Consider the following 230,686-nt stretch of genomic DNA (forward strand, 5'->3'; position numbering starts at 1 on the left):
CAAAATTAAGAACAAAATTTACATTAAAAAAACTTTTACTTAACAATTTGGTAACACAGGCAAAAGCTTAACATTGGAAATTCATTTAAAATATAAAAACCAACGCTAAAGGATTGATTTAACTGGTATTTTTGAAAAAATTTAAAAATTACGATAACGTTATAAATTTCACAAACTATTCTAACAAAGCATCAAATTTTGTTTGTAAATTATCCGAAGATGGTCTATCTGCATCTGCTTCTAAAACATTTCCGATTGGATCAAGTAATATAAACCTCGGAATTCCAACTACACCATAACTCTGAACAAATTCAGACTCCCATTCTTTATCTGCAATCAATTGAATTCCTCCTAAATTTTTATCTAATACAAATTTTTTCCATTTTTCATTTTTTTCATCAATAGATATACTCACAAATTCGATATTCTTACCATGATACTTCTTTTCAATTTTTTTTAGAAAAGGAATTTCAGCTTTACATGGACCGCACCATGTTGCCCAAATATCGATGTAAACATATTTGCCTTTTAAATCCGAAAGTCTGGTCTTACCTCCTTTATAATTTTCATAATCAAAATCTGGAGAGAGTTTCTCTTTAAGTTTATTCATCTTAGTAACCCTTGCATAATCATTTACTGCATTAATACTATAGACATCGAAATTCCCTTTTAAGCGCTCTTTAAATTCCGGATCATAATCTCCCTTTTCAAGACCCTCTAAATCATTTTTCTTCTTAACTTCTAATAAAGAAGCAAATTCTGTAGGCTCTTTTAAAAAAGCTTCCTCTTCAAATTTTTTATTTTTTAATACTTGTTGTGCTAAAAAATTATTTTCTTTAGACCCTTTTCCTTTAAATACAATTGTTTCGGCAAACTGTTTACTATTCAATGTTAAATTAACTTCAGAATCTGGCTTTAAATATAATCCTAAAGCATCTGTCCCATAGTAGAGTAGATAAAATCCAGTAGGGGCTTCAAAAGTAGCTTCAAAGACTTCATTTTTATTTATCGGAATAATTTGCTTAAAATTATTTTGTCTTATAATCAAAGTATCACTATTTCTATTTTCTATTCTAGCTGTAAATTTTATTAGATTCATAGTTTGAGCATTAGCACTGAAAAAAAACAAAACAACAGGTACTAAAAACATAATTTTTTTCATCATTAACATGTTTAATATTACAATTCAAATCTAAAGATATTCTATCTGAAAATCTATACAATAACAAAACATTTCATTTAATATTCACCAACTTACTCACTTTATTATATTAATTTGAATTTTGTGTTTACTTTTGCAGTCTAAAATTTATATCATGTACAGAAGTCATAATTGTGGCGAATTAAATGCCTCACATATCAATACAGAAGTTACTCTTGCCGGTTGGGTTCAAAAATCTAGAGATAAAGGTTTTATGAATTGGGTCGATTTACGCGATCGTTACGGAATTACTCAATTGATTTTTGACGAAAGTCGTTCTATAAAAGAAGTTTTTGAAGCTGCAAAAACACTTGGACGTGAATACGTGATTCAAGTTAAAGGAACTGTTATTGAGCGTGAAGCTAAAAACAAAAACATTCCTACTGGAGAAATCGAAATTTTAGTTACTGAACTAAACATATTAAATGCTTCTTTAACTCCTCCTTTCACTATTGAAGATGAAACTGATGGTGGAGAAGACATTCGAATGAAATACCGTTACCTTGATATTAGAAGAAATCCAGTAAAAAACAGTTTGCTTTTCCGTCACAAAGTGGCAATGGAAGTTCGTAAATATTTATCTGATTTGGATTTCTGTGAAGTAGAGACTCCTTACTTAATCAAATCGACTCCAGAGGGAGCTAGAGATTTTGTTGTTCCATCTAGAATGAACGAAGGACAATTTTATGCTTTACCACAATCACCACAAACTTTCAAACAATTATTGATGGTTGGTGGAATGGATAAATATTTTCAAATTGTAAAATGTTTCCGTGACGAAGATTTACGTGCAGACCGTCAACCAGAGTTTACACAAATCGATTGTGAAATGGCTTTTGTTGAACAAGAAGATATTTTAAATATTTTTGAAGGACTGACTCGTCATTTATTAAAAGAAATAAAAGGTATCGATGTAGATAAATTCCCAAGAATTACCTACGATTATGCTATGAAAACATACGGAAATGACAAACCGGACATTCGTTTCGGAATGAAATTTGGTGAGTTAAACGAATTTGCACAACATAAAGAATTTCCAGTATTCAATTCAGCAGAATTAGTTGTTGGAATCGCTGTTCCTGGAGCAGGAAATTATACGCGTAAAGAAATTGATGCTTTAATTGACTGGGTAAAACGTCCTCAAGTTGGCGCAAGCGGAATGGTTTATGCAAAATGTAACGACGATGGCACTTTCAAATCTTCTGTAGATAAATTCTATGATCAAGACGATTTAACCAATTGGGCAAAAACAACAGGCGCAAAAGCTGGCGATATGATTTTTGTTCTTTCTGGACCTGCTGATAAAACTAGAGCCCAATTAAGCGCATTGCGTATGGAATTAGCAACTCGTTTGGGTTTAAGAAATCCAGCTGAGTTTGCTCCACTTTGGGTAGTTGACTTCCCTTTATTAGAACTAGATGAAGAAAGCGGGCGTTACCATGCCATGCATCACCCTTTTACTTCTCCAAAACCAGAAGACATGAGTTTATTAGAAACTGAACCTGGAAAAGTTCGTGCCAATGCCTATGATATGGTATTGAATGGTAATGAAATTGGCGGAGGATCAATTCGTATCCATGATAAAGCAACTCAGCAATTAATGTTTAAATATTTAGGTTTTACTGAAGATGAGGCTAAAGCTCAATTTGGTTTCTTAATGGATGCATTCCAATTTGGTGCTCCACCTCATGGTGGTTTAGCATTTGGACTTGACCGTTTAGTAGCAATATTAGGAGGTCAGGAAACAATTCGTGACTTTATTGCCTTTCCAAAAAACAATTCTGGAAGAGATGTAATGATAGACGCACCATCCGTTATTGATGAATCGCAATTAAAGGAATTACATATTAAATTAAATTCAAACAATTAGGTAAAAACACTTGAATATCAATAATTTTAGAAAAAAATTAATGTCATAATGATTTTCGTATTATATTAAAGATTACATTTGCGACATTATAAATTATTATTACTATTACAATGCGTACAGGTACAGTTAAATTTTTCAATGAATCTAAAGGTTACGGATTCATTACAGACGAAGAAACAGGAAAAGACATTTTTGTTCATGCATCAGGAATCAACGCGGAAGAATTACGCGAAGGTGACAGAGTTAGCTATGAAGAAGAAGAAGGAAGAAAAGGTAAAGTTGCAGCTAAAGTAGCAGTACTTTAAGCTCCAAAATAGTTTACTGTTTTATTGCAAAAAACGTCTAAAAAACGTTCCGATTATATCGGAACGTTTTTTTTTGCACTTATCCCAAAAACAAACAATTTCAAGTGATTATTTATAATCAATAAAAATTAGGATTTTAAGAAGTTATTAACACTACTTAATCTGTAACAAAACTTGTGTTTTAATAACACTAAGGCTATCTTTGTAACAAATTTTAAAGCTAAAATTGACAATTATGCAATCTGAACAAATAAATTATATTCCAATCTTCATGCAGCTTCTTTTAGCTGTTGGATTTGTTGTTGGTATGATCATTATTTCTGGAAAATTAGGCCCAAAAAGATTGTCTGAAAATAAAGACAAGAACTTTGAGTGTGGAATTGAATCTGTTGGAAACGCTAGGATACCATTTTCTGTAAAATATTTCATCGTAGCCATCTTGTTCGTTCTATTTGATGTTGAAGTAATATTCCTATATCCTTGGGCTGTGAATTTCAAAGAGTTAGGTGTTGAAGGAATGTTTAAAATGATTATCTTTATGATGTTGCTTTTGGTTGGTTTTTTCTATATTATCAAGAAGAAAGCTTTGGAGTGGGAATAAAAATTAATTACGAATTTGAAATTACGAATAATAAATTCTGGTTTCTTAATAGTTACTTAAAAATGTTTTAAATTATGAATTCATAATTCATAATTCACAATTCATAATTTTAAAAGAAATGAGTGATTCAAAAATAAATATGGTTGCCCCACCAGAAGGTGTTACTGGAGAAGGATTCTTCGCCACAAAACTGAATGACGTTGTTGGATTAGCACGTGCCAATTCTCTTTGGCCTTTACCTTTTGCCACTTCTTGTTGCGGAATTGAATTTATGGCAACAATGGCATCACATTATGATTTAGCGCGTTTTGGATCTGAAAGAGTGAGTTTCTCACCTCGTCAGGCAGATATGCTATTAGTAATGGGAACTATTTCTAAAAAAATGGCTCCGATTTTACGTCAAGTTTACGAACAAATGGCAGAACCTAGATGGGTAATTGCCGTTGGTGCTTGCGCTTCGTCAGGTGGAATCTTTGATACTTACTCTGTTTTACAGGGAATTGACAAAGTGATTCCTGTTGATGTTTATGTTCCTGGATGTCCTCCAAGACCAGAACAAATTGTAGACGGCGTAATGAAACTACAAGAATTAGTAAAAAGCGAATCTGTAAGAAGAAGAAGCTCACCAGAATACAAAGAATTATTGGCATCTTATAACATTCAATAAGAAAATGGCATTAGAGACAACAGAAATTCAAGAGAAGTTAGTAGAAACTTTTGGTTCAAAGGTTAACAAATTTTACCAAGAAAGAGACATCTTCACATTTGAAATGGATTCAGACATCAATACTGCTGTTATCCTTTTTTTAAAAAATGATCCTACTTTACGTTTTCATTTTTTGACAGATTTATGTGGAATACATTATCCAGATAATGAAGAAAACAGACAGTTTGCTATCGTTTATCATTTACACAATTGGTACGAAAACAAGCGAATCCGAATCAAAGCCTTCATAAACGGTTCCAATCCAGAAATCAAAACCTTATCAAACATCTTTTTATGTTCTAACTGGATGGAAAGAGAAACTTATGATTTCTATGGAGTAAATTTCATCGGACATCAACAATTGAAACGTATTTTGAACATGGATGAAATGATTTCTTTCCCAATGCGTAAAGAGTTCCCAATGGAAGACAGTGGAAGAACTGATAAAGACGACAGGTATTTTGGAAGAACAACAATCAACCAATCAATAGTTAAATAAATATAATTTTTCACATTAGATAAATGTCAGAACTATTATTACCACCAGAGCATCGCTATGCTAAAATAATCAAAGAGAGACACAATGAAGACGGAAGCGAACTTTCTATTCTGAATTTAGGTCCTACTCACCCAGCAACGCACGGTATTTTCCAAAATATCTTGTTGATGGATGGTGAAAGAATTCTTGAAGCGGAACCAACTATTGGTTACATCCACAGAGCTTTCGAGAAAATTGCCGAAAATCGTCCTTTTTACCAAATCACACCTCTTACCGATAGAATGAACTATTGTTCTTCTCCTATCAACAATATGGGATGGTGGATGACACTTGAAAAACTTCTTGACATAAAAGTTCCTAAAAGAGTTGAATACCTAAGAGTTATTATAATGGAGTTGGCTCGTATTACCGACCACTTGATTTGTAATTCAATTTTAGGTGTTGATACTGGAGCTTACACTGGATTCCTTTATGTATTTCAATTTAGAGAAAAAGTATACGAAATCTACGAAGAAATTTGCGGAGCTCGTCTTACTACAAACATGGGAAGAATTGGTGGTTTTGAAAGAGATTGGTCACCAGAAGCTTTTAGAAAATTAGATGACTTTTTGAGAGATTTTCCAGTTGCTTGGAAAGAATTCGAAAACTTATTCGAAAGAAACAGAATCTTTATTGATAGAACTGTAAATGTTGGAGCTATTACAGCTGAAAAAGCAATGGCTTATGGATTTACAGGTCCAAATTTACGTGCAGCGGGTATCGATTATGATGTTCGTGTAGCACAACCTTATTCTTCATACGAAGATTTTGACTTCATCGTTCCAGTTGGAAAATCAGGAGATACTTATGACCGTTTTTGCGTAAGAAACGCCGAAGTTTGGGAAAGTTTAAGCATTATTCGTCAGGCTTTAGATAAAATGCCAGAAGGAAATGAATATCATGCTGAAGTTCCTGATTATTACCTTCCTCCAAAAGAAGATGTATATCACAATATGGAATCATTGATTTATCATTTCAAAATTGTAATGGGTGAAGTTCCAGTTCCTGTAGCAGATATTTATCACCCTGTTGAAGGAGGAAATGGAGAAATCGGATTCTATTTAGTAACAGACGGAAGCAGAACTCCTTATAGATTACACTTCAGGAGACCTTGTTTTATCTTTTATCAAGCTTATCCAGAGATGATTAAAGGTTCAATGTTATCTGATGCAATTGTTATTTTATCAAGTTTAAATGTTATTGCTGGAGAATTAGACGCATAAAAAAATTATGAATTTTTAATTATGAATTATGAATGTCAAAAGCATTTAAAAATTTAAAATAATAAAAATTCAAAATTCAAAATAATACCAAATGGAACGTAAACATTACAAACAAGAAATAAATATGACCGAAGCGTTGATGTCTCGCATCAATGAACTAATCAGTCATTATCCAGAAGACAAAAGAAAGTCAGCTTTACTTCCCGTTTTGCATGAAGTTCAAGACGCTCATGACAATTGGTTGAGTATTGAATTGCAAGATAAAGTTGCCGAAATTTTACTAATCAAGCCAATAGAAGTGTATGAAGTAGTTACTTTTTACACCATGTTCAACCAAAGACCAATTGGTAAATACATGTTTGAATTCTGCCAAACTTCTCCATGTTGTTTGAATGGCGTTGAAGATTTAATGGATTACACCTGTGAAAAATTAGGCGTTCCTGTTGGACAAGCTACAGCAGATGGCCTTTTTGAAGTAAGAGGAGTTGAATGTTTGGGTGCTTGTGGTTATGCTCCAATGATGCAATTGGGAGATTTTTACAAAGAACATTTGAATAAAGAAAAAATCGATCAGTTAATCGCTGATTGTAAAGACGATAAAATAATATTACACGATAAATAAGATGTCACAAAAAATATTATTAGATAAAATCAATATTCCTGGTATTAAAACCTACGAAGTATATCGCCAAAACGGTGGTTATGCTTCTGTAGAAAAAGCTTTAAAAACATTAACTCCAGACGAAGTAGTCGAAGAAGTAAAAACTTCTGGATTACGTGGTCGGGGTGGTGCTGGTTTCCCAGCTGGAATGAAATGGAGTTTTATTGATAAAAAATCAGGAAAACCAAGACATTTAGTTTGTAACGCAGATGAGTCTGAGCCAGGAACATTTAAAGATCGTTATTTGATGGAATACATTCCACACTTATTGATTGAAGGAATGATTACTTCTAGCTATGCGTTGGGTGCTAACCTTTCATATATCTACATTCGTGGAGAATATATGTGGGTTTATAAAATTTTAGAAAGAGCTATTGCTGAAGCAAAAGCAGCAGGCTTTTTAGGAAAAAATATATTAGGAACTGGTTACGACTTGGATTTATATGTTCAAATCGGTGGTGGAGCTTACATCTGTGGAGAAGAAACGGCGCTGATTGAATCATTGGAAGGAAAAAGAGGAAATCCTCGTATCAAACCACCATTTCCTGCAGTTTCAGGACTTTGGGCAAATCCAACTGTAGTAAACAACGTAGAAACAATTGCAGCTGTGCCATGGATTGTAAATAATTCAGGTGCTGATTATGCTAAAATTGGTATTGGAAGATCTACAGGAACTAAATTAATTTCTGCTTCGGGACATATTAAAAACCCTGGAGTTTATGAAATTGAATTAGGATTAAGCGTTTATGAATTCATGAATTCTGACGAATATTTAGGCGGAATGAGTTCAGACCGTCCATTAAAAGCATTTGTACCTGGAGGAAGTTCTGTTCCAGTTTTACCAGCGAATTTAATATACAAAACAGCAGCAGGAGAAGATCGTTTGATGTCTTACGAATCCTTAAGTGACGGTGGTTTTGCCACTGGATCAATGTTAGGTTCTGGAGGATTTATCGTTTACAACGACACTTCTTGTATTGTTCGTAACACTTGGAATTTTTCTCGTTTTTATCACCATGAAAGCTGTGGACAATGTACTCCATGTAGAGAAGGTACAGGTTGGATGGAAAAAGTATTGCACAGAATTGAAAACGGACACGGACGTGAAGAAGATATCGATTTGCTTTTGAGTATTCAAAGTAAAATTGAAGGAAACACTATCTGTCCTCTTGGTGATGCAGCGGCTTGGCCAGTTGCAGCGGCGATTCGTCACTTTAGAGATGAATTTGAATACCATATTCGTTTTCCAGAAAAAATAAAAAACAGAGACCACTTTGTAGCAGAGCCATTCGAAAAGGTAAAACACTTAGTAAGCAAAGAAACAGTTTAAAAATGTTTAAAGTTTAAAGTTTAAAGTTCTAGCAACTTGAAACTTTAAACCTGAAACTTTCAAACAAAAATAATAATGAAAGTAACTATAGACGGTCAAGAAATTGAAGTAGAAGCAGGAACAACGATCTTGCAAGCTGCACGTATGATTGGTGGAGAAGTTGTTCCGCCAGCGATGTGCTATTATTCTAAATTAAAGGGGAGCGGTGGAAAATGCCGTTGTTGTTTAGTCGATGTAACCAAAGGTAGTGACGCTGACCCAAGACCTATGCCAAAATTGATGGCTTCTTGTGTAACTGGCTGTCAAGACGGAATGGAAATCGCTAGTAAAGCATCTACTAGAGTTCAAGAAGCAAGAAAAGCAGTAACTGAATTTTTGTTAATTAATCACCCACTAGATTGCCCTATTTGTGATCAAGCTGGAGAATGTGATTTACAAAACCTAAGCTTCGAACACGGAAAATCACAATCTCGTTTTATTGAAGAAAAAAGAACATTTGAACCAGAAGATATTGGTCCAAATATTCAATTACACATGAATCGTTGTATTTTATGTCAAAGATGTGTGCAAGTTGCAGATCAATTGACAGACAATCGTGTTCATGGTGTAATGGATCGTGGTGATCATGCTAATATTTCGACTTGTATTTCAAAAGCTATAGATAATGAGTTTTCTGGAAATATGATTGATGTATGTCCTGTTGGTGCTTTGACTGACAAAACTTTTAGATTCAAATCTAGAGTTTGGTTCAACAAACCTTACAATGCACACAGAGAATGTACTACTCCAGGATGTTGTGGAAAAACTACTGTTTGGATGTTTGGTGGGGAAATCCAACGTGTAACTGGTCGTAAAGATGAGTTCCATGAAGTGGAAGAGTTCATTTGTAACAGTTGTCGTTTTGACCACAAAGATGTTAATGATTGGACAATTGAAGGACCAAGAGAATTTGAAAAAGATTCTGTTATCAATCAAAACAATTACACTCAAAAATTAGAGAAAGTAGAAATCGCTACTGAGAAAAATATCCTTTTGGGTAGAGACCAAGATCGCAAAAAAATTAGTATGGCTTCAAATCCATTAGACATTAACACTAAACAATCTTAAAAAATGGATAGTACATTTGTTATAGAGAAAGGTGTTTTTATAGTAATAATTTTTGCTCTTACGATGTTGATGGCTATGTATTCTACATGGGCTGAACGTAAAGTTGCTGCTTGGTTACAAGATAGAGTTGGACCAAACAGAGCAGGACCTTGGGGATTGCTTCAACCACTTGCAGATGGTGGTAAATTATTTGCAAAAGAAGAATTTATCCCAAACACACCTAATAAATTTTTATTTATTGTTGGTCCTACTGTTGCCATGAGTACAGCTTTGATGACAAGTGCTGTTATTCCTTGGGGAGATAAATTACACTTGTTTGGAAGAGATATTTTATTACAAGCAACTGACATTAATATTGGTCTTTTATACATTTTTGGAGTAGTTTCTTTAGGAGTTTACGGCATCATGATTGGTGGTTGGGCTTCTAATAATAAATTCTCTCTGATGGGAGCTATTAGAGCGGCTTCGCAAATGGTTTCTTATGAGGTTGCAATGGGATTGTCTATAATCGCTTTGACGATGATGACAGGAACATTGAGTTTAAAAGAAATCTCCATGCAACAATCAGAATGGCATTGGAATGTTTTTTATCAACCGCTTACTTTCTTGATCTTCTTGATTTGTGCTTTTGCAGAATTAAACAGAACTCCTTTTGATTTAGCGGAATGTGAATCGGAATTAATTGGAGGTTACCATACGGAATATTCTTCGATGAAAATGGGATTCTATTTGTTCGCAGAATATGCAAATATGTTTATTTCTTCGACAATTATGGCTGTCTTGTTCTTTGGTGGATACAATTATCCTGGAATGGGATGGGTTTCAGAACATTTGGGTGGAAATATTGCCAACGTAATTGGAATGATGGTGTTGTTTGGTAAATTATGTGGTTTCATCTTCTTTATCATGTGGGTTCGTTGGACGATACCAAGATTTAGATATGACCAATTGATGCATTTGGGTTGGAGAATTTTGATTCCACTTGCTATTGCAAATATTATGATAACTGGAATAGTAATTTTAAGAAGTGATATCGCTGCTTATTTCGGATTTTAACAGAACAAATTTCCTTAGAAAACGTCACTAGCCCTGATAGAAGTGGAAATCCTTTTATGTTTTTCTTTAAAACATAAAAGATTGCAACGGATAGCAGGATTAGCTACAAATAAAAAATAAAAAATGTCAATAGAAACTATATCCTTATCGGGAAGAAAAAAAATGGTCTCCAATAAAGAGATGACTTTTTTGGAGCGATTGTATTTGGTAGCGATTGTAAAAGGTTTAGCCATTACGATAAAACACTTATTCAAAAGAAAAGCTACGATTCAATATCCTGAGCAAGTACGTGAAATGAGTCCTGTATATCGTGGTCAACACATGTTGAAACGTGATGAAGAAGGTAGAGAAAACTGTACCGCTTGTGGATTATGTGCTTTGTCTTGTCCTGCTGAAGCTATCACAATGAAGGCAGCAGAACGTAAAGCGGATGAAAAACACCTTTACAGAGAAGAAAAATATGCTGAAATATATGAAATCAATATGTTGAGATGTATTTTTTGCGGACTATGTGAAGAAGCTTGTCCAAAAGATGCTATCTATTTGACTTTATCTAAAGAATTAGTTCCTTCTAGTTATGAAAGAGAAGATTTTATTTTTGGAAAAGATAAACTAGTTATGCCAATGGAAATGGCTTTGAAAAACACTCAACTTAAAAACGCTAACTAATGTCAACAGTACTTATTTTATTTTGTGTATTGTCTGCAATCACATTGCTAACAGCTTTTTTAACTATTTTTAGTAGAAATCCAATTCACAGTGCGATTTACTTAGTGATTTGTTTTTTCTCTATTGCAGGGCACTATTTGTTGTTGAATGCTCAGTTTTTAGCCATTGTACATATTATTGTTTACTCTGGAGCGATTATGATTTTATTGCTCTTTACCATAATGTTGATGAATTTGAATGAAGCGGATGAAGTTCATAAACCGCGTTTCACCAGATTAGGAGCTGTAGTTTCCTTTTGTTTGGTATGTTTGGTTTTGATAAAAATATTCATTGATTCTAAACCTATTGTTGAATACGATTATACTGGTCAAGATTACCAATCGATAAAAGTACTCGGAAAAGCATTATTGAATGAGTATATGGTTCCGTTTGAATTTGCTTCTATCTTGTTATTGGTAGCGATGATTGGAACTGTGTTATTGTCTAAAAAAGAAAAATTAGAAAAATAATGAACAATATTTTAACTCAGATTGGTATAGAGAACTATATCTTCCTATGTGTAACGCTTTTTTGCGTTGGTATTTTTGGAGTTTTATATAGACGAAATGCTATCATTGTATTTATGTCTATTGAAATTATGTTGAATGCTGTTAACTTATTATTTGTAGCTTTCTCTACTTACCATCAAGATACACAAGGTCAAGTATTCGTGTTTTTCTCTATGGCTGTAGCAGCTGCCGAGGTTGCGGTTGGTCTAGCGATATTAGTTTCGATATTTAGAAATATTGGTTCTATTAGTATTGATAATTTAAAAAACTTAAAAGGATAAATGGCAATGGATACCAATTTAGCTTTAGTCTTACTATTAACTCCTTTTTTAGGATTTTTAATTAATATTTTCTTTGGGAAGAGCCTTGGGAAATCGGTTTCTGGAATTATAGGAACCCTTTCGATTGTAGCTTCTTTTGCAGTAGCGATTTCTTTCTTTTTACAAATCAATCAAACTCAAAAACCTATAAGCATTGAATTATTTGATTGGATTCAGATTAGTAAATTTCATGTAAGTTTTGGTTTTTTATTAGACCAATTATCCATTTTATGGTTGCTTTTCGTAACTGGAATTGGGTCATTGATTCATTTATATTCTATCAGCTACATGCACGATGATGAGAATATGCATAAGTTTTTTGCGTATTTGAATCTGTTTATTTTCTTCATGATTTCATTAGTAGTAGGTAGTAACTTATTAGTAATGTTTATTGGATGGGAAGGCGTTGGACTTTGTTCATACTTATTAATTGGATTTTGGCATAAAAACCAAGAGTACAACGATGCTGCCAAAAAGGCTTTTATTATGAACCGTATTGGGGATTTAGGTTTATTAATCGGAATCTTCATTCTTGGAAATATGTTCTCTACTTTAGATTTTGCTAGTTTAAAAACAGCAATCGAAGGAACAAAAAATCTTGATACATATTGGTTAAGCATTGCTGCTTTAGCATTGTTTATCGGAGCTTGTGGTAAATCTGCACAAATTCCATTATATACTTGGTTGCCTGATGCGATGGCAGGACCAACTCCTGTTTCTGCATTAATACATGCTGCTACGATGGTAACTGCTGGTATCTTCATGGTAACTAGAATGCACTTTTTATTCGACTTAACTCCAGAAATACAAACTATCATTGCTGTAATTGGGGGTGTAACCTCATTGGTTGCTGCAACTATCGGTTTGGTTCAAACGGATATCAAAAAAGTTCTTGCCTACTCTACTGTTTCTCAATTGGGATTAATGTTTTTGGCTTTAGGTTTTGGTGCTTATGAAGTAGCTGTATTCCACGTAATCACTCACGCTTTCTTTAAAGCTTGTTTGTTCTTAGGTTCTGGTTCAGTAATTCACGGTTTACATGGAGAACAAGATATGCGTAAAATGGGAGGCTTGAAAAAAGCAATGCCTATTACATTTTGGACAATGCTTATTGCTTCATTAGCAATTTCAGGAGTTCCTGTATTTTCAGGGTTTTTCTCTAAAGATGAAATTTTAATGACCGCTTTCCATCATAACATTCCTCTTTGGGTTGTTGGTTCGGTTGCTTCTATCATGACCGCTTTCTATATGTTTAGATTGATGTTCTTAACTTTCTTTAAAGATTTTAGAGGAACAGAAGAACAAAAACACCATTTACATGAAAGCCCTGCATTAATAACATTCCCTTTAATTGTATTAGCAATTTTGGCAGCAATTGGTGGTTTAATCAGTTTGCCAACTGATAGTTGGTTAAATGGTTATTTAGGGCCTTTGTTTTCACAAGCAGCTCATGAAGAACATGCTTTAGGAACTACAGAATACATGTTGATGGGAATTGCTGTTATAGGTGGACTAGTTGGAATAGGAATTGCTTATGCTAAATACATTTCTAAACATGAAATTCCAGCCGAAGATTCGGAAATAACAGGTGTTTCAAAAGTACTTTACAATAAATACTATATTGATGAATTGTATGATGCTATTTTTGTTGCGCCAATAAACAGTTTGTCAAAATTGTTTAGAGACTATGTAGAAACTGGAATTTCATCAGTTGTCTTTGGCTTTGGAAAAGTAACTAGTGAACTTAGCCTTCAAGGTAAAAAATTACAAAACGGAAGTGTTGGACTTTATTTGTTTGCCTTTGTTTTAGGCTTATGTGCCATTATTTCTTATTTATTTTTAGCTCAATAATTATATACTATGAATGTATCTCTAATATTAATCATCCTTTTAGTTGGCGCATTTGCAACTTATTTAGCCGGTGATAAACTTGCTTCAAAAGTGGCTTTATTTTTTGGAATAGCCTCATTGGGTTGCTCAATAGTTTTATTAAATCATTTTAATTTAGGCGAAAACATTAGCTACATCAGCCAATGGATTACCTTACCTAAAGTTTCTTTTGCATTACAAGCTGATGGATTATCGTTGGCAATGATTTTATTGACAACTGGCTTGACCGCCATTATCATCTTATCTTCATTTGGTAATGATTTCAAAAATGCAAAAGCGATTTATGCTCTAATATTGTTCATGTCTTTTGCTATGACAGGAACTTTCTTGGCAAGCGACGGACTTTTATATTACATCTTCTGGGAATTATCATTAATCCCAATTTACTTTATCGCTTTAATTTGGGGTAACGGTGATGCAGAAGAACGCAGAAAAGCAGTTGTTAAATTTTTCATCTATACACTTGCAGGTTCATTGTTTATGTTGGTTGCATTTATTTATATGTACCAAAAAGCAGGAAGCTTCTTAATTGAAGATTTATATAAGTTAAAGTTAGATATTAACGAACAAAAATGGATTTTTACCGCTTTCTTCTTAGCGTATGCTATTAAAATTCCTTTGATTCCTTTCCATACTTGGCAAGCGAACGTATACCAAAAAGCACCAACTCTTGGTACAATGCTTTTATCTGGTATAATGTTAAAAATGGGATTATACAGTTTAATTCGTTGGCAATTGCCTTTAGCTCCATTAGCAGCTAAAGAATACATGTATATTTTTATTGGAGTTGGAATTGCAGGAGTAATTTATGGTTCAATTGTAGCGTTAAGACAAAAAGACCTTAAAAAATTATTGGCTTATTCATCTCTTGCTCACGTTGGACTAATTGCTGCTGGAACTTATACATTAACTCTTGATGGATTTAGAGGAGCGGTTTTACAAATGATTGCTCACGGTTTTGTGGTAGTTGGATTGTTTTTTGCTGCTGAAATCATTTTTAGAAGATACGAAACTAGATTAATTTCAGAAATGGGAGGTATTCGTTCTCAATCTCCAAAATTCACTTCTATGTTTTTGATTATGGTATTGGCATCTGTGGCTTTACCAACAACTTTCAACTTTATTGGAGAATTTACCGTTTTATATAGCCTTTCTCAAGTAAATATTTGGTTTGCCCTATTAGGTGGAACAACTATTATTTTAGGAGCCTATTATATGCTAAAAATGTTTCAACATGCAATGTTAGGAGAAACCAATACTAAAGTATTTGCTGATGTTACTTTCTCTGAAGGTTTGACAATGGTACTAATTATTGCGGTTTTGCTTTTCTTCGGAATGTATCCAAAACCAATCAATGATTTGATAACACCAAGTCTTGAAACTATTTTAAACACTATTAATAAATACAATTAAGTAAAAAGCATAATATAAATGACAACATTAATAGCTATAATAGGATTAGGTGTTTTATGCCTTATTTTTGAAATCTTTGATTTTAGAAAAGCAATTATTCCAATAACAATTATTGGGTTATTAGCCATTCTAGGTCTTACTGTTTCTGAATTTAATTCTCCTGCGAGTTACCATAACAATATGATTGTTGTGAGTAAATTTTCGGTTTCATTCTCTAGTTTATTCATAGTACTGACTATATTTTTGGTCGCTTTAAGCCATAACTTCTACGAAAATCACCAAAGTAAAATTTCTGATTTCATTACCATAAAAATATTCTTATTGGCTGGAGCTGTTGCTATGGTTTCTTTTGGAAATCTTGCTATGTTCTTTTTAGGAATCGAAATATTATCTATTTCTCTTTATGTTCTTGCAGCAAGCGATAGAACGAAGATTAAAAGTAATGAAGCGGGTATGAAATACTTCCTAATGGGATCATTTGCCTCAGGAATAATTTTATTTGGTATCTGTATGATTTACGGAGCAATGGGTTCTTTTGATATTATTGAAATTAGTGATATGTCACAATCAGCTGAATTGCCAATTTGGTTTCCAATAGGAATTGCTTTGGTGACTATTGGAATGTTATTTAAAATCGCAGCTGTTCCGTTTCATTTCTGGGCTCCAGACGTTTACGAAGGTTCGCCTACACTGACCACTGCATTAATGAGTACTTTGGCAAAAGTAGTAGCGATTGCAACTCTTTATAAATTATTATCTAGCATGAATGCAGACATCAATTACTCTTTCCAAATTGTTGTTGTCGTTATTTCCATTCTTTCTATGACAGTGGGTAATATTATGGCATTAAGACAAGTCAATGTGAAACGTATGCTAGCTTTCTCTGGTGTTTCTCATGCAGGATTTATGTTAATGACATTATTAAGTTTATCAACTTCAGCAGGAAGTTTATTGTATTATACAACTGCTTATTCACTAGCTGGTATTGCTGCATTTAGTGTTATATTATATGTTTGTAAAAACAGAGATAATGAAGATATTGTCAACTTCCATGGATTAGGAAAAACAAATCCATTATTGGCTGCAATCCTAACTGCATCATTACTTTCTATGGCCGGTATTCCAATCTTTGCAGGTTTCTTTGCTAAGTTGGTTTTATTCAGTCAAACTATTCAAGCAGGTTATTTAGTCGTTGTTATATTTGCTGTTATCAACTCTATTATTAGTGTTGGTTACTACTTTAAATTAATCTTAGCAATGTACACCAAAGAACCGAATGAAGCTCGTGGAGGAACAGCATATATATATCATGCCGTTGCAATTATAGCTATTGTTCTAAACATCATTTTAGGATTATTCCCTTCTCTGGTTTTAGATTTATTAGCATAAAAAGAAACTATTCAATCTTAAAGAAATATAAAAGTCAGCTAAATTTAGCTGACTTTTTTACTATAAAAAAAGCCACCAATTAAAAATTGATGGCTTTTTACCCTAATCTAATTTAACTCAAAACTTAATTTAACTCAACTTATTATTATTAATTAATATTCAATTTTAAAAGAACTCACTTTCTTAAATAAGAAAGCATTTATTCACCAGATGCAAAAGCTTTAGATTTAACATTAGTAGTAATATTAATACTAGCCATTAATTCCTTCGCATTGTTATTAAATGGGTCTATATTTACAACTTTTTGAAGATAAGTTTGAACACTTTTTAAAATCTGCTCTTTTTGTAACTTCAACTCTGCGATCATTTTTTTATTCGCTTCTGTAGTCTCCAAACTTTTAATATTAGAATCTATAGCATTTCCTTTTCCGATCAATAATGCAGATAATTTAATATAACTAGCGGCATATAATGGATCCATACTAATTGCTTTTTTATAATAGTATTCCGCTCCTTCATAATACAACTCTTTCTCACAATTTATACCAAAATCAGAGGCCAATTGAGCATTTTTATTGTTTAGTTCTAAAATAAATGTTGCCAAATGATCAAAGGTTTCATAATCTTTGGTTTCCAAATACAAATTAGCTTCAACTACATTTAATGACTCATCTATGCCATTAAACTTTTTAGCCATTTCAATAGCTTTTATCGCTTTTTCTTTAAAACCCTTTTGAACATAAATCAAAGCTATATTTTTAGAAATTTCACCCCTTTTTGAATAAAATTTTACATTTGGACGCATATGTGAACCACTTTGAATTTTAGTGTCTCTTTCTTCTATAGTAGGAAAATATTCATCTACCAATAGCTTTTTATTATATGCAATAAAAACGGCAATATTTCCATTATATTTAATTGTCTTTAACTCTTCAAAACATTTTAATGCAGAATCAATATCATCTCCATTTTTATAAGACATTGCCGCATTGTACAACTGCAATGTATCTTTTTTATCAATCAAATAAGCTTGATAAAATTTATTAGAAGATTCTGCAAAATTTTCGGCAGCCAAATCATTCTTAGCACTAACTACAAGATTATTTTTAATTCTATATAACATTTCAACAGCTTCTGTTGAATATTTTATATCATTTGATTCGCTCTCAACCTGTATTAAATCAGTAAGTGCCAAAATAGCTTTTGATAAATTTTTAGCCGAATTTATATTATTATTCGCAAGGTTTACTAAAGCCGTAGCCTGTACGTAATAAAAATGAATTCTATCATCAACAGGAGCATTACTTATTAAATATTCTACAGGAGAAAGAATTGCCAAAGCTTGCTCAGAATTCCCTGCTTTCAATTCTTTTTGTGCTTCTTTAATTTGACTCTTTTGAGCGTACACTGATGGTATTAATAAAAGTAAAGCGAAAATATTTTTAAAAATACCATTCATAATTTGCAGGTTTAGATTAATAATTAACAAAAGGTATATTTGGGAAACCTCATTTATTAAACACAAAACATTTTTTCAAATAGCTAATTCATCATTTTTCACACTTTAACGTGTATAAAAAGAAAAAGCTAAACACAAAATTTAACTCCTTTCACTCATTTAATTTTATCAAATTTATTGAATACAAGATTCCTATTTTTACGTATTTATACCTGATTTATCAAAACACAACCATCTCAACTATAAAACCCATAAAAAAGCACTAAAAAGAACCATTATTACTTCATAATATATCCGCATATTAAACAAATCCAAACAAATGTTTATATATCAAATATAATCGTTAAATTACGATATGAAATAAATGAGAGTTATGGGAACAACTAAACACTTAGATTTCGATCAAGAAACAAATGCAATCGCTGAAATTTGCAAAGCACTAGGGCATCCAACACGCATGCAAATAATGACCTTATTATGGAATAAAAACAACAGAACCTGTGGCGAAATTGTTTCTCTGATTCCATTGGCACAATCAACAATTTCTAAACATTTATTAGAATTAAAAAAAGCTAATTTATTAAATGTAAAAAATGTTGGAAAGAAAACTATCTATTCCATAGAAGTAGAAAAAATACAAGTTCTCAAAAAATATTTCACTAATTATTTATCAAATAAATTACTCTCAAATGAAATAGAGATAATAAAAACTACTTCTTCAACCCCAAAAATTAAGAAAGCAGACAAATTATACTTAAAACAACACAACTATCAATTTCCAGACAAAAAAAATGGCTCTGAGCAAGAAAACATAGAGTAGTATTATAATAAAAACTTAAAAACCGAAGTGTTCGAAATTCAATTTCATAATTTTGTACTTTATAACATTTGGTAATGCCAAGAAAAAAATCACAATGGAAAATCAATTGAAAGTACAAATCTGGTCAGATGTAATGTGTCCATTTTGTTATATAGGAAAAAGAAAAATAGAGGAAGCATTAACTCAATTTGAAAATAAAGAATCTGTTGAAATCGAATGGAAAAGTTTTCAATTAGATCCGTCTTTTGTAGCTACAGAAGGTGAAAGCATAGCAGAGCATTTGGCTGAAAAATACGGGCGAGATATAGATTGGGCTCAATCATCATTAGAAAATATGACTGAGAATGCCAAAAATTCAGGACTTGAGTTTCATTTTGAAAAATCAATTTTAGCGAATTCATTAAACGCACACCGATTAATGCATTTAGCAAAAAAGCACAATCTATCCAATGAATTAAAAGAGCAACTTTTCAAAGGGTATTTAACTGATGGTAAAGATGTAAACAATTGGAATACGCTTGAAGAAATTGGAGTAAAAGTAGGATTACCAATCCAAGAAATAGTAGAGCTTATAACAAGTAACGACTATATTGATGAAGTTAGACAAGATCAACTACAGGCTCAATCGTTGGGTGTGACAGGGGTTCCGTTCTTTGTATTCGACAATAAATACGCAGTATCTGGAGCACAAGCAACTGATGTTTTCTTGAAAACCCTTGAAAAATCTTGGGAAGAAGGAAATTTTAAAACTCCATTGCAAATGCAAAACCCTACAGACGCTAATAGTTGTGGCATTGATGGTTGCGAATAATCCAAAAACATGAACGAAATAACAAAAAACCTTCGTTGGGGAATTATCGGCTGTGGTAATGTAACCGAACTAAAAAGCGGACCTGCATATCAAAAAACTGCAGGTTTTACTATTGAAGCAGTAATGCGCAGAGATGCTGGAAAAGCAGCAGATTATGCTAAAAGGCATGGCATCAATAAATATTATACAGATGCTGATGCGTTAATAAATGATCCTGAAATTGATGCTGTTTACATCGCAACGCCACCCGATACACATAAATTATATGCCCTAAAAGTAGCGGAAGCTGGAAAACCGTGTTGTATTGAAAAACCGTTGGCTCCCAATTATCAAGATTGTTTAGCAATTGCAGAAGCCTTTGAAACAAAAAACATCCCTGTATTTGTTGCTTATTACAGAAGAACTCTTCCAAGATTTGAACAAATAAAAAAATGGATAGACTCTAAAACTATCGGTGACATTAGACACATCAGATGGCATTTGAGCAAGCCTACAACAGATCAAGACCGATCTGGTGAATACAATTGGCGAACTGATATAAAAATTGCAACAGGAGGCTATTTTGATGATTTAGCAAGCCACGGATTGGATTTATTCATACATTATTTAGGACCAATAAAAGAAGTTTCAGGAATTAGCTTGAACCAACAAGGTTTGTATTCTTCAAAAGATGCCTGTGTAGCAAATTGGATACATGAATCGGGTATAACAGGAAGCGGAAGCTGGAATTTTGGTTCTTTTGAAAGAGAAGATATTGTTGAAATTTATGGCTGCGAAGGAAAAATCACTTTCTCTGTATTCGAAGACATTCCTTTGACATTAAAAACTGCCGAAGGCGAATCGACACACGACATACCTCATCCCGAAAATATTCAGCTGCATCATGTGAAGCAAATGCGCGATCACCTGTCAGGGGAATCCAAACATTCATCGAACGCATATACAGCCGCACATACAAGCTGGGTAATGGATCAGATTATTGGGAATTAATTAAACATATATTTTCAAAACAAAAAAAGCAGAAGCAATCGAGGTTGATTACTTCTGCTTTTTTGTCAATCAATAAAAACTTAAAAAAAATTACCAGATCAAATCCATCTTTTGACCTTTTTTCAAAGTAATTTCTAATCTTTTATTCCCATTGATTAAAACTGTTTTCCCTCCATTTCTAGAATAAACAATCACTTTTTGCAATATTTTATTATCCCATTCCATCGCGATTTCAAATCCCCCTCTGGCACAAATTCCTTTTACCGAACCACTTTCCCAAGCATCGGGCAAAGCAGGTAATAATCGGATTTCATTTTCATCAGATTGCACTAACATTTCGGCAACGGCTGCAGCTCCTCCAAAATTTCCGTCAATTTGAAATGGCGGATGAGCATCGAATAAATTTGGATACGTCCCTCCTCCTCGTCTTAGTGTATCCGTTTTCTTTCCATCAGGATCTACATATCTCAATAATTCCCGGTACATTTTATAAGCACGGTTGCCATCCCAAAGTTTGGCCCAGAGATTAATCCTCCAGCCTTTTGACCAGCCTGTAGTTTCGTCCCCTTTTATTTCCAAAGTTTTTTTGGCTGCTTTAGCAAGTTCCGGTGTTTTTAGAGGCGTGATATGATTCCCTGGAAAAACTCCAAACAATTGTGACTGATGTCTATGTTTTGGATCTTTATCTTCCCAATCAAAATACCACTCCTGCAGATTTCCTTTTTTACCGATTTTATAAGGATGTAATTTGGCCAAATCAGCTTCTAACTTACTTACAAAATCAGTATCTATATTTAAAATTTTGGCGGCTTTTATCGTTTTATCGAAACATTCTCGAATCATAGCCAAATCAGCAGTTCCTCCATACAATGTGGCACCAACAAAACCCTCTGGAGTGATGTATTGATTTTCTGGAGAAGTCGAAGGTGCAGTAATTAAATTTCCATCCTTATCTTCAACCAGCCAACCCTGACAAAATTCTGCAGCACCCTTCATCAATGGATACCCTTCATTTTTTAAGTAATTTTTGTCTTGAGTAAAAACATAATGTTCCCAAATATGTGTACTCAGCCAAGCCCCTGCCATTGGCCAGCAAGCCCACATAGGTTCTTCTTTACCAAATTGCCCAACAGGATTACTCATAGCCCAGATATCGGAATTGTGTGCAGCTGCCCAGCCTTTATTAACACCATAAAAAGTTTTTGCAGTCACTTTACCCGTTACCGAAAGATTTTTTATAAAACTCAATAGTGGCAAATGCATTTCGGAAAGATTGGTGTTTTCGGCAAGCCAATAATTCTCTTCCAAATTAATATTCATTGTGTAATTAGAACTCCAAGGCGGATTCAAATAGGGATTCCATATTCCTTGTAAATTGGCGGGAACTCCCAAAGTGCGAGAACTGCTTATCAATAAATAACGTCCGTATTGAAAATAAAGAATCTCTAAATTTTTATCTTCTTTTCCTTCTGAATAACGCAATAAACGTTCGTCTGTTGGTAAATCAGGAGCTGTAGTTTTTCCTAAATCTAATGAAACACGATTATAGAATTTTTGATAATCGGCGATGTGAGCTTCTTTTAATTTATCGAATGATTTTGAAAACGCTTGGCTTAAATTATGTTTCGCTATTAGCTCTGCAACTCCATCAACCGATGGATTTTTATCAAAACCTTTAAAACTAGTAGCCACAGAAACATAAATTACTACTTCAGTAGCATTTTTTACTCCTAATGCTGTATCACTAATTGTAATTGTTCCGTCAGTATTTTTTATTTTTAGTAAAGAAGTGAATCGAGTGCCCCTAATCACTTTAGCTTTTTTTTCCCATTCTGCTTTTAGTTGAGCTTTTTGTTCTTCTGTAGGAAACGCTGGAAGATATGTTTCAGTTTTCGGAGTATACCCCAAATTCTCATGCATTGGCGCAATACCATTCATTTCCAAAATGCTTTTCTTTACAGAAACCTTTGCGTTTAACAAACTACTGGCTTTAATGTCAAAATTTAAAGCTCCTTTTTTGCTGCTTGTTAATTTAATAACCATAATTTGATTCGGTGCCGAAACAAAATATTCACGTGTAAATTTTACACCGTTTATTTCATACGAAACTTTAGAGATAGCATTCGAAATGTCTAATTCTCTATAATAATTAGTGGCTTTTCCTTTGTTTGAATTATTAATTTCTAAAGTTCCTAAAGGCGCGAATGATTCCGAGTTTTTACCTTGCAGTTTTTTATTTAATTCTTCAGCTAACCTATAATCTTCTTTATTAAATGCATCTCGAATAGCTGGTAAATTTTTATACGCATACTCATTCATATTCTCATACACTGGTTCTCCCGACCACAACGTGATATCGTTCAGATAAATTTTATCTGAATCGACTCCTCCAAAAACGGTGGCTCCCATTTTTCCATTTCCTAAAACAAGGCTTTCTTCGAAGAACTCGGCAGGTTGTTTGTACCAAAGTTTATGATTTGATTGGGCACAAAGATTTCCACAGAAAATCGAGAAGATAAAAACTACTAGGAATTTATGAAATGAATTTGACTGCATAATTAGATATTTTTAATTTTCTTTTTTTATCATTCGGAACACACAATTTTATTGATAACGTTTGTCCGCGTGAGGGATAGAAGCAAACTACCGAAGTAGTGCGTATAGCCCGACCGCATTTACAAAAGGCGCGCAATAAGCGGTTTGTTATATAGCGCCTTTTGTAAATGTGGTCACGCCCATAGGAACTTCAACGAACTGATGACGTAAATACTAGTATTACTTTGGACTATAAACAAAATTCCTGAACGTAACAGAACCCTCACCAACTGCTGAAAGTCCAATTTTTAAACTCATAAAACCGCTTAATACATTATGGTTAAAAGAACTTACCTCAGCTGAGTTTTCGGTTTTTAACCAGTCCTTGCCATCTATGCTATAAAACATATTTACAACTTGTTCCTTTTTTTCTAAACGTAAAAATAAGTGTTTTTTATTAATTCCTATTTCGGTTGGGAATTGCCATACTCTAAGAATTGCCATGATATTTTCTTTATCGAAAGCGATGCCTGTGTATAATTTAGTATCATAGAAAAGAACCAAGCCAGCCGAAGCATTACCTTCTATTTCTACTTCCACATCCGCGGTATATGAATGGTCTGAGAGCGTACATAATAAGGGCGAACTTTGTCCAATGCTTGTTCCCTTTCCTTTGATTTTTATTCCGTTTGAAGAAAATGTGGTTCTTTGAGAATCATATTCATCAAAAAATTGCCATTGCTTATTAAGTTCTGTTCCTGTAAAAGTATCCGAAAGAGTAAAATTACTTTTTATGGATTGACCCGCTGGTTTTTTTATTTCATCTTCGGTTTTAATACCCTCTTTTATTTTGAACCAACCCTCTTTTGTCCATTCTATAGGTTGCAAAAGTGTTTGACGCCCCATATTGTAATAGCCATTTTCATATCCGTGAAAAACCATCCACCAATTTCCTTTTACATCATCTATAATAGAGGCATGACCTTTTGACCACCATTTTTCGGAACTATCATTTGTTCTAATAATTGGATTGTTAGGTGCATTTTCCCATGGTCCAAAAGGCGATTTTGAACGAGCCGAAATTACCATGTGACTTGTAGCTGGCCCGGCTGTACCGCCTTCGGCAACGGTTAGGTAATAATAATCACCTTTCTTAATCATTTTTGGACCTTCCAGACAAAAACATTCTATAGACCAGTCTCTTGGAATTTTCCAGCCATCATAGGCATGTGTTTCCTTACCTATAACCGAAAGTCCGTCCTTTGAAAGCGGTACGTAACTGCCATTACTGAAATAAATAAAGCGATTGCCTTTATCATCTACGAAATGTCCTGGGTCAATAGCGCCAATTTTCAAATCAACAGGATCACTCCATGGTCCATTTATTGTGTCAGCCCAAACCACATAATTTGTGTTATTGGCAGGAAAATAGATGTAGAATTTGTTATTGTATTTCACCAGATCTGGAGCCCAAACAGACCCAACGCTTTTTTTGAGTGCGTGAGTAACAGGTTTCCAGTTAATTAAATCTTTGGAAGTCCAAATTAACAATCCAGGATAATAATTAAACGAAGAGTGTACGATATAATAATCTTCGCCATCTCTAATTATAGAAGGATCTGGATAATCTCCCGCAAAGATTGGGTTTTTATAAGAATCCTTGGCTTGTTTGTTACTTTGTTGCTGTGCATTGACTATTACCGATATTGAAAATATAAATAACAGAATTGATTTTTTCATGGGTTGTTGTGTTTAAAAAATTCTAGTTTTTTGATATTTATGACAAGAATACCTAACAGGTTTTTAAACCTGTTAGGATTAACAACTAAGACGATTGACTAAAATATCAAACCTTGATTTGTATTATTTACTAACACTGTATTTTTCTTTTGCAGTAATCATTTCCCAATTATCAGTTCGGAAAGGCGATGCAGGGAAGTTTTCTTTATTAAAAAGGTTAATTTCAGTATCATCATCGGCCCAGCCATAATGAACAGCAACTGGATTTGATACTTTTTCGCTGGAAACAATTACTTTATTGTCTTTGATAATGGCTTTGGCAGGGTAAAAAACTTTATCGGCGCCTGCAATTTCAAAACCTTTTAGGATTCCGTTTTTATCAGAAGTTGATAATCCAGTTCCGGTTGATGTAAAACGCAATGTAATTTGGTTTCCTTTTGTTTCCATCGCTTTGTACATTGGTCCGCTATACACTTGTTTTTTACCGTAAATAGTATTCAACGCTATCGCTGACAGACGCAATCCTACATCTTTTTTGTTCGTTGGATGAATGTCTTTTGCATTACCAATATCAGTAGTTACTGCCATTCCTGTGTTTGGTAATTTCAGCGTTTCGGTTTGTGCTTCGCGAAGTTCGGCCCAACGACTTCCTTTTAGGCTGTTTCCACCAAACTCATCAAAGGTTGATAATTGTACAAAGTAGAAAGGAAAATTGCCCTGATTCCATTTAGTTCTCCAATCGGTAATCATTAATGGGAATGCTTTTTTGTATTGATTGGCTCTCCAAACATTAGCTTCACCTTGATACCATAAGACACCCTCAAAAGCGTATGGAATTAATGGATTGATCATTGCATTGTACAATAACGAAGGATAACTGTTTGGTGAGACCGAAACTTTCACTTGTACTACATTGAACTTCCATAATCCATCAAGAGGAAAAGCCGAACCGTTGAAATCAATTTTCATATCTGCGGAATCTCCATATATACCTCCACCACCAGAGTAATCGGTAATTTTAACAGCAATTACATTTGTTCCTTCTTTTAAAACGCCAGCAGGAATTTTGTATATTCTTTTGGCTTCCCAAATATTGTTGGTTCCAACTTGAAAGCCGTTGACGTACGTTTGATCTTCATCATCAATTTTAGACAAATACAAAACAGCTTCTTTTTTGGCTTGTTCTGCAGTTAAAGTAATGGTTTTTCGCATCCAAACAATTCCGTCAATATTCCCTATTTGTTGGTTTTCCCAAAGAGAAGGCACTTTTATTTCAGGCCAGTTGGCATCTTTGTAATCTGGATTTTTGAATTGTTCCTGATTAGTTGTAGTTACTTCAAAACCCTGAATTTTTTCTATGTTTCCTAAAAGCGATTTTTTGTATGTTTCAAAAACAGCATCCATATTTACCGAAGGTACATTAGCAATCATATCTTTGAATTCGTCACTTTTTTCAAAAGCTTGACGGCTTGTCCAAGTTTCTACACAAGTTCCTCCCCACGAAGTATTGATAATTCCGATTGGAATCTTTAATTCGGCATATAATTTTTTAGCAAAAAAGTATCCCACAGCAGTGAAATCTTTTATGTTTTCTTTATTAGAAATTGTCCATGCACCGGCTTTTAAATCTTCTTTTGGTGTACCGCTTAAATCCTGTGCGACTAAAAATTGACGAATCATTGGCTCATTTGACAGCTCTTTTTGAATTTCAAAATCAGGAAGTTTGTACATCTGAAATTCCATGTTGGATTGTCCAGAGCAAATCCAAACTTCACCAACCAGAACATCTTTTATGACAATTTTGTTTTTTCCTGTAATGATTAATTCAAAAGGTCCACCAGCTTTTTCTGCATTTAAACCAACTGTCCACTTCCCGTCTTTATCAGCTTGAATGGTTTTGATCTGTTTATTAAAGCGAACTTCCACTTTTTCATTGGCATCTGCCCAGCCCCAAACTGGAATTGTTTTGTTACGTTGTAAAACCATTCCATCAGAAAACAACAAAGGCATTCTAACATTTGCATTGACATTTAAGCCAGAAACAATAAATAAAATAACAAGTATTTTTTTCATTTTTGAATCATTTAATTATAAATTTTGAATTCTCTAAGATAAAAGATATCGGGATAATTATTCAAAACAAAAGCTTAAATAATCATCCCGATATCAATTCATTATCTTTTATTTATTTTAAACCATCTTGCAATGCAGTTAACGCTTGCGAATCATAAATTGTATTATTGGTTCTATTAAATAAAGACATTGTATTTACCCCCATATTTCCAGCATCCCAATAAAAAGGAATCAAGCCATTAGCTTTAGCTTGTTTTACAACATATTTCAAATAATAAGCTCTTGAATCCAAATGTTTAGCAAGATCATCACCAGACAAATCACGTCTAATAGCTCCAAATTCTCCTAAAATTACCGGAATACCTTTACTCACAAATTGCGTTTTCATAGAAAGGAAAAATTTATCTAAATCAGCTTCTTCTCCCCAAGTAGAATTGTGAGCTGTGTCTGTAGTCGAATGATTACTTGCTCCCCAGTAATAAAACATTTTACCCCAATCAGCATCTTTATCCATAAGACAAAATTGATATGGTGTATAATAATGAACCTCAGCCATCATTCGGTTTGGAGTTTTATCTGTAGGCAAAGTCAACATCAATTTATTTGTTTTTTCAATATCTGTTGATGGACCTTGAATGATTAAATTACGATAGGTGTTTTTACCTCCAGTAGAACGAACAGCATCAATAAATGTTTGATGATAGCTCTTTAAAACTGCCATTTCCGTTGCATTATCAACATTTGGCTCATTCGCGCTAGCAAAAAGCAAGTGTTCATCAAAACCACGCAATTGTGTTGCAATTTGTTCCCAAAAAGCTTTTTGTTTCGCATTGTTGACTTCTTTTTTGTTAGCCGTACAATTTTCTTCTAACCATCCACCATCCCAGTGAATGTTTACGATTACATACATGTCGTTATCTACACAATATTGCACTACTTCTTTTACTCTGGCTAACCAAGTTGCATTAATTTTCGCAGTTGTAGCATTAGCATACTGATTCCAGGAACAAGGAATTCTAATTGCATTAAATCCATTTGCCTTAACTAAATCAATCAAACTCTTTGTAACCAATGGATTTCCCCAAGATGTTTCGCCTCCAGTGGCTTCTAATGTGTTACCAATATTCCAGCCCAATTGCATTTTGGCTGCTAAATCCACTGCGTTGCTTGTCATACCTGTAGCATCATCAGCAATCGGACTAGTGTTGTAATTAGGATATAAAAGTCCAACTTGTGAAACTGAAACCTTTACTGATGTTACATCACTAGAACTTATTGTAATTATTCCAGTTCTAGTTTCAGTTGTTGTGTTTTCAGAAGATGTTAATTTTACTTCGGTAGTTCCATCTTTTCCAGAAGTTTTATCTAATTGAATCCAAGCTACGTTAGAACTGATTGTCCATGCTGTAACATTCGTTTTAACCACAACTGTAGCAACATTTCCTTTGACTACAAAATCTATCTTAGTAACATCCGCAGTAAGTGTTTTTGCCTCTGGCTTTGCAGGTTCGGCAGCGGGATCACTTTCAGAACTACAGGCCAGAACAGTTAAAAAAGCAGAACATAGAAAGAAAATAAATCCGTATTTTTTAATTTTATTTTTCATAAGGTTATTGTTTTTGGTTAGTTGATAGCAATATTATTGTATGTTAACATCAATTTTGTTTTTGATATCACGAGAAGAATTTCCAATATTCAAAGTATATTTTCCAGGCTCAATAGTCCAGCTTTTAGTTTCTACGTTGTAATATGCCAATTCTTTAACTGGTACTTGAATAGATATTGTTGCTGATTTTCCAGCTCCAACTAATACCTTTTGAAATCCTTTTAGTTCCTGGGCAGCACGTTCTATTTTTGAGTCTGATTTTGAAGTATATAATTGTACTACTTCTTTACCGTCAGTTTTTCCTGTATTTTTAACAGTTACTGAAACAGTGATTGTATCACCAATACCATAAGAATCTTTATCAGATTTAGCATCACTAAAAGCAAAAGTCGTGTATGATAATCCATATCCGAAAGGATATAATGGAGTTACATTTTTAGTATCAAACCATCTGTAACCAACCAAAATTCCTTCTTTGTACTCCACAACTTTATCACCAGGAAAACTATTCGTAGCATGAGCTGGAGAATCCATAATATTTTTAGGCATTGTCCATGGTAACTTTCCTGATGGATTTGTTTTTCCTAATAAAACATCTGCCAAAGCATTTCCTCCTTCAGATCCATTGAACCAGCTCCATACCAAAGCGTTTGTTTTTTCACTTACTTCTTTAATATCAAAAGGGGCTCCCGCAATAAATACCACAATAGTTCTTGGGTTAACTTCCAATACTTTTTTAATCAATTCTTCCTGACCAAATGGCAAGTGCAAATCTCTTCTATCAGATGCTTCTGTTTCATAATCACGATTCGAACCAGCAAAAACAATAGCAACATCAGAATTTTTAGCAGCCTCTATTGCTTCTTGCAATTTCGCAGGATCTAATTGGTCAATCGTTACAGGTCCATTAATAGTAATATCCCCTAAATTTCCTTTATTTTTAACGTCATAACGTTCTAAATACCCTTCAGCATAATTAATTTTGATAGATGCCGGCAATCTATTTTTTAGACCATCTAAAGGTGTAACTTCTCTTTTCGTTTTTACACCAGCTCCAAATCCACGTAAAGCATTAACTTTAGTAGCATTATTACCAATTACAGCAATAGATTTTATTCCATTTAATTGTAAAGGCAATGCATTGTTTTCATTTTTCAATAACACAATCGCTTCAGATGCAATTTTGTAAGCGTCCTGATAGTGTGCTTCGGTTGCAATACTTCCTTTCGCACGTTTATTACTGCCCATTGCTTTTACCTGATATAAAGTATGTAAAATGCGACTCACGTGTTTATCAATTTCAGCTTCTGTGATCTCTCCTTTTTTAGCAGCTTCAATCAATTTATCAGCTAAGAAAAACTCGTTGAACTTCTTTGGAGTTCCCATTTCAACATCCAATCCGCTTTCTAAAGATTTTACAGTAGAATGTACCGCAGCCCAATCCGAAACTACAATTCCTTTGAAATTCCATTCGTCACGTAATATTTTGTTAAGCATGTTATCATTCTCACATAAATATTCTCCCCTGAACTTATTGTAGGCTCCCATAATACTATACGCTTTGGCTTCCTTTACAGATGCTTCAAAAGCAGGTAAATAAATTTCACGAAGTGCACGTTCACCAATTTGAACATCTACAAAATCACGATTTGTTTCCTGATTATTAGCCGCAAAGTGTTTTACACACGCCATAACATCATTGTCTTGAAGCCCAACAATTAAAGGCACAGCTATTTTTTTATTCAAAAATGGGTCTTCGCTCATGTATTCATACGTTCTTCCTCCAAGAGGTGTACGAACAATATTAATAGCTGGTGAAAGCAGCATATCTTTATCTCTGGCACGCATTTCCTGTCCTAAACTATTCCCGAAAGTATACCCCATTTCAGGATTCCATGTAGCTGATAATGCACCGCCCGCTGGGTAATAGGTTGCAAAATCATTAGTTAAACCTGCCGGAGACCAATTATCACGGGAAATTTCTTCACGAACTCCAAGAGGACCATCAGCCATTTTTAATTCAGGGATACCTAAACGTTTTACACCGCCTGAAGTAAACATACTATTACCATGCAACATTCCTATTTTTTCCTCAAGAGTCATTTGCGAAATTAACTTGGCAATCTCAGCATCATGCTCTTTTGTTATCTCTTTACCAACATAAGTGGTTTGCTGTTTTTTTGATTTAGCTGATTGTGCTTGACCATCAGCAAATGCAAGTATAGATACAGCCATTGCAACGTATTTGATTGTATTTTTCATTATGGTATTATTAAATTTATTATTGATCGAAATTCTATGCCCTTACTGTTTTACAAAATTGAAAAAGACAACATCGTTCTCATTTATCTTGTAACTTTTATTATACTTGCCAGTCGCATCAATGTTTACTTTCTCAGTTGCTATTGGTGCACCATTATTTTTTTGTTTGATTGATTTTACTTGTTCTAAAGTCAATTGACTTGGTTTGCCCATCGCTAAATAATCGGCAAAAGCATCATTCACTTTATAGCCTACTTTATAAATTTCCAAATTGTATTTTCCTTTCTTCAATCCATCTACTTCAATTTTCACTTCTCCTTTTGATTTTGAAGCCAAATCTTTTATATAGTAGTCTTGATTGTTTATCTTATCAGGGAGTGTATAAGTGAAATCCCAAAATAAAAGCTGAACATCTCCTTTATCATTTTTGGTTGCCCAAGATGAAGTATCTGTATTTTTAAGTTCGATTGCACCTAATTTATTCATTAGCGAATAAGAGAAATAAGCAGGCTTTTTAATTCCCTGTGTATTCAGTAATCCAAATCCTCCGTGAAAAGGTGTAAATCTAGGACCTGCTTCTTCAAAAATATCGGTAAAAGTCCAATAAGACATTGAGGTCGGAGCATTTCCTACTTGTTTTAATTTCTGAAGAATATAGGCTGCTGAATGATAACTGTCATGAATGGCATCTGCAGGAGTGTATGATGAACTCCATTCTGTATAATGCAGTTCAAGGTTTGGCTTAGCTGAATTTGCAATTTGCTTTCTAGAATTAAGAACATCTCCACTTATACTTGATTCATCTTTACTTAAAACTGTTCCTGTAGTTCCAAATTCATCTAAGAAACCTTGATTTACACCATAAGTATGCGTTGAAATAAAATCTAATGCCACATTATTTTTAGTACAAAAATCAATTGTTTCTGGAACCCAACCAGCTCCGGCAGTTGCAGGGCCTCCAACTTTATAAGCTGGATTTACACTTTTGATAGCTTTTGCAGCATATTCGTATAATTTGAAATATTCTGCTTGAGTACCAGTCCAAAAACCTGGAGTTAAATTTGGTTCGTTCCAAACTTCAAAATACCATGTTTTTACTTCTTGAACTCCATAACGCTCCGTAAAATGCTGCGTTAGATTTTTAATTAAATCTCCCCATTTATTATAATCTTTTGGAGGAGTAACATTTCCTTTCCACCAAAAAATAGTCTGGCTTCCACTAGCCAAAGCATTAGGCATAAAACCTAACTCTACAAATGGTTTAACATTAATACTCAAAAGAAAATCGTACAATGCATCAATATATTGATAATTGTATTCTGGATTTCCTTTACTATCTTCTCTATAAACTGCCATATCATCGGTCAATAAACCATGCATACGAATGTATTTGAAATCACATTCTTTTTTAGCCATAGCTAATTGCTGTTGCCAATCTGCACGTAAACCTTCGTTGGCACGGCCTGCTCCTATGCATTCCTTGAACATCATGTTCATTTTTCCGTCGCTTTTATTACAATCAACTTTAATGATTCTATTATTTGACACGGATTTTTCTTGTCCAAACAATGCAACATTGATTAAACTGAAAGCTATAATTTGTACAAAATATTTTTTCATCTTATTATTTTACATTGAATTTTTTGATCAAAAGAATTGTATCCGAAGCTGATCCTACTTGCAATTCAATTGTATTATTTTCTAATTCAAATTGTTGCTTGGCAACATTCCAATATTCTAAATCTTTAGCTTTTACAGTTAATAAAACCTTTTTCGTTTCGCCAGCTTTAAAAAATACTCTTTGAAATGCTTTCAATTCCTTTTCTGGACGTTCTACTTTTGAATTTAACTGTTTAGCATACAATTGAACTACTTCGTCACCATCTTTATCGCCCGAATTTGTAACTGAAACCGTAACTTTTACTTCTCCATTTTTTGAAATGGTTTCTAAATTAGTTTCAATTGAATTGTATTTGAAAGTTGTGTAACTCAATCCATGACCAAAAGCATACAAAGGTTTTCCCTTGAAATACTGATAGGTTCTTCCGTTGCGAATGTTGTAATCCAATAAATCAGCCAAATCAGTAATGTCTTTTACCCAAGTCTGTGTCAATCTTCCCGCTGGGTTGTAATCTCCAAATAATACATCGGCAAGAGCGTTTCCTAATTCCTGACTATTTTGAGTCATGTGTACAATCGCTGGAATATGTTCTTGTGTCCAATTGATGGCATACGGAAAACTGCTGATGAGTGCTACCACCGTTTTAGGATTAGCCTGATAGGCAATTTTAATTAAATCTTCCTGTTCCAATGTTAATGACTGACGATCTACAGCTTCTTTGCCTTCGCTTGGGACTGGACAATCATTCCAACCCGCATTGCAAACTGGATGATTCCCAACTATAACAATAACTACATCGGCCTTTTTAGCAATTGCGGCTGCTTTTCCATCCGCATTATTTTTAGCATATAAAACTTCAGTGTTTGCGCCTAATTTGTTTTTAATTCCTTGTAATGGAGTTATCACATAAGGTGGAGTTCCGCTGTACCAATCCAATAAAACTTCGTCAGCATGAAGACCAATTATGGCTACTTTTTTTAATTTCTCTTTTTGTAAAGGCAAGAATTTCGAATCATTTTTAAGCAACACAATTGATTTTTGAGTTGCCTCTAAAGCGATTTTTTTATGTGCTTCCGTTTTCCAAGGATCAATTGTGTCTTGTTTTGTTCCGATTTTTGCATACGGATTTTCATCAGAAGCATCGAGCATTCCCAATTTTAACATTACTCGAAAATTGCCACGGATTTCAGCATCTATGTCTTTTTCGGTTAAATAGCCTTTTTCAATTGCGCCATTAACTCCTTCTTTATAATCGTCTAAAAACTGGTTAATCCCAGATTTTACAGTGGCAGCTGCGCCCAAATATTGGTCTGTATAATATTTATGGTCTGAAAGTAATAATTTGAAAGCGCCTCCATCAGTACAGATAATTCCGTTTTGTCCCCACTCTTTTTGGGTAATGTCTTTCAGCATCGGATGCACCATTGCTGGAATTCCGTTTACTTTATTGTATGAAGCCATGTAGGCGCGTGAACCTCCCTCGACAACTCCCATTCTGAAAGGAACTGAATAATATTCTCTCCAAAGTCTTTCATCAAAATCGGATGATGTATAGGTTCTTCCATCTTCGTTGCTGTTGGCTAAGAAGTGTTTCATTAACGAAACCGACTGCCAATATTTTGGATTATTTCCCTGAAGTCCTTTTACAAAAGCAACGGTCATCGTGCCATTAAAAAAAGCATCTTCTCCATAACTTTCTTCTGTGCGCCCCCAACGCGGGTCACGGGCAATATCTGCATTTGGAGCTCGGATTACCAAACCTCCGCGGTGGTATTTTTGCAATGCAAAACGGGCTTCATAGCCTTCTACATTTGCCACTTTTTGAAGTAATTCGGCATCCCATGTTTCTCCTAGACCATACGCTTGCGGGAAAATAGTTGTCGTTATTTGCTCTTTATCTTTTCCTCCCCATTTGGCTGGACCGCCTAGAGCCAATCCATGCAGGCCTTCGACATGACCTGTACCTACAACTCCCAATCTGGGAACGGAAGGATTGGTGCTTAAAACGGCTACTTTTTCTTCCAAAGTCATTAATGACAATAGATTGTCTATTCGTTTTTCGGTAGCTAATTTTTGATTCTGAAAAGGATATATCTGCTTTTTCTGTTGCGCCAAGATTGGCGTAACAGTTAGTGTAAGCAACAGATATAGTATGTACTTTTTCATTTTAATTATTGACTAAACTTTATTCAAATTAAAAATTACCATTGTGGTTGTTTTTTAACAAAATGAATTGTTATATTTTTTGTCACTCAGATTTTGCAGATTTACGCAGATTTTTTGCTACTCCTAAGTTTGCGTGAGGGATAGAAGCTGGCTACCGAAGTAGCGTGTATAGCCCGACCCTGTTGCATAAAGGGGCTGTATAAGCGGCCCTATAAGTAAGCCCCTTTTTGCAACAGGGTCACGCCCAAAATATTTTTATAAAACCCTCCCATATTCTTAAGAAAACGGGAGGGATTTTTAATTTATAGCTTTTTGAAACGGATGGCGGTTCCTCCTGCTCCTCCTAAGTGTAATTGCAGTTTATCTGAAGCTTTTACGGTTTGTTTCGTAATTGCAACACTTTCTGGATTGTGAGTTTCGTCTGTTCCTTTTGCATCAGCATAAATCTGAGCTTCGTACGTCGCTTTTGGATCTAAGAAAGACAATGAAACTGTTAGATCTCTGCTTTTTTCGTTGGTCATACTTCCCAAATACCAATCGTCACTGTTTTCGTCTCTACGAACGGTTGTTAGGTATTCTCCAATTTCAGCATTCAAAACTTTAGTATCTGCCCAATCCGTTGGAACATCTTTTAGAAATTGCATAGAAGGTACTGCATAGTTTTCAGGCAAATCAGCCAACATTTGAATTGGCGAATAAAAACAAACATACATTGCTAATTGTTGCGCTGTTGTTCCGTGTATTCTTTTTCCAGGATACCCTTGTTTGATTTCAACATCCAAAACTCCAGGAGTGTATTCCATTGGTCCAGACAACATTCTAGTGAAAGGTAAAATTACTACGTGACTTGGCGGATTTCCTTCACTCCAAGCATTGTACTCCTGACCACGAGCCGCTTCTCTAGCCAACATATTTGGATAGGTTCTGCGTTCTCCGGTGTCTTTTATTGGTTCGTGATAGAAAACGGCTAAATCATATTCGGCTGCTTTTTGCAAAACATATCTAAAATAATTTACACCAAATTGTCCATGGTGCCATTCTTTCATGTTTAGTTTTGAACCTACGTGACCGATTTTTACCGTGTGAATTCCTAATTTTTTATAAAGTGCAAAACCTTCATCAATCTGTTTCATATAGTTGATTAAGTTTGAACCCGTTTCGTGGTATCCGATAAGTTCTACACCTTTTTCTTTTCCATATTCAACCACTTTTTCCAAGTCAAAATTATCAGCAGGTTGAGTAAAACTGAACATGTGCATTTTATTTTCATACCAAGCGGGTGTCCAACCTTTGTTCCAGCCTTCAATCAATAAATGATGTAAACCTTCTTTGGCTGTAAAATCGATATATGTTTTAGCATGTTCCGTAGTAGCTCCTTGTTTTTCGCCTTCCCAAAAAGTATATTTCCCGATGTGCATTGCCCACCAAATTCCAAAGTACTTATATGGTTTTACATAAGATGGATTACCCATTTTATTTGGTTCGTTTAGATTTAAAATCAAGTACGAATCAATTAAATCTCCTGCATTTTCTCCAATTTGAAGTGTTCTCCAAGAAGAAGTAAAAGTATCTTTTACTCTAACTTTTACACCATCAGCCCACGGCACTAAATCTGTTTTTAATTGAGTTCCAGTAGTATTTACTAATGTTGTACTGGCATAATCAATAAGGTTTGCTTCGTGAAAACTTAATTTCAATCCACCTTTGCTTTCGATTGTTAATGGCGTATGAACGGTATCTAAAGTACTAACTGGTGAAGCTGTATATAAATATTCGTAACGGTTTTCTTTGTAAGCAGGAATCCACCATGCTTTTCCGTCTTCTTTTAGATTGAAAGTTGTTTTTTCATCCATAATGAAGATACTGTCTTTCGTTCCTTGCTTTGGATATACGTATCTGAAAGCAATTCCATCATCATAAGCACGGAATTGAATTTCCAGTTTGCGTTTTTCTGCGTTCTTTTGTTGCAACATCACTGACATTTGATTGTAGTGATTTCTAATTTTTTTCTTTTCTCCCCAAACTTGTTCCCAAGTTTCGTCGAAAGTGCTGTTTTTTACCTCAACGACTTCAAAATTTTTACTGAAATCATCGTTGTTTTTCAGCATAAAACCCATATCAGATGGTGTAAGCACCTGCGTTTTTCCATGAGTAACTGCGTATTTTGGTGCGCTGTCAACCAACTGAAATTGAATTTTGTTTTTCCCCTTTGGAGAGGCCAACTCATAGGATTTACTTTTTTGTGCCTGCGCAGTACTAACAACAGTCAGTGCCATTAAAAATGCCGGAAGTATGATTTTTTTTAACATGGTGTTTTTTTTTAATTGTATTCTTTTTAAAATCGGGGAAAGCACTACCTGACCCCGACTTTCAATCTAAACAAAACTCAACTTAATTATTTTACCCACTCCGTTTTGAAAGTGGTTTTTCCTTGCAATGGATTTGATGTTGTTTCAAAGTTGTTTCCTTTTTTGGAAACTGTAATAGTTTGTACTGTATCGCTTTCTGGCAAGAAAACTTTTGCAGTAGCTGTTGTTGTTGCATCAGATGCATATACTTTCAATGTCAACTTGCTCCAATCCATGTCTTTTGTAGATTGTGCTAAACCAATATGAGGTAATGCAGTTCCGTCTTTAACTAAAACTACGATTGGCACTTCACCCGCTTTGATTTTATGCCATCCACCTTGATATACTTTTTTAGTTTGATAATCAATCCAAGTTCCTTCTGGAAGGTAAACGTCTCTTTCTGTTACTTCTTCAAAAAGTGGTGCAACCAAAATACTTGAACCAAATAAATATTCATTATCCACTAACCAAGCACCTGGATCATTTGGATATTCCAAGAATAAAGCACGCATCATTGGTAATCCTTTTTGCGAACTTTCTTTTGCTTGAGCATAGATATATGGCATTAATTCATAACGCATATTATCTGCTTTTCTAAATCCTTCCAAGAAATCCTTGCTGTACAACCAAGGCTCGCGCGGAGGTTCACCATGGCTTCTTACGTGTGATGTAAACATCCCGAAAGGAGCCCATCTTCTGTATAAATTCTCAGGAGATTTAGTTGCAAATCCTCCTACATCATGACTCCAAAAACTGAATCCGCTTAATCCTAATGAAAGCCCTCCTCTTAATTCGGCTGACATTGCTCCGTTGCTTGTTTCAGCATCACCACCCCAATGTAATGGGTAACGTTGACTACCTGCCCATGTACTTCTTGCCCAAATTAAAGTATATCCTTTTTCTTTTTGAGTAATTTCGGCAACTGCTTTGTTGTAACGTAATGGGTATAAATTGTGCTCATAGAAACCTGTACGACCAGAATGATAAATTCCGTCTGGTGGTGCAGCTTCACCAAAATCTACTTTAAAAACTGAAACTCCTTGATCAAATAATCTTTTCAATTTAGCTTGGTACCAAGTCACCGTTTCAGGATTAGAGAAATCTAAAACAGCATCTTCGTAAGGAAGATTTCCTTTGCGGTCTCTTACTGCTAAGTTTTTGTCCATGATTTCATTGAACAATGTGTTTTTTGGAGTGAAATATGGTAATTGCCATAAACATACATGGTATCCATCATCTTTTAAATCTGACATCATTTTTTGAGCATCTGGGAAACGAGATTTTGCAAACTCATAGTTGTTTCTCCAATCTACATCAAACCAACCTGTATCGAAATGAATCACATCCGTTGGAATTTTATAAGCTCTTAAATCTTTAGCAACCTGACGCCCTTCTTTTTCTGAGAAATAAGTAATACGGCTCATCCAGAAACCAAATGACCAAAGTGGAGGCATTGCAGCTTTTCCTGTTAAGTTCGTGTATTCGTCAAGAACTTCCTTTGGTTCACCAATGAAGAAGAACAAATCAGCTTCGTCATCACCAATATACATTTCATTGGCACTTCCAAAATACTTACCAAAATCAACTGTGATTGGAGTAGAATGGTGCATAAAAACTCCGTAACCACGGCTGCTCATGTAAAAAGGAACTGGTTTGTACATTGTTTCGTTTTGAATACCATTGGCATCATCTGTCCATAAAACTACTTTTTGTCCTCTTTTGTTGAATTGTGTGAATGATTCTCCACAACCAAATATTTTTTCGTCTGGCTCTAAGCTGAAAGCCGCTCCCATACTTCTTGAATAATCGCTGTTTCTGCGAACAAACGAAAACGGAAGTGTTGGTGTATAAGTATTTTTGAAATCAGAATCGTGAAGAGTGCTCGTCAATAATTTTCCTTTTTCATCATAAATTTTGATGTGCCAAGGTTTTGATAGAATTTCAACGCGTCCATGCTTGCTAGTGTATTGATATCCTCCCTCAATTTTAGAAGATTTCCATAATTCAGGATGATTTGGAGCCACTCCATCAACCAACATCAAAGACGTTGCTTCTGGATGAAATTGTGGTCCTGAAGTAGTTTTGATTCGGATTGAACGATCTGATACAAACTGAATCTGGAAAGGCAATTCAGGAGAAACTTCATACTCTGTAGTAGGAAATTCATTTGGTGGAACCACACCCGGCTTCATCATCATATTATTGAAAGCCTGACGTGTTTGATAATTGTAACGTAAATATTTGATAGTCCCTTTTCCTGTTGCAGGATCAAAACTAGCTAACTCATCAGCAAAATAAAAGGTATTCAAATAATTCTGAAAATCCTTACTGATATCTATTGGTGCATTTAACACATCAGCATTTTGGATTTGTGCCGACGCTTTTGGCGAAAGCAACAAACCAAATCCCATAAGAAGTGATACGGAAGCTATTTGTATTTTTTTCATTGAGTTTATTTTAGGTTGTTTAAGTTGTGTTTATTCTGCTGTAATTACGATTGTATTTTGTTTTAATCCATTTGCTTTAGCTGTTAATTCAATTCTTCCACCTTTAGTAGTTGACTGAACAATAACCAAACATTTTCCGTTAAGAGCTGTGTGTTTAGAACCTTTATACGATTCATGACTTACTGGATCACCGCTACAAACTCCGACGATTTTTCCATTTCCTGTTACTGAAAAATTAATTTCATTATTCGCAGTTGGAGCTAAAGTTCCGTTTGCATCCAAAATATCTACAGTTACAAATGACAAGTCATTTCCATCAGCTTTGATTGTACTTCTATCTGCTGTTAACTTTAAAGTTGCTGGGTTGCCTGCTGTTCTGATTTCAGACTCTAAAACTGTTTTTCCGTTTTTACGGGAAATGGCTTTTAAAGTTCCTGACTGAAAAGGAACTTTCCACATTACATGTAAGTCGTCTCCTTTTTTGCTTCGAATACCAACTGATTTTCCGTTTAAGAATAATTCAACCTCATCAGCATTATTGTAGTAGGCCCATACGTCTACAGTTTGTCCAGCTTTCCAATTCCAATGTGGAAAAATATGAAGAACCGTTTTATCAGTCCATTCACTTTGGTACATATAATAAACGTCTTTTGGGAAACCAGCTAAATCTACAATTCCGAAATACGAACTAATAGATGGCCACTCATAAGGAGTTGGTTCACCAATATAATCGAAACCAGTCCAGATGTACATTCCTGAAAGGAAATCATGTTTTTTGATTACTTTCCAAGTAGCTTCGTGTGTAGAACCCCAAGGCGCCTGCACTTGATCGTAAGCTGATACTGTATTGCCTGGATTTCCTTCTGTGAATTTTAAATCCCATCGTACTGGCCATTTTTTAATATCATCGGACTTTACATCATAATATCCACGAGTTTCCAAAGCTGAAGTTGTTTCGGTAGCAATGAAAGATTTTCCAGGGAAATTCTTTTGATGATACTCATAAGTTTGATGTGCATAATTGTAACCAATAATATCTAAAACACCAGATTTTGCTATAGAATTAAAATACGTTTTAGCCTTATCAAATTGCAAAGTTACTTCGTCAATATTCATGTTAACTGGCGGATTCATAGCTGCCGTAATTGGGCGAGTTTTATCATATTGACGGGTGATAGCAACTAATTCTTTTGCAATTGTAACTCCTGTTTCACTCCATTGTTCTGGAATTTCATTACCAATACTCCATATAAAAACAGATGGGTGATTGCGATCGCGAAGCAATTGATCGATTAAATCTTTTTTATGCCATTTGTCCCAATCATTAGCATAATCATATTTTGTTTTGGTTTGTTTCCACATATCAAAAGCTTCGTCCATAACGATGAAACCCATTTTATCACAAAGGTCTAAAAGCTCAGGAGCTGGTGGATTGTGCGAAGTTCTGATTCCGTTTACACCCATCTCTTTCAAGATTTCCAACTGACGTTCGATAGCTCGTGTATTAATTGCAGAACCTAACGGACCTAAATCATGGTGCATACAAACTCCCTTTATTTTAACTTGTTTTCCATTTAAAATAAAACCTTTGTTTACATCAAATTTGAAATCTCTGATTCCGAAACTGGTTTTATATTGATCAACAATTTTATCATCAACCGAAATTTCGGTAACTGCTGTGTACAATTCTGGTTTTTCAACAGACCATAAAACCGGAGATTCTACCTGTGTTTCCTGTTTGATTGTTTGATTTGCGTTTGCAACAATTGTTATATTTTGGGTAACCGAAGTTACTTTAGTGTCTTCTTTGAAAATAGTAGTAGTTACTATTGCTTTTTTTGAAACTGAGTTTTGATTTTGAATCGTAGTTTCAAGATTTACTGAAGCTTTTTCGACAGTAACTTTTGGAGTGGTAACATAAGTTCCCCATTGCCCCACGTGTAATTTATCTGTGGTTTCTATCCAGACATTTCTAAAAATTCCTGAACCAGAATACCAACGTGAGTTCGGTTGTTTTGAATTGTCAACCTTAACAATTATTTCGTTGTTTTTGTCTCCATAATTTAAATATTGAGACATATCATATTGAAAACCAATATATCCATTTGGACGTTTACCTAAATAATGTCCATTAATCCATACTTCGCTGTCTTTGTAAACACCATCAAAAATGATTGATGTTACTTTTGTGCTGTCAGCTGCAGACACTTTAAATGTTTTTTTGTACCAGCCTAATCCGCCAGTAAGCGCTCCGCCTCCATAACCTGCAGGACTTTTTTCGTCAAACTTTCCTTCGATACCCCAGTCATGAGGAACATTTAAAGTTCTCCAAACTGTTGCATTACTGATAGTATCTTTATCTTTTAAACTGTCATTTAAATGAAAACTCCAATCATTATTGAAAGTTACTTTTCTAGAACTAAAATCTGTCTCATTTCTATTGCATGACGCCGTTAAAATTGTAATCACAAAGAGAACTAATCCATGAATAAAATTGCTTAAATATTTCATTTTTATAAAATTATAATGTCCTTAAGTATAATTAAAGTACCGATAAGTATTAACCTACCGGCACATTAAAATATTTTTTTAATCTATATTCTAATTTTAAATACCTATTCTTTTTGAATATGCAATCAAGAGTAGTATATGACTACTAACTCTTGATAACGCATAATCTCAAATAAATTTCTATTCAAAAATTAAATGAATTCTAAGCTTATTTTACTACAAAATGATAAATCATATAATCTTTGTCTGCTCTAATCGCAAGGATAGCCAATGTGGTTTCAGTAAGTTCTACAATCTGAACATTAGTAAAACTAAATGAAGAACTAAAGTAGCTTGCCTCATTTGGATGCAACATTTCTGTTCCTCCGTTAAAACCAATTCTGTCATTTGTTGAACCTTCTGTCAAACTTAAATTGAAGGTTCCTGTTTTAGTTTGTTGTACAGTACTTCCAGTAGCTGGATCTGTTTGTTTTACTGAAACATTATAACCTCCGTTAAGATCAAAAGTAATTTCTCCCCAATCTTTATTTTCCAAACCTGCCCAAGAAATATCAGAAAGATTTGGCCACCAACCATGACCACTTACGGCAATATTTTGATAAGATGCAGGTTTTCCAAGAAATTCTAGAGGTGCGGTCATATACATAACCCATGTTTTACCATTAACTCCATTAGTTAGTAAATTCCATCTTGGATCGTTAAATAAACTTGTATCATTTTCAGCAACTGTTATTGTTTTTGTGGAAGTCACTGACCCCCCTTGTTCAAAAACTCTAAGGCTTATATTATACGTACCAGCAAATGGTAACGAAATAGTAGTTTCACTCAAATTAGAATGTCCTAACTCATTGCCTTTGCTATCAGTATAACTCCAATAAGGAATAACACCCGGCGTTAAATTTTTCAACTTTACAACATTCCCTCCAGGATTAGTTACAAAATCCTGCGTAACATCAAAAGCTACATCCGATTTATCCATCGTATCGTCTAGAGAATAGGTATCAGGTGAACAAGATGGCACTAATACTAGTACCATTAACATCAAAAATGATGTAATTAATAATTTAGTCTTTTTCATTTTTTTAAATTTTTAGTTAAAATTACCAACCAGCATTTTGCTTTAAAACTCCACCAGATAAAGTGATTTGAGTATTAGGAATTTGTTGAAGTCCCTTTGTAGCTTGGATTTTAGCAGCCGTAATAGTTTTTGTACCAGCAACTCCACCACTTAATAAGGTCGTAGTTTCTGCAATAGTTGAAGAAGCTATACCAATCCCTTGACGCAATAAATCCCAATATCTAACACCCTCAAGAGCAAATTCTAACTGTCTTTCTTTCATTATATTATCTTGAGTTACTGGTAAAGTTGTAAAACTAGCTTTATAGGCTCTTTGTCTAACTTCATCAAAATAGGCTTGAGCATTCCCACTTCCTAATTCGGCAGCCATTAACAAAACATCTGCATATCTAATTACAGTATAATCTTGAAATTGGCTGATATCCCAAAATGCACTACCCATTTTAATAGGAAGTTCTATTCCATTCTCATCAATCATTGGAGAATATTTTTTGTTATAATACCCAGTATATTCTCTTTGACTGTTTAATTTGTCAAATGGAATATTTTCTTCAGCTACACCAATTACAGTTGCAACTCTTCTTGTATCATTAACATCGTAAGCATTCCATAATTTTGAATTTACGGTTACTCCCCAACCATGAGCATAAGGATAAGAAGAAAACTCTCTCATTCCAAACATTATCATCCAAGCATTACCATCAATATTTCCGTTATAATCACTAGTGTATGTATATTTTATAGAAAACACATTTTCTTTATTACTTTCTCCAGCATAATTAGCAACTGAAGCTGCTGGCCATAAAGTAGAAAAATCATCAACTAGACCATGACCACTAGAGGTAATAACATCTTCTAAATGCCCTAGAGCTTGAGCTTTAGTTACCACACCAACTAAATCATTTTTCCCATAATATCCAGTATAATACAAATAAACACGTCCTAATAAAGATTTTGCAGCCCACTTAGTAGCATGTCCATTAACTGTAGCACTGTATCCTGTCGAAGGCAAATTATTTGAAGCAAATACTAAATCTTCTGCAATAACTTTATAGACCTCATCTGGATCAGCTTGTGGAATATTTTGAGCAGAAGGTACTGTTAGTAAAGGCACATAACCCCATAAACGTACCATTTCAAAATAAATATAGGCTCTTATAAACTTAGTTTCAGACTCGTAAGTATTTCTTAAAGCTGTATCCCCTTTCCAATCAATTTGATCCATTTTCATCAAGAAAACATTACAACGATAAATCGCTTTATAATAAGCAATCCAATTAGTATTAAGCATATCTACTTCAGAAGGAGCGCGGGTTATATCAAACTCGTCTATTGCTGCATAATCATAACCATCTGAAGCACCAGTTCCACCAAAACAATCATCAGACATTATTTCACTGATCACTGGAATTCCCTTTCCGCTAGCACCTGTAGCTACTTGTAATCCATCATAACAACCTGCTAATGCTGAAACAGCATCAGCTGTAGTTTTGTAAAAGTTTGTATCTGTTTGTTGCGTTAGAGGTTCTGTTTCTAAACTACAAGAACTCAGGCACAATAAACTCAAACAGAAAATATATAAATATGTATTTTTCATTATTTTATTTATTAAAGTTTAACATTTAATCCCATCATGAATGTTCTTGGTCTTGGGTAGTATCCTACATCAACACCTGAAGAAAATTTTTGATCATTATCTGAAGACCCGAATCCAATTTCAGGATCCATACCATTATACTTTGTAAACGTATATAGATTTAATACTGAAAAGTAAAGTCTAAATTGGCTTGCAAAAAATGGTTTTGCTTGTTTCATTTTTGCAAAATCATATCCTAAAGTCACTGTACTGATTCTTAAGAAATCACCATCATGAATATACAAATCTGTGAAATCTGTGAAATTTTTATTGTCTTCTGTAACTCTTGGCATTGTATTAGAAGTACCCTCACCATGCCAACGGTCTAATATAGCTGTTGTATAGTTTCCATAAGTACCTGATTGATTTCTATACGATTGTACAATTTGGTTTCCTGCTACACCATTTGCCATTGCAGTAAAATCAAAACCTTTATAACTAGTCGATAAAGTAAAACCATATGTAAAATCTGGATTTGGTTTTCCAATTTCTGTTTTATCAGTAGCATCAATTTTATCATCTCCATTAGTATTTACCTTAATAAGATCACCAGGAGCTGCACTAGGTTGTAAAACTACCCCGTTTGCAGATTTATAGTTATCAATTTGTTCTTGATTTTGAAAAACACCTCCAGTTTTATATCCCCAAAAATAACCTAACGGATGCCCGTTTTCTGCTCTATAAAATTCACCAGAATTATCATAAAGCTCAGCGGTCAATCCGTGAATAATTCCTCCCTCAGCAGGTATTTTACCCACTTTGTTTTCATTATAAGCACCATTTGCACTAACGCTATAATTAAATTCTCCAATTTTATTTTGGTATTGTAATGACAATTCCAAACCTTTATTAACTACATCTCCACCATTAATATAAGGAGCATCAGCACCTGCAGTAGCCAATACTGGCGCTAAAATTATCCAATCTTTATTTGTTTTTTGGTATGCATCAAAAGTAACACTTAAGGCATTATCTAAAAATTTAGCATCAAAACCTAAATCAATTTGTTCTGAAGTTTCCCATTTCAAATCAGGATTTGCTAATCTATTAGGATAAGCTCCAGGTGTAAGAGCATTTGCACCTTCAACATTACCAAAAATATAATTAGTATAATTTGTTTTTATTGGTGATAAATATTGAAAAGCCCTTGCATTTTGATTTCCAACTTGTCCCCAGCTCGCTCTTAATTTAAGAAAATTAATTGCTTTAGAATCTTTCAAGAATCCTTCATTTGATGCAACCCAACCAGCAGATACTGAAGGAAAATAACCCCATTGGTTTTCCTTAGAAAAAACAGAAGATCCATCCATTCTAAAGGTAGCATTAATCAAATACGTTTCTTTATAATCATAATTTAATCTTCCATAATAAGACATCCTTTTAGTCTCACTTTTTTGACCATTCAATGAAATTTTAGACCCATCTTTATTAGTTGTATTATCCAACCAAGCGTGATCTAAATCACTATAAACTGCGTCCGCATTTGTAGTCGCCATAGAAGTTCCATCGTAATTAATAGAAGATGTACCCAGCATCGTTTCAAAATGATGATTTTCAGCAACATTAAACTTATAAGTTGCTAAGTTGTCCCATGTAAGGGTTTTTCCCTTATTCATGCTTTGAAAAACTTTATCAAACCTACTAAAAGCATAAATAGATAATTGATATTCTGGAGAATAAGAATGATTCTCACCAGCATAATAGTCAATACCCAAAGTAGTTTTAACCGTTAGATTCTTTATTGGTTCAATTTGCAAATAAACATTCCCTAATAATTTTTGATTATTAGATTCATTTTGATTGTTATAAACCATTGTTGCATAAGGATTTGCAACACCATTTAACCAAGGTTCTGCACTTGTAGTATTTGAGGTATCAAAATAATTACCATTCTCATCATACATTGGCAATAATGGTGTTGTTTGAAAAGCACTTCTTAGAGAGTTATTATATTGATTACCAACACCAATACCATTTTTATCAATATAAGCAAAACTTAAATTTTCACCTAAAGTAACAACATCCTTATATAATTTATGCTCTGAATTGAATCTAAAATTATAACGCTCATAATTTGATAAATCTTTACCTCCTACAACTCCTTCTTGTCCTAAATAAGACAATGAAGTAGAATAAACGGAATTATCTGAACCACCTGAAGCACCGAATGCGAAATTTTTAGTGGCAGCATTGTCAACCAACATTTGATTCATCCAATCTGTTCCTTTTCCTAATGAGGCAATTTGAGCATTAGAAAAATAAGGAGCTCTACCTGAGTTTACTGCTGCTTCATTTAAAATAGTAGCATACTCTGTTGCATCTAATAAATCTACCTTTCTAGCTACCGATTGTAAACCATAATATTGATCAAAAGTAATTTTCCCTGCTTGACCGCGCTTCCCTTTCTTTGTTGTTACCAAAATAACCCCATTAGAAGCTTGCGACCCATAAATAGCAGCAGAAGCAGCATCTTTTAAAACAGAAATATTTTCAATATCAGAATTACTTAAATAAGATATATCACTTGTAAGTATCCCGTCTACAACATAAAGAGGGCTACTACCCGCAGTAGAACCTACTCCTCTAATAACCACGTTCAAACCTTCTCCTGGTTGCCCTGAAGTAGAAGTAATTTGAAGTCCGGCAGCTTGTCCTTGAAGTGCTTGAAGTGCATTTGCAGTATTTGTCTTTGCAAGAGCTTCTCCACTAACCTGAGTAACAGCATTTGTTACCAATTTTTTCTTCATTGAACCATATCCTATAACTACAACCTCTTTAAGGTCTGCTACTTCGGTTTGTAAAGAAACATTAATTGTGTTTTGGGGTCCTACGGTAATCTTTTGGGTTCTAAATCCCATAAAACTTACTACCATTATGTCTCCCGTTTTTGCCTCTAATTTGTATTTTCCATCGAAATCAGTCGATGTTGATGTTTGTGTTCCTTGAATTGTAATAGTAGCACCAGGAATTGCCATGCCATCTCCTGTCGATTTTACATTTCCGCTTACAGTTCTAGATTGCTCTTGAGCAAAACCAGACTGCAACGAAAATACAGTAAGCAACAGCACCATGCAAAACTGGAGCATTGTTGGTTTAATACAGTAATTGCTTTTCATAATAATTAATAATTTGGTTAAATTTGTTGTTAGTAATTTTTAATCTAATTAATACGCATTCGAAATAATTTGTTCAAATAATTCTTGTCTACCACTAATTGGTTTAGGCTCTCCGTTTGCACGTGCAATAACACTTAGATCTTCCAAAGAAAATTCTCCTTTTTCGAACTTAGCACCATTTCCAGCGTCAAACGAACCGTAACGTTCAGAACGTAATCCTTTATAATTTGTATTCTTTAAAATATGATCTGCACAGATAAGACCTCTGGCAAAAACATCCATTCCAGCAATATGTGCAATGAATTTATCTTCTATATCGATTGAGTTTCTTCTTACTTTTGCATCGAAGTTTATTCCACCACCTTGAATTCCACCACCTTCTAAAATAACCAACATAGATTGTGCAATTTCAAAAACATCAACAGGGAATTGATCTGTATCCCAACCGTTTTGGTAATCACCACGATTTGCATCAATACTTCCTAACATTCCAGCATCAACAGCTACTTGTAATTCATGTTCGAAAGAGTGCCCTGCAAGCGTTGCGTGATTCACTTCCAAATTCAATTTGAAATCATTTTGAAGCCCGTGTTTATTAAGAAATCCTAGAGTTGTAGCCGCATCAAAATCATATTGATGTTTCATAGGCTCCATTGGTTTTGGCTCAATAAGGAAAGTTCCTTTAAATCCTTGTTTGCGAGCATAATCTCTACAAATAGTCAAGAAACGTCCCATGTGATCAAGTTCTCTTTTCATATCAGTATTCAAAAGACTCATATATCCTTCTCTACCTCCCCAAAACACATAATTCTCACCACCTAAAGCAATCGTTGCATCAATTGCAATTTTGGCTTGAGCTGCTGCATAAGCTACTACATCAAAATTTGGGTTTGTAGAAGCTCCATTCATATAGCGAGGATTGCTAAATAAGTTTGAAGTTCCCCATAACAATTTGATTCCACTTTCTTCTTGCTTGATTTTTGCGTAAGCAACCAAAGCTTTTACACGTTGTTCAAACTCCTCCAAAGTAGGAGCATCGTCTACCATATCAATGTCATGAAAACAATAATACGGTATACCTAGTTTGGTCATAAACTCAAAAGCGGCATCCATTTTATCTTTGGCACGCTGAATAACATCTTCGCTTTTATCCCACTCAAATGTTTCTGTTCCAGCTCCAAAAGGATCTCCTCCTTTGTTACATAACGTATGCCAGTAAGCCATAGAAAAACGTAAATGTTCTTTTAAAGTTTTACCAGCTACTACGCGATTGGCATCATACCATTTGAAAGCTAATGGATTAGTACTTTCTCTACCTTCAAATTTTATGGTATCGATGTTTTTAAAATACGGTTGTGTTGTTGTTGTACTCATTATTATAATTCTATTTTAATATTATTTTTCCATTCTTGGTATATTTCCTGATACTGGGAAGTCAGCATAGGATTAGGCTCAACTCTTTCTATACATTTTAAACCTTCAAAAGCCTCTTCCAAAGAAGCATAATAACCAAAACCATAAGCTGCTCCTCGCGCCGCTCCTTCAGAACCAGAAGTGTTATATAATTCTAATGTAGTTTGTGTAGTATTGGTGAATATTTCTCTAAATACAGGGCTCAAAAACAGATTTGCATTACCAGCTCTTACTATTTCACCAGATGCTCCCACCGATTTCATAACATCAAAACCATAATTCATAGCAAACACAATTCCTTCGCAAGCCGAACGGATAAGATGACCAGATTGATGAATATTAAAGTTTAGATTTTGAATTCCTGAATTGACATTTTTATTATTAAAAATACGTTCCACCCCATTCCCAAAAGGATAAAAACGCAATCCATTACTTCCTGCTGCTACTTTTGCCGCTTCGGCATTAAGAGAATCGTAAGCGATTAAATTGGTTCTATCTACAGACATAATTTTACGCAACCATTGGTATAAAATTCCAGAACCATTGATACATAACATTACGCCGTTATTTTTTTGACTTTCAGTATTATTGACGTGTAAAAAAGTATTGATACGATTTTCTTTGTCATAAACATCCTGATTACTCACAGCATATACTACGGCCGAAGTACCAGCTGTAGTAGCAATTTCTCCTGGTTTTAATACATTCAATGACATAGCGTTATTAGGTTGATCGCCACCTCGGTATGTAATTTTAACGTCTGAATTCAATCCTAACTCTGATGCTACATCAGCATGAATTGTAGCTTGATATCCAAAGTTGGGTACTATTTCAGGGATTTTATTTAGAGGAAGCTCCATAGCCTCCATAACTTCGGTTGCCAAAGTTCCTTTTGAGAAATTCCACAAAGCGGCTTCCGATAAGCCCGAAGTACTTATTTGTGCTTTCCCTGATAGTCTTGCAGCTATAAAATCGCCAGGAAGCATCATGTAAACCGCTTTTTGAAATACCTCTGGTTCATTAGTTTGAACCCATTTTAATTTGGAAGCTGTAAAATTCCCAGGAGTTCCAAGAATTTGTTGCTGACAGGATTCATGACCCATTCTATCATAAACTTCATTTCCAATACTTGCCGCTCTACTATCACACCAGATGATAGAGGAACGAACAGGATTTATATTTTCATCCGTTAAAACCAAACCATGCATTTGATAGGCAATCCCGATTCCAACAATCTTTTTTAAGTCTATATGCTGTTTTGCACCAAGAATTTGAATACCATTTTTTACGTATTCCCACCACTTATTTGGATCTTGTTCAGCCCATCCAAATTTGGGAGCTATGATATCCATTTCAAATTCAGGGACAGTTACCGAGGCAACAGTAGTTCCCTTATCTGCATCAAATACCGATAATTTTATAGACGAACTCCCTAAATCGATTCCTAAAAAAAACATAATCTTAGTATTATATGAGTAGCTTAATATTGTTTTTCATACTTTTGGTCAAACAAACCATAACGTTATGGTTAATTTGACTACAAGTGTACAACGTTTTTTTGATATTAACAAAATATTGAGATTAAATATTTGTTATTGATAAAAAAAACGGTCAATATTTATTGATTTCTATACTAGTAAGGTCTTTTAAAATAGAATTTATAGCAACTTTAAGTACTTATTGAGTCTGATTGTTAGTTATTTAATACCAAACAAATCAAAAAAGTATTAAAAAAGCACTTTAACACATAGTTGTAATTATTTTAAAGATTTATTAAGACAAGTACTGTAGCTTTTAAAAAAAAAATTAATTTAGTACCAAATTTCACAATGTAATGGGAGAAAAAAATAACGAACAGGATTTGATACAAATGACAGAGCAATCATCCATGAATGCCGTTTCAATTGACTGTGTTATATTTGGGTTTGACAACGGAATTCTAGAAGTCCTTTTGGTAGAACATGGCGAAGGTATTAGTAAAGGAAAATGGGGCTTACCTGGGGGCTGGATAAAAAAAAGAGAAAGCACCGATAATGCAGCTCATCGATTACTAGCTGAACTTACAGGAATGGATCATATTTACCTTGAACAGCTAAAAGCCTTTGGAGAACCAGATCGTTTCCCTACAAGAAGGGTTATTACTATAGGTTATTACGCTTTGGTAAAAAGAGAAGATTACGACATTAAAGCTGGTTTTACAGCTTCGGATGCAAAATGGTATAGAATTAATGAGATTCCAAAATTAATATATGACCATAATGAAATTCTTGACTATAGTATAAAAAATCTTCGCAATAGAGTACGCCAAGCTCCATTAGGTTTTAATTTACTACCAGAAAAATTTACTTTACTACAACTCATGCATTTATATGAAGAAATTCTAGGAATTGAGATGGATAAATCTAATTTCCGTAGAAAAATTCTACACATGAAATTGTTAGTTGCATTAGATGAAAAGCAAAAAGATGTTTCGCATCGTGCAGCGCAATTATATAAATTTGACCCAGCAATTTATGAGAAGCTGACCCAAAAAGGATTTAATTTTGAGTTTTAAAAATTTACTTTAAAAACAAAATTTATATTTTCCATTCTAAAACAACAAAACTAAATTGATAATCGAAGTAGCCACAGAAAACAAGAAAATAGCAGTCGACGGTATCACAATCGATTGTGTAATATTTGGTTTTAATAAAGAAAGTCTAGAAGTTCTTTTAGTTCAGCATGCCGAAGGTGAAAGTATTGGGAAATGGGGACTACTTGGTGGATGGTTACAAAAAGAAGAAAGTTCAGATGATGCTGCTCAACGAATATTGTACGAGCTAACTAGTATGGATAATATCTATTTAGAACAATTGAAGGCTTTTACTAACCCAAAACGTGTAGTCGAAAGAAGAGTAGTTACCATCGGTTACTACACTTTAATAAATAGAGAAGATTATAACATAAAAGCCAGCTTAACAGTAAGAGAAGCAAAATGGCACAAAATTAATGACATTCCTGATTTAATATTTGATCATAACGAAATTTTAGAATTTAGTTTAGTACACTTACAAAATAGGGTTCGTCAAGCTCCTATAGGCTTTAATTTGCTACCCGAAAAATTTACTTTATTACAACTCATGCATCTCTATGAAGAAATATTAGGCATTGAATTAGAAAAATCAAATTTTCGTCGAAAAATTCTACACATGAAATTATTAGTTGGATTGGATGAAAAACAACAAGATGTTTCACATAGAGCAGCAAAATTATATAAATTCGACTCAGAAATTTATAAAAAGCTAACCCAAAAAGGCTTCAACTTTGAGTTTTAGTGTAAAAACTCAATTTACAACTTAGCATTTTAAATTATAAAAAAAGACCCGATAGTTAATCAGACTATCGGGTCAGAGTTTCCAATAACTAACCAAAACTCTCTTTTAAAATATTAACATACATTCCAACTTAACAATTGAAATACTTGTTATTTATCATTTAATTCTTGAAATAAAAAATCCTTTAACTTCAATTACTCTCAAATATATTGCCCAGTGATAACATATAATTTATTTCAAAAATAAACCAACTACTTATGGTTAATTTGACTACAAGTGTACAGATATTTATTTAGTTTGCAAAAAAATAGTGAAACATTTAACACTTATAGCTTTAAATATTTCTTAAGCTATTATTTTATCTCTAATTTGACAGTATTTATGGATAAACCTAACTTTCAAAATGTTAACTCAAATACTTATACTTTATTAAGAAAAGTTAATTGAGATAACATTTTAATGATTACTACTTCCTAATTAAATAGAAAAATCCTCTTAAAATATTTATATATTGTAAAAACGCATCCCATTATTTCCCCAAAAAGCATCTTGTTCTTCTAGAGAAAAACGACTGTAATAATCTCGAAGAATTGTGGTTGATTGATCATAACTTGCCGCCAATAAACTAACAGGCCAATCACTTCCAAAGAGCAAGCGCTCAATACCAAATGCAGTAGTAACAACATCCAGATAATAGTCAAAGTCTTCTTTCTTCCAATGATTCCAATCGGCTTGAGTAACCAATCCTGATACTTTGCAAAACACATTGGGATAAGCGGCTATTTTTTTTATTTCGGTTTCCCAAATCAAGAAATCAGCATTTTTAATATTTGGTTTTGCCAAATGATCAATAACAAATGCCTGCTTTGGAAATTTTTCTACAAATGTTACAACAGTTTTTAACTGCGCTGCTGAAACCAAAATATCATACGTAAAATTATACTTGGCTAACTTAGCTATACCGTTACAAAAGTCGGCATTTAATAAAAAATCAGCATCTGATTCTGCTTCGACTATATGTCTGAAACCTTTCAGTTTTTTAAATTGAGAGAAATACTCCAAACGCTCTTCTAAATTTCGTATTTTAAAATCAATCCAACCCACCACTCCTTTTATAAAATCATTTTCATCAGCCAATTGCAATAAAAAATGCGTTTCAGTTTCACTCTGATCGGCTTGAACCGCAATACAACCTTCGATAGCATTTGCTTTCAAAATTGGAGTAATATCATTGGGCAAAAAATCGCGTTGAATCACTTTCATAGTATCCGTAATCCAAGCTTCTTTCACTGAATGGTATTTCCAAAAATGAATATGACTATCGATTTTCATATGTTAGATCTTAATTTAAAGAAGCAATTAATTTTAATCTGTCGAATCTGCTTTAAATTGATTAAAAATTAGCACGCAGATTCAGCAGATTTTTTGCTATTTAGATTTGAGTTTTAAGAATAAGCGACAGCTAATTGTTTGCTTGTCCCTAAACCTTCAATTCCTAATTCAATTATATCACCTTCTTTTACATATATTGGTTCAGGTTTGATTCCCAAACCAACACCTGGAGGTGTTCCTGTACTAATTACATCGCCAGGTAAAAGTGTCATAAACTGACTAAGATAATGCACTAAAAATGGAATTTTAAAAATCAAATTCGAAGTATTGCTGTTTTGGAATTTCTTCCCATTCACAGTTAGCCACATCGATAAATTATTAACATCGGCAACCTCGTCTTGAGTTGCTAAAACAGGTCCAAGAGGTGCAAAAGTATCGCATCCTTTTCCTTTTGTCCATTGCCCTCCACGTTCTAACTGATACTCTCTTTCGCTATAATCGTTAAGCAAACAATAACCGGCTACATAATTTAAAGCATCAGCTTCTGAAACATAACTTGCTTTTTTACCCACTACAAAAGCCAACTCAACTTCCCAATCTGTTTTTTGGCTGTCTTTTGGAATTATCAAATTATCATCGGGACCGCATAATGAAGTAGTCGATTTAAAAAAGATAATTGGTTCGGCAGGAATAGCAGCTCCAGTTTCTTCGCAATGATCCACATAATTAAGACCAATACAAATAAGTTTTGAAGGTCTTGCCACAGGGGATCCCAATCGAACTTCATTGCTTACTTCTGGAAATGAAGTATTATTTTTTAAAGCTTCTTGCAGTTTTTCAATTCCATTATTTTCAAAAAAAGATTCATTATAATCGGCAACTATAGACGAAACATCTATTCGCTTATCATTAATTAAAAGACCTGGTTTTTCTTTTCCGGCTTCTCCGAATCGTATTAGTTTCATATTCTATTTAATATTTAAGTATTATTGTATCTTTTAATTATTCAAATTTATAAAACCTCCATCAATTGGGTAATCCGAACCCGTGATAAAAGAAGATTCTTCACTACAAAGAAATAAAGCTAAAGTAGCTACCTCTTCTGGTTTCCCCATACGACCAATTGGCTGTGATTTGGATAATTTATCAAAAATTTCGGCTTCCTTTCCAGGGTAATTTTTATTGATAAATCCGTCTACGAAAGGTGTATGAACCCGTGCAGGAGAAATCGAATTGCAACGAATGTTCTCATTAATATAATCTTTCGCTACCGATAAAGTCATTGCCATTACAGCTCCTTTAGCAGTTGAATAAGCAAATCGATCTGGAATTCCAACCCAACAAGCAATAGAAGCCATATTCAGAATCACTCCCCCACCCGATTTCCTAAATTGTGGTATTGAAGCATGCAAACAATTGTATACTCCTTTCACATTTACGTTCATAATGCGTTCAAAATCTGACTCTGAAGTAGTGTCTACTTTACCCACATGTGCAATTCCTGCATTATTCACAAGAATATCAATATACCCTATTTTTTCAAATGTTGCAAGTACTTCTTGCTGATTGGCTACGTTACAAGCATGGGCAAACACTTTACCTCCGTTGCCATTTATTTCATCAACTGTAGTTTGAGCACTTTCCAATGAAAGTTCCAAAACATGTACTTCCGCTCCATGTTTTGCAAACAATACCGAAATTGCTTTCCCTATTCCGCTGCCGCCACCCGTTATAATTGCTTTTTTGTTTTTTAAAGAAAACATGTTTTGATATTTATAATTTTTGAATCCTGATTTACAACTTACTCTTCCCTACTTACCGCTTAAAGTGACACTCCTCTTTTCCAAGGAATAAAATCATCTTGATTTAATTGTACTGCTTTAGGAATAATTTCGCCACTGGCAGCTTTTATACAATAGTCTAAAATTTCTTCTCCCATTTCTTCAATGGATTTTTCACCGCTTATTATTGGACCACAATCTATATCGATAATATCACTCATTCTAGTTGCTAAAACCGAGTTGGTTGCCACTTTTATAACTGGACAAACAGGATTTCCTGTCGGTGTTCCCAGACCAGTAGTAAACAAAATCAAAGTAGCTCCAGATGCAGCTTTTCCAGTAGTAGCTTCTACATCATTTCCTGGAGTACATACTAAACTCAATCCAGATTTTGTTACTAATTCAGTATAATCAAGTACATCTTCTACTGGCGAGGTTCCCCCTTTTTTGGCTGCTCCTGCACTTTTAATAGCATCTGTAATCAGACCGTCTTTTATATTTCCTGGCGATGGATTCATGTGAAATCCTGAACCCACTTTATGCGCCAAAGCATCGTACGACTCCATCAAATTTATAAATTTATGAGCTGTTTCTTCAGAAACACATCGATCAATTAAGTCTTGTTCGGCACCACACAATTCGGGAAATTCTGCTAACAAAATTTTTCCTCCTAAGCCTACTACCAAATCCGAAGTATAACCTACAGCTGGATTTGCAGAAACTCCACTAAAACCATCACTTCCTCCACATTTCACACCGATACATAATTCACTTAAAGGAGCATCAGTTCTTTCATATTGATTGATTTCTATTAGACCTTGGAAGGTTTTTTTAATAGCATTGGCTACCAATACCTCTTCACTTTCCGTTTGTTGCTGTTCAAAAACAAACAACGGTTTATCAAAGTCTGGATTTTGTTTTTTAACATCATTTATAAAATCCTGTACCTGTAAATGCTGACAACCCAAACTCAAAACCGTAATTCCGCCCACATTGGGATGATTAGCATACGAAGCCAATAAAGCACTCAATGTTGCAGCATCCTGACGCGTACCACCACAACCTCCCTGATGATTAAGAAATTTTATTCCATCTACATTTTTAAAAACCCGATTTGTAACATTGGTTGGCATCAATTGCAAATCGACAGCATTCATATCCTCTCCGCTTTGATAGCTTTTCAATAGCTGATGTGTGAATTGAGTATATTTATCACTCACAGAATACCCCAGTTCATTATGCAACGCTTCGCGGATGACATCCAAATTTCGATTTTCACAAAAAACAGTCGGAACAAACAACCAATAATTAGCTGTTCCCACACGACCGTCTTTTCTTTTATATCCTTTAAATGTTTTATCCTTGTATTTAGAAACGTCAGGAGCTTTCCATGAAAAATTGCTTTCTTTATATGCATAAGGTTCTGCGGCATGTTTAAGATTTTCGGTAGTCATCAAACTTCCTTTACTTACATCACATTGCACTTTTCCAACCAAAACACCGTACATAATTACCTCGGAATTAGCAGGCATATCATTCATATAAAACTTATGCTTAGCCTTAATGGTTTCCTTCAAAATATATTCTTCGGATTCAAAAACAATTGCATCTCCTTTTTGCAAATCCGTTAATACTACCAAAACGTTATCTTTTGGATGCATTTTGACCACTAATCTTTTTATTTTATTTTCCAACATATTTATAAATTCTATTTTTTCTTCTAGTGTAAGCAAACAATATTATTACTAAGAAACAAATTAACGGAACGATATATCCGTTTTGAATATTACCCGTTTTATCCGAAATCATTCCTAACATTGGAGGTAATAATGCGCCTCCTACAATTGCCATAACAATCAGGGACGAACCAATTTTTGTATTATGTCCTAAATCTTCAATACCCATAGAAAAAATAGTTGGAAACATAATACTCATAAAAAAAGCAATCGCTATAAGTCCATAAACCACTATTATACCCGTTCCATTTATAACCAAAACACATAATAAAACATTGATTATGGCATACGTCATCAGCAATTTTTGTGCATCAATATAGCGCATCATAAAAGTTCCTGCAAAACGGCCCAACATAAATGCTAATCCAAAAAAACCTAAATATTTTGCTGCCACCTCTTCTCCTAAACCTGCTGTTGTAGTTGCCATTTTGATAAAAAAACTACCCACACATACTTGAGCACCTACATAAAAAAACTGAGCGACAATACCCCATCTCAATTTCATAGATTTCAAAGCTCCCGTAAAACTAGCACCATCCACTCCCTCTTTATCTTCGTCTTTAACATCAGGCATAGGTGTAAAATAAATAATCCCTGCTACGACAAGAATAATCAAACCCAAAACGAGATACGGCAATTTTACACTTGATGCTTCTTCTAAAAGATAGTCATGCAGTTCTGGAGCATTCATAGCATCCATCTGTGTTTTTGTCAAGTTCTTGCCTGACAGAATCATTGGTCCGATATACGCTGGAGCGATGTAAGCCGCTAAACCATTAAACGATTGTGAAAAATTCAATCGACGGGTTGCTGTTGAAGCCGGACCCAAAATAGTCACATAAGGATTGGCTGCTGTTTCCAGAAATGTAAGTCCGCAGGCAATAACAAATAAAGCTCCCAAGAAATAAATATACTGCAACGAATTAGCCGCAGGCACAAATAAAATAGAACCCAATCCAAACAAAAGTAGTCCAATTAGAATACCCGATTTATAACCATACTTTCGCATTACATATCCTGCAGGCAAAGCCATAGCAAAATAGGCAATGAAGACAGAAGAATCAATCAGAGAAGATTCTAAATCCGAAAGATTGAATGCTTTTCGTAGATGAGGAATCAAGATAGGATCAAGATTATGCACAAATCCCCAAAAGAAAAACAAACTTGTTACTAAAATAAAAGGGAATAGCATTCTTTTGTTCCCGTTGGAAACCGCTTCATTTACTACTTCCTGTGGTGGGGATTTTGTCATATATATTGTCTTTTAAAATAAATTAAAATATCTCTTATTCCTAAATTGCTCTATCCAAATGGGTATAACCTCCATCGACGTATATAATTTGCCCTGTAGTGTGACTTGATTTTTCAGACAAGAGAAAAGCAACCATATTGGCAATTTCTTCCGTTGTGGTCATGCGATTTCCTAAAGGAATTTTGCTGGTTATTGAGGCTAACTTTTCTTCTTTATTTTCAAATGTATTAATCCAAGTTTCATACAATGGCGTAAAACATTCTGCTACAACTACAGCATTAACACGAATATTGTATTTTAATAATTCAACTGCCCATTCCCTAGTTAAAGCATTTCGTCCTCCATTCGCAGCAGCATAAGCCGAAGTACCTCCTTGACCAGTATCGGCAGTTTTGGAACCAATATTCACAATCGCTCCTTTACTCTGAATCAAATAGGGTAAAGCATATTGCGCCATCAAATAATAATGAACTAAGTTTTTGTGTAATGAAGCCATAAAAGACTCATAATCTCCATTCTCTAAACCTACTCCATCATTGACTCCGGCATTATTAACCAAACCATCAATTCTTCCACATTGCTTAATAATAGTATCAATTGCTAATTGGCAATCAGCAGGACGTGTCAAATCAGCTACTACTTGTAACGCTTTTCCACCTGCAGCTTCAATGGCCAGTACCACAGCCTTATTATCGATTTCGTTGCGCCCCACAATAAAAGGAATAGCACCTTCAGAGGCCAGCACTTTACCGATTCCTAAACCAATGCCTTTAGCTCCTCCTGTTACTACAATAATTTTATCGGTCAGTGATAATTGCATCCGCTGTATTTTTTTGATTGGTTATTTTATCGATTAAAACAATATTTTTCTAAGTAATACCCCAAAATTTCACCCTATAAAACACAAAACAAATTCTATTTGAAAAAAGGAAAATACTCTTATGGTTAATTTGACTACAAGTATAGTTATTTTTTTTATATTGACAATATTTAATAATCAAAATTTCATAATCATCAATTATTTAAGAAATAATCATTAAATATTAATAAGCATCTTCTTAATTCAGCAAAAAGGCAAAATTCAAAAATGCTATAAAGCTAAATTATGTGACTTATCAACAGCTCCAAAAATTAACTTTCGATTGCCAAAAGCATACGGCGGGATTCCGTAATTTTGCTAGATGTATGCTTTAGTCGATTGTAATAATTTTTATGCTTCCTGCGAACGTGTTTTTCAGCCGAAATTCAACGGTCAACCTATTGCGATATTATCAAACAATGATGGCTGCGTGATTTCGAGAAGTAATGAAGCCAAAGCAGCAGGAGTTCCTATGGGCGCACCAGCATTTAAGATTAAAGATTTGGTGCAAGAAAAAAAGGTCACTTTATTTTCCTCCAATTATCCGCTATATGGCGATTTGAGCAATCGAGTAATGTCAATTTTAGAACAGTACACTCCAAATGTCGAGATTTACAGCATCGATGAAGCCTTCTTAAATTTTGATGGTCTAGACATTTCAGACTATCATGATTATGGTCTTCAAATGAAAAAGCGGATTCATAAATGGGTGGGTCTTCCAGTATGCATTGGCTTTGCCGAAACCAAAGCTTTATCTAAAATTGCTAATCATATCGCCAAGAAATTTCAAGAGAGAACCCAAGGCGTTTATGTAATTGATAATGATGAAAAGCGTCTTAAAGCTTTAAAGTGGACCAAAATTGAAGATGTTTGGGGTATTGGTTATCGCATGACAAAAAAGGTCAAACTTCGAAAAATACAAACCGCACTGGATTTTATCCAACCTCAGCATGAAGCTTGGATTAAAAGAGAAATGGGCGTTGTAGGTTTACGTCTAAAATGTGAATTGGAAGGAAAATCAGTTTTAGACTTGGAACCTATTAAAGAACAAAAGAAAAGTATTGCTACAACCCGAAGCTTCCCTAAACAAATAGCCGATTTTGATTTGTTGCGGGAACGGGTAACTACTTTTGCTGCCGTTTGTTCCGAAAAATTACGGAAACAAAATTCCTGTTGCCACACTATTATTGTAATGTTGGTTGTCGATAAACATACCGTTCAAACCTCAAAATATTATTTTAATATGGCTATAACTTTGCCTTATGCTACACAATCAACTTTAACCATTTCGAACGCTGCGGTAGCTATGTTAAAAAAACTACATCAAGGCAATGAAGGTATTAAGTTTAAAAAAGCGGGTGTTATTGTGACTGAGCTCATTGACGAAAACAAAAAGCAAATGCAATTATTTGAGGAAGAAAATCCTAAACATTTAGCCTTAATGCAAGCGATGGACAAACTAAATCATAAAATTGGTGACACCAAAGTAAAATTGGCAAGCCAAAATTTAAGTCTGACCTGGAATATGAATCAGAATCACCTTTCGCCAAAGTACACTACAAAGTTTAAAGATATATTGGAAATACAATGTCTATAAAAAAAGAACAAAAACTAACTTTCTTTCGTCCTGAATTTGAAAGTGAAATACAGATTCCATACATAAATGAAGGTGTTTCGGCGGGATTTCCCTCGCCTGCTGCCGATTTTATGGAAACCAATATTGATTTAAATAAAGAGTTAAGCGAAAATCCTTTGGCTACATTCTATATCAAAGTCAAAGGCAATTCAATGATTGATGCTGGAATCAATGACAAAGATGTTTTGGTCGTTGACCGAAGTCTGGAACCCCAAAACAATAAGATTGCGATTTGCTGTATTGATGGCGAATTTACCGTAAAACGAATTCAGGTCGAAAAAGATTGTTTGTATCTTATGCCCGAAAATTCCAATTACGAACCCATAAAAGTGACTGAAGAAAACCAACTTATCATTTGGGGAATGGTAACTTATGTCATAAAAAAAGTGTGAAACTAAACGAATTTAGCTTCACACTTTTCACATAACTAACAATAATATTTTCCTACCAGAACTTAGCGTAAAGAGCGAAAATAACCAATAAGGTGATTACGATCATTACAGTAGTTTGCGGTTTTAATTTAAACATTTCTGTATCTAATTCGAATGCTTTTGGATTCACTTTTGGTCCAGCCATACTGATAGCGATCATTAAAAGCATAGTAAATGCAAATGATAATCCCATACAAATGTGGAATGGAATTTCGAAAGCTCCTTTTCCATTAGAGTAAGCTGTATACAATAATGTTTCATTTCCGAATAATGCAGGTGCAAATTCATTGAATAAAACAGATAATAAGAAACCTGAAATTACACCAACAATAGCAGCAGTACCAGTTGTTCTTTTCCAGAACATACCTAAGAAGAACATTGCAAATACACCCGGGCTAATAAATCCAGTATATTTTTGGATATAAGTAAAACCTCCAACACCACCAATTCCTAATAAATCATTCCAAGTAAATAAAACAGCCAAAAGCATAGCAGCAAAAACAGCATATCTTCCGATGTTTACTTGAGTATTATCAGAAGCATCTTTTTGAATGTATTTTTTGTGTACGTCTAAAGTATAGATAGTAGAAATACTATTTACTTTACCAGCTAAAGAAGCAACAATCGCTGCTGTCAAAGCCGCAACAGATAATCCTTTTAAACCTGTAGGAAGGAAAGTTAACATAGCAGAATAAGCTCCATCTTTTCCACCAACTAATTGTGGTAAATGTCCGTTTTGGTATAATACATAAGCAGCAATACCAGGCAACATTACAATAAGAGGCATTAATAATTTCAAGAACCCAGCAAATAAAATACCTGTACGGGCAGTTTGCAAATCAGCTCCCAAAGCTCTTTGAGTAATGTATTGGTTACAACCCCAATAGTTAAGATTGATAATCCAAATACCCGCCAAATAAGACATTAATCCTGGGAAAGTAAGATATTTATCAATTTCTAATTGAGAAGAAGTAGCTGTCGGTCTTGGGATAATCATTTTGAAATGCTCAGGAGCTTTTTCCATTAATACTTGGAAACCAGCAATTGCATCATGACCAAAACCAAAATATTGTCCAACTGTAGTCAAAGCAATATATGAAGTAACTAAACCTCCGATAATTAAAACTGCAACTTGAATTACGTCAGTATAAGCTACCACTTTCATACCTCCTAAAGAGATGATCAAAGCAAAAACAGCTAATCCAATCATAATAGCGTGTAAGTATTCACCTCCAGCTAATCCATTAATAGCAACAGCTCCTAAATACAGGATAGAAGTTAAGTTTACGAAAACATATAAAAACAACCAAAAAACCGCCATAATCAAAGCCGTTGATTCGTTATATCTTGTTTTCAAAAATTGAGGCATAGTATAAATCTTGTTTTTTAAATAAACAGGAATAAACCAAACAGCCACAATAATTAAGGCGATAGCAGCAAGCCATTCATAAGCAGCAACAGCGATTCCTAAAAAGAATCCTTCCCCACTCATTCCGATAAATTGTTCAGCAGAAATGTTTGAAGCGATTAATGAAGCTCCAATAGCCCACCACGTCAAAGTTCCTTCTGCAAGAAAATAAGCTTTAGCATCGTGTTCGTTTCTTTCACGCTTGCGATAAATAGTATATCCATAAACGGATACCACTATAAAATAAATAATAAATACTGCGTAATCCGCAAAAGCCAAATTATTGCTCATGAGTAAATAGTTTTTTTAAAGTTAATATAAAGGTTATTTGTTTGTTCATTTTAATAATTTGTAATCTAATTCTATTTGGGGATGCCAATATAATACATCTTTCTAACAAAAAAGAGTAATTTCTCACTCAAATCAAACATAAAATAGAGTATGTGTTATTATTCTAATGTTTTATTATGAATTATTGAAGCCAAATGTAAAATAAAAAAACTTATTAGCAATACTAATAAATGTATTTTTTACATTTATTTTGTTTTTAAATAATAAAATCAGTTTAACTAGTCTTTTTATTACACGCTTTTCGGCATGAATTCTGGACTTGTTCTAATCTTTTGTTCCCATTTCCAAGCACTTTCCATAGCTTCCTCTAAAGTTGAAACAGTTTTCCAACCCAAAACGTTATTAGCTTTATCGGTATTAGCATAAGCTTCGGTAACATCACCCTCTCTTCGTTCTACGATTTTATAAGATAGTTTTTTACCACTTACTTTCTCAAAAGCAGCAATTACTTCTAATACAGAACTTCCAGTTCCTGTACCAAGATTAAAAATTTCTAATGGTTCAGCATTTTTCTTATTTAATAATCGTTGTAACGCAATCACGTGTGCTTTGGCTAAATCGACTACGTGGATATAATCACGTACACAAGTTCCGTCCACAGTTGGATAATCATTTCCATATACAGATAATTCCGCACGTAAACCCATTCCAGCTTGTGTAATAAAAGGAACTAAATTTTGAGGAACACCAATTGGTAATTCTCCAATTTCGGCAGAAGGATGTGCACCAATAGGATTGAAATAACGAAGTAAAATAGCATTGATCGCACTTACTTTTACCACATCTTCAATAATCTCTTCTCCAATTTGTTTAGTGTTTCCATAAGGAGACAAGGCTGGTTGAATAGCAGTGCTTTCAGCAATTGGCATCACTTCGGCTTGACCATAAACGGTACAAGACGAACTAAAGATAAAGTGAGCGTCTTTCTTTTTCTCTAACTCCTGCAAAATATAAACTAAAGCTCCTAAGTTGTTTTCATAATACAATAAAGGATTTTTTACACTTTCACCAACAGCCTTCGAAGCTGCAAAATGGATCACTCCTGCTACATCATCATGTTCTGCAAAAAAACTTTGCACCTCTTTTTTCTCTCTTAAATCAATACCTGAAAAAATTGGTTTTTTTCCTGTAATTCTTTCAATACCGTCCAAAACTTCTATCGAAGAATTGGAAAGATTATCAATCACCACTACTTCAAAACCTTGATTTTGCAATTCGACAACGGTATGAGATCCAATAAAACCTAAACCGCCTGTTACAACTATTTTACTCATTTTATTTGCTTTTATAATGTATATCGGATAAATTTCTCAACATATCAGCACTTTTCTCAGGTGTAATATCTCTTTGTGCCTCGCCCATCATTTCGTATCCAACCATAAATTTCTTTACAGAAGCCGAACGCAACAACGGTGGATAAAAGTGCATATGAAATTGCCACTCCGAATGTAATTCTCCATCGGTTGGCGCTTGATGAATCCCAGAAGAATACGGAAAAGAGGTCTCAAAAAGATTATCGTATTTTATCGTTAATAGCTTTAAAACTGAAGCATAAGCTGAAACTTCTTCAGAAGTAAAGTCTGTGATTTTTGTAACATGACGCTTAGCAACAATCATAGTTTCAAAAGGCCAGATTGCCCAAAAAGGAACCAAAGCTACAAAGTGATCGTTCTCTATTACGATACGTTCCTTTTGTTTTAACTCTTCTTGTAAATAGTCAATTAAAAGATTGCTGTTATTTTTTTCAAAATAAGTTTTCAAACTATTTTGTGTTTTCTCAACTTGAGTAGGCAAAGACGATTGCGCCCAAATTTGTCCGTGCGGGTGCGGATTACTACATCCCATCACACTTCCTTTGTTTTCAAAAATCTGAACGTGTTTAATGTAATCAACACTTCCTAAATCTGTATATTCCTTTTGCCATGTTCTGATGATCGTTTCAATACCTGGCAGATCCATTTCTGGTAACGTTAAATTGTGCTTTGGCGAAAAACAAACTACTCTGGCAATACCGCGTTCTGGTTGCGCTTTGAAGAAAGTCGGTTTATCATCTTCTTCAAACAAAATAGCTTCTTGTTTTACGGCAGCAAAGTCATTCTCAAAAACAAAACTTGAGTCATATTTAGGATTCAACTCCCCATTAACCCGAACATTTCCTGGACATAGATAACAAGTATCGTCATACTCAGGAAGTTCATCTGAATGAATTTTTTCGTTTTGTCCTTGCCAAGGTCTTTTTGCTCTGTGTGGAGACACTAAAACCCATTCGTTTATTAATGGATTGAAACGTCTGTGTGGATCTTCGTTTATGTCAAAATTTTTCATACTAATTAATTTTATGTAATGACGTACCGTTTCCGATTTTTACATCATAAATTTTCAATTCTATATCAAAAGCCTCTTTATATAACTGAGTCAATTTTGTTTTGATAGCTTCTTCTTCTCCTTTTTTAATCAAATTGATGGTACAACCTCCAAAACCACCTCCCATTAATCGGGAACCAATTACTGCTTTTTCCTTTTTCAAAGTATCAACAATAAAATCAAGTTCATCACAACTAACAAGATATTCCTTAGATAAGCCTTCGTGAGTTTCAAAAAGCAATTTACCAAGTTCCTCAATATTTCCTTTATCCAAAGCTTCACAAGCAAGAGCTACACGCTTAATTTCTTTGACTACAAAATGACATCTGACAAATACATTAGGTGACATTTTATCTTTCAAACTTAGCACATGACTCTCATCACAATCTCTAAAACTTGTAATCTCAGGGAAATTACTTTTGATTATAGAAAGTCCTTCTTCACATTCTTTTCGTCTAACATTATATTCTGATGTCATTAACGAATGTTTTACATTAGAATCAAATAATATCAAAGAATAATCACTAAAATTAGCATCATGATAGGTATAATCCAATGTTTTGCAATCAATTTTAATCACCTTATTTTCTAAGCCCATCACGCTCGAAAACTGATCCATAATACCGCAATTGATACCAACCCAGTGTTCTGCTTTTTGACCCATCAACGCGATATCAACTTTTGGAATTGTTAAATCAAAAAGTTCTTTGATTCCAAAAATGGTTCCACATTCTAAGGCTGCCGAAGAAGACAATCCTGAACCAGTAGGTATGTTGCTACTGAATACACAATTGAATCCATCGAATGAAAATCCTTTGTCTTGTAATTGTTTGATTACGCCCAAAATATAATTAGTCCAAACGATTTTGCTCAATACAATCTCTTGAGTTAAATCAACTTCAAATTCCTCATTTAAATCGATAGCAACAATTTTAGATTGCTTCGAATTGTTCTTTGCAAAAGCGAAACAAATTATCTTGTCGATGGCTGCTGGTAAAACATAGCCATCATTATAATCGATATGTTCCCCAATAATGTTAATTCTCCCTGGAGAAAGTACTATTTTTTCCGGAGCATTACCAAATGTCTTCTGAAAAAAATCGGTCGTTTGTTTAATTAATAAATCGTTCATTATCTTGAAATTACTGTTATTTTGAAATTATTTAAGTATCTGTTTAAATTCAGCTTTTTATTTAGCAGACACCAAGGTCAATTTACCACTCTTAAGCCCAGCACCATTTACTTCGAGCTTTACATCACCAGCAGTTATTGTGGATTTTACAAGAACTACCAATTTTCCACTAAAAAGTTTCATGGTCTCTTTATGAAACATTTCGAGTGAAGTAGCATCACCATTGCAGGCTGCACGATAAGTACCCGCTCCTGTAACCTTAAATTTTAATTGGTTAGTTGCCGTAGGGCAAGGAATTCCATTTTTATCAACTACCGAAACAGTTACAAAGGAAATATCTTCGCCATTGGCAGTAATTGTTTTCCTATCTGGATCTAAAACAATTTGATAAGGATCACCAGCAGTATGAATTTCTTCTTCTTTGACAGCTTTTCCATTGTCATCATAAGCCACCACTTTTACAGTTCCCGGCTCATATTTTACATCCATCCACATCAGGCGGTAACGGTTTTGCGGAGTGTCTTTGTTCTTTTTCTGAACTCCCATGCTTTTTCCATTAATAAAAAGTTCTGCACTATTATAACTAGTATATACAAAAACGGGAGTTGTTTCTCCTTCACGACCTTTCCAATTCCAATGTGGCAGAATATGAAGCGTAGATTCTTTCGTATTCCAACGGCTTCTGTATAAATAGTAGCGGTCTTTAGGTAAACCTGCTAAATCGTTAATTCCGAAATAAGAACTTCTGGAAGGCCAGCTTTCGTCATAAGGCGTAGGCTCACCTAAATAATCAAAACCTGTCCAAACAAACTCACCAATTACCCAAGGTTTATCATCTTGAAGCACAAAATCTTCATCGGGAACATTAGACCAATTACAGGCTTCTAAATCATACGATGAGGATTGAAAATCAGGATATTGTTTATCTTTAGCTTGAACCACAGGGAATTTATAAATACCTCTAGAACTAACAGTTGAAGCAGTTTCTGAACCTAAAATAAAGCCTTGCGGAAATTTATTAAATGCTTCATCATATAAGTGTACGCGGTAGTTCAACCCTGGAATATCTAATAATGCTCCAAAACCAGATTCCATAGTAGCTTTTACTTGATCCATACCAACAGTTACTGGACGTGTTGGGTCTTCTCTATGAAATATTTCCTGTAGCCATTTAGCACGTTTTACACCTTCTTCTCCCCATTGATCTGGCACTTCATTTCCAGAACTCCACATAACAATGGAAGGGTGATTTCTTGTTGCGTGTACTAGACTTACAACATCTTTTTCTGCATACTGATCAAAAAATCTATGATATCCATTTTCAACTTTTGGTTTTACCCATTCGTCAAAACTCTCTGCTAAAAACATAAAACCCAATTCATCCGCAAGTTCCAGTTGCTCAAAAGAAGGCATATTGTGCGAACTACGAATGGCATTACAACCAAGATCTTTTAAAATCATCATTTGTCTACGAAGAGCGGCTTTATTAACTGCAGCTCCAAGAGGACCAAGATCGTGGTGAAGACAAACTCCTTTAAATTTGGTTACTTTTCCATTAAGACTAAAACCTTTATTAGCTTCGTATTTTATTTCTCTGATTCCGAAAGGTGTTGAAATCTCGTCTTTTAAATCATTTCCAACATATAATTGAGAAACCGCTTTATACAAATAAGGAGATTCTGGCCTCCACAATTTTGGGTTTTCTACTCTTATATTTTGATCGAACTCAGTTCCGAATTTTATAGTAGATTCATCAGAACTTAATTTATGTCCTTCAGCATCAAAAATAGTGGTGACTAAACGAGTATTTTCTCCAGAAGTTTTTGTCTTAATACTAACTTTAGCAACATCTTCACTGATTAATGGTGTTGTTATAAACTGTCCCCATTGGTCAATGCTCTCTTTGTTTTTTATAATAACGCTTACTTTACGATACAAACCCGCACCCGGATACCAACGCGAAGCAAACTCTTTATTTGTTAATTTAACCGACAAAGTGTTCTCACCTTCTTGTATAAATTCTGAAACATCAAAATAGAAATAACTATAGCCATACGCCCATTCTCCTACTTTTTTTCCATTCAAATACACTTGAGGTTCGCTCATTGCACCTTCAAAAAGCAGAATGATTTTTTTATCTTTTGAACCTTTAGGTAATATAAATTTATTACGATACCATGCAGTTCCGATATGTGGCAAAGATCCTGTTCTACCTGTTTTTTCGGTAGCAACTTTTTCTCCGTTTTGAACAATAGCAACTTTCTGTATATCTACATTTTTATCAAAAGGCCCATAAATTGCCCAATCGTGAGGAACGGTTACAGTTTCCCACTTCGAATCATTAAAATTTACTTTAGAGGCATCTTCAAAATCACCTTTTTGAAATTTCCAATTGGTATCTAACACTTTAACCTCTCGTATTTGAGAGAAAACCGCTTGTGCTAATGTTAAAAATATAACAAGAATAGGTATTAATTTCTTCATTATTTTATTGATTTAACTTTATAATGTTAGTATTATTTTAAATTTCACTAATCAAAACTATTCTTTAAAAGCATTCAATGCCATTGATGGTTTCCCATCTGAACGCCAAGCGCTTAATTCATAATGACTCCAGGATTTTGCTCCTTCAGGCTCCCAATAAATAACTCCTAACCCTTTATTATTTGGCACTGCTTTTACCGCTTTGATAACAGCAACCAACATATCGTATGTGTTTTGTTCTTGAGCATCTATGCCGCCAACTTCAACAACCATCACTTCTTTGTTATATCTAGCTGACATATCGATTAGATTATTAGCCAAATCACCAATGTTTTCTTTGTAATCCGACTTAATCCAAAACGGATAATAGGATAAACCGATCACATCATATTTTACATTATTCGTTTTGGCATTATCAAAAAACCATCTGAATTTTTTACTATTATTTCCTTCATCTAAATGAACGATCACTTTGATATTTTTATCTACAGCTTTGGTAGCTTCATATCCTTTGTTAAGTAATTGAGCCAATTGAGAAAAGTTATCTGTACTTCCTTCTGGCCACAACATACCACCTGGGATTTCATTTCCTACCTGTACCCATTCCGGAGTAACACCAGCAGTTTTTAAAGCTTTCAAAACATCTTCAGTGTGAAAATAAACGTCATTCAATAATTCTGAAAAAGTATGATTTTTCCACGCTAACGGTTTGTTTTGTTTCCCTGGATCCGCCCATGAATCACTGTAATGAAAATCAATCATAATGCGCATTCCCATCTTTTGAGCACGAACAGCCATTGCTACCGTTTCTGCTGCACTACAATGTCCGCTTGCTTTATCATCTGAAGGATTCACCCAAACACGTAACCTAATAGTGTTCATCCCTCGGTCTTTCAATAATTGTAAACAATCTTTTTTACTTCCATCAGTATCATAAAACTGATAACCAGTAGCTTCCATCTGTGGCAACCAACCCACATCGGCACCTTTTGCAAAAGAATCCTCTTTTGGCTTTTCTGCAGTTTTATTAGGTGTACTACAAGAAATGGCAAACGTCAGGAGAATTACAGAAAAGGATAATATCTTTCTCATATTAATTTAATTTAAACTGAAAGCTTCAAAAACTGGCAATGCTTTATTGTTAAAGTCATATAATGCTTGATTTTCGAATGTTGAACCATTTTTTGCCTGGTCCCCTTTGAACGAAATCCATTCTCCTCCCCAGTAAGCAAAACCGATACCAGATTTAGACGTCTTTACAAGATCTTTAATCGCTAACACAAAACTTTTTTGTCCTGCCGGAGTTGCTGGATAACCTGAAACCAATTGATTGTCTGCACCAACTATATTGTCCGTCCAATCATCATAGCCTAATGTAAAAGGATAAGCAGTTTCGGCTATAAGCACTTTTTTACTAAACTTGCTTCCCAAAGCATCTATAGTACTTTTTACTACCGTTAAATCTTTACCATGCCAAATTGGATAATATGAAAGTCCTATGTAATCATAATCAACTGATTTTACTTTGTTAAAAAACCAATCAGTATCAGATGCACTTACACCAGCATAATGAATCATTATTTTTGTTTTTGGTGCTTTACTACGAATAGTTGCGCTGGCAGTTTTTAATAAATCAATGCATTGTGCTTCTTGATTAATCAAATGTCCTTGTGGCCATAATAAACCACTGTTTATTTCATTTCCTATCTGAATAATATCAGGATTGATATCTGTTAATATTGTAGTTGTATAGACAGCGACAGCTGTTTTTAAATCCGTAAAAGACAAATTTTTCCATTCTTCTGGTGTAGTTTGAACTGCTGGATCTGCCCAATCATCTGAATAATGAACGGTAAGCCAAACTTTCAAACCTGCTTTTTTTACACGAGCAGCAAGCGTTTTTACTTCGGCTAATCCAGAATGTCCTCCCGCTGGGTTTTTCCATAAACGAATTCGGATAGTATTACAACCTGCATTTTTTAAAGTAGTAAGCATATCTTCTGTCTTACCATTATTTGTAAAAACAACTCCCGCAGTTTCAATTTCAGGAAGAAAAGAAATATCCGCAGCTCTGATAAAATCATCTGCCACAACAACTGGTGGAACAACAACTGGAGCCTCAGTAGAATCTGAAGAATCACTGCTAGAACAAGCAAACTGTAGCGATACTAAAATAGAAAGTGATAATAAGGTAAATATTTTTTTCATGAGTAGATTCGTTTTTAAAATTATTGAAATTTATAAATAGTATTATGAGTGTATTCTTCACCTTTTTTTAGAAAGGCACTTGGAAAATGCTCATGATTTGGTGCATCTGGAAAATTTTGGGTTTCAAAACAAATGCCACTTAACGGATGATAATCTGCGTTTTCTTTTCCTTTTGTTTCATTAAAACAATTACCTCCAACATAAATATGAACTCCAGGCTGATCGGTATATACGGTCATTTTTAAATTATTTTTTTCACTAAAGAGTGAAGCCGCAAATTCATCTTTTTCAGTTAAAACAAAAGTGTTATCAATTTTGGAAGGACACTTCTTTGGAGTAGAAAAATCAAAAGATGTATTTTCTATTTCTAAATACCTACCAGTTGGAATATTTTCTGCTGTAGTTTCAAGCATTTGGTTTGTGTTTACGACTAAATCCTGATCTTTCACATCCGATAAATGACCGTTCAAATTAAAATAACTATGATGAGTTAAATTCACTATTGTATCTTCGGTAGTCTTGGCACTGTATTGAATAATCAACTCATTTTCTTCGGATAATGTATAAGTAAGCTCTACCACTAAATTCCCTGGATAATTTTCTTCATTTGATGGACTAGAATAACTCAACGTTATTGCTGATTTTTCATCTTGTATTACTTTTTCAACTGACCATATTTTTTGACTAAACCCAATGATACCACCATGTAAGGAATTATCATTGTTGTTCTTATTCAAAAGTATTTTTTGTTCATTCAAATTAAAAGTACTATTTGCAATCCTCCCGGCATATCTTCCTACTGTTGTCCCCATATAAGGTGGACTTACTAGTTGAAATGATTGTAAATACCCCTCTAAAGAATCAAAACCCAAAACAACATCAACAATATCACCGTTTTCCAATGGTACTTTTAATTCTGAAATTGTAGCTCCGTAAGTAATTACCTTTAAGCTCATTCCATTTTTATTGGATAATTCATAAGAGTATACAGCATCTCCATTAGGCATTAAACCGAACAATTCCTCTACAGAAGTATTTTTAATTTGTGAATTGTGTTTTATTTCCATCATTTTATTGTGAAATTTGAAATTCAAATATATATAAAATATCGAGTCAGACATACCAGTACCTACCAGTTTTTGAATCTTTAAAAAAAACCTCGGATGCATATCATCCGAGGTCTAATCATTATTTCAATATACTTTTTGTTTATAGTAAAAAACTTGTAATCAAATACGTATTATAGTGCTGGAATTAACATATATCTACCATCGATATCATCAAACCAGATATCGTATTTTCCTGTAGTTTCTACCCAAATATTAGCTCCGGAGCTATCTCCCCAACTTACATCCCAGCTATTATTAGCTTTAAATTTCATTTTTCCTTGCACTAACTCTTGAGTAACTTTCCAAATATGAGAATCGAATGTTGAACGAACCATAGGAACATCCACACTCCAGTTATTATCATCGCCTGTTAATACAGAACCTGTTACAGAAATTGCATTATAATCAGTCTTCGTCCCTGTATAAGAAGAAATAGTATAAGTCAATGCTTTAATATCAATTGCAAAAGTATAATAACCATCAGCATTAGTAGGGAAAAGTCCTGGATCTGCATCACCTTCTGTAGCTCTGTATTGTACTTTGTCGCCATTTGCACCATACATTGGAGCCCAAAAACCAGTTTGCTCAAGCAATTTAAATCCACCAGCTGTAAAGTAACCTGTATAATATTGTTTAGCTGGATCAAGTGGATCTCTAAAAATTGGCACAACAGCCATATTTGCATCCCATAACGCTGAAGTTCCCGGACCAATTAAATACAAATCTTTTGAAGGGAAAACTCCTGCATAAGGTGTTACGATAATTGTTATTGGAGTAGAAAGTTTAGGCTCTGATCCTGTAGTCCCAACAGTTGATTTAATTCTAATATCAATAGTTCCCTGTTCGTCTGCCTTTAATCCAAGATCTAAAGCTTTTGTATTCAATTCAGCAACAGTCATAGTTGCATGAGTTGTCGTTACTGAAGAAACATCTACTGGAGCAGCAAAATCAGTATTACTAGCTGCTAATTGGATAGTATAAGTTACAACTGTTGGCGTTCCATAATCTACTGCTTCCCAAGTTAGAGTCAAAGCAGTATTATCTGGTGTGTCCTCGTTTAACACAACCGAAGAACCATTATCTGGAGTAATGATAGAAAAACTACCAGCTTGAGGTTCTAAAAGCATGAAATTCTCTTCGTTTTCACATGACGACATTCCTAAGATAAGTGCCAGTGCAATAAAATGTTTGAATATATTTTTCATATGTTAATATTTTATAGTTTTTTTTAAATTTGCATGTTTTTTTTGGCTTTAACTACCAATTGTCAAACCATGCACATGAGTTTTGTTCAATTTATTTATAACAGATTAATAACCTGTATTTTGATGTAAATTATGGTTAGCTCCCAATGAACCAACAGGAATTGGGAAAACACTCATAAACGATGGAATTGAAACTCCAGTTGAAGCATTTCCTTTCCAAGCCCAATTGTAAGAACCACCAGTATATTTACCAAAACGAATTAAATCTTGTCTTCTATGAGCTTCCCAGTGTAATTCACGTGCTCTTTCATCAATTATAAAATCAAGAGTTAAATCACTTGCGGTAATATTTCCAACAGTCGAATTTTTATTGGCTCTCAATCTCAAAGCGTTTACATAAGTTAAAGCTTGAGTTGCATTTCCGTTACCACCTCTAAGTGTAGCTTCGGCATACATTAAATAAACATCTGCTAATCTAAATAGTGGAAAATCAGTATCAGCATAAGTAGAGCTACTACCATTTGCACCTGTAGAAGTTTTATTTGAATATTTAGATAAAATATAGCCTTGCGTTTTTACTCCAAGATCAGCAATATCTATAGGTCTTTGCTTTGAAGGATCACCTTGTACACCAGTTCCAATAGTTTTTCTAGTATCTTGATTAAATTTTCCTCCATCAAATTTTTGCGCAAATTGCTTTCTGATTCGAAGTGCACCACTCCATCCACCAATTCCAAAATCGGCAGCATTATTTTCCCATACCCCAATTTCACCATTAATCAAAACTGTAGTTGCTCCCCAGTTTTGAGAAACCACTCCATCAGATTGAATACCAAAAATGATTTCTTCAGAAGTATTGTTATCAGCTTTAAAGTTATCTAGGTAATTCGGTTTCAAAGTATAGCCTCCTGCAATTATTTCTTCACACTTGGTCACACAATCATCATAACGATCTTCCTGAACATATACTTGAGCATTCAAATAAATTTTGGCTAAAATCATTCTTGCCATACCTTGATCTACTCTACCATAAACATTGGTACGTGCTGGTTTCAAATCTGGAATAACTGCTAATAATTCAGTTTCAACAAAATCAAATAACTGTTTTCTGCTAAATTCAGGTCCAGCGTAATTGATAGGATCATCCTCTGTGTACATTGGAGCTTTACCAAACAAGTCCATCATATTATAATAAGCATAAGCTCTTAATACTTTAACTTCTTTTCTGTAAAGTGCAATATCTGCAAGTTTTGCAGCATCAGTAATTCCTCTTGATTGCAATTTTTCAGGAGTACTTTGACGCAAAAACTCATTGGCATAAGCCACAGAAGCCATTGTTCTACTGTACATACCTAAAATTACAGGATTGGCAGCTGTCCAAATATTTCTTTGCAATTCGGCAGTACCGCTATCGGCTTCATAACTCCAAACTAATTCGTCTGTAGTTAAATCCTGCAAATACAATAAACATCTGGTAAACTGGCTTGTTCCAGCATCAACACCTTCCAGCGAAGAGTCATTTGGACCAATAACCCCTGTCAAAGTAAGATTACCATATACTCCTGCAAATGCTTTTTCGTATCCTCCTGGAGAAGCATACAATGCATCAGAAGACAAAACATCATCATCTTCAGACACAACATTTAAGTCATTGGTACATGATTGAAGTACCGTTGTGAGTACTAAAATGGATATATATATATATTTTTTCATGATTTTATTTTTAAAATTTGATGTTAAGACCAAACAAAATAGATCGTTGTCTTGGATAAATGGTTTTATCTACACCATTGTTTGTAATTTCAGGATCCAATCCACTGTATTTAGTAATTACAAATGCATTTTGAACTCCAGTTGAAACTCTTAATGTAGCCTTATCATTTAACCAATTTGTAAAAGTATAACCCAATGAGATATTATCCATTTTTAAGAAAGAAGCATCTTCTATATAAATATCAGACAATACCACATTTGAAGTAGTTTGAAAACCAGTTTGTAATATTGAAGACGGAACATTACTTAACACTCCTCCATTTTCTAAGTTATCAAACTGTGCTCTAGAAGCATCAATTGCATTAAAAATTCGATTCCCAATACTTGCTCTCAAATTGAATGAAAAATCAATATGCTTGTAATTCATACTAGAAGAAAAACCAAATACAGCATCTGGATCGGGATTATGATAAATATATTTATCAGCATCATTTTTCACACCATCACCATTAATATCAGCAAAAGCACCATCAATAGGTTTCCCTGCTGTATCATATAATTGTTTGAAAACATAATAAGAGTAAGGTGCATAGCCTTCGCTAAAAACTTGCCCAGGAGTCCCTGTACCAGCAATATTATCTCCCAAAAGAATATCGGTATTATTAACCAAATCTTTAATTCTTCTTTCAAATTTAGTAGCTGTCAAGTTTACATTCCAATTAAAACTATCCGATTGCAATACAATAGCATTAATACTTAGCTCTACCCCTTTAGTTGTAAACGAGCCTACGTTTTGATACACTCGATTCGAGAAGTTACTACCGTCAGAAATTGCCGCATTTACCAACAAATCTTTAGATTCTTTAGCAAATACATCTACAGCTGTTGTTAGACGATTATTAAAAAGTCCAAAATCTACACCTATGTTAAAAACTGAAGTTTCCTCCCATTTCAAATCTTTAGTTCTTTTGCTTGGCAATGCAACTGGCATTGAAACATCTCCAAAATAATACTGTGAGTTACCACCACCAAGGTTATATTTTTGTAAATAACCATTTGGCTCTGGTATGTCTTGTTGTCCTGTAATACCATAACTCACTCTAAATTTAAAGTCGGATATCGTTTTACTGTCTTTAAAAAAGTCTTCTTTCATTTTCCATGCAAAAGCTGCTGCTGGAAAATTACCCCAACGATTTTCTTCTTCAAAACGAGAAGATCCGTCTCTTCTATAAGACAAAGTCAATAAATATTTGTCTTGAAAATTAATATTGGCTCTACCAAACAAACCTATTAAAACCACATCAGTATCGATAGTTGTTTCAGGAAAAGTTGACGCCAGATCAGGATTCAAAATATTACCTGTTTCAAATTTAGTGCTTTCAAATCTTTGATACGAATATCCAGCTGTAGCATCAATATTAAATTCGTTAACTTTCTTGTTATATGCAAAATAGGTATCTAATAATTTATTTCTTTTGGTTGCTTCTGTATATTCGTTAGTACCATAAGGAACATTATTATTAGCTGCTGCAGAACCAGCATCGTCTCCTACTAATCTTTTTCTTTCTCCATTCGATTGGTCAAACCCAACATTGACAACTGCTCTTAAATCAGGAAAGAAATGTAATTTATAATCCACTTCGAAATTACCAAAAACTCTATTACTAGTACCTCTATCATTGACCATCAATAATTGAGAAACAGGATTTCTAGCCGAATTAGGATCCAAAGTATATTTTCCATCACTATTAATTCCTGTAGTATATTCAAAAAATCCTCCATAAGGTGCTCCGTCTACACGAACAGGTTGTGTAGGATCGAACCCAATAGCTGCTCCTTCTACTCCGTCTGTAAATCTGTTTTTCTCATTAGCATAATTAGCTGCCAATTTTAATTTCAAATGATTATCAAAAAAAGCAGGATTCATAACCAATCCAACAGTATTTCTCTCGAACTCATTAGTTAATCTTAATCCTTGTTGATTAGTATTCCCTAAAGTCAAACTTGTTGGAATAACATTTAAAAGATTTCCTCTTACTGACAAATTTTGGTCTAAATACCCAGTGCTTCTATAGATCTCTTTTTGCCAATCTGTGTTAGCAGTACCCAATTTACTACTATAATTTGTCCCTCTATTTTTATCACTTTCTGCAATTAACGCACGATAATCATCAGCACTAAAAACATCTACTGTTTTTACAAGCTTACCAAATCCATACATTACATTATAATCTACCGCCAAAGTTTTACTTCCTTTTTTGGTTGTTATAATAATTACACCATTAGAAGCTCTAGAACCATAAATAGCAGTTGCAGAAGCGTCTTTCAAAACAGCAATCGACTCTACTGTACTAGGGTTTAGTGATGCTAAAAATGAAGAAGATCCAATATTTGTATTATTATCCAATGGCAATCCATCGATAACGATAAGTGGATCATTACTTGCAAACAGGGAACTTCCTCCTCTAATTCTCATTTCGGATTTAGCACCTGGAGCTCCAGTAGAGTTCACAGTTAAACCTGCTACTTTTCCTTTGAATAAATCTTCAGTAGTAACATTTGCCCCTTTATTGAAGTCTTTAGCTCCTAAAGCGACAACAGCACCTGTTGCGTCTTTCTTTTTCACTGAACCGTACCCAACTTGGATTTTCACTTCAACCAGTTGATTAGCTTCTGATTCAAGGCTTACGGTAAGAGTTTTTTGATTAGTAAAGGTTATAATTTCATTTTTATACCCCATAAATGTAAAAACGATTTTATCGCCTTGCTTTGCATTTGGAATCTGAAATTTTCCATCAAAATCAGTTGAGACACCATTTGGAGTCCCTTGTACTTTTACATTTACTCCGGGTATGGGTTGTCCTGAACCACTGTCCAGAACAGTCCCTTTTACTACATTCTGCGAAAAGGCGCAAAATGGAAGTAGGAGAAATAAAAATAACAACTTCTTGTAAATTTTTTTCATACTTTTTTTAAATTAAATTGATTGTGGTTTAGTTATTGGTTCATGCATTGGGTATTCTCTTTAATAAACTTGGGTAATTTTATATTTGAACTACCTGTTCAGGTATAAATCTTAATCGAAACAAAAAAACATATTTATATAAATAGAATTCAAGCGATTAGCATTATTAGCCAAAAAGAATCCTAGATCATATTATCGGATTTAATGAAAAATCGATATATAATTCGTTTAAAAACAATATTAATTGTTTTTTTTGCTTTATTTTTTATGAAATATGAAATTTCAAAATTATGTGTTAATTTTACATTTAAATACCAGTACCTACCAGTTTTTTGAGTATTAGTAAAAATATTATTAGTACGGTAAAAATTATTTCTAATCCAAAGAAACTTATTGATCTGAAATACAGATAAATTATTAATTCATTTGAAAAAGTAATTGAAAAGGAAAAACTTACTAAATATGTTTTTTCCCTATCAGTAAACAAAGTGTGTTTGGTCATTTTTATATCTCAACAACCGTCTTAATAAAAATAATAATATCAAAAAACAGGAAGTGCGCATGACATTCTTAAGAAGAATACTCATAATAAGATACTGATTATCAATGTTAAATAAAAATATTTTACTTTTTAACGGACTAAATATTTTCAAGGAATACTTCTACAACTCGTTTTTAAAAGGCATATATAAAAATATTGAAGAGGAGATTTTTTTTATAACTTTAATGTTAAGCTTTTCTAAAAATTGATAAATTATTGTTACCGTAATTACATCAAATACATCATCACACCAATCACTTAATCGATGTAATTTTTTTTATAAAAACCCTACCAGTAAACGATGTAATCATATTGCATCAAACCAATGAAGAGCTAAAATTCTTCCCAATGATTTATCAAAATAAAAAAAATATCCTCAAAAAACTGAATAAAATAAAAACAGAACTTAAAAAACAAAAAACATTATAGTTTTCGTCTGTTTCTAAAGGTTTTTAGTGATTAAATCAGTCTTAAAACAATTATATTGAGCACATACTTACTAATGAAATCATTCACGAATTCATAGTAAACAATAGAACATCAGGAAGCGTTTATATCTTCCCAAGTGATAGTAATCTCGTTCGGGAAATTGAGAAGACCCGAGAACAAAATCGAAAACTAGGAACTGATTTTGGTATCATTTCCTAAAACCAAACTCCATTAAAAAAAGAAGTACATAATGGAATCATTATTATTTTCAAACAAATTTACCTCTATAGGCAAAACCTCATTCTATTTAATTTTTTTTTAATTATTTATACCCAAAGCAACTACTTCAGGTATAAATAAATGAACCAAAAATTTATATTTTTTTTCTTAGTAAATTTTACAAATTCACATAAACAAAAACAATAATAAATTTACTAAACCAATAACGACAAACCACTGTATTATTGAATTTACATCTACAAAGTAAAACTTATTTAGAAAGTAATATGAGGGGTAAATTGGAAAAAAATAAAGGTCAAAATCGCAATTTCATTGCTTATTACACTAATAAACAATGAAATTGCGATTTTGACCTTTTACAAAAAAATAATTAATACAACCCCGTACATTAAAAATAAACAGAGCGTTTGGGGTTGTTTTTATTTTTCTAATCTGAGCTGATTAACTCCAATTATTTTACTTCGTTTATTTCGAGAACAACACTTGTTCTTTGTAAAGTAACATTCGGATTAATTCCTGTTTTCATAAGAAAATCTCCAGAAAAAATAGCATCTGCTGCAATTGACGAACTTGTTTCTGGATATAAATTAATTTCCTTTACAGTATATTTTTTATTTGGATTAAGTCCTTTAAGAACGACTGGAAGTTGTGTTGCCGTCATTTTTAAACGATTGTTCACTAAATAATTAAAAACAATAGCTCTGCTCTGATCTTTAGCAACATACATTAAAGCTGAAATATCATTTTCATGTGGATTTACCAAACGAAATAAATCGCCATGCCATACAACATCCTTAAAAGAATGATAGTTAGAAATGGCTTGTTTACAGAATATCTTATCCTTATCGTTAAGATGACTCGCAACAATATCGAAACCTAATTTACCCATACTTGCCACATCGACTCTAAATTTTAAGGGTTGTTTACCCCAATCTGTCACATGATTACAAGAAGAGATTGATGGGAAGAAATAGGAGTAATCCCATTGCATAAATATTCTCTCTATAGGTTCTGTATCGTCACTTGGCCAAAATTCGGTAAAGTATTTAAGGAATTCATAATCAGCTCTGCCACCACCACCAGAACATAACATCATTGGTACTTTAGGATATTTAGCACGTATTCTTTCCAATACTTTGTACAACCCTTTTATGTAATCTATGTACAAATTAGATTGAGGAATTCCTTTTTTGTTAAGATATGCTGAATACGCATTATAAATAACGGCATTACAATCCCATTTTATAAATGCCAACTCCGGATTTTTTACAAAAAGATTATCTACGATTCCAAACACGAAATCCTGTACTTCTGGATTAGACAAATCCAGCACTAATTGATTACGATAATAAATCTCTGGTCTTTCTGGCTGACGAATTACCCAATCCAAATGTTTTTCATACAGCTCACTTTTTGGATTTACCATCTCAGGTTCTATCCAAATACCAAATTTAATTTGTTCTTTTTTAGCTTCTTTTACTAAATATCCTAAACCATGAGGTAGCTTTTTTACATTTTCCTGCCAGTCACCAAGACCTGCTTTATCATCGTTTCTTGGGTATTTATTTCCAAACCATCCATCATCTAGCAAAAACATATCAACTCCAAGATCTTTAGCATCCTTAAACAAGGAAGCGATTTTGTTTTCATCAAAATCAAAATATGTCGCCTCCCAGTTATTCAGCAAAGTAAGTCTTTCGCCTTGACCGTCTAGCAATCTATATTTTCTTGCCCAATCATGAAGATTACGACTCGCTTCACCAGTACCGTTGTTAGACAATGCATAAACCAAAGAAGGTGTTTTGAAAACTTCATTTGGTTGTAAAAGATATTCTGAAGCGTATGGATTAATACCTGCAATCAAGCGAAGATTTTTATAAGAATCAATCTCAAAATCAAGTTTAAAATTACTACTCCAGGCTAATTGACCTAACATAACAGTTCCTTCAGTTTCTGATGCTGGTTTTCCAAAAGACAGCATAAAATTAGGACTTTGCAACAACATACTTCTTGTTCCCAATTTTGAATCCACAGTTCTAATTCCTTGTTGAAGCTTTGTTTCAATAGGCTGCATTTCCTTCAAGTACTCCCCTTGAAAAGTTGTTAGATAAAAATCTTTATTGGTAAAATATAAATTAGCCGAAGCAAATTTTTGCAACAAAACCGCTTTTTTCTCTTTGTGCTTTATTTCAGACCATTGCTCAATTACGTTTTCTTTTGGCCAGACTTTATAAAACAAAGTAACCTCGAACGGATAAACAGGATCTTTTAAGACAATACTTGTAAGTGATGAATTACTATCTATTTTTTCTGTTTTATGACTAACGTATTTTAGTTCTAATGAAGGATTCCCATCGGCATGTTTTACTTGTATTGCAGCTTCGGATAAGTTCCAAGTACCTGCTGGTGTATATACCGAATTATAGATTCCAGCGTTATCATCATTAAAGTTATACGCATTGGCAACCAATGAATATTCACTTGCGTTTTGAAGTGGTTTTCCAAAATAAACTGTTTTAAGCTTATTATCCTTATCCGTTTGCAACAGCAGCAAATTACTGTCTGTTGCTATTGGAATAATCACTTTTTGAGCTGATAAGCTAATGACACTTAATACAAAACACAAAGTGAATATTGCTTTTCTCTTAAAATTGGTTCTCAAATTTTCTTCCATAATTTTATTTTTAGTGTCCTCAATTCTTTCAATAACACTGCTTTTATTTTTTTACTGGTCTAATTACAAAACCATAACTATACTCTTTCCCTTTTAGAAGATATTGTTCATGAGGAAGTTGTCCCCAACTATTATCACCACCAACTCCTCTTTGTTTTAAATCAACACAAACTACAACTTCCTTACGAGGAGTGATGTCATTTGTATGACGGTATTTTTTAGTCAACCCAGGATCAAAATCTTCTGGATAGTTATTTAACGCACTTACACCCAATGATTGTAAACCTTCAATTTGAATTCCGTTTCCATTAGCGTTTGTGAGTGTTAACCAACGAACATCTGTCTTATACCCATTTTCCTGTGGTCTTGTATATGGAACATATTGATCAGCAACCTTGCTTTGATAAATTCCTTTTAATGAAGAAGTGTTTCTGTCATTATAATTTTCCCAAGGACCTCTACCATAATATTGAAAGTTCTCAAATTCATTTTTTAATGAAAATAACATTCCAAAACGTGGCATTTCAGATAATGGATTTGAACCAGCTTTAAACGAATTGAATATCGTTAAACTTCCATCAGCATCCATAGAATACGTAATGGTATAATAAGAAGCAATGTCACTAAAAAAAAGAGTAGCAACAACTGTTGTTTTACCACCTTCTTCTTTTGTCTCGATTTTATCTAATGAACTAATTCTTCCAACTGTTCTCCAAACATTACTGTATACTTGCATGTAGTTTCCAAAATCATTATCTGTTGGAGCACGCCAAAAATTAGGAACTGGCAACTGATTGAAAACTTGCTCTCCATTGGATTTGTATTGTTGCATCAAACCTGTTTTCTTATTAATTACAACTTCAACTGAAGCAGCTTTAATTGTGATACTATTTGCCTCATCAGTTAGGTTTGCTTTCCCTTTTGAATCTACAACTTTAGCGAAATATTTACTTTCGGCCAATGAGAATTGTTCTCTGGCAACTTCAAAATTTTCAGGCATAACTGCTGTTCCTTCTTTGGCGTAAGCGAAAACATTTAAAAGATATTCTTCACCATCTTTTGCACTAATATTTGGCAATTCAAGTTGAACTTGCTTTTTTTGTTGAGGATCAAGATTAACATCAAAAGTTCCCGTTTTTATAATTGAACCATTTTTTAAGACTTCATATTTAAATGAGTATTTATCCAAATTGGTATAACCAAATCCATTCTCGATTTCGATAAGACCTTTCTTTACATCAGCATCTTTAAAAATGATGTCTTGATATACTTTCTTTACTTCAAAAGCACCTGGATGCGGAGTACGATCTGGCCAAACTAATCCATTATGGCAAAAATTCTCATCATTAGTATAATTTTCGCTTCCCATGTCACCACCGTATGCCCAATACTTGCGCCCAGCTTCATCTTTTACTTCAAATCCTTGGTCTACCCAATCCCAAATGAATCCTCCTTGCATATTATCACTACTCTTAATAACATCCCAATACTCTTGAAAGTTACCAGTACTATTACCCATTGCATGAGCATACTCACACATAATAAATGGGCGTTTTACATTTTTACGAGCAGCATATTCTTTCATATACTCCATAGTTGGATACATAGGACAGACTACATCGGTATTTTCTTCTTCACCAGCTTGTTCAAACTGCACTAATCTTGTTTTGTCTCTATTTTTAATCCAATTATAGGCATCTTTAAAAACAGGTCCGTTACTACATTCATTTCCTAACGACCAAAGAATAACCGAAGGCTGATTTTTATCTCTTTCTACTAAACTATAGATACGATCCATATGAGCCGCTTTCCATTCTGGAAGATATCCAGGGTGTTTTGATTTGTCAAACGGCCCTTGTAACGCGGCTCCCATTCCATGACTTTCAATATTAGCTTCATCAACTAGAAATAAACCGTATTGATTACAAAGTTTTACCCACATTAAGTTGTTTGGATAATGACTGCAACGAACTGCATTTATATTTAATTGCTTCATTTGTTTAATGTCTTTCATCATCATTTCCTTATCCTGGTAATGTCCAGTTACAGGGTTGTGTTCATGAATATTTACACCATGAACCATAATACGAATACCATTAACTAACAACTGTCCATTTTTTAATTCTACTTTTCTAAAACCTATTTTCGTTCCTATTATTTCAATGAGTTTCCCTTTCTCATCTTTTACATTTAATAATAAAGTATATAAATTAGGTGTTTCGTTACTCCATAATTTTGGAGATGCTACTTCTTGATTAATAACAATTGATTCAAAAGAATTCGCTTTTACATTAACCTTTATTGTTTTGGTGAAAATTGTTTTTCCCGAAGCATCCACTAATTTAGCTTCGACACATTGATCATTTTTACTAGCAGAATTCATGTTTTTTAACTTTACATCAACTGCCAGGTTACCATTTTTATAGGATGCATCAAGATCAGGACGAGCAAAAAAGTCGGCAATTCTAACATCATCTGTACTATACAGATAAACATCACGATCTATACCTGACAAACGCCAAAAATCCTGATCTTCAAGATAAGAACCATCGCTCCAACGATATACCTCAACAGCAACATCATTTTTACCTGATTTTACATATTTTGTTATATCAAATTCGGTTGGACTTTTTGTGTTTTCGCTATAGCCTACTTTTTCCCCATTAACCCAAATATACATTGCCGATGTTCCTGCTTCAAAATGAAGAAAAACATGTCTGTCATTCCAGTTTTTAGGCAATTCAAAACTTCTTTTATAAGATCCTACTGGATTATCTTCATGATTTATAAAAGGCGGATTTTTAACAAATGGATACGTTATATTAGTATAAATTGGAATCCCATATCCTTTCAATTCCCAGTTTGAAGGAACTGAAATTTCGCTCCAATTTATAGTATTAAAATCTGTTTTATAAAAATCTTTTGGACGTTGATCTGGTGTTGGAGACCAAGCAAATTTCCAGGTTCCATCTAAAGTTAAAAACCAAGGCGAACGTGCATAATCATCTGCAATAGCAGAAGATTCATCTGCATAAGGTAAAAAAGCTGCTCTTGCTGGTTCTCGATTAATCTGAAATATTGCTGGATTTTCCCAATCATTGCTATCGGTCTTTAGCTGTGCTAGGACTATTTGAGAAACAACAGCTAAAAAACAGGTTAAGATTATTCTTTTTTTCATACTTAATTGTTTTTATCAGACACTTATTTTTATAGGTCTGATTATTTTTGAATCTGATTTTATAAATACAGATAAAAAACCCATATTCTTAAATAAAACAAATGATTAATTACAGTAAAACTACAATTAATCATTTGTCTTCATTCTTATCCATTTTATTTATTAGTCTCTGGGTGTGATTCTTATTTATATTAACCTAATTTAATTTTTACAAACTACATTAGATTAATTATATCTCATTACTAACTAACATTAAACCGTTTTTAATACCTTCTAAAAAATTTATCTTGCATTAAAAATTCCTGTATTATTAAACCAAAATTTCTACAGCAGTTTTAAAAGAATAACACCCAAAAAACTAATTATCAAAAATGAACTACTTTATTACCAAGGTGCATTTGGAGTCATTTTAGGATTATTATTCAACTCACTTGATGGAATTGGATAGTAATTATATTTAGCAGAAAAATTGTTATATCCTTCTCTTAAACTTCCTTTAATAACAGTTTCTAATGTACCCCATCTTCTTAAATCATACCAATGAAGTCCTTCACGCGCAAACTCCACATTTCTTTGGTGCATAATTTCATCCATCATTTGTGTTTGATTCCATCCCACCATTGATATGTCAGCCAATTTTGCTCTATCTCTGATTCTTTTTACTAATGGAGCCGCTTCTGCTACATTTCCTTGCATTGTTTTAGCTTCAGCAAGCATCAAAAGAACATCCGCATAACGCATTGCATATTCATTTAATTCAGATTTCCAGTCACCTTCATCATTATTCCACCAATTTTGATTTTTTCTGATCCATATGGCATTAGCTCCAAATTTTGTTGCAAAATCAGCTTTATAATAAACACAACCAGGATAATTCCAAGCTAAAGTAGCTGTAGCTCTAGGGTCAAATTCACCATCAGCAGTTTTTTCTTGAAGCATTGCATCCAATAACGTTTTTGAAGGTAATAATTCAAACCAGCCACCTACTTCACCAGGAGCACATTCCTGAGCCATTGTTGTAGCTCTTGTTCGTTGAGAAGGTTCTCCTCCCCAAATAATTGTTCCTCCTACTTTACTAAATTGGATTTCAAAAACAGATTCTTTACTATTTTCATGTTTTCCATCAAAAAGTTGTGCATAATCATCTAAAAGACCATAACCATTAGTCCCTTCATTATTAACTAATTTAGTAAATTGTTCTTCAGCTTTTACCCAATTTTTCATGTACAAATAGGTTTTTCCTAAATAAGCAATAGCAGCATTCTTAGTCGCTCTTCCTTTATAAGCAGCTGGATAATTTTCAGGAAGCGAACTTGTTGCTGCAAGCTCAAAATCTGCAATTACTTGATTCCAAACTTCCGCTTCGGTTGATTTAGCTTTAAAATAATCCTCTTGATTAGTAACGATGTCTGTAAAAATAGGCACACTACCATACTCTGTTACTAAGCAGAAATAGTTTAACCCTCTTAAGAAACTAGCTTCGGCAACTAACTGCTCTCTCTTTGTTTCATCAATACCCTGAATTTGTGGAGCATAATGAATTACCTGATTAGCACGAAATATACCTATATACAAAGTCTTGTATATAGCTGTTGTTTCTGCTGTACTTGGGCTGTTCTTATATGTAGCAACTGCATAGCGACCAGGTACATCATTACGAGCAATAAAGTTTTCAGTTCTGTTTTCTTTTAATTGCATTGACTGTATTTCCCAATAACCAGCGTTATTATTGTCAACTAAGGCATTGTATATCGTACCTACACCGGATTCTAAATCTGCTGAAGTTTTCCAGAAAGATTCATTTGTCAATTTATTTGGATTACCTAAATCTAGGTCTTCACTGCAAGAACTAATAGATAAAAGTCCTCCTATAAAAAATAGTATAATTAATTTCTTTTTCATTTTAGTCGATTTAAAAGTTAAGTTGCATTCCAAAAGTGATAGTTTTACTTAGAGGGTATGATTTGTAATCTATTCCTCTACCACCTAATCCGTCTCTTGAAACATCTGGATTATAACCTGTATAATTTGTATGAGTAAAAAGGTTGTCTCCTGCCAAATAGAATCGAAGTTTGTCAATTTTAATTTTATCAGTTAAACTAGAAGGAAGTGCATATCCAACTTGAATCGTTTTGATTCTAAGATATGATCCGTCTTCCAAGAAACGATCAGAATAATCAGCTCCATTATCATTTAAATCTTCAATATCCAATCTTGGGAAATTTGAATTTGGATTAAACGTATAAGAATCTAAAGTTGCAGCCGAATAATTGATATTAGATCTAACAGTAGCTATATCGGTATTGTTACCATTGTATATTTTATTCCCTTGAGTTCCTTGAGCAACAATAGTGAAATCAAGTCCTTTCCAATCAGCTTGAATTCTGAATCCGTATTCATAGTCTGGGAAAGCACTTCCTCTGTATTGTCTATCATTTCCGTCAATTTGACCGTCACCGTTGTAATCGACGTATCTTATATCTCCAACTTTAGCTCTAGGCTGAATAAGAACTCCGTTTATACTATGCTCATCTATCTCTGCTTGTGATCTAAATAATCCATCTGTTTTAACTAAAAAGAAAGAATAAATCGGAGATCCTACTTTACTATATGTTACTGGAGCACCATGAAAGGAACCAGCAGACCCTTCTAATACTTGACTTCCTGTACTAAGTTCATCAACACGATTATTTACACTTGAAATATTGGCGCTAACCGAAAAATTAACAGCTCCTACATGCTCGTTATAAGTAAGCCCCATTTCAAATCCTTTATTAGAAACTTTACCCGCATTTGTATATGGGTCATTTGCTGATCCAACAGACAATGGAACTGGTACTCTTAAAAGCAAATCACTTGTCTCTTTTTGGAAGTAATCAAAAGTATAATCAACTTTACCATTCCATAAACTAACATCTAGACCAACGTTTGCTGTTGCAGTAGATTCCCATTTCAAACCAAGGGCTGGGTAATCCTGTTGAATATTACCAATCCACAATGTATTTGGTTCTCCAACTGCATAACTAATTCCAGATGTTATAGATCCAAGGTATTGGTAATCTCCAATTTCTTGATTTCCTAATACACCATAACTAGCACGTAACTTTAAATCAGATATTGGTGTATTTAACTTTGTAAAAAAGTCTTCTTTACCAATTCCCCAAGCCGCAGAGATAGAAGGGAAATTACCCCATTTATTCTCTGGGCTAAAACGAGACGATCCATCACGTCTGAAAGTCGCTGTTAAGATATATTTGTTATCATAAGAATAGATAGCACGACCTAAGTATGACACTAAATTATTTTCGCTGGCATAACCAACTGATGAAGGCTCTTCTCCACCTGCCATAACATGTATTCCATCTGGCAATCCAGTTACAGAACCTACATTAGATCTATAGTTATTGTTATAAACCGTGTATCCTGCTAAAATATTCACAGAGTGTTTACCGAAGGTTTTTGCATAATTTAAAGTATTTTCTACTTGATAATACTGAGTCATATCACTTCCTTCTGCCAAAGTATTTTTCAAGTTTTTGAAAAATCCGCCTACTTCATAACGAGGAGTGTACGTATAACTTTTATGTTCAGAAATAGTTGCACCTACATTTAATTTATATTTAAAACCATCTAAAAAACTTGCTTCAACATAGGTATTGATAAGCGCTTGGTAGTAATCATTTTTAACATCAAAAAGATTTAGTGCAGCAACCGGATTAAATATATCAGTTACAGCACCTGATGCTCCACCATATCCTCCAACCGCATTTTCATCATAAATAGCAAAACCAGGAATCATAGAAATAGCAGACCCAACAACATTGCTACCTTGTCCGGGAACACCAGGCAAGTCTTTCTTTTTTTCTTTGGTTAACATTACAGTTTCTCCAATCTTGAAAATCCCTTTTTTATAATCAGATTTAACTCTAAAGTTAAGACGATCATAATTAGTTTCTTTAACTACTCCCTCTTGATCAAAGTAACTTAAAGACATACTATATTTTGTATTATCAGTTCCTCCAGATAAACCTAAAGAATAATTTTGAGTAGCCGCAGATCTAAATATTTGATCTTGCCAATCCACTCCTGCACCACCCACTTCAGGGTTTAATGCAATAGCAAGTGGTGCTTTTCCAGCAGCAGCATAAGCAGCTGTACTTACTTTAGCCCATTCTTCTTGATTTAACAAATCTAACGTATTGGTTACGCTAGACACCCCAATTGAAGAGTTAAAAGAAACTTTTAAATCCCCTTTTTTACCGCTTTTAGTTGTAACTAAAATTACACCGTTTGCAGCTCTAGATCCATAAATTGCAGCAGCAGAAGCATCTTTTAATACCTGAATAGACTCGATGTCACTAGGGTTAAGATTATTCATAGAAGAAACAGCAATATCATCAACTAAAATAAGAGGGTTATTATTATTTAATGATCCAGCACCTCTAATTTGAATTCTGGTACCTGACCCAGGAGCTCCTCCAGCAGATTCAACAGTTACACCTGCAATTTTCCCTTGAATTGCACTACCTACATTTGTGTTACTTTGAGAATCTAACTGAGATGATTTTAAGCCTCCTACTGCACCTGTCATGTCACTTTTCTTAATAGTACCATAACCAATTACAATAACCTCATTTAAGGCATTGTTTTCCTCTTTTAAAGCCACTTTAATTTGAGTTCTTCCATTTAATGCCTCTTCCACTTTTTCATATCCTACATATGAAAAAACTAATATTGCATTAGGATCAGATACATCTAAAGTAAAACTTCCATCATAATCAGTAGTTGCAGAATTAGTGGTCCCTTTAACTAATATAGAAGCTCCAATAATAGTCTGAGACGTTTTTTGATCAATTACTGATCCTGATATTTTATTCTGAGCTTGCAAACTGATACAGCACGTCATAATAAAAATCAACAAGGTAAATTTAGACAACAAGGAATCTTTTATCCATGTTAGCTGATTTAAGTTCTTTGCATTTTTCATAAAATCATAATTTTTAAAAATTGGTTAGTTAATGGTTTTTTGGTATTCAATCAATTCTGACCATAATGAGCTTAAAAAGTGATTAATTTTTTTCTCGGTCAGTATTCAAGTTTGAAAAAAATGCTTTCAAACTGATTATTGATTTTATTTTAAATATCTAATTATTATAAATCAAAATGTTTATAATGTTAACCAGATAAATTTCTCAACATTTTTTTAGACTTTTCTCAGGTATACTATCTCTTTCTATTCCTCCAATCATTTAATATCACGAGTAATGTTATTATTACAAGTTAGATAAGTCAATATCTTACAAATACTAGAAATAATTTACTTTAAACTCATTCTATTCTACCTACAACCTGTACGGATATATCTCTACTTATCTGAGATCAAAATAAACAAATCACCTATAAATTTAGTTTAAATTTATGAATTGTGTTTTTTTTAGATTAATTTATTATGAATTGTGAAATTTCAAAATTATAAGTTAAATATATATTTCAATACCAGTACCTACCAGTTTTTTGTATATTTGTGAAAAAATCGCAATCTGCTATGAAAATCATATCAATCCAAAACAACCTTGGTGTCCCTAAATACAGACAAATCATCAATTCAATTGAAAAAGCAATTAACGAGGAAAAACTCATAAAAGGAGATCGCCTACCTTCTGTAAATAAAGTCTGTTTAGCCTTTAATTTATCACGAGATACGGTCTTATTAGGATACGATGACCTGAAAAAAAGAGGAATCATTTATGCCATCCCTGGCAAAGGATATTATGTCAAAAGTGTTGAAATTACTATAAAACAAAAAATATTTTTACTCTTTGACGAGCTAAATATTTTCAAAGAAGACATCTATAATTCATTTTTAAAAAACATTGGTAAGAATGTTCAAGTCGATATTTTTTTTCACCATTTTAATGTACAGGTTTTTCAAAAATTGATAAATGACTGTAACGGAAATTATACTAAATACATCATCATGCCAACCAACTTAATCGATGTAGTTGCTTTTATAAAAACCCTACCAGTAAATGACGTAATTATCCTGGATCAAACAAATGAAGAGTTGAAATCTTTTCCTGCGATTTATCAAAATCACAAAAAAGATATCTTTGAAGGGCTGAATAAAGGAAAAACAAAACTAAGTAAATACAAAAAATTCATAATGATTTTCCCTGGTTTCAGAGAGCCACCAGGAATGAAAATTGGATTTGAAAACTACTGTTTGGAAAACGGCATAGATTATGAAGTTATTCAGGAATTTACTGATAGAGAGATAACAACTGGAAGTGTTTATATCATCCCAATTGACAGGGATCTGGTCCAGGTAATTGAGAAAGCTCGAGAACAAAATCTAAAATTAGGAACTGATTTTGGTATCATTTCCTATAATGAAACTCCACTAAAAAAAGTAGTATCTAATGGAATTACAACTATTTCAACCGATTTTACAACCATGGGGAAAATATTAGCCCAAATGGTTCTTACTGGAAAAAAAGAACAAATTGAAAACAAAAGTGCATTGATTATTAGAAATTCATTATAGAATAAGTACAAAGACTTTCAAAAATCAAATTATCACGAAATTTACACTTAGCCTCACACTTCCCCTAAATGTTGGAATAAAAAAAAGAAAAAGAGACTGTTTTTCCAGTGACACAGCCTCTTTTTAACCTAACTAAAACCAAATTTAAATAATTATTATTTACTTTTTTATCATAAACTCTCTAATTGATTTTTTATTATTTACGCCCAAAGCATAAGCTTCAGGCATAAATAAATTAACCAAATTTTTAAACTTTTCACTAACTGAGTATGTAAAATTCACTTAATCAAAGCTAACTACAAATTTATTAAGCCAATAACAACAAACCACTGTATTATTGAATCTATATCGCAAAGTAACGCTTATTTAAAACGTACTATAAGGGGTAAATTTGAAAAAAACAAAGGTCAAAATCGCAATTCTATATTTTTTTGTTTTTATAAAACAAATTTAGTTATATTTGCAAATGTATTTTTTACACTTATTATTTTATTCATCGTTAGCCTCTCAAATATAGTTAGTTGCCAATAGATAAAATTATCATCAAAAAAACAAAAAGCTACATATTCAATTTAAAACAAGAGAAGATTACAGTTATCTCAAGTTTAAAATTCAAAAAATATTTCTACACTTAATAAAAATGATTATTCTTTCCAAAGCAAAATCTAATCATTAGTAACTAAAAATAGAAAACATTAAATCACTATTAAAAAAACAAATACAATAGATTATGAACCAAAAAATCGACCAATTAGCCGCAGATAACATAAGAGCACTGGCTATTTCTATGGTAGAAAAAGCAAATTCAGGACACCCAGGAGGTGCAATGGGAGGTGCTGATTTTATGCATATTTTATACACTGAATATTTAAATTTTGATCCTACTCAAATGGATTGGCCTTTTAGAGATCGCTTCTTTATGGATGCTGGACATTTATCGGCCTTAATGTATGCTCAATACAATTTATTAGGAAACTACAAAAAAGAAGACCTTCAACAATTCAGACAATGGGGCTCGGTGACACCTGGTCATCCTGAGGTCGATGTTTTGAGAGGAATCGAGAACACATCTGGACCACTTGGACAAGGACACGCTATGGGAGTTGGAGCTGCTATCGCAGCAAAATTTCTAGACGCTCGTTTCAAAGGCCTTTTTGATCATAAAATATATGGTTTTATAACCGATGGTGGTGTTCAAGAAGAAATTTCACAAGGAGCTGGAAGAATCGCAGGACATTTGGGGTTGAACAATTTTATTATGTTCTATGATTCGAATGATGTACAACTTTCTTCAATGACCGATGAAGTTACATCTGAAAATACTGCCATGAAATATGAATCATGGGGATGGAACGTAATCACCATCAACGGTCATGATCATTCCGAAATTAGAAAAGCATTAGATACAGCCAACAATGAAACTGAAAGACCCACTTTAATTATTGGGAAAACTATCATGGGAAAAGGCTGTGTTACGGCTGATGGAACTATGTATGAAGGCGAATGTGAATTGCACGGTAAACCAATTGGAGACACCAAAGCAGATTACACAAAAACGCTTTTAAACCTTAAAGCAAATCCAGAAGATCCTTTTGCCATTTTTGAAGAAGTTAGTATACATTACAAAGAAGTTTTAGCTAATAAGACTCAAAAAGCAACCTCAAGAAAACAAAAAATTAGTCAATGGGAAAGTGAAAATCCAGCATTGGCACAAAAAATGCACTTGTTTTTATCTGGTGAGTTTCCAGAATTGGATTTAAGTGAAGTAGTTCAAAAACCAAATGCTGCTACTAGAGATGCATCCTCAGCAGTACTGGCTTATTTAGCTGAAAAAGTAGAAAACGTAATCGTTTCTTCTGCAGATTTATCTAATAGTGACAAAACTGATGGGTTCTTAAAAAAATCATCTGTACTGCAAAAAAATAATTTCAATGGTGCCTTTTTACAAGCAGGTGTTGCCGAATTGACAATGACTTCAATAGCCAACGGAATTGCATTACACGGTGGTGTGCTTCCTGTAGTAGCAACATTTTTCGTATTCTCAGATTATATGAAACCTGCTATTCGATTGGCTGCAATCCAAGAACTTCCAGTTAAATATGTACTAACACATGACTCTTTCAGAGTTGGGGAAGATGGACCAACACACCAACCTATCGAACAGGAAGCGCAAATGCGTTTATTAGAAAAAGTAAAAAACCATAAAGGACACAACAGCTTACTAGCCTTGCGCCCAGCCGATGCAATCGAGACTTCAGTTGCTTGGGATATTGCTTTGAAAAACACCAAAACACCAACCACATTAATTCTTTCGAGACAGAATATTAAAGATATTCCAGCTCATAATTCTTCCAGATATGAAGAAGCTACAGAAGCAAAAAAAGGTGGTTATTTAGTAAAAGAAACTTCGAATCCAGACATCACCTTAATCGCAAATGGATCAGAAGTATCTACACTTATTGATGCTGCAGTAATTTTGGAAAAAGAGCATAATTTAAAAATAAATATTGCTTCCATTATATCCGAAGGTTTATTCAAATCACAACCCAAATCGTATCAAGAAAGTATTATTCCAAAAGGAAAACCAGTTTTTGGACTTACTGCCGGTCTTCCTGTAAATCTCGAAGGATTAATTGGTGACAGTGGAAAAGTTATAGGCCTAGATCACTTTGGTTATTCAGCACCTGCAACTGTTTTGGACGAAAAATTCGGATTTACCAGCAAACAAGTAAGTGAGGAAATTAGTAAATATTTAGTTGAGAATTCTATAAACATATAAACACAAAAGACATGAAATTTTTTATCGATACAGCAAATTTAAAAGACATTAAAGAAGCTAATGACCTGGGAATATTAGATGGAGTTACCACTAACCCATCATTAATGGCGAAAGAAGGAATTACAGGAGCAGACAATATTATTGCACATTATGTGAAAATATGTGAATTAGTAGATGGTGACGTAAGCGCCGAAGTAATTTCTACAGATTTTGATGGAATGGTTGCCGAAGGAGAAAAATTGGCAGCATTACATCCACAAATTGTAGTGAAAATACCAATGATCAAAGACGGAATAAAAGCAATAAAATACTTTTCGAATAAAGGAATCAGAACCAATTGCACCTTAGTATTCTCTTCTGGTCAAGCATTGCTTGCGGCCAAAGCTGGGGCAACTTATGTTTCGCCTTTTATTGGAAGACTTGATGATATTTCTACAGATGGATTGCAACTAATTGAAGACATCAGATTAATTTATGATAACTACGGTTATAAAACACAAATACTAGCAGCTTCTGTGCGTCACGTCATGCATATTATGAATTGTGCCAAAATAGGTGCCGATGTAATAACCGGACCATTAAGCGCCATTGAAGGTTTATTAAAACACCCTCTTACTGATAGCGGATTAGCTACTTTCTTAGCTGATTACCAAAAAGGAAATAGTTGAAAACAAATTTAATACCACAAAAAAAGGAAGTTTCTATTGCAGAAACTTCCTTTTTTATTTACTTTAAAAACTAAATCTAATTTTCTGTTCTTAAAAATTTATAGCAAAATCATTCAAGAGTTTCGCATCATATTTTTCTTTATCAAAAGTATACAGATACGAACCTTTTCTTGATGAAGTCATATCTTTCTCATCTAATTTTATCAAGATATCCAAAGAATTTATTTTGCTGATGAAATTTCTTTTATCAATTTCTTTATCCAAAATCGATTCATACAACTTCAACAACTGACTCATTTTAAATTTTTCAGGCAAAAGTTCAAAACCAACAGGACGCATAGATGTTCTGTAACGCAATCTTCTAATGGCATGTGATAACATATTATCGTGGTCAAAAATCAATTTTGGAACTTCAGAAACACTAAACCATTTGGCATGGTAATTCTGAATCAATTCGGCATTATGATTTTCAATATTAATCAAAGCATAGTAAGCTACAGATATAGTTCTTTCCACCGGATCACGATCAATCTCACTATACGTATACAGTTGCTCCATATAAATATCATTAAATCCTGTATAGGTATTTAAAACCCTAATAGCAGCATCGTCTAGTACCTCTTCTTTTTTAAGGAATCCTCCCATCAATGACCATTTTCCTTTTTCTGGTTCAAAATCTCTTTTAATCAAGAGAATTTTCAATCCTCCTTCATCAAAACCGAAAATGATACAATCTACCGCTAGTAGAACTTTGTCCTCAGTACTATAACTATTTAGCATCTCTATATTTATATTTTGTCGTAAATATAAGAACTTCCTCAAAACTACCAAATTAATTTAGTGTAGCTTTTACACTAATAACACTAAAATGAGTAATAAACCATTTCAAACACCTGATTATCTATTTTTTAATACCATTTTACCGTCACTTTTACATTCATAACAAACTTTATTGGACCCTAGTAATTTGAATAAAAAACACTTTTTAATATACTTTTTCAATACAAACAACATAATTAAGTGTTAAAACTACATTTAAACTTGTTGTTTTTGGTCTTTTAAGGCAAAAAAAGGTTGAGAATTTATCAAATTTTACAAGTAAAATATTACTTTTTATAACGAATATTTAAAAACAGCAAAAAAAATTAAAAATTATTTTCAAAACAAACAAAACAATCAACTTATTGATTATTAACAACTTACATATAACGAAAACGTTCTTTGAAATTAAAAATTACATATATTCTTTCATTTTTCAACATATTTTATGATATCCATTTTTTTTAAAGACTTTTTTTATCAGATTAATTTGTTTTTATGCTTTTTTTTTATTTAAATTTACAAATGTAAAAACTACACTTATAATTAACCAAAATGCAATCAGTATGACAACAAACCACAGATTATTTTTTTATTGCAATTTTTTATTGCCTAAAAAAGAATGGCTAATAGCATTATTACTTATGCTCATTAGTGCTTATACTGTATCGGCTCAACAGAGCAATACAGTATCAGGAAAAATTACATCAGAAAAAGACGGCTTACCACTACCAGGAGTTAATATTTTGGTAAAAGGATCAACTTCAGGATCTTCAACAGATTTTGACGGAAACTATTCTATCAATGCCAAACCTACAGATGTACTTGTATTATCTTATGTAGGATATGACAATCAAGAAATTACTATTTCTAATCGTACAAAAATTAATTTCGCAATGAAAGACAGTTCTAATAAGCTGAATGAAATTGTAGTAATTGGATATGGATCACAAAAGAAAGCTGATATTACTGGAGCAGTTGGTATAGTAAACATGGAAAGTGCTAAAAAAGTGATCGCCTATGACGCTGCCAAAGTTCTACAAGGTCAAGTAGCTGGTGTAACAGTGCAATCTTCAGGAGAACCGGGAGGATTCGTAAATATTAAAATTAGAGGAATTGGATCGTTTACAAACAACAACCCTCTTTGGGTTATTGATGGAGTAATTCTAGATAGTCCTTATGACTTTGCAACAGGTGATATTGAATCTATGCAAGTATTAAAAGATGCGGCAACAGCTGCTATTTATGGAGTTCGTGGTGCAAATGGAGTAGTTATTATTACTACCAAAAAAGGAAAAGCGGGATCAATGATCATCAAATACAAATCTACATTGAGTATGCAAAATGTAGCTAAAAGATGGTCACTAACCGACAGAGTTGGATATCAAACTATTGCAAATGAAGCTGAAAAAAATAAAAATCTTCAAAATAACGAGGCAATAGACATCGCACCAGGTAATAACCCAAATAGTCCATATTACATTTCCAATGTAAATACAGACTGGCAAAAAGAAGCTTACGACACAGGCGTTATTCAAAACCATTCGCTAGGTATTTCAGGAGGATCAGAATCACTTTCATACAATATGAATTTAGATTATTTCAACAACGACAGCTATCTTAAGACACCTCAACAATATGAGAGATACGCCTATAATTTGAATTTAACAGGTACTAAAGGAAAATTTAAATACGGAACAAAAATAAGCTACACACAATCAGACAAAGAAAATTTCAACACTTATTTTGGTACAGCAATATCTGGTTTACTAACAGCTATCCCAACTATTCCAGTATATGACGCTAATAGACTTGGAGGTTATGGAGGTGCAGACGCTGTTACGCAAAGAGCTATATCTTTAAATGTAATAGGTTTTAATAATCTAGTACAAAATGAAACTAGAAGAAATCGTTTTGTTGGGAATGTATGGGCACAACTAGAAATTGTTAAAGGCTTAAAATACAAAATAAATGTTAGTGCAGATCGATTAGATTTCAAAAACAGATATTATAATCCGCCAAGTGATTTAGGCTGGTATTTTGTTGTAAACGAAGAAAAATCAACTCTTGACGCTAGTAATGGAAGTGAAACTAGAACATTCTTGGACAATACATTAACATATGATCTAAATGTTGATAAACATAAAATTGAAATTTTAGCGGGTACCACTAATGAAAATTTTAATCATTATAATCATATGTCAAATGGCTTAGGTTTTCAAACTGGAGAAATTATCCATATAGAAAATGCTGATAAAATAACTACACGTGAATATCAGTCAAGAGTAACAGCAAAATCATTCATCAGTAGAATAAACTATAACTACGATGATCGTTACTTTGTTCAAGGTAATTTTAGACAAGATAAATCGTCTCTTTTTACTGAAAAAAACAATACCTCTAATGCATATTCATTCTCAGCAGGTTGGAAGCTAAGTAATGAGAAATTCCTAACACTTCCTACTTGGGTAAATTTAATTAAGTTTAGAGGAGGCTATGGAATATTAGGAAACAATACACTACAGCCATATAGCTATGCCGAAACTGTAAATCCTTATATTAACTATAGTTTCACAAATAATGAAGGGGTTTCTACTACAGCTCCAGGAACAGCTGTTGTATCAGCAAAGGATCCAAATCTAAAATGGGAAACTTCCAAATCTAGTTCAGTAGCTTTAGAATTAGGATTGTTTGATAATAAATTACAATTCACAGGAGAATATTATGAAAAGATAACATCTGATCTTTTAGCAGATGGACCAACACCTTTATCATCAGGATCTTTTCCAGCTTTTATTACAACTAACGTTGCAAAAGTCAAAAATTCTGGATTAGAATTCACTTTGTCTTATGGAAATAATGACCATGCATTCAAGTATAATATTTCTGGTAATTTATCTACACTTAAAAATGAAGTCCTAGAATTAAACCGAAATAACGACCCTATTTATGGAGCTGCATCAAAAACAGTAGTAGGTAGATCAATCGGAGAATTATATGCGTTTGAAACTATTGGTATTTTTCAGAGTGATGCAGAAGTTGCCTCCTCTCCTGCACAAAGCAATGCTAGGGCTGGAGATATTAAATTTAGAGATGTAGATGGAGATGGAAAAATAACAAATGAAGATAGAACTTTTCAAGGATCGGCTATTCCAAAATACAATTACGGTTTGAACTTAAGTTGTTCTTATAAAAATTTCGATTTTTCAATATTTTTCCAAGGTAACGCAGGTAATAAAATATTTAATTCAACTTATCGCGACTTAATGGCAGGACAATACTCTAATGCTAGTACTGATATGCTAAATTTTTGGACACCAACAAACACAAATACCAATGTTCCTAGACCTATAATTGGTGATCCAAATTCTAATGGTAGAGATTCAGACCGATTTATTGAAAGTGGTGATTATATAAAATTGCAAAACTCTCAAATAGGCTATAATATTCCTGTGACAAATACTAAATTTATTAACAAAGCTAGACTTTTCCTTAGCGGGCAAAATCTATTAACCTTTACAAAATATACTGGTAATGATCCAGATTTTATAAGTGATGGGCTATTTTCTAGAGCCTACGAAGGAGGCTCATTCCCTAACCCTAGAACGATTACAATGGGTGTAGAGATTGAATTTTAATACATTTAATAAATAAAAGATAACAAGATGAAATATAATATATTAAGCTACACTGCTCTGTTCTTTTCACTTTCTGTGTTGACTACGAGTTGTGTACAAGATGAAGATTTAGTACAAACCGACCCTAATTTAGAAACTACGGGTTCATTTTGGAAAACAGATGACGACGCAATGCAAGGGTTAAATGCAACCTATGCTGCCTTGGTTACAGATGGTGCATACCAACGAAGTACACCATTATGTTTAGATCTTAAAGCAGATGATTCACACAGTAATAGCCCTTGGGGCGCTATGTTAAATGTAGGTAAATTTAATAGTGACGTTTACAATTTTGATATTTACGGATGGGCTTATGAAACCTATTTTATAGGTATTAATCGTGCGAATCAAGTGCTTTCCAGAGTCCCTAACATCGACATGGCTGACTCACAACTTAAAAATAGAATACTAGGACAAGCTTATTTTTTGAGAGGATTATATCTATTTCATGCAGTAAATATGTTCAAAAACGTCCCTGTTCCCACAGAACCTGCCGCTTTTTATGCACAAAAATCAAATGCTGAAGGCTGGGCACAAGTAATTGCTGATTTTACAGCAGCGGCTGAATTACTACCAGTTTCATACGACGGAGTAACAGGGTTAGATGCGGGAGTAAAAGGTCGTGCAACAAAAGGAGCCGCTCTTGGGTACCTTGGCAAGGCTTATTTGTTTACCAAAGATTTTGAAAATGCTAAAGTAGCATTCAAAAAGGTAATCGATTTAGGACACTACTCACTAATGCCAAACTACCGTGATAATTTCACTGAGGCAAAAGAAAACAATGATGAATCATTATTTGAAGTTCAATTTGATTCCTCTTTGGGCGGAACATGGATTTATCCTCAAGGAGGAGTTCCAAATACTACTTGGAATCAAGCAACTGCAAGAGCAGTTACTTATGGCCCTAGAGGCTTTGGCTGGAGAGATGTACAACCTACTCGTACTTTATTCGATGATTTCCACATTGAAAAAACAGTTTCAAACGAAGTGGATCCACGTCTTATTGCTACAGTAATGTACAACAAACCTGGAGGTGTTACTTTGTACGGCCACGACTTTGCAACTTATTACGCAGCCAGTCCTGGTGATTTAAATGATATTTATTGTAATAAATATGAAAACTCGGAAACCAAATCAGATGAATTTGGATGGAAATCTGGAATTAACGAAAGGTTATTGCGCTATTCAGACATTTTACTTATGTACGCAGAGTGTTTAAACGAAACTGGCAATACATCCGGCGCTTACTCTTACATTCAGATGGTAAGAGATCGTGCACAATTACCAGACCTGAGCATTGCAAAACCAGGAATGACGCAAGATCAAATGAGAGACCAAATAGCTCACGAACGTTTCTTAGAATTTGCTCTTGAAGGCCACCGTTTTGATGATATTCGCCGTTGGGGCTGGCTTGAAAACCCTACAAAATTAGCATGGTTGAAGTCTAGAGATGATGAGTTCAATTCATATATAAAAGGTAGAGAGTATTTTCCAATTCCACAAAAAGAAAAAGATTACAATATAGGTACCATCCAAAATGAAGGGTACTAAAAATATTTATTTGAGTTAGTTTAGTTAAGTCTTAAAATCATATGGTAACCTCCAAAAGGATGCCATATGATTTTATAAAATAAAATCACCATGAAAAAGACAATCCTATTATTATTGGTTTTAGCTTTTTGCAGTCAAACCAGTTTTGCACAAAAAGAAACTACAATACTTACATTAAAAAATACAGCAAATGCTCCAACTATCAACAAAAACATATATGGTCACTTTGCTGAACATTTAGGAAGATGCATATATGGAGGTTTTTTTGTGGGCGATACTTCTAAAATACCAAATACGGCTGGAGTTCGTAACGACATTATTGATGCTCTAAAAAAATTAAAAATCCCAAATCTACGTTGGCCAGGAGGATGTTTTGCAGACACATACCACTGGAAAGATGGTATTGGTCCAAAAGAAAACAGACCAACAATTGTAAATCAATGGTGGGGAGGAACTACTGAAGACAATAGTTTTGGAACTCATGACTTTTTAAACTTATGTCAAGAACTTGGTGCAGAGCCTTATCTTTCTGGAAATGTAGGAAGTGGAACTGTACAAGAACTGGCAGATTGGGTTCAATATACCAATTTTGGAGGTAAAAGTCCAATGAGTGATTTGCGTAAGAAAAATGGAAAAGCCGAACCTTGGAAAGTAAAATTTTGGGGAGTAGGAAACGAAGCTTGGGGATGTGGAGGAAATATGACTGCAGAATATTACGCTGATCAATATCGTAAATATGCAACATTTATGTCAGATTGGGGAAATACAGGTGGAATTACCCGTATTGCATCAGGTTCAAATAGTGACGATTACCATTGGACAGAAGTCTTAATGAAAAATATACCGCTAAATATGTTAGGTGGCGTTGGAGTTCATCATTACGCCGTAATTGATTGGGCGAAAAAAGGTGATGCAACTGAATTTTCAGAAGATGGTTATTTTCATACCATGAAATCGGCTTTAAAAATGGAAGAATTAGTTACCAAACATTCTGCTATCATGGACAAATATGATCCTGAGAAAAAAGTAGCTATGATTGTTGATGAATGGGGAGCATGGTACGAAGTAGAAAAAGGTACAAATCCAGGGTTTTTATACCAACAAAATACTATCAGAGATGCTGTTTTGGCTGGAGCAACTTTAAACATATTCAATAACCATGCTGAAAGAGTTCGTATGGCAAACCTAGCACAATGCGTAAATGTTTTACAGTCAGTGATTCTTACTGATAAAGCTAAAATGATTTTGACACCAACTTACTATGTAATGCAAATGTATGCTGTACATCAAGATGCCAAATTATTACCAATAAGTTTTAATTCACCTCTATATAGTTTTAATGGAGAATCACTTCCCGCTATTTCCGCATCAGCTTCAAAAGATACAAACGGAGCTATTCATATTTCATTAGTTAATATTGATGCAAAAAAAACAAACAAAATAGAAATTGACGTAAAAGATCTTGGAGTTAAAAATTTCACTGGAATGATTATTTCATCTTCAAAATTACAAGATTATAATTCATTTGATAATCCAGACAAAATAAAACCTGTAGCTTTTAAAGGGTTTGAAAACAAAGCAGGTAAATTAGAAATCACACTTCCTCCTTACTCCGTAGTGGTCTTAGAAGGAAAATAAAACATAAATGATTATGAAGAAGTCGAATTTTATTGTAAAAAAACTCTTCTGCTTAGGATTATTTGCAGTTGTTTTGTTTACAACAAGTTGCTCAAGCGATGACCCAACGAAAGAAACAACTCCGCCAGTAGTTGTTGTACCACCAGTTGTAGTACCACCTGCTTTTCCAGGACCTACTTATGCAGACAACTATTCCTCGATTTCTTCATGGAATGATAGGTCGAAATGGAATTTAGCCAACGTACACGATCCATCAGTTACAAAATGTGGAGAATACTATTACATGTACCAAACTGATGCTTCGTATGGAAATGCACATGACGGTCACGGGCACTACCCATACAGACGTTCTAAAGACCTTGTAACTTGGGAATATATGGGGTCGGCTATGGCAACCGTTCCTGCTTGGGTAAAAGATTCATTGAACAATAAAAGAGGCCGAATGTCTCCTGCATTACCAGCAATTGAAAATCCTAACTACGGATTTTGGGCACCTTATATTACTAAAGTGGGTAATAAATACCGCATGTATTACAGTATTGTTGTTAATAATCCAATAGCTGGCACTTTTGACAATGCTTGGGCTGAAAGAGCTTTTATTGGACTGGCTGAATCAGATGATTTGGCAACAAATGCTTGGATAGATAAAGGAATGGTAGTTTGCTCTGAACCAGATGGATTAAAGCCTTATTCTTTTACAGGTTCTAGAAACTGGGAAGATGCCTATTTCAAATTCAATGCTATTGACCCAACAATGGTTATTACTCCCGAAGGTGAACATTATTTAATTTATGGCTCTTGGCATTCAGGAATAGCAGCTTTAAAATTGAATGCAACAACTGGAAAACCAGATCAATTGAAAACATTAAGCGACTATGGAACTCGCATAGCATCAAGACATCCTTCTAGTCGTTGGCAAGCTTCTGAAGGACCAGAAATCATATACAATCCAGATACTCAATACTATTACCTATTTATGGCTTATGATGGTTTAGAAGTGCCTTACAATACTAGGGTTTGTCGTTCCAAAAGTATTACAGGACCTTTTATGGGAATCGATGGAGCTAATATAACCAATGGAGCTGATTGTTGGCCAATGCTTACACATCCTTATGGTTTTAATGGTCACACTGGTTGGGTAGGGTTTTCACACTGTTCCGTTTTTCAAAATCCTGAAACAAAAGAGTGGTTTTATGCTTCGCAAGCACGTTTACCAAAAGATGTAGCTGGTATTAATGCATCAAATGCTATTATGATGGGACATGTTCGCGCTATAAAGTGGAACGAAGACGGCTGGCCAGTTGTTGATCCTGAAAGATATGCTGGTGTGCCAACCACAACCATTACAGCGGCTTCTTTTATTGGAAGTTGGGAACAAATTACAATGAATTACCAATATGGTGTTATTCAAAAATCTACAACTATACTCTTAACTGCAGATAACAAAGTAAGTGGAGGTGCTTCTGGCACTTGGTCATATGACAGTACCAATAAAACATTAACCGTAAATGGTGTAAAATGCAAAGTAAGCGATGCTTGGGACTGGGAAAAAGCAACTCGTAAAGTAACCATAACTTATTCTGGGCTTACCGCAGCAGGAATACCAGTATGGGGCAAAAAAACAAATTAAAATTTTAATACTCAAACCCTTTTTTAAATTTTAGAAAAGGGTTTTGTGTTTCAACAAATTAAGACTTCATAAAATCAAACGATAATGAAAAACCTTTTTATACCATTTATTGCTCTTGTTCTAATGACTACCACCAAAACATTGGCACAAGATAATACACAGAAAAAAACAACTACAACACCTGTTGTCAATAATCCGATTATAAAAGACAAATACACTGGAGATCCCGCTGCATTGGTTTACAAAGACAAAGTATATCTCTATGCGGGTCATGATGAAGCCCCAAATGATTTTAACTTTTATAAGATGAACGAATGGTTGGTCTATTCTACCTCTGACATGATTCATTGGCAAGAACACCCTGTACCTTTAAAAGCATCTGATTTTGCATGGGCAAAAGGCGATGCTTGGGCTTCGCAGGTTATTGAAAGAAATGGAAAGTTTTTTTGGTATGTGGCCGTAGAACATGGAACTGTCAATGGAAAAGCAATAGGAGTAGCGGTTTCTGATAGTCCTACAGGACCTTTTAAAGATGCTTTAGGAAAGGCATTAATTACTAATGATATGACTACTAAAACCAGTATCACTTGGGATGATATCGATCCATCAGTAATCATTGACAATGATGGACAAGCCTACCTCTTTTGGGGAAATACCGTATGTCACTATGCTAAATTAAAAGCAAACATGACCGAACTTGACGGACCAATCCAAACTATAGATTTACCAAACTTTACTGAAGCCCCTTGGATTCACAAACACAACAATTGGTATTACTTATCTTATGCTTATCAGTTTCCTGAAAAAATTGCCTACGCTATGAGTAAATCAATCAATGGTCCTTGGGAATACAAAGGAATTTTGAATGAACTGGCAGGAAATTCAAATACCAATCATCAGTCTATAATTGAGTTCAAAGGAAAATCATATTTTATTTATCATAATGGAGCAACTCAACCTAATGGAGGTAGTTTTAGAAGATCTGTTTGTGTAGATCGCTTGTATTACAATAAAGATGGCTCTATGAAAAGGGTAATTATGACAACAGAAGGAATAACTGAATAGCCACAGATTTCAGAAAGTTCAAAGAATAAAAAAACATACCATGAAATCATATACCAAAATAAAACCGCTTTTCTTTTTCTTAATTGCCTTAATTGGTTCATCAGCATTGGCTCAGGATATTACTGTTCATGATCCGGTAATGATAAAACAAAAAGATACATACTATTTATATTGCACAGGCGAAGGCATAAGTGTTTTTAGTTCTAAAGATTTAAAAATCTGGAAAAATGAACCTGCTATATTCAAAGAAAAACCGGTTTGGGTTGATACTGTAGTGCCCGATTTTAAAAATCATATTTGGGCACCAGACATTTCATTTCACAATAACGTCTACTATTTGTACTATTCGGTTTCGGCTTTCGCCAAAAACACTTCGGCAATTGGAGTTACCACCAATACAACTTTAGACCCAAAAGACCCTGCTTACAAATGGGTAGATCAGGGAATCGTTATTCAATCCATTCCCAACAGAGATCTTTGGAATGCTATCGATCCTAATTTAACTTTTGACGAAAACAATACACCTTGGCTATCTTTTGGTTCTTTTTGGGAAGGACTAAAAATGGTCAAATTAAATCCTGATTTAAAATCAATTGCACAACCTCAAGAATGGCACACTATTGCTAAACGCAAAAGAACTTTTGAATTAGCAGATGCTGACCCTGGTGATGGTGCACTTGAAGCTCCTTTTATATTCAAAAAAAATGGATATTACTATCAATTCCTTTCTTGGGATTTGTGTTGCCGAGGAAAAGATAGTACCTATAAAGTAGTCGTTGGAAGATCAAAAACCATTACTGGTCCATATGTAGACAAAGAAGGAAAATTACTGACCGAAGGTGGAGGAACTTTATTAATTCAAGGTGACCAAGATTGGTTTGGAGCGGGGCACAACAGCACTTATACCTTTGACGGCAAAGACTATATCATTTATCATGCCTATAGCGCCAAACAAAATGGCAGACCAATATTACAGATAAAGCAATTACAATGGGATAGTGATTTATGGCCAAAATTGTAAAAAAAATAGAATTATTTTAAAAATGTATTTTTTACACTTATTTTTTTTATATTGCACCTTGTAAAGTTAAAACCGAATTATGAAGATTTTTAATTTAAGAAACAAAGCTCTTTCTCTGATTGCCATTTTAAGCATTTCAGCCACAGCAAATGCGCAGAAAAGTGCTAACAAAAACTTGGGATATAACATCTCCCCTGTCAACATTCAGGATGTCAAAATAACTGACGCCTTTTGGTTACCTATCATCAAAAAAGTTCAGGAAAAAACCATCGAATATGCTATTCACAAATGTGAAGAAGAAGGTCGTATGGACAATTTTTTGATTGCCGGTGGAAAAATGAAAGGAGAAGTAAAAGGTCAAATGCCTTTTGATGATACTGATGTTTATAAAATCATTGAAGGCGCTTCTAATACATTGATAAGTGAACCTAACCCAAAATTGGAACAATTGTTAGACAAACTAATTGATATTATAAAAGTGGGACAGGAAAAAGATGGATATTTAACTACTTGGCGTACTATTAATCCAGCAAAACCACCATGTACTTGGGTTCCTGTTATTGAAGGAAAACGTTGGGAATCTTTACAAATTAGTCACGAACTATACAATTCAGGTCACTTGATTGAAGCTGCAGTTGTTCATTATAAAGCTACTGGAAAGAAAAACTTCTTAGATATTGCTATCAAAAATGCTAATTTACTGATATTTACTTTTGGTGATAAACCAAACCAAGTCCATGGTGTTCCAGGTCATCAAATAGTAGAAACTGGACTCGTACAACTATATCAAATTACGGGTGATAAACAATACTTAACTCTTGCCAAATACTTTTTAGATAACCGAGGAAATCCAAAAAACCATAAATTATACGGAACTTATGCTCAAGACGACATTCCGATTATTCAACAAAAAGAAGCTGTAGGTCATGCAGTGAGAGCTGTTTACATGTATGCAGGAATGACGGATATTGCTGCTATTTATAATGACAAAGACTACCTAAATGCTGTGAATAATTTGTGGTCCAATATGGCCAACAAAAAAATGTACATCACGGGCGGTATTGGTGCAAGACATGACGGAGAGGCTTTTGGTGACAATTATGAATTACCAAATCTTACAGCTTACAATGAAACTTGTGCTGCTATTGGCGATGTGTATTGGAATCACCGCTTATTTAATTTATCAGGAGATGTAAAATATTTTGATGTTATCGAACGTAGCATGTACAATGGATTAATTTCTGGTTTATCATTGGACGGAGAAAAATTCTTCTATCCAAATGCTTTAGAGTCAGATGGTGTATTCCAATCCAATCGTGGCTCTTGTACTCGCCAATCGTGGTTTGATTGCTCTTGTTGTCCAACAAATCTAATTCGATTTATACCATCTATTCCTGGGTTGATTTATTCTACCAGCAAAAATGTTCTTTATGTAAACTTATATGCATCAAACAATGCAAAAGTCTCTTTAGATAAAACAGAACTTGAAATTGCTCAACAAACCAATTATCCTTGGGATGGTAAAGTAGCTGTAACAGTTTCTCCTAAAAAAGAAGCCGAATTCACTATCAAATTAAGAATTCCAGGTTGGGCTAGAAATGAAGTTTTGCCAGGAGATTTATACAGTTATAAAACTACTTCAACTTCAAAAGTTACCGTAACTATTGATGGAAAACCTTTTGAAGAAAAACAAGACAACGGCTATATCACCATTACTAAAAAATGGAAAAAAGGCGAAACTATCAAACTAGATTTCCCAATGGAAGTAAAAGAAGTAGTGACAAATGCTAAAGTAGAAGGAAACAATGGAAAAGTAGCTTTAGAATACGGACCAATTGTATACGCCATTGAAGGAATTGACAATCCAACCGACTTTGACAAAATCACCATTAATGCTAATGACAAATTCAAAGTTACTAAAGAAGCAAACCTTTTAGAAGGCGTAAATACTATTCAAACAGAGAAATTTAAAGCGATTCCATATTACTCATGGTCTAACAGAGGCGTTGGAAAAATGAAAGTTTGGATAGATTTAAAGTAGTTACTGAGAAGCTAAATTTCTTAGCAGATATAAAATAAAATTAGTTTAAAGTTCATCACAACAACTTTAAACTTTAAACCTTAAACTAATACAAAAATGAAACCGAATTTAATCACCAAAATTACCCTTTGCGGTTTTTTGCTAAACGGATTATACAGTCAAGCACAATCCAAACTAGAAGTAAATACTAGCAAAACAATTACTAAAATTGAGCCTACAATGTACGGTGTGTTTTTTGAAGACATCAACTTTGCTGCCGATGGTGGTTTATATGCTGAAATGGTAAAAAACCGTTCTTTCGAATTCGATGATCGTTTAATGGGCTGGAAACAACCAAAAAGTGACAAACATAATTACAATACTGAATCCGGAATAGCAGTTCCTGTTCAATTTTCTCAAAAAGGAACCAACCATAACTACTGTCGAGTAACCGTTAAAGATGCTAAAGGTTATGAAATCATCAATGAAGGTTTCAGAGGAATGGGGGTTAAAAGTGGCGCAAAATACAATTTGACTTTAAAAGCTGCCAATCAATCAGGAACTATTTCTAAAATTATTGTTCAATTAATAGATAAAGACAATAAAGTTCTGGGCGAAAGTAGTATTGCTGTTTCAGGAAATAGTTGGAAAGAATACACTACTCAATTAACTTCAAATGCTACTGAAGCGAAAGCAAAATTGCGTTTTACTTTTGAAGGAACTGGGGTAATTGATTTAGATATGATTTCTATGTTTCCAGAAGACACTTGGAAAGGCAGAAAAAATGGTATGCGTAAAGATTTAGTTCAGTTATTATACGATATGCAGCCTGGTTTTTTACGTTTCCCTGGCGGATGTATTGTTGAAGGAAGAACTTTGGCACAACGCTATCAATGGAAAAAATCAGTTGGTGCAGTAGAAGACAGAGAAATCTTAATCAACCGTTGGAATACTGAGTTTGAACACAAACCAACTCCTGATTATTTTCAATCTTTTGGTTTAGGATTTTTTGAATACTTCCAATTATCTGAAGACATTGGAGCTTCTCCCCTTCCTATCTTAAGTTGTGGTATGGCTTGTCAATTCAATACAGGTGAATTAGTTCCGATGGACAAATTAGATCCTTATGTACAAGATGCTATCGATTTGATTGAATTTGCAAACGGAGGCACTGATACTCCTTGGGGGAAAGTACGTTCTGATATGGGACACCCAAAACCATTCAACCTGAAATTTATTGGAGTGGGTAACGAACAATGGGGACCAGATTATATTGAGCGTTTCAAAGTTTTTGAAAAAGCAATCAAGTCGAAATATCCAAACATCACAATCGTTTCAGGCAGCGGGCCATTTCCAGAAGGAGATTATTTTGAGTATGCTCAAACCGAATTAAAAAAATTAAATGCCGAAATTGTTGATGAACACTATTACAAATCACCTGAATGGTTCCGTAAAAATGTTACTCGTTATGACAACTACGATCGTAAAGGACCTAAAATTTTCGCTGGTGAATATGCAGCACAAAGTGTAGCTATAGCAAGCCCAGAGAACAAAAACAATTGGGAATGTGCTTTCTCTGAAGCGGCTTTTATGACAGGTATGGAACGTAATGCCGAAGTAGTACATCTTACTTCGTATGCGCCTTTATTTGCTCACGAAGAAGGATGGCAATGGACACCCGATATGATTTGGTTTAACAATTTGGAATCGTTCGGAACGCCAAACTATTATGTTCAAAAAATGTTTGCCAATAATAAGGGAACCGATTTATTAGCCATTACTCAAGATGGAAAAGCACTTATTGGACAAAACGATTTATTTGCATCTGCAGTAAAAGACACTAATACTAAAGAAGTAATCGTAAAACTGGTTAACACTTCTGCGAAAGCACAAGATATTAGTATTGATTTAAAAGGAACAAAATTAGAATCAAAAGGTAAAATTATTACTCTCGCGAGCTCTGATTTAAATGATGAAAACTCATTCTCTAATCCTAAAAAATTAAGTCCAAAAGAAAGCGAATACACTTTGAAAGGGGAAAAAGCAGCTTTGAATCTTCCTGCCTATTCAGTGACTATTTTAAAGTTAAAAATTAAATAATTGCAACTTTAAAAAAATAAGTGTTTTTTACACACTTATTAAATAATAATATTATATTTGTACTTATATAAAAAGAATTGCGATGAAAAATTATGTAATTGGATTAGATTATGGCTCAGATTCTGTTCGTGCCGTATTGATAGACACTGAGAATGGACAGGAATTATCATCTAGCGTTTGTAACTACAAGCGATGGGCGAATAAAGAATATTGTAATGCATCAATAAATCAGTTTCGTCAACATCCATTGGATCATATCGAAGGATTGGAAACTACTATAAAATATGTTGTAGAAAACAGTAAAATAGATCCTTCTCTTATCAGAAGTATTTGTATCGACACTACAGGTTCATCTCCAATACCAGTTGCTGCAGATGGAACTCCATTGGCATTGGTAAAAGGTTTTGAGCATAATCCAAATGCCATGATGGTTTTATGGAAAGATCATACTGCCATAAATGAAGCGAACGAAATCAACGAACTGGCAGCCAACTGGGGTGGAGAAGATTTTACAAAATATGAAGGAGGAATCTATTCATCAGAATGGTTTTGGGCAAAAATATTACATGTTGCCAGAGAAGATGAAGCTGTCAAAAATGCAGCTCATACTTGGATGGAACATTGCGATTTAATGACATATTTATTAATCGATAATAAAGATTTAAAAACTTTCAAAAGAAGCCGTTGTGCAGCGGGTCACAAAGCAATGTGGCACGAAGACTGGAACGGATTACCTCCAGTAGAATTTTTAGAAAAATTAGATCCGTATCTAGCTGCATTACGTGGCAACTTATATGAAGAAACCTATACTTCTGATTTAGTAGCAGGTAATTTAAACCAAGAATGGGCTACTCGATTAGGTCTTACTACAGATACCGTTATCGCAGTAGGAACTTTTGATGCACATTCAGGAGCAGTTGGTGCAAAAATAGACGAACATACTTTGGTTCGTGTTATGGGAACCTCAACTTGTGATATTATTGTTGATACTAAAGAATCTATTGGAACAAAAACAGTTCGTGGAATTTGCGGACAAGTTGATGGTTCAGTAATTCCAGGCTATATCGGGTTAGAAGCTGGACAATCTGCTTTTGGCGATTTATTAGCTTGGTACAAAGAATTATTATTATGGCCAACTGAAAATTTAGTAACCAGTTCTACCCTATTGACAGACGAACAAAAAGAACAGTTGAAAGCAGAAATCAGTGATAAATTAATCAAAGAATTAACTATTGAAGCAGAGAAAATTCCATTATCTGAAAGTATTCCAATCGCTTTAGACTGGATTAACGGGCGACGAACTCCAGATGCTAATCAAGAACTTAAAAGTGCAATTTCAAACTTATCATTAGGAACAAAAGCACCTCATGTTTTCAAATCATTGGTAAATGCGATTTGTTTTGGTTCTAAAAAAATAGTAGATCGTTTTGAAGAAGAAGGAGTACGTATTGATACCGTAATTGGAATTGGTGGTGTAGCTCGTAAATCTCCATTCATCATGCAAACTTTGGCTAATGTATTGAACAAACCTATCAAAGTAGCTTTATCAGATCAAGCACCTGCTTTGGGAGCTGCTATATATGCAGCGGTTGCTGCTGGAATTTATCCAAATGTAATAGAAGCGAGTCAAAAAATGGGAAGCCCTTTTGAAAGTGAATATACACCACAACTTGACAAAGTTGCCGCATACAACAAATTACTTTTAGCCTACGATCGATTAAGTGCTTATGCCGATCCATCAATAAAAAAACAACAACATGTCACAGTATAAAGATTTAAAACAGGAATGCTACGAAGCTAACATGCAATTGAACGCATTGAATTTGGTAGTGTATACTTTTGGAAACGTTAGTGCCGTTGATCGCGAAAAAGGAGTTTTCGCCATCAAACCAAGTGGTGTTCCATATGAAGACCTAAAACCTGAGGATATCGTAATTGTTGATTTTGATAACAACGTTATTGAAGGAAGCCTACGCCCTTCTTCAGATACAAAAACACATGCTTATTTATACAAAAACTGGCCAAATATTGGCGGTGTTGCACATACTCATGCCACTTATTCTGTGGCTTGGTCACAATCACAAAGAGACATTCCGATTTTTGGCACCACCCATGCCGACCACTTAACCTCAGATATCCCCTGCGCTGCCCCAATGGATGACAGCTTAATCGAAGGAAACTACGAGCATAATACGGGTATCCAAATTTTGGATTGTTTCAATGAAAAAAAACTTTCTTATGAAGAAACAGAAATGATTTTGATTGGAAATCACGGACCATTTGTCTGGGGAAAAAATGCAGCCAAAGCCGTTTACAACTCTAAAGTTCTTGAAGTTGTTGCTGAAATGGCCTATTTGACTTTGCAAATCAATCCTAATGCTCCAAGATTGAAAGATTCTTTAATCAAAAAGCATTACCTACGCAAACACGGAAAAGATTCGTATTACGGACAGTAATTTTAGAAAGCAGAAAAAAATTAAAAAAACATATAAACGATATAAACAATGATAGATATATCTCAAAAAGAAGTTTGGTTTGTAGTAGGAAGCCAAGAATTATACGGACCAGAAACATTATTAAAAGTAGCAGAACACGCTCAAATTATGGGAAAAGGATTTGATGAAGCTTCTCAAATTCCAGTAAAAGTGGTTACTAAAGACACTTTGAAATCTCCTAAACAAGTATTGGATTTGTGCTTAGAAGCCAATTCAAACAAAAACTGTATTGGAATCATCACTTGGATGCACACTTTCTCTCCAGCGAAAATGTGGATTGGTGGTTTGAGTATTTTAAACAAACCATTATGTCACTTGCATACACAATACAATGCTGAAATTCCATGGGCAACTATTGATATGGATTTCATGAACCTGAATCAATCTGCTCACGGAGACAGAGAATTTGGTTTTATGATGTCAAGAATGCGTAAAAAACGTAAAGTAATTGTTGGACACTGGCAAGAAGACCGCGTTTTAACTAAACTAGGAAACTGGACAAGAGTTGCTCTTGGTTGGAATGAATTGCAAAACTTAAAAGTAGCTCGTATTGGAGACAATATGCGTGAAGTAGCGGTTACTGAAGGAGATAAAGTAGAAGCGCAATTGCGTTTCGGAATGTCTGTCAATGGATATGATTCATCTGATGTAACTAAACATATTGAAAAAGTTACTGATAAACAATTGGCTGATTTATTAGCTGTTTATGAGTCAACTTATACTTTAACTCCATCACTTTTAGAAGGTGGTGCACAAAGATCTTCTTTGGTTGAGGCAGCAAAAATCGAATTAGGTTTGAGAGCTTTCATGGAAGAAGGTGGTTTTGGAGCATTCACAGATACTTTCGAAAATCTTGGTGCTTGGAAACAGCTTCCTGGAATCGCAACTCAACGTTTAATGGCTGACGGTTACGGTTTTGGTGGTGAAGGTGACTGGAAAACTGCTGCAATGGTTCGTGCTTTGAAAGTAATGAATGTTGGTCTTGAAGGAGGAACTTCTTTCATGGAAGATTACACATATCACTTTACTCCACAAAAATCTTATGTTTTAGGATCACACATGTTGGAAATTTGTCCTTCTATTGCTGATGGAAAAGCTTCTTGTGAAGTACACCCATTAGGAATCGGTGGTAAAGAAGATCCAGCTCGTTTGGTATTTAATTCTCCTGCTGGTGATGCTATTAATGTTTCATTAGTAGACATGGGAACTCGTTTTAGATTAATCGTAAACGAAGTGACTGCTGTAAAACCAATGGCTGATTTGCCAAAATTACCTGTTGCTCGCGTGCTGTGGGATTGTAAACCAAACTTAGATATCGCAGCTACGGCATGGATTCTTGCTGGTGGTGCTCATCATACTGTTTACAGTCAAGCGGTAACTACTGAATTTATGGAAGATTTTGCTGATATTGCTGGAATTGAATTATTAGTAATTGATACAAATACAACTATCCGTAACTTCAAAGATACTATCAATGCAAATGAAGCTTATTTCCATTTGTTTCAAACTAGGCTTTAATTAGCGTTGGCTAACTAAAAATCAATTTCACGCAGATTCTGTTGATTTGGCAGATTAAATAAAAAAATCTACAGTATTTGCGTGAAAATATAAATTTGTAAATTAGTACGCGTCCGAGTGGGGGATTACTTCACTATAATAATATTTTCATAGGAGTACAGTGAAATTAGTCTATAGTTGAGCTTTTTTTATTTGTTTCGTTGGCAAATCGAGAACAAATAAAAAAGTGTAAACAAAAAGCCCCACCCATAGGTGAACACCCAAAATAGTTTTGGCAGATTGATGCAGTAAATTGAAATGTTTTTTGTTTAAGAGATTAACCCAAAAAAAAGATATATGAATTTAGTAAAACGTTGTATTTATGGAGTATCCATTTTAAGTTTAGCAAGTATGAATGTACAGTGCAAAGGAGAGAAAAAAGAGGAAGCAGCTGGAACTGTTTTAGAAGCTAATGCTACAGACTCTGTATCGATAGCAAAAAAAGAATATGGTAAAACCGAAAAAGGGGACCAAATTGACCAATATACCTTGAAAAATCATAAAGGTATGGAAGTAAACATTATCACTTATGGTGGTATTATTTCTTCTCTTAAAGTGCCTAATAAAGCTGGTAAATCGGAAGAAGTGGTTATTGGTTTTAATTCATTGGAACAATATGAAAAGCCTAATCCCTATTTTGGTGCATTGATTGGAAGATATGGTAACCGTATTGCTAAGGGTAAATTTACTTTGGACGGAAAACAATACACGTTAGCTATCAACAATGATCCGAATGCTTTGCATGGAGGACCAGAAGGATTCCATAGAGTAATTTGGACTGCGGAAGAAGTAAAAGGTGGTGACACCGCTACATTGAAACTGAAATACGTAGCCAAAGACATGGAAGAAGGATATCCTGGAAACCTGACCGTTTTTGTTACATATACTTTAAACAAAGACAATGCATTAGATGTGACTTATGAAGCTACTACGGATAAGAAAACAGTTGTGAACTTAACTCAACATTCGTATTTCAATTTATCATCTGATTTTACAAAACCAATTTTAGATGATGAAATCACTATTGATGCTGATAAATTGGTTCCTGTAGATGCTACGCTTATTCCAACTGGAGAATTGACAGATGTAACCAATACACCATTTGATTTTAGAAAACCTAAAGTAGTTGGAAAAGAAATTAATGCTAATGACGACCAATTGAAAAAAGGATTGGGTTACGACCATTGCTGGGTTTTGAACAATCAAAACAAAGGAATGCGTTTTGCTGCTTCAGCGTACAATCCAACAAGCGGAAGATTATTGGAAGTATATACCGATCAACCTGGTATTCAATTTTATTCAGGTAACTTCCTTGATGGAACTTTACCAATGAGAAATGGCGGAACATACGCTCACAGAACTGGTCTTTGTCTTGAAACACAACATTACCCAGATTCACCAAATCAAAAAGATTTCCCTACGACTGTTTTAAGTCCAGGAGAAAATTATAAAACAAAAACTACTTTTAAATTTTCAGTTAAGTAGTTTAAAAAATATACTAGTTATTTATATAAAATTTGGTTATTAGTTAGGATATCTAGTTTAAAGACTGACTTATGTTGGTTTTAAGTTCCTCGGGAGGTTTGTACTTCTCGAGGTTTTTTTGTTTTTAAACTATGTAACAAAACCGTTCACCAACTGCAATAATTTTATTAACTCTTAAAAAAAGCATTATTGATAAAATGGAACTATCATTATTTTTATTAACTATTTGTTAATTTTTAAGAACATTTATAATAAATAGTTATTTATATTAGCCTTTAAATAAAAATCTAAAAAATGGGTGCTGAGCAAATTAAATTAGAAGTATTATCTAATGACGGAGAATCAAAAGGAAAAACAACTAGAGAGAAAGTAAAAAATACTTGTACTGAAGAATTATTTTTAGGAATTTGTTCACCAATAGGCTCCATGAAAGATGAGGTTATCAAATCATTAACTAAAATTCTTAAAGATACGTATGGCTATAAAGTTGAAATTTTAAAATTGAGTGATCATATAGATACCTATAAAATAAACAATTATCAATCAATTGAAGAGAAAACAAAACAATTCTCTGATTTAATGTATAAAATAAACGAAGGCAATGCTATTAGAAAGCGTTATAATAATAATTCAGTTTTGGTAGAACTTGCCATTAGGGACATTTATAACAGTCGTGCTGATGAAGTAACCAACATAGCTGATGATCCCACATTTTTACCAAAAGCTGAGGATTTTAAAAGTAGAAGAACATGTTTTATATTTAATTCAATAAAAAACAAAGAAGAATTATTACTACTTCGACAAATTTATACTGATAATTTTTACCAATTTAGTGTATTTTCTCCTCAAAAAGAACGTGAAGATAATCTAGCAAATAAAAATTTAGCAAAAGATGAAATCAAAAACATAATTGACATTGATGAATATGATAATAATATTAACGGGCAAAATGTAAGAGGCACATTTACTGATGGTGATTTTTTCTTAAGAGTTTCTGAGAAAAATATCGATAAGTTAGATGATAAAATTAAAAGATATTTACATTTAATTTTTGAAAGTTCTATAGTTACTCCCACTGCTGAAGAAACGGCAATGTATGCCGCTAAATCTGCTTCAGGTAATTCAGCATGTTTATCAAGACAGGTAGGCGCTGCGATAACAAGTAAAAAAGGTAATCTCTTATCAACAGGATGGAATGATGTTCCTAAATTTGGAGGCAACCTATACCGTGAAGGAGACAAATTTGATTTTAGATGTAACAAAACTGGCAATTGTAGTAATGATGAACAAAAAGATTTATTAGTGCAAAGTATAATAGAAACACTACAGGAAGATTCTGAATTAAAAACAATTTTTTTTAATGACGAAGGTTACACAGATATGAAAAAAATTAGTACTTTTAATTCAAAATTAAGAAATTCAAAGATTAAAGACCTAATTGAGTTTTCTAGGTCAGTCCATGCTGAAATGCATGCAATTATATCAGGAAGTCAGATTTCAGGAGAAAAAATGATTAATGGTAAGTTATTTAGCACGACATATCCTTGTCATAATTGCGCTAGGCATATTATTGTTGCAGGTATTAAGGAAGTTTATTACATTGAACCTTATAAAAAGAGTTTAGGAATAACTTTACATGATGATGCAATCACAGAAGATGAAACTAGTACAGACAAAGTTAGGATATTAATTTTTGATGGAGTTGCTCCTCGTAAGTATTTGACTTTTTTCACTAACTTTGCGGAGAGAAAACAGAATGGTAAAATTATTCTTAAAGATTTTAAGAACATCAAACCAAAGATAGCAAAATCCTTACAGGCTTTGTCAACACTAGAAACCCAAGCAATACATTCTCTAAAAGAGTGCGGATTATTAAACGAATAAATATGGAAAAAGACAAAAAAACCCAAATTTCAGAAACCATTCAAATGTCTTTAGAATTTTCGAATAAGCCAATAATAAAACAAAATCCTAGCCAAACTTCACCAGAAAATTCTAAAATTATCTCTTTGTCTGATTATAAGATTCAGGACAAAGGAAAAACAGATTATACTAATTTAGTTTTAAAATTTACTAAATCATTCTAACAGAAACACCTCAAAAGAGGTGTTTTTTTTTATCTGATTAGCAATCTTTTTCGTTTGTTTGCAATCTTTGCACTTAGCAAAAAAGAGCCTGAAATCGAAAAGTAATCTACACTAACAGAGCGAGTTTACAATACGTTCCTTCAACAATATAATAAAATGTAAATTATAGCCCTAAAAAATAGCTTCCAATGAAATTTTTTGTTTGCCAAGAAAATCTAAGTTATCTCCTTTAGACTTGTTTTTTTATGAAAATCCATTTAAAACCAAAAAAACCTCTTCTTTCGAAGAGGTTTTTGTACCCGGAGCCGGAGTCGAACCGGCACGGTTTCCCACAGGTGTTTGAGACCAGCGCGTCTACCAATTCCGCCATCCGGGCTTAGCAGACATGAAATGACGACAGTCATTCCAACGCAATAAAGAGATAAAATGTATTAACAATTATCTTTTCCTTTAACACGGTGCAAATGTAAAAAATTTTTTTAAACATTCTAATAAAAATACTTAAATTTTTCCTTTCAGAGTTGAATTAATTTTATAAATTTGCACCTCGTTAAAAACGATATACACAACTAACTACAAAACAACAAATTAAATGTCACACCTAGAACCAGAAGCTAAAATTTTTGCTTGTTCAAAAAGTGAATATCTTGCAGAGAAAATTGCAAAAGAATACGGTATACCATTGGGTAAAGTAACAATGTCTACTTATAGTGACGGCGAATTTCAGCCATCTTACGAGGAGTCTATCAGAGGGTTACGCGTATTTATAGTATGCTCTACTTTTCCAACTGCAGATAATTTAATGGAATTATTATTAATGATTGATGCAGCAAAACGTGCATCAGCAAGACATATTACTGCTGTAATACCTTACTTTGGTTGGGCAAGACAAGACAGAAAAGACAAACCAAGAGTTCCGATTGGAGCCAAACTTGTAGCTAATTTATTAGATGCAGCTGGGGCAACTCGAATCATGACAATGGATTTACACGCAGATCAAATACAAGGATTCTTCGAGAAACCAGTAGATCATCTTTTTGCATCGACTATCTTTTTACCATATGTAGAAAGCCTTGCTCTAGATAATTTAATGATTGCGTCACCAGATATGGGAGGATCGAAAAGAGCTTATGCTTATTCAAAATTCTTAAATTCTGAAGTAGTTATCTGTTACAAACAAAGAAAAGCGGCCAATGTTATCGAAACTATGGAGCTTATCGGAGAAGTTAAAGGTAAAAATGTAATCTTAGTAGATGACATGATTGACACAGGAGGAACTTTAGCGAAAGCTGCCGATTTAATGATCGAAAAAGGAGCCTTAAGCGTAAGAGCAATTTGTACACACGCCATTTTATCTGGTGGCGCTTACGAAAAAATAGAAAATTCAAAATTGTTGGAACTAATCGTAACCGATTCTATTCCGTTAAAAAAACAATCAAATAAAATAAGAGTAGTGAGTTGTGCACCTCTTTTTGCTGAAGTAATGCACATGGTACACCACAACAATTCAATTAGCGGAAAGTTTTTAATGTAGTTCATACTTAAAAACAAAAGCTAATTTAAACAAGAGTTTAATTAATAACTATATAAATTTTTACAATGAAATCGATTACAATTAAAGGATCAGAAAGAGAAAGCGTGGGCAAAGTAGCTACTAAAGCCTTACGTAATGCTGGATTGGTTCCTTGCGTATTATACGGAGGAAGTCAAGCAGTTCATTTTTCAGCGGAAGTTATAGCTTTCAAGAACTTGGTTTACACTCCAAACGCGCACACAGTTGTGATTGAGCTTGCGAATGGTAAATCATTCAACGCTGTTTTACAAGATATCCAGGTTCACCCGGTATCTGACAAAATTTTACATATTGACTTCTTTCAAATCCATGATGACAAAGAGATCACTATTGAAGTTCCAGTAAAAATCGTTGGTAACTCTAAAGGAGTTATGGCAGGTGGAGATTTACGTCTTAACAACCGTAAATTAAAAGTAAGAGCTTTACCAAAAAATCTTCCAGATTTCGTTGAAGCTGACATTACTCCATTAGACATGGGTAACAAATTATACGTTACTAAAGTACCTGCTGAAAACTTCAAAATCATGCACCCAGACAATACAGTAATTTGTCAAGTGAAGATTTCTCGTGCTGCTATGAAAGCGGCTCAAGAAGCAGCAAAAGCAGCAAAAGCTCCTGCAAAAAAGAAAAAATAATACTTTTTCAATCTATATCAAAAGCATCAGTTTCACAACTGGTGCTTTTTTTTTTGACATGAAGCGAAAAAATTAGATTTTAGCGCTTTAAAAACATTTAAAACTTATTTACACAATCCACTTCACGCATTCTCTGTCATATCGACGAAGGAGATATCTCCACATGTAACTCCACAATCAAATTCAAAATACCTGTTATATAACAAAACGCTCTAAATCTAATATTGAGAAGATCCCTCATTCCTCGGGATGACAATATTGTGATTATACTTTACACTGATTCCAATTTGTTCTGTTCTCTATATTCTTTGTTCTACCCCTTAATTCACAAATTTTCTAATTATCTAATTGACTAATTATCTAATTAAGTCTACTTTTGCAACATGATAAAATGGATACAAAACCTGTTTTCATCACCAAAAACAGAAGAGAACATAGACAATATGAAGAAATTTTTAATCGTTGGCCTTGGTAATATCGGCTCCGAATACGTAAACACCCGTCACAATATTGGTTTTAAAGTAGTCGATTTTTTAGCTAAAAAAGAAGGACTCTCTTTCGAAACCGTAAAACTAGGCGCTCTAGCCGAATACAAATTCAAAGGCAGAACTTTTTTATTACTCAAACCCAATACCTACATGAATTTAAGCGGTAAAGCCGTGAAATATTGGATGGACAAAGAAAACATTCCAGTAGAAAATATTTTTATCATCACTGATGATTTGAATCTTTCGTTCGGAACTGTTCGCATCCGTAAAAAAGGCAGTGACGGAGGTCATAACGGACTTAAAAACATCAATCTTGTATTGAACACACAAGAATATACCCGTTTCCGATTTGGTATCAGCGACGAATTCAAAAAAGGACAACAAGTCGATTATGTATTAGGAGATTGGGACGATAATGAGAAAGCAAAACTCCCAGAAAGACTGGAAGTCGCTTCCGAAATTATAAAATCTTTTGGAACAGCCGGATTAGAAAACACCATGACAACCTTCAATGGAAAATAAAAAACGAGAGACAATGTCTCTCGTTTTTTATTTATACCCAAAATCGATTTAATTCACTATAATCTTCGAAACCCCTTTTCGATCACCATCCACAACGTTAACAATATAAGTTCCATTCTTTACATTAGGAAGCTGAATAATCATATTGACATCACCCGTATTCTTAAATTTTTCATCATACACTATTTTACCCATCATATCACTAACAAAAACACGAATATCAGCCTTATCAGTACTAGTAAATAAAACAGTAAATTTTCCCTTATTAGGATTAGGATACAACATAAAATCATTGATTTCGTAACTAGGAATACCTAAAGTAGCATAAGCACTAGAACAAATCTGAATTGACGCCGTGTTTATTGTTCCTGTATCTCCAGCACCTGTATCTCTAAATCTCAACTTCCAAGTTCCTTGCGGATTCTCTCCATTAAAAGCTGATAAAAAATTAATCGGAACAATTGTTTGACTGGTAGTTTTACCACAACTTAAAGCTCCTCCCAAATCATCAAATGCTAAAGCCAAACTACTATTTACCGCTTTACATTGACTATTAAATAATTTTACAGTAGTTCCTTTTGGACTTACCACTTCAATTTGAACATCCGATATATACTCATGCGTAAAACTAACATTAAAATTAACATCACTAACCAGCGAAGTAGTTGCAGGAACTACAATTGTTTTCTCTGCATACGTTAATGATTCTGGTATAGCATAGGGCGCAGAATAAGTATAGGTATTACAAGTAGTCTCCACACTATATCCTAAAGCAAAAGAAACACTATTCACTGCATAAAAAACATTCCCCACTGGCTCAATTAAAATTCTACAGTTTTTAGCCGCAGTCGAAGGTGAAGTGATAATTTCAGAACCATCATTCGGTGTATTGGCTGCCAAAACTATTGGAAAAGTCAACCCACCATCAGTAGATAATTTAATATTTACATTACTTGCCCCAGACAATAAATTAGTATTATTCACACTCCAGGTAATCTCTTGCGAAGATCCTAAAATCCAACCTGTATCTGAAGTATTTTGTGATGTTACAGCAAAAGGCCCTTTATTACCATCAACAGTTACAACCATAGCATCCGAATTAGTCTGTGCTACACCCGAAGCAGCATTGTCTCTAGCAGTAAATACAAAATTCAAATTCCTTCCAATAGTAGAAACCGACTCCCAAGTAGTGCTCAATTGCCCAACTAACACTTTATTCAACTCAGGAAAATACCGTTTATTTACACTACTAGGCAAAAAAGATCTAAAATTAGGACCATTAGCCTTATCACTATAGGTAATACTTTTAGCTCCAGTTTCACTACTAGTAGCAGAGTCATTTTGTTCCCAACAATATGTCATGGCATTTCCATTAGGATCTGAAGCCGTTCCATCCAAAACAAAAGGTGTTCCTTTTGGAATAGTATAATCCAATCCAGCACTTACTGTAGGTGTTTGATTGCTTATTGTAGTACTGACAGGACAACTTTTAGTTGCCAAATTATCTTGAATTTGTTTAATACTGGCATAAGCAAAATAATCATCCGAAAGATTTTGAACATCATAATCAGTGATTCCTGCATATCCCATAATAGTAGAACCACTTCCTGGCTCTACGCTCACTCCTTCTCCTTCAAAATCTTCGCTCGAAAAAGTGTGATTTGCTCCTAATTGATGCCCCATTTCATGAGCCACATAGTCTATATCGAAAGCATCCCCTTGAGGTTTTTCATTTGATGGCGAAGTAAAACCACTACCCTTACCATAATCATCTACGGAAGCTGGATTTACACAAACACAACCAATACAACCTGCATCACCACCACCTCCTGAAGCACCGAACAAATGCCCAATATCATAATTTGCATTTCCTATAATTGAAGTTAAATTTTTTTGCAACTCCAAATTCCAAGCTCCATCAACCCCTGCATCAGCATCCGAATAAGGATCTGTAGCAGCGTCGGTATAAATTATACTGGATTCATTGACAATAAGCAACAACTTTAACGCAAGGTCTTTATTAAATACACCATTAACTCTGGTCATTGTAGCATTCATTCCTGCCAAGGCCTTAGCAACTGTTCCACCAAAATATTGGGTATATTCTCCTGTACAAGACAAAGCCAATCGCATGGTTTTAAAAACCCCATTATTTGATTTTAATTGACCTGCTTTTTTAGTCAACTCTTTATTTAAAGCAACATCTACCGTTTTACACGTTAAAGGCAAATCTCCTTTATTTCTACTTTTGGAAGTCGAAACTGCATAAATAGATTTGTTATCCGGTAAAGGATCAATAAATTCAGAGCCACTATCACCTCTTAAAACCATCGTTTGAACTCCATCTGGAGAAATACTTAAATTAATAGAGGCGTTAGAGTCTGTAATCCCAGTCCCAGAATACGAACGAATATCAGGAAATTGTGCCTGCAATTCTGGTACAAAATTAGAAGATTCCACCACTAGAAACTGCTCAATTTTACCATCGCTATTGGGAATTGCAACAGAAACTCCTTTAGAATCTGAAATTCTTGAATCTAGACTCACAAGAGATTGCTTGAATTCGGCTATATCTAAAGTATATAAACGGGCTTCACTATTATTCCCTTTTTGAGTAGCTGCTTTTTGTGAATTATTCACTTCTTTCCAAGATGATTTGGTTTGTGAAAATCCAGCAAAACTAATGGCAAAAAAACCTATACAAAAAAATAATCTATTCATATGTAGCAGCTATATTAAATGTAATATCCAATTGATATTTGTTTATTTATATGTGTAAATTGACAAACAAAATTAATTCATTTGCAATGGAATATACAATGATTTAAAACAATTTCGAAAAAAAATTAAATAATTAATAAAATACAAACATTCCTTTAAGAAGTGTATCGCCTTAAATAATTCCTTTTAATAAAATAAAAACTTCTTAGTCTAGTTTTAAAATAGATAGTATAAATTTGCAAAAAATTTAAAATTAGTCACTTTGAAAATTTTTCATTCTATAAATGATTTCCATGTTGCGACAGGAACCACTATAAAAAAAACGATCCTTACACTAGGAACCTTTGATGGGGTTCACTTTGGCCATAAAAAAATACTGGAAAAAGTGACTCAAAATACTGAAAATGAAAAATATGAAAGCTTAGTTCTTACTTTTTTTCCACATCCTAGAATGGTCTTACAGGAGGATTCGGACATAAAAATGCTCAATACTATTGATGAAAAAATAGCCTTATTAGATCAAATTGGGATCCAAAATTTAGTAATTCACCCTTTTGATGAAAGTTTTTCGAGATTAACTGCCGAAGAATTTGTAAAAAATATATTAGTCGATAAATTCCATATTCACAAAATAATTATCGGTCATGATCATCGTTTTGGCCGCAATCGTACTGCTAATATTGACGATCTAAAAAGATTTGGAGAGGAATATGATTTTGAAGTCGAAGAAATTTCGGCTCAGGAAATTAAAGAAGTATCGGTAAGTTCGACAAAAATCAGACATGCCTTAGATGAAGGAAATGTATTTTTGGCGAATGAATACTTGGGTTACAACTATTCATTGACTGGTATTGTTACCAAAGGCAGACAACTGGGAAGAACTATAGGATTCCCAACTGCTAATTTAAAAGTAGCAGAAAACTTTAAGCTAATTCCAAAAAATGGCGTTTACATTGTTAAGAGTATTATTGGTTCTAAAACGATTTTAGGTATGATGAATATTGGTTTTAACCCAACTGTTGAGGGCAAAAATCAAACTATAGAAATTAACTATTTTAATTTTGAAGAAGATTTATATGATCAAAAAATTACGGTTTCTATATTAAAAAGGATCCGTGATGAGGAAAAATTTGAATCTGTTAGGCATTTAAAAGCACAATTGGAAAAAGACAGAAATACAGCTTTGGCCTATTTTGAAAATTTATAGAAACAACTCTCATTTTTCAAAAAAATATTGAATAAATAATACCCATGAGCTTTAGTCTGTACTTTTTTTCATTAATCCATTCAAAAGGCTGCTTCGTTAGCCTTTTATTATAGCCTTAGAAAGTAAATTCTTTGACTTAATAATCTTTATCGGTTAATTACATATCCAAATGAGAAAATCACTATTATCTTGTACTAATCACAATTGATAAAATCACATTTTATTCCCCACATAATACAATTAGTTTTTACTTTTTAACAGTTTTGATTTTATATCAATATTTTTTTGTAAATTTATGTCAACCTACATAATTACCAAAAGATACTGCATTTCTAACTTTTAAAAACTGTTTATCATGAAAGTAAAAAAAGAAATTAAAAATGGGTACTTCATTTTTATATCTATAGGAACTTATTTCCTATTAATGGAATTTTTAGGATTATCCAATCTTTTCTATTTGAGGCTATTAAATATCGTATTCATTGTTTATGCCGTAAATGATACCATACAGTCGAGAATTGCTAACGGCAAGAAAAAATTTGTTCCAAATGCTCTTGCCGCACTAACAACTTCATTAGTCGGTGTTACTTTATCTATCCTTGGCTTATTGATTTATAGTTACATGCGAGGCGGTGATGCCTACATACAAGGTTTGTCCGAAACCTTTTTATTTGGTGGCCATCCTTCTATTAACATGTATTGTTTGACTTTGTTTTTTGAAGGTATAGCTTCATCGGTAATTGTTACTATGTTGCTGATGTTGTATTATAACGACAAATTTGTCGCTGATTAAACCATTTTAAACAATTCAAACTAAGTCTTTTTAAGCTTTGTTCGTTGCTTGTTTATAACAATTTGATTACTTTTGAGCCATCAAAATAAAGGATCGATGAGTATCACAAAACACAATTGGACGAAAGAAGAAATTATTGCTATTTATAATAAACCCATGATGGATCTGCTTTTTGAAGCAGCTAGTATCCATAGGGAGCACCATGATCCCAATGTAGTTCAAGTTTCTACTTTGGTTTCTATCAAAACGGGTGGATGTTCAGAAGATTGTGGGTATTGTCCACAAGCTGCCAGATACAACACTGGTGTTGAAGGAAACGATTTAATGTCGGTAAATCAAGTAAAAGCTCAAGCTCTTAGAGCTAAATCGGGAGGTTCCTCACGCGTATGCATGGGAGCTGCCTGGAGGAATGTAAAGGATGGTGCAGAGTTTGATCAGGTTTTGGAAATGGTTCGTACTATTAACAAAATGGACATGGAGGTATGTTGTACTTTGGGTATGATAACCGAAAATCAAGCCCAACGATTGGCCGAGGCAGGTCTTTATGCTTACAATCATAACTTAGACACATCTGAAGATTATTATAAAGAGGTTATATCTACCCGCGGATTTGAAGACCGTTTACAAACTATAGAAAACGTTCGTAAAACCAGTGTTACAGTATGTAGTGGTGGAATTATTGGAATGGGAGAAAGTGTTGATGACAGAGCTGGAATGCTTGTAGCTTTATCTACTTTGAACCCTCAACCAGAATCTGTGCCTATCAATGCATTGGTTGCCGTAGAAGGAACTCCAATGCAAGACGAAAAGCCAGTAGAAATTTGGGAAATGATTCGAATGGTTGCAACGACTAGAATCGTAATGCCACATACTCAAGTACGTTTATCTGCTGGAAGAATGAATATGAGTCGTGAAGGACAAGCTATGTGTTTCTTTGCTGGAGCCAATTCTATTTTTGCCGGAGACAAATTACTTACAACACCGAATCCAGATGTAAACGAAGACATGAAAATGTTTGATTTACTAGGTTTAAAACCGCAAAAACCATTTAAAAAGGCAGCACAAAGACCAACTGTTGAAGCAGTTGATTCTCAATTTGAATCTTTAGGCGAAAAACCTAAATGGACTCGTCCTAGCCATACTATTGAGAAAAACTTAGAAGTTTCTATAAAAGGAAAATAAACCTTTTAAAATACTATAAAAGCCCAATTTTATCATGAAATTGGGCTTTTGCTTTAATAAAAAATTGCTAGGTTATATGACTCCGATTCAAAATTAATTTTGAAAGATAATTTTTTCGCTGACCCACTTCCCTTCTTCCAATTGCGTCTTAACAATCAAAACCTGATCACTTGATGCTAATTCAGCTATAACAAATTTATTATTATTTACTTTGTTTTTCTCGTATAGCAAACTTCCTTTCAAATCAAACACCTTTATAGAGGATATAATTTGTTTAAAAGAATTGATTTTTATTTGACTATTTTTCACCAATACAACAACATCTTTTTCTTTGATTTCAAAATCTACTGTACTCAATTTAGTATCTGTAAACCGCAGTACAAAACGATCATTAAACGTTCCAATTTCTGTTAAAAATGAATATGCTCCACTCTTTAGATCATGAATACTATTGTTGCTTTTATCTTCCAAATAAACTGCTTGATTGGTCATGGCACCATCAACATCATCAATACTAATCTGAAAGGTTCCAGCTATTGTAGTTTTATACCCTAATGGTACTTCATCGGTAGCTTCAAAAGGTAACCCACGCCCCTGAATACTATAATTTTCCAAATTATTAACACTATAAAAATCAATATAGCTGTTTCCATTAAAACTTATACCATCGTACAATTTATCGAACTCATTAGTAGCTCCTGTTATATAGCCCACTAATAATTGTTTGAAAGCTCCTTCGGTATTTGTCAAATTCAGCCATACCCTGTCCTTCTCTATCGCTGCAATTTGCTTTGAATCTGCTTGCTTAAAGAATTGACTATTCCTTCCTGAATCAGTAATTCGCATCGAATTTGTAAATTCAAAATTACCATTTGCCTTGCTCATTACAAAAAAGGACTGACCTGCAGCAATAGCTCGATCTGATCGAATTCCAGAGGATGACGATGCACCCGTCCATACACCTGTAGCTCCCGTTAAAGTATAGGTCGCATAATCATTAGAAACATACACATATTGAGAACCTATTAGTGTTCTGGGAGTATTATGAGTCCAGAAATATAATGCCCCATCAATTATTGAGGCATTATGAGTAATAAACGAATCGGCATCAATTGCTGAGGGATAAGGATTGCCTATAAAATTTTCATTAGACCCTACTTCTGTTGCTATCGAAACTACTCCATTATGTGGTTTTCCAATAAATTGAACCAATTGAGAATACGTTTTATTTAATTTAGGTACTCGAATAATAAATCCACTTCCAGCAGGGTTCATTTTATTGCCTCCATCTTGTGTAACCCAATTCCCAGCTGCATGGCTATAATATCTATCACTAGTTGGAGACAATACATTTAGCACTTGATCTTCTACAGGTGAACACCAATACACGTAATCAAAATTCTTTACCAATGAGGTGTTCCGCTTGTAAATAATATTTCCTGTATTTACAGCATTATCATTTATCTGAACCAAACTCGCATTGTTCTCGAATCTTAATGCACCTTGTACATTCAAACCGCTTCGAATCGTTAATATAGCATTATCATTTGTAGTTTCTACAATGTCATTGTTTGCTCGTGCGACTCCAACAACAACTGTAGCCGTTGCATTAATTTGACATGAACAAACATTTAATGGCGAAACTATAGTAGCATTTCCTGTAAAAATAACAGCATCATTCAGTGAAGGCGTGCCAGCAGGTGACCATGAAGAACCGTTCCATGTTTTAGTCACAGGTGTAGTAATTACGACACTTCCAGTAGAGGATGAAAGACAAGTTACATTTGATACCGAAAAACTATAGGACCCTACAGCCAAACCAGTAATATTCATTGTTCCTGTTGCATTTGTAATTGTATAATTATTATTTACAAATCCTACTTGATATACTATTCCCGAAGAAGGTAATCCATTTAATACTATACTTCCTGTTGAAGTAACACAATTAGTTTGCGTTAGTGTACCTAGCATTGGAATCGCTGGCAAAGCAATTACAGAAACATTAACTACATTATTAATACTAATAGTACTTATACAATCCACAGATTTTAATTTTGTTATTGTTATCGCACTTGAACCAATAGTCGTTAGTCCATCAGCAGTAAAAGTTCCACTTCCTGCAGTTTGAACCACCATCGAAGCTTCAAGACTTGTTCCAAGCGGAACGCTTCTATTATAAATTACTGTATATGTCCCAATAGGCAATCCTGTAGGAGTCGAGCTCAATGTAACTATTGCTGTTCCTGAGCTAACACAAGCGTTTGTTGCTGTGACATTATTTGAAATACTATAAGTAGGACAAGTATAGTTTACTGTAATTTGACCATTTCCTCCTTTTCCTCCTGTACTATTAGCCAAACTTAACAATGTAAGACCACCGCCACCGCCACCGCCAAAATCAACTCCGTTACCTCCAGGTCCAAGTAATGCCTTTCCAGATCCTCCAGATCCTCCGCCACCTGTACCACCTGCACCCGCTGTAACTCCATTCCCTGCTAAACCTACCGAACCTGAACCTGCGCCGCCGCCGCCGCCGCCGCTAGACAAACCAACTATAATAACATTGGCAGCACTAGCACCTGTACCTCCTGAAAAACTACCTGCTCCTCCTGCTCCTCCTGCTCCATAACTACCAATGGCAGTAGCTCCATATCCTCCAAATCCACCATTAGCCGTGACTGTAGAAAAAATTGTAGATCCCCCAGTCGCACCATTCATTGTCGTAGATGAACCACCTATTCCTCCTTGACCAATAGTGTAACTAATTTGAGTATTTGCTGGAACTGGCGAAACAGTAACTGTTCCCGTTCTAAAACCGCCACCGCCTCCGCCACCGCCAGCTGCGCTTAAAAAATTAGAACCACCACCACCACCACCTGCTCCCCAACAATTGGCTGTCAAATTACCAACTCCTGCAGGTATTACAAGAGGGCTTTCTATAAGAACTAACGTTTTAGTAATAGTTTGACTATAAGAAGAGAATGAAGCTGAGAAACACAACAATAAAAGACAAGTGGTATTAGTCATTTTCATTGATGCAACCAAAGAAAAATAATTTTTATCCATAACCCTTTAATTAATGATTAAAAAAAATCAGTAAAATTATTTATCATTGACACCGTTCACGTAAGCTCATGAAATCACTAAATGAAACATTTTACTCAAAGTGACTATTTAATACTTTTACAAAGTATCATTTCGCAATTTTTGTAAATTAAACAACAAAAAAAGTTTATAAATTAATCTACAATATTACAGACAAAGCTTATAAATATTTTATTTATAGCATTTAAACTACTACATAAAGCTAAGCAATGAAATGCAATAAAGCCGAATAAAGACATATTTTATCGATTAAATACTATTTTTTTAAAAATATTAAAATAATTAACTTACAAAATATTAAATTTTGCAAAATACATTAAATTATATAACATCACCTTGCTGTTTAATTTAAACTTAGCTTGTTTATTTTCCTTTAATCCTAAATTAATAGAACAAAAAAATCCCATTCTGTTTATTCAGAATGGGATAAAAAACATGAATAATAATTATTTCTTAATCATGAAAAATGATTTTTTCACTAACCCTTTTTTCATTTTCCAATTGAATAGTTACAATTAATAATTGATCATTCGAAGTCAAATGCTCAACTATAAATTCATATTTATTAACTTTATTTTTATTATAAAGTAAGCCACCTTTCAAATCATATACTCTTATGGATGATATGACTTCATCGAAAGAGTTAATTTTAATTTGGCTATTTTTCACTGATATTACTACTTTCCTTTCTTTGACAAAATTATCATCGACACCTAATTTAGAAATATCACTATATCGCAAAACAAAACGATCATTAAACGTACCAATTTCAGTAGTAAAAGAATAGGCACCCCTTTTTAAATCATGAATACTATTCGCTGTTTTATCTTCTAAATAGACCGACTGATTCATTAAAATACCATCACTATTATCAATACTAATTTGAAAAGTTCCCGCTATAGTGGTTTTATAGCCTAACGGAACTTCATCAGTAGGATCAAATGGCAATTTACGTCCTTGGATAGTAAAATTCTTTAAATTGCTTACACTATAAAAATCTATATATGTATTCCCATTAAAACTTACTCCATCATACAATCGATCAAAATCATTGGTTGCACCTGTTATATACCCTACTAACAATTGCTTAAAAGCTCCTCCATCATTAGTCAAATTCAGCCAAATCCTATTCTTTTCTATCTCGGTCGATTTCTTAGTATTAGATGGTTTAAAAAATTGTGTATTCGATCCAGAATCCGAAATTCGCATAGCATTATTAAAATAAAACTGACTAGATTCAGAACTGGCAACAAAAAAGGCTTGACCAGCAGCTATTTCACCAGAAGGAGTTACTCCCAAACCATTTGTACTTGGAGCGGGACCAGCTCCACCTGTTAAATTATAAAGAGTATAATCACTTGAAGTATACACATATTGTGAACCCTCTAATTTTCTTTTAGTATTATGCGTCCAAAAATATAACCCTCCAGAAATTTTGGAATTATGGGGATCCATCATAAACACTTTAGCATTTATTGCAGAAGGATACGGATTACCAATTAAATTACTTTTAACTACTCCAACATCAACCCAAACTTCTCCATTATTTGGAACTCCAGAAAACTCAAATGTTTGAACTGCGCTGGTATATGCTTTGGGTACTCGAATAATAAATCCTTTCCCCACTGGATTCATTCTATTTGTGCCATTCTGCATAACCCAAGCCCCAGTTTCATAACTATAATATCTATCACTATTTGGAGAAAACAAGTTTAACATCTGATTTTCAACAGGCGAACACCAATATACATAATCAAAATTCTCTACTGTAGAAGTATTACGGACATAATTAATTTTACCTGTATTTACAGCTTTATCATTTACCTGAATCAAAGTGGCATTGTTCTCGAATTTTAAACTACCATCTCCAATAATATCTAAATCATTTTGAAGTTTTACAATCGCATCCGAATCAACATGAACAGCAACACCATCATCAATTTGACAAGAGCAAGCTTCAAGCAAATTATCCACATTGAAATCTTTCAAAAAACGTACATTTTTATTTGCATCTGGAGTTCCATTAGACCAAACACCATCATATACTGTTACAGGAGGAGCTACTTCAATCACATTTGAATAAACACTTATTCCACAATTATTCATTGAGTGCATTCGAACATAATAAGTCTTTCCTGCCGATAAACCCGAAATAGTTTCGGATAAAACGTTACCTAATGCCTTGTCTTTATATCCTAGCAGATAATTCAGAAAACCAGCATCAGTAGCTACATCAATAAAATAATTTTCAGAAAATAATAAAGCTTCCCAATGCAAATTAAAAGAAGTAGCCGAACAACTAAGACTTGTTTCGGTCAGAACTGGTGCTTTTGGCAATGAACAAGAAATAATTCCATTAAATTTAAAATTATTTATACTAAAAGTTCCTGTCCCTGCTGTGGTGTTCCAACCATATATTCGAAAACTAATGGAAGAAGTAATATTTTGAAAAGGTACTGCAGATAAAGAAACAGTAGCACCATTGGCAGTGATAATACCAATATCTGAAGTAAAATTATCTACACTAGAGCGAAACGCAAAACGGATGGGTCCGTTAGGAGAAATTTGACCTGTATATACAAAACTAACAAAATCAATTTCCTTTCCAGTGTTGGGAATTATAGTAAATTCAAAATAAGCATTAGAGTCCAACGTGGCAAAACCCCAACTTTTTGCATCATACCGATCATTGGCATTCACTTCATATAATGCAGTTCCTCTTCCAATTCCAGTAACTGAAATATTGGGATCAACATACTGACCAAAGGTATAAGGATTCGAATCATTAGGATTAACTCCGTCTATTGAATTACTAAATATTGATTGCCCAAAAGATAAAAAAGGTAAACTGTATATTAAAATCTGTAAAAATATTTTCATGAAATTGTTTTGTATTTTAATACTGAGTAAGCATATTTTTGAAAAATACAAAATAAATATAAGAATTGTATTAAAAAATAAATAATTATAATGAAATAAATTCTTACTAAATAAAAATAAAACAAATATTGTTTTTACAACAAAAAAAATCCCATTCTGTTTATTCAGAATGGGATTTTAAAATATTATTATTGTTTTTATCGGTTAATCGTGAAAAATAATTTCCTCACTTACCCATTTGCCGTTTTCCAATTGAGTCATAACAATCATGAATTGACTACTCGCTGCCAAATGGTCTACAATCAATTCATTTATTCCTACTTTATTTTTCTCATAAAGCAAGCTTCCCTTTAAATCATAGATTTTTACAGCCGATATAGTTTGATCAAAAGAGTTAATTTTTATTTGACTATTTTTTACTGATACAATTAAACCTTTCCCTTTAGTATCAAAATCGCCTGTACCTAATTTAGAACCGTCTGTATAACGCAATACAAAACGATCATTAAACGTTCCAATTTCAGTAGTAAAAGAATAAGCACCGCTTTTTAAATCATAAATACTATTCGCAATTTTATCTTCTAAATAAACCGCTTGATTAGTCATTGCTCCATCAACATTATCGATACTAATTTGGAACGTTCCTGCAATTGTAGTTTTGTATCCTAATGGAACAACATCTGCTGAATCAAATGGTAATCCACGTCCCTGAATAGCATAATTCTTAGAATCGATTACACTATAAAAATCTATATATGTATTTCCATTAAGACTAAGACCATCGTACAATCTATCAACTTCATTGCTAGCTCCTGCAATATAACCAACCAATAATTGTTTGAAAGCTCCTCCATCATTGGTCAAATTCAACCAAATTCTATTCTTTGTTTTAGCTGCAGCTTTCTTAGTATTTGATGGTCTAAAAAATTGACCATTGGATCCAGAACTTGAAAGGCGCATTGAATTATCAAAGTAAAATTTACCCGCTACATTACTCGCTACAAAAAACGCCTGACCAGCAGCTATTTCACCTGAAGGCATCACTCCATCGGGTATTCCATCCCCATCGTCGTCTGTACTTGGCGCAGCTCCTGTTCCTCCTGTCATGTTATAAAGTGCATAATCATCAGAAGTATAAACATATTTAGAACCTGTTAATGTTCTTTTAGTATTATGCGTCCAAAAGTACAAAGCACTATTAATAAAATCTTTATTTCTAACATCGTCCATAAACTCATCTGCATCTAAGGCTGAAGCATACGGATTACCTATCAAATTACTTTTTACAGTCTCGACATCAATACCTACTATTCCATTATTTGGCACTCCTTTAAATTCAAATGTTTGAGGTGTAGTAGTGTATAATTTAGGAACTCGAATTATAAATCCTTTCCCTGCTGGATTCATCATGTTAGAACCACTCTGTGCTACCCAAGCCCCTGTAGCATAACTATAATATCTGTCACTGGCTGGTGAAAACTTATTCAAAACCTGATCCGCAACTGGTGAAGACCAATACACATAATCAAAATTCACTACTGGTGAAGTAGTACGGATATAATTAATCTTTCCAGTATTTACTGCATCATCATTCACTTGAATCAAACTTGCAGTGTTCTCGAATGTTAAAGTTCCTGCATCTACTCCTTCAACACCTTGTATCTCTAAAGCGTTTTGCAGTTTTAAAACTGCATCTTTTTTAACAAGAACATTTACACCAGCATTTACTTGACAAGAACAACCATCCATCGATGATGTTACAGCAAAATCATAAGGTCCTGCAAAAACAATCTTTCTAGTACTATCTGGTCCAATACCTCCAACCCAAGCACTTCCTGTCCATGTTGCGGTAGGTACATCCAAAATAGTAACACTAAGTCCAGGTGATGATATACAACCCAGATCATTACGAACCTTAAAGGTATATGTCCCAGCTGCTAAGTTGGTAACAGTAGCTGAAAGCCCAGTGCCAGAAGTTGTAGTTGTAACGCCTCCTAATATACTTTCTAAAGTTCGATTTCCACTAGGTAGATTATTTAAAACAACACTTCCCTTAGCTGCACAAGTCACATCGGTTTTTGTCCCTTGAGTTGGATCAGTTACAATTGTAGTTGGTGTAACTCTTAGATAACTTGGACAACCTAAATTATCAGCAACTACCGAAATTGTAGCTATTGACGTACCCGTTGTAACGGTAATACTGGTTGAACCTTGTCCACTTACCAAATTCCATCCAGATCCTGTTGTAATAGTCCAGTGGTAATTCCCTGCTCCTGCTCCTGTATCATCAATGCTAAAAACAGCAGTCGTATTGGGACAATAAGTCGTATGTGCATCAAAGGCAAAAGGCGAACCTCCATTTAAACGAATACCTCCTGAATCTGGTTTGACATTCAAAGTAACATTTTGAGTGAAATTTGCAGGACAATTTGGTGTCGAGCTAGTTATAGTTATTCCCGTTATTTGTAAATTTCTGCCATTATCATTAGCAACTGTCAATGCTCTGGTTGTAAAGTTTCCATTCCCAGATGGATCAGCTACTACTGTTACCGATTGTGGAGCATCACCTGTTATTGTATAATTTACTGTAGAGGTACTATTTATTACTAAACCGGTTAAATTTATTGTAGCACTAGATCCTTCGCATATTGGAGATGCTTGTGAAGCTCCCGTTAAGGTAGGACTAGGATTTGTTGTAACTATATAAGTAGTTGTTGCAGTTCCATTACAACCAGCTGCACTTGCAGTAATAGTAGTAGTTCCTGACCATCCTGCAACATAAGTTACAACTCCTGTTGATCCGACAATTGTATTTCCTGCTGTACTACTTGCAGTATCTAAACTATAAACAATAGCCGATGAATTATTTAATGCAGTAGTAGTATTAGTTTGTGTACCAGCTCCCTGACAACGTGTGTGACTCGCAGGTGAAAAAGCATTAATAGTAACTGTTGGAGTAATAGTTTCAACAAAAGTAGTTGTTGCTGTTCCATTACAACCAGCTGCACTTGCAGTAATAGTAGTAGTTCCTGACCATCCTGCGACATAAGTTACAACCCCTGTTGATCCGACAATTGTATTTCCTGCTGTATTGCTTGCAGTATCTAAACTATAAACAATAGCCGATGAATTATTTAATGCAGTAGTAGTATTAGTTTGTGTACCAGCTCCCTGACAACGTGTGTGACTCGCAGGTGAAAAAGCATTAATAGTAACTGTTGGAGTAATAGTTTCAACAAAAGTACTTGTTGCTGTTCCATTACAACCAGCTGCACTTGCAGTAATAGTAGTAGTTCCTGACCATCCTGCAACATAAGTTACAACTCCTGTTGATCCAACAATTGTATTTCCTGCTGTACTACTTGCAGTATCTAAACTATAAACAATAGCCGATGAATTATTTAATGCAGTAGTAGTATTAGTTTGCGTACCTGCACCTTGGCAACGTGTATGACTCGCAGGTGAAAAAGCATTAATAGTAACTGTTGGAGTAATAGTTTCAACAAAAGTAGTTGTTGCTGTTCCATTACAACCAGCTGCACTTGCAGTAATAGTAGTAGTTCCTGACCATCCTGCAACATAAGTTACAACCCCTGTTGATCCGACAATTGTATTTCCTGCTGTATTACTTGCAGTATCTAAACTATAAACAATAGCCGATGAATTATTTAATGCAGTAGTAGTATTAGTTTGTGTACCTGCACCTTGGCAACGTGTGTGACTCGCTGGTGAAAAAGCATTAATAGTAACTATTGGAGTAATAGTCTCAACAAAAGTACTTGTTGCTGTTCCATTACAACCAGCTGCACTTGCAGTAATAGTAGTAGTTCCTGACCATCCTGCAACATAAGTTACAACTCCTGTTGATCCGACAATTGTATTTCCTGCTGTACTACTTACTGAGTCCAAACTATAGACAATAGCCGATGAATTATTTAATGCCGTAGTAGTATTAGTTTGTGTACCAGCTCCCTGACAACGTGAGTGATTGGCAGGTGAAAAAGCATTAATAGTAACTGTTGGGGTAATCTTAATTTCACCAGAAACTGTACTCGTTACAGCAGAACCACATGTTCCACTCACTACACAATAATAATAAATCGATCCAACACTCGTAGTTGGAGGTGTATAATTTGATGATATTGCTGTCGCTATAAGTGCTCCACCTAAGTTACTAGGCGTTGAATTACTGTACCATTTATAACTAAGACCTGACCCAGCGGCTATTACCGAGATAGCGTTTGCCGTTCCATTCAAACAAATAGTTTGTGTTGCTGTTGAAGGTTGGTTGGTTATAGAAGTCAAGCTATTAACCGTTACTGCGACAGGTGGATTAGAATATACAGCCGAAGCACAATTACCACTAATAACCACATCATAACTTCCTGCATCAGATGTTGTTGGATTTGTTAAAATAAGTTTATTAGCTGTAGCTCCACTTATAACACTTCCGTCAATCAATGGTGAACCATTTTTTCTCCATTGATAAGTTAAACTCGATGATCCTGTAGCCACAACTGTTAATGTTTGAGTACCATTACCAGAACAAGTAGCTGTAGGCGCAACTGGTTGAGTTGTTATGGTTGTTGGTGTTGCCAACGAATTTACAGTTAGAGTAAATGCAAAGGTTCTTGTACTAGAACAACTAGGATTATAAGTTATAAGTTTTACTACTCCATTATATATTCCTGTTGCAACACTATAGGGAACATTCATACTTAACGTTCCAGAAGTACCTGACATATCAGAATTAGAATCCTGAATACCTGCACTTTTTGCAGCTGCATCAAAATTAATTTCATAATGCACTGGATTACCAGTTGTTGCTGTATAAGAAAGCGTTGCTGTTGTAGAATTTTGACAAATAGATGCATTTGCATTTGCTAAAGTAATTGTCAATTCAGGATTAACATACATTGAAAACGAAGATGAATTCACCTCTTGACAACCCGCATTCCCTACAACAGCTCTATAATCCCATGTACCCGCAACTGAAGGGTTTTCAGAATAAGTATTTGCTGTATTGGTGATCGATGTCCATGTTGACGAATTATTCAATCTTTTTTCCCATCTAAGAACATTCCCTACATAACCACTCAAAGTCATGTTTCCAGTAGAAGAATTTAAACATGTCATTGCTTGTCCGTTTAAACTAATTCCGCCACCAACAGGAGTCAAATTTACTACAACATTTGTAGTAACCGTTGAAATAACACCATCATTCCTTTTAATATCAACTGTATAAACTCCTCCATGGTTATAAAAATCTGCATTACTTATGGTATAAGTAGCAGAACTAACGAAACCAGAAGTATAAATACCACGACCTGACCATTGGTATGTATAAGTATAGGAAGTATTAGATGCAGTAACTGGTGGGATAGCCGTAAGCACTATTTGATTTCCAGAACATACAGGCGAATTTGAAGTTGCTCCTGTTCCTCCTCTAGCATTAAATACATCAAAATCAGAGAGAGCTCCTCCTCCATTTCCTGTACAAGCAGACACCTTAGCACCTCCAATATAAAGAGCAGTCTGGTTACTACAATTAGTATCTGTAGCATATATTTTTCCTGGCGAATTAACTACAAATGAAGTATTAACTGGAAAAGTAATTGAAACATTTTTTCCAAATGACAAAATACCACTTGGCTTAATCACTACACTTGTAGTTTGAATACTGACATCACCAGAAACAAATAATTGTCCACTAGTCCCTTCTCCAATTATTAAAGAGGTAAAACTTTTTGTTATACTAGTGCTTAATGTAATGGTATGTGAGTCGCGAATTGTTACAGTACCTGTACCTGTATTCTCACCAGGATAACTTGTTGCAGTAACCCAACTAGACCCATTAAAATATTGCCAATTTAAAGGATCTGACCAACTATAGACTGATGGTGTACCGCTCAAAGTAGTTGGATTGGAACGATAATCTCCAGACGTTTGTCCAAAAATCAAATTTCCACACAAACAAAAAAATAAAATATATAGTAAACTCTTAGATTTAGATAGAATTCTAATCATATTTGGGGGCTTTAGGATCAAATTTGTTTTCTAACGAACCTGAAATGAATCAGTTGGTATTGCCATCAGAATTATAATGCAAATATAAAACTAAAAATCAACCGTTTAACAATAAATCAAAAATTTAGCAGTCGATAAAATGTTAAATATGGAATTTGTATTTTTTTTATATATAAAATCCCATTCTGAATAAACAGAATGGGATTTTAAAATATTATTATTGTTTTTATCGGTTAATCGTGAAAAATGATTTCCTCGCTTACCCATTTGCCATTTGCCAATTGAGTCATAACAATCAAAAACTGCTCGCTAGATCCCAAATGATCAACTATAAATTCATTCTTATCTACTTTGTCTTTATCATAAAGCAAACTGCCTTTTAAATCATAGATTTTTACAGCCGATATTGTCTGATCAAAAGAATTGATTTTAATTTGACTGTTTTTAAACGAAACCACAACCCCTTTTCCTTTGGTCTCAAAATCGCCTGTGCCCAATTTAGAATCTGTATAACGCAATACAAAACGATCATTAAACGTGCCTATTTCTGTAGTAAAAGAATAGGCTTTGCTTTTTAAATCATAAAGAGTATTGGTCGCTTTATCTTCTAAATAAACCGCTTGATTAGTCATCGCTCCATCAACATTATCGATACTAATTTGGAACGTTCCTGCAATTGTAGTTTTGTATCCTAATGGAACTGTATCTGCTGTATCAAATGGCAATCCACGTCCCTGAATGGCATAGTTTTTAGAATCGAGTACACTATAAAAATCTATATATGTATTTCCATTAAGACTAAGACCATCGTAAAATCTATCAACTTCATTGCTAGCTCCTGCAATATAACCAACCAATAATTGTTTGAAAGCTCCTCCATCATTGGTCAAATTCAACCAAATTCTATTCTTTGTTTTCGCTGCAGCTTTCTTAGTATTCGATGGCCTGAAAAATTGACCATTCGATCCAGAACTTGAAAGGCGCATTGAATTATCAAAGTAAAATTTACCCTCTACATTACTAGCTACAAAAAACGCCTGACCAGCAGCTATTTCTCCTGATGGTATCACTCCATCGGGTGTTCCATTCCCATCGTCGTCTGTACTTGGCGCAGCTCCTGTTCCCCCTGTCATGTTATAAACTGCATAATCATCCGAAGTATACACATATTTAGAACCTGTTAATGTTCTTTTAGTATTATGCGTCCAAAAGTACAAAGCACTATTAATAAAATCTTTATTTCTAACATCGTCCATAAACTCATCTGCATCTAAGGCTGAAGCATACGGATTACCTATCAAATTACTTTTTACAGTCTCCACATCAATACCTACTATTCCATTATTTGGCACTCCTTTAAATTCAAATGTTTGAGGTGTAGTAGTGTATAATTTAGGAATTCGAATTATAAATCCTTTCCCTGCCGGATTCATCATATTAGAACCACTCTGTGGTACCCAAGCCCCTGTGGCATAACTATAATATCTATCACTAGCTGGTGAAAACTTATTCAAAACCTGATCCGCAACTGGCGAAGACCAATATACATAATCGAAATTCACTACTGGTGAAGTAGTACGGATATAATTAATCTTTCCAGTATTTACTGCATCATCATTCACTTGAACCAAACTTGCAGTGTTCTCGAATGTTAAAGTTCCTGCATCTACTCCTTCAACACCTTGTATCTCTAAACCGTTTTGTAGTTTTAAAACTGCATCTGCTTTAACAAGAACATCTACACTAGCATTCACTTGACAAGAACAACCATCCATTGATGATGTTACTCCAAAAACATAAGGTCCTGCAAAAATAATTTTTCTTGTACTATCTGGTCCAATACCTCCAACCCAAGCACTACCTGTCCAAGTAGCCGTAGGCACATCCAAAATAGTAACACTAAGTCCAGGAGAAGAGATACAACCCAGATCATTACGAACCTTAAAGGTATACGTTCCAGCTATTAAGCCTGTAACTAAAGTTGAAGATCCTGTACCAGAAGTTGTAGTGGTAACACCTCCAAGTGTTCTTTCTAAAGTCCAGTTTCCACTAGGTAGGTTGTTTAAAACAACACTTCCCTTAGCCGAACAAGTCACATCGGTTTTCGCTCCTTGAGTTGGATCCGTTACAATTGTAGTTGGTGTAACTCTTAAATAACTTGGGCAACCTAAATTATCAGCAACTACCGAAATGGTACCTGTTACTGTACCAGTTGTAACGGTTATACTAATGGAACCTTGTCCGCTTACCAAAGTCCAACCTGATCCTGTTGGAATTGTCCACTGATAATCCCCTGCTCCTGTATCATCAATGCTAAAAACAGCAGTAGTATTAGGGCAATAAGTCGTATGCGCATCAAAAGCAAAAGGTGAACTTCCATTTAAACGAATACCTCCTGAATCTGGTTTTACACTCAACGTTACATTTTGAGTAAAAATTGCAGGACAATTAGGTGTCGAACTAGTTATCGTTATTCCTGTTATTTGTAAATTTTTACCATTATCAGCACTAACTGTAAGTGCTCTGGTTGTAAAGGTACCACTTCCAGATCCATCAGAAACTACTGTTACCGATTGCGGAGCATCTCCTGTTATTGTATAATTTACTGTCGAAGTACTATTTACCACTAAGCCTGTTAAATTTATAGTAGCACTAGATCCTTCGCATACTGGAGATTGTGTAGCACCTGTTAAAGTTGCAGTAGGGTTAATCGTTACTGATTTTTGTGTCGCTGACGCTAAACAAGTTGTAGCTGTTATTGTTTCGGTAACATCAACTGTACCTGTACCAGATGCACCCCATGTTACTGTGATAGAATTTGTTGTTGAACCTGCAGTGATTGAACCTCCAACTACTGTCCATGAATACGTATGACCTACAGCTCCCGTTACACTATAAACAGAACCCGTATCCCCAGAACAAACAGGAGAAGTTCCTGTGATAACTGGTGTAGGCAATGCATTTATTGTTAAATTCCCACTGACCATTGTTATCGCATAATTACTAGCAGAAAAGCCAACTCCTGTAGGATTTGACGGAACTATATCTCCTAGATATAAACTTGCCGACGCGATGAGTGAAGCGTCATATCCACCAGTACTTGATAAAGTTACATTGGTTATTGTTTCACCGTTTTGTAATGCAGAGGCTGTAAAAGCAGTTGTTCCTAAAGTTAATGCAGTTCCATAACATTTGCTTTGAGCATTGGCTGTTATAGTTAAGGTTGCTGCTGTAATAGTTACTGTCCCTGCGGCATAAGTAAATGAATAATTACTGGAAGCTAATGTTCCAACTGCAACACTTATCGGATAAGTTCCAACTGTACTAGAACCAGTTGCAGTTGTGGTTACACTTGGAGAGCCTGTAATACCACTGGTAGCCAAAGTTTCTCCATTTGTAAAGCCACTGTAAGTAACGGTCAATGTAGGGTTAGCTGCTCCATAAGTCTTACTTTGTGCATCTGCTGTTACTGTTATAGAAGCTTTAGTTACTGTAAGTGTACCTGCGGCATAAGTAAATGAATAATTGCTGGAAGCTAATGTTCCAACTGCAACACTTATCGGATAAGTCCCAACTGCACTAGAACCAGTTGCAGTTGTGGTTACACTTGGAGAGCCTGTAATACCACTGGTAGCCAAAGTTTCTCCATTTGTAAAGCCACTGTAAGTAACGGTCAATGTAGGGTTAGCTGCTCCATAAGTCTTACTTTGTGCATCTGCTGTTACTGTTATAGAAGCTTTAGTTACTGTAAGTGTACCTGCGGCATAAGTAAATGAATAATTGCTGGAAGCTAATGTTCCAACTGCAACACTTATCGGATAAGTCCCAACTGCACTAGAACCAGTTGCAGTTGTGGTTATACTTGGAGAGCCTGTAATACCACTGGTAGCCAAAGTTTCTCCATTTGTAAAGCCACTGTAAGTAACGGTCAATGTAGGGTTAGCTGCTCCATAAGTCTTACTCTTTGCATCTGCTGTTACTGTTATAGAAGCTTTAGTTACTGTAAGTGTACCTGCGGCATAAGTAAATGAATAATTGCTGGAAGCTAATGTTCCAACTGCAACACTTATCGGATAAGTTCCAACTGCACTAGAACCAGTTGCAGTTGTGGTTATACTTGGAGAGCCTGTAATACCACTGGTAGCCAAAGTTTCTCCATTTGTAAAGCCACTGTAAGTAACGGTCAATGTAGGGTTAGCTGCTCCATAAGTCTTACTCTTTGCATCTGCTGTTACTGTTATAGAAGCTTTAGTTACTGTAAGTGTACCTGCGGCATAAGTAAATGAATAATTGCTGGAAGCTAATGTTCCAACTGCAACACTTATCGGATAAGTTCCAACTGCACTAGAACCAGTTGCAGTTGTGGTTACACTTGGAGAGCCTGTAATGCCACTGGTAGCCAAAGTTTCTCCATTTGTAAAGCCACTGTAAGTAACGGTCAATGTAGGGTTAGCTGCTCCATAAGTCTTACTTTGTGCATCTGCTGTTACTGTTATAGAAGCTTTAGTTACCGTAAGTGTACCTGCGGCATAAGTAAATGAATAATTACTGGAAGCTAATGTTCCAACCGCAACACTTATCGGATAAGTCCCAACTGCACTAGAACCAGTTGCGGTTGTGGTTATACTTGGAGAGCCTGTAATACCACTGGTAGCCAAAGTTTCTCCATTTGTAAAGCCACTGTAAGTAACGGTCAATGTAGGGTTAGCTGCTCCATAAGTCTTACTCTTTGCATCTGCTGTTACTGTTATAGAAGCTTTAGTTACCGTAAGTGTACCTGCGGCATAAGTAAATGAATAATTACTGGAAGCTAATGTTCCAACTGCAACACTTATCGGATAAGTTCCAACTGCACTAGAACCAGTTGCAGTTGTGGTTACACTTGGAGAGCCTGTAATGCCACTGGTAGCCAAAGTTTCTCCATTCATAAAACCAGTATAAGTAACGGTCAATGCAGGGTTAGCTGCTCCATAAGTCTTACTTTGCGCATCTGCTGTTACTGTTATAGAAGCTTTAGTTACTGTAAGTGTACCTGCGGCATAAGTAAATGAATAATTACTGGAAGCTAATGTTCCAACTGCAACACTTATCGGATAAGTTCCAACTGCACTAGAACCAGTTGCAGTTGTGGTTACACTTGGAGAGCCTGTAATACCACTGGTAGCCAAAGTTTCTCCATTTGTAAAGCCACTGTAAGTAACGGTCAATGTAGGGTTAGCTGCTCCATAAGTCTTACTTTGTGCATCTGCTGTTACTGTTATAGAAGCTTTAGTTACTGTAAGTGTACCTGCGGCATAAGTAAATGAATAATTGCTGGAAGCTAATGTTCCAACTGCAACACTTATCGGATAAGTCCCAACTGCACTAGAACCAGTTGCAGTTGTGGTTACACTTGGAGAGCCTGTAATACCACTGGTAGCCAAAGTTTCTCCATTTGTAAAGCCACTGTAAGTAACGGTCAATGTAGGGTTAGCTGCTCCATAAGTCTTACTTTGTGCATCTGCTGTTACTGTTATAGAAGCTTTAGTTACTGTAAGTGTACCTGCGGCATAAGTAAATGAATAATTGCTGGAAGCTAATGTTCCAACTGCAACACTTATCGGATAAGTCCCAACTGCACTAGAACCAGTTGCAGTTGTGGTTATACTTGGAGAGCCTGTAATACCACTGGTAGCCAAAGTTTCTCCATTTGTAAAGCCACTGTAAGTAACGGTCAATGTAGGGTTAGCTGCTCCATAAGTCTTACTCTTTGCATCTGCTGTTACTGTTATAGAAGCTTTAGTTACTGTAAGTGTACCTGCGGCATAAGTAAATGAATAATTGCTGGAAGCTAATGTTCCAACTGCAACACTTATCGGATAAGTTCCAACTGCACTAGAACCAGTTGCAGTTGTGGTTATACTTGGAGAGCCTGTAATACCACTGGTAGCCAAAGTTTCTCCATTTGTAAAGCCACTGTAAGTAACGGTCAATGTAGGGTTAGCTGCTCCATAAGTCTTACTCTTTGCATCTGCTGTTACTGTTATAGAAGCTTTAGTTACTGTAAGTGTACCTGCGGCATAAGTAAATGAATAATTGCTGGAAGCTAATGTTCCAACTGCAACACTTATCGGATAAGTTCCAACTGCACTAGAACCAGTTGCAGTTGTGGTTACACTTGGAGAGCCTGTAATGCCACTGGTAGCCAAAGTTTCTCCATTTGTAAAGCCACTGTAAGTAACGGTCAATGTAGGGTTAGCTGCTCCATAAGTCTTACTTTGTGCATCTGCTGTTACTGTTATAGAAGCTTTAGTTACCGTAAGTGTACCTGCGGCATAAGTAAATGAATAATTACTGGAAGCTAATGTTCCAACCGCAACACTTATCGGATAAGTCCCAACTGCACTAGAACCAGTTGCGGTTGTGGTTATACTTGGAGAGCCTGTAATACCACTGGTAGCCAAAGTTTCTCCATTTGTAAAGCCACTGTAAGTAACGGTCAATGTAGGGTTAGCTGCTCCATAAGTCTTACTCTTTGCATCTGCTGTTACTGTTATAGAAGCTTTAGTTACCGTAAGTGTACCTGCGGCATAAGTAAATGAATAATTACTGGAAGCTAATGTTCCAACTGCAACACTTATCGGATAAGTTCCAACTGCACTAGAACCAGTTGCAGTTGTGGTTACACTTGGAGAGCCTGTAATGCCACTGGTAGCCAAAGTTTCTCCATTCATAAAACCAGTATAAGTAACGGTCAATGCAGGGTTAGCTGCTCCATAAGTCTTACTCTTCGCATCTGCTGTTACTGTTAAAGCTGCCTTATTAATTATCAATGTCACCGCAGTACGAGAAGCACTAATACATCCCGTAGTTGTATTTCTTGCTTGTGCATAAACCGTATAGGTTGTAGCATTTATAGCGACTGGAGTATACGTTAGTGTACCTGTTCCAGAGGTAAGAACGCCTCCTCCAGTTGCATTAGCATACCAGTCTATTGTTTCACCAGCATTTGCACTTGCTGATACTGTAGTTGCATTAGCTACACCTGTATATGTTTTAGTAGCAGGAGTACTACCTGTAACTGTTGGTGTATTTACATTTACAACTACAGAAGCACTTGTTACAGAGCAACCAGTATTTGGAGCGAGTCCACCACTAGCACCAGTTCCGCTTACTACTCTTCTATAATATGTTGTAGCGGTTGGTGATGGACTATAATCTTCTGTAGTTACACCTGTATTTGTCCAAGGAGCAGCATTATTTGGGGATGACTCCCATTGAAATTTTAAATATGGACTTGATGCCCCATTAAAAAGATATGAAGATCCATCTAAAGTAACTGCTGCACCACTACAAGATGCTGACGTTGCAGGTGTAACGGTATTCGTTGATTCATCAAATGGTGTAATAGTAAATCCTAGCTCATTTTGAGTCGCATTTTCATAATAATCTAATACAAAATCATCATCTCCATCTAAACTAACCAATACATTATTATAATCTGTTGGAGCCTGATCTTGCCATTTATCAAAAATAGATGTTCCATTTAAAGAAAGTCTTACCCCATCGTCTCCTTTAACATTAACTAGATAGCAACCATTTTTAGTTGTATGCATTTTATAACGCACTGCAAAACCTTCAGCATACATAGTAGCTCTTTGTGCACCACCAGAAAAAACTGGAAAACAACCTGTATTTCCTCCGAAGTTTTCGTTAATTGTTTCAGATGTAATATTATAATAACCTACATAATTACCAGATGTAGGAGCCGTACCATTATAAATATGGCCAATCCAAGTATTATCACTAGCAGTTGTTGTCAAATCTGTCGCATTTGAATTAACAAAAGAATTCAAAGTAACTGTTATCTTACCTCCACCACTATCAGTAGAACAGCCTCTCATTAATAGAACTTTAATTTGACCACTTATGGTTGAAGTCCACGTAATACTTGCTCCATTAGTGTTAGAATTAAAACCTGTAGCACCAAAATTAGTATTAGAAGTATCAAACAATGTTAAAGCTTCTGTATTAGAACCACCATTCCAAATATTGGGAACTGAAAAAGTATAATTATACCCTTTTATAACATTAACCAAAACATAATTACCAGCAGTCACATTACCTGCTGTTGTATAAGTCATAGAATTATCAATACAAAAATATGGTGCCGTATATGTTGCAGAAGCCCCTGAGGGATAAGCACACTGCCCAAACCCACTAGTTTGCAGCAAAACCAATAATAAAAACGTATAAAGTAATTTTAATCTCATATAATTTGGGGTATAAATTTAAACAATGGACGTTATTTTTTAGACAAAAAAATTAATAACTCGAAATCCATTTGGATTCGAATAAGAATACGTCTAAGATTTTAGAAAAAAAATAGATTAATGAAAACACAACTGATTAACTGAATCCTTTTTTGTGTTATACTGTTTGATTAAGTGACCAAACACATCCATTATTATCCATTTTGAGAAAATGAAATAATATTTTTTTAGCTTATTCATCTGGGCAGATAAAAAAGCAATAGTAGGTAAAGCTTTATTCATACAATTTAGGTATTTGGGGGCTATGCTATTCTTTTTTTTTACAAAACTAGTGATTTGAGCTACAAATATTTTTTAAATACATACAACTCATTTAAGCACTCAATTTTATCTATTCAAAATAAACAAATGTAATATGCTGTAAAATTAAACATTAAAAAAATAGTAGCACATATAATTTTTAAAAACGTGTGTCAATTTTGGCAAAAAAAATAAAATTTACAATATCCAAAGCTTTGTTTCTAATACAATTTCTATTTTATTTTAAATATCTAGAAACATAGTATCATACATTTTGAAAGATACTTCAATTTATTTAGAAAAATAATAACTGTTTAGACACTAATGATTAGGCGATCCATCACTTTCATTTTATGCTATCAAACATCTACTTTTCATATTAAACTTAAACATCTTTAATATATAATTGTAAATAAATTAAAGAAATATAAAGGCATAAAAAAACCTCATCTTGAATGAACAAAATGAGGTAATTACTATTTTTTTTAAGTCCCTACAAAACAACCTTACTAGCTGCCCATTTACCATTTTTAAGTTGGGTTTTTATTATTAAAACTTGATTTACCACTCCTAAGTTTGGAATCACTAATTGGACTGCATTTAAATTTTTTCTTCCAAATAACTGTTTTTCTCCAAGACTATAAACCAATACTTCACTTATAGCCCCTTCATTAGAGTTAATGGTTATTTCATTATTAGAAACAGCAACAATCACAGATTTCCCTTTGCTATTTCCACGGGATGAAACATTAGTTCCACTATCAATTGCAATAGGATCGGTTACTACGGGTTCGGTTATTATCGGTGTTGGTTCTTCTGGAACAGTTACAATTGGATCGGTAACTACGGGTTCGGTTACAATTGGTGTTGGCTCTTCTGGAATTGTAACAATTGGATCAGCAACTACAGGTTCGGTGACAATTGGTGTTGGCTCTTCTGGAACTATCACAATTGGGTCGGTAACCACAGGTTCGGTTACTATTGGTGTCGGCTCTTCTGGAACTATCACAATTGGATCGGTAACTACGGGTTCGGTTACTATTGGTGCTGGCTCTTCTGGAACTGTCACAATTGGATCAGTAACTACGGGTTCGGTTACAATTGGTGTTGGCTCTTCTGGAACTGTCACAATTGGATCAGTAACTACTGGATCCGCTGGATCAGGAGCTGGTTCTTCCGGTATAATTACGATTGGATCGGTTACAACTGGAATAGGCACTTCTGGAACAATAACAATGGGATCTGTTACTTCGGATACTACTGGCTCTTCAATCACTGGCGGTGTTATTACAGTATGATCAATATACAATAACACAAAACGATCATTAAATCTTCCTGTCGCTGTTGTAAAACTATAAGCTCCATTTTTTAGATTATGAAAGACCCCAGTAGTTTTGTCTTCAAGAAATATATCTTGATTAATAAGTAAACCATCAACATGATCTATGCTAATCACAAAAACACCATCTACTATCGTTCTATAACCCAAAGGAACTTCATCAGTAGTCAAAAACGGAACCGCTCTCCCTTGAATAGTTAGATTTTTTCCTCCATTGATGCTGTAAAAATCAACATATGGATTTGTATCTGCACTGACTGCATCATACAAATTATCCCATCCATCGGTAGCACCCGCAATATAACCAACCAACGATTGTTTAAAAGCTCCTCCGGCGTTCGAAAAATTCAACCACACTCTATTTTTTTCTTTTAGGAGAGATTTCGAAGTGTTATAATTATTAAAAGTAATCTCTTTACTTTCAAAATTTCCAACAGTAGTATTGCTTACCAAGGCATTAGTATTTATCTCTTTTGCAATCAAAATTTGCGAAATCAAAAAAAGCCCATTCAATAAAAGTAAAGTTTTTTTCATGAGAATAACGTATTAAATATTAGATTAATATTCAATTGATTTATCTGAATCAATTGAGGTTTATATATGTATTTGACCAAACATCAACAAGTATTAGATTCTAAATAGCAACTTGAATATCTTGAATTATACTGTTAGCGATTTTATTTACTCGTAGCTATATTTGAACATGACTAACAGATTAATAGGTAATGTAAAAATTGTTAAAAACAATAATTTTTACAGCTACTCAAATTTAATAAATGAAATCAAATAAATAGAAAAAAAGCATATTTTATCGATTAAATACATCTTTTATTTTATTTTATAATAATAAGACTACGTAAATGTAACGATTGAACATTTATATGCAATCAATTAAGCATCAAATGGTTTAATAAAATAGCGATTAGATTTAGATTAACAAGTAGTGAATAGCTTACTGTAGTAATTCTTACCGTTCTTCAGAACTAAACAAGAAATATTAAATATCTTATACCATTTATAACAATCCGTTATTGAAACAAAAAAATCCCATTCTGAACAAACAGAATGGGATTCTAAAAAGTATTGTTTTTATTATTTGTTAATCTTGAAAAATAATTTCTTCACTTACCCATTTATTATTTTCTAATTGAGTCATAACAATCAAAAACTGATCGCTAGAAGCTAAATGATCTACAATAAATTCATTCAGATCTACTTTATTTTTCTCATAAAGCAAACTACCTTTCAAATCATATACTTTTACTGCAGATATAGCTTGGTCGAAAGAGTTTATTTTTATTTGATGATTTTTTACTGATATAACAACTCCTTTTTCTTTGACAACATCATCAGTAACACCTAATTTAGAAGTGCTATTCGCATAACGCAATACAAAACGATTATTAAATGTTCCTATTTCTGTCGTAAAAATATACGCCCCGCTTTTTAAATTATAAATACTATTAGTTACTTTATCTTCTAAATAAACCGCTTGATTAGTTAGACTACCATCTACTTTATTAATACTAATTTTAAAAGTTCCTGCAACAGTTGTATTATAACCCAATGGTACTACATCAGCTTCATTAAATGGTAATTTACGCCCCTGAATGGTATAATTTTTAGAATCGTTTACACTGTAAAAATCTACGAAAGTATTCCCATTAAGACTAAATCCATCATATAATTTATCAAATTCATTGGTTGCGCCTGTAATATAGCCCACTAATAATTGCTTGAATGCACCACCATCATTAGTTAAATCCAACCAAATTCTATTCTTTTCTATACCTGCTCCTTTTTTAGTTTTTGAAGGTTTAAAAAATTGACTATTTGCAGCTGAATCTGAAATCCTCATCAAATTATTAAAATAAAATTTACCTACCACTGAACTTGCTACAAAAAAAGCTTGACCAGCAGCTATTTGCCCCGAAGGAGTTACACCCAAACCACTCGTACTTGGTGCAGGTCCTGCACCACCTGTTAAATTATAAACAGCATAATCATTTGATGTATACACGTATTGAGAACCAACTAATGTTCTTTGAGTATTGTGAGTCCAAAAATACAAAGCACTATTAATTATGTCTTTATTATTATTATTAGTCATAAACAAATCAGCATCTAATGCAGAGGCGTATGGATTACCTATCAAATTACTTTTTACGGTTACAACATCAACCCAAACTTCTCCATTATTAGGTACACCTTTAAATGTAAATGTTTGTGAAGTATTTGTGTACAATTTAGGAACTCGAATAATAAATCCTTTTCCCATTGGATTCATTTTATTGGTACCTGCCTCTGGTACCCAAGCACCATTTGCATAACTATAATATCTATCGCTTGCTGGTGAAAACACATTCAATACTTGATCCTTAACAGGGGAACACCAGTACACATAATCAAAATTCTGCACTGGAGAAGTGTTTCGTACGTAATTAATTTTACCCGTATTTACAGCATTATCATTAATCTGAACCAAACTCGCATTATTCTCGAATGTCAAAGTACTTGTCGGATCTACATCCAATCCATTTACAAGATTTAAAATTGCATCAGTATTCGCACCATTAGGTACACCAACTTTAACAGCTATATTTGCGCCAATTTGGCAAGAACAAGCAGTCAATTTTGAAGTTATTGGAACAAGTGTACCACCACTCATAAAAACAGCTTTCTTTGTGTTGTCTGGTAAACCATTGTCCCATGTTGTGCCATTCATTGTTTTAGTAATAGGCAGCGAGACAGTTGTAATAATTGAATTGGGACCAACTCCACAAACATTTTCGGCACGCAATCGAAGATAAAAAGCAGTTGCAGTTGGCAAGCCTGTTACAGTTGTTGACACAATATTACCCAAGTCTAAATCCCCATAAGGAGACACAATATTAGTAAATCCTGTATCTGTAGCAACATCTAATCTATATTTCGTGGTATTAGCCGAGGCCGTCCAATTGACAACAAAAGAAGTTGCTGCACAACTTAGATTTAATGTAGAAGGTACTACTGGCGCATTAGGAGCTGAATTCAAAATTACACTTACATCCAATCTTGAAGTGCTTTCGCATCCACTTGCTGTTTGACTTGCATAATAATGATTACCATTTATCAAAGCTGTGGAGATAGTTAATGAAGTTCCTCCACTCGGCGCTAAGTACCAAAGAATCCCAGAACCTGTAGCACTTAAATTTGCAACTGTGGGCGAAGCTCCAGAACAAAATGATTGAGATGCCAATCCTGTCGGTGCTGTCGGCGGAGCGGTAACAGTTACCACTGTTGCTAATGATGATGCACTTTGACAACCACTTGCATTTGTAACTTTCACAGTATAACTTCCAGCTGTACTAGGCGCTATACTTAATGAAGTTGCTCCTGTTGACCATAAATAACTATTTCCAACACTTGATGTTAATGTCACACTACCACCAGTACAAAATGTTGTCGACCCTCCAGCTGAAATAATTGGAACAGCGGGTGTGACTGGTTGAGCATTAATTACCGCAGAAGTTGCTGATGAAATGCAACCAGAACTATTTTTAACTGTAACACTATACGTTCCCGAAGATAGCGAATTAAAGACTCCTAAAGTATTGGTATAATCTAATCCATCAATACTGTACTTCAAGACACCATCTGGAGCTGGAGTTAAAATAGATATTGATCCGGTTGCAACTGTACATGTAGGTTGCACCTTAGAAACTGTTGGAGCCGAAGGTAATGCACTTACAATAACAGTAACAATCTTGGCATTTGAAAATAATGTTGTATTAAAATAAGTAGTACAAGTTAATGTAACAGAATAACTCCCTATTTGACTTGCTGTAAAGCTATAATTTTGCAAACTACTTGTTTGAGTGCTTGCATCTGGTGCTACAATTGACCAAGAGTAATTTACACCAGAAGTTGCCCCCCCTGAGGTAGTTGTTCCTGAGACACCCGAAAAAGAACCTAGTAAATTAACCGTATTGTTTATACAAACTGGAGAATTTGATGTTACAATTGGATTTAAAGTCCCACCACTATTCATCAAATCACTAAAATTTGGTAAAGTACTTCCTCCTCCATTACATTTAGAATATGCCGTTGCACCAATATAAATTATTTGATTAGCAGAACATCCAGATCCATTATCTAAACCTCCAGATGTTACTTGAAGACTTGAATTTGAAGGCAATCTTAAATTTACCTTATCGTTAAATTCCATAAATCCTGAAGACGGAGTTACTATTATAGCTTGAGTTGTTAAATAAAAATCCATCCCTCCAGAAGAAGTATCACCTTGCAAAACCAACCTTCCAGTAATTGTTAACGTACCGAAAGGAAAGGTTGTAATCGTAGCATTTATCGTAATTATATGACCTGTTTGAATTAAAACGGCACCCGTACCAGATTTTTCACCAGGATATCCTTGAGTAGCAGTTGGAGTTATCCAACTCGACCCATTATAATATTCCCAACTTGAAAGACTTGTCCAATTTCCAGTTGCTTTGGAACGGTAATCACCAACAGATTGCCCAAAAACAGTATTTCCAAACAAACAAACGAAAAGAACCATCAATAACAATCTAATTGTTCTTGACGATTGTAATGACAACACAGCATTTTTCTTAGAATTTAAGTAGAATTTGTCCATAAGAATAAGTTTTTAATTTTTAAAAATTCCTAAACCAAAATCACAATGTTTTTATCTCAAAAATGATAGAAAATAATTCGTAGGGGAGAATTCATAGTTTTAAAGAAAAATCATTTTTAAGCAACAAAAACAAGAATATATCAATAAAGTTACATGATACTATATATAAAAAATAATTAAATCGTCAAAGCACTTTTATATTCGCTATACTACAACTATACTGTTTATCAGTAAATTAACATCCTTAATAATGAAAGAAATGTATTAAATAATGTAAAATTCATTAATAGGAATTCTCTATTAACAACAACAAATCAATTACTTCAAAAAACAACAAAATCATTATTTTATATTTGAATTAGACCTCTATAAAACACATTTAAAATATCCTAATTAAAAAATATTAACTTCTAAAATCAATTTCATTAACCAAAAACTTATTTTTGCTCCAAATACGACAAAAAGTATATCTATATTACATGAAAGAAGTCTATTCCCTTAAAGAAGCCATCCAAAAAATCGAACATTTTTGCGCCTATCAAGAACGATGTCACGAAGAAGTGGTATCCAAATTGTGGAGTATGAAATTGGATTCATCAGAAATAGACGAAGCTATAGTGCATCTTATAGAGTACAATTTTTTAAATGAGTCAAGATTTGCTTGTAGTTTTGCGCGAGGAAAACATCGGATTAAAAACTGGGGGAAAATTAGAATTACCAATGAATTAAAAATGCGTCATATTAATCAAACGCTAATTAACATAGCACTGAAAGAAATTACTCCGGAAGAATACATTACTACTTTTGAAAATTTAGCAGAAAGACATTGGAATTCCATCACAGAGAAGAATTCCCTTAAAAAACGAAAAAAATTTTGTGATTATTTGCTACGCCGTGGATTTGAAAGCAACTTGATTTACGACAAAGTAAAGGAGCTTGAAAATATTGACAACTAAATAATTAGCAGTAATCCGTCTTGATTTTCAGTAATAAGAAATACAAAAAAAAATTAATTTTTACAATTTGTAACTCAATATTTTACAAACTTAACAAAACACTTACTGCATTTCCACCGAAACCTACTGCATTAACCAAAACTTTACGGACTTGTTTTCTTGGCTTTTGTGCTTTTACAAAAGGGACTTCGATGAACTGATTCTGCTGCATCATCAAAATAGCCATTTCAACACTCAAAATTCCTGATGCTCCAAAAGTGTGACCAATTTTCCATTTATTCGTTGTAAGCATTGGTAAGTCGGAACCAAAAACTTTTTTAATCGCTTTATATTCTGTTAAGTCACCTGCTTTTGTTCCGGGCGCGTGCATCACTATGGCGTCAACTTCAGATAAATCAGTATTTTTTAAAGCCATTTTCATCGACTTCTGAAAACAAATTGCTTCCGTAGAAATGGATATATTATGTTCTAAAATTTCTGTGGCATACCCAATTCCTTCTATAAAAGCCAAAGCATTATCCTTTTTTCCTATTTCCAAACAACAAACTGCTGCACCTTCGCCCAAAATCATTCCATTTTGTGTTTTCTCAAGATCGAAAGCTCTATTAGGAAATTGTTCTTCACTATTAGAATAAATTTTCAAAGCACGCATTTGTCCCACCGTAAAATCAGTTAAAGGTGCTTCACTTCCACCCACCAAAAACTTATCGGCCATTCCAGAACGAAGCCAAGCCACACCATTTAACAAAGCATGCAATGCAGTCGAACAAGTAATAGAATGTGAAATTTCTGGCCCCGAACTTTGTAAATCATGAGCTACCCAAGACGAAATATTTCCCAAAGTAGTCGTCGGAGAAGCTAAGGTTTGTGCTTTACCAGTTTCTAAATATTCCTGATAATGTTTTTCGAATAAATCAGTAGCACCACGAGAAGAACCAATGTTTATTCCGAAAACATCATTCGAAGTCCAGCCAGCATTCTCGATTGCTTTTCTGGAAGCCACCATCGCATACAAAACAGATTTGTCTAAAGATTTGTATTTAATATCCGAAAGCTTCAAAGCTTCAACTATTGCTTTTGAATTATCATCCAATTGCGCAACAAGTGTTTCTTTTTGATCTAAAAAATGACTCGTAAAACAATGAGTATCCTTTCGATAATTTTCCCAAATTATTTTTGGATCATTACCTAATGGCGAAATAGATGCGAGTGCTGTTATGGAGATAATTTGTGACAATTTTTCTTTTTTTTTGCAAATTTAAGCTATTTCCAATGCCTTTTCGACCACTTCATATACTTTTTGCAATTGTTCATCTGTGATAATATAAGGTGGCAAAATATAAACAATATTTCCAACAGGACGCAAAACTATACCATTCTCAATAAAGAAATTATATAATTTATTGCGCAAAGTCCCGTAATAACTAGCCGAACTTTCAGTAACGATTTCCAAAGCAAAAATAACCCCTAATACGCGAGTTGTAGCCACTTTTGGATGAGATTCAATGTGCTTTTGAAATTCTAAATGCCTTTTATTTACACGAGCAACATTATCTTGCATTTCTGGAGCATTTAATAAAGTCAAACTTGCCAAAGCTGCTGCACAACCCGTAGGATTGGCCGTAAAAGTATGACCATGAAATAACGCCTTATTAATATCTTCATCATAAAAAGCTTCAAAGATATCTTGAGTAAAAGTCGTAATTGCCATCGGAATAGTCCCTCCTGTCAAAGCCTTAGACAAACACATCATATCAGGAACTTCGTAAATATAATCGCAAGCAAACGTTTTTCCAGTTTTTCCAAAACCAGTCATTACTTCATCCGCAATCGTAAGAACTTTATTTTCTCTACAAATCTGAATTAGTCTGTCTAATGATTCGGGTTCGTACATCACCATTCCAGCAGCACCTTGTACCAATGGTTCGAAGATAAATCCAGCACAATTATGCTTCTTAATTATTTCTGCTAAAGCATCAAAACTTACTTGTTCTTGACCTTTTACAGGAACAGGGATTCGAACCACATCTATAAACATCCCTTGAAAGGCTTGAGTATAAAAAGAGATCCCACTTGCCGCCATTGCCGCAAAAGTATCTCCATGAAAACCATTTTCTAAAGCAATAATCGTTGTTCTCTTTTCGCCTTTATTGTAAAAATATTGCAAAGCAACCTTAATCGCTACTTCTACAGCAGTAGATCCATTATCGGAGAAGAATATTTTTTGTTGATTTTTAGGTAAAATTTCCATCAATTTTTCAGCCAAAACAATAGCTGGTTCGTGCGTAAATCCACCAAACAAAACATGTTCTAATGTAGTTAATTGCTTGTAAATAGCGTCAGCAATAAATTTGTTAGAATGTCCATAAGGATTAACCCACCAAGAAGCAATTGCATCGATAAATTCCTTATTGTTTACATCCCAAAGTAGCGCACCTTCACCTTTAGCAATAGCAATAGGAAGTGCAGCAGTTTTATGTTGTGTATATGGATGCCAAATAGTATTCTGGTCTCTTTCGATCAAACTCATCAGATTGCTGATTTAAGATTAATAAATTATCTATTATAATTGCAAAAGTTCCTCTCGGAATCTATCTGCATATTCTTTGATTACATTCTGATCAAAATAAGGCTCTTCATCAATTCGACCAATGCACTTAATTCCGGTTTTCTTCAAAATAATTGACTCTGTTGAGGCATTTTCATTACCCGAAAAAATAATTCCTCCTATCGCTATTTTACGATTAAGCAAAGCTTCTATTGTAAGTAACGTATGATTGATACTACCCAAATAATGCCTTGACACAATTATTACTTTATAATCGGGTTTAATTAAATCAATCACACAATCTGTATCATTTAAAGGCACAAAAACACCTCCTGCACCTTCAATTACCAAATGACTTTTTGTTTTTGGTTCTTTGATTTGATTTAAATCAATAACAACACCATCCAACTCAGCTGCAAGATGCGGACTCGCAGGCGTATTTAAAGCATAAGCATTTGGATGAAATTGTGATTTGCTATTAGAGATATACTCTTTGACCTTATGAGTATCGGATTTGTCTAAATCTCCAGCCTGAATTGGTTTCCAATAATCAGCCTGTAAAGATTCAACAATTATGGATGAGGCAATAGTTTTGCCAACATCGGTTGAGATTCCTGTTATAAATAGTTTCATATAAATTAGCCCACGGATAATACTGATTCAACTGATTATCACAGATTTTTTAAATTCTTCTTTCTATCATTTGTGTAAATAATACGCTTAAATTCTGGGTCTTCACCAAAGTTTAATAAAAGTCCAACTTCCATTTCGGTTGCTTTTAAATAATTCATTAATTGAGCAACATGCACATTCATTAGTAATTCACAAGCTTTCAATTCAATTATAATTTTATTTTCAATTAAGAAATCAGAATAATATTCACCAATCAACCGTCCCTTTAAATAGACTTTTATTGGCGTTTGAGCTTCCACTTTGTATCCTTTATTTTTTAATTCGAAATACATTGCATTCTGATATACTTTTTCTAAAAAACCATATCCTAACTGATTGTATATATCATAATACACTTTCAAAATATCATCTGTTATTTCTTTATGCAATAAACCTGTCATATAAAATCAGTTTAAATCAGTAGAATCCGTTAAATCAGTGAGCCAAAAACAAAGTTACTCAACAACGTCAACAATTTAGTTATTTCCTCTTTACTATTGTAACTATGCAAACAAAACCGCAATCGCTCTTGCCCCTCAGGAACAGTTGGAGAAAGTATTGCTTTGACATCAAAACCTTCCTTTTGCAAAGAATTGGCAATGTTTTTAACTTTTTCGTTTCCGGGAATAATAACACTTTGAATAGCCGATTTACTTCGAATAAAAAGCGGGCTTAAATTCAGCATTTTTTTCACCTGATTGAAAAAAATAATATTTTCACGAAGTAATTCAATTGATTTCTTATCTTTTTCTAAATGATAATATCCCAATAAAATAGTAGCCACCGAATGAGGTGATAATCCAGTTGTATAAATAAAACTTCGTGCAAAATTGACAAGATATGATTGCAATTCATTCGAACCTAAAACAACAGCACCATGACAGCCCAACCCCTTTCCAAAAGTCATAATTCGGGCAAATACTTTATCCTGTAAATCTAGATACTGAATCAATCCTTCTCCTTTATCACCAAAAACGCCCAAAGCATGAGCTTCATCAATTACTAAATAACCATTGTATCTGCCAGAAATAGCTATTAATTCTTCCAGATTTGGGCAATCACCATCCATAGAAAAAACAGATTCGGTTACAATATAAATAACTGATTTTTCGCTCTGTTTTAAAAGCAGTCTTTCTAAATCTTCAAAATTATTATGCTGAAATTTATAAGATTTGGCATTACTCATTTGGATTCCGTCCCGAATAGAAGCATGACACAATTCATCGAACAAAATGACATCATTGCGTTGTGGAACTGCGCTAAAAAAACCAACATTAGCGTCATAACCAGAATTAAATAATAATGCTGATTCCACTTGATGAAATTGAGCAATATGCTTTTCAGCTTTGGTATATAAAAAGTGGTTCCCAGAAAGTAATCGAGAACCTGTAGCACCATTATTTTTAATATTATGGGTTACTAAAAACTGATGGGTTTCATTAAAAACAACTTCCGATTTTGAAAAACCTATATAATCATTAGATGCAAAATCAATTAAATCATTAGGTTTTGGAAGGATTCTTAGTGCATTATTTTGCTTACGACTTTCAAGCTTTGCAATTAGATTTTCTGGAAACTTCATGAGTGCAAAGTTATGGAAAGCAACTTAATTATTAGGCAAAGTTTCTTTTTCTTCTAACTTCTTCTTTTCAGCAGCTTTTTTAGCAGCCTTACCCTTCCCAATAGGCAAACCTGCAGTAATATATAATGAGCGATTAAATTGATTTGGGCTATTATCCCCTTTTAAAAGTGGTACTAATCCATAGTAATATTGCAAACCAAGATTAAGCCCGTTTTTAGTCTTAAAACGATATCCAGCACCAAAAGCTAAACCTGCATCAATCACGTGAATTTTATCGCGTATTTTATTTTTATATTCTGCGTCTGCACCGTTATAATCTTGACGAAATATATCAACCGCACTAGACAATAATCCCAATTGAGTACCAGCTTTTACATAAATATTATTATCAAATTTGTACTTAATCATGAATGGCACATTGAAATAACTAATTTTCCTTTCAACAGATCCTTCCGAAAAAGTAGCATCTAATTTTTCATCATTTAAACTATAAACAGGCAATCCATTAGCTCCCATAGAAGACTTAACAATTACACCTGTATTAAAAATCCAAGAGGGATTCTTTAAATTAAAATCGAAATAAAAACCTAAGTTAAAACCTGTTCTATAATCTGCTCCGGGTTGATTTGTAATAGTAGAAAAATTAGCACCTCCTTCTAAACCGAATTCAATATTAGGCGAATTCAGTTTATCTCCAAAAATAAGAGACATTAAAACCTGAGATTGAGCCTTCTGAAAACCAAAACATAATACAAATACGAATAGAATCTTTTTCATCTGATATAATTATCGATTTAGATAAATCTCAAGTTTAATTTTCAAAATTATTTACAATCCAAAGCGGTATTGAAGACTTGTCAAAAATTGTGTACGACTTCCTAGAAAACCACATTCAGCACGTAACATATAATGTCTGTTTAATTGAAATTGTGATCCTACAATAAAATTCCAAGCATCTTTAGGCGATTTTTCTAAGGAATACTGAACTGTTGAATTTCCTGCTGTACTTAAAGCTCCATCAACTGCAGTCAAAAAGCCATATGCCTTTTCATAAGCAGCATTTTTTAATTCGTGTGGAATTTTATTTTTGGGATTCGCTTGCTGAATAGGTGTTAAACTATTCCACGATGCATCTTCTGCTGCCTGTTTTTCATCAACCTTAGCAATACCAGCATCAACTTTGGTCTGAGCTCCATCAGTTGAAATAAAATCACTCAATGGTATTGAACCAGAAGTTCCACTATTTAAATGTACTCTAAAAGCCCCAACCCATACAGCAATATTTTGCTCTGGTTTATTGAATTTGAATGTTTTTCCAAACCTTGGTCCAAATATAAAAGTCTTAGCTGGTTTTGAAAGCTCTGGAATATCGGTCCAAGCAACATTCATATCCAGTGCCAACCAACCGCCTCCTATACCAATAGTAGGAGTAAAGCCTATACCAAAAGTAGTCCCATTAAATTTGGCTTTAGTACTAAAAGGCAATATTTCAGACCAATTACCATTTTCATCGGGAACCCAAATACCAGCTTTAATATTAGTAGAAGTATTTGCTTTCCCTAAAATTCCATAAATATTCAAAAAGGGGAACAACCAAATATCAGGTCTGACATTGATTGCAGAAGCAGTTACATACGAATCATTAAAACGCACAATTTGATCCAAATTAACCATTGGACTATTATTAAATCCTACTTGAAGATTTTTGATTTCAATATCTGATTTTTGCCAAAAATAATTAACTGAAATACCTGCTGAATACGGCAAATGAAATCCTTTTTTGGTCGCTTTTTCTCCTAAAATCGGCAATACATAAGGATATGGAGCCTCCTTAATGCTATCAAGTAGTGCTTCATTTTTTTTACCTACAATTTTATCACTATAAACTTGAGAAAAACTAGTAGCGCTGATCAACAAAAATAGAAGAACTAAAAGTGGTTTATTTATCATTATATCTTAATTTAAATTAACTATTGACATAAAAAATCATAAGGTAAAGTTAAAAAAAAATATGTCTAAACCGTAATACAAGCCACTTTTTTAAATAAATTATCTGAAAATTACTCATAAAAAAAGCCTGACCAAAAGGTCAAGCTCATTTATTTTGAATCCAAATTGTTTTAGTCAGCTAAAACAATTACTTTATTATCTTTTAACTCAAGAGTACCAGAGGCAATTTCTAAAGTATAATTATTATCACTTACCTTAGTAAACAAACTTGCTTTTTCTTCGTTTAATTCAAAGTTTCCAGCAGTAGTAATATTAATTGTTCCTTTTTGCAGCAATGAAACTATTGGTGCGTGGTTATTTAACATTTGAAAACGACCATCTACTCCAGGTACAGAGATAGATGAGATTTCTCCTGAAAATAATTTCGCTTCTGGTGATACTATTTCTAAAATCATAATTTATTTAATTACGAATTTTAAATTACGAATTACGAAAATTGATAATTCGTAATTTGTAATTCATAATTCTATTAAGCTTCAGCCAACATTTTTTCTCCAGCCTCGATAGCTTCTTCGATAGTTCCTTTAAGGTTGAAAGCTGATTCTGGCAAGTGATCTAATTCACCATCAATAATCATATTAAATCCTTTGATAGTATCTTTGATATCTACTAAAACTCCTTTTAATCCTGTAAATTGCTCAGCAACATGGAAAGGTTGAGACAAGAAACGTTGTACACGTCTAGCTCTTGAAACCGCTAATTTATCATCTTCTGATAACTCTTCCATACCTAGAATCGCAATAATATCTTGCAATTGTTTGTATTTTTGAAGAATTTCTTTTACTCTTTGTGCACAATCATAGTGCTCATTACCGATAATATGTGGAGCTAAGATTCTAGAAGTTGAATCCAATGGATCCACCGCAGGATAAATACCTAACTCAGCAATTTTACGAGACAATACAGTAGTTGCATCTAAGTGAGCAAATGTTGTAGCTGGTGCCGGGTCAGTTAAATCATCCGCAGGAACGTAAACCGCTTGTACAGATGTAATAGATCCTTTATTTGTAGAAGTAATACGCTCTTGCATCGCTCCCATCTCAGTTGCCAATGTTGGTTGGTAACCTACCGCAGATGGCATACGACCTAAAAGTGCCGAAACCTCAGAACCTGCTTGTGTAAAACGGAAGATATTATCAACGAAGAAAAGAACGTCTTTTCCTTGATCAGTACCTGCTCCATCACGGAAGTACTCAGCGATAGATAATCCAGAAAGTGCTACACGAGCACGAGCTCCTGGAGGCTCATTCATTTGTCCAAAAACGAAAGTAGCTTTAGACTCTCTCATTCCTGGCATGTCAACTTTAGACAAATCCCATCCTCCATTTTCCATAGAGTGCATGAATTCCTCACCATATTTTATAATTCCTGACTCCAACATCTCACGAAGCAAGTCATTCCCTTCACGTGTTCTTTCTCCTACTCCTGCGAATACTGAAAGTCCACCGTGACCTTTTGCAATATTGTTAATCAACTCCTGAATCAATACCGTTTTACCTACTCCAGCACCACCAAACAATCCAATTTTACCTCCTTTTGAATAAGGCTCAATCAAATCGATTACTTTAATACCTGTAAATAGAACTTCAGAAGATGTAGATAAATCTTCAAACTTTGGTGCTTGTCTGTGTATTGAAGTACCATTTTCACCTGTTTTTGGTAAAGCTGGCAAACCATCAATGGCATCTCCAATTACATTAAACAAACGTCCGTAAACATCTGCACCGATTGGCATTTGGATAGGATTTCCTGTTCCAACAACTTCATAACCTCTGCTCAAACCATCTGTAGAGTCCATAGAAATGGTACGAACAGTGTTTTCACCAATGTGAGATTGTACTTCAAGTACTAATAATGTACCGTCTTTTTTTGTGATTTCTAATGAATCATAAATTTTTGGAAGTTCAACATCTTTTCCGTTGAAAACTACATCGACTACTGGTCCAATGATTTGGGCAACTTTTCCTATTACTTTTGACATTGCTTATGTATTTATTAAATAGCTATTTAGGTTTATGAAATACAGCCCATCGATAATTAACGAATGGATACTTTTTTCAGAGTGCAAAGATAATTTTTTAAAATATAAAATCCATACTTTTTTTTACAAAAAAAGCTAAAATTTTAATAGATTGACTTTTAAGGAGTTCCAAACTATTAAAACATCATATTTTTGGGTCAAAACAAAAAAACCACCACGTTAATAAACGGGTGGTTTTAGCATTGGTTAAAAATTATAATTTATTGTATCATCCCAGGAAATAAAGTTTGATATTCGGCCAAATCTACTTTCCTCAATGTTGACCCATACTTAGTATTAATCGCATCTATAAAAAGATTTGCTATATAAGCATACCCTCTAGGAGTTGGATGAACTCCATCTAACGAAAAAGCACCACCAGTTACATATGAAGAAGTCATTTGAAAGTTCCCAAAACTAACCCCTGAAGTAGACGACAACTGTGTCATTGCAGATTTAGCATCTACATATGCTAATCCTTTTGCATCAGCCGCATTTTTTATAATAGTGTTATAAGCAATTACTGCCGCTTCCATTTCTGAAATTTCAGATGGAATTAGCACGTGCTTATCTTGTAATGGATAAGAGATTCCATATTTATTTAATGGAGACGGAGCTCCTGCAGCTGTAGATCCGATTACAGTACTAGTAGATAACAATATTAAATCTGTAGAAGCTCCATCCTTTTTAGTTTGCCTTACTTTACCAAAAACTGCACCATAAAAACCTGCAGTAGCAGCCCCCAAAGCAGGTGTCAAAGCCCCAGTTATTTGCTGCTTATAATCTGTCAAAGTCTCATCCACAATCAACACAGGATTATTCGCAGTAGTAGACAACAACTCAATCCTGTCCCCAGCACCTAAACCTGTTAAAACTTGTTTTAGCGGCCCTAGAAGCTGTGCATTCAAAGCATTAATAGTTGCTATATCTCCAGCACTAATTACAGGTACTTTATTATTTTCATCACCATCAACAAAATATGCCGATGGACTAACTGGTTTTACAGAAACAACGCTAAAATTTGGCAATGTAGTTATAAAAGGCAAGTTTGCCACAACACCCTTTCTACCATCTGTAGATAATTGAGTAACTAAATTATTATATGCAGTTTCAAAAGTTCCAGTTGGAGTAATAGGATTTGTTCCATCACCACCACTTAAAGCATAACCTAAAACATCATTACCACCAATCCATAAGGAAAAAAAAGTCGGTTTTTGAACTAAAGCATCACCAATAACAGATGCCATAGCTGAAGAAGAAAATCTGGAAAAGTATGGACTGGTTGCCCCAGTTCCAAATCCAGCTGGATTACCATTACCATAAGTAGTAGATAATAAATCGAAACTTTTTGCTCCTGGCACTCCTAAATTATTAAATGTCCCGGTCAAATGAGTAGTTACATCCGTTACCGGCACACCAGGTACGTTTTGAATAATTGGTCTACCATTAGGATAAAAACCAGAAATATATTTTCTAGTCTCAGCGATTGGTGTACCTCCATACAAAAGACCTCCTAGATTGTCATTACCACAAAAAGGAACATTAAAAGCTCCACCACCGGCTTGAGTAAATTGTTGCGCTAAAACTGAGGGATAAGATGTTTCCTGACCTTTTTTAAATAACGCACCATCACTATATCCAGCAGCAAAAGAATCACCCAATGCTACATATTTTGCAAAAGAAGCTGACCCAGGAGTAACAGGAACTTCTGCCGTTGCCGCCGTATCATCATCATTATTATTACATGCTACAAAGCTTAAAGAAACCAAGAGTAGCCATTTGAAATTTTTTATCATACTGTATATTTTTAAATTCTTGTCTTTTTAATTATGGATTGATAGTCAATGAAGCAAACCATTGTTGACCAATAGAACCCGCACCAATTACTTGAATATAATCTTTACCTCCAATATTAGTTGCTCCTACTTTAAACAATAATTTATATTGCGGAAGACCATAATTGATTTGAGCATCAAAGACAGTTGTTGACGGAATCATTCCATCTGCAAAAGAAGATTGCCATAAATATTCAGAGTTCCATCTAACATTTGTATTAAAACCAAAGTTTTTAAACAATTTAGCATTCCCTAAAGATCCTTTTACCCTATGTTTTGGAGTATTGAATCCAGTAACAAATCCAGGATCTTCAGATTGATTAAAATCTAATTGAGAGTAGTTATAATTCACCCCTAATTCAAAATCTTTATACACTTTTTTAGACAATCCAATTCCAAAACCTAACGAAGCAACATCGGCAGAAGTATTACTATACACTTGGTAAATTCTTCTGTCACCTCGTGTCAGAGCTTTTACTGAGCTTAACTCATCTAATGGATTAAAAGCAGCATTCACATCTCCATAATACACTCCTGCTACTCTAGAAGTATTCAAGAAATTATTGTACTGATTGTAATAACCATTAATATCCACTGACAAATCATTATTAATAACAGTTCTATATCCCAATTCATAAGCCTTTACTTCTTCAGGACGAACTAATTGTACATTTGCCGCTTGCAATTTAGCTACAGCAGCAGCAACACCTGCAGGAGAAGAGTCCTCACCCAACTTTTTACTAAATTCCTGCACAGAAACCAAAGTATACGAATTATCATATGCATTATTACCATTCATAACAACGGTTGGTGTAGCAGGTTTACCAGCCGCTATGAAAGCAGCCTGCCCTGCAGCACTCACATTTAATGTTTCAGAAAAACGAACTAAATTTTCAGGAGCCGAACCAATCAAAGCAAACGGCCCTAAATCCAGACCAATATACTGATCCTGAGTTGTTGGATTTCTAAATCCCGTTTGGTAAGAAGCTCTAAAATTGTGATTTTTTTTCGCACCAGCAGAATACACTACAGAAACTCTTGGCGATACATTTCCATCAAAATTTTGACTCTTATCATAACGAATAGAGGCAACTAATTTTAATCGATCATCCATAAACATTTTAGATCCTTGAGTATATACCCCATATTCATTGTAACGAATTGGCCCATCATAATCAGTAAAAATAGAACCACTAGAATTCATTTCGTATTGACGAGCAGAACCTCCTACTTGAATTTCAGCAAATTTGATTTTATCTTTAAAATTATAATTAACATCCGAGTGATATATTTTAGACCGATCCGTAAATTTGGCTCCCTTTGTGAAATCAGGATCGCTTTTTACAGTATTTAATGCATTTACAAATTCAGAAGAACCTGGCTCAAAACGTACACCTCTTGGAGCGCCAGGATTTGTTGGGTCTGTATTTGGTACTAAATTTAAGCCTGGAGATACATTTTTATCAGCAAAATTTCTCGCATAATTAGCCGCCTCATTTGCATTAAGCCCCAAAGCAGCAGAAGATAACTGAAATGCGGTTGCATAATCAGTAAACCAGTTGGTATCTGATTTAGCCAATCTTTGTACATTCCAACCGGCAAAACGCATATCGTAAGAATTCCCTGCATCCTCTGAAGACTGATAAGCTCTGGCAAAAAAGTTTTTCCCTTTAACTTCGATTTTAGTTTGACTCATAAAGAAATCGTTCAAAGCATATCTATTTGCACCTTGGTAAATAGTATTCCCAAGACCTAATTTATATTGAAGTATTATTTCCGTTTCATTATCCCAAGGTCTGAAATACAAAGAAAAATCAGCTTTTACACTATTTACTTTATTATCATTTAAATCTTTCTCACGGTAACCTGTTCTACTTACCTTCCCAACATTAGCAATAGAAGTAGTTACTTCATCACCATAAATATTCAAACCATCATAATTCTGATTCCCATCATGACCTATTGTCCCACCTGTTTGACTTCTTCTATCATCAGCTATCCATTCGGTAGCTCTCATGTAATTAAAATTGGCTTTAACTCCAAAATGCTTAGTAAAAGCAGTAGCTGCTCTAATTCCCATATCGAAATAATCATTTGTACCAGCAACATCTTGTGACGTTTGACCATACTTTACATAAGAACTGATTCCTTGGTACGTAAATGGACTTTTACTATTCATAAATAAAATTCCATTAAATGCGTTAGCTCCATATAAAGCAGAAGAAGCTCCAGGCAAAAGCTCTACACTAGCCACATCAATATCAGAAAGACCAATTAAGTTCCCTAACACAAAGTTCAACGCAGGCGAAGAATTATCCATACCATCCACCAATTGCATGAAACGAGTATTTCCTACCGCTGCAAAACCTCTTGTATTAACAGTTTTGAATGAAATACTACTTGTATTAAATTGCACTTCTTTTAAATTTTCCAATCCATCATAAAATGTTGGAGCCGTAGTACTTTTTACTTGCTGAATTCCCATTCTTTCAATTGTAACAGGAGACTGAAGAACTCTCTCCGGCGCTCTTGAAGCAGAAACAACAATTTCATTTAATTTTGTCTCTTCTGCATTTAATTTCACTACAACTTTTTGGGATAATGCTTCTACAGTAACCGTAGAAGAACCATATCCAACTGCAGCAATTTCAAGAGAAAAAGGAGGGGTTTGCTTCGTGATTAAAACGAAAGAACCGTCGTAATCAGAAACCGTTCCTTCCTTTGCCCCTACCACATTGATATTAACTCCTGCAATTGGCTGATTATTTTCGTCCGTAACAACCCCTTTGATAGAATTTTGCGCAAAAGATATGCTACAAAAGAACAATGTTAAAAAAAGTAAATACAATCTCATTTGATATATTTTTGTTGGTTAATGGCACCAAATTACATATATTTTTTAATTATCAATAATAAAAATAAAATTATTTGCAATTATTATTAATAAAATAGCTTCATGTATAACAATTCAATATTTTTATATTTTGCATTATTACTAATAAAATTATAAATTATTCGTAAAATATACTATGCATACATAGCAATTCAGTAGTTATATTAAATTTATCACAAAATTTACAACGTTTTCGTAAAAAGTATAAAACAAAAAAAAGCGAGAAATAAATCTCGCTTTTTTTAAAATTTTATATCAATTGATTATTCAACAGTAACCGATTTTGCTAAATTTCTAGGCTGATCAACATTACAACCTCTCATAACAGCAATATGATAAGAAAGAAGCTGTAAAGGTATTGTAGTTATTAACGGTGATAAAGCATCAGATGTTTCTGGAATTTCAATAACATAATCTGCTAATTCACGAACCTGAGTATCTCCTTTAGTTACAACTGCAATAATCTTACCACTTCTAGATTTAATTTCCTGAATATTACTTACAATTTTATCGTAATGTCCTTGTTTTGGAGCAATTACAATAACAGGCATCAATTCATCAATTAATGCAATTGGACCGTGTTTCATTTCAGCAGCAGGATAACCTTCAGCATGTATATACGAAATCTCTTTAAGCTTCAAAGCACCTTCAAGCGCAACTGGAAAATTATATCCACGCCCTAAGTATAAGCAATTTGGAGCATTTTTGAAAATAGCTGCAATCTCCATTGCTTTTTCATTAGTCTCCAATGCTTCTTTCACCTTCTCTGGAATAATCTCTAATTCCTGAAGATAGGTATGAAAATCAGACTGTGTCAAAGTACCTTTAGCTTTAGCTAAACGCAATGCCAACATTGTTAAAACGGTAATTTGAGTTGTGAAAGCTTTAGTTGAAGCTACACCAATTTCTGGCCCTGCATGGGTATAAGCTCCAGCATGAGATTCTCTCGAAATAGAAGAACCTACTACATTACATACACCAAAAACAAATGCTCCATGATCTTTTGCTAATTTAATAGCAGCCATAGTATCGGCAGTTTCACCTGATTGCGAAATCGCTATAACAACATCTTTACTGTTTATAATTGGATTTCTATATCTAAATTCAGATGCATATTCTACTTCAACAGGGATTCTGGCAAATTCTTCAATAACATATTCAGCAACCAAACCTGCATGCCATGAAGTTCCACAGGCAACAATTATGATTCGATCTGCATTCAAAAACTTCTCAATATTATCTTCAACACCTGCCATTTGAATAATACCTTCATTGGCGTGCAATCTTCCTCTATAGGTATCTTTAATTACACTAGGCTGCTCGTAAATTTCTTTTAACATGAAATGATCGTAACCTCCTTTTTCAATTTGCTCCAAATTCATTTGAAGTTCTTGAATATAAGGATCTACAATAGAATCGTCTTTGATCTTACGAACTTTCATCGCTTTATGCAATCTTATGTTAGCCATTTCGCCGTCTTCAAGATACACAGCATTTGAAGTGTACTCAATGAAAGGAGAAGCATCTGAAGCTATAAAATACTCACCTTCACCAATTCCTATAGCTAAAGGACTTCCAAGTCTTGCAGCAACTATTTCGTTAGGTGTTTTTTTATCAAAAACGGCAATTGCATAAGCTCCTACAACTTGATTTAAGGCCACCTGAACAGCTTTTCCTAATTTTAAGTTCTCCTTTTTTTGAACCTCTTCAATAAGGTTAATTAAAACCTCAGAATCAGTATCAGAACTAAAAGTATACCCCCTTTTTATTAATTCAACTTTCAAAGGAGCATAATTTTCTATAATCCCGTTATGAATAATTACTAAATCTCCAGAATTTGAAACATGAGGATGCGAATTTACATCATTTGGAACTCCATGGGTTGCCCAACGAGTATGTCCAATTCCAATCGATCCATTTGTCGTGATTTCGTTTTGAGCTTTAACTTCAAGATCTGAAACTTTACCCTTGGTTTTTGATAATTTTACAGACTCTCCATCATACAACATTACTCCTGCACTATCATATCCACGATATTCCAATCTTTTAAGACCTTTTATTACAATAGGATAAGCTTCTCTATAACCAATATACCCAACAATTCCACACATAGTTTTTCTTAATTAGCTTTAGTATAATAAACTACAAATTTTAATCTCTTTTTTTCATCTGCGACATTATTACCGTAGACAATAGTACCTAATGGATTCATAACGGAAGCCATAGGAACTTTAAACGGTGATTGCGTTTTATCTCTTAACGAATAAAAGGCAGATTTATTAATGTTTTCTGTAACAACTAATCCTAAATCTACATTAGTTGAATCTGTATTTTTCACAAGACTTCTAATATAATTAGTAATTCTAAATTTATAATAGTATCCACCACCATTCGCATCTGTATCTTTATTGATAATTCCTCCAAAAACAAATTTATCATTTTTAGGGTTACTAGCAGCTGAATTATCAAGATAATCGATCAATATTTGCTTGTTTGTAAAATCATATAAATAAATTCTTTGAGGTATAGGATTATTACCCATAGCCTCTGAATTTAAATGAAAAATTAAATCAGCTTCATTAATAAGATATTTATTTCTCCTCATGTCATCCAGTTCATCAGGCACACCATTTGGCGCTTCACTCAATTCTAATCCATGATTATCAATTGCACTAAATAATTTCAAGACAGACATTGAACCTTCACCTCCCTTTAAATATAAATTATCATCACCATTTGCTTTATAAGTTTCATCAGGATTAATAGGCGTACTATCAGTATAGTCTTGATTAGGATTACTTTGATCCAGCAAACTAACCGTATTACCACTTAATTGTATAACCAATGTTTTTTCTGTTATAACTTCACTAATAGTCTCATTATAAGTAATTGTAATTTTTCCTCCTTTAAAATTAAGCATTGCCATATTACCTTCAGCATCTATGTTTTCAATATCGAAAAACAAACCTCTAAAATACTCTTTAAAAGCAGCATTATTAGCCAAGGAGGCATCAGACGCTTTTAATATTTTATTTTGAAAAAAAGCGGTATTCAAATTCAACTTCATCCCAGGAACAGTTCTAGAAGTTACAACATTATCAACATCTTTTACCACAATTTCTTTAGGATCAAAAAAGAACACTTTATCATTAACCAAATCTGCAGAACTATCATACAATAAATCTCCCTTTTGGGTAAAAAACTCAGAATATTGATTTGTATAATATTTTTGAGGCTGAGTTAATTGTTCTTCTGGATCCAAATCTCTCATATAGTAATTAGATTCATATATCTTCAGATTCATTTTGGCCTTACTTGGTCCATAAATAGAATCCAACTCATAGGTATTACCATCAGCATTTGAACCCGTTAGAGTACTAAAATAAGGGATTGTCAATACTGCACTTACTATTACAGCACTTTCATCAATATCAGGAGCCACAGTTGCCAAAGCCACTTGAGTTACAAAATTTGCTTTGGTTGTACCAAAGGAAGAATTCTTATAAACACCTAAAGGATTAATATCCATATTATTAGACTGAATTGGTCCTATTTTTTGGTTATACCCAACAACAGGAAATTCTTCTTTTTTTATACCAAAAGAATTATCACCTATAAGATCTTCACCAATAACATTAAATTCTTTGTCACACGAATTAAAAAGAACAATAAAAAAAAGGAAAGGAATTATTTTAAAAAAAGAATTTCTAAGCATATTTATTCGTAAAAGATTGATTTATAACAACATATTTTGATAGAATTCGGTATAAGCCACCGCAAATTCGTCCTTAAATTTCAAAGGTAAAAAAGGTTTATTTGAAGATTCTATAAATTTTGTTAAACTTGGAGAGAGTCCATCTGAAGCAATAATAACCGCATCAGAATTTCGAACAGTGGTTTTTATAATATTTTCATAATTGGGAACTTCTAATTCAGCAATAGCTTCGTCAGGTATTCCATCAAAACGAACTTTATTAATCATTTCAGGATCTAAAGTTCCGTCGAAAGACTGACTATAAACAGAAGTCACTATCTTAGTATCCGAAAATAATGCTTCATTTTTATAAAAATGCTTCATATAAACAGGCAACATAGCAGCCATCCAACCGTGAACGTGAATAATATCCGGAACCCAGTTTAATTTTTTAACAGTCTCAACAACTCCTTTTGCAAAAAAGATAGCGCGCTCATCATTATCTGGATACATTACCCCTTCCTCATCAGCAAAAGTAGCCTTTCTCTTAAAATATTCTTCGTTATCAATAAAATAAACTTGTATTCTTTCTTTCGGAATAGAAGCTACCTTAATAATAAGAGGCATATCCAAATCATTCACCACCAAATTCATTCCTGAAAGTCTAATCACTTCATGTAATTGGTGTCTTCTCTCGTTAATATTTCCATACCTTGGCATAAATATTCTAATTTGCCCTCCTTGATCATTAATCATTTTTGGTACGTCATAAGACATTAATGAAACCTCATTTTCAGCGAGATAAGGTACAACTTCAGATGATACATATAATATCCTCTTATCTTTCATAATATAAATTGATTAATTATTGGCAATAAAAACCACGCAAAATTACAAAAATTTATGCAGTTATGGACTAAAATATTAAGTTTGCACCTAATTTAAACAAAACTGTCATGCAAATTTTCGATAGAAAAACAGCTTTAATGGACTATCTAAGCTCCATAAAGACTACAAATTCTTCAATTGGATTTGTCCCAACTATGGGTGCTTTGCACAAAGGTCATCAGTCACTAATGATACAATCCACTCAGGAAAATGACATAACTGTTGTAAGTATTTTTGTAAATCCAACACAATTTAACAATCCAGAAGATTTAGAAAAATATCCTCGCACTTTAGATGATGATATTGTCAAAATAGCTCAGATAAATTCAAATATTATTGTTTTTGCGCCTACTGTTGAAGACATGTATGAAGGAAAAACCTTGTCACATTCTTTTGATTTTGATGGTTTGGAAAATAAAATGGAAGGAAAATTTAGACCAGGTCATTTTGACGGAGTTGGCACCATTGTAAAACTACTTTTCGAAATTGTACAACCAACAAATGCGTATTTTGGGGAAAAAGATTTTCAACAAGTACAAATTGTAAAGAAAATGGTAGAAAAAAGCCATTTACCAGTATCTATAGTTATGTGTCCTATTTTGAGAGAAACCAATAACTTAGCTATGAGTTCTCGAAATGAACGCTTAACTTTGCAAGAAAGAGATGAAGCTAGTATCATATATCAAACACTAAAAGGTGCCAAAGAGAAATTCGCAAATAATAGCGCAAAAGAAACAACTCAATGGGTTGAAAATGAATTAAATAAAAACAAAAAATTCACTTTAGAATACTTTGAAATTGCTGACGAAGACACTCTTTCAACCTGCGTTCTAAAAGATAAAAATAAAAAATATCGAGCGTTTATTGCTGTATTTATAAACAATGTACGCTTAATAGACACTATTTCATTAAATTAAAAATACCATGCAAATTCAAGTTGTTAAATCAAAAATTCACCGCGTAAAAGTCACAGGAGCCGACTTAAATTACATCGGAAGTATCACTATAGATGAAGCATTATTAGAAGCATCAAATATAATTGAGGGAGAAAAAGTATCCATTGTAAATATTAATAATGGAGAACGATTCGATACGTATGCAATTGTTGGAGAAAGAAATTCAGGAATTATCACCTTGAATGGTCCAGCAGCGCGAAAGGTTCAAAAGGATGATATTATTATCATTATTTCATATGCCACATTAGAATTTGAAGAAGCAAAAACATTCAAACCTTGGATTGTTTTCCCTAATGAAAACGACAACTCATTAACATAATAGTTTCTCTATTTCATCTTTCACAATACAATAATAATTGTTTATATTGCTACACTATTTCTTATAAATAACCAATCCATCCCAAATGAAACATTTATTAATAGTATTCCTTGCCTTTTTTTCCGTTTCTTGTTTTGCACAAATAAAAACCATCAGTTTTAACTCTGATAAACTGAAAGAGAAGAGAGAGCTTTATATCTCATTACCTGCTTCCTATGAAAAAAACCCAACAAAACAATATCCTTTGTTGGTTATATTAGATGGTGACTATTTATTAAATCCCTTTATTGGTGCTTTGACATATGGCTCCTATTGGGATGATTTACCAGAAGTGATTATTGTTGGAATTAGCCAAAATAAAAATGATCAAAGAACAATAGATTGTGGCGTAGATCCAGTAACTGGATTGCCTGATGGTAAAAGTGTAGATTTTTTCGATTTTATTTCTCTTGAACTTATTCCTATGATTCAAAGCGAATATAGAACAACCAATTTTAAAATCATTGCAGGACATGATACTACTGCAGCTTTTTTAAATTTCTTTTTATATAAAGACAAACCACTCTTTAACGCTTACATCTCTTTAAGCCCAGAATTGCCAATAAATATGGAAGATTCGATGCCCGATATACTTGCCGGATCTAAACTTCCAATTTTTTATTATTTATCGACCGCAGATGGCGATGATAGAAAAATGCAAGAAAGAATTAAAAATTTCGACACAAGTGTAAAAGAAATTAAAAATCCTGAATTGAATTATAAATTCGAGCATTTTATAGACGCCTCTCATTACTCACTTGTTTTGCATTCGATCCCTTCGGCACTCTATCAAATTTTTGGAGCAGCAGAACCAATATCTGTTAATGAATATAACACTAAAATTGTAACTCTTAAAGAAGGCTATGTAGATTATTTGAAAAAAAAATATGATATTATTGAAAATTCATTTGGTATAAAAAGTGCAATAAGAATCAATGATTTTAAGGCAATTGAAGCAGCGATACTAGAAAACAAAGATTACAACGAATTAGATGCCTTAGCAATTCTTGCTGACAAAAATTACCCTAAAAGTATGTTGGGAGATTATGAATTAGCAACAATGTTTGAAAAAAAAGGGGACAACCCAAGAGCAGTTCGCTATTATATGTCGGGATTTAATAAAGACGAAATTGCTGATCTGACTAAAGACATGATGTTTGCTAAAGCCGAAGAATTAAAAAAGACATTCGCTAAAAAACCAAAAATCAAAGGAAAAGTAGGTCAAGACACTTCAACTGATGTGCAAACAGAGGTTCCTGCAACAGATGTTCCTGCAACGGATGCTCCCGCTAGCGAAGAACCAAAAAAAGAATAATGGCCAACAAAGTAAAAACAACTTTTTTTTGCCAGAATTGTGGTGCTCAATATGCCAAATGGCAGGGCCAGTGCAATTCCTGTAAAGAATGGAATACTATTGCCGAAGAAATTATACAAAAACAGGAAAAAGTAGCTTGGAAAAGTGAATCTTCCTCCACAAGTAAAGCTCCAAAACCTTTACGTATTAATGAAATTGACAGTGCCGAGGAAATTCGCCTTGACACTACCGATAACGAATTGAATAGAGTTTTAGGAGGAGGAATAGTTCCTGGATCATTAATCCTTTTGGGAGGGGAACCTGGTATTGGAAAAAGTACTCTTCTGCTACAAATTTCTTTAAAATTACCTTATAAAACGCTTTATGTTTCGGGTGAGGAAAGTCAAAAGCAAATTAAAATGCGTGCCGAACGCATCACTCCAAACGGAGACAATTGCTATATTCTTACTGAAACCAAAACGCAGAATATCTTCAAGCAAATTGAAACTATTCAGCCCGAAATTGTCATAATCGATTCTATTCAGACTTTGCATACCGATTATATTGAATCTTCGGCTGGAAGTATTTCACAAATTCGGGAAACCACTGCCGAACTGATCAAGTTTGCTAAAGAAACCAATATTCCTGTAATTTTGATTGGTCATATAACCAAAGACGGAACGATTGCTGGCCCAAAAATCTTAGAACACATGGTTGATACTGTACTTCAATTTGAAGGTGACCGTAATCATGTTTATCGAATTTTACGCTCCTTAAAAAACCGTTTTGGTTCTACTGCCGAAATTGGGATTTACGAAATGCTAGGCAGCGGTTTACGAGAAGTTTCTAATCCATCTGAAATATTGATTTCGCACAAAGACGAAGAATTATCAGGAACTGCAATTGCGACAACACTAGAAGGCATGCGCCCTTTAATGATTGAAATACAATCCCTGGTTAGTACTGCTGTTTATGGAACACCACAACGCAGCACCACAGGATACAACGCCAAAAGACTCAATATGATTTTGGCCGTTTTAGAAAAAAGAGCTGGATTCCGATTAGGAGCCAAAGACGTTTTCCTTAATGTTACTGGTGGAATCTCTGTAGACGATCCTGCTATTGATTTAGCTGTAGTTGCCGCTATTTTATCTTCTAATGAAGACATTCCAGTCAATAAAGATTTTTGCTTTGCTGGCGAAGTTGGACTTTCGGGAGAGATACGACCTGTTAACCGTGTGGATCAACGTATTCAAGAAGCCGAAAAGTTAGGATTTTCGACTATTTTTGTATCAAAGTACAATAAAATTGCTTTGAAAAACACAGGTATAAAAATTCAGTTAGTCGCTAAAATCGAAGATGTAGCGAGCCAATTATTCGGATAAACTAGTATTAAAAAGAATTCCTTTCCTTCATACGATGAAAACTAACAAACAAAAGTTCCTGCTTGCTTCCAAAATATTTGGAATTGTTATTGCTTTACTCCTAATTGGTTTTCTATTGTTTAGAGATGAACTTTTAGATCAAGCTATAGATAAAGCTTCAACTACGATGAAACTTGAATACAACAGTGATTTTGCAATAAAGGAAGCATCATTTGATGGAGTTTCGGGAATAGAATTAAAAGAAATCACACTTGCTCCACACAACTTAGACACTATTTTTAAAATTCAACGCATCAAAACGAGTGTTAATTTATGGAAATTATTAGTTGGCGATGTACAATTAGGAACGTTAGAAATAAAAAATGGTTATGTTCAACTGACCAAAAAAGGAAAAATCAAAAACTTTGGTGCTTTCTTGAAAAGAGATAAAAATGAACCAAAATCCGATAAAAAAAGAGATTATGCTGAATTTGCCTATCGTATAATATCCAAAGTACTCAATCTTGTACCAACAGATATGACGCTTGAAAATTTAGTATTCAAGATAGATGATAATGGCAAAAAAGCAACTGTAAATTTTAAAAAATTAACTTTGTTTGAAACCAAATTAGAATCGGCTATCGAGGTTCAAACTAATACATTTGCACAAAGATGGAGAATTAACGGAATGGCTGATCCAAGAAACAAAAAAGGAGATTTGCGTTTTTTCAACATTGACACTGGCGCTATTAAAGTTCCTTATTTCGATGAACGTTACAATCTAAAAATGAGTTTCGACTCCATCCGGTTCAATATCCAAAATATTGACATGAGTGGTGGTGAATTGCATTTGGACGGTTACTCCTCAATCGCCAACTTAAAAATGAACCATAAAAGAATTGCTAATAAAGATGTTATCATCAAAAATGCAAGATTTGATTATCGCTTCTTATTAGGTTCCGACTTTATTTCTATTGACAGCAGCTCTATTTTTCAATTCAATAAAATCAAATTACATCCTTATCTATCCTACAATACAGAAGAAGATACCGTTTATAAATTCAAAGTAAACATTCCAAAAATGAAAGCTCAGGACTTTATAAGTTCTCTTCCAGATGGGTTATTTACCCATTTTCAAGGTATGGAAGCCACTGGGAATTTTGATTATAAATTAAACTTCATGTTTAATAAAAATAAGCCGAGTACTATTGTCTTTACTAGTAATATCTATAAGGAAAATTTAAAAATCACTAAATACGGCAACGTAAATCTGGGTAAATTAAACGGTGAATTCACTTACCGAGCAATTGATAATGGTGTCCCACAACGTCCTATTTTTGTCGGTACAAGTAATCCATATTATACTCCGTTAGACCAAATTTCTCCTTATTTACAAAAATGTGTTTTAACCTCAGAGGACCCTTCTTTTATGTCACATCATGGTTTTATAAATGAAGCTTTCAAGCAGTCAATTCTTAAAAACATACGTACAAAAAAGTTCTCTCGTGGCGCTAGTACAATAAGTATGCAATTGGTTAAAAATGTGTTTCTTACCCGAGAAAAAACCTTATCCCGAAAGCTAGAGGAAATTCTTTTGGTATACATTATTGAAAACAATAGAATTACCAGCAAACAACGTATGTTGGAAGTATATTTTAACATTATCGAATGGGGACCAAATGTATATGGAATTGGAGAAGCTGCCGAATTCTATTTCCAGAAAAAACCAGCTGATTTGAATGTGAGTGAATGTTTGTATTTAGCTACCATAATACCAAAACCTAAGAAATTCATGTGGCAATTTGACCAGGAAGGTTTTCAAAAATCGTATGCTACTCAACACCAAGTTTTCTTAAGAAACTTAATGTTCCGTCGTGGTTTATTGATTCCTGAAGACACTGTTGGCCTTTCTCCATCAGTTACACTATTAGGACGTGCTCATTCATTATTAAACATCAAAGTAAAAGACACAACTGCTATAGATTCTACTGCAGTAAAAGAAGAGTTTGATTTTTGATTTGAAAGAACTTTATAATACCTAACAGGTTAAAAGACCTGTTATATATAATTTTCAAATCAATCTTACTTAAAATTCTTCAAGAAATCCTCTTTATAAGTTGGAGAAACTTCTATTTCCGTATCATCATTTAAAGTGATTACACCCCCTTTATTATATGATTTAACGCAATTTAAATTGATAATATGAGATTTGTGAACTCGTAAAAAAGGCAGAGGCAAGATTTCCGAGAAATGCTTTAGAAAACGACAAACCATTTTCTTATTTCCGTTTTGAAGGTATAAATCGGTGAAATTCCCGTTGCCGCGAAGACGAACGATATCTTCCATTTTAACCACTTCAAAACCTTCGAGTGTTGGCAAAATCACCTGTTGCTTTTCGGGTTTGGATTCCTTAAAATTTTCAACTATAATTTTGTTTCTATTAAAAATCTCGTAATTCAAAATTTGATGATGTACTTTGTTTACAGCAACAATTAGCTCTTCAATGCTAATGGGTTTTAGCAAATAATACGCTGCACTTTGATTTAAGGCTTTCAAAGAATATTCCGAAAAAGCAGTTACAAAAATAGTTTCAAAATGCAAATCCTTACAAGCCTCCAAAACATCAAAAGCGTTTCCAAAAGGCATTTCGACATCTAGAAAAACCAATTGCGGCTGTAATTCGTGCAGCAACGGAACTGCTTCTTTTATATTTTGGGCTTCTCCGATAACTTCAACCTGCGGACAATATTTACTCAAATAATTCTTGAGTACTTCACGAGCCGCCAATTCATCTTCGACAATAACACTTTTTATCTTTAGAAAACTCATCCTATTTTATCAATTAATGGACAATTAATTTCAACAATTGTTCCTCTTTCTGGCACAGTTTTTTCAAAAATTTTAAAAGAAATATTCTTCTTGTACAACTCATTCAACAAACTGATACGCTCTTTCGTATTACTCATTCCGCGAGATTCGTGTGCTTTTTGATTAATCGTTTTCAACTCTTTACTTTTCGTTAGTCCAATCCCATTATCATCAATACGAATAATCACTTTTCCTTTGACTAGCTCAAATTGGAGCAACAGCAATCCTTTATCATCTAAATAGCGTAATCCGTGCCAAATAGCATTTTCCAAATGTGGCTGAATAATCATATTAGGAATTAAAGTTCTTTCGGGATCCAATTCCTGATCAACACTAATTTTGAAATCAAATTTATCCTGAAAACGCAGATGTTCCAATTCTAAATATTTTTTCAATTGCTCCAATTCGTTATCCAATGTAACGAAATCCTTATTTGAATTCTCCATAGTATTTCGCATCAAATTAGAGTACGAAGTCAGGTATTTATTGGCTTCAAGTTCCTTATTTTCAGAAATAAATTGGTTAACGCTATTGAGACTGTTAAAAATAAAATGAGGATTCATTTCTCTGCGCAACGATTGTAAAGCGATTTCTTTATTCTTGGTTTTAATTGCGAAAAGTGATTTTACAATCCACGCAAAAAACAGTAAAAGCAATCCTATCGAACCCAATAAAAAATAATTGAAAGTATTTTTCCTTGTGATTAACTCATCTTTCAACGATTTTTCTTTTTCTAATTGGCGAATTTTATCCTCACTCACCTGAAATGTTTTGACATCAATCAAAGTAGTATCGGATTGGATTAATTGATCGAAATTTTGAAGAAATTGGTCGTATAAAACCAAACTTTCTTTGTTTTTTCCTTTTTTATTATAATACTGAGTCAAAGAAATTAAACTCGATTTGGCTTCAGCAGAATTTCCCTTTTGTAATGCTAATGTAAAAGCCTCTTTCAAAGCAACAATAGCTTTGTTTGGTTCTTCTTTTTGAAAATACAGAGTAGAAAGAGATTGCAATTGCTTGATTTGTGTATAGAAATCCTGTTTCGTTTTGGCTGCCGCCAAAAGTTTTTCATTGATAACTATAGCTTTATCAAACTGATTGTCTGAAGCGTAAACTTTGGCAATTTCATTATTAATCTTGATAATACTTGCCGGCTTTCCTTTTGCGTAAGCGATAGCTTGCTTGTAACTTTCTATCGCAACTTCTTTATTTTTTTGCTGCAAAGAATTTTCAGCTTTTTGAATAAATGCATCCGAAACCTCTTCACTTTTATTTTCCTTTTTGAGCAATTTTATATTCGAATTCAAATAACCTTCTTGAACAACTGGACTTGCTACTGATCGTAATCGATTCGCATCGTTTGTATTGATTTTTTCGACACTTTTATCTTCGGCCATTGAGCCCGCCACTTCATAATTCTTAATTGCCGAATCGTAATCTTTTTGAGATTCCTGCACTTTGGCCAGACTTCGGGTGACACGTGTTTTATCGTCAACCAACTTTAATTTAGTGTAGCTTGCAATTGCTTTTTTAAAATATTCTTCGGCTTTGCTTTTATCTCCTTTACCAAGAAATTCATTCGCTAATCGTTCATAATTTTGAGCAATTTGAGCCTCGTCATTTACTTCTAAAGATTTTTTTAAATCATTACTCGCCTTACTTATCTTAGAAACGGGCATCGCTTTCTTTTTAGATATAGAATCCTGCGCTATAACCATAAAAGGAGATAACAGAACCAGTATTAATAAAGTAAAAAATTTGCCTTTTAAACGCATTGTGTTGTTTTTTGAAATTTAGATATTCTGAAATTATAACAGCATGGTAACTCAGAAACTTAGTCTCTTAGCAACTTCAAGATTAATAATGTAAAGTAAAGTATTTTTAAAACCTTTTACAACTCGTTTCACCAAGTGGAAAGCCCATTTCACCATTTGTTCAAAAAAAGAGTGTTTTCAATTTCTAAGTTTGATCTGTAATCAACCTTTAAAAACTAGAAATCATGAAAACGACACTATTTATCTCAGCACTTTTAGCAACAACAATTTCATTTGCAAGCTGCAACAATTCGAATGCAAAACCTATAGAAAGAGTGAATACTGAAAAACCTAAAAAAGAAGACAGCAACAACAAAATCCAGGTTGCGCTTTTACTAGACACTTCCAATAGTATGGATGGATTAATTGATCAGGCCAAATCCAGACTTTGGAATATTGTAAACACACTTACAACACTTAAATATTCGGGTAAAAATCCCGATATCGAAATTGCTTTATATGAATATGGCAACGATGGTTTGGCACAACAATCCAATTATATCCGACAAGTAACGCCACTTACGTCTGACTTGGACTTAATTTCCGAAAAACTATTTGCTTTAAGAACCAATGGTGGCAATGAATATTGTGGTGCTGTGATTCAAGATGCGACAAAAAAATTGCAATGGGGAAAAGAAAACAACAACATGAAACTCATTTATATTGCGGGAAATGAGGCCTTCAATCAAGGAGGAATAAATTACAAAGAAGCCATAAACGATGCCCTGAAAAACGATATTTATGTGAATACCATCTTTTGCGGAAGCAGTATAGAAGGGATTAATACTTTTTGGAAAGATGGAGCCGATTATGGAAAGGGGAAATACTTCAACATTGATTCTAATCAATCTATACAATACGTATCAACGCCTTATGACGATGAAATATCTAAATGCAATGTAAAGATAAACACCACTTATATTGGCTATGGAGCAAAGGGTTCTTCTAAAAAAATGAACCAAGAAACACAAGACAAAAATGCAAGAGGTGTTTCGTCTGCCAATTATGCCGAACGTGCCGTAAGTAAATCCAAAGCAGTTTACAAAAATGAAAGCTGGGATTTAGTAGATCGAGTAAAACAAGACCCAAAAGCGATTGCAAAAATCAAAAAAGAAGAGCTACCTACTGAACTTCAAAACAAATCCGAAGCCGAATTGGAAGTAATTATTACTCAAAAAACCAAGGAAAGAGAAACTATTCAAAAAGAAATTGGGGAATTAGGTAAAAAACGCCAACAATATATCGATGCCGAATCCAAAAAAACGAAATCACAGGACGATTTGGGGAAAGCAATCAACACTTCAATTGTCGCTTTGGCTAAAGTGAAAGGCTATACTGTAGAGAAATAAACTATTTATTTCAAAATATTTTATTTCTATCCCAACCTTTTTCTACTATTTGACATCTATAGAGATATAATCTAAACTTACTACATCATGAAAAAAATTTATTTCCACTTTGCGATATTGATTTCGGCATTTAGCTTTGCACAGAAACCAATTTTTGTTACTGCCAAAGTAAAAGCAGCAACTGTTTATTTCAACGCTGCCGAAATCTCTCAAACAGCCAATGTAAATCTGCCTTTAGGCACTAGTGAGATTGTGATCAAAAATGTTGCCGTGGATTTAAATGAAAATTCGGTACAGATAGGTGCACCAGCATCATTAACGGTTCTTTCTGTTCAATTTACCAATGACTACGTTTCGGAATACGAAATTGATCTCAAATCACCTGCTTTAAAAAGAGTAAGAGATAGTATTATTTTGGTACAAAAAGAACTTTTGAAAGTGGGTAATGCTAAAAATTCCGAAAACAAAACACTGCAACTTCTTGACAAGAACCAACAAGTTTCAGGAGTGAATTCAGGCTTAAATGTGATGGAATTAATGAAAATGGTTGATTATTATAAAGCCAAACAAACTGAAATTGCAAATACTATTAATACTTTGAATGAAAAAGAACAAAAACTGAATGAAACACTTCAGAAGCTAAACAATAAACTCGAAGTTGATACGAGTAAAGAAGAGAAAACTTCGTCTGGAAAATTAATTATTCAAGTGATGAATAATTTGGCTGGTGCAATCCCACTAGACATTACCTATTTGTCCAATAATGCTTCATGGACTCCTTTCTACGATTTGAGAACAGAAAGTGTAACAGCTCCAATCCAAATGATGTATAAAGCTCAAGTAGTTCAAAACACAGGAATCGATTGGAAAAAAGTAAAATTAACGTTATCAAGTGGAATGCCAAATCAAAACAATCAGGCACCTCTGTTAAGTTCATGGTTTTTAAACTATAGAACAAATAATCAATTGCAAGAAGTAGTTGTAACGGGCTATGGTGTTAAGAAAAAAGGAATGCTAAATCAATTACAAGGTAGAGTTGCTGGCGTTCAAATTGAACAAGATAAATCTGCTGGCTATTTATCTGCCCCAATAATATCTGAATCATCGGTTTCTGATTATACTACTGTAGCCGAAAACCAATTAAACATTTCTTTTGACATCGACATTCCTTATGATATTTTATCAAATGGTAAAACACATAGTGTCTCACTAAAAGAAATTAAACTTCCTGCTTCATATAAATATTATGCGGTTCCAAAAGCAGAAAAAGATGCTTTTTTACTAGCTCAAATTGCCGATTACAGTAAATACAATCTATTAAGAGGTGAAGCCAATATTATTTTTGAAGGCATGTATGTAGGCAAAACATTTATCGAACCGAACCAAACCAGCGACACTTTGAGTTTGAGTATGGGCCGTGATAAAAAAGTAACTATCAAACGAGAAAAAGTAGTGGATCAATCAGGTACAAAATTTTTATCTTCCAAAAAAGAGCAGACTTTCACCTTTGATATCACGGTAAGAAACAATAAAAAAGAAGCCATTGAAATGATGCTGAAAGACCAATATCCATTGAGTGCTAATAAAGATATTGAAATTGAATTACTGCAAAGTGACAATGCCAAAGTAAACACAGAATCAGGAATCCTTACTTGGCAATTGCAAATGAAACCAAATGAGACCAAAAAAATTAGAATTAGCTACAAAATACGATATCCAAAAGATCAGGTTATAGATAATTTATAACACAAATTAACAAAACAAATAATCTTAAAAGGATTCGCTTTTTCATTAAAGTTGAATCCTTTTTAATTAATAAATAGTTAATAAACTTCCGTAAGAATACACACCTAACAAACAAGATACTAAACACATAGGTATTTATTTTATTTGTAAATTTGATTTTACTTAAAACGTATTGAATATGAAAATAGTTGCATTATTGTTGTTGATTTCTTTTAGTGATTCCTATTCACAGACAATAGGACTTCAAACTTTCGCATCTGGCTTTACAAGACCTTTAGAAATTACAAATTCCAATGACAGTCGATTATTCGTAGTAGAACAAGGCGGATTAATAAAAATTTTAAATTCAGACGGGACTACCAATCCAAACCCTTTTCTCAATATTTCAAGTTTAATAAGTAATAGCGGTGAAAAGGGATTACTTGGTTTAGCTTTTCATCCCAATTATAACACTAATGGTATTTTCTACATCAATTATATCAATCTAAATGGAAATACTGTAATTGCCAAATATACCGTAGATTCTGAGAATCCTAATATAGCAAATGCATCCAGCGGAAGTATTCTTTTGACCATTACACAACCTTATGCAAACCACAATGGAGGCACTTTAAAATTTGGACCAGATGGCTATTTGTATATTGGCATGGGCGATGGTGGTAGCGGCGGAGATCCAGAAAACAGAGCACAAAACGTAAATGAATTATTAGGAAAGATGCTTCGTATAGATGTCAATTCAGGAACTCCATACAGCATTCCTGCAGACAATCCCTACCTAGGTATTGCTGGTGCCGATGAAATTTGGGCTATTGGTCTTCGAAATCCCTGGAAATTTTCTTTTGATAAAAAACTAGGGAATTTATGGATTGCTGACGTTGGACAGGATAACGTTGAAGAAATAAATACTGTAGCTGCTACACAATCCAAATTAAACTATGGCTGGAGGTGTTATGAAGGTGAAACTGCATACAATACTGCTAACTGTCCTTCACAAGCAGTAATGAAATTTCCATTGAAGACAATAAACCATTCTACTGGAGCCTGCTCTATTACTGGAGGGTATGTCTATAACGGAACAACCTATCCAAATTTCAAGGGATTGTATTTCTTCACGGATTATTGTGACCCAAAAATAGGCATGATGACTGCAAGCGGGACTGTTACTTACTCTGAGGCATTTTCAGGAAACAATTTCTCAACTTTTGGAGAAAACAACAATGGTGAACTATATGTTGCTTCCATAAATAATGGTACAATTTTCAAAATTATTGACAACTCATTAGGTTTAGATACTAATCCTATTTCACAATTTAAAATTTACCCTAATCCGACAAAATCGGAAGTTATCATTCAAAAATCAAGCAAAAATTATCCTAGCGAAATTTCTATTTTTGATTTGAGTGGCAAACTACTGCTTCAACAAAAGATGGAAAACAAGATCGAAAATAGTATCAAAACAAATAATCTATCTCAAGGGTACTATCTGATAACAATTAAAAATGACGAAGGACAACTTTCAACTCAGCGATTAATTATCAAATAATTTAAAAAATTAAACATCAAAATCATTAATAGTAATTAATATAAAGTGATATTTTTACAAATCACAGATGCAATAAACTCGATGTAAATAGAAATAATACGCAGTTTTTAAAACATGTATAATTTCAATTGAAAGCATATCACATATAAAACAACAATTCATGTCCTTATTAATCCTAATTGCAAGTATTCTATTATTATTGATTTTAATTTCCGGCGTCAAAGTCAATGCCTTTATTGCATTAACTATTACTGCATTTTTCACAGGAATTTTAAAAAGCATGCCTTTTACCGATTTAATAAACTCCATACAACAAGGTATTGGCAGTACATTGGGATCTCTGATTTTTATTATAGCATTTGGTGTTATTTTAGGAAACCTGCTTTCGGACAGTGGAGCTGCCCAGCGAATAAGTTCAGTAATGATTCGATCTTTTGGCATTAAACATATCAAATGGGCGATGGTGATTACGGGTTTTTCTGTGGGAATTTCGATGTTTTACAATGCAGGCTTTATTATTTTGATTCCAATGGTTTTTGCAGTAGCCAAAAGCACAAAACAACCTATTATTTATCTAGGTATTGCAATGGCTTCAGCACTTTCTATAACACACGGTTTTTTACCACCACACCCAGGACCAACAGCTATTGCAGTAATTTTCAAAGCAAATATTGGTAAAACACTTCTTTATGGATTAATGATTGCTGTTCCTGCATTATTCACAGCTGGAATTGTTTTTCCAGAATTCATAAAAAAAATCAATGCTTTTCCTCCAAAAGGATTATTTGAAAGCAAAACATTTACTGAAGCCGAAATGCCTTCTTTTAAAATTAGCCTCTTAACAGCATTAGTTCCTGTATTTTTAATGGCAACTGCTACGTTCAGTGAACTGTTGATATCCGAAGAAAACTCCATACGTCCTATTTTAATTTTTATAGGAAACCCGACCTCTTCAATGTTAATTGCTATCCTTTTTGCAATATGCACATTAGGTCTTTTTCGCGGTAGAAAAATGCAGGACATTATGGATAAATCAAGCACAGCATTAAGTTCAGCTACAATGATAATTTTGATAATTGCTGCTGGTGGTGCTTTTAAACAGGTCTTAATAGATAGTGGAATTGGAACAGATTTAAGTCATTTTTTTGAAAAATCTTCTCTTTCTCCTTTGGTTTTAGGATGGTTGATTGCTACAATAATACGAATCGCTTTAGGTTCTGCAACTGTTGCCGGATTAACAGCTGCAGGCATTGTCCAGCCTTTAGTAATAGCTTCGGGTGTAAGTCCTGAATTAATGGTACTTTCGGTAGGTGCAGGAAGTTTAATGTGTTCTCATGTTAATGATACGGGTTTTTGGATGTTCAAAGAGTATTTTGGTATCAGCGTATCTGATACATTTAAAACGTGGACAGTTATGGAAACAATTATTGGAGTTATGGGATTAATAGGCGTATTGATACTGAATATATGGATCAAATAAATAAAGAAAAATCACTATACATAGGAATTGACATTGGTACTACAGCTACAAAAGCTGTATGTTTTGACATACAAGGGAATGTAATCCAACAGATTTCGCATTCTTATCCTATGTATCATCCAAAACCCAATTGGAGCGTACAAAACCCCCAAGAAATCTTAGATACCGTTCTGAAGTGCATAAATGAAATCACTACAGCTATTCAGCCAAAATTCATCAGTTTTAGTTCAGCTATGCAAAGTATTATTGCAATTGATGTAACTGGAAAACCATTAAGCGATGCTATTTTATGGGCAGATAACAGAGCAGACAAAATAGCCGAAAAACTTAAAAACTCTGAAAAAGGAAATCCTTTTTATCAGAAGACTGGAATACCAATCCACCCTTTTTCACCCATGACAAAAATAGCATGGTTTAAAGAATTTGATTCCGAAATTTTCTCTAAAACATATAAATTCATTAGTATCAAAGAATACGTTTGGCATCATCTCACTGGAGAATATGTTACTGATACTTCTATGGCTTCAGGTACGGGATTATTGAATATTCACACTTTAAAATGGGATGATGAAATTCTGGAATTTTTAAATATAAAACCACAGCAACTGTCTACAATTTGTGAAGCAACACATCAATGTAAAGGGATTTTGGATGGTCTTCTTTATGTAATTGGTGGAGGCGATGGTGCTTTGGCAAATCTTGGAACTGGAGCGATGAATAAAGGTTTTATGGCATTAACTATTGGTACCAGCGGAGCAGTTCGCCTTCCAATAGACGAACCTTTTCTAGACCCTCAAATGCGAACGCAATGTTATCATCTAAAAGACAATGAATATCTTACTTTGGGAGCTGTAAACAATGGAGCGATTGTTTTACAATGGCTTAAGGAAACAATTTTAAAAACAACTGCTTCCTACGAAGAACTTTTTGAACAAGCAGAAAAAATCCCAGCGGGTTCCGATGGTTTGCTTTTCGTGCCTTATTTACTAGGAGAAAGAGCACCCATTTGGGATGCATCTGCACAAGGGGCACTTTTGGGAATGCAAATTATCCATACACAAGCACATTTGGTAAGAGCCACTTTAGAAGGCATTTTATTTGGATTGTTTCAAATTACAGAAATTCTATTGCCAGATGTTGAAAAAAGAAAAGAAATAACTATTATGGCTAGTGGCGGGTTTGGGAAAAGCGAATTTTGGCTACAAATAGTAGCTGATGTTTTTCAAATGAAAGTAGAAACTTCTCAAACTATCGAAGGTTCAGCATGGGGTGCTGTTTTAATAGGCATGAGTTCTACAGGCGCTGTTATTGAAAATCAGAATAAAACAGGAAAAACTTTTTTCCCTAATCCAAAAAATAAAAAAGTATATAATGATCGCTTTATTAAATTCAAAAAAGTATATAATTTACTAAAAGGATTGTAAAAACCCTTGTCAAATTTGAATTCTGACAAGGGTTTTTATTCTATATTTACTTGTTGAATTATGGTGCTGGGTCAGGAATAACAGCCTGAATAGCATCAATCTCATTTAAAATTTCTTCGGACAAAACAACATCAATAGTAGCAATATTTTCTTTTAGTTGTTCCATTGTCGTAGCACCAATAATACTACTAGTCAAAAAAGGTTGTCGTTCCACAAAAGCAAGAGCCAATTGTGTCAATGTCAACCCGTGTTTGTGTGCTACTTGCTGATATAATTTTGTAGCTTCAGTTGATTTTGCACTACTGTATCTTGAATACTGTGGAAACAAATTCAACCTCGAATTTGGATGACTTTCCCCAGTTAAAAATTTACCCGACAAAACCCCAAATGCCATTGGTGAATAAGCCAATAATCCAACATTTTCACGAAGACAAACTTCCGCTGAAGCGTTTTCGAAAAGACGATTCAATAAAGAATATGGATTTTGAACAGTTTTGATTCTTGGCAAATTATTGTATTTGTTTTCTTCTAGGAAACGCATCATCCCCCAGGCATTTTCATTGGAAACTCCAACATGTTTTATTTTTCCAGCTTTTACAAAACCATCCAATGCTTCCAGAACTTCATGAATATTATCCTCCCAGCCATCTTCCTGAACTTTGTAGCCACGTTGACCAAAAAAGTTGGTTTTGCGTTCTGGCCAGTGCAATTGATACAAATCCAAATAATCTGTTTGAAGACGTTGTAAACTATTGTCCAAAGCATAACGAATACTTGCTGGAGAAAAATCCAGTTTGTCACGCATATAGCCAAAAATAGGACTTGGTCCAGCAATTTTTGAAGCCAAAACTACTTCTTCTCTTTTTCCAGTTTTCTTGAACCATGATCCAATGATTTTTTCTGTACTTCCATACGTTTCTTGCTTTCCTGGAATAGAGTACATCTCGGCAGTATCAAAAAAATTAATGCCTTTCTCGAGTGCATAATCCATTTGAGCATGTCCTTCAGATTCTGAGTTTTGTTGTCCAAAAGTCATTGTTCCAAGACATATTTTGCTAACTTTAATATCGGTATTCGGTAAAGTAGTGTATTTCATGTTTGAGTTGATAAGCTCCTAAGAGTCTAAGTTGCTAAGTTTTTTTTAGAAAGCAAAGATAAAAATTAGTTGTTCGGATTTCTTTTAGCATTATTATATTTAACAAAAAAGGTTCAACGTTTACACGAGAACCTTTTTTAACTTAGTAGTATAGTTACTTAGAATCTTAGCTTCTAAAAATCATTCAGCATTTTTGAAATTTCATCCAATCTTGGAGTTAAAATGATTTCAATTCTACGGTTTTTTGATTTCCCTTCCGCTGTTGCATTACTTGCTAATGGAGAGTATTCACTTCTTCCAGCTGCAGTAAGATTTTGTTTGTTGACCTTTTTGTTTTCACCCAAAATAGTAACAATGGCTGTGGCTCTTTTTGTAGAAAGGTCCCAGTTATCAGCAATAGGACCTGAACCTTCATAAGGATCATTATCCGTATGTCCCTCTATCAATACTGAAATATCAGGATTGTCTCCCAATACTTTTCCAACTTCGACAACAGCTTTTTTCCCTTCGGAACCCACTGCCCAACTACCCGAATTAAAGAGTAATTTGTTTTCCATAGAAACATATACTTTCCCGTTCTTTTGTTCTACAGTAAGTCCTTTACCTTCAAAACCATTCAGCGCTTTGGAAAGCGTTTCTTTTAGTTTTTTCATACTGGCTTCTTTGGCTGCAATAAGATCTTCTAGCTCTTTTAATCTTTGGCTGCTGGCATTCAATTTTTCTTGTTCTAGAGCCAATGCTTTTGCTTTTGCATCCAATTGCTCCAACAGTTCACGATTCTTTTTCATGTTGGCTTCCAATGATTCATTGCTGTTTTTTTCTAAAGCAGCATAAGAATCTTGCATTACTTTCATTTTGTTCTTAGCTGAGTCATAATCAGCTTGAACTTTAGCTAAATTAGAATTAACATCATCCAATTTCTTTTTCAAGGTTTCTTTTTCAGATTCTAATTGTTTTTTAGAAGCTAATAAAGCAGCATTTTCATCTGAAATGCTTCTATTTTCCTTTTTTAAATCAGCAAATTTAGTTTCTAAATCATTGTATATTTTTTTGGAAACACAGGAAGTAGTTAGTGCAACCATTAAAAGTCCGATAGAAATTTTTTTAATCATAATTAGGTTAAATTTAAATATTTGTATGCATTTGAGGTCAAATGTTTATGCGATCTGGAAGCTCCTAGGTGTATTAGTTCCTTAAAAAACAATTTTTATTGTTATTTACTAATCAATTTCCACCAAAACTGGGCAATGATCAGAATGCATAGCATCTGGTAATATAACGGCTCTTTTGAGTTTATGTTTTAATGAATCACTCACTAAATTGTAATCGATACGCCAACCTTTGTTATTTCCTCTGGCTCCAGCGCGGTAACTCCACCATGAATATTGGTGCGGCTCGGAATTGAAATGACGAAAACTATCTACAAAACCAGATTTCATAAATTTATCTAACCATGCTCTTTCTTCGGGTAAAAAGCCCGAAGTATTTTTGTTACGTATTGGATCATGGATATCAATCGCCTCATGGCAAATGTTGTAATCTCCGCAAATTATAAGATTAGGAATAGTTGTTTTTAGTACGTCTATGTAATTCTGAAAATCATCCATGAACATAAATTTGTGACTTAAACGATCAATATTCGTTCCCGAAGGCAAGTACAAACTCATAACAGAGCAGTCATCAAAATCGGCACGAAGGTTTCTTCCTTCAAAATCCATGTGCTGAATTCCAGTTCCATAAACTACATTATTGGGTTTAATTTTGGAAAGAATTGCTACACCGCTATACCCTTTTTTTGTAGCTGGATAATAGTATTGATATGGATAACCAGCAGCGGTAATATCGGAAACAGGGATTTGTTCTTCAGTTGCTTTGATTTCCTGTAAGCAAATAACATCAGGGTTAGCCTGTTGTAGCCATTCAATAAATCCTTTGGTGATGGCAGCTCGAATTCCGTTTACGTTGTATGAGATTATCTTCATTTAAATAAATTTGTTTTTTACTGTGGAATCCAAAAGTAGTAAAAAGAAGAAAGATTGATTCAAAAAAAAACATAAAAAATGGAGTATTTTGCTATCTTTGTCTCTTGCTCAAAAAAGAAAAAATAGATGGGTCTAGTTACCGCGAAAGAAGTTGCAAAAACAATAAACACAGATAAGTACGGAGTTTTCGGTACTTTTTCAGGTTGGTTGTTGATGAAAGTTTTAAAAATCTCAACCTTAAATAAAATATACGACAGGAATAAACATTTGAAAGAATTACCATTCCTGAATGCCATTTTAGATGAATTTCAAATTAAATTTGAGATTCCAGAAGAAGATTTCAAACGTTTACCAAAAGACGGGGCTTATATAACTATTTCTAATCATCCCCTTGGAGGAATTGATGGTATTTTATTATTGAAATTAATGCTTGAAAAAGAACCTAATTTCAAAATCATAGCCAATTTTTTATTGCATCGAATTGACCCAATGAAGCCTTATATCATGCCGGTGAATCCTTTTGAAAACCACAAAGATGCTAAATCTAGTGTGGTAGGAATTAAGGAAACTTTACGTCATCTTAGAGATGGAAAACCTTTGGGTATGTTTCCAGCTGGAGAAGTTTCAACCTATATAGATGGAAAATTGGTTGTTGATAAAGTTTGGGAAGAAGGCGCTATAAAAGTAATTCGAAAAGCACAAGTCCCTGTAGTTCCTATTTATTTTCATGCCAAAAATAGTCGTTTATTTTATTTTTTATCTAAAATAAATCCAACGCTTAGGACAGCTAAACTTCCTTCGGAATTATTAACTCAAAAAGACCGCATTATCAAAGTTCGAGTTGGAAAACCTATTTCTGTTGCCGAACAAAATGAATACAAATCAATCGAAGAGTACACGGAATTCTTGAGAAAGAAAACGTATATGCTCGCCAATCCTTTTGAGAAAGACAATAATTTTTTGAATACCGCTAACTTGTTGCCTCCCAAAGCTCCTAAAAAGATTGTCACTCCAGGTAATAAAGAGAAGATGATTGCCGAAGTAGATGCCCTAAGAACAGCTGACCTTCGTCTTTTGACAAGCAAAAATTACGAAGTCTTTTTTGCAGAAGCCAAACAAATTCCAAATATATTATATGAAATTGGTCGTTTGCGTGAAATTACTTTTAGAGAAGTAGGTGAAGGAACAAACGAATCTATAGATATTGACAAATACGATAAATATTACCGTCATCTCTTTTTGTGGGATGACGAAACCAAACAAATTGCTGGTGCTTACCGAATGGGATTGGGGTCTGAAATTTTTCCAAAATACGGTATAGAAGGGTTTTATTTGAATGGGTTGTTCCGTTTTGAACCCGAGTTACACGATATGATGAGTAAATCTATCGATATGGGTAGAGCATTTATCATTAAAGATTACCAACAAAGACCAATGCCTCTATTCTTGTTGTGGAGAGGAATTATGCACACCACTTTACATTATCCTGAGCATAAGTTTTTATTAGGAGGTGTCAGCATTAGTAATCAATTTTCAGATTTTTCAAAATCTTTGATGATTGAGTTTATGAAATCACATTATTACGACCCATATATAGCACAATATGTACACCCTAAGAAAGAATTCAAGGTAAAACTAAAAGATGCTGATAAGGATTTTATATTCGACGAAGCAGAAGCGGATTTGAATAAGTTTGACAAACTTATTGATGAATTAGAACCTGGAATTTTAAGACTCCCTGTACTGATCAAAAAATACATCAAACAAAATGCAAAACTAGTAGCGTTTAATGTCGATCCACTATTCAACAATGCTATAGATGGATTAATGTACATTCGAATTTCGGATATTCCAGAAAGCACTATGAAACCTGTTATGGAAGAATTTCAAGCTGAATTGGAACGTAAACTAAACGATAAAGAAGATCACGAACAAGAATAAAATCTTAAATTATAGAAGCATAAAAAAGCCCGAAAATCTCTAGTAGTGGTCGGAAGAAATTCCGGCCACTTATGTTTTAAAGACTTTTGAAGGATCTCCACCTGCCAACGTTATCATTATTGCAGTAATAAGTTCTCTAAGTTCCAAAACAAATCTTCTTTTAGCGGTTTTATAACCAATATTATTTGCTTTTTTATATATAAGGATAAGCATTGCTACAATTAAAGTCATATAAACCATTACTTCTATTCCATTTTTGCTGAGTGAAACAAGATGACTAAAATTGAGTTCTTGTTTGATAAATCTAAAAAAAACTTCAATATCCCATCTTTTCCTGTAATAATCAGCAACTTCTTTAGCAGTAAGTTGAAAATCATTAGTAATAAACCAAAAAACTTTTTCGGGATTTTGTTTGTTTTTCACAACCACTAGCCTGAATTGATTATCGACTTTTTCTTGGCGATGATGTGTGTTCCCTCGCTTGTTTTTTATTGGAACACCTGTGTAAAGGTTGACAATACTGTCTTGAATTAAGATATTTTCTCCAATATCTAAATCCTGATTTTCCAGAATCAAAGACCGTATTTCTTGATGTTTTCGGTTTTCCTTAGACCTGATAACAAATTTGATATTCTTTTTATCAAAGTCTTTCATAGTTCGGGTGGATTGAATACCTCTGTCGATAATGTAAATATTGCTATGTTCAGTATCTTTTTTTACTTGATTTAAAATAGCTTCGGGAAGAGCATTATCTTCTGCTGAATATCTTTGAGCATTAAATATCTCAACACCAGAAGGAAGAATTCCGTCAAAGGAAACACTATATTTTATAAGTTTTTTACCGCTTTTTTGATCAATACCTTCTTTGAGTTTTCCAGCAGCTTCTGCAACAATGGTACTATCTACCCGAATTAAATTATACTTGCCTCTTTCTAACTGATTGTAACTCTCAGAAAAACGATCATACATACATTCAAAAATTTCTTTGAAATAACTCGCATCAATCTTCGAGAGTCTCTCTGAAATTGAACTTCTTCGGATAGTTTCTGATTCATCCAAGTTAAATATAGATTTAAAACCTGAATAGTTAAAGGTGTCTTCCAATGTTCGTTGGCTGAGCTTTTCGTTATCCATTATAGAATATAAAAGCAGATAAAATACTTTTTTGCCATGAAGAACTTTTGAATAATGATCTACTTTAGTACTGGTGGAAAGATGGGATAAGAGAGCCTCTGGAATGAAGCCTAATAACTCTTTAACGGATACTTTGTGGTCTTTAAAATTTGCCATAGATTACTGATTTACCAGTAATAAATATACGTAAAATCAATACTATAAACAAGAAAAATCTCGTTAAATAAATAATTAAAAACAAAAAAAGTCGGAAGATTTTCTTCCGACCATGACTACGAAAATCTCGGGCTTTTTTTATTTCCAAATGGATTCTTTTAAAATGGAATCATAGGTGTTCTTTTCTACAAAATAGGTTATTCTTACTATTTGATAAAAAATCAAAAAACAAGCCAAAACATAGGCTAACTTTTTATTGTATAAAATTCCATTAAAATATTCTTTTTTGGTAATCAATTCGGTTGCTAAAACCAATATTGTTACCACACAAAAAAGAACTACAAATGGCCCTAAAATATGATAATAAAAACTTTTGTATAAATCTCCCTGATAGAAATAAACCAATGATTTTGTTATACCACAACCAGGACAAGGAAATCCTGTAAGCATCTTGAAAGGACATAAAGACTGATCCTTCTCAAGATGATTATTCTGATTGTGTAACATTAAAAAAAACGGAATTATAAGAGTTATTAAAGCTCCTATAATTCCGAGTATTTTTCGTTGTCGTTTCATTTTATTAATACAACTTATTGATTTCGCTTTGAACAATCATGGCAGCAACCATTGGAAATAATAACCCTAAAACTAAATAAAGCACTGAATCATCTTTTACTGGTATTCCAATTCTTTTTTGAGCAGCAGGCAAACCATCTTTCCCTACTAAATAAAAGAAATAGGCATTTACTGGGAAACAACAACCTGCAAAAATTGCGATAGGTTGTGAAATGATTTCTCTTCCAGCAACTGCATTTAGCACTTCTGATGCTTTTAAATTCCAATAGATTAAGTACAATCCACAGGTTACAAAACCTAGTAACAACACAACAATCGGATCGACTTTAAACACTGGAATCGGATTATTAGGTGTATTCCAAGTTTCTTCTGTTTTAATTTCCATAACTTATAATTTAATGATTGATAGATATTGGACTAAATTATAAAAAATATCACAAAATACTATTTATTAAACAATTAAAATCTTACAGTATTTTTATTTGTTATACAAAGCTTTAATTTTATCCACAATTACTTGTGCCAATCGCTCGTGACTTTCATAAGTCCAGCCAGCAATATGTGGTGTTAAAATCACTTTTCTACCATCTAATAAATACTGAAAAGCATCTGGAGTATTCTTATCTTTAAAAAGGGTTTCAAAAGATAATTTCTCATATTCTAAAACATCCAAACCAGCACCAAGTACTTTTCCAGATTCCATAGTGGTAACTAAATCGGCGGTAACTATATTCTTCCCTCTGGAAGTATTAACAATCCAGATATTTTTTGCAAAAGCATTAATAAAATCCAAATTCACCATTTTATCTGTTTCTGGCGTCCATGGAATGTGTAAACTCAACACATCTGTTTTTTGCTGCAGCTCTTCTAATGATACTTGTTTGGCATTGGCATCACCCACATTTTCTTTGATATCATAACACAAAACTTCTACATCAAATCCACGGAGCTTTTTAGCAAAGGATTTTCCCATGTTACCATATCCAATAATTCCAACTGTCCTTCCATCGAGTTCATAACCACGATTTTTTTCACGGTTCCATTCACCAGAACGAATTTCACTATCGGCAATGTTTAATTTATTGAAAAGTGACAATATCATTCCTAACGTATGTTCAGCAACAGCATTGCAATTTCCTTCTGGAGCAGCGATAAGAGTAACATTTTTGGAAGTGGCATAATCACAATCAATACTTTCTAAACCAGCCCCTACTCTAGCAATGAATTGCAAATTGGTTGCTTTATCTAGAAACTCTTTATCGATTTTGAATCGGCTTCGAATAACAATACCCTGATAGTCTTGAATTTTGTTTTCGATTTCTTGTTTAGAAGAAGTAAAATCGGCGTGATTGATAAATCCAGCTTTTTCCAATTGCTCCCAAAGCAAGGGATGATTGCTGTCAATATGAAGTATTTTGATGTCCATAATACGTATTAGTAAATTAGAATTTCAAAATTAATTAAATTTTACGATTTAGAGTTTATACTCAAATTAATTTACAAATGCTTAAATTAGCAATTCCTATTTAATTGAGACATCAACAATGAGATTAACAAATACATTTACTGCATTCTTTCAAAGCGAAAAAGCAGGTGGTTTATTATTACTTTTTGTAACCATCTTATCATTGTTGCTGGCAAACTCACAAATTCAAACCGAATATATTGCTTTTTGGCATACAGAAATTGGTCCCCATTCTATTACTGAATGGATTAATGACGGACTAATGACCATTTTCTTTTTACTCATTGGATTAGAATTGGAACGTGAAATATATCATGGTGAATTATCTAATATCAAAAATGCTGCTCTCCCTATTTTTGGTGCATTAGGAGGAATGATTATACCTGCTGGAATTTTCTTGGCGCTGAATTATGGAACTCATACACAAAATGGCGCTGGAATTCCTATGGCGACCGATATTGCATTTGCAATTGGTGTTCTGTCTTTATTAGGCAAACGAATTCCTTCTTCCTTAAAAATATTCTTAACTGCTCTTGCTGTAATTGATGACTTAGGCGCAATACTAGTAATTGCAATATTTTATACCCAATCAATTGCTTTTCATAATTTGTTTTTTGCTTTTGTCATTATGGGCATCTTGTTCGTCTTGAACAGACGCAAAGTTCATCATCTTGCTCCCTATTTAATCGGAGGTGCTTTTATGTGGTATTTCATGCTTAACTCTGGAGTTCATGCTACTATTACAGGAGTTTTATTGGCATTTGTTATTCCGTTTGGAGATGGCGGAGAAAAAACCTCATCCTATCGATTACAGCACTTTTTACACAAACCAGTAGCCTTTATTATTCTCCCATTATTCGCAATAGCTAATACCTGTATCGCTATAAACGGAGACTGGCATGAAGGATTGAGTCATGAAAACTCCATTGGAATTATACTTGGCCTGGTAGTGGGGAAACCATTAGGTATTTATTTATTTTCGTTCCTTGCTGTGAGTCTTGGAATTTGTACTCTGCCACAAGATTTAAAATGGAAAAACATTTTGGGAGCAGGAATGCTTGGAGGAATCGGATTTACCATGTCGATTTTTATCACTTTATTAGCTTTTAAAAGTGATGGAGAAGAAGTAATAACCTACTCTAAGATTGCCATTTTAATTGCATCTTTCATCTCGGGAATACTTGGTTTTATCTGCTTAAAATTGACTTTCAAAAAACAAAAAAAACGATTAAAGTCAAATATGTAGGATAAAAAACGTGTTAAAAAAATCTAAAAAAGAAATTTTATCCTTTCCTTTGTAAACTTTGACTACAAACGATATCATTACGTTTTTGTAGCAAACTTTATGATGAGAAAAGTTTATTTTATACCCTTATTGTGTTTCGTTTTTCTGTTCCAAAGCTGCTTTGAAGTCATTGAAGAAGTACAGATGAAAGACGATGGGTCTGGACATTTTAATTTTGTGATTAATTTTAGTCAAAGCAAAACTAAAATCAATTCGATATTAAAAATGCAAAAAATAAACGGTTATACTATTCCCTCCAAAGAAGAAATTAAAAAAGAAGCTTCAAAAATAGAAGCTTTAGCACAGAACACTACAGGAATTTCCAATGTAAAAGCCAATATCGATTTAACGAATTATATTTTTGCAATTAACCTAGATTTTCAAAAAGTGAGCAATCTTAATGCTGCTTTTTCAAAACTGAAAAACAATAAAAAAATAGACACTAACTTCAATACTGATTACTTCACTTATATAGACAAAAAATTTATTCGTACCCAAAAAATACCTATAAAGACGCTTTATGAAAAATTAGAAAAAGCAGACAAAGAAGTTTTCCAAACAGCAAAATATACTGCCGTTTACAAATTTGATTCCACTATAAAATCATTTTCAAACAAAAATGCAACACAATCCAAAAGCAAAAAAGCCATTAAGCTAAATGGATCAATACTAAATGTTATTAATGGAAATGAAAAAATAGAAAACACAATTACACTTAACTAAAATAAAATCATCGTCACAGACTTCAACAATACAATATAACATATGAAAAATTATTTTCTTTTCCTTGCAATCTGCTTCTCTACAACGTTATTCGCTCAAGACTTAGCAAACAAAGTTCCTCAAAATTCACCATTTGCTTTGTGTATTAACAGCAAAAATCTAAATGATAAAGTAGCTTTAAAAACTATTCAGGAATATCCTTGGATGCAAGCTTTATTGAACAAAGAGTTACAATTTCTTCCTAAAGATTTAAGCCAGACTGGAATTGACATCACCAAAAATAGTTATCAATATTATAGTAGTAGAGATACTGTAATGAATTATGTAGTATTGATTCCACTAAACAATGCGGTACAATTCGAAAAATTAATTCAAGCCAAATACGGTGATAGTCTTAAAGTAAAAAAAACAGAAAACTATACTAGTGTTTCTACTTCCAAAACACACTATTTAGCTTGGAACGATAAATTTGCTATTTTGGCAAATGCCACTTATATAAAACCGTATAAAAATGATTATAATGAACCATATTCTGATTTGGAATTGATGGATTCTACAGCAGTTGTAACAGACACAGTATCTCCTACCCCAGTATATGACTATGATGCAGCCCCTAGTACTCCTGAAGAAATAAAACCAACTCCAGAATATAAAAAAAACAATACATCCAAAAAAAGCAAATCCAAAAAAACTAAGAAAACCAAAAAGACAGCTAAAGAACCCGTAATTGTTGAGCCTACAGAAGAAGAAATTTATGCCGCGCAAGAAAAAGCTCAAGCAGAATTGGATGAAACTAACAGAAAACTAGAAGAGATTAAATATAAAAAAACTGACTCTATTGAAAGACTGAAAATCAACTCAGTTGTAGATTTAATTTTAAATGAAACTTTCGATACTACAAAGGAAAAGCAAACTGTAAATTCGAATATTTTTAAAAACAATGATCCAAAATCAGATTTTTATGCCTTTGCAGATTTGGATATATTAACTACTCAATTATTCTCTGCTTATGCTGGAAGCAATGCTGCTTTACTCAGTGGAATATATAAAAATGGGCTTTTGAATAGCAATTATCACATCAATGGTTATTTTGAAAAAGATAGAATTCGGCTGAGTCAAGTGATAACTCCAAAAAACGATGAAATAAAAAAATCGTATCAAGAAATGTTTGATTCCAAAATGGATAAAAATCTATTGAATTATATTGGTAATAACATTTTAGGCTATTACTCCATTAGCATGGATACAGAAGCCATTATGAACTATGAATACAAGGTCATGAAAAACACTTTAAGTTCTGTTTATCAATCCTACGCAAAGGGAACTACTGGAAAAGAAACCGATGTTTTGATTGATGCAATTGCTTTGCTTTTGGACGAAAAAGCCATTGCAGATTTAGTTCCAGGTAATGCTATTTTTGTACTTCACAATCTCAAAAAAGTACAAAGAGATTACGTTACTTTTGAATATAATGAAAATTATGAGCAAGTAGAAACTAAAGGTAATAAAGACGAAATTCAACCCGATTTTACATTTCTTTTGAACACTAGAAATGAATCTTTTGTAGACAAATTACTTAAACTTCCTTTGAACACCGATAAATTTACTGGAACTGATTATCAGTTGACAAACGGATATTATACTATTCATTTTGAAAAAGATAATTTGCTTGAAAACTTATATTTTGGACTAAAAAACGGAGTATTAATGATTACAACTTCTAAAGAAAATGTAGAAAACCTCATTCAACAAAAAGTAATGCCACTACAAGCGGATTTGAAAAAATTAATTTCAAAAAACAATTCTTCAGCTTGGTTTGATATTCAAAAAATAATTACAGCTTCTAAAACTGAATCTGAAAAAGACGCTAAAAGTAACTATTGGGATATTGCGTTGAAAAATGCTGGAGAAATTACTGTTGAATCCAAATTTAAAAACGGAACTATTACAGCAGAATCATCATATACCATTAAAGGGGAACACGCCAATAGTTTACAATATTTCTTCGATGTGATTAATGAAATTTATGTTGAAAAGCAAAAAGAAACAACCGTTACAGAATAACCGATGAAGAGGATAAAAAACTATTCTCTTACAATTGCCATACTTCTTATCACAATAGGAGGTATGGCAATCCTGTATTTGTACGGATTTCATAAAGAATTTGACAAGAAAAACATTTCGCAAAATGCCGATGGAATTATAATGGTAGATATAAAAAACATTAGAAATCATTTTGTTTTTTCCTATCTAAAAAATCCTTCTGTATGGGAATTCAGTTTAAATAATTCTGAAGCTACAAAACGTTTTGATGTTTCAAATTACGGAATAGAACCATCTGATTATTTAGCCTTTTTTCACATTCAAAACCAACCTTTAAATCAGTGGTGTTTTGTTGCTAAAATCGAAAATGAAACAAAATTCAACAAAGCCTTAGTCAAAGCTAGCTTTGCTAAAACAAAAAACAATAAGTCTTTTATCTGTTATTATTCCAAAATAGTAGACGCCTGTATCATTCAATATGCAAATCAAATTCTATTTTGCAAAAATGCTTCAAATAACCAGCAATTTTGTCTTCAAATTGCAGAAGATTTATTTGAAAAACACAACTATTTTGATTCTAAAAAAATAGAAAAAACTATTAAAACTCCCAATGCGATAACTATTTGGATCAAAAAAAATAATTTACTCGACGACAATGGAATCATAAACATATCATTGAAGGAAGGCGAAATCGTAGCTGAGGGGCAACTTAATTGGAAGCCAAAATATGAAAAACTGTTTCCTTTCGTTCAAAATTCAAACACTTTATTATCATTAGGATTCAATTTTGAGATGATTCAGAATGAAGATATCCTAAAAAATCATTCGGTTCAAATCAACAAAATAATTGGGTTTGACTTGGATTCCATTTTAGCACATCACCCAACTCAAACTGAATTAGTACTTCATAACATAATTGAAAAGAAAGATTCGGCTATTACGTATGATTACGATGATGATTTTAATCCAATAAAGAAAGTAATTGTTCATACCAACCGTGAGCCTGCTTTTTATTTTTCAGTACAAACTGAGAATTCTCAAAAAGTATATGACTATTTAAAAGTTCAAAATATAATCGACGATCATGAAGTATTCACAAACTTTCCTTTGGCAATAACTAAAAGTTCTGTAGAAAATAATTCTTTTACATTACAAGCTAATCTCCCAAAAGACACTTCTTCAAAATATTCTACTCCTAAAATAGGGTATTTGCAAATAAATCTTAATAGACTTCAGCCAAAAGACTGGCAATTTTTGATTGCTAAAAACAAAAACATTGAACTTTTAAAGCCGTTTGAAAGTTTACAGATAGAACTTACTCAAAAGAATAATTTAGGGTATTTTCAAGCTTGCATAAAAACAAAAAAAGATAAAAATTTACTCAAAATTATAAAGTAAATTAACCTAAGTCAAGTCTTAATTTTTAGAATTTAACACCTAAATCAAGTAAAAATACGTGTTCTAACGGTTTTGTCGTAGCTTTCACACCTATTTCTATATATTTGACGTTTGTAATTTGTCATTAATATAATGACTTCAAATTAGAAACCACTTTATGGGAAACATCACTCTAACTAGACGAGCCTTATTTTCTAAATTACTAAAAAGTCTATTGATAAATGCTCAGGAAAAAGATCCTTTATTCGAAAAATACTCTCGTAAAATCTATACTGGACGTCGTTATTCGTCCTTAACTAATCCAAAGAAAAATCTAACTGGAAAATCAGATTCAGAAACTGAACGAGTAATAAATGTCACCAGTGGGCTTGCACTATATACAGGTACATGGTCAACTTCAGAAGCTTTGCATTTATTAAGAAGAACTGGTTATGGATTCAAAAAAACTGATGTTGATACGGTTCTAGGCCTTGGCATGAATCAAGCTGTAGATTTGATTTTAACCATTGACAATACTCCACCAGCACCTCCAGTAAATCATTACGAAAACGAAAAGCCAGACGAAAACGGGCTGCCTTATGGAGCAGACTGGACAAATAATGCTTTTTCAACTAATGACATTGGAAGCGATACTAATAGCAATCGTACATCTGGTTTGAGTTCTTGGTCATTAGGACTTGCCTTTAATCAAGACATTACTATTCGTGAGAAGATGACACTTTTTTGGTATCATTTCATTCCTGTTGATTTTGAATTTATAAAGCAATCTTCTAATGAATTTTGTAATTCCAATTCGGCTAGAATTTGCTACAAATACATGAAAATGTTCCGGGATAATGCCACAGGAAATTACAAAACATTGATACGTAACATGGCTACTCAGCCTGCTATGATGTTTTATCTTAACAATCAAGCCAATACTAAAACAGCTCCAGACGAAAATTTTGCGAGAGAAGTTATGGAACTTTTTACACTCGGAAAAGATGAAGCCAGCCAATACACAGAAGCCGATGTTATCCAAGCTGCAAAAGTCCTAACAGGATGGAGAGTTCAAAATTTGAACACCACTACCGAAGCAACGAATTTCGTTGATAATTTGCATGATACTGGGACCAAGAAATTTTCGCCCTTTTTTAACAATACCTCGATTCCAAATACTGGTGCTGGAGAATTGGATTTATTTATTGATATGATTTTTTCTAAATCAAAAGTTGTATCCGAATATATTTGCCGTCGATTGTATCGTTTCTTCGTTTATTATGATATTGATGCTAACATTGAAGCGAATGTCATAGTTCCTTTAGCTCAACATTTTGTGGCCAATAATTGGAATATTTTACCCGTTTTGGACAAACTGCTTAAGAGTGAACACTTTTTTGATATGGCCAATAGAGGTGTCTATATCAAATCGCCATTAGACATTATTGTGGGAACCATGCGTACTTTCAACGTTAATTACAATGTGGAAGATTCAACCAATTATGAAGCCCAATATCATCTTTGGAACCAATTTAATTATGCTATGTATGATATGCAGCAATCCATTGGAGCTATTCCAAATGTAGCGGGCTGGCAGGCATTTTATCAAAAACCTTCTTTTCATGAATATTGGATAAATTCGAATTCCATCCAAAGACGTTATGGTCTGATCGAATATTTATTTTATGGTTTTGATATAGAAAAAAATGGAGTAACCACCAGAATGGAAGTTGATGTTATAGCCTTTGTTAAACAATTTTCAAATGCTATCTGCGAAGACCCTAATTTATTGGTAAATGAATGCATTCAGTATTTAGTGCCAATAGATTTCAGTTTGAATGCTAAAAATGCGATCAAAACACAAACACTCTTAACAGGTCAGGATTCAGATAAATATTGGTCAGGGGCTTGGAAATCGTACATCAGCAATCCAAATGAAATGACCCTCTCGATTGTAAAAACAAGAATTCGAAGTTTATTACTCACTATTGTTGAATTTGCTGAATATCAGTTAATGTAATTTATAAAAAATGGAAAGAAGAAAATTTATAAAGACAACTGCTATTGCTTCAACAATACCGTTAGTTTTCAATCATATTCCTGTAATGGCTTCTTCTCAAATCGAGAGCAGGAGTTTACAATTACTCGCCAGTGCAGCAGCCGGATGCGGTAAAATATTAGTTATTATTCAGATGAATGGTGGAAATGATGGCTTGAATACCGTTTTACCCAGAGACAAATGGGACGAATTGACTAATGCCCGTTCTAATATTTTGATGAAAGAAACCGAAGTTTTGCCATTGCATTATAACGAAACAACAGGTTTACATCCTGCTATGAAAGAAATGCAACAATTGTACAACAATGGTAAAATGTTGATTGTCCAAGGTGTCTCTTATCCAAATCCAAGTTATAGCCATTTTAGAGCAACTGATATTTGGTTTACTGCCTCAGATAGTGATAAAACATTACAGTCAGGATGGCTCGGAAGAGCATTAGACACTGTATATCCAAGTTTTCCAGCAGGATATCCTAATAAAGATATGACCGATCCATTGGCGATACAAATAGGCTCCACTCTGCCCTTTTCTTTACAGGGCCCAAAAATCAACATGGCTTATAGTGTAGCAAAACCTGAAGATTTATTAAATGTAATTAATGAAACTTCCGATCCTGCACCTAACTCCGATTATGGTCATGAACTCACTTTTTTAAGGCTAATGAAAGATCAGAGTAATGCGTATAGACAGACTATTCAAAAAGCATATAATGTTCCTAAACCACAATCGCCAACTTATCCCAACAAAAATGGACTGGCTGATCAATTAAAAATTGTGGCCAAATTGATTAATGGTGGTTTACAAACTCCGATATATGTAGTAAACCATCCCAAAACTTTTGATAGTCACGAGAATCAAGTTTTGGACACTGATAGAACATTAGGTAAACAAGCTGAAAATTTAAGCATTCTCTCGCAAGCTATAGGCGCTTTTCAAGAGGATTTAAAATTGATGGGCAAAGCCGATATCGTGACAGGAATGACTTTTAGTGAATTTGGACGCAGAATCAAGAGTAATGACAGTTCTGGCACCGATCATGGTTCCGGAGCACCTGTACTCTTTTTTGGAGCTGCATTAAATACAGGCAGAGGAACTGTAGAAGGAACCGCAAACCCCGTTTCGGGCATGATTGGAACTTCTCCAAATTTGCCACAAAATGCAACGGTCAATGACCAAGTTCCTTTCCAACATGATTTCAGACAAATTTATGCAACTATAATGCAAGATTGGTTGTGTATGACTGAAGCACAATCTGATGCAGTATTGGGAGGGTCGTTTGAAAAACTACCGATTTTTAAAACCGATAAATCGATCTATTTCCCAAATGAGGATTTCATGAGGATTTTTCCAAATCCTGTAACAACCAGTCAGATTAATCTTCAGTTTTATAACTTTGTAAACAGTACAGTTCAAGTAACAATTTACACTTTACTAGGGTCTAAAATTTTTGGAAATGTGTATGCTGTTGATGGAGATATTTTGAGTTTTAATACCCATCAAATATTAGCGTCCGGTACTTATATAGTTCAAGTAATTTATAACGGAACAAAATTTTCTGCAAAAATGATTGTGCTATAACGGAGTATTTTCTTAGATATCTGTGAATTATATAATTAAAAAAAATAAACTTGTAATGAGTATTATAAAAGATTGAATCTGCACCCTGTTTTCAAAAAAAAACTTAAATAAAACATAATAAAACTTTATTTTTGCGTTGTATTTAAAAAAAAATTATGAAAAAATTTATTCTAATTATTGCTTTTGGTTTTATATCAAATAGCATATTTGCTCAAAACCCTTTAAAAGAAGGTCAAACGCAATTAAACGCTGGTGTAGGAATATCTGGCTGGGGAGTTCCAGTATATTTTGGACTTGATTATGGAATTTCTAAAGATTGGTCTCTTGGAGGTCAGCTTTCTTTTCAAACAGATGATAGCGGTTACCATGGTTACCATTATGATTCATCTGCAATTGGAATAGGAATTAATGGAAATTATCATTTCAATAGAATATTGGATATTCCAAGTAATTTTGACTTTTATGCAGGACCAAGTCTTACGTATTACATCTGGAATTACGATGATTACAATGACTACCCACATCCGGACAATGATGCTTTAGGTCTAGGTTTACAAGTAGGTGGTCGTTATTTCTTTAATGATACATTTGGTATTAATTTAGAATTTGGAGGAAACACAGGAACTAGTGGTGCTAAATTTGGAGTAACCTTTAAATTGTAAAACACAACCTTATAATATAATTTAAAAACCATCTGAAATTCTCAGATGGTTTTTTTGTATCCTATATCCAACAAGTGATTGAAAGAAAATGTTTAATACAAAATCATTGATTATATTTGATACACTAATAAAATTCGAAATGAAGAAATGCTTCTTGTTGATTGTACAGATTTTGATGATTTCGGCTTATGCCCAAAAAAGCACAAACCAAACATCAGATATTGCCCAACTGGAGCAAAAGATGGCGACTAAAAAAATGAATTTAACCGTCAATCCCAATACACAAAACTATGATCTTACCTATCAAAAACTGCAATTTACTGTAGATCCAACCAATTATTATATTTCGGGAATAGTGACTAGTACTTTTAAAGCATTGTCTCCTATTTCCACAGTTACTTTTGATTTAACTAATCAATTAACAGTAAGTACCGTTACCCAAAATGGAGTTTCGGCACCCTTTACACAAAACGCTAATAACGAATTGGTGATTACTTTACCAACTGCTATAAATACGGGGTCTTCGACAACAGTTGAGATTAGGTATGCAGGAACTCCTGCCAATGGCGAACAAGCTTTTATCACAACCACACACGATACCACTCCTATTTTATACACTTTATCAGAACCTTATGGGGCGCGTGATTGGTGGCCATGCAAACAAGATTTAAATGACAAAATAGATGCAATAGATGTCTATATTACAGCTCCATCGCAATATGTAAGTGTTTCTAATGGAGTTGAACCAGAGGCTCCTATAATTAATGGAACCAACAAAACAACTCATTTTCATCACAGCTATCCTATCCCTGCATATTTAGTTGCAATAGCAGTAACAAATTATAGTGTATACAACCAAACTGGAGGAACTGTACCCAATCAATATCCCATAATTAATTACATCTATCCAGAAACCTTAGAATCTGTAAAAACACAATTAGATCAAACGCCTTTAATTTTAAATTTATACGAAAGCCTATTTGAAATCTATCCTTTCCATGCCGAAAAATACGGTCATGCCCAGTTCCAATGGGGTGGCGGAATGGAACATACTACAGTTTCTTTTATGTATAGCTTTGAAAGAGACTTAATAGCGCACGAAATGGCACATCAATGGTTTGGTGACAAAATCACTTGTGGAACTTGGAACGATATTTGGCTCAACGAAGGTTTTGCCACTTATGTTGCGGCTTTGGTTATTGAAAACTTTGATGGCCAAAACTCTTTTATTTCCGAAAAGAACAAAATGATTAGTAACATTACCTCCAAACCTAATGGAGCCGTGTTTGTCACTGATGCCGAACTTTCAGATACTGATAGAATTTTCAGCTCTCGATTAACGTATAATAAAGGGGCTATGGTACTAAATATGCTCCGTTTTAAATTAGGAGATGCTTTATTTTTCGAGGGTGTAAAAAATTATCTAAAAGATTTAAATCTTGCCTATAAATATGCTAAAACGGCTGATTTAAAATCACACCTGGAAGCAGTTTATGGAAGCAGTTTGACCGAATTTTTCAATGACTGGATATACAATCAAGGGTACCCAACCTATACAATAACCGCTCAAAATTTAGGTGGTGGTCAAGCTAAATTTACAATCAGCCAAACACAATCAGATCCTTCGGTTTCTTTTTTTGAGATGCCTGTCCCAATTCGTGTTTTTGGAACTGGGGGACAGCAATTGGATTTGGTTTTAAACAATAGTGTCAATGATGAAAGTTTTACTGAAAGCGTTCCTTTTACAATTACAAGCATCACTTTTGACCCTGAAAAAAATATTATTTCCAAAAGTAACACAGTAACTTTATCACGCAAAAAATTTGAATTGACTTCAGCTCAGTTATTTCTAAACCCAACTAACAACGTGCTTTCACTTGATATTCCTAGTGGAATAACTATCGAAAAAGTACAATTTCACAATATCACAGGTCAAAAAATAAGTGCAACAAACGCATTAACTACTTGGGATATTAGCTCTTGGGCATCGGGTATTTATTTCATGACAGTAAAGACAAATGCTGGGTCACAACAATTGAAATTTGTAAAGCAATAATTTTGACTTATTAAAACCAAAAACTTTACTCCTTTTTAATCTCGTGTCCCACAAATTCTTCCAAGACAGCAAACATTTCGTCTACAGAAAGAACTTCGGTATCTGGATGGGACTTTAAGAAATTGGCATTTAATGCAACAAGGTTTTCTTCTATTTCAAAAAAAGTATCATTGTTCAGTAAGTCTCTAATTGGATTCACCCCTTCTAGTTTACCTTTGAAGAATTTCTCTCGCTTGACACTGCTCATCAGTTTAACTTTTTTGCATTGTTGTTGAAATAATTCTAAATGTTTTTCGGCGCCAAGCAATTGCAAGCCTTCTTCAATAAGTTCATTCAATTCTGTATTCCAACGGGAATTATATACAAATTGAGCAAAATTTCCTTCGGTACATTGAGACGTGTAATAATCTAAATAATAACTCATCATGGCGTCTTCATGAATCAAATCATCGTCAATTTTTTCCTCACGCATTAAGTTAATTACCGAAATATTAGAGTTGATAACGTCTTGTAGGTTCTCACTATTCGCCGCGGTTTCTGAGATTATGATTTTTCCGAATTCCATTTGAGTTTCTATTTATATAATGAACTGCAAAATTGCATCAAATAATACTAAAACACAACTGCTTATTATTTTTATAAAAAACTAAATATTAAACAAAAAAAGGGAAATATCCTTCTTTTTTAATAAATGTATAAACTACATATTCTAATAAATACATTAGTTTTGTTCTATTAGTTTCTAATAATTCACCAAACCAACCTTATGAAAAAAATCTCTTTAATAATAGCAGTTGCACTCTTTTTAAGCTTGACTTCATTTAAAAAAAACACCAATCATACAGATGATGGTTGGATAAAATTATTGGACAACGACTTGAGCAAATGGGAGATGTATCTTAGTTACAAACATAAAGATGGATACTCTGGTAAAATTCCAACAGATACAAATGGGAAAGAAATCCTGCCAATTGGTTACAACAAAAATGTAAATAATATGTTTACGATAATTCAGGAAAACAACGAACCTGTACTCAAAGTCTCTGGGGAGTATTATGGTTGCGTTTTTACCAAAGAAAAATTTAAAAACTACCGCTTAAAGCTAAAAGTAAAGTTTGGAACCAAAAAATGGGAACCCAGAACAGATAAACTTATGGATGCAGGTGTACTGTATCACTCACAAGGAGAAGCAGGTGTAGATTATTGGCGTGCCTGGATGCTGTCGCAGGAATTTCAAGTTATGGAAGGGCATTTTGGAGATTACTGGAACATTGCCAATGCAGCAATCGACATCCGGGCGTATCTTCCAGAAGGAGCAATGAATGCTGTGGCAGACGAAAGTCAAAATTTCCTTCCGTTTGGAACACACACAGAAAACTCGGGTTTTTGCATGCGAAAAATGAGAGCTGAGACACCTAATAATGGTTGGACAGAAATGGAATTAGTTTGTTTTGAGGGCAAAAGTCTTCATATTATAAATGGGAAAGTGGTCATGGTTTTACAAAATTCCCGTTATTTTGACGGTCAAAAATTCCAACCCTTAATTGAAGGAAAAATACAATTACAAAGCGAAGCTGGCGAAGTTTTCTACAAAGACATTAAAATAAAGCCAATAGACAAAATGCCTGCGGAGTTTGAGAGCTATTATAAGTAAGCAAAATTCAATACTTAATTTTACAGGCTTTCGTATGAACTGATAAAAATTGTACTATCTGTTTCACAGCTATTTTATTAATAAAAAACGGAAACAACTATAAAAGTCGTTTCCGTTTCAAACTACTTCTCAAAAAAAATTAGGATATAGATCCTGATTAAAAAAATTATCTGATGTAAACCGAAATAGCATTACCATTTCTTAATTTCAAATCAGTAAGTGTAAGATTAACAATGTCATAAGTTGTACTTGTTCCATTGACAACAAGTGTTAGTTTATCACTTGATCTGGAATAAGTTCCTGAAGTAGTTGTTAGCGCACACTGACTAACAGTGGAATCATAATCTCCTGAAACTAAAGTATTGTCAATCTTTAGGTTAATATAATCATGGTTACAACCACTTGCATTTTGTGGTGGATCTGTCAATGTTTCTACACCATTCACATTGGTACCCACTTTGACAATACTCCATTTCCCTTCTATAGGAGCTATTGTATCTCCTTCGTTTTCATCATTATTATTACTGCAGGATGATGTAAATAATCCGATACTTAATGCTAATGCATATAATATACTTCTAGTTTTCATGGCTCTTTTTTTTAAAATTAATAATGGCTAAATTAACTTTAGAGTACTTGAAACCTGTTACATAATTATTAGTATAATTTACATTATTCTCATTAAACCACAAATCTATTGATTCATAAATTGCTTATTTTGAGTATTTTTCGATTATTTTTGTTAATTCATTCGCTTTTTGCGTACCAATCAAAATTTTATCTCCGTTTTTTAACTCAATCGCTAACCCCTTATTTCCTTTGGTATTATAAACAGTTCCATAAGAAGTAAACAATCGGATTCCATAGCCTACAAATCTATAATTCAAAACTGTGGCTGATTTTACATCTTCCCATTTGAATGTTTTTTTCACCAACGGAATAAACTTAATTCGAATTTCGTTTTGATCAATTTCTGTTTCCAGTCTCATGTACAAAAACAAAAACAGGACCACTAATGGAAATATTGCAAAGGTAATTAATCCCATATCCGACATGGGTTTATCCCCAAAAGGCACTCCAACAATCAACTGTCTATAAAGCCCATAAATTGGGAACAATCCGATTGCGATTAATAGCAACCATAACCACCATTGTGTAAACTTTTGTTTTTCTTTAAATTCTGTTTGCATTGTTTCTTCTAATTATATGTTACTATCTTGACAGGTTTATGATTCTCTTTAAGTATCTCAAATAGCCTATTTGAATAAAATACTTCAGTAAAAGTGAAATTTTTTTCGATTTAGAAATTTGGTATCAGATGAAACCAAAAATTAAGCACACCTGATTTATATGTTCTCAGATTCGTCAGGGTTCTTTTTCTGATTCATTTTTGCCACCAAAGCTTTTAATCGCAAAGCCTTTTCTTTTTTCTCTTCTTGAAGTTTAGTCTTTTTTCGATTAAGCAATTTGGTGTGTAAAGCCTTGTTTTTGGTGTTTTTTTCAGGTCCTTTTGCCATGATTTATAATCTTGTTAAATTACGGATGCAAAGATAAATAAATGGATAAGAAGATTGGATTAAAATCAGCTATAACAGAGTTACTTAACTGATAAAAAACTTATTTACTCTTTATTTTTTTCCTTTTTATTAATGCTACGAATTGTCAATAGCATACCTAATATTACTAATAAATTGGGAGCAATTCCTAGATAACTATTTTCTTTTAAGTTATCAAAATTAAATTCGGATAGTTTTAGTATCAGTAAAATACAACTTGCAAAAATTATAATGTAAGCTATTCTTTTTCTATTCATAATTATTTCTTTTGTTTTCCAAGTACAAAACCTTCTTTAAATTCAGCCTAATACCCAAATCTCTTGTACAGCTTTTAGCAGTTCTACTTTTCTTTATGTAGCTCATAATTTTGATTAATTAATTTTTCAAGCCTTTCAAAATTATATTTTAATGCTGACAAACCAATAGTTAAAGGGGTTCCGTATAATTTATTGTTTAAATTAAGAAGCATCTTTTTAAATCTATTTGAGCGGTCAATATATTTTTCTGGATTATGAACATTAATTAGCAAAATTCTTGATGATTTTCTGTTTTTAACCGCATAGATTAACTTAATTGAATCAATGTCCTTCCATAATATCAAACCTACACTTATGGCACTTGAATTGTCAAATATTCCATTTTCATCGAGGATTAATCCCGGTTTTTTGTCAAATAATTTTATTGGAAGATAAATCCATGCTAAGCTTAGAAAAATAAGATTAAATAATCCGACTGCTTTAATAAACTCAACACTTTTGAATCTGTAAGAAATAAACCGTTCTGGATATTGAAAAAGATAATAACTGCCTATGATAAAAATAGACACTCCAATCAGCATTAAAATAAGCTTAATTTTGCTTGATGGAATTTCAATTCTATGTATCATAATTTTTTATCATTTTGGTTTTTAAGCTAACCGCTAACTCGTATATAAATCTGATAGAAAAAGATCAAATCTTACCCATTTAAGTGCTTGCAATTATTTTCGTTTTCCAAATATATTCTTTTCTTACAAAAAACATTCATTTCCAGTCTGTCATTTCCCCTTTCCACAAGACAAAACACCTTAAAAACCCCAAATTTGGCGTTCCGAAGCCCACGGTTGGCGTTCCAGACCCCAAATTTGGGGTTGTATGACGCCATTTTTTACGTTAGAGACGCCAAATTTGGCGTTCGGAACGTAAACTTTCACGTTATACAACGCAAAATTTGGGGTTCAGGACGCCAAATTTGGCGTTGTACTACGCCATCGATGGGGTTCGAGACGCCAACCGTGGGCTTCGGAACGCCAAATTTGAGATTATTGGCACTACAACTTGTTGTTGTAATTAGAATTGCTTTGTCAATTAGACATCAAAAAAAAAGCCCCTTTAGAGACTAATCTCCAAAAGGGCAGTGGCATTATAACGATCTGCATATTGTAATCTGATGCGTTTAGGATACAATTATTTTTTAAGAAGTCGCGGTCTCATCAACCGTTTTTGCAGGAGCCGAAGCAGTTCCTGTTCTACTAAAAAACTGCCCTATCGCGGTAACTTTATTCTCAAAACCTGCCACTTTGGTACTGGCTTTGTACTTAGCATAATCATAATCTGTAAGTGCTGCCTGATAATTATCAAAATCGTGCAGGATTTTATTATTACTAAGTCCGTCAATCATATTTTGCAGACGCAATATGGTAGATTGTAAAAAATCTCTAGAGTCAAAGTCATTTTGAAACTCTACCCAATCTACATCGGGGCTACTCAAAGTGGGCTGACTAGTTCTATAATCCCTTGCTTTGTTAACTATTAGTTTATTCTGCTCGTTGATACTCCCGTACTTTTGACGTTCTTCGGCACTAAGGTTTTTCACTTTTGGCATCAATGTGGCCTCTAGTGCTGCAAGATGTGTAGCTACACTTGTTTTTTCGGCAGCAATAAAATGAACGCTGTTTAAATTTTCGAATGGCATATAATTTTGGTTTTTTAATGTTAATATTTTTTAAAAGTAATACAAATCTTTAATAATTAAACATTAAACAAAAGAATATTCTTATTTTTATTTAATATAGATTCTTTCTTCTTATCAATTGATATCCTTACAAGATTGTTGTTGATCGAAAAAACGAAATGCCCTAGCCCCGATAGTAGTGGAAATCCTTTTTGTTTTTTCTTTAAAAACAAAAAGATTGCAACGTATAGCGGGAAATAGCTCCTAATAAAACCTTTAAACTCTCGATTGTATTGCTTATTTTTGCACCCAATAAAATTGAATCATGATACAGAATCCAGAAAGATATACGATTACGGCGGCATTGCCTTATACTAACGGACCGATACACATTGGGCATTTGGCGGGGGTTTACGTTCCTGCTGATATCTATTCGCGTTACTTGCGTTTGCAAAATCGCGATGTTTTGTTCATTTGCGGAAGCGACGAACATGGTGTGGCTATTTCGATGAAAGCCAAGAAAGAAGGCATTACACCGCAGGAAGTAATCGATAAATATGACGGAATTATTAGAAAATCATTCTCGGATTTTGGAATTGCATTTGACAATTACTCCAGAACTTCGGCTCAGATTCATCATGATACGGCTCAGGAGTTCTTTAAAAAATTATACGACAACGGTGATTTTATCGAAGAGGTAACCGAGCAATTGTATGATGCGAAAGCGGATCAATTTTTGGCAGATCGATTTGTAACTGGTACTTGTCCGAAATGTGATAATCCAGAAGCGTATGGTGATCAATGTGAAAAATGTGGTTCGACACTAAATGCTACTGACTTAATTAACCCAAAATCGACTATTACGGGAGAAACTCCGATCATGAAAGAAACGAAACACTGGTTTTTGCCTTTGGATCGTTATTCGGATTTTTTGAGTGAATGGATTTTGGTTGGACATAAAAATGACTGGAAACCGAATGTTTACGGTCAGGTAAAATCTTGGATTGATGGTGGTCTTGAACCTCGTGCGGTAACGCGTGACCTTGATTGGGGAATTGATGTTCCGGTTGAAGGTGCCGAAGGAAAAAAATTATATGTGTGGTTTGATGCTCCTATTGGTTACATTTCATCTACCAAAGAATGGGCTCAAAGAGAAGGAAAAGACTGGACGCCATACTGGAAAGATAAAGGAACGAAACTGGTTCACTTTATTGGGAAAGATAATATTGTTTTTCACTGTGTGATTTTCCCTGCGATGCTAAAAGCGGAAGGAAGCTATATTTTGCCAGACAATGTGCCTGCGAATGAGTTCTTGAACTTGGAAGGAAATAAATTATCTACGTCTAAAAACTGGGCGGTTTGGCTGCACGAATATTTGGAAGAGTTTCCGAATCAACAAGATGTTTTGCGTTATGCATTGACATCTAACGCTCCAGAAACTAAGGATAATGATTTTACCTGGAAAGATTTTCAGGCGAGAAATAACAATGAATTGGTGGCTATTTTTGGAAACTTCATCAACCGTGTGGTAGTGTTAACCAATAAATATTATAACGGAGTTGTTCCTCAACCAAATGAATTTTCAGAGGTTGATGAGGCTACTTTGACGGAATTGAAAGCATATCCTGCTGTAATTTCGAGTTCTGTTGAAAGATACCGTTTCCGTGAAGCGCTTGGCGAAATGATGAATGTTGCCCGCCTTGGAAACAAATACCTAGCCGATGAAGAGCCTTGGAAAATGATTAAAACGGATGAAGAGCGTACTAAAACTCAGATGTATGTTGCCTTGCAGATAGCTGGTGCTTTGAGTGTTTTATGTGAGCCGTTTTTGCCTTTTACAGCAAATAAATTGAGCCGTATTTTAAAAACGGAAAATTCAATTAATTGGAATTCTGTTGCTGAAACATCTGATTTAATTGTAACCGGACACCAAATTGGTGAAGCCGAATTGCTTTTTTCTAAAATTGAAGATGAAGAGATTCAGAAACAAATAGAAAAACTGGAAGCTACCAAAACGGCTAATATTGCCGAGAACAAAAAAGCAGAACCTCAGAAAGATTTGATTCAGTTTGAAGATTTTGCCAAAATGGATATCCGTGTAGGAACTATCCTTGAGGCTGAAAAAATGCCGAAAGCAAACAAACTTTTGGTTCTAAAAGTTGATACTGGAATTGATGTCCGCACGATTGTTTCGGGAATTGCAGAGAGTTTTAAACCTGAAGATATTATTGGAAAACGTGTTTCTGTTTTAGTAAACTTAGCTCCAAGAGCATTACGTGGTGTTGAAAGCCAGGGAATGATTTTGATGACGACGAATGCCGAAGGAAAATTGGTTTTTATCAATCCTGATGCTGATGGCGTTGCAAATGGTGAAACGATAAATTAATATTTATATTCACAATTATACGGTAGAGACGTTGCACTGCAACGTCTCTTTTGTTTTAACAACCATCACGTTCCAACAACGTATTTTTCGTTTTGAATAACCACCCGTTCTGACAACATTTTATTTTGGATGACGCGTTCATTTTTTTCGTTTCAATTTAATGATTGCAATGTTTATTTGTAGTATTTATCAGTATTTTATATTTTGATGATAGCTTAGAAAATATTATATTCGTTTATAATGGGGATTGTTGACATGCTTTGTGTCCTGTATTGTGGGAGACGTTGCAGTGCAACGTCTCTACGAGAACGTGAACGAAAATGAAAAAAATATGAACGAAAAATTCCAAAACAAATATCGGATTCCATCAACTCGATTAAAAAATTGGGATTATGGACAAAACGGCGCTTATTTCATAACAATATGTACTGGAAATAAGGAACATTTTTTTGGTGAAATCGTATCTACCAATGGTGAAAATGAAATACAGCTAAATGAAATCGGAAAATTGGCAAATGATTTTTGGGTAAAAATTCCAGAACATTTTCCGTTTGTTGAATTAGGGAATTTTGTAGTTATGCCGAATCATATTCATGGGATATTGATTATTAATAAAACAAATATTGAAAAACCGTTACGACCTATTGTAGAGACGTTGCACTGCAACGTCTCAACGCATGATGAGAAAACGTCGTTGAATTACGCAAATTCGTTGCGATTGGATGAGGTAGAGACGTTGCACTGCAACGTCTCAATGCACGATGGGGAAACGTCGTTGAATGATGGAAATACGTTGCGATTGGATGAGGTAGAGACGTTGCACTGCAACGTCTCAATGCACGATAGGGAAACGTTGGAATTGGATGGCGTTGAGGTATTGGGATTGGATGGCGTTGAGGTATTGGGATTGGATGACGTTGAGACGTTGCAGTGCAACGTCTCTACCCTGGGAAATGAACAAATGGCTAAAATTTCACCGAAACCAGGTTCAATTTCGACTATTTTGCGTTCCTATAAATCGGTTGTAACTAAACATGCACGTTATATTCATGCTGATTTTCTTTGGCAAGAACGGTTTCATGACCATATTATCCAAAATTCGGAATCATTTGAAAGAATTCAAAATTATATAGAAAACAACATCACCAATTGGAAAGAAGATAAATTTTATAATTAACAAATATCCACGTAGAGACGTTGCAATGCAACGTCTAACACAACGTCTAAATCAACATAACCATATCATAATTTAAATATATAAAGACGTTATTTAAATATATTAAAGACGTTGCACTGCAACGTCTCTACGTAATAATAAACAAAACATGAAAATCACAAAACCAAGAATAGCTTTACTCTGTGGCATCCTTTGCATTTCGATTTTTCCGATATTGATAAAATTGCGTTTGGCTTCGGGATTAATTTCAGCTTTTTACAGAATGTTTTTTGCGGTCGCTTTACTTTTGCCTTATGTACTTTTTACCAAAAAATTTAAACTACCAACTTTAAAATTTACGCTTCTAGCAGCATTATGTGGTGTTTTATTTGCATCTGATGTTGCCGTTTGGAATATTGCCATTCAGGATTCGAGTGCCACTCAAGCTTCATTGCTAACAAATTTATCACCGCTGTGGGTGGGAATTGGTTCTTTTTTGTTTTTAAAATCAAAACCAGCAACGAACTTCTGGATCGGAACGATTGTTTCATTATTTGGAATGGTAACTTTGGTTGGTTTTAGTTTTTTCATGGATTTAAATTTTGATCAGGCTTTTCTGTTTGCGGTTTTATCGGGAATTTTATACTCTATTTATCTTTTGGTAAGTAAAACTGTGCTTTCAAATGTTGACGTTCTATCATTCATGACTATAAGTTTATTAGCATCAAGCACTTATTTAGGCATCCTTTGTTATTGTCTAGATGAGAGATTTACAGGCTTTTCGAATACGGGATGGTTTGTACTATTGCTTCAGGCTGTAGTTTGCCAATTGTGCGCCTGGCTTTCGGTTAGTTATGCCACACAACACATGCGTACAACAAGAGTTTCGCTTAGTTTATTAAGTCAGGCTGTAATTACTTCAATATTAGCATGGTTATTTTTGGAAGAAAAAATAACTTTACAAATGATTATTGGCGGTGTGATTTTACTTTTCGGAATCAGGATTACCTTTTACAATAAAACAATTTCAATGTCAAGGCTTTTATCAAACAAAAAGCTTAAATAAAACAACATCTTATCATGTCACATACAAGCAAAATTCCAAATTTAAAGGTTATCGCTTTCGATGCTGATGATACTTTATTTATAAACGAAACTTACTTTGATGAAACCGAGAAAAAATTCTGCGGTCTGATGGAAGATTACCTTTCACATCAAGGGATTTCGAAGGAATTATTCAAAATTGAAATCGACAATCTCAAATTGTATGGTTACGGAATCAAAGGATATATCCTTTCGATGATTGAGGCTGCCATGAAGATTTCAGACAATACTATCCCTGTAGAAGTCATTGAAAAAATCATTCAATACGGAAAAGAACTACTCGAAAAACCTATTGTTTTATTAGAAGGTGTTGAAGAAACCTTGGAAGCTTTGCATGGTAAATACAAATTGGTTGTTGCCACCAAAGGGGATTTACTGGATCAACGCCGTAAATTACATAACTCTGGTTTAGGTGATTATTTTCACCATATCGAAGTGATGTCAGACAAACAGGAAGTAGATTACCTGGACTTGATTAAACGTTTGGAGATTAAACCCGAAGAGTTTTTTATGATTGGTAATTCCTTAAAATCGGATGTGTTACCAGTTTTGGCCATTGGTGGACACGCTGTTCATATTCCGTTTCATACGACTTGGGCACATGAAAAAATTGATCATACAATAGAACACGAGAATTTTAAAGCATTCGAAACCATAATCGAAGTTTTACAGCTTTTGGAATTATAAAAGTGACCTTTAAAAACATTTAGAACCTAGTTAGAATGCTTTTTATTTAGTATTTTAGCTAGGTTTTTAATTTAAAACAAACTCCCATTTACTTTATAAAAAATTGGATTATCCCTAAACACTAAAAAATGAAAACTCTTTTAGAATTAGACAGTTGGAATCGAAAGGAACATTTTCTTTTCTTTAAACAAATGCAAGAACCTTTTTTTGGAGTAAACATAACCATCGATTGTACCCAAGCCTATACAAGTTCTAAAACACTTGGCACTTCATTCTTTATCTATTATTTGCACAAAACATTGGTAGCTGTAAATGCTTTTGAGAGCTTCCGATACCGTATCGAAAATACACATATTTATAAGTACGACAGAATCGACGGATCGGCAACCATAAGTCGTGCCGATGGTACATTTGGTTTTTCTTTGATAGAATTCCATCCCGATTATGCTATTTTTGAACAAAATGCTATAACTGAAATTGAACGCATTCAAAATACAACAGGATTATTTACCAGAGAATTTAAAGATGATAATGTTATTCATTTTTCGGCAATTCCCTGGCTCAATTTTACCTCGCTTTCTCATGCTCGTAACATGACTTTCCCAGATAGTTGCCCAAAGATTTCTTTTGGTAAAATGATGGTATCTCCAGAAGGTAACCGCAGCATGTCAATGTCCATTCACGTGCATCACGGTTTGATGGACGCTATACATGTGGGGCAAATGGTAGATTATTTTCAAGGAATAATGAACCTATGATAGTTTTAAGACAAATTTTATTTTCCGATTAACCTGCTACTTTTTATCCATTTATATGAAAAAGATAATCACTTTTTTAATTCTATTTCAAAGCACTTTTCTTTTTAGCCAGACTGTTCTGGCTACTTTTCCATTAGAACTAAAAAAATCTAAAGATTACAAGCAAATACTCAATGTCGAAAATACTACGACTCACGATCTTTTTGTTTTTGCTTCTGATAAAGAAACACTCACGATTCTAAAATACAATAGCGCTTTGTTTTTATCTAATCAATTAACACTGGCAAGACCCGAAATTAGCTATAAACAAATCGTAGGATACAGTTTTGATAGTGAAGGAAATCCAACACTATATTGGTCAAACCAAGATTTAAATAAAATACTGGCCGTACAATATGATTTGAATACTAAAACTACTACTACCATTATCAATTATGACCTGCAGTATTTCAACCAAACCCTTATTACTCAATTTCAAGAAAACAACACATTCTATATACTTGCTAAAAAGGAATTTGAAGAAAAACTAATATTGTATATTTTCAAAAATGGTACAAAAGAAGAAAAAATACTTGATTTCACTTCTTTTAAATATCAAAACAGCAAAAACAAAGAGATAAAGTTCAGCCAGATTCTGGAAGCTCTTCCTATTGAAAAAATAGAGACAAATCAATTCAATCCATTATTCAAAGGCACGCAAAGAACAAAATTATATGTCCTGAAAAACCGTTTGCTACTCACTTTCGACCATAACGATAATGAAACGCAGGCATTCGACATCGATCTTGCAACTTTTGAAATTCACGAAAAAAACTTTCCAAAAACGGCAACCAAAAATTATGTCAGCTTATCTAATTCCTATTACCACGAAAATAAAATATACCAGCTCAAAGTCAATGCTGACGAATTGCTTTTTGAAATAAAGGATTATAAGACTACAGATAGTATTAAGAGCATTTTAGTTTTAAAAACTGATACGATTCCTTTTAAAACTTCTCCTTTGAGGTTGCAATTGGATGGACAAAAACCAAAAGAATTTAAAACCACCGCTAAGTTTTTGAATCAATTAGTGTATCTGGAGGTAGGATTGACCGTTTACAAAACTTCTAACTCCATTTTGATCACATTAGGAGGTACGGGTAACATCCAATTTACGGATATAATCAATTCAGACATCAATCAATTTAACAGCGAGTTACTGTATCGTACTATACCAACGACCGTTTATTTCGAAAGTATATTTGATAAAAAACTAGATCATATCAAGAAAGATCAGGAACCTCTTGCTTTCGATTTTATTTCTGGCTTTGAGCAGGAACACCCCGAAGTAACCTTACAGAGTATTATTCGATACAAAAATTACTATATTTTGGGGTATTATGATAGTTACAGTAGACAATATACCATGCGTAAGTTTATCGATGGATTTGAACGTACGTTTTAAAAGAAAATTCTCAATCTTTATTTAAACACAAAAGCCCATGATGCATATCATGGGCTTTTGTGTTTTTAAGGAAACAAAATTAATTCTCGCAAAAAGATCCTATTTGTTGCAAATGTCTTTCGGTTTGATATTTGTTGAAGTTATCCCATTTTGGAGGGAAATTTGTTTTTTGTCCACACATGGAATCCAGACAAACATTATTGTCTTTGTATTTATCATGTAAAACAGCCAGAATTTTGAAGAAAAAGGCATCAAGCATCACTATGGCTTCAAATTCAGATTTTAGTTCGTTATAATTGCTATCAGAAGGCGACAATAACTGCAATAAATCTAAAACTTCATTCTTTTCTTCTTCATTAATTTCGGTTAAATAACCAAACTTTAATGTTTTGAAAACTAAATTATTCCAAGCCACACTATCATGTCCCCATTTTACATCAGGCAAGTTTAGAGAATGCTCACATATTAGGATAATAGAAAAAAGAACATCATTTAAGTAAGTTGCAGGAAACTCATCAAAGCTTCTGAATTCAAAACCACTTTGATACATTTTCTCCTGATTAAAATCAAGACCAAGTTCCGAAAGCATTTCATATTCCATTTCCGCTTCAATTTGGTCACGCCACCAGATGTTATCTTCTTTTTCGAACTTCAGTAATTTTCTAAATTTATCTACGTTGTAAGTTAAAATTTTTCCTTTCGGCATGGCTTTATTATAAGTTCCAACTCCAATGTAACGCGACATGGCGTTTCGCATAGAGCCCAAAGTAAATGTCTTGTCCAGACTATACTTGTCACTTATCACGCCCATAATATCTGGACTTCCTAGTGTAGCTATAAAAAACGGTTCAAACCACTGCAACAAATAAATTGCATTAGAATGTGTTTTTTCAAAGTCTTTGTAATCTATAATTCTGCTATCTTCTGTTAATGAAGGCAAAGTAATGTGAAAATGATACGTTCCGTTGTTAAACAAAACAAGATTTTCCTGATTCGTCATAAACATATTCAGACCATTATTGTAATCTGGAAAGTTTAATTTACCGTTTAAGACAGCAGATTCATTGATAGTATCAAGGAATAACTTCTTAGTCGCTTTTAGCTCTTTACAAGAATCTTCAATCGTTCTATTTTCAAAATATTTGGTTACAAATTCGATAGAATCACCATCAAAATGTACAGATCCCATCGTTTTATTTCTTTGGGTAATCATACTTTGAATATTGTAAGGCTGTTCCTCAAGGAAAAGCTCCATAATGGATTTTCCTAGATATTCAGGGTTTTCAAGAGGTTGTGGAGTTACTTCAGTGTTATCATTTACAGATTTTACGGCCGATAACATTTTATGTTGGTAGTTCACATCCAGTTTTTCCAATGAATGACTGTTCATCATTCGGCTCACTGTGTAGTTTTGATTTAAGCCAAAAGCCTTTTTCAACATCGGGGCGATGCTTTCTGGTTTATAACATTTTCTATAATCAATACTGTATTTTTCAAAACCAATTTTTTCTTGTATAAACTCACCAGTAACAATTAAGGATTCTTCGAACTGCATATACGTTTCGTTTTCTAATCCAATTCCCCAATAATATTTTTTGTTCTGATTGTCTTTCATTTATACTAGTTTTCTTTTTATGGTTAATGACTTTTTATTTTAGAAATGCAAATGTCTTTTGTTTGAAATCAAACAAAAAAACGTTTAACAGATTTAAAAATCTGTTGTTTTTTCCTTTTACTTTTAAAATACAGGGCTTTATTTTTTCAGTCTCAGAAATTTTTGTACTTGAACCGACTGAACGATTGATAAAAAGCGAAATTTTACGAAGGACTCATAAAGCTCCAGCAGATTTTTAATTCCTTTTATATCAATAATTTAATAAGATGAATAGGCTTTTTAAAGCTTTTGCTATCCTTGTTTTTTCCAAGGTGCAAAAGTAGGTTATTATTATCGATTTTCCAACAACCTAAAGTACTGAAAATCAAAATAATAATAATAAAATTAATTCTGTACGAGAAATCTACTATTTAATGTGTTCTTGACACCCAAGTAAATCCAATACGTATTTTGTTTTATTCGTGATAATAAAACACGTGGGAAGAATACAATTCGTCATTCCACCAATCTTTTCTAACTTCCGAAAAATAGTTGTAATTCAATATTCCTGCTTGTGATTGCAGTGGATAAATCACCGTTCCATTTTCTCTGTAGGCTTTATGAGAATCTGTTTCGGGTACAACAGGAACAATATGTCCGGAGAGTCCTTTTATTTTTCTTTTGGCACAAATTATCCCAACTCCTCCGTTGGCATTTACTTTATTTTGAATTTCATCAACAGTAGCCATTCTTTCCCAGCCAAAATGAGGTCCCCATTCTGAAAGCCAATCATGTATGGCACTGGAATAAATTCGGTCTACGGTATCTTCGAAAACTGCGGTAACCTCCTGCCCTTGTTTTATTTTCTCTAAGGATTCGTCTGTCCACCAAACCGTAGGAACATACACTTTAGAGAAATGACAGAAATCATAAGCATAAACATTGCAATACGTGTCTTCTGGAGTTCTTTGGTATCTGATGCTATTTTCAACATCCAATTTATCTATTAATTGACCGATGCTCTCTTTTTTAGTCTCTGGATTTGTTAAGTCTCTAAAGGGAATACTGGAATCTCCAATAGGCTTCTCTTTCATTTCCATTGAATCTAAATTCGATTCGGAATCTGGTAATAAATCGGCTTTCAGTATTTGATACTGAGGTAATGCCGTTGCTGATACGGTATCTTTATTCATTTTGACTGCTTAAAATTAATTGGTTTACGCAATCTGAATCAATTATTGTGAAGGCGTTTTCTGATTAACCAAAAAAATAAATAGTAATGCTTTCTAAACTTTTATCACTATTTCTTGAAAAGACAAATTAAAGGGAAATACCCTTTGCTTTGACAAAATAAAAAATAAAAAAACACCGCTAAAAATACTGTCAGAATTATAACTAAACATTTTCTTTATTAATCCATTTTCCAACAGTTGGAGGCACGTAATTTTTCATTTTATCCAAAAGATCATCAATGGTATTACTTACCAAAAGCATTTGTTGGTTTTCAGACTTCAGAAAGCCCTTGTCTACCGCCGTTTGTATAAAAACAATCAAAGCATCATAAAAACCATCGACGTTTAAAATAGCAATTGGTTTTTTGTGAAGTCCCAATTGTGCCCAAGTAATCATTTCGAAAAACTCTTCTAATGTTCCGAAACCACCCGGTAGGGCAATAACACCATCACAAAGATCGTTCATCTTTGTTTTCCTTTCGTGCATCGAATCTACCAAAATCAATTCGGTAAGTTCTTTATGAGCAATTTCCTTTGATCTCAAAAAGTTAGGTAACACTCCAATTACTTTTCCGCCTGCGTTTAGAACTCCGTCTGCGATGGCGCCCATCAGTCCGACATTGGCTCCACCGTACACTAATTCTATATTTCGTTTAGCTAAAGTTTGTCCAAGCAAAGTAGCTTGCGACGTATAAATTTCTTCTGTTCCTGAACTGGAGCCACAGAATACGGTTATTCGTTTCATTTTTTTATAATTATTAAGAGTACTGTAAAATGAATTCAAAAAGTAGTAAATCACTTTACAAGCCTTTGATTAAAAATAACTGCTGAATGCCATTTTATTTCAAAATTGCTGGCAAAATATATTCCTCCATCATTTTGTCTACTTGCGGATGTCCGTAAACCTTATTATACGCTTTTGCTGTAATAACAATTGTTAGAGGCAAATCTTTAAAAATAAACACTTTACTTCCCCCATTACCTGCACAATAGAACGTTTCGTAACTTTTACCATTAACGATATATGTTTTGTTCCAAAATAGATAGCCGTAAAATTCATTCTGTCTTTCAGGAATTTGAATTTGTCTTGTCAATGTTTTATTTACCCATTCGGCTGGCACTATTTGTTGTCCTTTCCATTCTCCTTGATTTTTATAAAGCTGCCCCACCTTTGCCAATCCTAACGATGTCATTTGCAAACCACCAGCAGTATTAACCACTTTCTGAGGCGTGTATTGCCATTGGTATTTGTCAATATGTAATGGTTTAAATAATTTTTTATCTGCGTATTGTTCCAATCCACCTAGCACTGATTTATTTAAAACATCGCCCAATACAACTACACCTGCTGTAAAATAATCCCATTGTTTACCATTAAATTTATGACTGTCCATAGATAAATCCAATGTGAATTTTACCCAATTGTCGGTTGGATACATATTCTCTTCATTGCCTGGCGAATCACTATTTTGATCTGAGCCATCAAATGCAGTAGTCATTGTCAATAAGTCCTTCAAGCTCACGCTATCTTTTTTTGTACTGTAATTTGAAAAGGTTTTCAGATCGTAGAAAGAGTTTAATGTCTGGTTTTCATCTTTTATAAACCCCTCTTTTATAGCAATGCCCATCAATACAGATGTAAAAGATTTCCCTACCGAACGCGTATCGTGCAAGGTGTTTCTATCTGCTTTATTAAAGTATTCTTCCAACAAAAGCTTGCCTTCTTTTATAACAACAATACTGGTAATTGCTTTGAATGAATTCTCGGCAATACTTTTATTAAGCTCTTCAATTTTCTTTTTATTATATGGTGATTTGGATATTTCAAAATCACTGTTTCCCTCGATGGGCTGAATCGCTACTTGTTTAGCCGTTACTTTTGGTTTCACAATTGTCAAATCGAGACTGCCCGATGCTATTAAATCTCCCACTTTAGCTTCACTATTGTCATCCATTTTTACATAAGGCCTCATTTCTATTGTTAGTTTATGAGTTCCGTTTGCTAATGCTTTTTCGCCCCCATTATTTTTAAATCTTTCGAATAGATTGGTAGACCACCAATCACCACCAGAAGTATCTGTAAATGGAACCCGAAATGTGGTAGTGGTACTTTTCTTTAATCCAGCACCGTGATGTATGTTTTCTTTGTAAATAAGAATATTATCTACCAAAAAGGAGAACTGATAATTGCCTTTTAGATTAAGTTCATCCTCAGACAATTCGGGTGCAAGCTGATGCATGTAATTTGTAAGGGAGTTATTCAGAAAAACTCTAATGTTCAAATTACTGTCCTGCCCTAATTCAAATGTTTTCAGAAAATCAGTTTCTTTATATTCAGCCAAAGGAATATTTCGGTTCATAAACGTAACCTTACCAATATTGGCTCTGTGCAAATCCGAAGTAATTCCATCGGTTATTACAATATCTTTTGTTTGTCCAAAACTTAGTAGATAAAACAAATTAAGTAATACTGTTATTAAAATCCTTTTCATAATTGTTTAAATTTTAATGACAATAGTATAACTAAATTTAGGTTTAAAATAGAATGAAATTAACATTTGAGAGACTTAACTAAAAAGAATTTTTCGATATTCTGAAGGAGTATTTCCGTTGATTTCCTTGAAACAACGCGTAAAATGGCTTTGATCAGAAAAGCCACAATCAAAAGCTATTGAAGTCAAATCCAGCTTTCTTTGCGAGATGAGTTGCAAAGACCTTTGGACTTTTAATTTTCGGATATATTCTCCTAAACTACAATTAAAATATTTTGAAAAATCTCTTGATAAATGAACCGGGTGAATATTAAGGTTTTCTGATAAATAGTCTAAGGTTAGATTCTCTGAAAATTGGTCATTTAATATCATATTGATTTCAGAAACCCAAGTCGGTTTTTTACTGATTTCTAATTTCTGATCCTGAAGCATTTTGGACAATGTTTCCAATAACGATACTTGGATAGCAAGCTGTGTTGTACCATCATCAACAGTTGTTTCTTTAAAAATTTTATAGAGTAAAAATTTCAAATCGGGGTTTGCAATATTGATACTGCCTTGCAGATTGGTTGTATTAAATTCTAAATTATCAAACCAGGATTTTTCTAGTTCGATATGAAAACCTCTTGTAAATCCTTCGGGCTTGATATTATAGTGGGGTTCCTGCCAATTGTGAAATAATAAACTCCCTTCCGAACAATTGTAAATTTCTTTTTTGTTTCCTTCGATTACATTTCCTTGAAGTATAAAAGTAAAATAGGCATTTTCATGATAATGCCAATCTACTTTATCCTGCGTATAAACAGTATCGGTCAAAGTAATCCCTTCTAAATTAATAGTTTTATTAGTTTGACCGTAAAATTCTCCTTTTCGTGACTCTTTCATTATTTAGTCTGGATTAGCATTTCGGTACTCGAAAATAGCACACAACGTAAAGTCGTTTACGAAAGTTTGTTTCACCTTATTACTTCCAAATATAGCTATTTTTAACAAGTCCCATTCAAGCACTTTCTTCTTAAACTATCCTTTTACCCCAATCACTTGCAATAAAAGTTGTTTCTCTGCCTCGAGGAGTTTTACTTTTTCTTTCAAAGTCTCGATTTCATTGGCTTCCGATAGGTCTATCGGAGCATCGGTAGTATAACTTTTTGGGAGCTGAACAGCGATATCCATCAAAAAATTGTGTCCCAATCCTTCCGAAATTCTAATTAAGGTATCTAGTCGCAAGGTCTTTGACTTGAGGTGTTTTAAAAGTGATTGATAGCCAATACCCGTTTTTCTTGCTAGTGCACTTTTGTAAATGCGTTTGCGTTTGCAATATGCCGAGAGTAATTCACCTGTTTGTGTTGTTGCCATAGTTTTTTTTAAATAGAATTAGTTTTTGATAAAAATACGAATTTATTTATTAAAAAATATAATACTGCTATATTTTTAGTATAAACCAATTATATTAATAGTATCATTTAATCATACGAAAAGTATAAATGAATTATATGAATGGTATAATTTAATTATACGAAAAGTATAAATCAATTATATGAAAAGTATAAATGAATTATATTAATGGTATAATTTAATCATACGAAAAGTATAAATCAATTATATGAAAAGTATAAATGAATTATATTAATGGTATAATTTAATCATACGAAAAGTATAAATCAATTATATTAATGGTATAATTTAATTATACGAAAAGTATAATTCTACTATATCATTAGTATCTTATTATAGCATCGTTATATAACTTTCATTAAAACTGTAAAGCATCCAAAATGGCACACAAGGATCCTTATAGACCTGAAAGCTTTTTGATTACTATAGACCACAAAAAAAGGCTGTCTAGTGATTAGACAGCCTCATATACTACTTACAGATTTACTCCTTGAATAGCTCAGCAGTTTTTATTCTGCAAACTTCCTGGAGTACACAATAGTTACGATTTTCTGCGTGAGGGATTGAAGCTAGCTACCGAAGTAGCGCGTAAAGCCCGACCGCAAAATAAAAAGAGGCCACTAGCAAGTAATACTAGTAAGCCTCTTTTTATTTTGTGGGCACGCCCGAACTATTTTAACCTTGAATTTGTTTTAGAGAGGTTTTGATTCCTTTAATTAATGAAGAGCTAAAACCGTGAAGCTCCATTTCGTTTAATCCCGCTATTGTACAGCCTTTTGGAGTAGTTACGCGGTCAATTAATTGTTCTGGATGTCCTTTTTCTTCAAGTAGCATTTCGGCAGCTCCTTTTACAGTTTGCGCCGATATAGCCAATGCCGTTTGCCAGTCAAAACCAATTTCGATTCCGGCTTGCATAGAAGCACGAATGTAACGCAAGGCAAAAGCAGTTCCGCTGGCAGCAAGAACGGTTGCAGCATCCATCAATTTTTCGTCAATGATAGGGGCTGTACCCAAACCTTGAAAAAGAGTTACGGTTGGTTGCGCTTTTTCTCTGTTTGCTTCGTTGAAAGCGATACAAGTAGCTGAAGCGCCAAATTGTGCTGCGATATTTGGCATAATACGTACTGCGCTGTGGTTGTCTCCTATTTTGTTTTGCAAATTCTCGATAGAAAGCCCACTTACGCCTGAAGCAATTACTTTGTTTGAAATAGCAGGCAATATCTCGGCCAAAACAGTATCTACTTGATAGGGTTTGATGGTCAAAATAA

Annotated in this window: 155 protein-coding genes and 1 tRNA gene (1 of these 156 cut by a window edge); 73 read left to right on the plus strand and 83 right to left on the minus strand. The window is 33.8% G+C overall.

The window, feature by feature from the left end; all coding sequences use genetic code 11:
- Window positions 1-175: 175 nt before the first annotated feature.
- Complete coding sequence (locus tag CLU82_RS07370) at window positions 176-1,099, minus strand: TlpA disulfide reductase family protein (RefSeq protein ID WP_232735228.1); 924 nt, start codon at window positions 1,097-1,099, stop codon at window positions 176-178.
- 217 nt (window positions 1,100-1,316) lie between these two features.
- Between CLU82_RS07370 and aspS the strand changes: the two genes are divergently transcribed.
- The 16 genes from aspS (at window position 1,317) to CLU82_RS07450 (ending at window position 16,827) form a co-directional block, all read left to right on the plus strand.
- Window positions 1,317-3,071: an aspartate--tRNA ligase gene (aspS, locus tag CLU82_RS07375; protein ID WP_100842482.1), complete on the plus strand. Its 1,755-nt coding sequence runs from the start codon at window positions 1,317-1,319 to the stop codon at window positions 3,069-3,071.
- Window positions 3,072-3,181: 110 nt separating this feature from the next.
- The gene (locus CLU82_RS07380) at window positions 3,182-3,376 is read left to right on the plus strand and encodes a cold-shock protein (protein WP_077378011.1); all 195 of its coding nucleotides are present in this window, start codon (window positions 3,182-3,184) and stop codon (window positions 3,374-3,376) included.
- Between the two features lie 235 nt (window positions 3,377-3,611).
- Complete coding sequence (locus CLU82_RS07385) at window positions 3,612-3,977, plus strand: NADH-quinone oxidoreductase subunit A (RefSeq protein WP_100842483.1); 366 nt, start codon at window positions 3,612-3,614, stop codon at window positions 3,975-3,977.
- A 118-nt stretch (window positions 3,978-4,095) separates the two neighbouring features.
- Entirely contained in the window at window positions 4,096-4,644 is a 549-nt protein-coding gene (locus CLU82_RS07390; RefSeq protein WP_100842484.1) for an NADH-quinone oxidoreductase subunit B, read from the plus strand.
- A 4-nt stretch (window positions 4,645-4,648) separates the two neighbouring features.
- Entirely contained in the window at window positions 4,649-5,182 is a 534-nt protein-coding gene (locus CLU82_RS07395; protein WP_100842485.1) for an NADH-quinone oxidoreductase subunit C, read from the plus strand.
- A 23-nt stretch (window positions 5,183-5,205) separates the two neighbouring features.
- Window positions 5,206-6,444 carry an NADH-quinone oxidoreductase subunit D gene (locus CLU82_RS07400; protein WP_100842486.1) on the plus strand — a complete coding sequence of 413 codons (1,239 nt, stop codon included), beginning with the start codon at window positions 5,206-5,208 and terminating at the stop codon, window positions 6,442-6,444.
- 91 nt (window positions 6,445-6,535) lie between these two features.
- Window positions 6,536-7,066: an NAD(P)H-dependent oxidoreductase subunit E gene (gene nuoE, locus CLU82_RS07405; protein WP_100842487.1), complete on the plus strand. Its 531-nt coding sequence runs from the start codon at window positions 6,536-6,538 to the stop codon at window positions 7,064-7,066.
- Between the two features lies 1 nt (window position 7,067).
- Window positions 7,068-8,435: an NADH-quinone oxidoreductase subunit NuoF gene (nuoF, locus tag CLU82_RS07410; protein ID WP_100842488.1), complete on the plus strand. Its 1,368-nt coding sequence runs from the start codon at window positions 7,068-7,070 to the stop codon at window positions 8,433-8,435.
- Between the two features lie 75 nt (window positions 8,436-8,510).
- Window positions 8,511-9,542, plus strand: a complete 1,032-nt coding sequence (locus CLU82_RS07415) for a 2Fe-2S iron-sulfur cluster-binding protein (protein WP_100842489.1) — start codon at window positions 8,511-8,513, stop codon at window positions 9,540-9,542.
- 3 nt (window positions 9,543-9,545) lie between these two features.
- Complete coding sequence (gene nuoH, locus CLU82_RS07420) at window positions 9,546-10,598, plus strand: NADH-quinone oxidoreductase subunit NuoH (RefSeq protein WP_100842490.1); 1,053 nt, start codon at window positions 9,546-9,548, stop codon at window positions 10,596-10,598.
- A 123-nt stretch (window positions 10,599-10,721) separates the two neighbouring features.
- A complete protein-coding gene (locus CLU82_RS07425; protein ID WP_100842491.1) occupies window positions 10,722-11,267 on the plus strand; it encodes an NADH-quinone oxidoreductase subunit I in 546 nt (181 codons plus the stop codon).
- Window positions 11,267-11,776 carry an NADH-quinone oxidoreductase subunit J gene (locus tag CLU82_RS07430; RefSeq protein ID WP_100842492.1) on the plus strand — a complete coding sequence of 170 codons (510 nt, stop codon included), beginning with the start codon at window positions 11,267-11,269 and terminating at the stop codon, window positions 11,774-11,776. Before CLU82_RS07425 ends, CLU82_RS07430 begins: the two co-directional genes overlap by 1 nt.
- Window positions 11,776-12,096, plus strand: a complete 321-nt coding sequence (gene nuoK, locus CLU82_RS07435; protein ID WP_100842493.1) for an NADH-quinone oxidoreductase subunit NuoK — start codon at window positions 11,776-11,778, stop codon at window positions 12,094-12,096. Before CLU82_RS07430 ends, nuoK begins: the two co-directional genes overlap by 1 nt.
- 6 nt (window positions 12,097-12,102) lie before the next feature.
- Window positions 12,103-13,986, plus strand: a complete 1,884-nt coding sequence (gene nuoL / locus CLU82_RS07440) for an NADH-quinone oxidoreductase subunit L (protein ID WP_100844967.1) — start codon at window positions 12,103-12,105, stop codon at window positions 13,984-13,986.
- Between the two features lie 9 nt (window positions 13,987-13,995).
- A complete protein-coding gene (locus CLU82_RS07445; protein WP_100842494.1) occupies window positions 13,996-15,438 on the plus strand; it encodes a NuoM family protein in 1,443 nt (480 codons plus the stop codon).
- 18 nt (window positions 15,439-15,456) lie between these two features.
- Entirely contained in the window at window positions 15,457-16,827 is a 1,371-nt protein-coding gene (locus CLU82_RS07450) for an NADH-quinone oxidoreductase subunit N (protein WP_100842495.1), read from the plus strand.
- Between the two features lie 199 nt (window positions 16,828-17,026).
- Here the strand turns inward: CLU82_RS07450 and CLU82_RS07455 are convergent, their stop codons facing one another.
- The gene (locus tag CLU82_RS07455; protein WP_157813334.1) at window positions 17,027-18,316 is read right to left on the minus strand and encodes a lipopolysaccharide assembly protein LapB; all 1,290 of its coding nucleotides are present in this window, start codon (window positions 18,314-18,316) and stop codon (window positions 17,027-17,029) included.
- Window positions 18,317-18,659: 343 nt separating this feature from the next.
- On the opposite strand from CLU82_RS07455, the gene CLU82_RS07460 reads away from it, so the two are divergent.
- From CLU82_RS07460 to CLU82_RS07470, 3 genes are all read left to right on the plus strand, one after another.
- Window positions 18,660-19,106: a helix-turn-helix transcriptional regulator gene (locus tag CLU82_RS07460; protein WP_157813335.1), complete on the plus strand. Its 447-nt coding sequence runs from the start codon at window positions 18,660-18,662 to the stop codon at window positions 19,104-19,106.
- A gap of 94 nt (window positions 19,107-19,200) precedes the next feature.
- Window positions 19,201-19,917, plus strand: a complete 717-nt coding sequence (locus CLU82_RS07465; protein WP_100842498.1) for a DsbA family protein — start codon at window positions 19,201-19,203, stop codon at window positions 19,915-19,917.
- A 9-nt stretch (window positions 19,918-19,926) separates the two neighbouring features.
- Complete coding sequence (locus tag CLU82_RS07470) at window positions 19,927-20,907, plus strand: Gfo/Idh/MocA family protein (RefSeq protein ID WP_100842499.1); 981 nt, start codon at window positions 19,927-19,929, stop codon at window positions 20,905-20,907.
- Between the two features lie 90 nt (window positions 20,908-20,997).
- Here the strand turns inward: CLU82_RS07470 and CLU82_RS07475 are convergent, their stop codons facing one another.
- The 15 genes from CLU82_RS07475 to CLU82_RS07545 form a co-directional block, all read right to left on the minus strand.
- Window positions 20,998-23,463, minus strand: a complete 2,466-nt coding sequence (locus CLU82_RS07475) for a glycoside hydrolase N-terminal domain-containing protein (protein ID WP_100842500.1) — start codon at window positions 23,461-23,463, stop codon at window positions 20,998-21,000.
- 219 nt (window positions 23,464-23,682) lie between these two features.
- A complete protein-coding gene (locus CLU82_RS07480) occupies window positions 23,683-25,182 on the minus strand; it encodes a family 43 glycosylhydrolase (RefSeq protein ID WP_198520201.1) in 1,500 nt (499 codons plus the stop codon).
- Between the two features lie 123 nt (window positions 25,183-25,305).
- The gene (locus CLU82_RS07485; protein WP_100842501.1) at window positions 25,306-27,255 is read right to left on the minus strand and encodes a sialate O-acetylesterase; all 1,950 of its coding nucleotides are present in this window, start codon (window positions 27,253-27,255) and stop codon (window positions 25,306-25,308) included.
- 112 nt (window positions 27,256-27,367) lie between these two features.
- Window positions 27,368-28,861 carry a cellulase family glycosylhydrolase gene (locus tag CLU82_RS07490; protein WP_198520202.1) on the minus strand — a complete coding sequence of 498 codons (1,494 nt, stop codon included), beginning with the start codon at window positions 28,859-28,861 and terminating at the stop codon, window positions 27,368-27,370.
- Window positions 28,862-28,894: 33 nt separating this feature from the next.
- Complete coding sequence (locus CLU82_RS07495; RefSeq protein ID WP_100842502.1) at window positions 28,895-31,123, minus strand: glycoside hydrolase family 3 C-terminal domain-containing protein; 2,229 nt, start codon at window positions 31,121-31,123, stop codon at window positions 28,895-28,897.
- A 42-nt stretch (window positions 31,124-31,165) separates the two neighbouring features.
- Window positions 31,166-32,743 (minus strand): glycoside hydrolase, encoded by a 1,578-nt coding sequence (locus CLU82_RS07500; protein WP_100842503.1) that lies wholly within the window; start codon window positions 32,741-32,743, stop codon window positions 31,166-31,168.
- A gap of 4 nt (window positions 32,744-32,747) precedes the next feature.
- A complete protein-coding gene (locus CLU82_RS07505) occupies window positions 32,748-34,910 on the minus strand; it encodes a glycoside hydrolase family 3 C-terminal domain-containing protein (protein WP_100842504.1) in 2,163 nt (720 codons plus the stop codon).
- A 302-nt stretch (window positions 34,911-35,212) separates the two neighbouring features.
- A complete protein-coding gene (locus CLU82_RS07510; RefSeq protein ID WP_100842505.1) occupies window positions 35,213-37,219 on the minus strand; it encodes a glycoside hydrolase family 97 protein in 2,007 nt (668 codons plus the stop codon).
- A gap of 86 nt (window positions 37,220-37,305) precedes the next feature.
- The gene (locus tag CLU82_RS07515) at window positions 37,306-39,705 is read right to left on the minus strand and encodes an alpha-xylosidase (protein ID WP_100842506.1); all 2,400 of its coding nucleotides are present in this window, start codon (window positions 39,703-39,705) and stop codon (window positions 37,306-37,308) included.
- Window positions 39,706-39,735: 30 nt separating this feature from the next.
- A complete protein-coding gene (locus CLU82_RS07520; protein ID WP_100842507.1) occupies window positions 39,736-42,216 on the minus strand; it encodes a glycoside hydrolase family 2 TIM barrel-domain containing protein in 2,481 nt (826 codons plus the stop codon).
- A 208-nt stretch (window positions 42,217-42,424) separates the two neighbouring features.
- Window positions 42,425-43,294, minus strand: a complete 870-nt coding sequence (locus tag CLU82_RS07525) for a hypothetical protein (RefSeq protein WP_198520203.1) — start codon at window positions 43,292-43,294, stop codon at window positions 42,425-42,427.
- Between the two features lie 22 nt (window positions 43,295-43,316).
- Entirely contained in the window at window positions 43,317-44,891 is a 1,575-nt protein-coding gene (locus tag CLU82_RS07530) for a RagB/SusD family nutrient uptake outer membrane protein (RefSeq protein ID WP_100842508.1), read from the minus strand.
- 11 nt (window positions 44,892-44,902) lie between these two features.
- A complete protein-coding gene (locus CLU82_RS07535; protein WP_100842509.1) occupies window positions 44,903-48,046 on the minus strand; it encodes a TonB-dependent receptor in 3,144 nt (1,047 codons plus the stop codon).
- A gap of 48 nt (window positions 48,047-48,094) precedes the next feature.
- Window positions 48,095-49,420 carry a xylose isomerase gene (xylA, locus tag CLU82_RS07540; RefSeq protein ID WP_100842510.1) on the minus strand — a complete coding sequence of 442 codons (1,326 nt, stop codon included), beginning with the start codon at window positions 49,418-49,420 and terminating at the stop codon, window positions 48,095-48,097.
- Between the two features lie 2 nt (window positions 49,421-49,422).
- The gene (locus CLU82_RS07545) at window positions 49,423-50,916 is read right to left on the minus strand and encodes an FGGY-family carbohydrate kinase (RefSeq protein WP_100842511.1); all 1,494 of its coding nucleotides are present in this window, start codon (window positions 50,914-50,916) and stop codon (window positions 49,423-49,425) included.
- Window positions 50,917-51,293: 377 nt separating this feature from the next.
- Between CLU82_RS07545 and CLU82_RS07550 the strand changes: the two genes are divergently transcribed.
- Together CLU82_RS07550 and CLU82_RS07555 are read left to right on the plus strand one after the other, a co-directional pair.
- Window positions 51,294-52,013, plus strand: coding sequence for an NUDIX domain-containing protein (locus CLU82_RS07550; RefSeq protein ID WP_100842512.1), 720 nt, complete (start codon window positions 51,294-51,296; stop codon window positions 52,011-52,013).
- A 55-nt stretch (window positions 52,014-52,068) separates the two neighbouring features.
- On the plus strand, window positions 52,069-52,773 hold the full coding sequence (locus CLU82_RS07555; RefSeq protein WP_232735229.1) for an NUDIX domain-containing protein: 705 nt from the start codon (window positions 52,069-52,071) through the stop codon (window positions 52,771-52,773).
- Window positions 52,774-53,277: 504 nt separating this feature from the next.
- Here the strand turns inward: CLU82_RS07555 and CLU82_RS07560 are convergent.
- The 6 genes from CLU82_RS07560 to CLU82_RS07585 form a co-directional block, all read right to left on the minus strand.
- On the minus strand, window positions 53,278-54,105 hold the full coding sequence (locus CLU82_RS07560; RefSeq protein WP_100842513.1) for an amidohydrolase: 828 nt from the start codon (window positions 54,103-54,105) through the stop codon (window positions 53,278-53,280).
- Window positions 54,106-54,218: 113 nt separating this feature from the next.
- Window positions 54,219-55,070, minus strand: coding sequence for a fumarylacetoacetate hydrolase family protein (locus tag CLU82_RS07565; RefSeq protein ID WP_100842514.1), 852 nt, complete (start codon window positions 55,068-55,070; stop codon window positions 54,219-54,221).
- 33 nt (window positions 55,071-55,103) lie between these two features.
- On the minus strand, window positions 55,104-55,868 hold the full coding sequence (locus CLU82_RS07570) for an SDR family NAD(P)-dependent oxidoreductase (protein ID WP_100842515.1): 765 nt from the start codon (window positions 55,866-55,868) through the stop codon (window positions 55,104-55,106).
- A gap of 59 nt (window positions 55,869-55,927) precedes the next feature.
- Window positions 55,928-57,547 (minus strand): UxaA family hydrolase, encoded by a 1,620-nt coding sequence (locus CLU82_RS07575; protein ID WP_369828999.1) that lies wholly within the window; start codon window positions 57,545-57,547, stop codon window positions 55,928-55,930.
- A gap of 22 nt (window positions 57,548-57,569) precedes the next feature.
- Window positions 57,570-58,874: an L-fucose:H+ symporter permease gene (fucP, locus tag CLU82_RS07580; protein WP_198520204.1), complete on the minus strand. Its 1,305-nt coding sequence runs from the start codon at window positions 58,872-58,874 to the stop codon at window positions 57,570-57,572.
- Window positions 58,875-58,914: 40 nt separating this feature from the next.
- Window positions 58,915-59,694: an SDR family oxidoreductase gene (locus CLU82_RS07585; protein ID WP_100842516.1), complete on the minus strand. Its 780-nt coding sequence runs from the start codon at window positions 59,692-59,694 to the stop codon at window positions 58,915-58,917.
- Between the two features lie 361 nt (window positions 59,695-60,055).
- Between CLU82_RS07585 and CLU82_RS07590 the strand changes: the two genes are divergently transcribed.
- Both CLU82_RS07590 and CLU82_RS07595 read left to right on the plus strand, forming a co-directional pair.
- Entirely contained in the window at window positions 60,056-61,330 is a 1,275-nt protein-coding gene (locus tag CLU82_RS07590) for a Y-family DNA polymerase (RefSeq protein WP_100842517.1), read from the plus strand.
- Window positions 61,321-61,761 (plus strand): LexA family transcriptional regulator, encoded by a 441-nt coding sequence (locus tag CLU82_RS07595; protein WP_100842518.1) that lies wholly within the window; start codon window positions 61,321-61,323, stop codon window positions 61,759-61,761. Before CLU82_RS07590 ends, CLU82_RS07595 begins: the two co-directional genes overlap by 10 nt.
- 52 nt (window positions 61,762-61,813) lie before the next feature.
- Here CLU82_RS07595 and CLU82_RS07600 read toward each other — a convergent pair whose 3' ends face one another.
- The 15 genes from CLU82_RS07600 to CLU82_RS07670 all read right to left on the minus strand — a co-directional run bounded on the left by CLU82_RS07600 (window position 61,814) and on the right by CLU82_RS07670 (window position 90,788).
- Window positions 61,814-63,499, minus strand: a complete 1,686-nt coding sequence (locus CLU82_RS07600; protein ID WP_100842519.1) for a sodium/sugar symporter — start codon at window positions 63,497-63,499, stop codon at window positions 61,814-61,816.
- 290 nt (window positions 63,500-63,789) lie between these two features.
- Complete coding sequence (gene galE, locus CLU82_RS07605; RefSeq protein WP_100842520.1) at window positions 63,790-64,833, minus strand: UDP-glucose 4-epimerase GalE; 1,044 nt, start codon at window positions 64,831-64,833, stop codon at window positions 63,790-63,792.
- Between the two features lies 1 nt (window position 64,834).
- Window positions 64,835-65,884 (minus strand): UDP-glucose--hexose-1-phosphate uridylyltransferase, encoded by a 1,050-nt coding sequence (locus tag CLU82_RS07610; RefSeq protein WP_100842521.1) that lies wholly within the window; start codon window positions 65,882-65,884, stop codon window positions 64,835-64,837.
- Window position 65,885: 1 nt separating this feature from the next.
- Window positions 65,886-67,055, minus strand: coding sequence for a galactokinase (gene galK / locus CLU82_RS07615; RefSeq protein WP_100842522.1), 1,170 nt, complete (start codon window positions 67,053-67,055; stop codon window positions 65,886-65,888).
- Window positions 67,056-67,112: 57 nt separating this feature from the next.
- Window positions 67,113-69,539 (minus strand): DUF4982 domain-containing protein, encoded by a 2,427-nt coding sequence (locus CLU82_RS07620; RefSeq protein WP_100842523.1) that lies wholly within the window; start codon window positions 69,537-69,539, stop codon window positions 67,113-67,115.
- 57 nt (window positions 69,540-69,596) lie between these two features.
- Window positions 69,597-70,631 (minus strand): glycosyl hydrolase 53 family protein, encoded by a 1,035-nt coding sequence (locus CLU82_RS07625; protein ID WP_100842524.1) that lies wholly within the window; start codon window positions 70,629-70,631, stop codon window positions 69,597-69,599.
- A gap of 6 nt (window positions 70,632-70,637) precedes the next feature.
- Complete coding sequence (locus tag CLU82_RS07630; protein ID WP_100842525.1) at window positions 70,638-71,747, minus strand: glycosyl hydrolase 53 family protein; 1,110 nt, start codon at window positions 71,745-71,747, stop codon at window positions 70,638-70,640.
- A gap of 20 nt (window positions 71,748-71,767) precedes the next feature.
- Entirely contained in the window at window positions 71,768-72,817 is a 1,050-nt protein-coding gene (locus CLU82_RS07635; RefSeq protein WP_369829000.1) for an aldose epimerase family protein, read from the minus strand.
- Window positions 72,818-72,987: 170 nt separating this feature from the next.
- Window positions 72,988-74,061 carry a SusE domain-containing protein gene (locus CLU82_RS07640; protein WP_100842527.1) on the minus strand — a complete coding sequence of 358 codons (1,074 nt, stop codon included), beginning with the start codon at window positions 74,059-74,061 and terminating at the stop codon, window positions 72,988-72,990.
- Between the two features lie 105 nt (window positions 74,062-74,166).
- Window positions 74,167-75,774, minus strand: coding sequence for a RagB/SusD family nutrient uptake outer membrane protein (locus CLU82_RS07645; RefSeq protein WP_100842528.1), 1,608 nt, complete (start codon window positions 75,772-75,774; stop codon window positions 74,167-74,169).
- A 10-nt stretch (window positions 75,775-75,784) separates the two neighbouring features.
- Entirely contained in the window at window positions 75,785-78,739 is a 2,955-nt protein-coding gene (locus CLU82_RS07650; protein ID WP_100842529.1) for a SusC/RagA family TonB-linked outer membrane protein, read from the minus strand.
- A 1,661-nt stretch (window positions 78,740-80,400) separates the two neighbouring features.
- On the minus strand, window positions 80,401-82,623 hold the full coding sequence (locus CLU82_RS07655) for an alpha-galactosidase (RefSeq protein WP_100842530.1): 2,223 nt from the start codon (window positions 82,621-82,623) through the stop codon (window positions 80,401-80,403).
- A gap of 43 nt (window positions 82,624-82,666) precedes the next feature.
- The gene (locus tag CLU82_RS07660; protein WP_100842531.1) at window positions 82,667-85,801 is read right to left on the minus strand and encodes a glycoside hydrolase family 2 TIM barrel-domain containing protein; all 3,135 of its coding nucleotides are present in this window, start codon (window positions 85,799-85,801) and stop codon (window positions 82,667-82,669) included.
- A 384-nt stretch (window positions 85,802-86,185) separates the two neighbouring features.
- Window positions 86,186-87,703 carry a RagB/SusD family nutrient uptake outer membrane protein gene (locus CLU82_RS07665; RefSeq protein WP_100842532.1) on the minus strand — a complete coding sequence of 506 codons (1,518 nt, stop codon included), beginning with the start codon at window positions 87,701-87,703 and terminating at the stop codon, window positions 86,186-86,188.
- A gap of 10 nt (window positions 87,704-87,713) precedes the next feature.
- The gene (locus tag CLU82_RS07670; protein WP_232735230.1) at window positions 87,714-90,788 is read right to left on the minus strand and encodes a TonB-dependent receptor; all 3,075 of its coding nucleotides are present in this window, start codon (window positions 90,786-90,788) and stop codon (window positions 87,714-87,716) included.
- A 558-nt stretch (window positions 90,789-91,346) separates the two neighbouring features.
- Here CLU82_RS07670 and CLU82_RS07675 point away from each other — a divergent pair.
- The 3 genes from CLU82_RS07675 (at window position 91,347) to fsa (ending at window position 95,792) form a co-directional block, all read left to right on the plus strand.
- The gene (locus CLU82_RS07675) at window positions 91,347-92,345 is read left to right on the plus strand and encodes a substrate-binding domain-containing protein (RefSeq protein WP_100842533.1); all 999 of its coding nucleotides are present in this window, start codon (window positions 91,347-91,349) and stop codon (window positions 92,343-92,345) included.
- Window positions 92,346-93,075: 730 nt separating this feature from the next.
- The gene (locus CLU82_RS07680; protein WP_100842534.1) at window positions 93,076-95,124 is read left to right on the plus strand and encodes a transketolase; all 2,049 of its coding nucleotides are present in this window, start codon (window positions 93,076-93,078) and stop codon (window positions 95,122-95,124) included.
- Window positions 95,125-95,135: 11 nt separating this feature from the next.
- The gene (gene fsa / locus CLU82_RS07685) at window positions 95,136-95,792 is read left to right on the plus strand and encodes a fructose-6-phosphate aldolase (protein WP_100842535.1); all 657 of its coding nucleotides are present in this window, start codon (window positions 95,136-95,138) and stop codon (window positions 95,790-95,792) included.
- Window positions 95,793-95,882: 90 nt separating this feature from the next.
- Here the strand turns inward: fsa and CLU82_RS07690 are convergent, their stop codons facing one another.
- Entirely contained in the window at window positions 95,883-96,572 is a 690-nt protein-coding gene (locus tag CLU82_RS07690; protein WP_100842536.1) for an NUDIX domain-containing protein, read from the minus strand.
- A 605-nt stretch (window positions 96,573-97,177) separates the two neighbouring features.
- Here CLU82_RS07690 and CLU82_RS07695 point away from each other — a divergent pair.
- The 14 genes from CLU82_RS07695 (at window position 97,178) to CLU82_RS07760 (ending at window position 118,937) form a co-directional block, all read left to right on the plus strand.
- Entirely contained in the window at window positions 97,178-100,249 is a 3,072-nt protein-coding gene (locus tag CLU82_RS07695; protein ID WP_100842537.1) for a TonB-dependent receptor, read from the plus strand.
- Between the two features lie 27 nt (window positions 100,250-100,276).
- Entirely contained in the window at window positions 100,277-101,839 is a 1,563-nt protein-coding gene (locus tag CLU82_RS07700) for a RagB/SusD family nutrient uptake outer membrane protein (protein WP_100842538.1), read from the plus strand.
- A gap of 90 nt (window positions 101,840-101,929) precedes the next feature.
- Window positions 101,930-103,477 carry an alpha-N-arabinofuranosidase gene (locus CLU82_RS07705; RefSeq protein ID WP_100842539.1) on the plus strand — a complete coding sequence of 516 codons (1,548 nt, stop codon included), beginning with the start codon at window positions 101,930-101,932 and terminating at the stop codon, window positions 103,475-103,477.
- Window positions 103,478-103,490: 13 nt separating this feature from the next.
- The gene (locus CLU82_RS07710; RefSeq protein WP_100842540.1) at window positions 103,491-105,107 is read left to right on the plus strand and encodes an arabinan endo-1,5-alpha-L-arabinosidase; all 1,617 of its coding nucleotides are present in this window, start codon (window positions 103,491-103,493) and stop codon (window positions 105,105-105,107) included.
- Between the two features lie 84 nt (window positions 105,108-105,191).
- Window positions 105,192-106,172 (plus strand): glycoside hydrolase family 43 protein, encoded by a 981-nt coding sequence (locus CLU82_RS07715; protein ID WP_100842541.1) that lies wholly within the window; start codon window positions 105,192-105,194, stop codon window positions 106,170-106,172.
- Between the two features lie 40 nt (window positions 106,173-106,212).
- Entirely contained in the window at window positions 106,213-107,193 is a 981-nt protein-coding gene (locus tag CLU82_RS07720) for an arabinan endo-1,5-alpha-L-arabinosidase (protein WP_100842542.1), read from the plus strand.
- 79 nt (window positions 107,194-107,272) lie between these two features.
- Complete coding sequence (locus tag CLU82_RS07725) at window positions 107,273-109,234, plus strand: glycoside hydrolase family 127 protein (RefSeq protein WP_100842543.1); 1,962 nt, start codon at window positions 107,273-107,275, stop codon at window positions 109,232-109,234.
- A gap of 96 nt (window positions 109,235-109,330) precedes the next feature.
- Window positions 109,331-111,313: an alpha-L-arabinofuranosidase C-terminal domain-containing protein gene (locus tag CLU82_RS07730; protein WP_100842544.1), complete on the plus strand. Its 1,983-nt coding sequence runs from the start codon at window positions 109,331-109,333 to the stop codon at window positions 111,311-111,313.
- A gap of 82 nt (window positions 111,314-111,395) precedes the next feature.
- Window positions 111,396-113,084 (plus strand): ribulokinase, encoded by a 1,689-nt coding sequence (locus CLU82_RS07735; RefSeq protein ID WP_100842545.1) that lies wholly within the window; start codon window positions 111,396-111,398, stop codon window positions 113,082-113,084.
- Complete coding sequence (locus CLU82_RS07740; RefSeq protein WP_100842546.1) at window positions 113,071-113,769, plus strand: L-ribulose-5-phosphate 4-epimerase; 699 nt, start codon at window positions 113,071-113,073, stop codon at window positions 113,767-113,769. The genes CLU82_RS07735 and CLU82_RS07740 overlap by 14 nt, the downstream gene beginning before the upstream one ends.
- A 48-nt stretch (window positions 113,770-113,817) precedes the next feature.
- Window positions 113,818-115,326 carry an L-arabinose isomerase gene (gene araA, locus CLU82_RS07745; RefSeq protein WP_100842547.1) on the plus strand — a complete coding sequence of 503 codons (1,509 nt, stop codon included), beginning with the start codon at window positions 113,818-113,820 and terminating at the stop codon, window positions 115,324-115,326.
- 336 nt (window positions 115,327-115,662) lie between these two features.
- Window positions 115,663-116,850 carry an aldose epimerase family protein gene (locus tag CLU82_RS07750; RefSeq protein WP_100842548.1) on the plus strand — a complete coding sequence of 396 codons (1,188 nt, stop codon included), beginning with the start codon at window positions 115,663-115,665 and terminating at the stop codon, window positions 116,848-116,850.
- A gap of 294 nt (window positions 116,851-117,144) precedes the next feature.
- Complete coding sequence (locus CLU82_RS07755; protein ID WP_100842549.1) at window positions 117,145-118,734, plus strand: anti-phage dCTP deaminase; 1,590 nt, start codon at window positions 117,145-117,147, stop codon at window positions 118,732-118,734.
- A gap of 2 nt (window positions 118,735-118,736) precedes the next feature.
- On the plus strand, window positions 118,737-118,937 hold the full coding sequence (locus CLU82_RS07760) for a hypothetical protein (RefSeq protein WP_100842550.1): 201 nt from the start codon (window positions 118,737-118,739) through the stop codon (window positions 118,935-118,937).
- A gap of 296 nt (window positions 118,938-119,233) precedes the next feature.
- Here the strand turns inward: CLU82_RS07760 and CLU82_RS07765 are convergent.
- Window positions 119,234-119,313 (minus strand) — tRNA-Leu (locus CLU82_RS07765).
- A 216-nt stretch (window positions 119,314-119,529) separates the two neighbouring features.
- Between CLU82_RS07765 and CLU82_RS07770 the strand changes: the two genes are divergently transcribed.
- The 3 genes from CLU82_RS07770 (at window position 119,530) to pth (ending at window position 122,155) form a co-directional block, all read left to right on the plus strand.
- Window positions 119,530-120,471: a ribose-phosphate pyrophosphokinase gene (locus CLU82_RS07770; protein ID WP_100842551.1), complete on the plus strand. Its 942-nt coding sequence runs from the start codon at window positions 119,530-119,532 to the stop codon at window positions 120,469-120,471.
- Window positions 120,472-120,536: 65 nt separating this feature from the next.
- Entirely contained in the window at window positions 120,537-121,145 is a 609-nt protein-coding gene (locus tag CLU82_RS07775; protein ID WP_100842552.1) for a 50S ribosomal protein L25/general stress protein Ctc, read from the plus strand.
- A 383-nt stretch (window positions 121,146-121,528) separates the two neighbouring features.
- Window positions 121,529-122,155: an aminoacyl-tRNA hydrolase gene (gene pth / locus CLU82_RS07780; RefSeq protein WP_100842553.1), complete on the plus strand. Its 627-nt coding sequence runs from the start codon at window positions 121,529-121,531 to the stop codon at window positions 122,153-122,155.
- A 48-nt stretch (window positions 122,156-122,203) separates the two neighbouring features.
- Here pth and CLU82_RS07785 read toward each other — a convergent pair whose 3' ends face one another.
- On the minus strand, window positions 122,204-124,876 hold the full coding sequence (locus CLU82_RS07785) for a reprolysin-like metallopeptidase (RefSeq protein ID WP_100842554.1): 2,673 nt from the start codon (window positions 124,874-124,876) through the stop codon (window positions 122,204-122,206).
- 262 nt (window positions 124,877-125,138) lie between these two features.
- Here CLU82_RS07785 and CLU82_RS07790 point away from each other — a divergent pair, with 262 nt between their 5' ends.
- From CLU82_RS07790 to bioB, 3 genes are all read left to right on the plus strand, one after another.
- On the plus strand, window positions 125,139-126,083 hold the full coding sequence (locus CLU82_RS07790) for a bifunctional riboflavin kinase/FAD synthetase (protein WP_100842555.1): 945 nt from the start codon (window positions 125,139-125,141) through the stop codon (window positions 126,081-126,083).
- 355 nt (window positions 126,084-126,438) lie between these two features.
- Window positions 126,439-126,876, plus strand: a complete 438-nt coding sequence (locus CLU82_RS07795; protein ID WP_100842556.1) for a hypothetical protein — start codon at window positions 126,439-126,441, stop codon at window positions 126,874-126,876.
- A gap of 96 nt (window positions 126,877-126,972) precedes the next feature.
- A complete protein-coding gene (bioB, locus tag CLU82_RS07800; protein ID WP_100842557.1) occupies window positions 126,973-128,058 on the plus strand; it encodes a biotin synthase BioB in 1,086 nt (361 codons plus the stop codon).
- A 93-nt stretch (window positions 128,059-128,151) separates the two neighbouring features.
- On the opposite strand, the gene CLU82_RS21125 is transcribed toward bioB, so the two are convergent.
- The 6 genes from CLU82_RS21125 to CLU82_RS07830 all read right to left on the minus strand — a co-directional run bounded on the left by CLU82_RS21125 (window position 128,152) and on the right by CLU82_RS07830 (window position 154,597).
- A complete protein-coding gene (locus CLU82_RS21125; RefSeq protein ID WP_100842558.1) occupies window positions 128,152-131,124 on the minus strand; it encodes a T9SS sorting signal type C domain-containing protein in 2,973 nt (990 codons plus the stop codon).
- Window positions 131,125-131,616: 492 nt separating this feature from the next.
- Window positions 131,617-134,043 carry a fibronectin type III domain-containing protein gene (locus CLU82_RS07810; RefSeq protein ID WP_100842559.1) on the minus strand — a complete coding sequence of 809 codons (2,427 nt, stop codon included), beginning with the start codon at window positions 134,041-134,043 and terminating at the stop codon, window positions 131,617-131,619.
- A gap of 204 nt (window positions 134,044-134,247) precedes the next feature.
- On the minus strand, window positions 134,248-140,070 hold the full coding sequence (locus CLU82_RS07815) for a hypothetical protein (protein ID WP_100842560.1): 5,823 nt from the start codon (window positions 140,068-140,070) through the stop codon (window positions 134,248-134,250).
- Window positions 140,071-140,303: 233 nt separating this feature from the next.
- Window positions 140,304-148,322 carry an MBG domain-containing protein gene (locus CLU82_RS07820; RefSeq protein WP_100842561.1) on the minus strand — a complete coding sequence of 2,673 codons (8,019 nt, stop codon included), beginning with the start codon at window positions 148,320-148,322 and terminating at the stop codon, window positions 140,304-140,306.
- A gap of 793 nt (window positions 148,323-149,115) precedes the next feature.
- Window positions 149,116-150,495, minus strand: coding sequence for a hypothetical protein (locus tag CLU82_RS07825; protein WP_100842562.1), 1,380 nt, complete (start codon window positions 150,493-150,495; stop codon window positions 149,116-149,118).
- A gap of 565 nt (window positions 150,496-151,060) precedes the next feature.
- Window positions 151,061-154,597 (minus strand): hypothetical protein, encoded by a 3,537-nt coding sequence (locus tag CLU82_RS07830; protein ID WP_100842563.1) that lies wholly within the window; start codon window positions 154,595-154,597, stop codon window positions 151,061-151,063.
- Between the two features lie 479 nt (window positions 154,598-155,076).
- On the opposite strand from CLU82_RS07830, the gene CLU82_RS07835 reads away from it, so the two are divergent.
- Window positions 155,077-155,553: a regulatory protein RecX gene (locus CLU82_RS07835; RefSeq protein ID WP_100842564.1), complete on the plus strand. Its 477-nt coding sequence runs from the start codon at window positions 155,077-155,079 to the stop codon at window positions 155,551-155,553.
- Between the two features lie 82 nt (window positions 155,554-155,635).
- Here CLU82_RS07835 and CLU82_RS07840 read toward each other — a convergent pair whose 3' ends face one another.
- The 14 genes from CLU82_RS07840 to CLU82_RS07905 all read right to left on the minus strand — a co-directional run bounded on the left by CLU82_RS07840 (window position 155,636) and on the right by CLU82_RS07905 (window position 173,656).
- Window positions 155,636-156,790: a beta-ketoacyl synthase N-terminal-like domain-containing protein gene (locus CLU82_RS07840; protein WP_100842565.1), complete on the minus strand. Its 1,155-nt coding sequence runs from the start codon at window positions 156,788-156,790 to the stop codon at window positions 155,636-155,638.
- A gap of 21 nt (window positions 156,791-156,811) precedes the next feature.
- Window positions 156,812-158,083 carry an adenosylmethionine--8-amino-7-oxononanoate transaminase gene (gene bioA / locus CLU82_RS07845; RefSeq protein ID WP_100842566.1) on the minus strand — a complete coding sequence of 424 codons (1,272 nt, stop codon included), beginning with the start codon at window positions 158,081-158,083 and terminating at the stop codon, window positions 156,812-156,814.
- A gap of 33 nt (window positions 158,084-158,116) precedes the next feature.
- On the minus strand, window positions 158,117-158,734 hold the full coding sequence (gene bioD / locus CLU82_RS07850) for a dethiobiotin synthase (RefSeq protein WP_100842567.1): 618 nt from the start codon (window positions 158,732-158,734) through the stop codon (window positions 158,117-158,119).
- A gap of 38 nt (window positions 158,735-158,772) precedes the next feature.
- Window positions 158,773-159,174 (minus strand): GxxExxY protein, encoded by a 402-nt coding sequence (locus tag CLU82_RS07855; protein WP_100842568.1) that lies wholly within the window; start codon window positions 159,172-159,174, stop codon window positions 158,773-158,775.
- 29 nt (window positions 159,175-159,203) lie between these two features.
- Window positions 159,204-160,355 (minus strand): pyridoxal phosphate-dependent aminotransferase family protein, encoded by a 1,152-nt coding sequence (locus tag CLU82_RS07860; RefSeq protein WP_100842569.1) that lies wholly within the window; start codon window positions 160,353-160,355, stop codon window positions 159,204-159,206.
- A gap of 24 nt (window positions 160,356-160,379) precedes the next feature.
- Window positions 160,380-161,132 (minus strand): porin family protein, encoded by a 753-nt coding sequence (locus tag CLU82_RS07865; RefSeq protein WP_100842570.1) that lies wholly within the window; start codon window positions 161,130-161,132, stop codon window positions 160,380-160,382.
- Window positions 161,133-161,183: 51 nt separating this feature from the next.
- A complete protein-coding gene (locus CLU82_RS07870; RefSeq protein WP_100842571.1) occupies window positions 161,184-162,305 on the minus strand; it encodes a hypothetical protein in 1,122 nt (373 codons plus the stop codon).
- Window positions 162,306-162,475: 170 nt separating this feature from the next.
- A complete protein-coding gene (locus CLU82_RS07875; RefSeq protein ID WP_100842572.1) occupies window positions 162,476-162,760 on the minus strand; it encodes a F0F1 ATP synthase subunit epsilon in 285 nt (94 codons plus the stop codon).
- A 74-nt stretch (window positions 162,761-162,834) separates the two neighbouring features.
- On the minus strand, window positions 162,835-164,346 hold the full coding sequence (atpD, locus tag CLU82_RS07880; protein ID WP_100842573.1) for a F0F1 ATP synthase subunit beta: 1,512 nt from the start codon (window positions 164,344-164,346) through the stop codon (window positions 162,835-162,837).
- 260 nt (window positions 164,347-164,606) lie between these two features.
- Window positions 164,607-166,181, minus strand: a complete 1,575-nt coding sequence (locus CLU82_RS07885) for an SGNH/GDSL hydrolase family protein (RefSeq protein ID WP_100842574.1) — start codon at window positions 166,179-166,181, stop codon at window positions 164,607-164,609.
- Window positions 166,182-166,212: 31 nt separating this feature from the next.
- The gene (locus CLU82_RS07890) at window positions 166,213-169,074 is read right to left on the minus strand and encodes a TonB-dependent receptor (RefSeq protein ID WP_100842575.1); all 2,862 of its coding nucleotides are present in this window, start codon (window positions 169,072-169,074) and stop codon (window positions 166,213-166,215) included.
- Window positions 169,075-169,376: 302 nt separating this feature from the next.
- Entirely contained in the window at window positions 169,377-171,224 is a 1,848-nt protein-coding gene (gene glmS / locus CLU82_RS07895) for a glutamine--fructose-6-phosphate transaminase (isomerizing) (protein WP_100842576.1), read from the minus strand.
- An 8-nt stretch (window positions 171,225-171,232) separates the two neighbouring features.
- On the minus strand, window positions 171,233-172,828 hold the full coding sequence (locus CLU82_RS07900; protein WP_100842577.1) for a DUF4270 domain-containing protein: 1,596 nt from the start codon (window positions 172,826-172,828) through the stop codon (window positions 171,233-171,235).
- 21 nt (window positions 172,829-172,849) lie between these two features.
- The gene (locus CLU82_RS07905; protein ID WP_100842578.1) at window positions 172,850-173,656 is read right to left on the minus strand and encodes a glycogen/starch synthase; all 807 of its coding nucleotides are present in this window, start codon (window positions 173,654-173,656) and stop codon (window positions 172,850-172,852) included.
- 107 nt (window positions 173,657-173,763) lie between these two features.
- On the opposite strand from CLU82_RS07905, the gene panC reads away from it, so the two are divergent.
- From panC to CLU82_RS07930, 5 genes are all read left to right on the plus strand, one after another.
- A complete protein-coding gene (panC, locus tag CLU82_RS07910) occupies window positions 173,764-174,612 on the plus strand; it encodes a pantoate--beta-alanine ligase (RefSeq protein ID WP_100842579.1) in 849 nt (282 codons plus the stop codon).
- 7 nt (window positions 174,613-174,619) lie between these two features.
- Entirely contained in the window at window positions 174,620-174,970 is a 351-nt protein-coding gene (gene panD / locus CLU82_RS07915) for an aspartate 1-decarboxylase (protein WP_100842580.1), read from the plus strand.
- 85 nt (window positions 174,971-175,055) lie between these two features.
- A complete protein-coding gene (locus CLU82_RS07920; protein WP_100842581.1) occupies window positions 175,056-176,324 on the plus strand; it encodes an alpha/beta hydrolase in 1,269 nt (422 codons plus the stop codon).
- Window positions 176,324-177,688: a DNA repair protein RadA gene (gene radA / locus CLU82_RS07925; protein WP_100842582.1), complete on the plus strand. Its 1,365-nt coding sequence runs from the start codon at window positions 176,324-176,326 to the stop codon at window positions 177,686-177,688. Before CLU82_RS07920 ends, radA begins: the two co-directional genes overlap by 1 nt.
- A 34-nt stretch (window positions 177,689-177,722) precedes the next feature.
- Window positions 177,723-179,684: a transglycosylase domain-containing protein gene (locus CLU82_RS07930; RefSeq protein WP_100842583.1), complete on the plus strand. Its 1,962-nt coding sequence runs from the start codon at window positions 177,723-177,725 to the stop codon at window positions 179,682-179,684.
- A 65-nt stretch (window positions 179,685-179,749) separates the two neighbouring features.
- Here CLU82_RS07930 and CLU82_RS07935 read toward each other — a convergent pair whose 3' ends face one another.
- Window positions 179,750-180,496 carry a LytTR family DNA-binding domain-containing protein gene (locus CLU82_RS07935; RefSeq protein WP_100842584.1) on the minus strand — a complete coding sequence of 249 codons (747 nt, stop codon included), beginning with the start codon at window positions 180,494-180,496 and terminating at the stop codon, window positions 179,750-179,752.
- Window positions 180,493-182,313, minus strand: a complete 1,821-nt coding sequence (locus CLU82_RS07940; protein WP_100842585.1) for a histidine kinase — start codon at window positions 182,311-182,313, stop codon at window positions 180,493-180,495. Before CLU82_RS07940 ends, CLU82_RS07935 begins: the two co-directional genes overlap by 4 nt.
- 224 nt (window positions 182,314-182,537) lie before the next feature.
- Between CLU82_RS07940 and CLU82_RS07945 the strand changes: the two genes are divergently transcribed.
- The 5 genes from CLU82_RS07945 (at window position 182,538) to CLU82_RS07965 (ending at window position 189,894) form a co-directional block, all read left to right on the plus strand.
- The gene (locus tag CLU82_RS07945; protein WP_100842586.1) at window positions 182,538-183,701 is read left to right on the plus strand and encodes a VWA domain-containing protein; all 1,164 of its coding nucleotides are present in this window, start codon (window positions 182,538-182,540) and stop codon (window positions 183,699-183,701) included.
- Window positions 183,702-183,788: 87 nt separating this feature from the next.
- Window positions 183,789-185,447: a DUF4139 domain-containing protein gene (locus CLU82_RS07950; RefSeq protein ID WP_100842587.1), complete on the plus strand. Its 1,659-nt coding sequence runs from the start codon at window positions 183,789-183,791 to the stop codon at window positions 185,445-185,447.
- Window positions 185,448-185,625: 178 nt separating this feature from the next.
- Window positions 185,626-186,990: a sorbosone dehydrogenase family protein gene (locus CLU82_RS07955; RefSeq protein ID WP_100842588.1), complete on the plus strand. Its 1,365-nt coding sequence runs from the start codon at window positions 185,626-185,628 to the stop codon at window positions 186,988-186,990.
- A gap of 160 nt (window positions 186,991-187,150) precedes the next feature.
- Window positions 187,151-188,470 (plus strand): gluconate:H+ symporter, encoded by a 1,320-nt coding sequence (locus CLU82_RS07960; RefSeq protein WP_100842589.1) that lies wholly within the window; start codon window positions 187,151-187,153, stop codon window positions 188,468-188,470.
- Window positions 188,458-189,894 carry a gluconokinase gene (locus CLU82_RS07965; protein WP_100842590.1) on the plus strand — a complete coding sequence of 479 codons (1,437 nt, stop codon included), beginning with the start codon at window positions 188,458-188,460 and terminating at the stop codon, window positions 189,892-189,894. The genes CLU82_RS07960 and CLU82_RS07965 overlap by 13 nt, the downstream gene beginning before the upstream one ends.
- A 58-nt stretch (window positions 189,895-189,952) precedes the next feature.
- Here CLU82_RS07965 and CLU82_RS07970 read toward each other — a convergent pair whose 3' ends face one another.
- The 3 genes from CLU82_RS07970 to CLU82_RS07980 form a co-directional block, all read right to left on the minus strand.
- Window positions 189,953-190,990, minus strand: a complete 1,038-nt coding sequence (locus CLU82_RS07970) for an aldo/keto reductase (RefSeq protein WP_100842591.1) — start codon at window positions 190,988-190,990, stop codon at window positions 189,953-189,955.
- 173 nt (window positions 190,991-191,163) lie between these two features.
- On the minus strand, window positions 191,164-192,102 hold the full coding sequence (locus CLU82_RS07975) for an OmpA family protein (protein ID WP_100842592.1): 939 nt from the start codon (window positions 192,100-192,102) through the stop codon (window positions 191,164-191,166).
- Between the two features lie 108 nt (window positions 192,103-192,210).
- Window positions 192,211-192,972 (minus strand): exodeoxyribonuclease III, encoded by a 762-nt coding sequence (locus tag CLU82_RS07980; protein WP_100842593.1) that lies wholly within the window; start codon window positions 192,970-192,972, stop codon window positions 192,211-192,213.
- 126 nt (window positions 192,973-193,098) lie between these two features.
- On the opposite strand from CLU82_RS07980, the gene CLU82_RS07985 reads away from it, so the two are divergent.
- Window positions 193,099-194,913 carry a lysophospholipid acyltransferase family protein gene (locus CLU82_RS07985; protein ID WP_100842594.1) on the plus strand — a complete coding sequence of 605 codons (1,815 nt, stop codon included), beginning with the start codon at window positions 193,099-193,101 and terminating at the stop codon, window positions 194,911-194,913.
- Between the two features lie 69 nt (window positions 194,914-194,982).
- Here the strand turns inward: CLU82_RS07985 and CLU82_RS07990 are convergent, their stop codons facing one another.
- The 4 genes from CLU82_RS07990 to CLU82_RS08005 all read right to left on the minus strand — a co-directional run bounded on the left by CLU82_RS07990 (window position 194,983) and on the right by CLU82_RS08005 (window position 198,205).
- Entirely contained in the window at window positions 194,983-196,203 is a 1,221-nt protein-coding gene (locus tag CLU82_RS07990; protein WP_100841957.1) for an IS4 family transposase, read from the minus strand.
- A 138-nt stretch (window positions 196,204-196,341) separates the two neighbouring features.
- On the minus strand, window positions 196,342-196,779 hold the full coding sequence (locus CLU82_RS07995; RefSeq protein ID WP_100842595.1) for a DUF2752 domain-containing protein: 438 nt from the start codon (window positions 196,777-196,779) through the stop codon (window positions 196,342-196,344).
- Window positions 196,780-196,783: 4 nt separating this feature from the next.
- Window positions 196,784-197,164 (minus strand): DUF4234 domain-containing protein, encoded by a 381-nt coding sequence (locus CLU82_RS08000; RefSeq protein WP_198520205.1) that lies wholly within the window; start codon window positions 197,162-197,164, stop codon window positions 196,784-196,786.
- 93 nt (window positions 197,165-197,257) lie between these two features.
- The gene (locus CLU82_RS08005; RefSeq protein ID WP_100842596.1) at window positions 197,258-198,205 is read right to left on the minus strand and encodes a 2-hydroxyacid dehydrogenase; all 948 of its coding nucleotides are present in this window, start codon (window positions 198,203-198,205) and stop codon (window positions 197,258-197,260) included.
- Window positions 198,206-198,323: 118 nt separating this feature from the next.
- Between CLU82_RS08005 and nhaA the strand changes: the two genes are divergently transcribed.
- The 8 genes from nhaA to CLU82_RS08045 all read left to right on the plus strand — a co-directional run bounded on the left by nhaA (window position 198,324) and on the right by CLU82_RS08045 (window position 210,028).
- Window positions 198,324-199,490, plus strand: a complete 1,167-nt coding sequence (nhaA, locus tag CLU82_RS08010) for a Na+/H+ antiporter NhaA (RefSeq protein ID WP_100842597.1) — start codon at window positions 198,324-198,326, stop codon at window positions 199,488-199,490.
- Between the two features lie 264 nt (window positions 199,491-199,754).
- On the plus strand, window positions 199,755-200,252 hold the full coding sequence (locus tag CLU82_RS08015; protein ID WP_157813336.1) for a hypothetical protein: 498 nt from the start codon (window positions 199,755-199,757) through the stop codon (window positions 200,250-200,252).
- A 42-nt stretch (window positions 200,253-200,294) separates the two neighbouring features.
- Window positions 200,295-202,316, plus strand: coding sequence for a hypothetical protein (locus CLU82_RS08020; RefSeq protein WP_100842599.1), 2,022 nt, complete (start codon window positions 200,295-200,297; stop codon window positions 202,314-202,316).
- Between the two features lie 3 nt (window positions 202,317-202,319).
- The gene (locus CLU82_RS08025) at window positions 202,320-203,693 is read left to right on the plus strand and encodes a hypothetical protein (RefSeq protein ID WP_157813337.1); all 1,374 of its coding nucleotides are present in this window, start codon (window positions 202,320-202,322) and stop codon (window positions 203,691-203,693) included.
- 157 nt (window positions 203,694-203,850) lie between these two features.
- Entirely contained in the window at window positions 203,851-205,692 is a 1,842-nt protein-coding gene (locus tag CLU82_RS08030; protein ID WP_100842601.1) for a DUF1800 family protein, read from the plus strand.
- A 10-nt stretch (window positions 205,693-205,702) separates the two neighbouring features.
- The gene (locus CLU82_RS08035) at window positions 205,703-207,310 is read left to right on the plus strand and encodes a DUF1501 domain-containing protein (protein WP_100842602.1); all 1,608 of its coding nucleotides are present in this window, start codon (window positions 205,703-205,705) and stop codon (window positions 207,308-207,310) included.
- Between the two features lie 155 nt (window positions 207,311-207,465).
- A complete protein-coding gene (locus tag CLU82_RS08040; protein WP_100842603.1) occupies window positions 207,466-207,972 on the plus strand; it encodes an outer membrane beta-barrel protein in 507 nt (168 codons plus the stop codon).
- A 139-nt stretch (window positions 207,973-208,111) separates the two neighbouring features.
- Window positions 208,112-210,028, plus strand: a complete 1,917-nt coding sequence (locus tag CLU82_RS08045; protein WP_100844975.1) for a M1 family aminopeptidase — start codon at window positions 208,112-208,114, stop codon at window positions 210,026-210,028.
- A 25-nt stretch (window positions 210,029-210,053) separates the two neighbouring features.
- Here the strand turns inward: CLU82_RS08045 and CLU82_RS08050 are convergent, their stop codons facing one another.
- Entirely contained in the window at window positions 210,054-210,593 is a 540-nt protein-coding gene (locus CLU82_RS08050; RefSeq protein ID WP_100842604.1) for a DUF4375 domain-containing protein, read from the minus strand.
- Between the two features lie 201 nt (window positions 210,594-210,794).
- On the opposite strand from CLU82_RS08050, the gene CLU82_RS08055 reads away from it, so the two are divergent.
- Window positions 210,795-211,682, plus strand: a complete 888-nt coding sequence (locus tag CLU82_RS08055; protein ID WP_100842605.1) for a DUF1080 domain-containing protein — start codon at window positions 210,795-210,797, stop codon at window positions 211,680-211,682.
- 166 nt (window positions 211,683-211,848) lie between these two features.
- On the opposite strand, the gene CLU82_RS08060 is transcribed toward CLU82_RS08055, so the two are convergent.
- The 5 genes from CLU82_RS08060 to CLU82_RS08080 form a co-directional block, all read right to left on the minus strand.
- Complete coding sequence (locus tag CLU82_RS08060; protein WP_100842606.1) at window positions 211,849-212,271, minus strand: lipocalin family protein; 423 nt, start codon at window positions 212,269-212,271, stop codon at window positions 211,849-211,851.
- 124 nt (window positions 212,272-212,395) lie between these two features.
- Entirely contained in the window at window positions 212,396-212,872 is a 477-nt protein-coding gene (locus CLU82_RS08065; RefSeq protein WP_100842607.1) for a hypothetical protein, read from the minus strand.
- 156 nt (window positions 212,873-213,028) lie between these two features.
- Window positions 213,029-213,199: a hypothetical protein gene (locus CLU82_RS20855; protein ID WP_198520206.1), complete on the minus strand. Its 171-nt coding sequence runs from the start codon at window positions 213,197-213,199 to the stop codon at window positions 213,029-213,031.
- A gap of 379 nt (window positions 213,200-213,578) precedes the next feature.
- The gene (locus CLU82_RS08075; protein WP_100842609.1) at window positions 213,579-214,124 is read right to left on the minus strand and encodes an STM3941 family protein; all 546 of its coding nucleotides are present in this window, start codon (window positions 214,122-214,124) and stop codon (window positions 213,579-213,581) included.
- Between the two features lie 566 nt (window positions 214,125-214,690).
- The gene (locus CLU82_RS08080; protein WP_100842610.1) at window positions 214,691-215,191 is read right to left on the minus strand and encodes a hypothetical protein; all 501 of its coding nucleotides are present in this window, start codon (window positions 215,189-215,191) and stop codon (window positions 214,691-214,693) included.
- Window positions 215,192-215,495: 304 nt separating this feature from the next.
- Between CLU82_RS08080 and metG the strand changes: the two genes are divergently transcribed.
- From metG to CLU82_RS08110, 6 genes are all read left to right on the plus strand, one after another.
- A complete protein-coding gene (metG, locus tag CLU82_RS08085) occupies window positions 215,496-217,556 on the plus strand; it encodes a methionine--tRNA ligase (RefSeq protein WP_100842611.1) in 2,061 nt (686 codons plus the stop codon).
- Between the two features lie 331 nt (window positions 217,557-217,887).
- The gene (locus tag CLU82_RS08090; RefSeq protein WP_157813338.1) at window positions 217,888-218,733 is read left to right on the plus strand and encodes a transposase; all 846 of its coding nucleotides are present in this window, start codon (window positions 217,888-217,890) and stop codon (window positions 218,731-218,733) included.
- A 148-nt stretch (window positions 218,734-218,881) separates the two neighbouring features.
- Window positions 218,882-219,778, plus strand: a complete 897-nt coding sequence (locus tag CLU82_RS08095; RefSeq protein ID WP_100842613.1) for a DMT family transporter — start codon at window positions 218,882-218,884, stop codon at window positions 219,776-219,778.
- 14 nt (window positions 219,779-219,792) lie between these two features.
- Window positions 219,793-220,503, plus strand: coding sequence for an HAD family hydrolase (locus CLU82_RS08100; protein ID WP_100842614.1), 711 nt, complete (start codon window positions 219,793-219,795; stop codon window positions 220,501-220,503).
- A gap of 128 nt (window positions 220,504-220,631) precedes the next feature.
- Window positions 220,632-221,261 (plus strand): chloramphenicol acetyltransferase, encoded by a 630-nt coding sequence (locus CLU82_RS08105; protein WP_100842615.1) that lies wholly within the window; start codon window positions 220,632-220,634, stop codon window positions 221,259-221,261.
- 55 nt (window positions 221,262-221,316) lie between these two features.
- Window positions 221,317-222,705, plus strand: coding sequence for a hypothetical protein (locus CLU82_RS08110; protein ID WP_100842616.1), 1,389 nt, complete (start codon window positions 221,317-221,319; stop codon window positions 222,703-222,705).
- 79 nt (window positions 222,706-222,784) lie between these two features.
- Here the strand turns inward: CLU82_RS08110 and CLU82_RS08115 are convergent, their stop codons facing one another.
- The 7 genes from CLU82_RS08115 to proC form a co-directional block, all read right to left on the minus strand.
- Window positions 222,785-224,320 (minus strand): hypothetical protein, encoded by a 1,536-nt coding sequence (locus tag CLU82_RS08115; RefSeq protein ID WP_100842617.1) that lies wholly within the window; start codon window positions 224,318-224,320, stop codon window positions 222,785-222,787.
- A 455-nt stretch (window positions 224,321-224,775) separates the two neighbouring features.
- A complete protein-coding gene (locus tag CLU82_RS08125) occupies window positions 224,776-225,492 on the minus strand; it encodes a hypothetical protein (protein WP_100842619.1) in 717 nt (238 codons plus the stop codon).
- A 202-nt stretch (window positions 225,493-225,694) separates the two neighbouring features.
- Window positions 225,695-226,276: a TIGR00730 family Rossman fold protein gene (locus tag CLU82_RS08130; RefSeq protein WP_100842620.1), complete on the minus strand. Its 582-nt coding sequence runs from the start codon at window positions 226,274-226,276 to the stop codon at window positions 225,695-225,697.
- 94 nt (window positions 226,277-226,370) lie between these two features.
- Window positions 226,371-228,023 carry a serine hydrolase gene (locus CLU82_RS08135; RefSeq protein WP_100842621.1) on the minus strand — a complete coding sequence of 551 codons (1,653 nt, stop codon included), beginning with the start codon at window positions 228,021-228,023 and terminating at the stop codon, window positions 226,371-226,373.
- Window positions 228,024-228,098: 75 nt separating this feature from the next.
- Window positions 228,099-228,908 (minus strand): AraC family transcriptional regulator, encoded by an 810-nt coding sequence (locus CLU82_RS08140; protein WP_100842622.1) that lies wholly within the window; start codon window positions 228,906-228,908, stop codon window positions 228,099-228,101.
- Between the two features lie 135 nt (window positions 228,909-229,043).
- Window positions 229,044-229,379 (minus strand): helix-turn-helix transcriptional regulator, encoded by a 336-nt coding sequence (locus tag CLU82_RS08145; RefSeq protein WP_100842623.1) that lies wholly within the window; start codon window positions 229,377-229,379, stop codon window positions 229,044-229,046.
- Between the two features lie 714 nt (window positions 229,380-230,093).
- A protein-coding gene (gene proC, locus CLU82_RS08150) for a pyrroline-5-carboxylate reductase (RefSeq protein WP_100842624.1) crosses the window boundary here: on the minus strand, window positions 230,094-230,686 show its 3' portion. The gene runs 184 nt beyond the window's last position; 593 of the gene's 777 nt are visible here — the last part of the coding sequence; its start codon lies beyond the right edge, outside the window; its stop codon occupies window positions 230,094-230,096.

It is taken from the genome of Flavobacterium sp. 5, from assembly GCF_002813295.1.
Taxonomy (GTDB): domain Bacteria; phylum Bacteroidota; class Bacteroidia; order Flavobacteriales; family Flavobacteriaceae; genus Flavobacterium.

Coding starts and splice junctions, on each gene's coding strand:
- CLU82_RS07370 (WP_232735228.1), bottom strand. CDS start 1,099: ATGAATCTAATAAAATTTACAGCTAGAATAGAAAATAGAAATAGTGAT.
- aspS (WP_100842482.1), top strand. CDS start 1,317: ATGTACAGAAGTCATAATTGTGGCGAATTAAATGCCTCACATATCAAT.
- CLU82_RS07380 (WP_077378011.1), top strand. CDS start 3,182: ATGCGTACAGGTACAGTTAAATTTTTCAATGAATCTAAAGGTTACGGA.
- CLU82_RS07385 (WP_100842483.1), top strand. CDS start 3,612: ATGCAATCTGAACAAATAAATTATATTCCAATCTTCATGCAGCTTCTT.
- CLU82_RS07390 (WP_100842484.1), top strand. CDS start 4,096: ATGAGTGATTCAAAAATAAATATGGTTGCCCCACCAGAAGGTGTTACT.
- CLU82_RS07395 (WP_100842485.1), top strand. CDS start 4,649: ATGGCATTAGAGACAACAGAAATTCAAGAGAAGTTAGTAGAAACTTTT.
- CLU82_RS07400 (WP_100842486.1), top strand. CDS start 5,206: ATGTCAGAACTATTATTACCACCAGAGCATCGCTATGCTAAAATAATC.
- nuoE (WP_100842487.1), top strand. CDS start 6,536: ATGGAACGTAAACATTACAAACAAGAAATAAATATGACCGAAGCGTTG.
- nuoF (WP_100842488.1), top strand. CDS start 7,068: ATGTCACAAAAAATATTATTAGATAAAATCAATATTCCTGGTATTAAA.
- CLU82_RS07415 (WP_100842489.1), top strand. CDS start 8,511: ATGAAAGTAACTATAGACGGTCAAGAAATTGAAGTAGAAGCAGGAACA.
- nuoH (WP_100842490.1), top strand. CDS start 9,546: ATGGATAGTACATTTGTTATAGAGAAAGGTGTTTTTATAGTAATAATT.
- CLU82_RS07425 (WP_100842491.1), top strand. CDS start 10,722: ATGTCAATAGAAACTATATCCTTATCGGGAAGAAAAAAAATGGTCTCC.
- CLU82_RS07430 (WP_100842492.1), top strand. CDS start 11,267: ATGTCAACAGTACTTATTTTATTTTGTGTATTGTCTGCAATCACATTG.
- nuoK (WP_100842493.1), top strand. CDS start 11,776: ATGAACAATATTTTAACTCAGATTGGTATAGAGAACTATATCTTCCTA.
- nuoL (WP_100844967.1), top strand. CDS start 12,103: ATGGATACCAATTTAGCTTTAGTCTTACTATTAACTCCTTTTTTAGGA.
- CLU82_RS07445 (WP_100842494.1), top strand. CDS start 13,996: ATGAATGTATCTCTAATATTAATCATCCTTTTAGTTGGCGCATTTGCA.
- CLU82_RS07450 (WP_100842495.1), top strand. CDS start 15,457: ATGACAACATTAATAGCTATAATAGGATTAGGTGTTTTATGCCTTATT.
- CLU82_RS07460 (WP_157813335.1), top strand. CDS start 18,660: ATGGGAACAACTAAACACTTAGATTTCGATCAAGAAACAAATGCAATC.
- CLU82_RS07465 (WP_100842498.1), top strand. CDS start 19,201: ATGGAAAATCAATTGAAAGTACAAATCTGGTCAGATGTAATGTGTCCA.
- CLU82_RS07470 (WP_100842499.1), top strand. CDS start 19,927: ATGAACGAAATAACAAAAAACCTTCGTTGGGGAATTATCGGCTGTGGT.
- CLU82_RS07475 (WP_100842500.1), bottom strand. CDS start 23,463: ATGCAGTCAAATTCATTTCATAAATTCCTAGTAGTTTTTATCTTCTCG.
- CLU82_RS07480 (WP_198520201.1), bottom strand. CDS start 25,182: ATGAAAAAATCAATTCTGTTATTTATATTTTCAATATCGGTAATAGTC.
- CLU82_RS07485 (WP_100842501.1), bottom strand. CDS start 27,255: ATGAAAAAAATACTTGTTATTTTATTTATTGTTTCTGGCTTAAATGTC.
- CLU82_RS07490 (WP_198520202.1), bottom strand. CDS start 28,861: ATGAAAAATAAAATTAAAAAATACGGATTTATTTTCTTTCTATGTTCT.
- CLU82_RS07495 (WP_100842502.1), bottom strand. CDS start 31,123: ATGAAAAATACAATCAAATACGTTGCAATGGCTGTATCTATACTTGCA.
- CLU82_RS07500 (WP_100842503.1), bottom strand. CDS start 32,743: ATGAAAAAATATTTTGTACAAATTATAGCTTTCAGTTTAATCAATGTT.
- CLU82_RS07505 (WP_100842504.1), bottom strand. CDS start 34,910: ATGAAAAAGTACATACTATATCTGTTGCTTACACTAACTGTTACGCCA.
- CLU82_RS07510 (WP_100842505.1), bottom strand. CDS start 37,219: ATGTTAAAAAAAATCATACTTCCGGCATTTTTAATGGCACTGACTGTT.
- CLU82_RS07515 (WP_100842506.1), bottom strand. CDS start 39,705: ATGAAAAAAATACAAATAGCTTCCGTATCACTTCTTATGGGATTTGGT.
- CLU82_RS07520 (WP_100842507.1), bottom strand. CDS start 42,216: ATGAAATATTTAAGCAATTTTATTCATGGATTAGTTCTCTTTGTGATT.
- CLU82_RS07525 (WP_198520203.1), bottom strand. CDS start 43,294: ATGAAAAAGACTAAATTATTAATTACATCATTTTTGATGTTAATGGTA.
- CLU82_RS07530 (WP_100842508.1), bottom strand. CDS start 44,891: ATGAAAAATACATATTTATATATTTTCTGTTTGAGTTTATTGTGCCTG.
- CLU82_RS07535 (WP_100842509.1), bottom strand. CDS start 48,046: ATGAAAAGCAATTACTGTATTAAACCAACAATGCTCCAGTTTTGCATG.
- xylA (WP_100842510.1), bottom strand. CDS start 49,420: ATGAGTACAACAACAACACAACCGTATTTTAAAAACATCGATACCATA.
- CLU82_RS07545 (WP_100842511.1), bottom strand. CDS start 50,916: ATGTTTTTTTTAGGAATCGATTTAGGGAGTTCGTCTATAAAATTATCG.
- CLU82_RS07550 (WP_100842512.1), top strand. CDS start 51,294: ATGGGAGAAAAAAATAACGAACAGGATTTGATACAAATGACAGAGCAA.
- CLU82_RS07560 (WP_100842513.1), bottom strand. CDS start 54,105: ATGAAAATCGATAGTCATATTCATTTTTGGAAATACCATTCAGTGAAA.
- CLU82_RS07565 (WP_100842514.1), bottom strand. CDS start 55,070: ATGAAACTAATACGATTCGGAGAAGCCGGAAAAGAAAAACCAGGTCTT.
- CLU82_RS07570 (WP_100842515.1), bottom strand. CDS start 55,868: ATGTTTTCTTTAAAAAACAAAAAAGCAATTATAACGGGTGGCGGCAGC.
- CLU82_RS07575 (WP_369828999.1), bottom strand. CDS start 57,547: ATGCATCCAAAAGATAACGTTTTGGTAGTATTAACGGATTTGCAAAAA.
- fucP (WP_198520204.1), bottom strand. CDS start 58,874: ATGACAAAATCCCCACCACAGGAAGTAGTAAATGAAGCGGTTTCCAAC.
- CLU82_RS07585 (WP_100842516.1), bottom strand. CDS start 59,694: ATGCAATTATCACTGACCGATAAAATTATTGTAGTAACAGGAGGAGCT.
- CLU82_RS07590 (WP_100842517.1), top strand. CDS start 60,056: ATGTATGCTTTAGTCGATTGTAATAATTTTTATGCTTCCTGCGAACGT.
- CLU82_RS07595 (WP_100842518.1), top strand. CDS start 61,321: ATGTCTATAAAAAAAGAACAAAAACTAACTTTCTTTCGTCCTGAATTT.
- CLU82_RS07600 (WP_100842519.1), bottom strand. CDS start 63,499: ATGAGCAATAATTTGGCTTTTGCGGATTACGCAGTATTTATTATTTAT.
- galE (WP_100842520.1), bottom strand. CDS start 64,833: ATGAGTAAAATAGTTGTAACAGGCGGTTTAGGTTTTATTGGATCTCAT.
- CLU82_RS07610 (WP_100842521.1), bottom strand. CDS start 65,884: ATGAAAAATTTTGACATAAACGAAGATCCACACAGACGTTTCAATCCA.
- galK (WP_100842522.1), bottom strand. CDS start 67,055: ATGAACGATTTATTAATTAAACAAACGACCGATTTTTTTCAGAAGACA.
- CLU82_RS07620 (WP_100842523.1), bottom strand. CDS start 69,539: ATGAAGAAATTAATACCTATTCTTGTTATATTTTTAACATTAGCACAA.
- CLU82_RS07625 (WP_100842524.1), bottom strand. CDS start 70,631: ATGAGAAAGATATTATCCTTTTCTGTAATTCTCCTGACGTTTGCCATT.
- CLU82_RS07630 (WP_100842525.1), bottom strand. CDS start 71,747: ATGAAAAAAATATTTACCTTATTATCACTTTCTATTTTAGTATCGCTA.
- CLU82_RS07635 (WP_369829000.1), bottom strand. CDS start 72,817: ATGATGGAAATAAAACACAATTCACAAATTAAAAATACTTCTGTAGAG.
- CLU82_RS07640 (WP_100842527.1), bottom strand. CDS start 74,061: ATGAAAAATATATTCAAACATTTTATTGCACTGGCACTTATCTTAGGA.
- CLU82_RS07645 (WP_100842528.1), bottom strand. CDS start 75,774: ATGAAAAAATATATATATATATCCATTTTAGTACTCACAACGGTACTT.
- CLU82_RS07650 (WP_100842529.1), bottom strand. CDS start 78,739: ATGAAAAAAATTTACAAGAAGTTGTTATTTTTATTTCTCCTACTTCCA.
- CLU82_RS07655 (WP_100842530.1), bottom strand. CDS start 82,623: ATGGAAGAAAATTTGAGAACCAATTTTAAGAGAAAAGCAATATTCACT.
- CLU82_RS07660 (WP_100842531.1), bottom strand. CDS start 85,801: ATGAAAAAAAGAATAATCTTAACCTGTTTTTTAGCTGTTGTTTCTCAA.
- CLU82_RS07665 (WP_100842532.1), bottom strand. CDS start 87,703: ATGAAAAAGAAATTAATTATACTATTTTTTATAGGAGGACTTTTATCT.
- CLU82_RS07670 (WP_232735230.1), bottom strand. CDS start 90,788: ATGAAAAATGCAAAGAACTTAAATCAGCTAACATGGATAAAAGATTCC.
- CLU82_RS07675 (WP_100842533.1), top strand. CDS start 91,347: ATGAAAATCATATCAATCCAAAACAACCTTGGTGTCCCTAAATACAGA.
- CLU82_RS07680 (WP_100842534.1), top strand. CDS start 93,076: ATGAACCAAAAAATCGACCAATTAGCCGCAGATAACATAAGAGCACTG.
- fsa (WP_100842535.1), top strand. CDS start 95,136: ATGAAATTTTTTATCGATACAGCAAATTTAAAAGACATTAAAGAAGCT.
- CLU82_RS07690 (WP_100842536.1), bottom strand. CDS start 96,572: ATGCTAAATAGTTATAGTACTGAGGACAAAGTTCTACTAGCGGTAGAT.
- CLU82_RS07695 (WP_100842537.1), top strand. CDS start 97,178: ATGACAACAAACCACAGATTATTTTTTTATTGCAATTTTTTATTGCCT.
- CLU82_RS07700 (WP_100842538.1), top strand. CDS start 100,277: ATGAAATATAATATATTAAGCTACACTGCTCTGTTCTTTTCACTTTCT.
- CLU82_RS07705 (WP_100842539.1), top strand. CDS start 101,930: ATGAAAAAGACAATCCTATTATTATTGGTTTTAGCTTTTTGCAGTCAA.
- CLU82_RS07710 (WP_100842540.1), top strand. CDS start 103,491: ATGAAGAAGTCGAATTTTATTGTAAAAAAACTCTTCTGCTTAGGATTA.
- CLU82_RS07715 (WP_100842541.1), top strand. CDS start 105,192: ATGAAAAACCTTTTTATACCATTTATTGCTCTTGTTCTAATGACTACC.
- CLU82_RS07720 (WP_100842542.1), top strand. CDS start 106,213: ATGAAATCATATACCAAAATAAAACCGCTTTTCTTTTTCTTAATTGCC.
- CLU82_RS07725 (WP_100842543.1), top strand. CDS start 107,273: ATGAAGATTTTTAATTTAAGAAACAAAGCTCTTTCTCTGATTGCCATT.
- CLU82_RS07730 (WP_100842544.1), top strand. CDS start 109,331: ATGAAACCGAATTTAATCACCAAAATTACCCTTTGCGGTTTTTTGCTA.
- CLU82_RS07735 (WP_100842545.1), top strand. CDS start 111,396: ATGAAAAATTATGTAATTGGATTAGATTATGGCTCAGATTCTGTTCGT.
- CLU82_RS07740 (WP_100842546.1), top strand. CDS start 113,071: ATGTCACAGTATAAAGATTTAAAACAGGAATGCTACGAAGCTAACATG.
- araA (WP_100842547.1), top strand. CDS start 113,818: ATGATAGATATATCTCAAAAAGAAGTTTGGTTTGTAGTAGGAAGCCAA.
- CLU82_RS07750 (WP_100842548.1), top strand. CDS start 115,663: ATGAATTTAGTAAAACGTTGTATTTATGGAGTATCCATTTTAAGTTTA.
- CLU82_RS07755 (WP_100842549.1), top strand. CDS start 117,145: ATGGGTGCTGAGCAAATTAAATTAGAAGTATTATCTAATGACGGAGAA.
- CLU82_RS07760 (WP_100842550.1), top strand. CDS start 118,737: ATGGAAAAAGACAAAAAAACCCAAATTTCAGAAACCATTCAAATGTCT.
- CLU82_RS07770 (WP_100842551.1), top strand. CDS start 119,530: ATGTCACACCTAGAACCAGAAGCTAAAATTTTTGCTTGTTCAAAAAGT.
- CLU82_RS07775 (WP_100842552.1), top strand. CDS start 120,537: ATGAAATCGATTACAATTAAAGGATCAGAAAGAGAAAGCGTGGGCAAA.
- pth (WP_100842553.1), top strand. CDS start 121,529: ATGATAAAATGGATACAAAACCTGTTTTCATCACCAAAAACAGAAGAG.
- CLU82_RS07785 (WP_100842554.1), bottom strand. CDS start 124,876: ATGAATAGATTATTTTTTTGTATAGGTTTTTTTGCCATTAGTTTTGCT.
- CLU82_RS07795 (WP_100842556.1), top strand. CDS start 126,439: ATGAAAGTAAAAAAAGAAATTAAAAATGGGTACTTCATTTTTATATCT.
- bioB (WP_100842557.1), top strand. CDS start 126,973: ATGAGTATCACAAAACACAATTGGACGAAAGAAGAAATTATTGCTATT.
- CLU82_RS21125 (WP_100842558.1), bottom strand. CDS start 131,124: ATGGATAAAAATTATTTTTCTTTGGTTGCATCAATGAAAATGACTAAT.
- CLU82_RS07810 (WP_100842559.1), bottom strand. CDS start 134,043: ATGAAAATATTTTTACAGATTTTAATATACAGTTTACCTTTTTTATCT.
- CLU82_RS07815 (WP_100842560.1), bottom strand. CDS start 140,070: ATGATTAGAATTCTATCTAAATCTAAGAGTTTACTATATATTTTATTT.
- CLU82_RS07820 (WP_100842561.1), bottom strand. CDS start 148,322: ATGAGATTAAAATTACTTTATACGTTTTTATTATTGGTTTTGCTGCAA.
- CLU82_RS07825 (WP_100842562.1), bottom strand. CDS start 150,495: ATGAAAAAAACTTTACTTTTATTGAATGGGCTTTTTTTGATTTCGCAA.
- CLU82_RS07830 (WP_100842563.1), bottom strand. CDS start 154,597: ATGGACAAATTCTACTTAAATTCTAAGAAAAATGCTGTGTTGTCATTA.
- CLU82_RS07835 (WP_100842564.1), top strand. CDS start 155,077: ATGAAAGAAGTCTATTCCCTTAAAGAAGCCATCCAAAAAATCGAACAT.
- bioA (WP_100842566.1), bottom strand. CDS start 158,083: ATGAGTTTGATCGAAAGAGACCAGAATACTATTTGGCATCCATATACA.
- bioD (WP_100842567.1), bottom strand. CDS start 158,734: ATGAAACTATTTATAACAGGAATCTCAACCGATGTTGGCAAAACTATT.
- CLU82_RS07855 (WP_100842568.1), bottom strand. CDS start 159,174: ATGACAGGTTTATTGCATAAAGAAATAACAGATGATATTTTGAAAGTG.
- CLU82_RS07860 (WP_100842569.1), bottom strand. CDS start 160,355: ATGAAGTTTCCAGAAAATCTAATTGCAAAGCTTGAAAGTCGTAAGCAA.
- CLU82_RS07865 (WP_100842570.1), bottom strand. CDS start 161,132: ATGAAAAAGATTCTATTCGTATTTGTATTATGTTTTGGTTTTCAGAAG.
- CLU82_RS07870 (WP_100842571.1), bottom strand. CDS start 162,305: ATGATAAATAAACCACTTTTAGTTCTTCTATTTTTGTTGATCAGCGCT.
- CLU82_RS07875 (WP_100842572.1), bottom strand. CDS start 162,760: ATGATTTTAGAAATAGTATCACCAGAAGCGAAATTATTTTCAGGAGAA.
- atpD (WP_100842573.1), bottom strand. CDS start 164,346: ATGTCAAAAGTAATAGGAAAAGTTGCCCAAATCATTGGACCAGTAGTC.
- CLU82_RS07885 (WP_100842574.1), bottom strand. CDS start 166,181: ATGATAAAAAATTTCAAATGGCTACTCTTGGTTTCTTTAAGCTTTGTA.
- CLU82_RS07890 (WP_100842575.1), bottom strand. CDS start 169,074: ATGAGATTGTATTTACTTTTTTTAACATTGTTCTTTTGTAGCATATCT.
- glmS (WP_100842576.1), bottom strand. CDS start 171,224: ATGTGTGGAATTGTTGGGTATATTGGTTATAGAGAAGCTTATCCTATT.
- CLU82_RS07900 (WP_100842577.1), bottom strand. CDS start 172,828: ATGCTTAGAAATTCTTTTTTTAAAATAATTCCTTTCCTTTTTTTTATT.
- CLU82_RS07905 (WP_100842578.1), bottom strand. CDS start 173,656: ATGAAAGATAAGAGGATATTATATGTATCATCTGAAGTTGTACCTTAT.
- panC (WP_100842579.1), top strand. CDS start 173,764: ATGCAAATTTTCGATAGAAAAACAGCTTTAATGGACTATCTAAGCTCC.
- panD (WP_100842580.1), top strand. CDS start 174,620: ATGCAAATTCAAGTTGTTAAATCAAAAATTCACCGCGTAAAAGTCACA.
- CLU82_RS07920 (WP_100842581.1), top strand. CDS start 175,056: ATGAAACATTTATTAATAGTATTCCTTGCCTTTTTTTCCGTTTCTTGT.
- radA (WP_100842582.1), top strand. CDS start 176,324: ATGGCCAACAAAGTAAAAACAACTTTTTTTTGCCAGAATTGTGGTGCT.
- CLU82_RS07930 (WP_100842583.1), top strand. CDS start 177,723: ATGAAAACTAACAAACAAAAGTTCCTGCTTGCTTCCAAAATATTTGGA.
- CLU82_RS07935 (WP_100842584.1), bottom strand. CDS start 180,496: ATGAGTTTTCTAAAGATAAAAAGTGTTATTGTCGAAGATGAATTGGCG.
- CLU82_RS07940 (WP_100842585.1), bottom strand. CDS start 182,313: ATGCGTTTAAAAGGCAAATTTTTTACTTTATTAATACTGGTTCTGTTA.
- CLU82_RS07945 (WP_100842586.1), top strand. CDS start 182,538: ATGAAAACGACACTATTTATCTCAGCACTTTTAGCAACAACAATTTCA.
- CLU82_RS07950 (WP_100842587.1), top strand. CDS start 183,789: ATGAAAAAAATTTATTTCCACTTTGCGATATTGATTTCGGCATTTAGC.
- CLU82_RS07955 (WP_100842588.1), top strand. CDS start 185,626: ATGAAAATAGTTGCATTATTGTTGTTGATTTCTTTTAGTGATTCCTAT.
- CLU82_RS07960 (WP_100842589.1), top strand. CDS start 187,151: ATGTCCTTATTAATCCTAATTGCAAGTATTCTATTATTATTGATTTTA.
- CLU82_RS07965 (WP_100842590.1), top strand. CDS start 188,458: ATGGATCAAATAAATAAAGAAAAATCACTATACATAGGAATTGACATT.
- CLU82_RS07970 (WP_100842591.1), bottom strand. CDS start 190,990: ATGAAATACACTACTTTACCGAATACCGATATTAAAGTTAGCAAAATA.
- CLU82_RS07975 (WP_100842592.1), bottom strand. CDS start 192,102: ATGATTAAAAAAATTTCTATCGGACTTTTAATGGTTGCACTAACTACT.
- CLU82_RS07980 (WP_100842593.1), bottom strand. CDS start 192,972: ATGAAGATAATCTCATACAACGTAAACGGAATTCGAGCTGCCATCACC.
- CLU82_RS07985 (WP_100842594.1), top strand. CDS start 193,099: ATGGGTCTAGTTACCGCGAAAGAAGTTGCAAAAACAATAAACACAGAT.
- CLU82_RS07990 (WP_100841957.1), bottom strand. CDS start 196,203: ATGGCAAATTTTAAAGACCACAAAGTATCCGTTAAAGAGTTATTAGGC.
- CLU82_RS07995 (WP_100842595.1), bottom strand. CDS start 196,779: ATGAAACGACAACGAAAAATACTCGGAATTATAGGAGCTTTAATAACT.
- CLU82_RS08000 (WP_198520205.1), bottom strand. CDS start 197,164: ATGGAAATTAAAACAGAAGAAACTTGGAATACACCTAATAATCCGATT.
- CLU82_RS08005 (WP_100842596.1), bottom strand. CDS start 198,205: ATGGACATCAAAATACTTCATATTGACAGCAATCATCCCTTGCTTTGG.
- nhaA (WP_100842597.1), top strand. CDS start 198,324: ATGAGATTAACAAATACATTTACTGCATTCTTTCAAAGCGAAAAAGCA.
- CLU82_RS08015 (WP_157813336.1), top strand. CDS start 199,755: ATGCAAAAAATAAACGGTTATACTATTCCCTCCAAAGAAGAAATTAAA.
- CLU82_RS08020 (WP_100842599.1), top strand. CDS start 200,295: ATGAAAAATTATTTTCTTTTCCTTGCAATCTGCTTCTCTACAACGTTA.
- CLU82_RS08025 (WP_157813337.1), top strand. CDS start 202,320: ATGAAGAGGATAAAAAACTATTCTCTTACAATTGCCATACTTCTTATC.
- CLU82_RS08030 (WP_100842601.1), top strand. CDS start 203,851: ATGGGAAACATCACTCTAACTAGACGAGCCTTATTTTCTAAATTACTA.
- CLU82_RS08035 (WP_100842602.1), top strand. CDS start 205,703: ATGGAAAGAAGAAAATTTATAAAGACAACTGCTATTGCTTCAACAATA.
- CLU82_RS08040 (WP_100842603.1), top strand. CDS start 207,466: ATGAAAAAATTTATTCTAATTATTGCTTTTGGTTTTATATCAAATAGC.
- CLU82_RS08045 (WP_100844975.1), top strand. CDS start 208,112: ATGAAGAAATGCTTCTTGTTGATTGTACAGATTTTGATGATTTCGGCT.
- CLU82_RS08050 (WP_100842604.1), bottom strand. CDS start 210,593: ATGGAATTCGGAAAAATCATAATCTCAGAAACCGCGGCGAATAGTGAG.
- CLU82_RS08055 (WP_100842605.1), top strand. CDS start 210,795: ATGAAAAAAATCTCTTTAATAATAGCAGTTGCACTCTTTTTAAGCTTG.
- CLU82_RS08060 (WP_100842606.1), bottom strand. CDS start 212,271: ATGAAAACTAGAAGTATATTATATGCATTAGCATTAAGTATCGGATTA.
- CLU82_RS08065 (WP_100842607.1), bottom strand. CDS start 212,872: ATGCAAACAGAATTTAAAGAAAAACAAAAGTTTACACAATGGTGGTTA.
- CLU82_RS20855 (WP_198520206.1), bottom strand. CDS start 213,199: ATGGCAAAAGGACCTGAAAAAAACACCAAAAACAAGGCTTTACACACC.
- CLU82_RS08075 (WP_100842609.1), bottom strand. CDS start 214,124: ATGATACATAGAATTGAAATTCCATCAAGCAAAATTAAGCTTATTTTA.
- CLU82_RS08080 (WP_100842610.1), bottom strand. CDS start 215,191: ATGCCATTCGAAAATTTAAACAGCGTTCATTTTATTGCTGCCGAAAAA.
- metG (WP_100842611.1), top strand. CDS start 215,496: ATGATACAGAATCCAGAAAGATATACGATTACGGCGGCATTGCCTTAT.
- CLU82_RS08090 (WP_157813338.1), top strand. CDS start 217,888: ATGAACGAAAAATTCCAAAACAAATATCGGATTCCATCAACTCGATTA.
- CLU82_RS08095 (WP_100842613.1), top strand. CDS start 218,882: ATGAAAATCACAAAACCAAGAATAGCTTTACTCTGTGGCATCCTTTGC.
- CLU82_RS08100 (WP_100842614.1), top strand. CDS start 219,793: ATGTCACATACAAGCAAAATTCCAAATTTAAAGGTTATCGCTTTCGAT.
- CLU82_RS08105 (WP_100842615.1), top strand. CDS start 220,632: ATGAAAACTCTTTTAGAATTAGACAGTTGGAATCGAAAGGAACATTTT.
- CLU82_RS08110 (WP_100842616.1), top strand. CDS start 221,317: ATGAAAAAGATAATCACTTTTTTAATTCTATTTCAAAGCACTTTTCTT.
- CLU82_RS08115 (WP_100842617.1), bottom strand. CDS start 224,320: ATGAAAGACAATCAGAACAAAAAATATTATTGGGGAATTGGATTAGAA.
- CLU82_RS08125 (WP_100842619.1), bottom strand. CDS start 225,492: ATGAATAAAGATACCGTATCAGCAACGGCATTACCTCAGTATCAAATA.
- CLU82_RS08130 (WP_100842620.1), bottom strand. CDS start 226,276: ATGAAACGAATAACCGTATTCTGTGGCTCCAGTTCAGGAACAGAAGAA.
- CLU82_RS08135 (WP_100842621.1), bottom strand. CDS start 228,023: ATGAAAAGGATTTTAATAACAGTATTACTTAATTTGTTTTATCTACTA.
- CLU82_RS08140 (WP_100842622.1), bottom strand. CDS start 228,908: ATGAAAGAGTCACGAAAAGGAGAATTTTACGGTCAAACTAATAAAACT.
- CLU82_RS08145 (WP_100842623.1), bottom strand. CDS start 229,379: ATGGCAACAACACAAACAGGTGAATTACTCTCGGCATATTGCAAACGC.